The 228,226-nt window shown below is 67.1% G+C and carries 205 protein-coding genes; 91 read left to right on the plus strand and 114 right to left on the minus strand.

Going from position 1 to position 228,226, the window contains the following annotated elements:
• Positions 1–111: 111 nt before the first annotated feature.
• Positions 112–1,596, plus strand: a complete 1,485-nt coding sequence (gene rng, locus RKE25_RS07050) for a ribonuclease G (RefSeq protein ID WP_311841526.1) — start codon at positions 112–114, stop codon at positions 1,594–1,596.
• Positions 1,597–1,616: 20 nt separating this feature from the next.
• The gene (locus tag RKE25_RS07055) at positions 1,617–5,537 is read left to right on the plus strand and encodes a YhdP family protein (protein WP_311841527.1); all 3,921 of its coding nucleotides are present in this window, start codon (positions 1,617–1,619) and stop codon (positions 5,535–5,537) included.
• A gap of 3 nt (positions 5,538–5,540) precedes the next feature.
• On the opposite strand, the gene RKE25_RS07060 is transcribed toward RKE25_RS07055, so the two are convergent.
• Positions 5,541–6,752, minus strand: a complete 1,212-nt coding sequence (locus RKE25_RS07060; protein WP_311841528.1) for a sterol desaturase family protein — start codon at positions 6,750–6,752, stop codon at positions 5,541–5,543.
• 154 nt (positions 6,753–6,906) lie between these two features.
• Here RKE25_RS07060 and tldD point away from each other — a divergent pair, with 154 nt between their 5' ends.
• Both tldD and RKE25_RS07070 read left to right on the plus strand, forming a co-directional pair.
• Complete coding sequence (tldD, locus tag RKE25_RS07065; RefSeq protein ID WP_311841529.1) at positions 6,907–8,346, plus strand: metalloprotease TldD; 1,440 nt, start codon at positions 6,907–6,909, stop codon at positions 8,344–8,346.
• A 278-nt stretch (positions 8,347–8,624) separates the two neighbouring features.
• Positions 8,625–10,235 carry a S53 family peptidase gene (locus RKE25_RS07070; RefSeq protein WP_311841530.1) on the plus strand — a complete coding sequence of 537 codons (1,611 nt, stop codon included), beginning with the start codon at positions 8,625–8,627 and terminating at the stop codon, positions 10,233–10,235.
• Between the two features lie 65 nt (positions 10,236–10,300).
• Here the strand turns inward: RKE25_RS07070 and yjgA are convergent, their stop codons facing one another.
• Both yjgA and RKE25_RS07080 read right to left on the minus strand, forming a co-directional pair.
• Complete coding sequence (gene yjgA / locus RKE25_RS07075) at positions 10,301–10,861, minus strand: ribosome biogenesis factor YjgA (protein WP_311841531.1); 561 nt, start codon at positions 10,859–10,861, stop codon at positions 10,301–10,303.
• A 20-nt stretch (positions 10,862–10,881) separates the two neighbouring features.
• Complete coding sequence (locus RKE25_RS07080) at positions 10,882–11,136, minus strand: DUF1653 domain-containing protein (RefSeq protein WP_311841532.1); 255 nt, start codon at positions 11,134–11,136, stop codon at positions 10,882–10,884.
• 109 nt (positions 11,137–11,245) lie between these two features.
• Between RKE25_RS07080 and pmbA the strand changes: the two genes are divergently transcribed.
• Both pmbA and RKE25_RS07090 read left to right on the plus strand, forming a co-directional pair.
• Positions 11,246–12,613 (plus strand): metalloprotease PmbA, encoded by a 1,368-nt coding sequence (gene pmbA, locus RKE25_RS07085; protein ID WP_311841533.1) that lies wholly within the window; start codon positions 11,246–11,248, stop codon positions 12,611–12,613.
• Between the two features lie 151 nt (positions 12,614–12,764).
• Complete coding sequence (locus tag RKE25_RS07090; RefSeq protein WP_311841534.1) at positions 12,765–13,202, plus strand: DUF4870 domain-containing protein; 438 nt, start codon at positions 12,765–12,767, stop codon at positions 13,200–13,202.
• A 65-nt stretch (positions 13,203–13,267) separates the two neighbouring features.
• Here RKE25_RS07090 and RKE25_RS07095 read toward each other — a convergent pair whose 3' ends face one another.
• The 7 genes from RKE25_RS07095 to dnaE all read right to left on the minus strand — a co-directional run bounded on the left by RKE25_RS07095 (position 13,268) and on the right by dnaE (position 21,906).
• Positions 13,268–14,158: a farnesyl diphosphate synthase gene (locus tag RKE25_RS07095; protein ID WP_311841535.1), complete on the minus strand. Its 891-nt coding sequence runs from the start codon at positions 14,156–14,158 to the stop codon at positions 13,268–13,270.
• Positions 14,142–14,399, minus strand: a complete 258-nt coding sequence (locus tag RKE25_RS07100; RefSeq protein WP_311841536.1) for an exodeoxyribonuclease VII small subunit — start codon at positions 14,397–14,399, stop codon at positions 14,142–14,144. The genes RKE25_RS07095 and RKE25_RS07100 overlap by 17 nt, the downstream gene beginning before the upstream one ends.
• An 83-nt stretch (positions 14,400–14,482) precedes the next feature.
• Positions 14,483–14,920 carry a hypothetical protein gene (locus RKE25_RS07105; RefSeq protein WP_311841537.1) on the minus strand — a complete coding sequence of 146 codons (438 nt, stop codon included), beginning with the start codon at positions 14,918–14,920 and terminating at the stop codon, positions 14,483–14,485.
• A gap of 82 nt (positions 14,921–15,002) precedes the next feature.
• Positions 15,003–16,307 carry a tRNA lysidine(34) synthetase TilS gene (tilS, locus tag RKE25_RS07110; protein WP_311841538.1) on the minus strand — a complete coding sequence of 435 codons (1,305 nt, stop codon included), beginning with the start codon at positions 16,305–16,307 and terminating at the stop codon, positions 15,003–15,005.
• Complete coding sequence (locus RKE25_RS07115; RefSeq protein WP_311841539.1) at positions 16,300–17,052, minus strand: NYN domain-containing protein; 753 nt, start codon at positions 17,050–17,052, stop codon at positions 16,300–16,302. Before RKE25_RS07115 ends, tilS begins: the two co-directional genes overlap by 8 nt.
• 223 nt (positions 17,053–17,275) lie before the next feature.
• Positions 17,276–18,232 carry an acetyl-CoA carboxylase carboxyltransferase subunit alpha gene (locus RKE25_RS07120; protein WP_311841540.1) on the minus strand — a complete coding sequence of 319 codons (957 nt, stop codon included), beginning with the start codon at positions 18,230–18,232 and terminating at the stop codon, positions 17,276–17,278.
• Positions 18,233–18,333: 101 nt separating this feature from the next.
• Entirely contained in the window at positions 18,334–21,906 is a 3,573-nt protein-coding gene (gene dnaE / locus RKE25_RS07125; RefSeq protein ID WP_311841541.1) for a DNA polymerase III subunit alpha, read from the minus strand.
• A gap of 758 nt (positions 21,907–22,664) precedes the next feature.
• On the opposite strand from dnaE, the gene RKE25_RS07130 reads away from it, so the two are divergent.
• On the plus strand, positions 22,665–24,104 hold the full coding sequence (locus tag RKE25_RS07130) for an amino acid permease (protein WP_311841542.1): 1,440 nt from the start codon (positions 22,665–22,667) through the stop codon (positions 24,102–24,104).
• Between the two features lie 38 nt (positions 24,105–24,142).
• On the opposite strand, the gene RKE25_RS07135 is transcribed toward RKE25_RS07130, so the two are convergent.
• The 15 genes from RKE25_RS07135 to rpsB all read right to left on the minus strand — a co-directional run bounded on the left by RKE25_RS07135 (position 24,143) and on the right by rpsB (position 39,588).
• Positions 24,143–24,358: a hypothetical protein gene (locus tag RKE25_RS07135; protein ID WP_311841543.1), complete on the minus strand. Its 216-nt coding sequence runs from the start codon at positions 24,356–24,358 to the stop codon at positions 24,143–24,145.
• A gap of 410 nt (positions 24,359–24,768) precedes the next feature.
• Positions 24,769–25,362, minus strand: coding sequence for a ribonuclease HII (gene rnhB, locus RKE25_RS07140; protein WP_311841544.1), 594 nt, complete (start codon positions 25,360–25,362; stop codon positions 24,769–24,771).
• A complete protein-coding gene (gene lpxB, locus RKE25_RS07145; protein ID WP_311841545.1) occupies positions 25,359–26,633 on the minus strand; it encodes a lipid-A-disaccharide synthase in 1,275 nt (424 codons plus the stop codon). Before lpxB ends, rnhB begins: the two co-directional genes overlap by 4 nt.
• Positions 26,634–26,661: 28 nt before the next feature.
• The gene (lpxA, locus tag RKE25_RS07150; RefSeq protein ID WP_311841546.1) at positions 26,662–27,435 is read right to left on the minus strand and encodes an acyl-ACP--UDP-N-acetylglucosamine O-acyltransferase; all 774 of its coding nucleotides are present in this window, start codon (positions 27,433–27,435) and stop codon (positions 26,662–26,664) included.
• Entirely contained in the window at positions 27,432–27,905 is a 474-nt protein-coding gene (gene fabZ / locus RKE25_RS07155; RefSeq protein ID WP_311841547.1) for a 3-hydroxyacyl-ACP dehydratase FabZ, read from the minus strand. The genes lpxA and fabZ overlap by 4 nt, the downstream gene beginning before the upstream one ends.
• Positions 27,898–28,941 carry a UDP-3-O-(3-hydroxymyristoyl)glucosamine N-acyltransferase gene (lpxD, locus tag RKE25_RS07160; protein WP_311841548.1) on the minus strand — a complete coding sequence of 348 codons (1,044 nt, stop codon included), beginning with the start codon at positions 28,939–28,941 and terminating at the stop codon, positions 27,898–27,900. The genes fabZ and lpxD overlap by 8 nt, the downstream gene beginning before the upstream one ends.
• Before the next feature lie 118 nt (positions 28,942–29,059).
• Positions 29,060–31,498, minus strand: coding sequence for an outer membrane protein assembly factor BamA (bamA, locus tag RKE25_RS07165; RefSeq protein WP_311841549.1), 2,439 nt, complete (start codon positions 31,496–31,498; stop codon positions 29,060–29,062).
• A gap of 215 nt (positions 31,499–31,713) precedes the next feature.
• Positions 31,714–33,060, minus strand: a complete 1,347-nt coding sequence (gene rseP / locus RKE25_RS07170) for an RIP metalloprotease RseP (RefSeq protein WP_311841550.1) — start codon at positions 33,058–33,060, stop codon at positions 31,714–31,716.
• A 13-nt stretch (positions 33,061–33,073) separates the two neighbouring features.
• On the minus strand, positions 33,074–34,258 hold the full coding sequence (locus tag RKE25_RS07175) for a 1-deoxy-D-xylulose-5-phosphate reductoisomerase (protein ID WP_311841551.1): 1,185 nt from the start codon (positions 34,256–34,258) through the stop codon (positions 33,074–33,076).
• Positions 34,255–35,073 (minus strand): phosphatidate cytidylyltransferase, encoded by an 819-nt coding sequence (locus RKE25_RS07180; RefSeq protein WP_311841552.1) that lies wholly within the window; start codon positions 35,071–35,073, stop codon positions 34,255–34,257. Before RKE25_RS07180 ends, RKE25_RS07175 begins: the two co-directional genes overlap by 4 nt.
• A gap of 274 nt (positions 35,074–35,347) precedes the next feature.
• Positions 35,348–36,091: a polyprenyl diphosphate synthase gene (gene uppS, locus RKE25_RS07185; RefSeq protein ID WP_311841553.1), complete on the minus strand. Its 744-nt coding sequence runs from the start codon at positions 36,089–36,091 to the stop codon at positions 35,348–35,350.
• Between the two features lie 20 nt (positions 36,092–36,111).
• On the minus strand, positions 36,112–36,669 hold the full coding sequence (gene frr, locus RKE25_RS07190; RefSeq protein WP_311841554.1) for a ribosome recycling factor: 558 nt from the start codon (positions 36,667–36,669) through the stop codon (positions 36,112–36,114).
• A gap of 119 nt (positions 36,670–36,788) precedes the next feature.
• Positions 36,789–37,511, minus strand: a complete 723-nt coding sequence (gene pyrH, locus RKE25_RS07195; protein ID WP_311841555.1) for a UMP kinase — start codon at positions 37,509–37,511, stop codon at positions 36,789–36,791.
• Positions 37,512–37,773: 262 nt separating this feature from the next.
• Complete coding sequence (gene tsf / locus RKE25_RS07200) at positions 37,774–38,652, minus strand: translation elongation factor Ts (RefSeq protein ID WP_311841556.1); 879 nt, start codon at positions 38,650–38,652, stop codon at positions 37,774–37,776.
• Positions 38,653–38,709: 57 nt separating this feature from the next.
• Positions 38,710–39,588, minus strand: coding sequence for a 30S ribosomal protein S2 (gene rpsB, locus RKE25_RS07205; RefSeq protein WP_311841557.1), 879 nt, complete (start codon positions 39,586–39,588; stop codon positions 38,710–38,712).
• Positions 39,589–39,971: 383 nt separating this feature from the next.
• Between rpsB and map the strand changes: the two genes are divergently transcribed.
• The 8 genes from map to RKE25_RS07245 all read left to right on the plus strand — a co-directional run bounded on the left by map (position 39,972) and on the right by RKE25_RS07245 (position 49,669).
• A complete protein-coding gene (gene map, locus RKE25_RS07210; protein WP_311841558.1) occupies positions 39,972–40,736 on the plus strand; it encodes a type I methionyl aminopeptidase in 765 nt (254 codons plus the stop codon).
• 136 nt (positions 40,737–40,872) lie between these two features.
• Positions 40,873–43,515 (plus strand): [protein-PII] uridylyltransferase, encoded by a 2,643-nt coding sequence (glnD, locus tag RKE25_RS07215; protein WP_311841559.1) that lies wholly within the window; start codon positions 40,873–40,875, stop codon positions 43,513–43,515.
• A gap of 109 nt (positions 43,516–43,624) precedes the next feature.
• Positions 43,625–44,452: a 2,3,4,5-tetrahydropyridine-2,6-dicarboxylate N-succinyltransferase gene (gene dapD / locus RKE25_RS07220; protein WP_311841560.1), complete on the plus strand. Its 828-nt coding sequence runs from the start codon at positions 43,625–43,627 to the stop codon at positions 44,450–44,452.
• Complete coding sequence (locus RKE25_RS07225) at positions 44,449–44,805, plus strand: Spx/MgsR family RNA polymerase-binding regulatory protein (RefSeq protein WP_311841561.1); 357 nt, start codon at positions 44,449–44,451, stop codon at positions 44,803–44,805. The genes dapD and RKE25_RS07225 overlap by 4 nt, the downstream gene beginning before the upstream one ends.
• A 2-nt stretch (positions 44,806–44,807) precedes the next feature.
• Positions 44,808–45,302, plus strand: a complete 495-nt coding sequence (locus RKE25_RS07230; RefSeq protein WP_311841562.1) for a DUF2165 domain-containing protein — start codon at positions 44,808–44,810, stop codon at positions 45,300–45,302.
• Positions 45,299–46,378, plus strand: a complete 1,080-nt coding sequence (locus tag RKE25_RS07235; protein WP_311841563.1) for a VIT1/CCC1 transporter family protein — start codon at positions 45,299–45,301, stop codon at positions 46,376–46,378. The genes RKE25_RS07230 and RKE25_RS07235 overlap by 4 nt, the downstream gene beginning before the upstream one ends.
• Positions 46,379–46,410: 32 nt before the next feature.
• The gene (dapE, locus tag RKE25_RS07240; protein WP_311841564.1) at positions 46,411–47,544 is read left to right on the plus strand and encodes a succinyl-diaminopimelate desuccinylase; all 1,134 of its coding nucleotides are present in this window, start codon (positions 46,411–46,413) and stop codon (positions 47,542–47,544) included.
• A gap of 91 nt (positions 47,545–47,635) precedes the next feature.
• The gene (locus RKE25_RS07245; RefSeq protein ID WP_311841565.1) at positions 47,636–49,669 is read left to right on the plus strand and encodes a S9 family peptidase; all 2,034 of its coding nucleotides are present in this window, start codon (positions 47,636–47,638) and stop codon (positions 49,667–49,669) included.
• A 73-nt stretch (positions 49,670–49,742) separates the two neighbouring features.
• On the opposite strand, the gene RKE25_RS07250 is transcribed toward RKE25_RS07245, so the two are convergent.
• The 3 genes from RKE25_RS07250 to RKE25_RS07260 all read right to left on the minus strand — a co-directional run bounded on the left by RKE25_RS07250 (position 49,743) and on the right by RKE25_RS07260 (position 53,733).
• Positions 49,743–50,243, minus strand: coding sequence for a DUF4019 domain-containing protein (locus tag RKE25_RS07250; protein WP_311841566.1), 501 nt, complete (start codon positions 50,241–50,243; stop codon positions 49,743–49,745).
• Positions 50,244–50,430: 187 nt separating this feature from the next.
• Positions 50,431–52,851, minus strand: coding sequence for a penicillin acylase family protein (locus RKE25_RS07255; RefSeq protein WP_311841567.1), 2,421 nt, complete (start codon positions 52,849–52,851; stop codon positions 50,431–50,433).
• A gap of 63 nt (positions 52,852–52,914) precedes the next feature.
• Entirely contained in the window at positions 52,915–53,733 is an 819-nt protein-coding gene (locus RKE25_RS07260; RefSeq protein ID WP_311841568.1) for a phosphodiester glycosidase family protein, read from the minus strand.
• Positions 53,734–54,493: 760 nt separating this feature from the next.
• Between RKE25_RS07260 and RKE25_RS07265 the strand changes: the two genes are divergently transcribed.
• Positions 54,494–54,982: an 8-oxo-dGTP diphosphatase gene (locus RKE25_RS07265; RefSeq protein WP_311841569.1), complete on the plus strand. Its 489-nt coding sequence runs from the start codon at positions 54,494–54,496 to the stop codon at positions 54,980–54,982.
• Positions 54,983–54,987: 5 nt separating this feature from the next.
• Complete coding sequence (locus RKE25_RS07270; protein ID WP_311841570.1) at positions 54,988–55,383, plus strand: NUDIX domain-containing protein; 396 nt, start codon at positions 54,988–54,990, stop codon at positions 55,381–55,383.
• Between the two features lie 50 nt (positions 55,384–55,433).
• Here the strand turns inward: RKE25_RS07270 and RKE25_RS07275 are convergent, their stop codons facing one another.
• From RKE25_RS07275 to RKE25_RS07285, 3 genes are all read right to left on the minus strand, one after another.
• The gene (locus tag RKE25_RS07275) at positions 55,434–55,715 is read right to left on the minus strand and encodes a hypothetical protein (protein WP_311841571.1); all 282 of its coding nucleotides are present in this window, start codon (positions 55,713–55,715) and stop codon (positions 55,434–55,436) included.
• Positions 55,716–55,867: 152 nt separating this feature from the next.
• A complete protein-coding gene (locus tag RKE25_RS07280; protein WP_311841572.1) occupies positions 55,868–57,085 on the minus strand; it encodes a beta-ketoacyl-[acyl-carrier-protein] synthase family protein in 1,218 nt (405 codons plus the stop codon).
• A gap of 20 nt (positions 57,086–57,105) precedes the next feature.
• Positions 57,106–57,354, minus strand: coding sequence for a phosphopantetheine-binding protein (locus RKE25_RS07285; RefSeq protein ID WP_311841573.1), 249 nt, complete (start codon positions 57,352–57,354; stop codon positions 57,106–57,108).
• A gap of 269 nt (positions 57,355–57,623) precedes the next feature.
• Here RKE25_RS07285 and RKE25_RS07290 point away from each other — a divergent pair, with 269 nt between their 5' ends.
• Both RKE25_RS07290 and RKE25_RS07295 read left to right on the plus strand, forming a co-directional pair.
• Positions 57,624–58,694 (plus strand): GNAT family N-acetyltransferase, encoded by a 1,071-nt coding sequence (locus RKE25_RS07290; RefSeq protein WP_311841574.1) that lies wholly within the window; start codon positions 57,624–57,626, stop codon positions 58,692–58,694.
• A gap of 2 nt (positions 58,695–58,696) precedes the next feature.
• Complete coding sequence (locus RKE25_RS07295; protein WP_311841575.1) at positions 58,697–59,572, plus strand: arginase family protein; 876 nt, start codon at positions 58,697–58,699, stop codon at positions 59,570–59,572.
• A gap of 108 nt (positions 59,573–59,680) precedes the next feature.
• Here RKE25_RS07295 and RKE25_RS07300 read toward each other — a convergent pair whose 3' ends face one another.
• Genes RKE25_RS07300 through RKE25_RS07325 form a run of 6 tightly spaced genes read right to left on the minus strand, consistent with a single transcriptional unit; the run spans position 59,681 to position 66,007 of the window.
• Positions 59,681–62,860: a PilC/PilY family type IV pilus protein gene (locus RKE25_RS07300; RefSeq protein WP_311841576.1), complete on the minus strand. Its 3,180-nt coding sequence runs from the start codon at positions 62,858–62,860 to the stop codon at positions 59,681–59,683.
• Positions 62,861–62,892: 32 nt separating this feature from the next.
• Positions 62,893–63,432 carry a PilX N-terminal domain-containing pilus assembly protein gene (locus RKE25_RS07305; RefSeq protein ID WP_311841577.1) on the minus strand — a complete coding sequence of 180 codons (540 nt, stop codon included), beginning with the start codon at positions 63,430–63,432 and terminating at the stop codon, positions 62,893–62,895.
• Between the two features lies 1 nt (position 63,433).
• Positions 63,434–64,480, minus strand: a complete 1,047-nt coding sequence (locus RKE25_RS07310; protein WP_311841578.1) for a PilW family protein — start codon at positions 64,478–64,480, stop codon at positions 63,434–63,436.
• A gap of 8 nt (positions 64,481–64,488) precedes the next feature.
• On the minus strand, positions 64,489–65,055 hold the full coding sequence (gene pilV, locus RKE25_RS07315) for a type IV pilus modification protein PilV (RefSeq protein WP_311841579.1): 567 nt from the start codon (positions 65,053–65,055) through the stop codon (positions 64,489–64,491).
• Complete coding sequence (locus tag RKE25_RS07320; protein WP_311841580.1) at positions 65,052–65,531, minus strand: GspH/FimT family pseudopilin; 480 nt, start codon at positions 65,529–65,531, stop codon at positions 65,052–65,054. The genes pilV and RKE25_RS07320 overlap by 4 nt, the downstream gene beginning before the upstream one ends.
• Before the next feature lie 2 nt (positions 65,532–65,533).
• A complete protein-coding gene (locus tag RKE25_RS07325; RefSeq protein ID WP_311841581.1) occupies positions 65,534–66,007 on the minus strand; it encodes a type IV pilin protein in 474 nt (157 codons plus the stop codon).
• 180 nt (positions 66,008–66,187) lie between these two features.
• Between RKE25_RS07325 and RKE25_RS07330 the strand changes: the two genes are divergently transcribed.
• The 4 genes from RKE25_RS07330 (at position 66,188) to RKE25_RS07345 (ending at position 70,091) form a co-directional block, all read left to right on the plus strand.
• Positions 66,188–66,352, plus strand: a complete 165-nt coding sequence (locus tag RKE25_RS07330) for a hypothetical protein (RefSeq protein WP_311841582.1) — start codon at positions 66,188–66,190, stop codon at positions 66,350–66,352.
• A gap of 165 nt (positions 66,353–66,517) precedes the next feature.
• Positions 66,518–67,255, plus strand: a complete 738-nt coding sequence (locus tag RKE25_RS07335) for a hypothetical protein (RefSeq protein ID WP_311841583.1) — start codon at positions 66,518–66,520, stop codon at positions 67,253–67,255.
• An 81-nt stretch (positions 67,256–67,336) separates the two neighbouring features.
• Positions 67,337–68,179 (plus strand): transporter, encoded by an 843-nt coding sequence (locus tag RKE25_RS07340; protein WP_311841584.1) that lies wholly within the window; start codon positions 67,337–67,339, stop codon positions 68,177–68,179.
• Between the two features lie 316 nt (positions 68,180–68,495).
• Positions 68,496–70,091 (plus strand): hypothetical protein, encoded by a 1,596-nt coding sequence (locus RKE25_RS07345; protein WP_311841585.1) that lies wholly within the window; start codon positions 68,496–68,498, stop codon positions 70,089–70,091.
• 60 nt (positions 70,092–70,151) lie between these two features.
• On the opposite strand, the gene RKE25_RS07350 is transcribed toward RKE25_RS07345, so the two are convergent.
• The 13 genes from RKE25_RS07350 to crcB all read right to left on the minus strand — a co-directional run bounded on the left by RKE25_RS07350 (position 70,152) and on the right by crcB (position 81,988).
• The gene (locus tag RKE25_RS07350) at positions 70,152–71,354 is read right to left on the minus strand and encodes a DegT/DnrJ/EryC1/StrS family aminotransferase (protein ID WP_311841586.1); all 1,203 of its coding nucleotides are present in this window, start codon (positions 71,352–71,354) and stop codon (positions 70,152–70,154) included.
• Positions 71,355–71,358: 4 nt separating this feature from the next.
• The gene (locus tag RKE25_RS07355; protein WP_311841587.1) at positions 71,359–71,805 is read right to left on the minus strand and encodes an EamA family transporter; all 447 of its coding nucleotides are present in this window, start codon (positions 71,803–71,805) and stop codon (positions 71,359–71,361) included.
• Positions 71,806–71,809: 4 nt separating this feature from the next.
• Positions 71,810–72,175, minus strand: a complete 366-nt coding sequence (locus tag RKE25_RS07360; protein WP_311841588.1) for an EamA family transporter — start codon at positions 72,173–72,175, stop codon at positions 71,810–71,812.
• Between the two features lie 121 nt (positions 72,176–72,296).
• Positions 72,297–73,136, minus strand: coding sequence for an alpha/beta fold hydrolase (locus RKE25_RS07365; RefSeq protein WP_311841589.1), 840 nt, complete (start codon positions 73,134–73,136; stop codon positions 72,297–72,299).
• A gap of 131 nt (positions 73,137–73,267) precedes the next feature.
• Positions 73,268–73,762 (minus strand): hypothetical protein, encoded by a 495-nt coding sequence (locus RKE25_RS07370; protein WP_311841590.1) that lies wholly within the window; start codon positions 73,760–73,762, stop codon positions 73,268–73,270.
• Positions 73,763–74,054: 292 nt separating this feature from the next.
• Positions 74,055–74,831, minus strand: coding sequence for a biotin/lipoate A/B protein ligase family protein (locus tag RKE25_RS07375; protein WP_311841591.1), 777 nt, complete (start codon positions 74,829–74,831; stop codon positions 74,055–74,057).
• Positions 74,828–75,118 (minus strand): biotin--protein ligase, encoded by a 291-nt coding sequence (locus RKE25_RS07380; protein WP_311841592.1) that lies wholly within the window; start codon positions 75,116–75,118, stop codon positions 74,828–74,830. Before RKE25_RS07380 ends, RKE25_RS07375 begins: the two co-directional genes overlap by 4 nt.
• 53 nt (positions 75,119–75,171) lie before the next feature.
• Positions 75,172–77,412, minus strand: a complete 2,241-nt coding sequence (gene parC / locus RKE25_RS07385; protein ID WP_311841593.1) for a DNA topoisomerase IV subunit A — start codon at positions 77,410–77,412, stop codon at positions 75,172–75,174.
• Between the two features lie 608 nt (positions 77,413–78,020).
• The gene (locus RKE25_RS07390; RefSeq protein WP_311841594.1) at positions 78,021–78,890 is read right to left on the minus strand and encodes a TraB/GumN family protein; all 870 of its coding nucleotides are present in this window, start codon (positions 78,888–78,890) and stop codon (positions 78,021–78,023) included.
• 58 nt (positions 78,891–78,948) lie between these two features.
• Positions 78,949–79,992, minus strand: coding sequence for a proline iminopeptidase-family hydrolase (locus tag RKE25_RS07395; protein ID WP_311841595.1), 1,044 nt, complete (start codon positions 79,990–79,992; stop codon positions 78,949–78,951).
• A gap of 93 nt (positions 79,993–80,085) precedes the next feature.
• The gene (gene cfa, locus RKE25_RS07400; RefSeq protein ID WP_311841596.1) at positions 80,086–81,204 is read right to left on the minus strand and encodes a cyclopropane fatty acyl phospholipid synthase; all 1,119 of its coding nucleotides are present in this window, start codon (positions 81,202–81,204) and stop codon (positions 80,086–80,088) included.
• A gap of 48 nt (positions 81,205–81,252) precedes the next feature.
• The gene (locus tag RKE25_RS07405; protein WP_311841597.1) at positions 81,253–81,591 is read right to left on the minus strand and encodes a DUF190 domain-containing protein; all 339 of its coding nucleotides are present in this window, start codon (positions 81,589–81,591) and stop codon (positions 81,253–81,255) included.
• Positions 81,592–81,601: 10 nt separating this feature from the next.
• Positions 81,602–81,988, minus strand: coding sequence for a fluoride efflux transporter CrcB (gene crcB / locus RKE25_RS07410; RefSeq protein ID WP_311841598.1), 387 nt, complete (start codon positions 81,986–81,988; stop codon positions 81,602–81,604).
• Between the two features lie 272 nt (positions 81,989–82,260).
• On the opposite strand from crcB, the gene RKE25_RS07415 reads away from it, so the two are divergent.
• Positions 82,261–83,493 carry a multidrug effflux MFS transporter gene (locus RKE25_RS07415; protein ID WP_311841599.1) on the plus strand — a complete coding sequence of 411 codons (1,233 nt, stop codon included), beginning with the start codon at positions 82,261–82,263 and terminating at the stop codon, positions 83,491–83,493.
• Between the two features lie 33 nt (positions 83,494–83,526).
• Here the strand turns inward: RKE25_RS07415 and RKE25_RS07420 are convergent, their stop codons facing one another.
• The 5 genes from RKE25_RS07420 to RKE25_RS07440 all read right to left on the minus strand — a co-directional run bounded on the left by RKE25_RS07420 (position 83,527) and on the right by RKE25_RS07440 (position 86,717).
• On the minus strand, positions 83,527–84,039 hold the full coding sequence (locus RKE25_RS07420; RefSeq protein WP_311841600.1) for a hypothetical protein: 513 nt from the start codon (positions 84,037–84,039) through the stop codon (positions 83,527–83,529).
• 89 nt (positions 84,040–84,128) lie between these two features.
• Positions 84,129–84,413 carry a cell division topological specificity factor MinE gene (gene minE / locus RKE25_RS07425; RefSeq protein WP_311841601.1) on the minus strand — a complete coding sequence of 95 codons (285 nt, stop codon included), beginning with the start codon at positions 84,411–84,413 and terminating at the stop codon, positions 84,129–84,131.
• A gap of 5 nt (positions 84,414–84,418) precedes the next feature.
• Positions 84,419–85,234 (minus strand): septum site-determining protein MinD, encoded by an 816-nt coding sequence (gene minD / locus RKE25_RS07430; RefSeq protein ID WP_311841602.1) that lies wholly within the window; start codon positions 85,232–85,234, stop codon positions 84,419–84,421.
• 86 nt (positions 85,235–85,320) lie between these two features.
• Entirely contained in the window at positions 85,321–86,103 is a 783-nt protein-coding gene (gene minC, locus RKE25_RS07435) for a septum site-determining protein MinC (protein WP_311841603.1), read from the minus strand.
• On the minus strand, positions 86,100–86,717 hold the full coding sequence (locus RKE25_RS07440; RefSeq protein ID WP_311841604.1) for a GNAT family N-acetyltransferase: 618 nt from the start codon (positions 86,715–86,717) through the stop codon (positions 86,100–86,102). Before RKE25_RS07440 ends, minC begins: the two co-directional genes overlap by 4 nt.
• Positions 86,718–86,933: 216 nt before the next feature.
• Between RKE25_RS07440 and RKE25_RS07445 the strand changes: the two genes are divergently transcribed.
• From RKE25_RS07445 to RKE25_RS07475, 7 genes are all read left to right on the plus strand, one after another.
• Positions 86,934–88,163 (plus strand): sensor histidine kinase, encoded by a 1,230-nt coding sequence (locus tag RKE25_RS07445; protein ID WP_311841605.1) that lies wholly within the window; start codon positions 86,934–86,936, stop codon positions 88,161–88,163.
• A gap of 133 nt (positions 88,164–88,296) precedes the next feature.
• Positions 88,297–88,938, plus strand: coding sequence for a response regulator transcription factor (locus RKE25_RS07450; RefSeq protein WP_019464490.1), 642 nt, complete (start codon positions 88,297–88,299; stop codon positions 88,936–88,938).
• A 225-nt stretch (positions 88,939–89,163) separates the two neighbouring features.
• Positions 89,164–90,510: a polyketide cyclase gene (locus RKE25_RS07455; protein WP_311841606.1), complete on the plus strand. Its 1,347-nt coding sequence runs from the start codon at positions 89,164–89,166 to the stop codon at positions 90,508–90,510.
• Positions 90,511–90,679: 169 nt separating this feature from the next.
• Complete coding sequence (locus RKE25_RS07460) at positions 90,680–91,627, plus strand: ABC transporter ATP-binding protein (RefSeq protein WP_311841607.1); 948 nt, start codon at positions 90,680–90,682, stop codon at positions 91,625–91,627.
• On the plus strand, positions 91,624–92,358 hold the full coding sequence (locus tag RKE25_RS07465; protein WP_311841608.1) for an ABC transporter permease subunit: 735 nt from the start codon (positions 91,624–91,626) through the stop codon (positions 92,356–92,358). The genes RKE25_RS07460 and RKE25_RS07465 overlap by 4 nt, the downstream gene beginning before the upstream one ends.
• Before the next feature lie 15 nt (positions 92,359–92,373).
• Positions 92,374–94,257, plus strand: a complete 1,884-nt coding sequence (locus tag RKE25_RS07470; RefSeq protein ID WP_311841609.1) for a Gldg family protein — start codon at positions 92,374–92,376, stop codon at positions 94,255–94,257.
• Between the two features lie 76 nt (positions 94,258–94,333).
• Positions 94,334–95,191, plus strand: coding sequence for a cytochrome c oxidase assembly protein (locus tag RKE25_RS07475; RefSeq protein WP_311841610.1), 858 nt, complete (start codon positions 94,334–94,336; stop codon positions 95,189–95,191).
• 69 nt (positions 95,192–95,260) lie between these two features.
• Here RKE25_RS07475 and RKE25_RS07480 read toward each other — a convergent pair whose 3' ends face one another.
• Both RKE25_RS07480 and RKE25_RS07485 read right to left on the minus strand, forming a co-directional pair.
• On the minus strand, positions 95,261–95,734 hold the full coding sequence (locus RKE25_RS07480; RefSeq protein WP_311841611.1) for a copper chaperone PCu(A)C: 474 nt from the start codon (positions 95,732–95,734) through the stop codon (positions 95,261–95,263).
• A complete protein-coding gene (locus RKE25_RS07485) occupies positions 95,731–96,348 on the minus strand; it encodes an SCO family protein (RefSeq protein ID WP_311841612.1) in 618 nt (205 codons plus the stop codon). The genes RKE25_RS07480 and RKE25_RS07485 overlap by 4 nt, the downstream gene beginning before the upstream one ends.
• Before the next feature lie 72 nt (positions 96,349–96,420).
• Between RKE25_RS07485 and RKE25_RS07490 the strand changes: the two genes are divergently transcribed.
• Entirely contained in the window at positions 96,421–96,798 is a 378-nt protein-coding gene (locus tag RKE25_RS07490; protein ID WP_311841613.1) for a DUF423 domain-containing protein, read from the plus strand.
• A gap of 61 nt (positions 96,799–96,859) precedes the next feature.
• Here RKE25_RS07490 and RKE25_RS07495 read toward each other — a convergent pair whose 3' ends face one another.
• Genes RKE25_RS07495 through RKE25_RS07515 form a run of 5 tightly spaced genes read right to left on the minus strand, consistent with a single transcriptional unit; the run spans position 96,860 to position 100,765 of the window.
• Positions 96,860–97,636, minus strand: coding sequence for a CPBP family intramembrane glutamic endopeptidase (locus tag RKE25_RS07495; protein ID WP_311841614.1), 777 nt, complete (start codon positions 97,634–97,636; stop codon positions 96,860–96,862).
• 16 nt (positions 97,637–97,652) lie between these two features.
• Complete coding sequence (locus RKE25_RS07500; RefSeq protein WP_311841615.1) at positions 97,653–98,033, minus strand: DUF3887 domain-containing protein; 381 nt, start codon at positions 98,031–98,033, stop codon at positions 97,653–97,655.
• Positions 98,034–98,093: 60 nt separating this feature from the next.
• A complete protein-coding gene (locus RKE25_RS07505; RefSeq protein WP_311841616.1) occupies positions 98,094–98,291 on the minus strand; it encodes an Arc family DNA binding domain-containing protein in 198 nt (65 codons plus the stop codon).
• Between the two features lie 11 nt (positions 98,292–98,302).
• Positions 98,303–99,175 (minus strand): SPFH domain-containing protein, encoded by an 873-nt coding sequence (locus RKE25_RS07510; RefSeq protein WP_311841617.1) that lies wholly within the window; start codon positions 99,173–99,175, stop codon positions 98,303–98,305.
• Between the two features lie 60 nt (positions 99,176–99,235).
• Positions 99,236–100,765 carry a transglutaminase-like domain-containing protein gene (locus tag RKE25_RS07515; RefSeq protein WP_311841618.1) on the minus strand — a complete coding sequence of 510 codons (1,530 nt, stop codon included), beginning with the start codon at positions 100,763–100,765 and terminating at the stop codon, positions 99,236–99,238.
• A gap of 152 nt (positions 100,766–100,917) precedes the next feature.
• Between RKE25_RS07515 and purT the strand changes: the two genes are divergently transcribed.
• Both purT and RKE25_RS07525 read left to right on the plus strand, forming a co-directional pair.
• A complete protein-coding gene (gene purT, locus RKE25_RS07520) occupies positions 100,918–102,099 on the plus strand; it encodes a formate-dependent phosphoribosylglycinamide formyltransferase (protein WP_311841619.1) in 1,182 nt (393 codons plus the stop codon).
• 178 nt (positions 102,100–102,277) lie between these two features.
• Positions 102,278–103,792: an FMN-binding glutamate synthase family protein gene (locus RKE25_RS07525; RefSeq protein WP_311841620.1), complete on the plus strand. Its 1,515-nt coding sequence runs from the start codon at positions 102,278–102,280 to the stop codon at positions 103,790–103,792.
• Between the two features lie 77 nt (positions 103,793–103,869).
• Here RKE25_RS07525 and RKE25_RS07530 read toward each other — a convergent pair whose 3' ends face one another.
• The 4 genes from RKE25_RS07530 to RKE25_RS07545 all read right to left on the minus strand — a co-directional run bounded on the left by RKE25_RS07530 (position 103,870) and on the right by RKE25_RS07545 (position 106,629).
• The gene (locus RKE25_RS07530) at positions 103,870–104,577 is read right to left on the minus strand and encodes an arginyltransferase (RefSeq protein ID WP_311841621.1); all 708 of its coding nucleotides are present in this window, start codon (positions 104,575–104,577) and stop codon (positions 103,870–103,872) included.
• Positions 104,578–104,690: 113 nt separating this feature from the next.
• Complete coding sequence (locus RKE25_RS07535) at positions 104,691–105,083, minus strand: hypothetical protein (RefSeq protein ID WP_311841622.1); 393 nt, start codon at positions 105,081–105,083, stop codon at positions 104,691–104,693.
• Positions 105,084–105,122: 39 nt separating this feature from the next.
• Positions 105,123–105,986: an acyl-CoA thioesterase II gene (gene tesB, locus RKE25_RS07540; protein WP_311841623.1), complete on the minus strand. Its 864-nt coding sequence runs from the start codon at positions 105,984–105,986 to the stop codon at positions 105,123–105,125.
• 67 nt (positions 105,987–106,053) lie between these two features.
• Positions 106,054–106,629, minus strand: a complete 576-nt coding sequence (locus RKE25_RS07545) for an N-acetylmuramoyl-L-alanine amidase (protein WP_311841624.1) — start codon at positions 106,627–106,629, stop codon at positions 106,054–106,056.
• 67 nt (positions 106,630–106,696) lie between these two features.
• Here RKE25_RS07545 and RKE25_RS07550 point away from each other — a divergent pair, with 67 nt between their 5' ends.
• From RKE25_RS07550 to RKE25_RS07560, 3 genes are all read left to right on the plus strand, one after another.
• Positions 106,697–107,239 carry an alpha/beta hydrolase gene (locus RKE25_RS07550; protein WP_311841625.1) on the plus strand — a complete coding sequence of 181 codons (543 nt, stop codon included), beginning with the start codon at positions 106,697–106,699 and terminating at the stop codon, positions 107,237–107,239.
• On the plus strand, positions 107,236–109,431 hold the full coding sequence (gene rlmKL / locus RKE25_RS07555; RefSeq protein ID WP_311841626.1) for a bifunctional 23S rRNA (guanine(2069)-N(7))-methyltransferase RlmK/23S rRNA (guanine(2445)-N(2))-methyltransferase RlmL: 2,196 nt from the start codon (positions 107,236–107,238) through the stop codon (positions 109,429–109,431). Before RKE25_RS07550 ends, rlmKL begins: the two co-directional genes overlap by 4 nt.
• Positions 109,432–109,574: 143 nt before the next feature.
• The gene (locus tag RKE25_RS07560; protein WP_311841627.1) at positions 109,575–109,931 is read left to right on the plus strand and encodes a hypothetical protein; all 357 of its coding nucleotides are present in this window, start codon (positions 109,575–109,577) and stop codon (positions 109,929–109,931) included.
• Between the two features lie 78 nt (positions 109,932–110,009).
• Here RKE25_RS07560 and RKE25_RS07565 read toward each other — a convergent pair whose 3' ends face one another.
• Positions 110,010–110,456: a DUF6491 family protein gene (locus tag RKE25_RS07565; RefSeq protein ID WP_311841628.1), complete on the minus strand. Its 447-nt coding sequence runs from the start codon at positions 110,454–110,456 to the stop codon at positions 110,010–110,012.
• A 251-nt stretch (positions 110,457–110,707) separates the two neighbouring features.
• On the opposite strand from RKE25_RS07565, the gene egtB reads away from it, so the two are divergent.
• Together egtB and egtD are read left to right on the plus strand one after the other, a co-directional pair.
• Complete coding sequence (gene egtB, locus RKE25_RS07570; RefSeq protein ID WP_311842353.1) at positions 110,708–111,949, plus strand: ergothioneine biosynthesis protein EgtB; 1,242 nt, start codon at positions 110,708–110,710, stop codon at positions 111,947–111,949.
• 18 nt (positions 111,950–111,967) lie between these two features.
• Positions 111,968–112,945, plus strand: coding sequence for an L-histidine N(alpha)-methyltransferase (egtD, locus tag RKE25_RS07575; RefSeq protein WP_311841629.1), 978 nt, complete (start codon positions 111,968–111,970; stop codon positions 112,943–112,945).
• A gap of 565 nt (positions 112,946–113,510) precedes the next feature.
• Here egtD and mfd read toward each other — a convergent pair.
• Entirely contained in the window at positions 113,511–116,987 is a 3,477-nt protein-coding gene (mfd, locus tag RKE25_RS07580) for a transcription-repair coupling factor (RefSeq protein ID WP_311842354.1), read from the minus strand.
• Positions 116,988–117,130: 143 nt separating this feature from the next.
• Positions 117,131–117,748: a GNAT family N-acetyltransferase gene (locus RKE25_RS07585; protein ID WP_311841630.1), complete on the minus strand. Its 618-nt coding sequence runs from the start codon at positions 117,746–117,748 to the stop codon at positions 117,131–117,133.
• A 184-nt stretch (positions 117,749–117,932) separates the two neighbouring features.
• Here RKE25_RS07585 and RKE25_RS07590 point away from each other — a divergent pair, with 184 nt between their 5' ends.
• On the plus strand, positions 117,933–118,319 hold the full coding sequence (locus tag RKE25_RS07590; RefSeq protein WP_311841631.1) for an MmcQ/YjbR family DNA-binding protein: 387 nt from the start codon (positions 117,933–117,935) through the stop codon (positions 118,317–118,319).
• Positions 118,320–118,337: 18 nt separating this feature from the next.
• A complete protein-coding gene (locus tag RKE25_RS07595; RefSeq protein WP_311841632.1) occupies positions 118,338–118,727 on the plus strand; it encodes a VOC family protein in 390 nt (129 codons plus the stop codon).
• 9 nt (positions 118,728–118,736) lie between these two features.
• Here the strand turns inward: RKE25_RS07595 and RKE25_RS07600 are convergent, their stop codons facing one another.
• The 3 genes from RKE25_RS07600 to rlmJ form a co-directional block, all read right to left on the minus strand.
• Positions 118,737–119,645 carry a cation diffusion facilitator family transporter gene (locus RKE25_RS07600; protein ID WP_311841633.1) on the minus strand — a complete coding sequence of 303 codons (909 nt, stop codon included), beginning with the start codon at positions 119,643–119,645 and terminating at the stop codon, positions 118,737–118,739.
• A gap of 68 nt (positions 119,646–119,713) precedes the next feature.
• Positions 119,714–120,223: a Slp family lipoprotein gene (locus RKE25_RS07605; RefSeq protein WP_311841634.1), complete on the minus strand. Its 510-nt coding sequence runs from the start codon at positions 120,221–120,223 to the stop codon at positions 119,714–119,716.
• Between the two features lie 79 nt (positions 120,224–120,302).
• Positions 120,303–121,181 (minus strand): 23S rRNA (adenine(2030)-N(6))-methyltransferase RlmJ, encoded by an 879-nt coding sequence (rlmJ, locus tag RKE25_RS07610; protein WP_311841635.1) that lies wholly within the window; start codon positions 121,179–121,181, stop codon positions 120,303–120,305.
• Between the two features lie 69 nt (positions 121,182–121,250).
• Between rlmJ and RKE25_RS07615 the strand changes: the two genes are divergently transcribed.
• From RKE25_RS07615 to RKE25_RS07630, 4 genes are all read left to right on the plus strand, one after another.
• On the plus strand, positions 121,251–121,679 hold the full coding sequence (locus RKE25_RS07615) for a hypothetical protein (RefSeq protein WP_311841636.1): 429 nt from the start codon (positions 121,251–121,253) through the stop codon (positions 121,677–121,679).
• 79 nt (positions 121,680–121,758) lie between these two features.
• Positions 121,759–123,507, plus strand: coding sequence for a copper resistance system multicopper oxidase (locus tag RKE25_RS07620; protein WP_311841637.1), 1,749 nt, complete (start codon positions 121,759–121,761; stop codon positions 123,505–123,507).
• Positions 123,504–124,499 carry a copper resistance protein B gene (locus RKE25_RS07625; RefSeq protein WP_311841638.1) on the plus strand — a complete coding sequence of 332 codons (996 nt, stop codon included), beginning with the start codon at positions 123,504–123,506 and terminating at the stop codon, positions 124,497–124,499. Before RKE25_RS07620 ends, RKE25_RS07625 begins: the two co-directional genes overlap by 4 nt.
• 14 nt (positions 124,500–124,513) lie before the next feature.
• Positions 124,514–125,158 carry a cytochrome c gene (locus RKE25_RS07630; RefSeq protein ID WP_311841639.1) on the plus strand — a complete coding sequence of 215 codons (645 nt, stop codon included), beginning with the start codon at positions 124,514–124,516 and terminating at the stop codon, positions 125,156–125,158.
• An 84-nt stretch (positions 125,159–125,242) separates the two neighbouring features.
• Here RKE25_RS07630 and RKE25_RS07635 read toward each other — a convergent pair whose 3' ends face one another.
• Positions 125,243–125,884, minus strand: coding sequence for an NAD(P)-dependent oxidoreductase (locus RKE25_RS07635; protein ID WP_311841640.1), 642 nt, complete (start codon positions 125,882–125,884; stop codon positions 125,243–125,245).
• 141 nt (positions 125,885–126,025) lie between these two features.
• Between RKE25_RS07635 and RKE25_RS07640 the strand changes: the two genes are divergently transcribed.
• The gene (locus RKE25_RS07640; protein WP_311841641.1) at positions 126,026–126,916 is read left to right on the plus strand and encodes a LysR family transcriptional regulator; all 891 of its coding nucleotides are present in this window, start codon (positions 126,026–126,028) and stop codon (positions 126,914–126,916) included.
• Between the two features lie 3 nt (positions 126,917–126,919).
• On the opposite strand, the gene RKE25_RS07645 is transcribed toward RKE25_RS07640, so the two are convergent.
• From RKE25_RS07645 to RKE25_RS07665, 5 genes are all read right to left on the minus strand, one after another.
• Positions 126,920–127,843, minus strand: a complete 924-nt coding sequence (locus RKE25_RS07645) for a DMT family transporter (RefSeq protein ID WP_311841642.1) — start codon at positions 127,841–127,843, stop codon at positions 126,920–126,922.
• Positions 127,844–128,312: 469 nt separating this feature from the next.
• Positions 128,313–129,104: a siderophore-interacting protein gene (locus tag RKE25_RS07650; protein ID WP_311841643.1), complete on the minus strand. Its 792-nt coding sequence runs from the start codon at positions 129,102–129,104 to the stop codon at positions 128,313–128,315.
• Positions 129,105–129,210: 106 nt separating this feature from the next.
• Positions 129,211–129,573, minus strand: a complete 363-nt coding sequence (locus RKE25_RS07655) for a transcriptional repressor (protein WP_311841644.1) — start codon at positions 129,571–129,573, stop codon at positions 129,211–129,213.
• Positions 129,566–130,273, minus strand: coding sequence for a PadR family transcriptional regulator (locus tag RKE25_RS07660; RefSeq protein ID WP_311841645.1), 708 nt, complete (start codon positions 130,271–130,273; stop codon positions 129,566–129,568). The genes RKE25_RS07655 and RKE25_RS07660 overlap by 8 nt, the downstream gene beginning before the upstream one ends.
• 113 nt (positions 130,274–130,386) lie before the next feature.
• Entirely contained in the window at positions 130,387–132,519 is a 2,133-nt protein-coding gene (locus tag RKE25_RS07665) for an AsmA family protein (protein ID WP_311841646.1), read from the minus strand.
• Between the two features lie 193 nt (positions 132,520–132,712).
• On the opposite strand from RKE25_RS07665, the gene RKE25_RS07670 reads away from it, so the two are divergent.
• On the plus strand, positions 132,713–133,162 hold the full coding sequence (locus RKE25_RS07670; RefSeq protein ID WP_311841647.1) for a globin: 450 nt from the start codon (positions 132,713–132,715) through the stop codon (positions 133,160–133,162).
• 92 nt (positions 133,163–133,254) lie between these two features.
• Here the strand turns inward: RKE25_RS07670 and RKE25_RS07675 are convergent, their stop codons facing one another.
• The gene (locus tag RKE25_RS07675; protein WP_311841648.1) at positions 133,255–134,190 is read right to left on the minus strand and encodes a peptidylprolyl isomerase; all 936 of its coding nucleotides are present in this window, start codon (positions 134,188–134,190) and stop codon (positions 133,255–133,257) included.
• Between the two features lie 91 nt (positions 134,191–134,281).
• Positions 134,282–135,373, minus strand: a complete 1,092-nt coding sequence (locus tag RKE25_RS07680; protein ID WP_311841649.1) for an alginate lyase family protein — start codon at positions 135,371–135,373, stop codon at positions 134,282–134,284.
• Positions 135,374–135,570: 197 nt separating this feature from the next.
• Here RKE25_RS07680 and RKE25_RS07685 point away from each other — a divergent pair, with 197 nt between their 5' ends.
• The 5 genes from RKE25_RS07685 (at position 135,571) to RKE25_RS07705 (ending at position 139,312) form a co-directional block, all read left to right on the plus strand.
• Positions 135,571–136,494 carry a hypothetical protein gene (locus RKE25_RS07685; RefSeq protein WP_311841650.1) on the plus strand — a complete coding sequence of 308 codons (924 nt, stop codon included), beginning with the start codon at positions 135,571–135,573 and terminating at the stop codon, positions 136,492–136,494.
• Positions 136,495–136,676: 182 nt separating this feature from the next.
• Positions 136,677–137,135, plus strand: a complete 459-nt coding sequence (locus RKE25_RS07690; protein ID WP_311841651.1) for a hypothetical protein — start codon at positions 136,677–136,679, stop codon at positions 137,133–137,135.
• Positions 137,136–137,232: 97 nt separating this feature from the next.
• Entirely contained in the window at positions 137,233–138,204 is a 972-nt protein-coding gene (locus tag RKE25_RS07695; RefSeq protein ID WP_311841652.1) for a LysR family transcriptional regulator, read from the plus strand.
• 103 nt (positions 138,205–138,307) lie between these two features.
• Positions 138,308–139,018 (plus strand): SDR family NAD(P)-dependent oxidoreductase, encoded by a 711-nt coding sequence (locus RKE25_RS07700; RefSeq protein WP_311841653.1) that lies wholly within the window; start codon positions 138,308–138,310, stop codon positions 139,016–139,018.
• A 57-nt stretch (positions 139,019–139,075) separates the two neighbouring features.
• Positions 139,076–139,312, plus strand: coding sequence for a 4-oxalocrotonate tautomerase family protein (locus tag RKE25_RS07705; RefSeq protein WP_311841654.1), 237 nt, complete (start codon positions 139,076–139,078; stop codon positions 139,310–139,312).
• Positions 139,313–139,396: 84 nt separating this feature from the next.
• Here the strand turns inward: RKE25_RS07705 and RKE25_RS07710 are convergent, their stop codons facing one another.
• The 7 genes from RKE25_RS07710 to RKE25_RS07740 all read right to left on the minus strand — a co-directional run bounded on the left by RKE25_RS07710 (position 139,397) and on the right by RKE25_RS07740 (position 143,570).
• A complete protein-coding gene (locus RKE25_RS07710; RefSeq protein WP_311841655.1) occupies positions 139,397–140,146 on the minus strand; it encodes a DNA-binding domain-containing protein in 750 nt (249 codons plus the stop codon).
• Positions 140,146–140,988 (minus strand): DUF692 domain-containing protein, encoded by an 843-nt coding sequence (locus tag RKE25_RS07715; RefSeq protein ID WP_311841656.1) that lies wholly within the window; start codon positions 140,986–140,988, stop codon positions 140,146–140,148. Before RKE25_RS07715 ends, RKE25_RS07710 begins: the two co-directional genes overlap by 1 nt.
• A 255-nt stretch (positions 140,989–141,243) precedes the next feature.
• Positions 141,244–141,531, minus strand: coding sequence for a hypothetical protein (locus RKE25_RS07720; RefSeq protein ID WP_311841657.1), 288 nt, complete (start codon positions 141,529–141,531; stop codon positions 141,244–141,246).
• A 52-nt stretch (positions 141,532–141,583) separates the two neighbouring features.
• Entirely contained in the window at positions 141,584–142,345 is a 762-nt protein-coding gene (locus tag RKE25_RS07725) for an alpha/beta hydrolase (RefSeq protein WP_311841658.1), read from the minus strand.
• A 51-nt stretch (positions 142,346–142,396) separates the two neighbouring features.
• Positions 142,397–142,825 carry a DoxX family protein gene (locus RKE25_RS07730; RefSeq protein ID WP_311841659.1) on the minus strand — a complete coding sequence of 143 codons (429 nt, stop codon included), beginning with the start codon at positions 142,823–142,825 and terminating at the stop codon, positions 142,397–142,399.
• Positions 142,822–143,097 carry a DUF2282 domain-containing protein gene (locus RKE25_RS07735; RefSeq protein WP_311841660.1) on the minus strand — a complete coding sequence of 92 codons (276 nt, stop codon included), beginning with the start codon at positions 143,095–143,097 and terminating at the stop codon, positions 142,822–142,824. Before RKE25_RS07735 ends, RKE25_RS07730 begins: the two co-directional genes overlap by 4 nt.
• Positions 143,098–143,156: 59 nt before the next feature.
• Positions 143,157–143,570 carry an organic hydroperoxide resistance protein gene (locus RKE25_RS07740; protein ID WP_311841661.1) on the minus strand — a complete coding sequence of 138 codons (414 nt, stop codon included), beginning with the start codon at positions 143,568–143,570 and terminating at the stop codon, positions 143,157–143,159.
• A 308-nt stretch (positions 143,571–143,878) separates the two neighbouring features.
• Here RKE25_RS07740 and RKE25_RS07745 point away from each other — a divergent pair, with 308 nt between their 5' ends.
• The 4 genes from RKE25_RS07745 (at position 143,879) to RKE25_RS07760 (ending at position 147,443) form a co-directional block, all read left to right on the plus strand.
• A complete protein-coding gene (locus RKE25_RS07745) occupies positions 143,879–144,418 on the plus strand; it encodes a redoxin domain-containing protein (RefSeq protein ID WP_311841662.1) in 540 nt (179 codons plus the stop codon).
• A 19-nt stretch (positions 144,419–144,437) separates the two neighbouring features.
• On the plus strand, positions 144,438–145,178 hold the full coding sequence (locus tag RKE25_RS07750; RefSeq protein WP_311841663.1) for a response regulator transcription factor: 741 nt from the start codon (positions 144,438–144,440) through the stop codon (positions 145,176–145,178).
• Entirely contained in the window at positions 145,175–146,491 is a 1,317-nt protein-coding gene (locus RKE25_RS07755; RefSeq protein WP_311841664.1) for a HAMP domain-containing sensor histidine kinase, read from the plus strand. The genes RKE25_RS07750 and RKE25_RS07755 overlap by 4 nt, the downstream gene beginning before the upstream one ends.
• Positions 146,492–146,642: 151 nt before the next feature.
• Positions 146,643–147,443: an SDR family oxidoreductase gene (locus tag RKE25_RS07760; protein WP_311841665.1), complete on the plus strand. Its 801-nt coding sequence runs from the start codon at positions 146,643–146,645 to the stop codon at positions 147,441–147,443.
• Positions 147,444–147,554: 111 nt separating this feature from the next.
• Here RKE25_RS07760 and RKE25_RS07765 read toward each other — a convergent pair whose 3' ends face one another.
• Positions 147,555–148,133, minus strand: coding sequence for a hypothetical protein (locus RKE25_RS07765; protein WP_311841666.1), 579 nt, complete (start codon positions 148,131–148,133; stop codon positions 147,555–147,557).
• Between the two features lie 349 nt (positions 148,134–148,482).
• Between RKE25_RS07765 and RKE25_RS07770 the strand changes: the two genes are divergently transcribed.
• Entirely contained in the window at positions 148,483–148,932 is a 450-nt protein-coding gene (locus RKE25_RS07770; protein ID WP_311841667.1) for a lysozyme inhibitor LprI family protein, read from the plus strand.
• A 45-nt stretch (positions 148,933–148,977) separates the two neighbouring features.
• Positions 148,978–150,522, plus strand: coding sequence for a peptidoglycan-binding domain-containing protein (locus RKE25_RS07775; RefSeq protein ID WP_311841668.1), 1,545 nt, complete (start codon positions 148,978–148,980; stop codon positions 150,520–150,522).
• Positions 150,523–150,832: 310 nt separating this feature from the next.
• Here the strand turns inward: RKE25_RS07775 and RKE25_RS07780 are convergent, their stop codons facing one another.
• The 4 genes from RKE25_RS07780 to RKE25_RS07795 all read right to left on the minus strand — a co-directional run bounded on the left by RKE25_RS07780 (position 150,833) and on the right by RKE25_RS07795 (position 154,426).
• The gene (locus RKE25_RS07780) at positions 150,833–152,089 is read right to left on the minus strand and encodes a DUF4785 domain-containing protein (protein WP_311841669.1); all 1,257 of its coding nucleotides are present in this window, start codon (positions 152,087–152,089) and stop codon (positions 150,833–150,835) included.
• Between the two features lie 6 nt (positions 152,090–152,095).
• Complete coding sequence (locus RKE25_RS07785; protein ID WP_311842355.1) at positions 152,096–152,941, minus strand: hypothetical protein; 846 nt, start codon at positions 152,939–152,941, stop codon at positions 152,096–152,098.
• 338 nt (positions 152,942–153,279) lie between these two features.
• Positions 153,280–153,933 carry a DNA-3-methyladenine glycosylase gene (locus RKE25_RS07790; protein WP_311841670.1) on the minus strand — a complete coding sequence of 218 codons (654 nt, stop codon included), beginning with the start codon at positions 153,931–153,933 and terminating at the stop codon, positions 153,280–153,282.
• On the minus strand, positions 153,923–154,426 hold the full coding sequence (locus RKE25_RS07795) for a hypothetical protein (protein ID WP_311841671.1): 504 nt from the start codon (positions 154,424–154,426) through the stop codon (positions 153,923–153,925). The genes RKE25_RS07790 and RKE25_RS07795 overlap by 11 nt, the downstream gene beginning before the upstream one ends.
• Positions 154,427–154,569: 143 nt before the next feature.
• On the opposite strand from RKE25_RS07795, the gene RKE25_RS07800 reads away from it, so the two are divergent.
• The 4 genes from RKE25_RS07800 to RKE25_RS07815 all read left to right on the plus strand — a co-directional run bounded on the left by RKE25_RS07800 (position 154,570) and on the right by RKE25_RS07815 (position 158,072).
• Positions 154,570–155,310 (plus strand): AraC family transcriptional regulator, encoded by a 741-nt coding sequence (locus RKE25_RS07800; protein WP_311841672.1) that lies wholly within the window; start codon positions 154,570–154,572, stop codon positions 155,308–155,310.
• Entirely contained in the window at positions 155,307–156,008 is a 702-nt protein-coding gene (locus RKE25_RS07805; protein ID WP_311841673.1) for a DUF4440 domain-containing protein, read from the plus strand. The genes RKE25_RS07800 and RKE25_RS07805 overlap by 4 nt, the downstream gene beginning before the upstream one ends.
• Positions 156,009–156,156: 148 nt before the next feature.
• Positions 156,157–156,528 (plus strand): YciI family protein, encoded by a 372-nt coding sequence (locus RKE25_RS07810; protein WP_311841674.1) that lies wholly within the window; start codon positions 156,157–156,159, stop codon positions 156,526–156,528.
• Between the two features lie 398 nt (positions 156,529–156,926).
• Positions 156,927–158,072 (plus strand): autotransporter domain-containing protein, encoded by a 1,146-nt coding sequence (locus RKE25_RS07815; protein WP_311841675.1) that lies wholly within the window; start codon positions 156,927–156,929, stop codon positions 158,070–158,072.
• A gap of 83 nt (positions 158,073–158,155) precedes the next feature.
• Here the strand turns inward: RKE25_RS07815 and RKE25_RS07820 are convergent, their stop codons facing one another.
• Both RKE25_RS07820 and RKE25_RS07825 read right to left on the minus strand, forming a co-directional pair.
• Entirely contained in the window at positions 158,156–159,157 is a 1,002-nt protein-coding gene (locus RKE25_RS07820) for a VOC family protein (protein ID WP_311841676.1), read from the minus strand.
• A 177-nt stretch (positions 159,158–159,334) separates the two neighbouring features.
• On the minus strand, positions 159,335–160,270 hold the full coding sequence (locus RKE25_RS07825) for a GlxA family transcriptional regulator (RefSeq protein ID WP_311841677.1): 936 nt from the start codon (positions 160,268–160,270) through the stop codon (positions 159,335–159,337).
• A gap of 734 nt (positions 160,271–161,004) precedes the next feature.
• On the opposite strand from RKE25_RS07825, the gene RKE25_RS07830 reads away from it, so the two are divergent.
• Positions 161,005–164,187, plus strand: a complete 3,183-nt coding sequence (locus RKE25_RS07830; RefSeq protein WP_311841678.1) for a TonB-dependent receptor — start codon at positions 161,005–161,007, stop codon at positions 164,185–164,187.
• Positions 164,188–164,248: 61 nt separating this feature from the next.
• Entirely contained in the window at positions 164,249–166,615 is a 2,367-nt protein-coding gene (locus RKE25_RS07835) for a GH92 family glycosyl hydrolase (RefSeq protein ID WP_311841679.1), read from the plus strand.
• 715 nt (positions 166,616–167,330) lie between these two features.
• Here the strand turns inward: RKE25_RS07835 and RKE25_RS07840 are convergent.
• The 5 genes from RKE25_RS07840 to RKE25_RS07860 form a co-directional block, all read right to left on the minus strand.
• Positions 167,331–170,465, minus strand: coding sequence for a CusA/CzcA family heavy metal efflux RND transporter (locus tag RKE25_RS07840; RefSeq protein WP_311841680.1), 3,135 nt, complete (start codon positions 170,463–170,465; stop codon positions 167,331–167,333).
• Complete coding sequence (locus RKE25_RS07845) at positions 170,462–171,736, minus strand: efflux RND transporter periplasmic adaptor subunit (protein WP_311841681.1); 1,275 nt, start codon at positions 171,734–171,736, stop codon at positions 170,462–170,464. Before RKE25_RS07845 ends, RKE25_RS07840 begins: the two co-directional genes overlap by 4 nt.
• Complete coding sequence (locus RKE25_RS07850; protein WP_311841682.1) at positions 171,733–173,019, minus strand: TolC family protein; 1,287 nt, start codon at positions 173,017–173,019, stop codon at positions 171,733–171,735. Before RKE25_RS07850 ends, RKE25_RS07845 begins: the two co-directional genes overlap by 4 nt.
• 70 nt (positions 173,020–173,089) lie before the next feature.
• On the minus strand, positions 173,090–173,503 hold the full coding sequence (locus tag RKE25_RS07855) for a hypothetical protein (protein ID WP_311841683.1): 414 nt from the start codon (positions 173,501–173,503) through the stop codon (positions 173,090–173,092).
• Between the two features lie 100 nt (positions 173,504–173,603).
• Complete coding sequence (locus tag RKE25_RS07860) at positions 173,604–174,620, minus strand: hypothetical protein (RefSeq protein WP_311841684.1); 1,017 nt, start codon at positions 174,618–174,620, stop codon at positions 173,604–173,606.
• A gap of 242 nt (positions 174,621–174,862) precedes the next feature.
• On the opposite strand from RKE25_RS07860, the gene RKE25_RS07865 reads away from it, so the two are divergent.
• The 4 genes from RKE25_RS07865 to RKE25_RS07880 all read left to right on the plus strand — a co-directional run bounded on the left by RKE25_RS07865 (position 174,863) and on the right by RKE25_RS07880 (position 179,621).
• Positions 174,863–176,356, plus strand: a complete 1,494-nt coding sequence (locus tag RKE25_RS07865) for an ATPase domain-containing protein (protein WP_311841685.1) — start codon at positions 174,863–174,865, stop codon at positions 176,354–176,356.
• Positions 176,349–178,403, plus strand: coding sequence for a PAS domain-containing protein (locus tag RKE25_RS07870; protein WP_311841686.1), 2,055 nt, complete (start codon positions 176,349–176,351; stop codon positions 178,401–178,403). The genes RKE25_RS07865 and RKE25_RS07870 overlap by 8 nt, the downstream gene beginning before the upstream one ends.
• Before the next feature lie 175 nt (positions 178,404–178,578).
• A complete protein-coding gene (locus tag RKE25_RS07875; protein ID WP_311841687.1) occupies positions 178,579–178,764 on the plus strand; it encodes a hypothetical protein in 186 nt (61 codons plus the stop codon).
• A gap of 347 nt (positions 178,765–179,111) precedes the next feature.
• Positions 179,112–179,621 (plus strand): YdeI/OmpD-associated family protein, encoded by a 510-nt coding sequence (locus RKE25_RS07880; protein ID WP_311841688.1) that lies wholly within the window; start codon positions 179,112–179,114, stop codon positions 179,619–179,621.
• On the opposite strand, the gene RKE25_RS07885 is transcribed toward RKE25_RS07880, so the two are convergent.
• Complete coding sequence (locus tag RKE25_RS07885; RefSeq protein ID WP_311841689.1) at positions 179,618–181,027, minus strand: PLP-dependent aminotransferase family protein; 1,410 nt, start codon at positions 181,025–181,027, stop codon at positions 179,618–179,620. The two genes, RKE25_RS07880 and RKE25_RS07885, sit on opposite strands and share 4 nt — an antisense overlap.
• Before the next feature lie 91 nt (positions 181,028–181,118).
• On the opposite strand from RKE25_RS07885, the gene RKE25_RS07890 reads away from it, so the two are divergent.
• From RKE25_RS07890 to RKE25_RS07900, 3 genes are read left to right on the plus strand one after another with little or no spacing between them, the layout of a single operon-like run.
• Entirely contained in the window at positions 181,119–181,535 is a 417-nt protein-coding gene (locus RKE25_RS07890; RefSeq protein ID WP_311841690.1) for a cupin domain-containing protein, read from the plus strand.
• 8 nt (positions 181,536–181,543) lie between these two features.
• Positions 181,544–182,005 carry a carboxymuconolactone decarboxylase family protein gene (locus tag RKE25_RS07895; protein ID WP_311841691.1) on the plus strand — a complete coding sequence of 154 codons (462 nt, stop codon included), beginning with the start codon at positions 181,544–181,546 and terminating at the stop codon, positions 182,003–182,005.
• Positions 182,006–182,045: 40 nt separating this feature from the next.
• Positions 182,046–182,669: an HD domain-containing protein gene (locus RKE25_RS07900; RefSeq protein ID WP_311841692.1), complete on the plus strand. Its 624-nt coding sequence runs from the start codon at positions 182,046–182,048 to the stop codon at positions 182,667–182,669.
• A gap of 224 nt (positions 182,670–182,893) precedes the next feature.
• Here RKE25_RS07900 and RKE25_RS07905 read toward each other — a convergent pair whose 3' ends face one another.
• Positions 182,894–184,153 (minus strand): hypothetical protein, encoded by a 1,260-nt coding sequence (locus RKE25_RS07905; RefSeq protein WP_311841693.1) that lies wholly within the window; start codon positions 184,151–184,153, stop codon positions 182,894–182,896.
• A 1,806-nt stretch (positions 184,154–185,959) separates the two neighbouring features.
• The gene (locus tag RKE25_RS07910) at positions 185,960–186,955 is read right to left on the minus strand and encodes an oxidoreductase (protein ID WP_311841694.1); all 996 of its coding nucleotides are present in this window, start codon (positions 186,953–186,955) and stop codon (positions 185,960–185,962) included.
• A gap of 75 nt (positions 186,956–187,030) precedes the next feature.
• Between RKE25_RS07910 and RKE25_RS07915 the strand changes: the two genes are divergently transcribed.
• A complete protein-coding gene (locus RKE25_RS07915; protein ID WP_311841695.1) occupies positions 187,031–188,011 on the plus strand; it encodes an AraC family transcriptional regulator in 981 nt (326 codons plus the stop codon).
• 83 nt (positions 188,012–188,094) lie between these two features.
• Entirely contained in the window at positions 188,095–188,388 is a 294-nt protein-coding gene (locus RKE25_RS07920; RefSeq protein ID WP_311841696.1) for a DUF3144 domain-containing protein, read from the plus strand.
• 83 nt (positions 188,389–188,471) lie between these two features.
• Here RKE25_RS07920 and RKE25_RS07925 read toward each other — a convergent pair whose 3' ends face one another.
• Complete coding sequence (locus tag RKE25_RS07925) at positions 188,472–189,368, minus strand: SDR family oxidoreductase (RefSeq protein ID WP_311841697.1); 897 nt, start codon at positions 189,366–189,368, stop codon at positions 188,472–188,474.
• Positions 189,369–189,466: 98 nt separating this feature from the next.
• On the opposite strand from RKE25_RS07925, the gene RKE25_RS07930 reads away from it, so the two are divergent.
• On the plus strand, positions 189,467–190,303 hold the full coding sequence (locus RKE25_RS07930) for a helix-turn-helix transcriptional regulator (RefSeq protein ID WP_311841698.1): 837 nt from the start codon (positions 189,467–189,469) through the stop codon (positions 190,301–190,303).
• Positions 190,304–190,572: 269 nt separating this feature from the next.
• Here the strand turns inward: RKE25_RS07930 and RKE25_RS07935 are convergent, their stop codons facing one another.
• A complete protein-coding gene (locus tag RKE25_RS07935) occupies positions 190,573–190,926 on the minus strand; it encodes a hypothetical protein (RefSeq protein WP_311841699.1) in 354 nt (117 codons plus the stop codon).
• 1,741 nt (positions 190,927–192,667) lie between these two features.
• On the opposite strand from RKE25_RS07935, the gene RKE25_RS07940 reads away from it, so the two are divergent.
• Positions 192,668–193,627 (plus strand): hypothetical protein, encoded by a 960-nt coding sequence (locus RKE25_RS07940; protein ID WP_311841700.1) that lies wholly within the window; start codon positions 192,668–192,670, stop codon positions 193,625–193,627.
• 242 nt (positions 193,628–193,869) lie between these two features.
• On the opposite strand, the gene RKE25_RS07945 is transcribed toward RKE25_RS07940, so the two are convergent.
• Complete coding sequence (locus RKE25_RS07945; RefSeq protein WP_311841701.1) at positions 193,870–195,486, minus strand: AAA family ATPase; 1,617 nt, start codon at positions 195,484–195,486, stop codon at positions 193,870–193,872.
• Between the two features lie 800 nt (positions 195,487–196,286).
• On the opposite strand from RKE25_RS07945, the gene RKE25_RS07950 reads away from it, so the two are divergent.
• From RKE25_RS07950 to RKE25_RS07975, 6 genes are all read left to right on the plus strand, one after another.
• Positions 196,287–197,054, plus strand: a complete 768-nt coding sequence (locus tag RKE25_RS07950; protein WP_311841702.1) for a hypothetical protein — start codon at positions 196,287–196,289, stop codon at positions 197,052–197,054.
• A 126-nt stretch (positions 197,055–197,180) separates the two neighbouring features.
• The gene (locus RKE25_RS07955) at positions 197,181–197,387 is read left to right on the plus strand and encodes a hypothetical protein (RefSeq protein WP_311841703.1); all 207 of its coding nucleotides are present in this window, start codon (positions 197,181–197,183) and stop codon (positions 197,385–197,387) included.
• Between the two features lie 182 nt (positions 197,388–197,569).
• Positions 197,570–197,935 (plus strand): PadR family transcriptional regulator, encoded by a 366-nt coding sequence (locus tag RKE25_RS07960; RefSeq protein ID WP_311842356.1) that lies wholly within the window; start codon positions 197,570–197,572, stop codon positions 197,933–197,935.
• A complete protein-coding gene (locus RKE25_RS07965) occupies positions 197,932–198,834 on the plus strand; it encodes a sensor domain-containing protein (RefSeq protein ID WP_311841704.1) in 903 nt (300 codons plus the stop codon). The genes RKE25_RS07960 and RKE25_RS07965 overlap by 4 nt, the downstream gene beginning before the upstream one ends.
• 28 nt (positions 198,835–198,862) lie before the next feature.
• A complete protein-coding gene (locus RKE25_RS07970) occupies positions 198,863–200,200 on the plus strand; it encodes a hypothetical protein (protein WP_311841705.1) in 1,338 nt (445 codons plus the stop codon).
• Positions 200,201–200,224: 24 nt separating this feature from the next.
• Positions 200,225–200,665 (plus strand): DUF1579 family protein, encoded by a 441-nt coding sequence (locus tag RKE25_RS07975; protein ID WP_311841706.1) that lies wholly within the window; start codon positions 200,225–200,227, stop codon positions 200,663–200,665.
• 115 nt (positions 200,666–200,780) lie between these two features.
• Here RKE25_RS07975 and RKE25_RS07980 read toward each other — a convergent pair whose 3' ends face one another.
• The 3 genes from RKE25_RS07980 to RKE25_RS07990 form a co-directional block, all read right to left on the minus strand.
• Entirely contained in the window at positions 200,781–201,980 is a 1,200-nt protein-coding gene (locus RKE25_RS07980; RefSeq protein WP_311841707.1) for a DUF1501 domain-containing protein, read from the minus strand.
• Positions 201,981–201,990: 10 nt separating this feature from the next.
• Positions 201,991–203,550: a DUF1800 domain-containing protein gene (locus tag RKE25_RS07985; protein WP_311841708.1), complete on the minus strand. Its 1,560-nt coding sequence runs from the start codon at positions 203,548–203,550 to the stop codon at positions 201,991–201,993.
• A gap of 157 nt (positions 203,551–203,707) precedes the next feature.
• Complete coding sequence (locus tag RKE25_RS07990; protein ID WP_311841709.1) at positions 203,708–203,995, minus strand: hypothetical protein; 288 nt, start codon at positions 203,993–203,995, stop codon at positions 203,708–203,710.
• Between the two features lie 199 nt (positions 203,996–204,194).
• Between RKE25_RS07990 and RKE25_RS07995 the strand changes: the two genes are divergently transcribed.
• Together RKE25_RS07995 and RKE25_RS08000 are read left to right on the plus strand one after the other, a co-directional pair.
• On the plus strand, positions 204,195–204,800 hold the full coding sequence (locus tag RKE25_RS07995; protein ID WP_311841710.1) for a class I SAM-dependent methyltransferase: 606 nt from the start codon (positions 204,195–204,197) through the stop codon (positions 204,798–204,800).
• 111 nt (positions 204,801–204,911) lie between these two features.
• Complete coding sequence (locus tag RKE25_RS08000) at positions 204,912–205,709, plus strand: hypothetical protein (RefSeq protein WP_311841711.1); 798 nt, start codon at positions 204,912–204,914, stop codon at positions 205,707–205,709.
• A 533-nt stretch (positions 205,710–206,242) separates the two neighbouring features.
• Here the strand turns inward: RKE25_RS08000 and RKE25_RS08005 are convergent.
• The 5 genes from RKE25_RS08005 to RKE25_RS08025 form a co-directional block, all read right to left on the minus strand.
• A complete protein-coding gene (locus RKE25_RS08005) occupies positions 206,243–207,535 on the minus strand; it encodes a DUF5077 domain-containing protein (protein ID WP_311841712.1) in 1,293 nt (430 codons plus the stop codon).
• A 76-nt stretch (positions 207,536–207,611) separates the two neighbouring features.
• Positions 207,612–208,868, minus strand: coding sequence for a DUF5077 domain-containing protein (locus tag RKE25_RS08010; protein ID WP_311841713.1), 1,257 nt, complete (start codon positions 208,866–208,868; stop codon positions 207,612–207,614).
• Between the two features lie 983 nt (positions 208,869–209,851).
• Positions 209,852–210,658, minus strand: coding sequence for a transcriptional repressor AgaR (gene agaR / locus RKE25_RS08015; RefSeq protein ID WP_311841714.1), 807 nt, complete (start codon positions 210,656–210,658; stop codon positions 209,852–209,854).
• Positions 210,655–211,857 carry an amidohydrolase family protein gene (locus RKE25_RS08020; protein WP_311841715.1) on the minus strand — a complete coding sequence of 401 codons (1,203 nt, stop codon included), beginning with the start codon at positions 211,855–211,857 and terminating at the stop codon, positions 210,655–210,657. The genes agaR and RKE25_RS08020 overlap by 4 nt, the downstream gene beginning before the upstream one ends.
• Positions 211,858–212,087: 230 nt before the next feature.
• Complete coding sequence (locus RKE25_RS08025; protein ID WP_311841716.1) at positions 212,088–213,005, minus strand: fructose-bisphosphate aldolase; 918 nt, start codon at positions 213,003–213,005, stop codon at positions 212,088–212,090.
• A gap of 105 nt (positions 213,006–213,110) precedes the next feature.
• On the opposite strand from RKE25_RS08025, the gene RKE25_RS08030 reads away from it, so the two are divergent.
• The 8 genes from RKE25_RS08030 to RKE25_RS08065 all read left to right on the plus strand — a co-directional run bounded on the left by RKE25_RS08030 (position 213,111) and on the right by RKE25_RS08065 (position 226,458).
• Positions 213,111–214,265 carry an SIS domain-containing protein gene (locus RKE25_RS08030; RefSeq protein WP_311841717.1) on the plus strand — a complete coding sequence of 385 codons (1,155 nt, stop codon included), beginning with the start codon at positions 213,111–213,113 and terminating at the stop codon, positions 214,263–214,265.
• Complete coding sequence (locus RKE25_RS08035; RefSeq protein WP_311841718.1) at positions 214,262–215,200, plus strand: carbohydrate kinase family protein; 939 nt, start codon at positions 214,262–214,264, stop codon at positions 215,198–215,200. Before RKE25_RS08030 ends, RKE25_RS08035 begins: the two co-directional genes overlap by 4 nt.
• Entirely contained in the window at positions 215,197–216,129 is a 933-nt protein-coding gene (locus RKE25_RS08040; RefSeq protein WP_311841719.1) for a 1-phosphofructokinase family hexose kinase, read from the plus strand. The genes RKE25_RS08035 and RKE25_RS08040 overlap by 4 nt, the downstream gene beginning before the upstream one ends.
• 109 nt (positions 216,130–216,238) lie before the next feature.
• Positions 216,239–218,251: an enterotoxin gene (locus RKE25_RS08045; RefSeq protein ID WP_311841720.1), complete on the plus strand. Its 2,013-nt coding sequence runs from the start codon at positions 216,239–216,241 to the stop codon at positions 218,249–218,251.
• Between the two features lie 60 nt (positions 218,252–218,311).
• Positions 218,312–219,790: a glycosyl hydrolase family 79 C-terminal domain-containing protein gene (locus RKE25_RS08050; protein WP_311841721.1), complete on the plus strand. Its 1,479-nt coding sequence runs from the start codon at positions 218,312–218,314 to the stop codon at positions 219,788–219,790.
• A gap of 98 nt (positions 219,791–219,888) precedes the next feature.
• Entirely contained in the window at positions 219,889–222,894 is a 3,006-nt protein-coding gene (locus RKE25_RS08055; protein ID WP_311841722.1) for a TonB-dependent receptor, read from the plus strand.
• Positions 222,895–222,948: 54 nt separating this feature from the next.
• Positions 222,949–224,154 carry a metallophosphoesterase family protein gene (locus RKE25_RS08060; RefSeq protein WP_311841723.1) on the plus strand — a complete coding sequence of 402 codons (1,206 nt, stop codon included), beginning with the start codon at positions 222,949–222,951 and terminating at the stop codon, positions 224,152–224,154.
• Between the two features lie 33 nt (positions 224,155–224,187).
• Positions 224,188–226,458 carry an alpha-N-acetylglucosaminidase TIM-barrel domain-containing protein gene (locus RKE25_RS08065; RefSeq protein WP_311841724.1) on the plus strand — a complete coding sequence of 757 codons (2,271 nt, stop codon included), beginning with the start codon at positions 224,188–224,190 and terminating at the stop codon, positions 226,456–226,458.
• Here RKE25_RS08065 and RKE25_RS08070 read toward each other — a convergent pair.
• Complete coding sequence (locus tag RKE25_RS08070) at positions 226,427–227,509, minus strand: hypothetical protein (protein WP_311841725.1); 1,083 nt, start codon at positions 227,507–227,509, stop codon at positions 226,427–226,429. The genes RKE25_RS08065 and RKE25_RS08070 overlap by 32 nt on opposite strands.
• Positions 227,510–228,226: the final 717 nt, after the last annotated feature.

Below are 228,226 nucleotides of genomic sequence, written 5' to 3' on the forward strand. Positions count from 1 at the left end.
CGGGCCGCCGGCGCTCTAAGAACGGGGCCGGCCGCGTGTCCGGGGTGCGCACTGGCGCATCGACGCCCGTCCGCCCAGCCGCTATAAAGGCCCTCCGAGAGGGAGTGTTCGGTGAGTGAAGAAATACTGATCAACGTGACGCCGCGCGAAACCCGCGTCGGCGTGGTGGAAAACGGCATGCTGCAGGAAGTGCATGTCGAGCGAGCCTCCCGCCGCGGCTATGTGGGCAACGTCTACAAGGGACGCGTGCAGCGGGTGATGCCCGGCATGCAGGCGGTATTCGTGGACATCGGCCTGGAGCGCGCCGCGTTCCTGCACGCGTCGGACATCGTGCGCCCACCGCTGCCGGCGGCCGAGGGTGCCGATGCGATGCCGGTCGCGAACGGCCATACGCCGTCGATCACCGAGCTGGTCCATGAAGGCCAGGAGATCGTGGTGCAGGTGGTCAAGGACCCGATCGGCACCAAGGGCGCCCGGCTTTCCACCCATCTTTCGATTCCCTCGCGCTACCTCGTGCTGCTACCCCATGCGCGCACGCTGGGCATCTCCGCGCGCATCGAAGACGAGGCCGAGCGCCAGCGCCTGAAGGAAGTGATGACCTCGCTGATCGGCGAGAACCCCCTCGGCTACATCGTGCGCACCAACGCCGAGGAACAGACCGCCGAATCGCTGGCCTTCGACGTCACCTACCTGGGCAAGGTGTGGCGCGTAGTGCAGGAAAACATCGCCAAGTCCAAGGTCGGCGAACGCGTGTACGAGGAGCTGTCGCTGCCGTTGCGCAGCCTGCGCGACATGCTCAACGACGACATCGAGAAAGTGCGCGTCGATTCGCGCGAGACCTACGAGAAGGTCGTTAAGTTCGTGCACAAGTTCATGCCAAGCCTGGACGACCGCATCGAGCACTATTCCGGCGAACGGCCGATCTTCGACCTCTATGGCGTCGAGGACGAAATCCAGCGCGCGCTGCGCAAGGAAGTGCCGCTGAAGTCCGGCGGCTACCTCATCGTCGACCAGACCGAGGCGATGACCACCATCGACGTCAACACCGGCGGCTATCTCGGCACGCGCAACCTGGAAGAAACCGTCTACCGCACCAACCTCGAGGCCGCGCAGGCGGCCGCGCGGCAGCTGCGGCTGCGCAATCTCGGCGGCATCATCATCATCGATTTCATCGACATGACCGACGAGGAGCACAAGCGCCAGGTGCTGCGCATGCTGGAGAAAGGCCTGCAGCGCGACCACGCCAAGACCACCGTCTACCCGATGTCCGCACTGGGCCTGGTGGAGATGACGCGCAAGCGCACCACCGAGAGCCTGGAGCGCCAGCTGTGCGAACCGTGCCCGGCCTGCGGCGGGCGCGGCACGGTAAAGACTGCCGAGACGGTCACCTACGAAATCTTCCGCGAGATCACTCGCGCGGTGCGTCAGTTCAATGCCGAGAAGCTGCTGGTGATGGCCAGTCCCAAGGTGGTCGGGCGCATCCTCGAAGAGGAATCCGCCGCCGTGGCGGAATTGGAAGAGTTCATCTCCAAGAGCATACGCTTCCAGGCCGAGGAGCATTACTCGCAGGAACAGTTCGATGTCGTTCTTCTTTGATTCGCTGGCGTGAGTAGCCAGTGAACGTTGTCTGGCGCCAGCGCACGCAACGCATCGCCCGCGCCCTGGCGTGGGTCGTCGGCGTGTCCGTTATCGGCCTCGCCGTGCTGGCCGGGTTGATCCAGGTGGTGCTGCCCTCGCTGGCCAGCCATCCGCAGTGGGTCGCGGCGCAGCTCAGCCGGCAGCTGCAGCGGCCGGTCACGTTCGCGTCGCTGGAAGGCCGCTGGGAGCCGTCGGGCCCGCTGTTCGTCATGCGCGACGTGGTGGTGGGGCCGGGCGAGGGCGGCAGTCCGCTGCGCATCCCGGAGACCGAACTCAAGCTCGATCTGGGCGGCTGGCTGATGCCGTCGCGGCACCTGCTCAATCTGCGCGCGCGCGGGCTGCAGCTGGATCTCTCGCACGGCAAGGACGGCGGCTGGCACATCAACGGTATTGGCGTCGCCGGCGGCGGCGAACGGCAGAACGCTTCGTTCGGACGGCTCTCGGTAGAACTCTGGCTGCGCGACCTGCGGCTGGACATCGCGGACGAAAACACCGGCAAGCACTACGCACTCGTGGCCCAGCAGCTGCGGGTGAGCCGCCAGGGCACGCGCGTGCGCGTCGGCGCGGTGCTGCGGCGCGAAGGCGCCGCCGGCGAGCTGCGCGGCGCCGGCAATTTCCGCGACGACGGCGCCGACGGACGCCTGTGGATAGCCGGCAGCAAGGCCGACCTGCGCGCGCTGGCCGCCGGCGTGGACCTCGGCGGCTACAGCGTGAACGGCGGCACGGGCACGTTTGCCAGCTGGCTGGATTGGCGCGACGCGAAAGTAGTGCGCAATCTCACGCGGTTCGACCTCGACGGGCTGGCGTTCACCGCGCCGGACGGCAACCAGGCACGGGTGGCGTCGCTGCACGCGCTGGCCGACATGAACAAGACAGCCGAGGGCTACCGCGTGCGCTGGGCGGCCGACGACGGCGGCGCCCTGGCTCTGGATGTGCGCCGCCAGGACGACGATCACCTCGAGGCCTGGATCACCGCCCGCGATCTGCAACTCGGCCCGCTGGTGCCCTGGCTGGCCCTGAAGCCGAACCTGTCGGCAGGGCTGGGGCAGTGGGTGGGCGCCGGCAAGCCGCGCGGCAAGCTGAGCCACGCCGCCTTGCACTGGACCCGTGCGGAAGGCGTGGTCAGCGCGGACGTCGCGTTCGCCGGCGTCGGCATCGACCCGGTGGGCAAGCTGCCCGGCATCGACCGGCTCGACGGTCGCCTGCGCGGCGACCAGGGCGCGCTGTCGCTCGAGCTGCCCGCGCAGGCCACCGTGCTCCGCTTCCCGCACACGTTCCGCAAGCCGTTCGAGCTGTCGCGCCTGGCCGGCACGTTCTCGGCATGGCATGAGGACGACGACTGGCACCTCGGCATCGAGCCCATGGCGTTCGAAGGCGCCGGATTCGGCGGGCAGGCCCGCGGCGAGATCCGCTTCCACGATGCGGGCGGCCGACCGTTCCTCGACCTGTATGCATCGCTCGACCACGCGGACATGGACGCGGCAAAGCTGTTCTGGCCGATCGATTCCATGCCGCCCTCGGCGGTCGAATGGCTGGATCGCGCGCTGGTCGCGGGCAAGGTCGACCGGGGCGACGTGCTGGTACGCGGCGACCTGAAGGATTGGCCGTTCCGGGCCAACGAAGGCCGCTTCGAGGCCCGCGCCGAACTCAGCGGCCTCGCGCTGGACTACGGCAAGGACTGGCCGCGCGCCGAAGGCATCACGGCGATCGCCAACTTCGTCAACAACGGCATGCTGGTGGAAGCCAGCGGCGGCGAATCGCTCGGCGTAAAGGCCGAGCGGGCCGTGGCGCTGATTCCGGATTTCGCCAATACCGTGCTGGACCTGAATGTGCACGGGTCCGGCAGCGGCGCCAGCCTGCTCGACTTCGTGCGGCGCAGCCCGATCGGCAACCGGCAGGCCGATGCCTTGGGCAAGCTCAACCTCGGCGGCGCCGGCACGTTCGATTTCCACCTGTCCCTGCCGATGAAGGACGCCAAGGACTTCTTCCTGGCCGGCAACGCCGCCCTCAAGGATGTCGATCTCGACGCGCCCGACTGGAAGCTGCGGCTCGACAAGATTTCCGGCCAGGCCAGCTTCGACGCGCACGGCTTCCACGCCGGCCCGCTCGATGCCATCTTCCGCGGCCAGCCTTCCAAGCTCGACATCGCCATTGCCGCCGCCACCGGGCGCCCGGACACCGAGTTCTCTGCGCGCCTCACCGGCCGCTACGGCATGGCGGAACTGACTCAGGGGCTGGACTCGCTGACCTGGCTCAACGACGTCGCCAGCGGACGCAGCGAAGTCACCATCGGTTTCGACATCGTGCGGCCGGACTCGGTGGCCAATGCGGCGCAGCTGCTGACCCTGGATACCAACCTGGCCGGCATGGCGCTGGACATGCCGACGCCGATCAAGAAACCGGCCGAAACCAGCCTGCCGCTGCATCTTTCGCTGGCGCTGCCGGTGCAGGGCGGCGACCTGCAGATCGCGGTGGGGCAAGTGGTGCGCCAACGCTTCCGCCTGCCCGACGACAAGCGCCCGCTGGGCGCCACCTTCATGTTCGGCACGCGCATGCCCGACACGGTGCCCGACAAGGGCATCCGCGTGCGTGGCCGCGCGGCGCGGCTGGACGTCACCGGCTGGGTGCAGCGCGCCGTCGCGGGCAGCAGCGGCGATGGCCCGGGCCTGGAAAGCATCGACGTCACCGCCGACCAGGCCGAAGTCTTCGGCCACGCTTTCCCGTCCATGCGCATCCAGGCCATGCCGCAGCCGGGCCAGCTGAATGTGGACGTGGACAGTGCCGACATCGCCGGCCGCTTCACCATCCCTTCGGAAGGTATCGATAGCCGCGGCGTCACCGCGCGGCTGCAGCGCCTCTACTGGCCCAAGACCAGCGGCACGGATACGAAGCCGGCGAACGCCGGTTCGGCCGAGGCGCCCAAGCCCGATCCGGCCAACACGGGCATCACGCCGTCGGCGCTGCCGCCGTTCCACCTGTGGGTGGGCGACCTGCGCTTCGGCGAGTCCAGACTCGGCGAGGCGCGCCTGGAGACCTGGCCCACCGATCGCGGCATGCACATCGACCAGTTGCGTGCCTTGTCGCGCGGCGTGCAGATCAATGCGAGCGGCGACTGGGAAGGCACCGCCACCAACAGTCACAGCCACCTGCGCATCGACTTCTCGGCGGAAAACCTCGGCGACATGCTCGGCGCCTTCGGCTTCGCCGGCCTGTTCAACGGCGGCAAGACGCGCGCGCACCTCGATGCGACCTGGCCGGGGGCGCCGTCGGCAATGGAACTGGCCAACATGGACGGCAAGCTGAGCGTGCAGGTCACCGACGGCAGCATTCCCGAGGTGGCGCCGGGCGTGGGCCGCCTGTTCGGTCTGGTCTCGCTGGTAGAACTGCCGCGCCGCCTGACGCTCGATTTCGGCGACGTCTTCGGCAAGGGATTGGCGTTCGATTCCATCACCGGCGACTTCACGCTGGCCGACGGCAACGCGACCACCGGCAATCTGTCCATGCGCGGGCCGGCGGCCGAGATCACCATCAAGGGACGTACCGGCCTGCGCGCGAAGGATTACGACCAGCAGGCCCTGGTGGTGCCGCACATCGGCAATAGCCTGCCGATCGTCGGCGCGGTGGTGGCCGGCCCGCTCGGCGCGGCCGCCGGTTTCGTGGCGCAGGGATTGCTGGGGCGCGGCATCAATCGCGTGGCCAGCGCGCGCTATCACATCGGTGGAAGCTGGGACAAACCCGACATTTCGCTGGTGGAGAAGAAGAGCCTGCCGGCCTCGGCGCCGGCCGCCGCCGAAGCGGCGGCACCGGCGCCCATAACACCGGCACCTGCCACGTCAGTGCCCATCACATCGGCGCCCACGACGCCGGCACCTGCACCGGCCGCCAGCGCGGGCCGCTGAAACTCAGGATTCCGTGGCGGATTCCGCCGGCTTGGTACTGCCGCGGAACGGGAACATCTGCTGGCGCACAAAGCCGTCAGGCATGTAGTCGCCGACCACGCCGTACTTCTCGGGGAATTTCTTCTTCGACTTCACCGCGGTACCGAACAGGTAATCGAGGAAGGCGTAATGCGCCGCATAGTTCTTGTCGATCGCCTCGTCGTCGGAAGCGTGATGCCAGTGGTGGAAGTCCGGCGTGACCACGACGTACTTCAGCGGCCCCCACGGCAGGTGCACGTTGGCGTGATTGAACACCGCCTGGAAGCCGACCACGATGATGTAGGCATTCATCACTCCCTCGCTGAAACCGAGGATGTACAGCGGCGCCAGCACGCACACGCGCGTGAAGATCAGTTCCAGCATGTGCTGGCGCGAGCCGGCGAGCCAGTCCATGGTCTTCACGCTGTGGTGCACGGCGTGGAATTTCCACAGGAATGGCACCTCGTGATACGCGCGGTGCGTCCAGTACTGCGCCAGGTCGGCTACCAGGATGCACAGCAGCAGCTGGGGCACGAAGGGGAGGTCCCGCACGGCCTGCTGGAAGCCGCTGCTGACCAGCCAGCCGAACAGGTGGTGCAGCAGGAAGTTCACCACCAGCAATGCCAGGCCGACGATGAAATGGTTGACCGCGAAATGCTTCAGGTCCGTCTGCCATTCCTTGCGGAACAGCATCTGGCCCTTGTACAGCGGGAACAGTTTCTCGATCACCACGAAGATCAGCGTGGAGCCGAGCAGGTCGAGGATGAACCAGTCCAGGCCGATGTAAGGCGTGTGGTCCGGGAAATTGCCCACCGGCACGCGCGAGCCACCCAGCGCGGTCGCGGCGATCACCAAGGCGAAGGCGACGATGTTGATGTTGCGCTGGCGGCCCAGGATCACATTGCCCAGCGAGATGCCGCCCGCGATCAACAACGCCGCCAGCAACAGCTGGCGCAGCACGTCCACGGAGTAACGGTGCCGCAGGTCGGGCGTGGTCAGGTATTGCGGAAAATGGAAGGCCAATACGCCGAGCAGGCTGAGGATGCCCAGGGAAAGGGCGATCACGGTGGTGATCTTGCCCAGCCCAGGCTTGAGCTCGCCGTCGCGGTGCAGCAATTCGCGGGTGTCGTCGAGCGGCGCCTTGAGGGTGCGGTCGATGACCTTATGGGCCAGTTCGCGTTTCGAAAAATCGTTCATGGTGGTCCTTCACGTGGGCGCCATCCGCTCCCGGCTGGCTGGGGCATGGTAGCGGTCCGGGGACCGGCGGCTCCACTGCCGCCAGCGCTTTAAATGCATGGGCGGGGGCCCCACTTGCTACAGTCTCCGTCCCGTTCGCCAGAGCAACGACCCTATGGATTCACTGATCGCCCAGGCTGAGCGCCGTCTTCTGGCGCCGGGTGGCCTGGCCGCCACCGACCTCGACCGCGTGTTCTCCCAGCTGATGGGGCCTTCCATCGATGCGGCAGACCTGTACTTCCAGCACTCCCGCAGCGAGTCGTGGTTGCTGGAGGAGGGCATCGTCAAGGACGGCAGCCATTCGATCGAGCAGGGCGTCGGCGTGCGCGCCATCGCGGGCGAAAAGACCGGTTTTGCCTACTCCGACGAGATCGTGCTGCCGCAGCTGCTGGAGGCGTCGCGGGCGGCCCGGGCGATCGCCCAGGGCGGCAACGGGAACGGCCAGCCGCTGGCGCTGCACGGCGCCCGTCAGCTCTATCCGGCCATCGACCCGGTCGAGAGCCTGCCTAATGCCGACAAGATCGCGGTCATGCGCGAAGTGGATGCCTATGCGCGCTCGCGCGACCCGCGTGTCAAGCAGGTGATCGTGAGCATGGCCGCCACGATGGACACCGTGCTGGTCGCCTCGTCGGACGGCACGCTCGCTGCCGACGTGCGTCCGCTAGTGCGCCTGAACGTGCACGTGATCGTCGAGCACAACGGCCGGCGCGAGCAGGCCCACGTGGGCGGCGGCGGCCGCTACGGTTATCGCGAGCTGCTGGAGAACGGCCGCGCGCTGGCCTTCGCCGACGAAGCGGTGCGCCAGGCGCTGGTCAACCTGGAGGCGGTCGACGCGCCCGCCGGCATGATGACGGTGGTGCTCGGTCCTGGCTGGCCCGGCGTGCTGCTGCATGAAGCCATCGGCCATGGCCTGGAAGGCGATTTTAATCGCAAGGGCAGCTCTGCCTTCGCCGGCCGCATCGGCCAGCGCGTGGCTGCGCCTGGCGTCACCGTGGTGGACGACGGCACGCTGCCCGGCCGCCGCGGTTCGCTGAGCATCGATGACGAGGGCACGCCGACCGAATGCACCACGCTGATCGAGGACGGCATCCTCAAGGGCTACATGCAGGACAAGCTCAATGCGCGCCTGATGGGCATGAAGCCCACCGGCAACGGCCGCCGCGAGTCGTTCGCGCAACTGCCGATGCCGCGCATGACCAACACCTACATGCTCGCCGGCCAGCACGATCCGCAGGAGATCATCCGTTCGGTCAAGCGCGGCATCTACGCGGTGAACTTCGGCGGCGGCCAGGTCGACATCACCAACGGCAAGTTCGTGTTCTCCGCCAGCGAGGCCTACCTGATCGAAGATGGCAAGGTCACCGCGCCGGTGAAGGGCGCCACCCTGGTCGGCTCGGGTCCCGAGGTACTCACGCGTGTCTCGATGATCGGCAACGACCTGGCGCTGGACGAAGGCGTCGGCGTGTGCGGCAAGGACGGGCAGAGCGTGCCCGTGGGCGTGGGACAGCCGACCTTGCGCGTGGACGGCATGACGGTGGGCGGCACCGCGTCCTGACGTTCTGGCGCGAGCCATGCGTGCTCGCGCTTTCGCGCCGCGAAAACTTTCGCGGCGATTCGCAAGGACTTTTTCCATTTCAACAGCTGCATGAAAGATTCCTCCCGTGTGCTAGCCGCACGCGGGGAGGAGCGATGCTTTGCCGGGGAGCGGGAGGTTCACAGGGGGCAAAACCAGACAGGGAACGGCGAGGTATCCAGGTTGCCTGCGTCCGGCGGCGTGCCGCCGGTACTCACGCCCGTCGAGGGCATCGAAGACAACCATTGGGAGACGTTTTCATGCAGATGAACAAGACCTCGTTGTGCCTGGCGCTTGCCGCGATCGTGGGGACGATCGCTTCCGCGCCCGCCATGGCCGCGGGACCGAACACCGCGTGGGCAAGCACTGCTACGCGTGCGCATGAACTGGCCGCGACGGCGACCACCGCAGACTTGGCCGAAGCCAGCCTGCCGGTGCACGTCGAAGTGGTGCTGAAGCTGCAGAACCGTTCGGCGCTCGACGATTTCATCAAGGCCTCGCAGGATCCGGCCAGCTCGGCGTTCCACACCAAGCTCAGCGCGGCCGATGCGCAGGCGATGTTCTCGCCGAGCCAGGCGCAGGTGCAGGCGGTGGTCGATCACCTGCGTGCGAGCGGCTTCACGAATATCCAGGTATCTCCCAATCGCCTGATCATCTCCGCCGACGGCGATGCGGGCACGGCGCAGAACGCGTTCGCCACGCGCCTCGTCAAGACGCATGACGCGGAAGGCCGCGCCGCCTACGCCAACATCGACGACGCGAAGGTACCGGCGGCCCTGGGACAGTCCGTGCTGGCCGTGGTCGGCCTGCAGACCGTGGCCCATGCGCATACGATGCTGAAGCCGGCCGCGCGCGTCGGCACCAATGCCACTACCGGCATCGTGGGCCACAACCCGACTGCGTTCCCGACCATCTACAACGCCGGCAGCACGCCGACCGCTTCCACCATCACCGTGGGCATCATCAGCGACGGCGACATGACGCAGCCGCTGAAGGATCTGACCACCTTCACCAGCAACAACGGCCTGCCGGCGGTGAACACGCAGGTGGTGACGGTCGGCACGCCCGGCACCGACACCAGCGGCACGCCCGAATGGGACCTGGACAGCCAGGACATCGTGGCGATGTCCGGCGGCGTCGGGAAGCTGATCTTCTACGCGGCCAACTCGCTCTCCAACAGCGCGCTTACCCAGGCCTTCAACCAGGCGGTGACCGACAACCAGGCGCAGGTGATCAACGTGTCGCTCGGCGAGTGCGAGACGTCCGCCTACAACGACGGCTCCATGGCCGCCGACGACCAGATCTTCGCGCTGGGCGTGGCGCAGGGGCAGACGTTCTCCATTTCCACCGGCGACTCCGGCTCCAACGAGTGCAGCAAGGCCCCGCGCGGTACTACGCCGAGCTATCCGGCCAGCTCGCCCTACGTGGTGGCGGTGAGCGGCACCACGCTCACCACCGGCACCAACAACAGCTGGGCCGGCGAGACGCTGTGGTCGAAGGCTGGCGGTAGCCCGAGCACGGTGGAGCCCAAGCCGAGCTGGCAGACCCAGGGCGGCGGCACCACGCGCGACGTGGCCGACGTGGCGCTGGACGCGGATCCCAACTCCGGCGCGATCATCATCGTCAACGGCAGCAATGCGCAGTACGGCGGCACCAGCCTGGCCGCGCCGCTGTTCGCAGCGACCTGGGCCCGCCTGCTGGCGGCGCATTCCACGCTGGGCTTCGCCGGTCCGCATCTCTACCAGGTGCCGACCACGAGCTACCACGACATCACCTCCGGCAGTAACGGTGGCGAGACGGCGACGGTGGGCTGGGATTACGCCAGCGGCTTCGGCAGCACCATTGTGACCAATCTCAACAGCAGCCTCTGACGGGGCGATTGCCGTAACGCAAAGGGGCGCCTGCAAAGGCGCCCCTTTCTCATGCCGTGTTCCGATCAGGCTTCGGCGTCGCCGGCATCTTCGCCTCCGGCTTCGTCGGTTTCGGACAGCGACTTGAGCACCTGGAATATCTCGCGATAGGCGCGCGGTGGCTTGTTCTTCTCGCGCTCCAGGCGCGCCTGGCGCAGCAGCGAGCGCAGGTGCTGGCGATCGAGCTGCGGATACGCGGCGATCAGTTCGGGCAACGCGTTCTCCTCGTCGGCGAGCAGACGCTCGCGCGTCGCTTCCAGGCGATGCATCGCCGCGGTTTCCTGGCGCTGACGCTCGCGGTTTTCACCCAGCGCGGCACGCACGCTGTCGAACGCTTCGTTGTCGTGCCGGCGCATCACCTTGGCGAGAAAGCCGAGCTGGCGCTTGCGCGCGATGTGCGAAGTGATCTTCCGCGTGTTCTCGATCTCGCGCACGACGTCCTCCGGCAGATCGAGCTTGGCCAGGCGGCTGGGCGGCAATTCGACCAGCTGCCCGGCGAGCTCGAGCACGGCGAGCGCATCGCGGCGCTGCTGCGAGCGCGTGGGACCGTAGTCGTGATCGGGGTCGTCGGTATAGGTGCGGTTCACGGGTTCTGTCTCTTGATACGTCACGGCGCCGCGGCGGCATCCGGACCGGTGGCGATGCCAGGCTCGGCACGTTCGAGCGCGAAGCGCGGCACCGTCTCGCCATTCACCTGCACGTTCTCGCAGAACATCGAAGCGGGGCGGACCCACAATCCGTATTCGCCGTACAAGGCCTGATAGACCACCAGCGGTTCCATCGTTTCGCTATGGCGGGCCGTACCGAGCACACGATAAGGCTGCCCTTTGTAGTGACGGTAAAGGCCGGTCTCCGGCACCATGGCGCAGTTCTCCGCGGCGAAAGGCTTTGCATCGGCCGCGGCGCCCCCATCTCGGGAGGCTGCGCGGTTCGGGCCGCGTATTCTACCCGCCAGCCTTCAGGAAACCCATGTGAGCGCGATTCCCGTTACTTCCGACCGCAGCCAGCAGGATCTCGACCGCCTCGCCGACCTGGCCCAGGACGTGATCCGGCGAGCCCGCGCCGCGGGCGCCAGCCAGGCCGAAGTGGCCGCGAGCATCGATACGGGGCTCAGCGTGAACGTGCGCCTGGGCGAAGTCGAGACGGTGGAGCACACCCGCGACCGCGGCTTCGGGCTGACGGTGTATTTCGGCCAGCGCAAGGGTTCGGCCAGTACGGGCGACCTGAATCCGGATTCCATCCAGGCCACGCTGGACCAGGCCTGCGCCATTGCCCGCTATACCGAGGAAGACCCGGCCGCCGGCCTTGCCGACGCTTCGCTGATGGCGACCTCGTTCCCCGATCTGGACGTGTGGCACCCGTGGGACATCGATACTCATGGTGCGATCCGGCTCGGCCAACGCATCGAGGAAGCAGGGCGTGCGCACGCCGGCATCACCAATTCCGACGGCGCCGGCGTCCAGATGGGCGAGAGCCTCGCGGTCTACGCCAACTCGCATGGCTTCATCGGGCGCGAGCGGGGCACGCGCCACTCGCTCTCGCTCTCGCTGATCGCCGGCGACGAGGAGGGCATGCAGCGCGATTACTGGTACGACAGCGTGCGCGCCGCGACCGACTTCATGAGCCCGGAAGCGCTCGGCGACCGCGCCGCGCAGCGCACCCTGGCGCGCCTGGGCGCGCGTCGATTGTCGACGCGGCAGAGCCCGGTGCTGTTCGCGCCGGAAATCGCCCGCGGCCTGATCGGCCACCTGGTGAGCGCGGTAAGCGGTGGGGCGCTGTACCGGCGGGCCAGCTTCCTGCTCGACCATGCCGGGCAGCGCGTGATGCCGTCCTGGATGCACATCGTCGAGCGCCCGCTGCTGAGGCGCGGCCAGGGCTCGGGCGCCTTCGACGCCGAGGGCGTGGCCACCCGCGACAGCGCGCTGATCGAAGAAGGCGTGCTGGCGCGCTACGTGTTGGGCAGCTATTCGGCCCGCAAGCTCGGCCTGCAGTCGACCGGCAACGCCGGCGGCATCCACAACCTGATCGTCGAGGCCGGTGCCGCCGACCAGGGGCGCGACGATTTCGAAGGCATGCTGCGGCGGCTCGGCACCGGCCTGCTGGTGACCGAAGTGATGGGGCAGGGCGTCAATACCATCACCGGCGACTATTCGCGCGGCGCGGCGGGCTTCTGGGTCGAGAACGGGCAGATCGCCTACCCGGTGGAAGAGATCACCATTGCCGCCAACCTGCGCGACATGTACGCCGGCATCCAGGCGGTCGGGGCGGACGTGGACCCCCGGTCGCACCTGCTCACCGGCTCGATTCTGGTCGACCGGATGACGATCGCCGGTGAGTGAGCCGCCGGGCGGCTGTCCCGAGCCCCGCTGAGAGGCTTTGTGCAGTCGCCCCGGCATAGGCCGCCGGTTGGCTCGGCAAACGGCCCCGGCCCTTGCTAGCATCGCGCCACCGGCGCCCGAGCGGGCGTCCGCACGACCAGGAGAGACACGCATGAGCGTTCCACCCGAGTCTGTCGAGCCTTCGCCCAGCGAACCCACGCCGCCGCCCTCGGACATGCCCAGCCCCGAGGAACGCCAATGGGCCATGCTCGCGCACCTGTCCGCCTTGCTGGGTACCTTGCTCACCGGCCACTGGTTCGGCATCGGCTGCTTCGTCGGGCCGCTGATCATCTGGCTGGTGAAGCGCGAGACCATGCCCTTTGTCGACGACCAGGCCAAGGAAGCGCTGAACTTCAACATCACGATGGCCATCATCGCCGTGGTGCTGCTGCTGATCACCGTGCTCACGCTTGGCATCGGCATCATTCTGGCCCTGCCGGCCGGCGTCGTGATCGGCATCGCCTGGCTGGTCCTGGTGATCATGGCGACCATCAAGGCGAACGAAGGCGAGCGCTATCGCTATCCGTTCTGCCTGCGCCTGATCAAATAGCCATCGCCGGAAGTGCAACGAAAGAGGCAGCCCCAGGGCTGCCTCTTTTTTGCTTCGCCGAAACTTCAGTGATGACGCCTGGCCGCGTACAGCGCAAGGCGTTCCAGCAAGGCGCCGCGTGCGCCCAGCGGCGCGATCGCTTCCAGCGCGCCGGCGGTGAGTTCCTCCAGGCGCGCGCGTGAGGCATCCGCGCCGATGATGGAAGGGAAGGTCGGCTTGTCGGCGGCCGCGTCCTTGCCGGCGGTCTTGCCGATCACGGCGGACTCGCCCTCCACATCGAGAATGTCGTCGCGCACCTGGAAGGCCAGGCCCACCGCGTGGGCGTAGCGGTCCAGCGCATTAAGCATTTCGTCGTCGGCGTCCGCTGCGAGCGCGCCCAGGCGCACGGAAGCGCGGATCAGCGCGCCGGTCTTGCAGGCGTGCATGTGCTCCAGTTCCGCGAGGCTGAGCTTGTGGCCGACCGCGGCCAGATCGAGCGCCTGGCCACCGGCCATGCCCTCGGCCCCGCAGGCGCGGCCCAGCGTGCGCAGCATGTCCAGCCCGCGGCCGGCCACATGCCGGTCGTGGGCGAGCAGTTCGAAGGCCAGCGCCTGCAGCGCGTCGCCGGCGAGGATCGCCATCGCTTCGCCGAACACGATGTGGCAGGTCGGCCGGCCGCGGCGCATGTCGTCGTCGTCCATGGCCGGCAGGTCGTCGTGCACCAGCGAATAAGCGTGGATGAGTTCCACCGCGCAGGCCGGCGCGTCCAGGCCGGGGCCGTCTTCGCCCAGCGCGTGGCCGGCCGCGTAGACCAGCAGCGGACGCAGGCGCTTGCCGCCGCCCAGGACGGCATAGCGCATGGCGCGATGCAGTTCGGTGGGAGAGCGGTCTTCGGCGGGGAGGGTCCGCGACAGGGCGTGGTCGGCGCGCGCGATCAGCGCTTGGAGGTCGGGGCCGAGATCAAAGTTCGGGTTCAAACGGTTCTGCGCTGTCGGGGGCTTCGGGGTCGAGCAACAGCCTCACGCGCAATTCGGCCTGTTCCAGCGCCTGCTGGCAGTGGCGATACAGGCCGATGCCGCGTTCGAACGATGCCAGGGAATCGTCGAGGCTCAGGTCGCCGCCCTCCATGCGCGCTACCAGCTGCTCGAGTTCGTCCAGCGAATGTTCGAAATCGGCGGGGGAAGCAGGTTCTGCGGGAGCGGGAGCGGGCTTGGCCATGGCCGGGAAAACTAACTCAGCCCCTGCGCGGAATCAATCCGCGCAGGGGCTGGGAACGCTTGCAGGACGCGCGTTGGCGCGGGTCAGTCCTTGTCGCGGCCATGGCCCCGGCCTTTGCCCGGAGGCGGTCCGCCGCGGTCCGGCGGACCGCCGGGGCCATCGTGATCCTCATCGCGGCGCATCCCGCGCGGTGGGCGACCGCCGTAGTGTTCGACCACGTAATCGTGCCGTGCATAGGGGCGATCGGCGTCCAGCTCGATGCTGATGCCGCCGGTACGCACGTAGCCCTGGAAATCGATCGGCAGGCTGACGCCGCTGCGCCAGGTGCCTCCGTCCAGCCAGAACCAGACGCGGGACTCGGGTGCGTAGTAGACCTCGCCCTCCGGGTAGTACGTGTAGTGGTGCTTGGCGCGCCAGCCGTGCGCCGGCGCCCAGGGCGGCGGTCCGCCCGCCCAGGCGGGAAAGGCGCAAGCGGCAGCGAGCGCCAGCAGGGCGGTACTGAGCAAGGTCTTGCGGGACATGGCGGCTACTCCGCGTGATGACGGAGAAAAGCTAGGCCGATGGGTAGAAATTCTTGCTGAATATCACTCGTTCTTGCGCGGCTCAGTCAGCCGGCCGCCAGCAGGGTTGCCCGCCGGCCAGTCGGAAACGGCTCTCCCCCTGTTCACTGCGCCACAGGTCGGCGACGGCAATCAGCTCCTCGCCCGCGTAAATCAGGGGACATGCTGCTCTGCGCCATGGCGGCATGGACGACTGCTGGAACAGGTCGCGCAGCTCACGTGTGTGGCGATGTCCCAGCGGCCTGAGCTTTTCTCCTCCTTGGCGAAAGCGCACCGTGAAGGTTTCGGCCGGAGGTGCGCCCAGCCATTCCAGCCGACCGCCGCCGGGCAGCGTGAGCGGCTGGCCCTGCCACTCCGCCTGCCATGCCGATGGCAGCGGGACGGCGGACGCGACGGCCCATAGCCGGCCCTTCCAGATGTGCAGGTCGGTGCCCGGCCAGTGGATGCAGGGCACGCGGCCTTCGCGCAGGCCGCGCAGTTGGCGTTCGATCTGGGCGCGCTGCGCGAGGGTGGGGATGCGCAGGTGGCGGCCGCGCAGCCAGTGGTCCAGCAGTGGATCGCGCAGCGCCGGCGGCAGCTGCAGCCAAGCCGCCGCGTCCAGGCTGCCGGTAGTCCGGTCGTGCACGCGTTCGAACTCTGCGAGCCAGCGTTCGCGCAGCACGTCCGCCGCCGCGCGGTGGTGCGTGGCGCTGTGGAGGATCGAATCGACCGCGTGAGGCCAATGCTCGACGAGTCGCGGCAGGATGTTCGCGCGCAGATAGTTGCGCGAGAGACGCGTGTCGGCGTTCGACGGATCGTCGATCACGGGAAGGCGATGCCGCTCCGTGTAGTCGCGCAGTACGAGGCGTGGCGTGTCGAGCAACGGACGCCAGAGCATGCCCGCGCCGAGCGGACGCATCGCGCGCATGCCGCCCATGCCTTCCGGCCCGGCGCCGCGCAGCAGTTTGAGCAGCACGGTTTCCGCCTGGTCGTCCCGGTGATGGCCTAGCAGCAGCCATTCGCCTTCGCGCAAGGCGTTCGCCAGCGCCGTATAGCGCGCATGCCGTGCCGCGGCTTCCAGGCCTTCGCCGCTCGCGCGCATCACATCGACGCGGGCCACGACGCATTCGATCTCCAGCACCGAACAGAACTGCAGCGCACGCTCGGCCCAGTCGCCGCTGTGCGCATGCAGGCCGTGGTCGACGTGGATCGCGCGCAGGCCGCGCTCCCGCGCTTCGCGCAAACCGGCTAGTGCATGCAGAAGGGCAGTGGAATCGGGGCCGCCGCTGAAGGCGACGCACAGAGCCCCTGTTGGATGCGCGCGCAAGGCGTCCCGCAGGATGCCGGCGAGCGGTTCCGCACTATTCACGAGTGACCGGCTTCTTCGATTTGTTGCGTACGTAGATCGCCTTCGGGCGGCCCTCGCCGGGGCTGCGGCGGTCGATTTCGAACAGCGTGGTCGCGGCGATCAATTCGCTGAGCTTGTTGTAGCCGTAGCTGCGCGCATCGAAGTTCGGACGTTGCTTGGTGATGATCGAACCTACGCCGCCGAGCCCTGCCCAGCCATCGTCGTCGGAGGCCGCCTCGACCGCATTGCGCAGCAGGTTGACCAGGCCGCTGTCCTGTTTCAGCTGCGCGGCGGTGCGCGGCTTGAGCGGCGCCTCCTCGTCCGGTTTGCTGACGAGGATATCGGTGTAGATGAACTTGTCGCACGCCGCGACGAAGGGGTCTGGCGTCTTGCGCTCGCCGAAGCCGTACACGATCAGGCCGGATTCGCGGATGCGCGCGGCCAGCCGGGTGAAGTCGCTGTCGCTGGAGACGATGCAGAAGCCGTCGAAGCGGCCGGAATACAGCAGGTCCATCGCATCGATGATCATCGCCGAGTCAGTGGCGTTCTTGCCGCTGGTATAGCCGAACTGCTGGATCGGCTGGATGGACTGCGTGAGCAGCTGCTCCTTCCAGGTCTTCAGGTGATGGCTGGTCCAGTCGCCGTAGGCGCGCTTGACGTGTGCGGTGCCGTACTTGGCGACCTCGGCCAGCAGGGCTTCGGCCAGGTTCGGCTGCGCATTGTCGGCATCGATCAGGACGGCGAGCTTGGTGCTGTCGCTGGCCATGGCGGCCTCCGGCGTGATGGGCCGGGGGATGATAGCGCGCCTTGCTCCCTCTCCCCGTCGGGAGAAGGGGGAGTGTGGAGCGGGCGAGCTTAGAAGCAGGAGCGGAAAGCGAGCGGCGCGCTCTCGATCTGCGTTTGCGGGCCCGGCCCCTGATCTGTTGTGACCGAAGGGAATCCCCGGGACCGGCCCCTTGTCCCCAGAGGGGAGAAGAGTTCCCCGCGTGTTACTCGGTGTAGGCGCCGTACCCGCGCAGCCGGTGGTAGCGCTGTTCCAGCAGCTGGTCGATGGGCAGCGCCTCCAGCTCGTCCAGCTGGTTGAGCAGCACGGCCTTCAGGCGGACGGCCATGGAATGCGGGTTGCGGTGCGCGCCGCCCAGCGGCTCGCGCACCACCTTGTCGATCAGGCCCAGCTCCAGCAGGCGCGGCGCGGTCAGGCCCAGGGCCTCGGCGGCGTCCTTGGCCTTGTCGGCGCTCTTCCACAGGATCGAGGCGCAGCCCTCGGGCGAGATCACCGAGTACGTGGAGTACTGCAGCATGATGGTGCGGTCGCCCACGCCGATGGCCAGCGCGCCGCCGGAGCCGCCCTCGCCGATCACCGTGCAGACGATCGGCACGCGCAGGTCGGCCATTTCCAGCAGGTTGCGGGCGATGGCCTCGCTCTGGCCGCGCTCTTCGGCGCCGACGCCGGGATAGGCGCCGGGCGTGTCGATCAGGGTGAGCAGGGGCAGCTTGAAGCGCTCGGCGAGCTTCATCAGGCGCAGCGCCTTGCGGTAGCCCTCCGGGCGCGGCATGCCGAAATTGCGGCGCACCTTGCCCTTGGTGTCGCGCGCCTTCTGGTGGCCGATGATCACCACCGAGCGGCCGTTGATACGGCCGATGCCGCCCACGATGGCCGCGTCATCGGCATACGCGCGGTCGCCGGCCAGTTCGTGGAACTCATCGCACATCACGCCGATGTAGTCGAGGGTGTACGGACGCGCGGGATGGCGCGACAGCTGGGTGACCTGCCACGAGCTGAGGTTGCGGAAGATTTCCGCCGTCTTGATCTTCAGCTTTTCCCGGAGGCGGGCGACTTCATCATCGATGTTGAACGCCTGGCCATGGCTGGCATGGCGAAGCTCTTCGATCTTCGCGTCCAGCTCGGCAATCGGTTGTTCGAAATCGAGGAAGTTCGGGTTCATTCGGTGCTATTCGGGACACGGAAGCGGGGCAGTATACCGGGCCGGCGGAAAAGGCGAGAACGGGGCCGTATGGGCTGCAGGGCGCCCGGACGAGGCACGGGCTAGTCCCCGCGGCCGCCGCCGGTCTGCTCGCGCACGATCCGTAGTTTCGCTGCCTGCACGCCGGGCACGGCGCGCACCGCGCGCAGCAGCTCAGGGATGGCCTCGACGCGCCAGGCCTCGCCGAGCTCCAGGTCGGCCTGGGCGGTCTTGTTGTGGTAGCCGTGCAGGACTACGGAAGTGCGGCCGTTGCGGTAACCGGCCAGGGTGTGGCGCAGCTGGTCGACGAAGCCGGGCCCCACGCCGTTCAATTTCACGTGCAGCACACGCGCGAAGCGGCGACAGGCATCGCCCAGCGTGAGCGCGCTGCGGGCGCGCACGGCAAAGCCGCCACCGGAGAAATCGTCGATGCGCAGCCCGCCTTCCACCACCAGGATCTCGTCGCGGGTGAGCAGTGGGGCGACCTGCTGGTACAGCTCGCCGAAGAAGCTCACCTCGATGACGCCGGTGCCGTCTTCCAGGCGGACGAAGGCGTCGCTCTCGCCGCGCTTGCGGATGGCGGTGATCATGCCGGCCACGGTCCACGGCGTGTCGGGCCCGCGGCGGAAGCGGTTGTCGTCGCCATCGTTCTTGCGCGGGCGCGGCGGCTGGTAACGTTCGGCGATCTCGCCGAGCGGGCAGGTGGACAGCTGCAGCAGTTCCTCACGCCACGGGTCGGTGGGATGGCCGGAGAGGTAATGGCCTAGGGTGTCGCGCTCGCCCTGCAGCTTCTGCTCCAGCGGCCATTCGGGCGCGGTGGGCAGGTCGATCTGCACCACGGGAGCAACGCCGCCCCCGCTCTTGTCAGACATGGCGGCGCCGAACATGTCGTTCTGGCCCGACTGCTTGTCGCGCAGGTGCTGTTCCGCCGCCTTGATGGCGTCAGGCAGCTGCAGCATCAGGCTGGCGCGGGTCGGCGCCAGCGCGTCCAGCGCGCCGGAAAGAATGAGCGCTTCCAGCACGCGCCGATTGAGCTTGGTGGGATCGACACGACGGCAGAAATCGGCGAGGTCCTTGTACGAACCTCCACGCCGGCGTTCGTCGGCGATCGCCTCGCAGGCACCCTGGCCGACGCCTTTGATCGCACCCAGGCCGTAGCGGATGACCTTGGGTTCCACCGCGACGAACATGAACTCCGACGCATTGACGTCCGGCGGCAGCACCGTCAGGCCGATCGCCTTGGACTCGTCGATGAAGGTTACCGCCTTGTCGGTGTTGTCCATGTCCGACGAGATCGTCGCGGCCATGAACTCGGCGGGGTAGTGCGCCTTCAGCCATGCGGTCTGGTACGAGACCAGCGCGTAGGCGGCCGCGTGCGATTTGTTGAAGCCGTAGCCGGCGAACTTCTCCATCAGGTCGAAGATTTCGTCGGCCTTCTCGCCGCTGAGCCCGTCCTTGGCCGCGCCTTCGCGGAACTTGGCGCGCTCCTTCGCCATCTCCTCGACTTTCTTCTTGCCCATCGCGCGGCGCAGCAGGTCGGCGCCGCCGAGCGAGTAGCCGCCCACGATCTGCGCCATCTGCATCACCTGCTCCTGATAGACCATGATGCCGTAGGTCTCTTTCAGGATCGGCTCGACGCGCGGATCGGGGTACTGCACTTCCTCGCGGCCGTGCTTGCGCGCGACGAAGCTGGGAATCAGGTCCATCGGGCCGGGGCGGTACAGCGCCACCAGCGCCACGATGTCCTCGAAGCGGTCGGCGCGCGCGTCCTTGAGCATGCGCTGCATGCCCGAGGATTCGAGCTGGAACACGGCCACCGTCTTGGCCTGCTGCAGCAGCTTGTAGGTGTCAGGGTCGTCCAGCGGCAGCGCGGCGATGTCCAGCGCTTCCTGGCCTTCCTTCGCGCGGCGCGCGTTGATGGCCTTAACCGCCCAGTCGATGATGGTGAGCGTGCGCAGGCCGAGGAAGTCGAACTTCACCAGGCCGACCGCTTCGACGTCGTCCTTGTCGTACTGCGTCACCACGCCGCCACCGCCCGGTTCGCAGTAAAGCGGGGCGAATTCGGTCAGCGGCTTCGGGCCGATCACCACGCCGCCGGCGTGCTTGCCGGCGTTGCGGGTGAGGTTTTCCAGCTTGAGTGCCAGGTCGATCAGCGTGCGCGCTTCCTCGTCCTGCTCGTACAGATCGCAGAATTCCCTGACGATGCGATCGGGGTCTTTCTTGGCCTTCTCCGAACGGCCCAGCGCACAGGACAGCGTGAGGTCGAGCGGGCGCGGCGGGATCAGCTTGGCGATCTTGTCGACCGCGTTGTAGCCCATGCCCAGCACGCGACCGGAGTCGCGCAGCACCGCCTTCGCGGCCATCGAGCCGTAGGTGATGATCTGGCTGACGTGGTCGCGGCCGTACTTGCGCGCGACGTAGTCGATCACCTCGTCGCGGCGGTCCATGCAGAAGTCGATGTCGAAGTCCGGCATCGACACGCGTTCCGGATTGAGGAAGCGCTCGAACAGCAGGTTGAACGGCAGCGGGTCCAGGTCGGTGATCTTCAGCACCCACGCCACCAGCGAGCCGGCACCCGAGCCGCGGCCCGGACCCACCGGGATGCCGTTCTGCTTACCCCAGTTGATGAAGTCCGCCACGATCAGGAAGTAGCCGGGGAAGCCCATCTTGATGATGACGTCCAGCTCGCGGTCGAGGCGGGCGACGTAGTCATCGAGCGTGTAGCCGGGCGCCAGCGGGTTGGTGGCGAGGCGCTCCTTCAGGCCCTGGTGCGCGAGCTCGCGGATGTAGCTGGCCAGGTCGTGGCCTTCCGGCACGGGGAAGTTGGGCAGGTAGTACGTACCGAAGCTCAGCTCCAGCGTGCAGCGCTTGGCCAGCTCGACGGTGTTTTCCAGCGCCTCGGGGATGTCCGCGAACAGCTCGGCCATCTGCTGGGGCGTCTTGAGGTACTGCTGGTCGCTGTAGTCGCGCGGGCGCTTGGGATCGGCCAGCACGCGTCCCTGGTTGATGCAAACGCGGGCCTCGTGCGCCTCGAAGTCGTCCTGGCGCAGGAAGCGCACGTCGTTGCTGGCGACGACGGGCAAGTCCAGTTCGGTGGCGAGAGCCAGCGCGGCGGCGTTCCAGGTTTCCTCGCCCTCGCGGCCGCAGCGGGTGAGTTCCAGATACAGACGGTCCTTGAACTGGCGGGCGAACGGTCGCAGGCGTGCCGCCGCTACCGCGACACCCTGGTTCACCGCCAGGCGCGCCACTTCGTTCTCGCGGCCGACCAGCGCGATCAGGCCCTCGGTGGCTTCCGGCGTGAGCCAGGCGGCCTCCGCCAGCGGACGCCCCGTACCCTGGCCCTCGCGCCACACGCGCGAGACCAGGCGCGACAGATTCAGATAGCCGTCGCGGTTCTGGCAGATCAGCGTGACGCGCGAAGGGCGCGGATCGTCCGGCAGGCTGATCCACAGGTCGCAGCCGCCGATCGGCTTGATGCCGGCTGCGCTGCAGGCCTTGTAGAACTTCACCAGCGCGAACATGTTCGTCTCGTCGGTCAGCGCGACGGCGGGGATGCCTTCGCGCACGCAGGCTTCGACCAGCGCCTTGATGCGGATGGTCGAATCGACCAGCGAGTATTCGCTGTGCAGGTGGAGGTGGGCGAAGCGGACGGTCATGCGGACTCACGCGGTGAGTGGTGGGAGGCTAGCGGGGGCTGCGGTGGTGGGCAAGATTGACTTCCGCGGGGAATGGGCGGTTGGCGCCGCGGGGCGCTTTGGTTGCGCGTGTCATGCCGGCTGCGCTTTGTTCCGCCACACTGGTGCACTAGGTCGCGCCGCCCCTATCTACTGCCGTCATTCTGGCGTTGGGGCGGGCGCGGCGAGTCATCCAGCGGGGTCATGGCTCGGTTCTCGGGACGTGTCGCCAGCCGTGTCTCGCCCCTCGCGGGGCGAGGGTTTCGCTCTCCTGCCGGAGAGCGAGTTACTTCTTCTTGCTTGCCCATCCCCTCAAGGGGGACCACGAGAAGAAGTAACCAAGAAGAAGGGCCCCCTGCGCGGCGCCCTCCGCAGCCTTCGCTGCTGCGGGTGCGTTGAGGGCTGGCCGGGCTTTTCGACAGGGCATCCTGCCCTGATCGAAAAGGCGGGGACATCCCTGTCCCCGCCCCGCTTCGCGGGCCTGATCGTCCAGCCCTCACCGCCGCGAAGGGAACCCGGAAGATCAAGAGCCACACGGAGCGTCGCTTCGCTCGCTCTTGTTCTTGCTTTTGCTTGCCGCGGTACTGCACTTCTCCTTCTCCCCTCCGGGGAGAAGGCGGGATGAGGGGTGGGTGCTTGCCATACTCTTCCTAATTTTCCCAACCACTCAGCCTCACAGTTGCCATGCCCGCCCCCGGCTGGCATGGTTCCGGGCTTTCCGCCGCGCCCCGGAGCGCCCGATGTCGTTGATTCGCTCTCTGTTCGCCGTGAAGCCTGTTGAGGCCTCGCTCACCGCCGATGATTCGCTGAGGCGGACGCTGGGTCTGAAGGAACTGATCGTGCTGGGCGTGGGGGCGGTGATCGGTGCGGGTATTTTCGTGATCACGGGGCAGGCGGCGGCGGAGCATGCGGGGCCGGCGCTGACGCTCTCCTTCGTGCTGGCGGGGTTGGCGGCGGCGCTGGCGGCGCTGAGCTATGCGGAGTTCGCGGCGATGCTGCCGGTGTCCGGCAGCGCCTATGTGTACGCCTATGCCACCTTCGGGGAGCTGCTGGCGTGGTTCATCGGGTGGAACGTGGTGGCGGAATACCTGCTGGCGGTGTCGTCCGTGGCAGTGGGCTGGTCCGGCTATGGTGTGGGGCTGCTCAACAGCATCGGCATTCGCGTGCCGGCGGCGCTCGCCAACGCACCGCTCAGCTTCAAGGACGGGCATCTGCAGGCGACGGGGGCCTTGCTGAACCTGCCGGCGCTGCTGGTCGTGGCGGCGCTGACCGCGCTGCTGTACCGCGGCACGCAGCAATCCACCTTTTTCGCCAGCGTGGTGGTGGCGCTCAAGGTGATCGTGGTGGTGCTGTTCGTGGTCTGCGGCCTGCAGTACGTGGACCCCGCGCTATGGCATCCCTTCGTACCGGAAAACCAGGGCGGCGACCATTACGGCTGGTCGGGCGTGTTCCGCGCCGCGACCAGTGTCTTCTACGCCTACATCGGCTTCGACGCGGTGGCCACGGCCGCACAGGAAACCCGCAACCCGCAGCGCAACGTGCCGGCCGGCATTCTCATCTCGCTGGCAGTCTGCACGGTGCTCTACATCATCGTGGCCGCGGTCCTGACCGGCCTGGTGCCGTATCCGCAGCTGGGCACGGCCGAGCCGGTGGCGACCGCGCTGGCAGCCCATCCGTCGCTGGCCTGGCTGAAGATCCTTACCCAGGTGGGCGCCGTCGCTGGCCTGACCTCGGTGATCCTGGTGATGCACCTGGGGTTGTCGCGCATCCTCTACAGCATGGCGGGCGACGGCCTGCTGCCGACGTTCTTCGGGGCCGTGCACGAACGCCACCGTACGCCGCACCGGACCACGCTGCTGGTGGGTACGGTCGGCGGCATCCTCGCCGCGGTGTTCCCGCTCAGCCTGCTGGGCGACCTGCTTTCGATGGGCACCTTGCTGGCGTTCGCCACGGTCTGCATCGGCGTGCTGGTGCTCCGCCGCACGCATCCCAACATCCCGCGCGGCTTCCGCGTGCCGGCGGCGCCGTTCGTCTGCAGCCTGGGTGTGCTGGTGTGCGCCTTCCTGCTCGCCCAGATGAACCTGGGGAACTGGATGCTGCTCGCCGCGTGGACCACGATCGGCCTGCTCATCTACGCCGGCTACGGCTATCGCCACAGCCGCCTGCGCGGGCGCGGCTGAGCAAGCGGCGGCCGATCCGGTCCGTACGGGTCCATCCTTCAGGAAATGCGAAAGCGCACTTCCCAGGCCGGCTGTTCGATGTAGTGATCCAGGCCGGCGACCTTCAGCGGGTGCAGGTTGTAGTCAACGTGGCCGACGTCGGGCAGCGGTAATGACGGTGTGCCGTTTGCGGCCACGGCGGATACCGTGCCGTGTTCTTCAGGCATGTACAGGCTACCGGGGCTGACGGGGTGGATGGTTTCCTGACGTTTCATGGCTGGACTCCTGCGGCGTCTCGCATGCGCCGCTGGCGTTCCCGCAAGGCATTGGGCCGGTGCCCGCGGAGGGTTGCACCATGCGTCCCTGCCTGAAGTTGCGACCGCGCCGTGGGATCGGTGTCCGGCGGTCGACGATGCAGTCAGCCTACTTCGTCCTGCTTCATCCGTTCGATGCGTCGCGCCGCACAAAGGTTGCTGCCGTGGGCGCCCCGGCGAAAGACGGAGCCCGATCGGACGGATGGCTCTCCTTGCAGACGCGGCGGACCACGCGCGGCGTCTTCCGATCGTGGACGTAGTCTAGTCCTTTCCCCGGGACGATGGCCCATGTCGAAGGACATGCGCGGAAAGGGCGTCTGCCCGCGGATTTTGGCCTCTTTGATGCTTCGCCGCGTGCAGCGGCGGCGGACTCAGAACAGCGTGCCCTGGTCCAGCATCAGCTTCACCGGCGCGAAGCTGCGGCGGTGTTCGATGCACGGCCCGAGACGCTGCAGCGCCTCGACGTGTGCGGGCGTCGCATAACCCTTGTGCGAAGCGAAGCCATAGCCCGGATGCGTCGATTCCATCGCCACCATGATGCGGTCGCGCGTGACCTTGGCGAGGATCGAGGCCGCGCTGATCGCCGGCTCCAACGCGTCGCCGCCGACGATGGCGCGGCCGGGGCAGGGCAGGTTCTTCGGCAGTGCGTTGCCGTCGATCCAGGCTTCGTGCGCGCCGGGCTGCAGCCCGGCGACGGCGCGGCTCATGCCGGCCATGGTGGCCTGGAAAATATTGAGCTGGTCGATCTCCGTCACGCTCATCGCCACCACGCAGTGCGCGATCGCGTGGGTGACGATCAGTTCGTAGAGGGCTTCGCGCTTGGCTTCGCTGAGTTTCTTGGAATCGTCGAGCCCGTCGATGGGGCGCGCCGGATTTAGGATCACCGCAGCCACCACCACTGGCCCGGCGAGCGGTCCGCGGCCGGCTTCGTCGACACCCGCGATGTGGCGCATGCGCTTGCTCATCGCGGGCGCTCGATCAGATCGGCGATGGCCGCGGCAGCGTGATCGCCGGCCTCGCCCTCCAATTCGCCGCGCAGGATGCGATGCAGTTGCTCGAACGCGGCGACGATCTCGCCGCGCCGGCGGCTGTCGCGAAAGAGTTCCAGGGTGGCAAGGGCGAGCTTGTCCGGCGTGCAATCGTCCTGCATCAGTTCCGGCGCGAGGATGGCCTGGTCGCCGAGGCCGCAGGCGCGCGCGAGGATGTTGGGCAGTGCGTAGACGTCCGTCTTGAGCATGTTCATCGCGCGGGCGATGCGGTAACTCAGCGGCGAGACGCGATAACCGACCACCATCGGCCGCTTGGCCAGCATGGCCTCCAGCGTGGCCGTGCCGGAGGCGAGCATCACCACGTCGGCGGCGAGCATGGCCTCGTGCGCATGGCCATCGAGCAGCATGGGCTTGTCGTCGCTCGCCGAGCCGTCGCCGAGCATGGATTTCAGCGTGGCATGCACGCGTGCGTTGGCGGCAGGAACGACGATGCGCAGGCCGGGCACCTCGGCCGCGACCTTGCGCGAAGCGTCCAGGAAAATGCGGCCGAGGCGGGCGACTTCGGAGGCGCGGCTGCCGGGCAGCAGTGCGAGCACCGGCACGTTCTGCGGCAATTGCAGGAAATCCCGTGCGCCGATGCGATCGGAGACCAGCGCGAAGCGGTCCGCCAGCGGGTGGCCTACGAAGCGCGCATCGACGCCGTGGCGCGCGTAGATCGCCGGTTCCATCGGAAACAGGCAAAGCACGCGATCCGCGCTGCGGCCGATCTTGGCCGCGCGGTTCTCGCGCCAGGCCCATACCGAGGGGCTGACGTAGTGAACGGTGCGCAGGCCGGCCTCGCGCAGGCGGCGCTCCACGCCGAGGTTGAAGTCCGGCGCGTCGATGCCCACCACGACCGCCGGCTTCGCGGCAAGCAGCCGCGCGACCAAAGCCTTGCGCAGGCTAAGCAGGCGCGGCAGGTGGCTGACGACTTCGGCCAGGCCGAACAGCGAGAGCTCGCGGATGTCGTACCAGGAATCGAAGCCCTGCGCCTGCATGCGCGCGCCGCCGATGCCGACAAAGCGCGCGTCCGGATAGCGCTTGCGCAGTGCGGCGATCAGGTCGGCGCCAAGCTGGTCGCCGGAATCCTCGCCGGCGATCAGGGCGATCGTGGGGTTGCGTGCGGCGAGGGGCGGGCCGGCCGCAGGAACGACTGCGTCCGATGGCGTGGTGTTGTCGACCGGCTTGTCCGATTCGCCAGAAGCCATGCCTGATGCTCTCGCCCGACTCTCTCGTTCAGCGCGCCAGGGCGCGCTCGCTGCGATCGAGGAATTCCAGCATGGCACGCACGTCGTCGCTCTCCTGCGCTTGCGCGACGAGCTGTTCACGCGCATCGGACAGCGTGAGGCCGGCCATGTACAGCGTTCGGTAGGCGCGCTTGATCGCGGAGATCCGCGACGCGTCGAAGCCGCGGCGCTTGAGGCCTTCGCTGTTGATGCCGCGCGGACGGCCGCGCTGCTCGTTGGCCATCATCACGAAGGGAGGCACGTCGGAACCGACCAGGCAACCCATGCCGATGAAGGCGTGCGCGCCGACCTTGCAGAACTGATGCACGCCGGAGAAACCGGACATGATCACGAAATCGCCGATCTCCACGTGCCCGGCCAGTGCCGAATAGTTGGAAAACACCGTGTTGTTGCCGATCTGGCAATCGTGCGCTACGTGGACGTAAGCGAGCAGCCAGTTGTCGTTGCCCACGCGGGTGATGCCGCCGCCATCGCCCGTGCCGCGGTTGATGGTGGTGAATTCGCGGATGAGGTTGCGGTCGCCGATCACCAGCTCGGTGCGCTCGCCCTGGAACTTCTTGTCCTGCGGTGCGCCGCCGAGCGAGGCGAACTGGCTGATGCGGTTGTCGCGGCCGATGCGGGTAGGCCCTTCGATGACCACGTGCGGGCCGACCACCGTGCCTTCGCCGATCTCGACGTCAGCACCGATCACGCTGTAGGCGCCGACGGTGACGTTGGCACCAAGCCTGGCAGAGGGATCGATCTGTGCGGTGGGATGGATCATTTGTCCGACCTCGCGGCGCACATCAGCTCACAGGAGGCCACTTCCTTGCCATCCACCAGCGCACGCGCCTCGAACAGCCCCATGCTGCGCAGCAGGCGCTTGAGGGAGACCTCCATCCGCAGCTGGTCGCCAGGCGAGACGATGGCGCTGAAGCGGGCGTTGTCCACCTTCGCCAGGTAGAACAGCGGGCTGCCGGTGTCGCCCTTCAGGCGGCTGCTGATCTGCGTGAGCAGGCCGGCGGTCTGCGCCATCGCCTCCACGATCAGCACGCCGGGCATCACCGGGTGGCCGGGGAAGTGCCCCTGGAAGAACGGCTCGTTGATCGTCACGTTCTTCAGCGCGACCACGCTCTTGTCGGGTACCAGCTCGATCACCCGGTCCACCAGCAGGAACGGATAGCGATGCGGGAGCAGGTTCTGGATCTGCTCCACGTTCACCGGCAGGTGGAAGGGCACGGTCTTGTCACTCATTGTTACTGTCCTTCTCCAGCGCCGAGACGCGGCGCGCGAACTCATCCAGGTGCTTGAAACGGGCCGCATTGCGCCGCCATTGGCGGTTCTCCTGCAAGGGCACACCCGAGGAATACTCGCCGGGCTCGCGGATCGAGTGCGTCACCAGGCTCTTGGCGGTAATGGTAACCCGGTCGGCCAGCTCCAGATGGCCCAGCACGCCGGCGTTGCCGCCGATCATGCAGTAGCGGCCGATCCTGGCGCTGCCGGCGACCGCCGCGCAGCCGGCCATGGCGGTGTGCGCGCCGACGTAGACGTTGTGGGCGATCTGGATCTGGTTGTCCAGGCGCACGTCTTCTTCCAGCACGGTGTCCTCGAGGGCGCCACGGTCGATAGTGGTATTGGCGCCGATCTCGCAGTCGTCGCCGATGCGGACGCCGCCGAGCTGGGGCAGCTTGATCCAGCCGCCGTGGTCGGAAGCGCCGCGGTCGAAGGCCAGACCGAAACCATCGGAGCCGATGACGGCGCCCGGGTGGACCAGCACGCGCTTGCCCAGCGTCACGCGCGTGACCAGGGTGACCCGCGCGACCAGCCGCGACTGCGGGCCCACCACGCAGCCGGCGCCCACGATGCAGTGCGGGCCGAGCACAGCGCCTTCCTCGATCACCGCATCGTCCTCGACCACGCAGCAGGGGCCGATGCTGGCCGTCGGCGCGACCCGTGCGCTGGGCGATACCACCGCGCTCACGTGGATGCCTGCGGGCGAGGCCGGCAGGCGTTCGAACAGGGCGGCGATCTTCGCGTAGGCGACGTACGGGTCCTTGGCGACGAGCGCAGCGGTGGGGCAGTCGCCGAGGTTTTCCTCGCGCAGCACGACCACGCCCGCCCGCGTGCCGGCCAGCTGGGCGCCGTATTTGCTGTTGGAGAGAAAACTCAGCTGGCTCGGGCCGGCGCCGGCGAGGGTGCCGACGCCGTCGATGATGCGCTGGGCGTCGCCCTGGAAGGCGAGGCCGAATCGTTCGGCCAGCTCGGCCACGGTGTACTGGAAGGTGCTCATGCGGGCTCCCTGGCGGTGCGGGGCATTGTAGGGCGTAGGCCCCGCGGCGTCTTTCCGCACGGGAAAAAAGAAAGCGCGGCAGGGCCGCGCTTTCCGGAGACGCCGCCTCGGCGCGAAATCAGAACTGGCTGCCGAAGGTGAACTGGATGCGCTCTTCGTAGTGGCGGTCTTCCTTCTTGGAGCGGATCGGCACGGCGAAGTTGATGATCAGCGGGCCGATCGGCGCCTGCCACTGCAGCGAGAGACCGGTAGACGCGCGCAGTTCGGAGGCGCTGAAGCTGCTGTAGTCCTTGTAGACATTGCCCACGTCCACGAACCAGGACACACGCGCCGTGTTCACGTCCTTGAGGAACGGCAGCGGCAGGAACACCTGCGCGGTGCCCAGCACCTTGAACGCGCCGCCGACCGGCTGGGCGTAGGTGTAGTAGCCGCCACTGCAGCGGCCATTCGCGTCGGGCTTGATCACCGAGCCGTCGGTGTTGGTGCCGACGCAGAGCTTCGGACCCAGGGTGTTGTCCTGGAAGCCGCGCACGTCGCGCACACCGCCGGAGTAGTAGTTCTCCCAGAACGGGAAGTCGATCTTCTGGCCCTTGGTGTATTCGCCGAAGGAGTTGTCGTACTCCTGGCCATACGTCTTGCCGTAGCCGACCTGGCCGTCCAGATACAGCACGAAGCCGCCGCCGATGGGCCAGTAATGATTGGCCTCGCCGAAGATCTTGTAGTACTGCACGGTGGAGCCGGGCAGGGCGATGTCCGTGGACAGCGACATCAGGCCGCCGCGGGTCGGCGCCCAATAGCCATTGCGGGTGTCGTGCGTCCAGCCCAGCTGGCCCGTCCAGGAATGGATGGTCTTGTGGCCGATCGCGTTCTGGTAGTCGATCAGCTGCTGCGGCGACAGGCTCTGCGAGACCAGCTGGCCGTTGTAGTAGTACTGATAGTCCAGGTTGATCTTGTTGCTGCTCAGGCCCAGGCCCGCGCGCACGCTGTCGAAGTCGGTGATCGGGAAGTTCAGGAACGCCGAGAACGACTTCTGGCTGCTGGTGAAGTTGACGAAGTCGCTGTTCGCATCGCCGTAGTCGCTCTTGCTGTAACCCAGGTTGTAGCCGATGCCCACGCCGTTGTCGGTGAGGTACGGATTGAAGTACGTGGCGGTGACGCTGGTGACGTAGTCACTGCGCTGCGCGGCTACCGAGAAGCTGTCGCCCGTGCCGAGGAAGTTGTTCTGCGACACCGAGGCCGAAAGGATGATGCCCGAGTACTGCGAATAACCCACGCCGAACATCAGGCTGCCGGCGGACTGTTCCTCCACCTTCACCGTCAGGTCGACTTGGTCTTCGGTGCCCGGCACCAGCTTCTTGTCGATGTCCACCTTCTTGAAGTAGCCCAGGTGCTGCAGGCGGATCTTCGAGCGATCGATCGCCGGCTGCGAGTACCAGCTGCCCTCGAGCTGGCGCATTTCGCGGCGCATCACGTCGTCTTCGGTGCGGGTGTTGCCCTGGAAGACCACGCGGCGCACGTACACGCGCTTGCCCGGCTCGATGTAGAAGGTGAGGTCGACGGTGCGTTTGTCCTTGTCGAGCTTCGGCACCGGCGTGACCTTGGCGAAGGCGTAGCCGATGCTGGCCAGGATGCTCTTGATGGCGTCCGAGCTGGCTTCGATGGCCTTGCGGTTGAAGGTCTGGTCCTTCTTCTGGAAGACGAGCTGGCGCAACGTGTCTTCCGGCAGCACCAAGTCGCCCAGCAGATGGATGTCGGAGACGGTGTAGATCTCGCCTTCCTTCACGCTGGCGGCGATGTACATCTCGCGCTTGTCGGGGGCGATCGTCACCTGGGTGGAATCGACGCCGAAATCAGCGTAGCCACGATCCATGTAGTACGACTGCAGCTTCTCCAGGTCGCCGGAGAGCTTCTCGCGCGAATACTGGTCGTCCTTCGAGTACCACGACATCCAGTTGGTGGTGTCGGACTCGAAGTCCTTGCGGATTTCCTTGTCGGTGAACGCCTTGTTGCCGACGATGTTGAGCTCTTTGATCTTGGCGACCTTGCCCTCGCGGATCTCAATGTCCACCGCCACGCGGTTGCGATCGAGATTGGTGACGTGCGGATCGACCGACACATTGTACTTGCCGCGGTTGTAGTACTGGCGGATCAGCTCCTGCTGGACGCGGTCGAGCGACAGGCGGTCGAAGGTCTCGCCCTCGGACAGGCCGATCTCCTTGAGGCCCTTGCGCAGGTCATCTTCCTTGATGTCCTTGTTGCCGCGGAGCGTGAGCTTGGCGATGGACGGACGCTCGACGACCTTGATCACCAGGATGTCGCCTTCGCGGTCCAGCTCCACCTCGCTGAAGAACTTGGTCTGGTACAGCGCGCGGATCGCGCGCTGCGCCGCGTCCGTGGTGACGCGGTCCCCCTTGTTGACCGGCAGGTAGTTGAGCACCGTGCCGGCGGAGATACGGCTCAGGCCATCGATACGGATGTCGGAGACGACGAAGGGCTCGAACGCGAGCGCCTTGGCAGAGAGTGAGGCAAGCAGGATCAGGGCGGCGATACGCTTCATCGTCGATTCCGTTGTTTATTCCGACGAGGCAGCCGCCATGGCCACCCCGAGCAAAGTTGGAAGCGGGAGGGTTCCCGGCCTCAAAAAAAAGCGCGCGCCGATCAGGGGCGCGGCGGAGGATATCTCAACGCATGGCGCCGCGGCCTGGGCGACACCACGGGTCGCCTTGCCACGGCAGGCCAATCGTCCCCCGACGCTGGCGTTGGGCGCACGCGTCACAAGGGCAAGCTGCGATGGATGTCGTTGTAGAACGCCAGACCCATCAGCGTGAACAGCAGCGCGAGGCCGATGTACTGGCCGGCCATCATCGCACGCTCACTCAACGGGCTGCCCTTGACCAATTCGATAAGGTAATACAGCAGGTGACCCCCGTCCAAGACGGGAATCGGCAGCAGGTTCAATACCGCGAGGCTGAGCGACACCAGCGCCAGGAAGCGCAGGAACCAGGCCGGGCCCATGTTGGCCGAGGCGTTGGCCACCTGCGCGATGCCGATCACGCCCGACAGGTTCTTGGTCGAGGCCTGGCCGGTGAGCATCTTGCCGATCATGTTGAACAGCGACTGGGTGTTGTCCCAGGTGGCGGACAGCGATGCCGGCAGCGCCGCCAGCAGGCCGTAGCGCCGTACCACCCGTTCGGTCTGCGGGGGCTGTACGCCGACCAGCCAACGCGCGGGCTGGCCCTCCATCGAGGCCATGCGCGCCGTCACCTTGAAGGACAGCGGCTTGCCCTGGCGCTCGACGGCGATGTTCAGTGCCGGAGACTTGGCCGCTTCGGCCGCCACCACGTTCGAGAACGCCTCGAAGTCCGCCACGGCCTGCCCGTTGATGCTGACAATGCGGTCGCCGCCCTGCAGGCCTGCCTCGGCGGCAGGAAAGCCCGGCGTCACCACGGCGGCTATGGCCGGCGCGGGAGCGGGTTTCAGACCGAGCTTGTCCGCGTACTGGCCGATATCCTGCCCGGCAGGCAGCTTGTTGAGCGGCAGGACGACCGTGCGTTCCGTGCCGTCCGTTCCGCGCACGCGGAGAGGAAGCGGTTCCCGCCCCAGCAGTCCGTTGGCGATGGCGTCGTAAGCGCCGCTCCAGGTGTCCACCGCCTTGCCATCGACCGCCAGCATGCGGTCGCCCGGTCGAATGCCGGCGTCGGCTGCCATGCTGTGGGGCGCGGCGGTAAAGGTCGGGGCATAGTCCGGCATGCCGACCACGAACATGGCCCAGAACGCCACTACGGTGAAGATGAGATTGAACAGGGGACCCGCAGCGACGATGGCAATGCGCTGCCACACCGGCTTGCCGGTGAACTCGCGGCCGCGGTCGGCGGGGTCCACCTCGCCCTCGCGGGCGTCCAGCATTTTGACGTAGCCGCCCAGCGGAATCGCGGCGACCTGGTACTCGGTGCCGTCCTTGCCGATGCGCTTCCACACGGCCTTCCCGAAACCCACGGAGAAGCGCAGCACCTTGACGCCGCAGCGGCGGGCGACCCAGTAGTGGCCGAATTCGTGAAAGGTCACCAGCACGCCCAGCGTGACCAGCAACCAAAACACCGAGCCGAAGAAGGAATTCATCTGCAGGAGCTTATCAGCATGCGTTGCGGAGAATGCGGCGGGCGGCCTCGCGGGCCGTCCTGTCGCGTTCAGTCAGAGACTGGACATCGACCACGGGTTGCGGCGGCAGTTCCATGAGCACGCTTTCGACCACGTCGGCGATCGACAGGAAAGGCAGGGCTCCTGCCAGGAATGCCTCCACCGCGATTTCGTTGGCGGCATTGAGGATCGCCGTGGCGTCCCCGCCGGCACGCAGCGCCTGGAACGCCAGGGCCAGGCAGCGGAACGTGCCCAGGTCCGGCTGCTCGAAATGCAGTGCGGCGTGAGCGGCCAGGTCGAGCGGCGGCACGCCCGAGTCGACCCGGTCCGGCCAGGCCAGCGCGTGGGCGATCGCGGTCCGCATGTCCGGATTGCCCAGTTGGGCCAGCACCGATCCGTCGACGTATTCCACCAGCGAATGGACCAGGCTCTGGGGATGCACCAGCACCTCGATCGCATCGGGCGAGGCCTGGAACAGGTGAAGGGCCTCGATGACCTCGAGCCCCTTGTTCATCAGGGTCGCCGAGTCCACCGAGATCTTGCGGCCCATCGACCAGTTGGGATGGCGGCAGGCCTGCTCGGGGGTGATCCCGGCCAGTTCGGCCCGGCTGCGGCCGCGGAAGGGGCCGCCCGAGGCGGTGAGGATGAGCCGGCGGACGCCGCTGTGGCCCAGATCGGGTCGGCCGCCCGGCAGGCATTGGAAGATCGCGTTGTGTTCCGAATCGATCGGAATGAGCTCGCCCCCGCCTTGGCGCAGCGCGGCCAGCAGCAGAGGGCCGGCCATCACGATCGATTCCTTGTTGGCCAGCAGGAGGCGCTTGCCGGCGCGGGCGGCTGCGAGCGTGGAATCCAGGCCGGCGGCCCCCACGATCGCGGCGACGACGGTATCGCAAAGGCTACCGGAGGCTGCCTCGCTGATGGCCTCCGGGCCGGCCGCGACGGCGCAATCCACCCCTGCGGCCGAGAGTCGGCGGGCCAGCTCGCCTTCCAGTGCCGGGTCGCCGATGACGGCCAGCGCCGGACGATGCCGGACGCACAGCTCCGCCAGTGCTTCCACCTGCCGGTGCGCCGCCAGTACGCTGGCGCGAAAACGCTCGGGGTGGCGCGCGATGACGTCGAGCGTGCTGCTGCCGATGGAGCCGGTGGCGCCAAGCACGGCGATCTGGCGTGGCGAACTCATAGGCCGAGCAGCAACTTGCCGGCGGCAAAGACGGGCAGGGCGGCGAAGACGCTGTCGAGGCGGTCCAGCAACCCGCCGTGGCCCGGAAAGAGATTGCCCGAGTCTTTCACCGCGGCGTGTCGCTTCATCAGGCTTTCCAGCAGGTCGCCGACGATCGAGGCAACCACGGTGACGACGGACAAGCCGACCAGCCCGGCGAGATTTCCGCCGCGCACCTCCAGCAGCCAGCCGCCCACGCCCGCGACCAGGGCGCCGGCGACGAAGGCGCCGTACACGCCGGCCCAGGTCTTGCCGGGGCTGATGGTCGGGGCCAGCTTGCGCTTGCCGAAGGTGCGGCCGCTGAAATAGGCGCCGATGTCGGCCGCCCAGACGATGGCCAGGGCGAGGAAGGTCCACCAGTGTCCGTGGGGCTGCCCGCGGTGGATGCTCAGCGCGGCGACCCAGGCCGGGATGATCACCAGCGCGCCGGCGCCAAGCTTGATCAGCCGGTTCTCGCGCGTTGGCGCGGCGCCGAAGGCGAAGTGATTGAGCCAGACGCAGACCAGGGCCCACCACAGTACGCCGATGCCGATCAGCACCGGCCAGGCGGCCGAATCCCGCGCCCACCAAAGCCAGGCGAACAAGACGGCCGCGGCGGCCAGCAGGCCGCCGCGCAGGGCATAGTTCTTCAGGCCCGAAAGGCGCGTCCATTCCCACAGGGCGGCGAGAAAGGCAGCCGCCACGATGGGCGCGAACACGGTCGTCGGCGGCCACAGGATCAGGAGGATCGCAAGCGGCGCGAGCAGCAGTGCGGTGAGGGTGCGCTGAAGCAGCATGCGGTTCCTTAGGGCCTGTTCGTGGCCTCCCCATGGCCCGCGCCGGGAATCGGCCGCACGCAGGACAAGGAGGAGCGAAGGAGTGTACGTCCGCGCAAGGCGGAGCGAGGCCGCGAACCCATCGCCAGGCGGGCGCGGTCTTCCGGGCGGCTCTTGCGGTGCCGGCAGGCGGGGGCACGCGATTTGCCATGGCGGCCAGCCGGGCCGGTGCGGCGCACCGCCTCGGGGTCATTCACGCGCACGGCGGGCCACGGAGCGGTCATGAGGCGCCGGCCTAAGCCTTCACCGCAGCGACCTGCTCGCCGGTGCGCCCGAAACGGCGCTCGCGGCGTGCATATTCGTCGATGGCCTGCTGCAGGCAGGCCTGGTCGAAGTCGGGCCAAAGCGTGTCGGTGAAATACAGCTCGGCGTAGGCCACCTGCCACAGCAGGAAATTGCTGATGCGCAACTCGCCGCCCGTCCGGATGAACAGGTCCAGCGGCGGCAAATCGGACAGGCTCATCCAGTGGCCGAGCACTTTCTCGTCGATCTCGTCGGCGCGGAATTCACCGCGAGCGACCGATTCGGCCGCCTTGCGCGCTGCCTGTGCCACGTCCCAGCGACCGCCGTAGTTCACCGCCACGCTGAGGTGAAGCTTGTCGTTGCCGGCGGTAAGTGCCATGGCCTGGTTCATGCGCTGGCGCAGCGAACCATCGAAAGCGGCCAGGTCGCCGATGAAACGCATGCGCACGCCATGGCCGTGCAGCTCGTCCACTTCCTTGTCGAGCGCGCGCAGGAACAGTTCCATCAGCGCGCCCACTTCGTCCTGTGGACGTTGCCAGTTTTCGCTGGAGAAGGCGAAGACGGTGAGCGCTTCCACCCCTTGGCGGAGACAGCCCTCGACCACCTCGCGCAGCGCCTTGCGGCCGGCGTTGTGGCCGAAGCTGCGGGGACGGTGGCGCGCCTTGGCCCAGCGGCCGTTACCGTCCATCACGATGGCGATGTGGCGCGGGACCCGCGCTGCGTCGGCAGCGGTCATGCGAGGGAAGTCGATGGCGCTCAGAGCGCCATCAGCTCCTCTTCCTTGGCCTTGACGACGCTGTCCACGTCCTTGACGAAGCGATCGGTAAGCTTCTGGATCTCGTCTTCGGTACGGCGCTCGTCGTCTTCGGAGATCTGCTTTTCCTTGAGCAGATCCTTGACCTTCTGCATGGCATCGCGGCGCACGTTGCGGATGGCGATCTTCGCGTCCTCGCCTTCATGCGACACGTGCTTGGCCAGTTCGCGGCGGCGCTCCTCGGTGAGGGGCGGCATGTTCAGGCGGATCACGGTGCCGGCGGTGGTCGGCGTGATGCCGACATCCGAGGACAACAGGGCCTTTTCGATGGGGCCGACATGGCTCTTGTCGAACGGCGTGATGATGATCGAGCGGGCATCGCCCAGCGAGATCGTCGCCACCTGGTTCAGCGGCATCTCGGAACCGTAGGCGGGCACCTTGATGTGCTCCACCAGCGCGGTGCTGGCGCGGCCGGTGCGCAGGCGGGTGAGGTTGTGCTTGAGCGCATCGATGCTCTTTCCCATGCGGGTCTGGGCATCGGTCTTGATGTCGTTGAGCATGGGCGTACCCCTTGAACGTGCAAGCCTGGAAGTATAACAGGGGGTGATAGGCGGAAAGGGGCAGGGCCCTTCCGCCAGTCAATGCGGGTGCCGGAGTGCCGGCGCCCCGCTGCCGCCGGTCAGCGGTCGTAGACGAGGGTGCCGATGGGCTCGCCGCGCATGATCCGCATCAGATTGCCCGCCACCGTCATGTCATAGATGCGCAGGGGCATGCCGTGGTCGCGGCACAAGGCGATGGCGGCCGTATCCATCACCGCCAGCTTGCGCTCGATCACCTGGTCGTAGGTGAGCTGGTCATAGCGGGTCGCGTCGCTGTGGCGGGCCGGGTCGGCGGTATAGACGCCATCCACCTTGGTGGCCTTGAGCAGCAGGTCCGCGCCGATCTCCACGGCGCGCAGCGCCGCGGCGGAATCGGTGGTGAAGAAGGGGTTGCCGGTTCCCGCGGCGAACAGCGCGATGCGGCCTTTTTCGATGTGGCGGATGGCGCGCCGGCGGATGAAATCCTCGGCCACGTCGTGGATCTGGATGGCGCTCATGACGCGTGCGAAGCCGCCGCGGCGCTCGATGGCATCCTGCATGGCCAGCGCATTCATCACGGTGGCGAGCATGCCCATGTGGTCGCCGGTGACGCGGTCCATCCCTGCGGCGGCGAGGCCGGCGCCGCGAAAGATGTTGCCGCCGCCGATGACGACGCCGATCTGCACGCCGGCTTTCTGGATCTCGATGATTTCGTCGGCCAGGCGGCCGATCACTTTCGGGTCGATGCCGTAGTCCGCATCGCCCATCAGGGCTTCACCGGAGAGTTTGAGCAGGATGCGGCGATATTTAAGCGTGTCGCTCATGGGGGCTCCGGTTTGTGTGTGGCAAAACGCGCGTATTGTAGCCGCTGCGGCATAGTCGCGTAAGCGCGCACTCAGTCGCAGCGGAGCCAGGCGCGTGGTTCGTTCATGCGCGCGCGTCTACGTGAGCTGTCCGCACGGACGTCCGGCCGTCCGTGGCGCGGTGCGCGAGGACGATTGCTGGCGCCCGCGTTTTGCCTGCGCATGATGGGCGCAAACAAAAAAGCCGCGGTTTCCCGCGGCTTTTTTTGGCGCTGAGGTCGGATCAGACCTGCATGGCCTTCTGCACTTCGGCCAGGTAATCCTCCTGGACCTTCTCGATGCCTTCGCCCACGACCAGGCGCACCACCTTCACCACGTCCGCGCCTTCCTTCTTCAGCGCGTCGCCGACGGTGACGTTGGTGTCCAGCACGTACGGCTGGCCGACCAGGGTCACTTCCGAGACGATCTTGTTGATCTTGCCGGAGATGATCTTGTCGAGGATATCGGCAGGCTTGTTCTTTTCCTTGTCCGACATGGCGGCGAGGGCGATGTCCTTCTCACGCGCGACGAAGTCGGCGGGGACGTCCTCGGCCTTCACGTACGGCGGGTTCATGGCGGCCACGTGCATGGCGATGCCCTTGGCCAGCTCTTCCGAGCCGCCCTTGAGCGCCACGATCACGCCGATCTTGCCGCCGTGCGAGTAGACGCCCAGCGGGCCGTCGTTCTCCACGCGGGCGGCGCGGCGCACGTCGATCTTCTCGCCGATGGTCGCGGTCTTGGCCTTGGCGGCCTCTTCGATGTTGCTGTGGCCCGGGATGGCGGCGGCCTTCACGGCCTCGATCTCGGTCACGCCTGCCGCCAGCACGGCCTGCGCCACGGCATTGGTGAACTCGATGAACTCGGCGTTCTTGGCGGCGAAGTCGGTTTCGCTGTTCACCTCGACGAGCACGGCCTTGCCGTTCTCGCTGGCGGTGGCGACGCGGCCTTCGGCGGCCACGCGGTCAGCCTTCTTGTCGGCCTTGGCCAGGCCGGTCTTGCGCAGGTGCTCGATGGCGGCTTCGATGTCGCCGTTGGTCTCGGTGAGCGCCTTCTTGCAGTCCATCATGCCGGCGCCCGAGCGCTCGCGCAGTTCGCCGACCAGTTTTGCGGTAATGGCAGTCATCTGGGTTCCTCGAAATCTTTGAAGCACCCCGGCCGCGAGGGCCGGGGCGTGGATGGCTTACTCGCCGTCCGCGTCGTCGTTCTGGCGGCCACGGCCACCGCGGCCACCGTCACGGCGCGGGGCGCCGGCGCCCTTCTTGGCCGGACCGCGGTTGTCGCGGCGCGGGGCGGCCTTGCGCTCTTCCTTGGCGACCGGGTTGCCTTCCTCGTCGAGTTCGACGAAGTCGTTGGCGTCGCCCTGGGCGGCGGCCGGGGCGGCAGCCCTGCCCTCGAGGATCGAGTCGGCGGCGGCGCGGGCGTACAGCTGGATCGCGCGGATCGCGTCGTCGTTGCCCGGGATGGCGTAGTCCACCAGCTCCGGGTTGTAGTTGGTGTCAACGACCGCGACCACCGGGATGCCGAGCTTCTTGGCTTCCTGAACGGCGATGTCTTCATGGCCGATGTCGACCACGAACAGCGCGTCCGGCAGGCGGTTCATGTCCTTGATGCCGCCCAGCGAGTTTTCCAGCTTCTCGCGCTCGCGACGGCGGGCCAGCACTTCGTGCTTGACCAGGCGGTCGAAGCTGCCGTCGGTCTCGGCCGCTTCCAGTTCCTTCAGGCGGGCCACCGACTGCTTCACGGTGCGGAAGTTGGTCAGCATGCCGCCCAGCCAGCGGGCGGTCACGAACGGCATGCCGGCACGGGCGGCTTCCTCGGCCAGGGATTCGCGGGCCGAGCGCTTGGTGCCGACGAACAGCACGGTGCCGCGCTTCTGTGCCACGCCCGACAGGAAGTTCATCGCGTCGGTGAACAGCGGGAGGGTCTTTTCCAGATTGATGATGTGAATCTTGCCGCGGGCACCGAAGATGTACGGAGCCATCTTCGGGTTCCAGTAGCGGGTCTGGTGACCGAAATGCACACCAGCCTCGAGCATCTGGCGCATGGTGACTTGAGCCATGGAATTACTCCTTCATTGGGCCTTTTTCGTGTGGCCCGGGGGTTGGGACCTCCACGCATCCCCGGCTTCGACCGCGGCCCGCCTGCTTCCCGAAGGGGGGAGGAAAGGGCCGCGGCACCCCGAAGGCGGTGCCGATGCGTGTGTGGCGTTGATTTGTCCAATCAAGGACTTAAGTGATCATGCCGCAGCGCGGTTACAATCGCTTTTCGCTTTGCGACCGACAGAACGGAGCCTCCTGAAAGGCTTGTTCGTGGCAGCAAAACTCCCAAATTATAGCCGGCGCGCCGGCACAGCGGCAAGCCGCCGGCAGGTTTGGCCGAACGGGTCCATGCATGGGCCCGTCCGTTGAACCCTGGGGTTTGCGGCGCCATGTGAGTGGAACTATGGCCGTTACCCTGAAATCCCCCACCGACATCCAAGCCATGCGCGAGGCCGGCAAGCTGGCCGCCGAAGTGCTGGCCATGCTCAAGGAGCATGTCAAGCCCGGCGTCACCACCGAGGACCTCGACCGGCTGGCCTACGAGCACATCGTGAACGTGCAGAAGGCGATCCCGGCCAACGTGGGCTACAACGGGTTCCCGAAGACCCTGTGCACCTCGGTCAACCACGTGATCTGCCACGGCATCCCGAGCCCGGCCAAGGTGCTGAAGGACGGCGACATCATCAATCTCGACGTCACCGTCATCAAGGACGGCTGGCACGGCGACACCAGCCGCATGTATTTCGTCGGCACGCCGTCGGTGCTGGCCAGGCGCCTGGTGGAAACCACGCACGAGGCGATGATGCTCGGCATTCAGGCCGTCCGTCCGGGCGCCACGCTCGGCGATGTGGGCCACGCCATCCAGAAGCATGCCGAGGCGGCCGGTTTCTCGGTGGTGCGCGAGTACTGCGGCCACGGCATCGGCAAGGTGTACCACGACGAGCCGCAGGTGCTGCACTACGGCAAGCCCAGCAGCGGGCTGGAACTCAGGAAGGGCATGACCTTCACCGTCGAGCCGATGGTCAATGCCGGCAAGCCGCAGACGCGCCAGCTGCCGGACGGCTGGACGGTGGTCACCAAGGACCACTCCCTGTCCGCGCAGTGGGAGCACACCATCGCCGTGACGGACGACGGGTTCGAGATCCTCACGCCCTGGCCGGACGCCTGAGCGGCGGGACGTCCAGGAGCAACCCGGGGAAGGCGGCCAATGGCCGCCTTTCTGCATGTAGGGCGGCCGGTTTCCGTTCCGGCGTGGCAGACTGCACGCATTCCCGCCGTCCCGTTTCCGGTCCTTCGTCCAGCTCATGACCGTCGTCCTGCCGCCTTTGCCACGCCTGCCCGCCGCGGTGCCCCGTTCGGGCGTTTCCACGGAGGCGCGCCGGGCGCTCCGGCAATTGTTGGGCGACGTGGACCGCGCCATCGCCACCGCCTTCCGCGACGGTGCCGACGCCAGCGCGCTGGCCCGGCGGCGGGGCGATTCGGTTTCGCGCATCGTCGCCCACGTGTGGACCGCCTGCCTCGGCGAAGTCACCGGCGCCGCGCTGTTCGCGGTCGGCGGCTTCGGCCGGGGGCTGCTGTTCCCGCATTCGGACGTCGACCTCCTGGTGCTGGTGGAGCAGGCCGACCCGGCGCGGTTGCGCGCCCTGGAGCAATGTTTCGCCACTTTGTGGGACATCGGCCTGAAGGTCGGCCATGCCGTGCGCGATCCCGCCCAGTGCCGCATGCTGGCCCAGCAGGACGCGAGCGTGTTCACCAGCCTGCTCGATGCGCGCCGCCTGATCGGCGATCCCGCGCTGGAAGACCGCCTGCGCGAGATCGTCGACGACCCTGCGCTGTGGCCGCCGGCCGCTTATCTCGCCGTGCGCCTTTCCGAACGCGACGCCCGACACGCGCGCTACAACGACACCGCCTACAACCTCGAGCCCAACATCAAGGACGGCCCCGGCGGACTGCGCACGCTTGACGCACTGCGCTGGCTGGGTCGCCGCCTGGCGCACGCGGACGACTTCGACGACATGGTCGAGGAAGGGTTGCTCGACCCGGCCGAGCGCTCGACGCTGGAGGAAGCGGAGGCCACGCTCCGCCGCTACCGTTTCGCTTTGCACCTGGAGGCCGGGCGGGCCGAGGAGCGGCTGCTGTTCGATTACCAGCGCGCGCTCGCCGCGCGGCTCGGTTTTCAGGACGAGCACGAGAAGAACCTCGGCGTCGAACAGTTCATGCAGGGCTACTACCGCGCCGCCAGCCAGGTCGAGCGGCTTGGCGTACAGATCGCGGAACGTTTCGAGGAGATGCTCGAGCCGCCGGCGGAACCGCAGCCGGTCGGCGAGGATTTCCTGCGCTTCGGCTCGCGCATCGCGGTCCGCGATCCGGACCTGTTCGTGCGCCGGCCCGCCGCGCTGGTGGAGATCTTCATCCTGCGGCTGGGCGAGCCGGGCATCGTCGGATTCACCGCGGACACCATGCGCCGCATCCACCAGGCCACGGCCTTCTTCGGTACCGCGCTGGCGGACGAGCCGCAGGTGCTGAGCGCCTTCCTTCGCCTGCTGCGCCTGGGCGCCCCGGCGGTGGAGGCGCTGTGGCGCATGAACCGCCATGGCCTGCTGGCCTCGGTGCTGCCGGCGTTCGGCAAAGTGTTCGGGCGCATGCAGTACGACCTGTTCCATGTCTACACGGTGGACGAGCACACGCTGCGCGTCCTGCGCAATGTCGCGCGCTTCGCCGATCCGGCTGCGCGCACGGAATTCCCCATCGCCTGCGGCATCTGGCCGACGCTGGAGAAGCCCGAACTGATGCTGCTCGCCGCGCTGTTCCACGACATCGCCAAGGGGCGTGGCGGCGATCATTCCGTGCTGGGCGAGGAGGACGCGCGTGCCTTCTGCGCACGCCTCGGCCTGCCCGCGGAGGACACCGAACTCGTCGCCTGGCTGGTGCGCTGGCATCTGCTGATGAGCGTCACGGCGCAGCGGCAGGACATTACCGATCCGGACGTCGTGCAGCGTTTCGCCGAAGCGGTGGGCGAGCGCGAACGCCTGGACCTGCTGTATCTGCTCACCATCGCCGACATCATCGGCACCAGCCCGCGGCTCTGGAATGCGTGGAAGGATCGCCTGCTGGCCGATCTCTACACCGCCACCCGCTATGCGCTCGCCAGCGAGGACGAACTGCCGCGCGACGCCGCCGCGCGCGTGCGCGAGTGCCGCGACGCCGCGCTGGCGCTGCTGCTGGCCGAAGGCTTCGACGCGGCCTCGTGCGAGCGCGTCTGGCGCGATTTCCCGGAACAGAGCTTCCTGCGCCACCGCGCCGAGCAGATCGCCTGGCAGACCGCGGCCATCCTGCGTTCCGGCGGCGCCACGCCGCTGGTGGAAGTGCACCCGCTCTCGGTGCGCGGCACCACCGAATTGTTCGTCTATACGCCGGACCGCGACGGCTTGTTCGCCTCGGTCACCGCCATGCTGGACCGTCTGCATTTCTCCGTGATGGAAGCGCGCATCCTCAACAGCCACAACGGCATGGCGCTGGATACCTTCCTGCTGCTCGAAACCGACAGCCAGCAACCCGCCAGCGCCGACCGCGCCGAAGAGCTCAAGCAGCGCCTGCATCGCGCGCTGGCGCAACCGGCCCACATGCACCAGCCTTCGCGCCGGAACATGTCGCGCCACCTCAAGCATTTCCAGGCAGCGCCCAAGATCGCCTTCAGCGCCGCCGGCGACCGTACGCGCCTCTCGCTGGTATGCAGCGACCGGCCGGGTCTGCTGGCGGCGGTATCGCAGGCCATGGTCGATGCCGACGTGCGCGTGCACGACGCGCGCATCGCCACCTTCGGCGAGCGCGTGGAGGACTTCTTCCTGATCACTGACCGGCGCAATGCGCCGCTGGGCGTCCTCCAGCAGGACCGCCTGCTGCATACGCTGCTCGATCGCCTGGGCGCGGCCAAGCGGGCCGGTTAGCGGCACGCGGAACGATAGACGGCCAAAGCGCGCTGCGCGCGGTCCGCTCGCCCGCCGGGGCCAATCCCGCTAGCATGGCCGGGTTCTCCCCCTGCCTGTGTCGCAAGCCATGCAAAGCATCGAATCCCTGATCAACGACGCCTTCGAGCGCCGCAACGACCTCACCGAATCCGAAATCGACACGCATCTGCGTCCCGCTGTGGACCAGGTCATCGGCCTGCTCGAAGCCGGCGAGCGACGCGTCGCCGAGCCCGACGGCAACGGCGGCTGGACGGTCAATCAGTGGATCAAGAAAGCCGTGCTGCTGTATTTCCGCCTCAACGGCAACCGCGTGGTGGACGGCGGCCCCGCGCTCGCCTTCGACAAGGTGCCGCTGCGCTTCGCTCATGGCAACGACACCGAACTGCAAGGGCTGGGCGCGCGCGTGGTGCCCGGCGCGCTGGTCCGCCGCGGCGCGCACGTCGCGAAGGACGCGGTGCTGATGCCGAGCTACGTCAACATCGGCGCCTACGTCGGTCCCGGCACCATGGTCGACACCTGGGCCACGGTCGGTTCCTGCGCGCAGATCGGCGCCAACGTGCACCTGTCCGGCGGCGTCGGCATCGGCGGCGTGCTGGAACCGCTGCAGGCCAATCCCACCATCATCGAGGACAACTGCTTCATCGGCGCCCGCTCTGAAGTGGTCGAGGGCGTCGTGGTGGAGAAGGGCAGCGTCATCGGCATGGGCGTGTTCCTCGGCCAGTCCACCCGCATCTACAACCGCGCCACCGGCGAGGTCAGCTACGGCCGCGTGCCGGCCGGCAGCGTGGTGGTGGCCGGCAGCCTTCCCGCGAAGGACGGCTCGCACAGCCTCTATGCCGCGATCATCGTCAAGCAGGTGGACGAGAAGACGCGCAGCAAGACCGGCATCAACGAGCTGCTGCGGAGCGCCGAATGAGCGCCGCGCTCTACGGCCTGCCCAACTGCGACACCTGCAAGAAGGCGCGTAACTGGCTCAACCGTTTCGACGTGGCGCACACCTTCACGGACTACCGCGCCAACCCCGTTGCCGCGGATACGCTGAAGGACTGGGCGCGCCAGCTCGGCGGATGGGACAAGCTGGTCAACAAGTCCGGCACTACCTGGCGCAACCTGCTGCCGCAGCGCAAGAACCCGGGCAGCGATCCGGAGTGGACGCTGCTGTTGAAGGAATATCCCGCGCTCATCCGTCGCCCGGTGGTGGTGCAGCCGGACGGTTCGGTAAGCGTCGGCTTCTCCGACAACGGCTTCAAAAAACTCTTCGGCCGCTGAGCATGCCCCTACGCCTGTCCAAGGTCCTGCTGGTCGCCGGGCTCGCTCTGCTGGTGACGCTGGTGGCGTTTGGCAACATTACCGACTACGGCACCAACTTCGCTTTCGTACGCCATGTGCTGGCCATGGACACGATCTTCCCGGACGCGCGCATCCGCTACCGCGCCATCACGTCGGTGCCGCTGCAGCACGCGGCCTACGTGCTGATCATTGCCATGCAGGTCGCGACCGCCGCGCTCGCATGGGCGGGCGCCTGGCGCATGTGGCTGCGCCGGCGCGCGCCGGCCGCGCTGTTCCAGCGCGCGAAGGGGCTGGCCGTGGCCGCGTTGAGCCTGGGCGTCCTGCTCTGGCTGGTGGGCTTCATGGCGATCGGCGGCGAGTGGTTCGGCATGTGGATGTCCGCGCAGTGGAACGGTATCGAGACCTCGTTCCGGCTGGTGGCGATCCTGCTCGGCGCGCTGGTGTACCTGGGGCAGCGCGAGGCCGATCCGGAATGAACGTCTCCGCGGGCGATCCGGGCAAGGCGCGCCGATTTCTCGCCAACCTGCGCATCGAGCAGGACAACGCAGCGCTCTACGAACGCCTGGCCGACCTCGCGCCGGACGAGCGCAAGCGGCGCGCCTACCGCCGCATCGCGCTGGCCGAGCAGGCCAACGCGGCATTCTGGGAAGCGCACCTGCATGCGATGCGTGTCGAGGTGCCGCCCCACGTCGTCGGCCTGCGTGTCCGCGTGCTCACCTGGTTCGCGCGCCGCTTCGGCACCGAGTTCGTCATGCCTACCGTGGTGCGCCTGGAACATGCCGACCACGTGGAGCCTTCGGTCGACCGCAAGGAGCTGCGCAACCACTTCGGCGGCCCCGAGCCCGTCAAGGGCGCGGAACGCCGCTCGCGCGCGCAGAGCGGCAACACCTTGCGCGCCGCCGTGCTCGGCGCGAACGACGGCCTGGTGTCCAACGTCAGCCTGGTCATGGGCATGGCCGGTGCGTCGAACAACGACCACGCCGTACTCATGGCGGGCATCGCCGGCCTGGTTGCCGGCGCATGTTCGATGGCGCTGGGCGAATGGCTCTCGGTGAACAGCTCGCGGGAGTTCTACCAGGCACAGATCGCCGTGCGGGCGGAGCGCCTCGCCGTCGCGCCGGAAGACGGCGCACGCAGCATCGCCAGCATCTATCGCGACAAGGGTCTGGAGCCGCAAGTCGCCGAGACGGTGGCCGGCCAGCTGACCGAAACCCCGCGTGCCGCGCTGGATACGCTCGTGCGCGAAGACCTGGGCATCGATCCGGAAGACCTCGGCGGATCCGCCTACAGCGCCGCCATCTCTTCCTTCTGCATGTTCGCGCTCGGCGCCGCCTTTCCGGTCGCGCCGTACCTGTTCCTGGAAGGCCGTGCCGCGATGCTCGGCAGCGCCGCCGCCACCATCGCCGGGCTGACCCTGATCGGCATCGGCACCTCCCTGTTCACCGGCCGCACCCTGGCGTTCTCGATCGTGCGGCAGCTGGCCATCACTGCCGCGGCGGCGGCGATCACCTATGCCGTCGGTCACGCGCTGGGCGCGGCGCTGAGCGGTTAGCCTAGGCGCCTGCGCAGCTCTCGGAATTCCGCATGTCCGCCGTCTTCGATCTCACCCTGGACCTCATCCGCCGCCGCTCGGTCACCCCGGACGACGCCGGGTGCCAGGCCCTGCTGGCCGAGCGCTTGGCGCGGGTGGGGTTCGAGGTTGCGCATCTGCGCTACGGCGAGGTCGACAACCTTTGGGCGACGCACGGCCGGGGCGGGCCGCTGCTGGTGTTTCTCGGCCATACCGACGTCGTGCCGCCTGGGCCGGTGGAGAGCTGGCGCAGCGACCCCTTCGAGCCGGTCGTGCGCGACGGTTATCTCTTCGGGCGCGGCGCGGCCGACATGAAGGGTTCGGTGGCGGCGATGGCGGTGGCGCTGGAGGCGTTCGTCGCGACGCACCCGGACCATCCCGGCCGGGTCGGCTTTTTGATGACCAGCGACGAAGAAGGGCCGACCAACCTCGATGGCGTACGCAAGGTGGCCGAGCATTTCCGGGCCAGCGGCGAGCGCATCGACTGGTGCGTGGTGGGCGAGCCATCCTCTAAGGAACGCCTGGGCGATCTGCTCCGGGTCGGCCGCCGCGGCTCGCTGTCGGCGACGCTGACCGTGCATGGCGTGCAGGGGCACGTGGCGTATCCGGAGAAGGCGAAGAACCCGATTCATGCATTCGCACCGGCGCTGGCCGAGCTTGCCGCCGAACGCTGGGACGAAGGCAATGCGGACTTCCCGCCGACCTCGTTCCAGGTCTCCAATCTCAACGCAGGCACCGGTGCCACCAACGTGATCCCCGGCGCGCTGACCGCGCTGATCAATTTCCGCTACAGCACGGCGAGCCGCGCCGACGATCTGCGCGCGCGCGTCGAAGCGATCCTGGACCGTCATGGCGTGGAGTACGCCATCGACTGGAATCTTTCTGGCGAACCCTTCCTGAGCCCCGCGGGAGGGCGCCTGCGCGAGACGGCTGTCGCGGTATGTCGCGAGCTGTGCGGCGTGGAGCCTGAGCAGAGCACCGGCGGCGGCACGTCCGACGGACGCTTCATCGCGCCGCTGGGGGCCGAAGTGATTGAACTGGGTCCGGTCAACGCCACCATTCACAAGGTGGACGAGTGCGTAGCCATCGCCGATCTGGAGCAGCTGCCTTCGCTTTACCAGGCCATCTGCGCACGTTTGTTGACCTGAGCGGTTCCGCCGCGCGGTCCTGCAAGTTGCCGTTGTCGAGCCATACGCAGTAACGAAGTGCCGTTCGTCCCTACGCACCAAGGAGGAAGGTATGCGCAAGCTGTTGCTCGTCGCGGCCATTGCGGCCGCCGGTCTGCCCACCATGTCGTGGGCGGAAAATGCCTCCACGCCGCAGGCTCCCCTGATCGAGCGCGCCGCGCTGTTCGGGAACCCCAGCCGGGTGGCCGGCAAGCTCAGTCCGGATGGCAAGTGGCTGGCCTGGGTCGCGCCGCGCGACGGCGTGCTCAATGTCTGGGTCGCGCCGGCCGGGGCGCCGGACAAGGCGAAGCCGCTCACCGCGGAAAAGCAGCGGCCGATCCGCCAGTACTTCTGGGCGCCGGATTCGTCGTCGGTGCTGTACATCAACGACCACGGCGGCGACGAAAACTTCCTGCTCTACAAAGCGAGCATGCAGGGCGGCGAGCCGCAGGCGCTGACGCCCTTCCAGAAGACGCGCGTGCAGATTCTCGGCGTGAGCACGCACGTGAAGGACCGCATCCTGGTCGGCGTGAACAACCGTGATGCGCGTTGGCACGACGTCTACAGCCTCGATCTCAAGAGCGGCAAGCTGACGGAAGTGTTGGAGAACAAGGGCGAGTACGCCGGTTTCGTCGCCGACGAAAACCTGACCCTGCGCATGGCGACGAAGTCGCGCTCGGACGGCGGCACGGACTATTACCGCATCGAGCAGGACAAGGTCGACGCCAAGCCGTTCGCCAGCGTCGGGCTGGACGATTCGCTCACCACCGAGCCGGTCGGTTTCACCGTCGACGGCAAGACGCTGTACTGGCTCGACTCGCGCGGCCGCGACACGGCAGCCCTGGTCGCGCAGGACGTCGCCAGCGGCAAGACCACCGTGCTGGCGCAGAATGCCAAGGCCGACATCGATGGTGCGCTCACCGACCCGGCGACTGGCAAGGTGCAGGCGTATTCGGTGCAATACCTCCAGCCGGAATGGGTGGCGCTGGATCCGGCGGTGAAGGGCGACCTGGCCTTCCTGCGCCAGGAGCTCAAGGGCAATATCGGCGTGAGTTCCCGCACCGACGCCGACGACTTCTGGACAGTGACTGTCGATCCGGTCGTGAAGCCGAGCGCTACCTATCTGTACGACCGCAAGGCGAAGAAGCTCAGCCAGCTCTTCGTCAGCCGGCCCGAGCTGGAAAAGGCCACGCTGTCGCCGATGTATCCGGAGGAGATCCGCACGCGCGACGGGTTGACCGAAGTGTCGTATCTCACCTTGCCCGCCGGCAGCGACACGGCGCATCCCGGGCGCCCCGACAAGCCGCTGCCGATGGTGCTGTTCGTGCACGGCGGGCCGTGGGGCCGCGACGTCTATGGTTACAGCAGCTACCACCAATGGCTGGCCAACCGCGGCTACGCCGTGCTGTCGGTGAATTACCGCGGCTCGACCGGCTTCGGCAAGAAGTACATCTCCGCAGGCGACCTGGAATGGGGCCGCAAGATGCACGACGACCTGATCGACGCCGTGCAGTGGGCGGTCAAGAACCGCGTCACCGAGGCCGACAAGGTCGCGATCATGGGCGGTTCCTACGGCGGCTACGCCACGCTGGCGGGACTCACCTTCACGCCCGACGCGTTCGCCTGCGGCGTCGACATCGTAGGGCCATCCAACCTCGCCACGCTGCTGAAGACCATCCCGCCGTACTGGGAAGCGGCGAAGATCCAGTTCTACAAGCGCATGGGCGACCCGACCACTGAAGCCGGCCGGCAGTTGCTGCATGAGCGCTCGCCATTGTTCAAGGCCGACGCGATCAAGCGGCCGCTGCTGATCGGGCAGGGCGCCAATGACCCGCGCGTCAACCAGGCCGAATCCGATCAGATCGTGAAGGCGATGCAGGCCAAGAACATACCGGTCACTTATGTGCTGTTTCCCGACGAAGGCCATGGCTTCGCGCGGCCGGAGAACAGCATCGCGTTCAACGCGGTGGCCGAGCAGTTCCTGGGCAAGTGCCTGAGCGGGCGCGTCGAACCGATCGGCGGTGCGCTCAAGGCTTCGACCGCCAAGGTGCCGCACGGCAAGGAGTTCGTCCCAGGCCTGTCGCAGGCGATCGGCGCGGGCGATTGAGCATCGCCTTCGGTGCATGCAAAGAGCCGCCCGTGGGGGCGGCTCTTTTTTGGAGCGATGAGAACGTGCGGCCTTACTTGCCGGTCTTCGCCGGCGCTGCCGCAGGCGCTGCAGGCGCGGGCGCGGCGGGTTGCTGCTGCTGAGCCGGGCGCACCACGAAGCCCACCGGCACCCAGCTATTGCCCGACTGCGCGAGCGAGACCGTCTCGAGGGCCGGCGAATTGGCATGGCGCGCGACGAACACCACGTTGACGTAGTTGCCCGCGGGCAGCCCCTGCGGATTCTCCACCCGGCCGAGCTGCACCCAGTCGCGGCTCTGGGTCGTGCCGAGCTGCTTCTTCACGCCATCGAGATACTTGCCCCAGTCGGCCTTGCTCACGCTCTTCTGCATGATCGGGCTGCTGGCCTGCCACATGGCATCCGCCTGGTTGGCGTCGGCCTGGCCCGCCCAGCGGGTGGCCACGGCCACGGCGCTGTCCAGCGAGGGAAGCTGCTGCGCGTGGACCATGCCGGCGGCGAACAGCGCAGACACGGCGGTGGACAGCGCGAACAAACGGTGAGTACGGATAGCCATGGAGATCTCCTTTGCGGTTTCAGAATGGTGCCGTCGGCCGGCGTGCATGTATGTGCCCCGCATCCCATCATCGATTGGCATCGCTGCCTATCCCTGAGCGGGGCACGCGCCTGTTTCCCGCGCAAAATCCGGCGAATCCAAAAAGAACTGTCCGATCAGAGACGAGCTGCGGTTCACCCTGGCGCGCTCACATGTTCCGCGCGGGTTTGAGGGTGAGCACGTGCTGATCCGGGCCGGGCAACAGGGGTGTCGGCCGTCCATTGACCCAGTCCTCGTGTCCGGCACCGAAATACGGCGACAGCGGGTTGTCGCTCTGTCCGCCCGGCAGCTCCAGGATGCCGTCCGCCTCGTGTCCCGGCATCACGTCCAGCCGTTCGGAGGCACCAAAGCCCGTGCGTGCCACGCGTGGCATGTTGTCGTCGCCGGGCAGCGGTTCGTCGGGCATGTCCAGCCAGCGCCCCGCGAACGCCGGAAGCGCACGCGACAGCGGATGGCGGACACCGGTGCGGTTGACCTCGCCCCAGCTGCGCGCGGCCAGTCCGCCGGGCTGCTTGCCGAGCTCGTCCGCTACCTGACGTGCGGCATCGAGCAGCAGGGCATTCCAGTCCGCATAGCGCGGATCGAGCAGGTGCGCCGGCCGGTCGCGCAGCAAAGCCCATACGGCGGCCTCCGTGTGGCTGGGGCGGGGCCAGGCGAAATCCTGGAAGCGCCCGGAGACTTCCGCCGCGAACGGCGCCAGCACGGCGGCATGGACTTTTTCGCGAAACGCCCGCACGAGGCGGTAATCGACGCTGTCGGCCGCCGCGCGCCCGCGCCAAGTGGCGGTGAGCTGGCGAAGTTGCGCAAGCGCTGGTTCGTTCGCGCCGGCGAGCGTGTCCTGCAGCAGACGTTGCCAGCGCAACAGCAGCAGCGCGCGATGGTCGAGCTGGATATCCAGCAGGTTGCCCGGCGCGAAGCTGCTGCGTGCACGCAGGCCGTCGCGGATCTGTTGCGCGCGCGCGCCGAGGTCGTGGCCGCCCTCGCCGAGCAGGGCCAGGGCCGGGCCGTCCACCGTGCGGTTGTTGGCGGTCCACAGACGGCCGTCGCCGGGATTCTCGATGCGCGGGTATTGCGCCGGCGCGGCCCAGCCCAGCCACCCGGAGCCGGGCGCGGACCAGTCCGCCGGCAGCAACGGGTCGAAACCCGCGCGCAGCGGGATGCTGTTGCCGGTAACGGTCCAACCGATGTTGCCGGCACTGTCCGCAGCCAGCAGGTTCTGTGGCGGCATCCCCATGGACGGCGCCAGGTCGAGCGCGGCATTCACGCCCGTGGCATGTTCCAGCGCCATCACGCCGAGGTTGTAGCCGCGCGGCATGCCGCCGATCCAGGCCAGCGCGAGCGGCGTACCGTCCACGTCCTGCGCCAGGATCGGTCCCCAGCGTGTGTCCTCCACCTTGAGCGTGCGCGGCGGCGCGCCTTTGACGCGCACCACTTCGTCGTGCGTTTCGATTGCCGCCCAACCCTCGGGCACCTTGTAGCGCGAGGCATCGTGCGGATCGCGCTGCACGCGCACCCAGTCGAGCCAGTCGCCATAACTGTTGGTGAAGCCCCAGGCGACCTGGCCGTTGGAGCCGGCGACCAACGCCGGCGTGCCCGGCAGGCTGACGCCGCTGGCGTCGCGGCGGCCGTTCGGGGCGCTGGGGTCCGCGTAACGCAGCCGCGTGCGGAACCAGATGTCCGGCACGCGCAGGCCAAGGTGCATGTCGTTGGCGAGAATGGCGGCGCCGGATTCGGTCAGATGACCCGACACCGCGAAGCTGTTGCTCCCGGGGCGCGCCTCGTCGAGCGCCGGCTTCAGCGCGGCGAGCGCGCTCGCATCGGCGCTCGATGCGGTGGGGCGTCCGCGCAGGTCGAACACGTCGGGGCCAGGGATGACCGGCGGGCGCGAGAGATCGCCGGTGAGCGGCGCCTCCCAGTCCGGATCCGGCGCGAGCAGGAAATCCACCAGCGGCGACGGCAGCGCCGAGCGCATCTGCGCGAAACGCAGCTCGCGCTCGTTGCGGCCGTCGCTGTTGAGGTCCAGGTACATCGCCGCGATCACGAGGAACGTATCCTCCGGCCGCCAGGACTGCGGCTGCGTGCCGAGCAGGAAGTATTCCCAGGGTTTCACCCGCAGATCGGCCAGGCCGCGATTCACGCCCGCGGCATACAGCTCGAGCGTGTGCCTGTCTTGCGGGGACAGCTGCGCCAGTGCGGCTTGCGCCACCGCGCGCAGGCGATGGGGCCGGTGCGCGAGATCGGTATCCACGGCTGCGGCGCCGACCAGTTCGGCCAGCTCGCCGGCGGCCATGCGGCGCATCAGGTCCATCGGAAAGAAGCGTTCCTGCGCATGGACGTAGCCCAGCGCGTACGTCACGTCGTCGCGGTTCTTGCCGTCGATGGTCGCGGTGCCCAGCGCGTCGCGGGCGATGGTCACCGTATCGCTCGGGCCCGCCACGGTGACGTCGCCATCCAGCCTCGCGCGGCCGCCGGCGAGCAGGAACCACCCCGTGGCCAGCACGCCCAGGATGAGAAAGAGCAACGAGAGGACGAGGGCGCGCAGCCAGCGGAAGCGTCGGACTCGGGGCATCGGGCGGCAATCCTGGAGGGGCGATGGGTCGAGTGTAGACCCGCGCACCGCCCGCGCGGCGGATCAGGGCTTGGCCGTGGTGAAGACCGCGAAGATGCCTGCGTAGGGCTTGACCATGAACGTCGGTGCGCCCGCGTAGCCTTCGCCGTCCACATAGAACTGCGAGATGGTGCCGTCCAGGTACAGCGCGTCGCGGCAGCCCAGTTCATCGCGGAAGAGGCGCGCGAAGGTATGGAAATTCACGGGCGATTCGCTGACCGCGAACATCACCTTGTGCGGCGTCTTCGCGCAGACGCCGCTGCGCCATTTCAGGCTGGACGAGTCATCCACGAAGCGATCGTTGACCTGTCCGTCGACCAGCAACATCGGACCCGACTGCGTCGCCCACCGCGCCGGCTTGCCGTCGGCCTTGAAGTCGGTGCTGGTGCGCACGGCAGCATGGCCATCGGGATAGATGGCGAATACGCCATTCGGCTGGATGGAAAAATTGCCCGCCGCGGGATTGCCGCGGAAGAGATTCAGCGGCACGACGGTGCGGCCGTCTTCGACGTAGAGGCCCAGCGGCGCGAACTGGCGATCGTAGATACCGGCATTGGCGGCGAACAACAGCCGGGTGTCGTGCGCCATGCCCCACTGGCGCAGTGCTTCGATGGTGCCGAAGGGTTGCCCGTTCTCCGGATCCTTCCAGTGCAGAGAAAGGGATTCGCGCTGGAGGTCGACGCTGACCACGCGGAAGGTCTGGCTCTCGAACGTCACCTCGTCGCTGTCCACCGCCTGCGCCTGCCGCGAGCAGCCGGAGGCGCAGGCGAGCAGGGTGAGCGTCGCCAGTATGCAGAGGGGGCGGTGGCGTGAGGTGGAGTGGGGGAGGGCGGTCGCCTTCATGCGAGGGATGTTGGCTGGGGTGGTGGGGTGGGTGCAAGCCGGAGGGTTGGTGTCGGCTTGCTGGGTGTTGGGGTTGGGGCGTTTCTGATGGGCGCTTGGCCTTGTCATTCCGGGGGGGGCGGAGGGAGCGCGCAGCGCGGAGTCGCGTAGGCTGGGGTGAGCCCGCGAACGCCAACGGGCGCTAAGGGTCGCCTCGCACCCCCATTCTCGTCATTCCGGCGTAGGCCGGAGACCAGTGACGACATCGCTCGGTTGCCGCCTTATCGCCAGTCGTGTCTCGCCCGAAGGGCGAGGGTTTCGCTCTCCTGCCGGAGAGCGAGTTACTTCTTCTTTGCTTGCCCAAAAGAAGAAGTAACCAAGAAGAAAGGGCCCCCTGCGCGGCGCCCTCCGCAGCCTACGCTGCTGCGGGTGCGTTGAGGGCTGGCCGGGCTTTTCGACAGGGCATCCTGCCCTGATCGAAAAGGCGGGGGCGTCCTGCCCCCGCCCCGCTTCGCGGGCCTGATCGTCCAGCCCTCACCGCCGCGAAGGGAACCCGGGAGATCAAGAGCGTTACGGAGCGTCGCTTCGCTCGCTCTTGTTTTTGTTTTTGCTTGCCGCGGTACGCACTTCTCCTTCTCCCCTCCGGGGAGAAGGCGGGATGAGGGGCGGGGCTTGCGAAAACGCGCAGGCAGCGACCGTTCGGCGGCACATATCACGCCGCGGAGCCGGTCTTCCACGCCCCGCCGTTATAAACTGCCGCTTTTCCGCCGCGCGCCGTCCCATGCCTTACACGCCTATCGTCGCCACGCTCGGTTACGTGCTTTCCCCGGACCGCCGCCGGGTGCTGATGATTCACCGCAATGCGCGGCAGGACGATTTGCACCTGGGGAAATACAATGGGCTGGGCGGGAAGATGGAGCCGGGCGAGGACATCGCTGCGTGCATGCAGCGCGAGATCCATGAAGAGGCCGGTATCGAGTGCGAGTCGATGCAGCTGCGCGGCACGCTCAATTGGCCGGGTTTCGGCAAGCATGGCGAAGACTGGCTGGGTTTCATCTTCGTGATCGACCGTTTCCGCGGCACGCCGCTGGACGCCAACCACGAGGGCACGCTGGAGTGGGTGGAGCTCGAGCGGTTGATGGAGTTGCCGATGTGGGAGGGTGACCGGCATTTCCTGCCGCTGGTGTTCGACGGCGATCCGCGGCCTTTCCATGGCGTGATGCCTTACAAGGACGGCCGCATGCAGTCCTGGGCGTTTTCGCGTCTGTGAACCCTGTGGCGCGCCGCATCGAGATCGTGGCGGCGATGATCCGGGATCCGGGCGGACGCGTACTGCTGGTGCGCAAGCGTGGTTCGGAAATCTTCCAGCAGCCCGGCGGCAAGCGCGACCCGGACGATCTCGACGATCTGCACACCTTGGCGCGCGAACTGGAAGAGGAACTCGGCTGTGCCATGCGGCGCGAAGGTGCGAGGCTGCTCGGGCGTTTCAGCGCGCCTGCGGCGAACGAGCCGGGCTGCGTGGTGGAGGCAGTGGTCTACGAAGTGATGGTCGATGGACCCTGCGAAGCGCGGGCCGAAATCGAAACCCTGTGCTGGGTCGACCCGGCGGATCCCGGCGATCTGCCCATTGCACGCCTGAGCCGGGAACAACTGCTGCCGCTGCTGGCCTGACCGGGGCGGAAAGGGCCATCCCTGGCCCGAATGGATCCGGCCTCAGTCGCTCAATGGCCGTGGGTCTTGCCGTGGCCCTTGGCCTCGTGCTTGCCCTTGTTCTTGTCGCTGGCGACGTCGCTCACCGCGGTGCCCACCTTGGTGTCGTCGGCGCGCGCATCGGCGGCGGCCTGAGACACGGCGTCACCATGTGCATCGTTATTGGTGTGCGTCGTCGGCGTCGAGTGCGCGGAACCGCCGCCATGGCCACCGGCGTGCTGTGCGAACGCATACGAGACCGGCAGCGCGAACACGCCGAGTACCAGCGCGGCAGAAAGAAGCTTCTTCGACATGGTCAATGTCCTCAGGTGAAGCCGTGCCCGTTGCACGGTGGCTACACCCTACGCGGCGAGGCTTGCGCGAGCGTGAACGCAGGCCCGCGCAGGAATTTGCGTACAGCCGCCGTACCGCTCCGGCCGATGCCGCCCATCGCGAGACGGCGCGGTTACGGGTCGATGCGCCGCAGCGCCACGACCGCGTTGAGGCCGCCGAAGGCGAACGAGTTGCTGATCGCCGCGTGCACCGGCATGCGGCGCACTTCATTGGGTACGTAGTCCAGATCGCAGACCGGGTCGCGTTCAAGATAGCCCAGCGTCGGCGGCACGATGCCGTCGCGCAGCGCACCGATCACCGCCACCAGCTCAAGCGCACCGGAGGCACCCAGGGCATGGCCGTGCATCGGCTTGGTGGAGGAGATCGCCAGCGCACGTGCGTGTTCGCCGAACACACGGTGCAGCGCGGCGGTCTCCGTGGCGTCGTTGGCCAGGGTGCCGGTGCCGTGCGCACTGACGTAGTCGATCTCGGACGGCGACAGCTGTCCGTCGCGCAACGCGGCGGCCATGGCGGCGGCTGCACCGATCTCGGACGGCGCGGCGATGTCGCCCGCATCGGAGCTCATGCCGGCGCCGGCCAGTTCGGCCAGGATGGTGGCGCCGCGCGCCTGCGCTTGTTCGAGCGTTTCGATCACGAACATGCCGGCGCCTTCGCCCAGCACGATGCCGCGGCGGCCCGCGCTGAACGGGCGGCAGGTGTCGGGGGCCAGCACGCGCATCGCTTCCCACGCGCGCAACGTGCCCAGGGTGAGGCAGCCCTCGGTACCGCCGACCACGGCGGCGTCCACCAGGCCCGAGCGGATCATCATCGCCGCCTGCGCGAACGCGTGATTCGACGACGCGCAGGCGCTGGCCACGACGAACGAGGGGCCGGTGATGCCGTGCGCCATGCTGATCTGGCTGGCGGGCGCGTTCATCATCATGCGGATGATGCCCAGCGGATGCAGGCGCGAGGCGTTCTCCGCGTACAGCTTGTGATACTGCACATCGCGGGTGGACTCGCCGGCCACGCCGCTGCCGACCACCACCGCGGTCCGCATGGCTCGCTCGCCTTCGAAGACTAGCCCCGACTGGCGCACCGCTTCGCCCGCAGCCACCAGCGCATACTGGGTCGCCAGGTCGAGCTGGCTGAGCTTGGCTTCGTCGAAGTAGGCCGCGGAGTCGAAGTCCTTTACCTCGGCCACGACACCGCCGGCGCGCATCAACTCCGGCGCCACGCGCGTGATGGGGGCGATGCCGGTGCGGCCTTCGGTCATGGCCTTCCAGACGGAAGGCGCATCGTTGCCGAGCGCGCAGATCGCGCCCATGCCGGTGATGACGAGACGTTGCATGAAGTCTGGGCTGGCTGAGGTTACTTGGCGGCGAGCTGGCGTTCGATGGCTTGCACCAGCTGACCCACGGTGCCGTTGTCGAAATCCGCGTCCTCGTTGGGCAGCTGGATGTTGAAATGCTCTTCCAGGTCGAAGATCACTTCGATGGCGTCGAGCGAAGCGACGCCCAGCTCCTTGAGCGTGGACTCGGGCTTGATGGTGTCGATCTCGATCTTCGCCTGCTTGGCGATGATCTCGAAGGTTTCGCGCTGTACGTTCTGCTCGCTCATGATCGATGTCCTGGGTCCGTGGCGTTCGCCGAGGCCGCGCCTGGCGGCCGACCCGGCAAGCCTGACCAACCGCGGGGAGCTTGTCCAGAAGCGCGGTCCTGCTTCGTCATGATTGTGGGCGCGACGCCTTTCGCCAATCTTTGGCATCCTCCGCGGCGCCCGGGTAAGGGGCCTGAAAGCCGCTCCGGCCATGCTTCCGGCGCTGGGCCTGGGGCATCATCGTCCCGCCGTGCCACGGGGCGGCGGCCCTTCACTTGCGGAATCCTTGCGTGCGTTATCTCAACCAGCTCGAACCGGACGGTCTCGTCGATTCGTTCGCGGTGCATCCGCCGATCGGCTTCCAGGTAGTCGACGCCGTCGGCACGCCGGCGTTTGTGGCGCCGTTCGACCTGCTGACCACCGCGGACGATGCCTTGCGCCGGCGCATCGTCCACGCGCCCGGCTACCGCTGGTGGGGGCGCCTGTTGCGCTGGCGCACCGCCTTCGTCGGCACCACGGTGTCCGAGTACGCGCTGTTTCCGCGCCAGGCCGACCCGGCGGCGCTGGCGGGTGACTTGCGTGCGCGCCTGGGCGACGGGCAGCGCCTGCTGATCGTCAAGGACATCCCGCTGGATTCGCCGCTATGCGACGCCGCCGGGCGCGAGTGGTGCGCGCGTTTCGCCGACGCCTGCCGCACGGAAGGTTTCCTTCTGCTGGAAGGCCAGGCGCTGGCCTACGTGCCGATCGACTTTGCGGACGAAGACGAATACCTCGGCCGCCTGTCCGCGTCGCGGCGGAAGGACATCCGCCGCAAATTGCGCAAGCGCGATGGCGTGCACGTGGAAACGGTCGCTTGCGGCGACGCGCGCTTTGCCGACGAGGCGACGGTCGACGCGTTCTACGCCTTGTACGAGAACGTCTACGCGCAAAGCGAAGTGCATTTCGACAAGCTCAGCCGCGACTTCTTCGCCGCCGTGCTGCGGGATGCCGGCAATGGCGGCTTCGCCTTCGTCTACCACTACGAGGGCGCGATGATCGGGTGGAATCTCTGCTTCGTGGCAGACGGCAAATTGATCGACAAGTACGTCGGCTTCGCCTATCCGCAGGCGCGCGAGCAGAATCTGTACTTCACCAGCTGGTTCCACAACCTGGCCTGGGCGCGGGAGCGCGGACTGACGCATTACGTCGCGGGCTGGACCGACCCCCAGGTCAAATCCTATCTTGGCGCCAGGTTCACCCTGACCCGCCATGCCGTGTGGCTGCGCAACCCGCTGTTGCGGGCCATCGCCCGGCGCCTGGGGCACCTGTTCGAAAGCGACAGCCAATGGGCGGCGCAGCATGGCGACGCGAACGAGCACTGACGATGCGCAAGCGTGATCCCCTGATCCTGGATTTCGACGGTTCCGTCGGTGAGATCGCCGGCGCCACCACCGTTCCGCTCGGCGACTGGCAGGAGGCGATCCGCTTCGGCTGCACGCTGCGCACGTTCGCGCGCCTGCGACGCCATCTGGACGCGGTGGCTCCGCCCGGGCACGGCACGGTGCTGATGGGCTCCGGCGATTATCACCATCTCACCTGGCCGCTGGTCGAGCGCCAGCGCGCGCGCGGGCCGTTCCAGCTGGTGGTGTTCGACAACCATCCGGACAACATGCGCTTCCCGTGGGGCATCCATTGCGGCTCGTGGGTGCGCAAGGTCGCCATGCTGCCGTACGTGAACCACGTGCACGTCGTCGGCATCACGTCCTCCGACATCGGTGCCGGCCATGCCTGGGAGAACTACCTGCAGCCCTTGCGCGCGGGCAAGCTCACCTACTGGTGCATGGACGTGGACGTGGGCTGGTCCGCGAAGCTGGGCCTGCAGGATGCGTTTCGCCGTTTCGACGACCCGGATGCGCTGACCGCTGCCTTCGTGGCGCAACTGCGTCAGGCGCCGCAGCCGACCTATCTCTCGATCGACAAGGACGCTTTCAGCGTCGCTACCGCGCGTACCAACTGGGACCAGGGCCGGCTGGAAGAGCATCACGCGATGGCCATCATCGAGTCGCTGCGCGGGCGCATCGTCGCCAGCGACATCAATGGCGAAGTCTCGGCGTATCGCTACCGCACCTGGTGGAAGCGCCTGCTCAGCGGCATGGATGGTCAGGAACCGGTGCCGCAACACGAGCTGGACGCCTGGCAGGCGCAGCAACGCGAACTCAATACGCGGCTGCTCGCCGCCATCGGCGAAAGCAGCATCTGACCGGGTGCCCGCCGCCTGCACGGCGGTGGAGCCGTTCTACGCCAGCCCAAAAGAAAAGCCGCCCCCGGTTGCCCGGGCGGCGGCTTCGATGGCATGCGCGCGCGGCGCTTACTTCACGCCGTCGATGTACCAGTACGTGCGCTTGCGCTTGCCCGTACCCGGCGGCGTGACCTTCTGCGAACCCAGGGAGGACGTGTTGTTGCCGCCCACCTGGCCCAGCTGGTTGCCGCCGCCGATGAGTACCGGCGTGAGCAACGTGCCGCCGCCGGCCGTGGGCAGCTGCACCAGGCCGAAGATCGGCGACGGGGGCATGCCGCCGCCGTCGAACTTCACGAAGCGGTTCGGGTTCATGCCGCTGCCGTCGAGGAAGTTGATGGCATAGCCGCGCGCGATACCCAGGTTGGGGTAGCACATGTTCGGGTTGTTCGTCGGATTGGCCGGCTGGTTGGTGCCGAAATAGGTGTAGCCGGCCACCGTCAGCGGTGCGTTGACCGCCTTCTCGCCCGCATTCGCTAGCGTGATGTAGAAGCCGCTGCCGCTGCCCGTGTACAGCGTGTTGGTGGCATCGGAAAGGCTGGATTCGGTGATGGTCGTCCAGCTGGCCGCCACCGAACTGCCGGTATTGGTGTCGCGCAGGCTGTAGAAGCGGTTGATGACATTGGAGGCGGCGTTCGACGCCAGCGGATGTTCGCGGTCGCCGGTGGCGCCCACGACGGCGTCGTAGCTCGAGGTCGGCACGACGTCCGGCGGATAGAAGAACTTGCGCGCATTGGTGCCGGTGCCGCCCAGGCTGGCGATCTGGGACACGGTCCAGTTGGACGGCGAGGTCAGCGCGTTGGGCTCCAGGTCGGCGCGCCAGATGTTGCCGCCGAGGTCGCCCACGTACAGGCGCTCGATATAACCGTCGCCGTCGCGATCCAGCATGGTGATGTCCGACGGTATCGCGAAGGTCATCCCCGGCACGCTCAGGCAGGGCGAGGGCTCGCCGGTGCAGTTCGGCGCAGCGACCCATACCGGGGCGCCGCTAACGGCATCCAGCACGACGATGGCCCGGCCCATGGTGTCGGCGCTCTGCACCGGGTCGGCGTCCTCGGCCGTGTCGTAGCCGCCGCCCATGATCAGCACCGGATTGGTGTTGCCCTTGACGCGCGCGACCTTGGGCTGCGACCAGGTCTGGCCCAGCTCGGGAATGTCCGTATTGGACTTCTTCCACAGGAAGCGCGGCGCCGTCGGATCGGTCACGTCGAAGGCGTAGACGAAGCGGCCGCCGCGGCGCGCGGTGAGGTAGATATAGGTCTTCGCGGGCGAGACGCGCTGGTCCTGGTACACGGTGGTCGTGCCGTCGAAGAAGTAGTCCTTCGGCTTGGCCGTCGCATCGGTGATGCCGGGCAGTTTGATCACCGGGCTGTTGTCGCGCAGGCGCTTGAGCTTGCCGAAGAACTCCGGCGCGACGAACGACCACAGCTCGCCGCCGGGCCGCACGTTGCCGATGCCGGCGGTCTGGTTGCCGTTGACCGCGCGGAAGAAGCCATCGTTCGAGCCGTAGAACACCACCACGCCGGTGCTGCCGCCATAGTTGACGATGGCCGGGCGCGAGTGCAGCACGTCGCCATGGATCGACGGGCGGATCGTCACCACACCGCCGGGACCGGGCTCGGCTTCGTTGTTCGGGCTGGTGTTGTCGGCGCCGCGCACCCAGTTGATCAGATTGGACAGGTCCGCGCTGGTCGTGCCGAGCGCGGTGGTGGTAAGGGAGCTGTTGCTGGTGTTGAAGCTAGGCATAGCGACGGTGGTGGGGCAGCCGCCCACGCTGTTGCACGTGTAGACCGTGCGCCCCGTCTGCGAAGTCAGGTAATCGGCGCGCAGCATTTCGCCCACACCGCCTTTCTCCACCACTTCGCCGTCCACGGCGTCGTAAGCCTGCGACACGCCGGAAGGCTTGTTGATCCAGAAGCCCGTCGTGGGCCAGTTGGCCACCACGCTGGTACCGCCGGGGAAGGTCAGCGGGCCGTTGCGCGGCGTGCCGGTCTGCTGATCGGAGGTCCAGTAGCTCAGCGCGTTCGGCGAGATGAAGCCCGAGCCGTTATTGCTGATCGCTGAGTTGCCCAGCGAGTCCTCGGTGACCACGTTGCCGTTGCTGTCCAGGCCCAGCTGATACTGCTTGAGGTTGCCCACCCAGCGTGGCAGGGCGGTCGGGTCGGGGCGGAACATGCCCACGTACACCTGGTTCAACGACACGCCCTGGCTGTTCACGCTGATCGGCAAGCTGACCGAGGCGAACACGCTGTTGATCGACTGCACTTCGTTGAAGATCTGCATCAGATCCGAGATCAGCGCATCGAGCGCGTTCGGATCGTTGATGTTCACCACGAAGGCCTTGCCGCCGCCGTGGCTGGCCATGCTCTGCAGGAACTGCACGTAGTCGGGGTTGGTGCCGTCGGTGACGGCGATCGTGTACGTGATGATGTTCTGCGGATTGGTCGACGTACCCCCGGAGAGGTCCGTGTTGTACATGTACTGCGCCCACTCGTCGCCCCAGTTGGACTGGTACTTGTTGTAGGGCGGCGGAATGGTGATCTGGGTAGGCGCCTGGCCCAGCGCCTGCGTCAGCGACGACAGTGCACTCGGGCTGTTCGAGGGATCCTGGGGCTTGCCGTTGTTCATCGCGTTGGCGATGTAGATCACGAAACTCTTCTGGCAAGGGCCGGACAACGGCGATTTGTACTTCACGCCGCTGAGGCCGGTGCCGCCGGCGAAGTAGGCCCACATCTCCTCCATGCCGCCGCCGACCTGCGAATTGTTGGAGGTGTCGTTGGCGCGGTCGATGGTCTTGATCGCCGTCTGGAAGGACGCGATGCCGGTGCTGTCCATGAGGGGCAGCGGACCGGGGTCGGCACGGCCGACGTTGGGGAACCTGAAGATGCCGCCGTTGGTGGGGTTCTTCGCAGAGTCGAAGAGCATCAGCCCCATGTTGATCTTGCCGAGCAGCTGGGCGTTCGAGCCGATCGTGGTGACGGCTTGATAAAGCGCGCATTGCTCGAAACCTACGTCCTTGCCGTTGTTGTTGCTGCCAACGTAGCTCGTGGTGGGGCAGGTGAAGTTCGCGCTGCCGTTCCACGCCGCGGCGTTGTCGAGCAGGATCATCAGATTCGGCGAGCCACCGTTCACCGGCGCGCCGGTGTACAGGTCGATGTCCTCGGCGAGGGCCAGGCCCGGCAGCGCCAGGAGGGCAGCGGCGAACGCCAGCTTGCGCAGGCGGCGGCTCAAGGATGGGCGCGTGTGGGACATGGCGGCGTCTCCGCGAAGGCGGGCAATAGGGTTCATGGACAGGCGGTTCCCACGGGGACGCGGACCGATGCACCCTGGTGCACGGTGACCGAAGTCGCGGTGTTGTTCGGATCGGTGACGGTCGACTGGATTTCCCACTTCGTGTCGGAGCACAGCGACAGGACGGCCGTGGCGCCGCCGGAACCGATCACCAGGTCGCCGCTGCTGCTGGTGGGCGTGCGGCACACGTCGCCCATCGGCAGGTCTTTGTTGAGGACCGGCTTGCTATCGAGGCAGAACGGCGCCGCCACCTGGGCGGTGAAATCGTTATTGCCGTCGCCGTTGACGTCCACCGGAACCGACGAAGCGGGAATCGGGTTGAGCGTGAAGGACTGGTTCATCACCGACTCCACGCCCTGCTGGGCGACGCTCTTGGCTTCCACGCGGTACTGCTGGTTGGACGCCACCTTGGTGTTGACCATGCTGGAACTGGCCATGGAGATGGCGAACAGCAGGAAGATCACCAGGAAGATCAGCGTCATCATCAGCGTGAAGCCGCGCTGGCGCCGGGAAGGGAAGGGCGCATGCCTCATGTCAGTTCTCCCGTACGCCGCCGACATTCCACACGCGCGCGACCGCGCTGTAGACGTGGCGCTTGTAAGCGTCGTTGTAGGGGCCGTCCGGCGTCGCGCGGCCCAGGTCGTAGGTACGCGTGTCCGTCCATCCCACCGTCGGATCGAGGTTGCGCGCCAGCACGGTCACGCGTACCGCGGTCACGTTGGCCCAGTTGGTGGTCGCGTTGATCCAGCTGTAGCCGCCGCTGCCGGTGCAGGTGGCCGAGTTGTCGATGGCCGGGTTGTCGACGTAGCAATCCGGCGAGCCGTTGTTGTCGGTGTCGACGCCGTAGGCCAGATGCACGTCCTGGATGCCCGCCACCAGCGACGAGACCTGGATCGAGCCGTTGATGAACTCCGCGACCTTGAGGGTCGGCATGCTGTCGCCGCCCGTGCCGCAGTTGTCGCAACCGGCCAGGTAATAGGAACGGACCACGTACTTGCGTAGTTCCGCGGGCTGGGCGCCGCTGCAGGTCTTGCCCAGCAGCGTGAAGCTCGCGGACTTGTTGTCGTAGACGAGCTGTTTCGTGTCAGTGGTGCAACTGGACTGCTGCAGGTAGTACTCGGTACCCGAAGCGGCCGGCGTGACATTGCCCGAGGCATAGCGGACGGTGATCGCTTCGCTTCCCGTCGCCATGTTGGTCAGGCAGGTCGGCACCGCGCCACCGGCGGCCACGCCGGACACGGCGACCGGCACGGTGAGCGGCGAGGTGGTGGTATCGAAGCCCATCGAAGCCTGGGCGGTCGTGCAGGGGCCGGGCAGGCTGTACTGCAGCGACACCGGCAGGCCGGGGCGCCCGAAGAAGCCGGCCATCTCGATGTCGCGCGCCATCGACTCCAGCGCATAGCGGCCGTTTTCCACCTGTTCGCCGGTCTTGTTGAATTCGGCGCGGGCCTTGGAGGTGGCGACGTAGAGCGAGCCGAGCGCGGCCAACAGCGCCAGCCCGATCGTGACGCCGATCATCAGCTCGACCAGCGACAAGCCGCGCTGGCGATGGGGATGCAGAGTTGGGCGGTGAGGGCGCATCGTGCTCGTCAGGTGAGATTGGCGATCCGGACCTGCACGCTGACCGCGCGGCGCAGTTTGTCGTCAGGGCCGAACTGGTTCTGACCGCAGGTCAGGCTGGGCGCGGCGGTCGGCATCAACCCTTGCCAGACCACCGTGACGCGATAGATGTTGTTCGTGGCATCGATCTGTTCGACGCAGCCGATCGCGCCGATCATCGCGCCGACCTTGTTGCCGCCCGAGACCTCGCCCGCGCCGAGCAGCGCATTGCGCCATGCCGCCAGGTCGGCGTTGGCGGTGGCGGCCTGCAGCGCGGTCGGGGTCGGCGTGCCGGTGGCGCAGGTGGGCGGCGCGGCCGAGCCGGTGCCGGTGGTCAGGCCCGTGGCGCCATTGGAATAGCAGGCGGCCACCTGCCGGTTGGCATTGATGCGGGACACCATGTCCTGCACCAGGGTGAGGGCCTGCACGCGCTGGTAGGACTCCATCTCGTTGCGCGTCGAGCGCGCCATGAGCGTCACCGTGCCCAATAGCGCCACGGAGGCGATGAGCATCGAGACCAGCACTTCGATCAGCAGAATGCCGCGCTCGTGTTTCATGAGCAGGCTCCCTTGGTGGTCTGCACGCGACCGGTGGCGCCCACCGCGACGCACAGCGGCTGCTGGCCCCGCGACGTGACCGTGGGCTGCACGGAGAACGACAGGCCCGTACCCGACATGCGGCCGTCGCCGCCGAAATTGAACGAGGTGTTGCCGCCGGTCTCGCTGATGCTGAGCCCATCCAGCGCACTCTGCGCGCGGATGGTGCTGGCGGTCGATACGGTCGCGGCGCTGCTCACGGTCCACCCCTTGCTCCAGTCCGAGCCATTGGCGACCACGTAGACCGGGCCGTTGCGCTTGATCGCCTCGCTGCGCGCGAGCACGACGCTGGAGGCCAGGTCCATGGTGGCGTTCTTCAGCCGTTGGCGTTGCAAGAAGGGGGCCATCTGGGGCACGGCCAGCACGGCGAGCACCAGCAGTACCGAGATCGTGACCATCAGCTCCACCAAGGTGAATCCGTTCGATTCGTGGCGCATGGCTACTTCTTCCAGCATGTCGTGGAAGAGCCGCTGGCGGTCTTGTTGCCGCTGCTATCCAGCTTGAGCGTGCCGCAGTCCGTGTCGCGGCTCTGCAAACTGCCGGATTTGGGCGCCGCGGTGATGGTGTATCCCGGGGGAGGGCCGGCCACCAGGGCGATCGTGAAGGTGTAGTTGGACGAGACCGAATCGGGCAGCGTCCCGTAACCCAATTGAGACGGGTCAGTCGTGTACACCCGGCTGTCGATCATGTAGCGCTCCTGGGCGCTGGCCATGTCGAGCATCACGTCCTCGGCCGCGGCGCGGTTGGCGCGCAGCATGTAGCGGTAGTAGTTGGGAATGGCGACGGCGGCGAGGATGGCGATGACCGCCACCACGATCATCAGTTCGACCAGCGTGAAGCCGCGCGCGCGCGCCCGGCCCGCTCGCGCATGGGCGTCCGGCGCTGTGCTGAATGGCAAAGCAGGCGTGACCATGTGAATGGTCCCCTCCCCCTGGGGTGTCCATATGTGGTGTAGCGGGAAATAAACGTCGCTAAGTATTTCCTAAGTAATAGCGACTGTTCCAATTCTGATGCGTTCAAAGCGTAGGTCTGGCTATTCGGACTGTCAATTTGCTGAACGGCCGTAAATCGAATGGCGGTGGGGGTTTTCCGCATGAAGCTGAACGATTTTGGCTTTTTTTCTTGCGGACTCGACCGGAACAGCAAGTTTGCCGAAAGAGAATCGAAAGTTTGCTGTCCTGGTTTTGTTGACCGGCGCACACGCGCGACCGATTACTTAGAAATCGCTTTGCGCGAAAGCAGAAAATCGCCTGAATAAGCCTGCGCGTTACCTCTTTTCGTTTTTGTGATTGTCGGCAAGCATTCGCGCCGGGGCCATGGCCGGGAAATGCGGCGATGGCGGATGCGGAGTTCATCTGACGGCCTTTCTGGGGACGGTGCCTCGATGCGAACGAACTCCAACCATGTGTTTCAAGGGCGAACCATGAAAAGACATTTGCTTGCGTTTTCCGTGCTGAGCGCCGCCGTCGGCCTGGGTCTGACCGGCCAGGCGGCCGCGCAGACAAGCACCACGACGACCACGACGACGACCACCACCACGACGGTGGAAAGCACGCGCCTGACCACGTCGTATACGACGCTGGCGGGTTCGACCGACAACGCACAGGCGCTGGTCACCGGTCTGCGCGGCGGTACGTCGGTCGTGCTGGTCACCCCGGCGACGGCGACCGCGCCAGCGGTGCAGACCACTTTCACGCCCGCCACCGGCCCGATGGGCTGGGGCAACGTCAACATCGCGCTGTCGCTGGCGCAGGCGGAGCTGACCAAGGCCGGCATCACCAATCCGACCGCGGCGGATCTGCAGACGGCGCTCAACGGCGGCACCATCACCACCTCCACGGGCACGGTGCAGCTGTCCGGCGTGCTCGCGCTACGCGCGTCCGGCGAAGGCTGGGGCCAGATCGCCAAGTCGCTCGGCTTCAAGCTCGGCGAAGTGATGGGGCAGGCCAAGGCCCATGGTCCGCTGCCTTCGAGCGAGGACATCGCGCACGGCGAGAAGGGCAAGGCGGAGAAGGCCGAGAAGACCGCGAAGGCCGACAAGGTCGATAAAGCGGACAAGGCGGAAAAAGCGAACCGCCCGGACAAGCCGGAGCGTCCCGAGAAGGCCGATCGCCCCGACAAGCCCGAGCGCCCGGACAAGCCGGAACACGGCGGCCGCTAAGCCGCAGGAACAACTCCAACGAAAGACCCGGGAGGCCCGCGCAGGGCCTCCCTTTGCTGCTGCTCCCAAGGACAAGACGCTATGAAGCTGAAGAACGCAAGCACGCTCGCCGCCCTCGGCGTGCTGGGCCTGATGGCCCAGGCGGCGCACGCCGACGACTCCACCGTGAAGGTGGGTGCCGGCGTGGATTACACCTCCGGCAAGTACGGCACGTCGGAGACCACCGACATCACCCAGGTGCCGGTCTCCCTCGGTTACGACACCGGCGACTGGTCGCTGAAGCTGGTGGTGCCGTACATCCGCGTGTCCGGTCCCGCGGACGTCATTCCCGGCGTGGGTCCGGTGAACAACGGCAACCCGAACGGCCGCGGCAAGGGCCACGGCAAGGGCCAGGGTTCGGCCGGTTCCACCAGCACCACGGCGGACACCACGACGGGCTCGGCTTCCGGTCTCGGTGATGTCATCGCTTCGGCGACGTACTCGGCATACCACAACGATGCGAACAACTTCGGCATCGATCTCACCGGCAAGGTGAAGTTCGGCACCGCCGACGAAGACAAAGGCCTGGGCACCGGCAAGAACGACTACACGTTCGCGGTGGACATGTACAAGGGCTTCGGCCAGTGGACGCTGTTCGGCGGCGTCAGCTACACCTCGCTGGGCAGCTCGCAGTACATCAAGCTCGACGACGTGTTCGGCGCGAACGTCGGCGCGAGCTACAAGCTCGACAGCCAGAGCACCATCGGCGCGTACTACGACTATCGCGAAAAGGCGTCCAGCACGAGCTTCTCGCGCAGCGAGCTGACGGGCTACTACTCGTACAAGTTTGCGAGCCAGTGGAAGGCCCAGGTGTATGCCACCAAGGGCTTCACCGACGGCAGCCCGGATTGGGGTGTCGGCGCTTCGGTGGTCTATTCGTTCTAAGCGAAGGCTAAGCTCGTTTTCTAAGTACGCGCTAAGAAAGGCGGGAAGAAGACGGCCGTTTGGCCGTCTTCTTTTTTTGTGCGCGAAAAATGCGACGCGGTATACGCGTTCGCAAATCATTGCGCTGCGTTTGAAAGATGGCGGTAAGGAAACGGGCGCAGCGTGCGGGCATCTCGTTCGCGTTGGGGCGCCGCGTTGCGGTCGTGAGCGAGATACGCAGCTGGTGGCGCCTTTGCGTCGCGGCATCATCGCGGGACGGGCGCGAACCGGCCTTGAGAGAGAACGATCGTTCGTCAACTCTTCATGGAGGCCCATCATGTTTCTGATACGAACCGGTGTCGCGGGCACCGCGTTGTGCGTCGCCGTCGGCCTGGCCATGGCGGGCGGTGCGCGCGCCGAGAGCCAGAGCGGCGCGGAAGTGACACCTGCCGTGCAGCACGACACGCTGCATTCCTTGCGCGGTGTGATGCCGCGCCCCGACGATTTCTCGAAGAGTCCACGCAACCACCCGGCGCGACCGGTGCCCATGCTGGACGGGCCGGGCACGCAAACCGACGGTGCCGTGCAAACCAGCTACACGGGCGTGGCCGCACCCACCGCCGGTAGCGGCGTCGATGGCGTGGGCCAGGGCTTCAGCGGCCCGCAGGGCACCTTCTCCGTGAACAGCGCGCCACCGGACACCAATGGCGCGGTGGGCGCCACGCAATACGTGCAGCTCGTCAACACCGGCTTCGCCGTGTTCGACAAGGCGACCAAGAACGTCGTGTACGGACCCGTGCAGACCAATACGCTGTGGTCCGGCTTCGGCGGACCGTGCGAGAGCGACAACGATGGCGACGCGGTGGTGGTGTACGACAAGGCTGCCAACCGCTGGATCATCTCGCAGTTCGCGGTCACGGCGGCGCCGTATTACCAGTGCGTGGCCGTGTCGGCGACGAGCGACGCCACGGGTGCGTATTACCGTTACGCGTTCAACTACGGCTCCGTGTTCCCCGACTATCCGAAGCTGGGCGTGTGGCCCGACGGGTACTACATCACCTTCAACATGTTCACCAATACGTTCGCCGGCGCGAAGGTCTGCGCCTACGACCGCAATGCCATGTTGAACGGGCAGGCGGCGACGCAGCAGTGCTTCCAGCTTTCCACCAGCTACGGCAGCCTGCTGCCGGCCGACCTCGACGGCAGCACTGCGCCGCCCGCAGGCTCGCCCAACTACATGATGAATTTCAGCTCGAACCAGCTCAATTTGTGGAAGTTCCACGTCGACTGGAGCAACAGTGCCAACACCACGCTGACCGGCCCGGTCGCCATCCAGGTGGCTTCGTTCTCCGCCGCGTGCAGTGGCGGCACCTGCGTTCCCCAGACGGGCACCAAGCAGAAGCTCGATTCGCTGGCGGATCGCCTGATGTTCCGCCTGGCCTATCGCAACTTCGGCGACCACGAGTCGCTAGTGGTCAGCCATGCGGTGCGCGTAGGCACCACGCAGCGCAATCCCTACAGCGGCGTGCGCTGGTACGAGATCCGCAGCCCGGGTACCGCGCCGGTGGTGTACCAGCAATCCACGTACTCGCCTGACACGACCTACCGCTGGATGAGTTCGCTGGCGATGGACAAGCAGGGCAACATGGCACTGGGCTATAGCGCGTCGAGCAGCGCGATCCATCCGGCGATCCGCTATACGGGCCGTCTGGCGACCGATGCGCTCAACACCATGCAGGCCGAGGCGAGCATGATCGAGGGCACCGGCTCGCAGAGCGGCAACAACCTGGCGCGCTGGGGCGACTACAGTGCGATGACCGTCGACCCGGTCGACGACTGCACGTTCTGGTACACCAACGAGTACCTGAAGACCACGGGCTCGTTCAACTGGAGCACGCGGCTGGCGTCGTTCAAGTTCGGCACCTGCCAATAAGCGCCATCACGCGGTGAAACCCGGAACCCCGCTCGCAAGGGCGGGGTTCTGTTTCTGGGCTCAGCCGGGCAAGACAGCGCGCAGGCATTCGACGATGCGCATGAATTCGTCGTCGCGCAGCCAGGGGCTGTTGGTGATGGTCAACGATCGCGCGGCGAAGTCGCGCGCGTGCGGCAGATCGGCGCCGGGCACGATGTCGCGCAGATAGCCGTAGTCCGGCAGCGCATGAATGAACAGGCGGCTCACGCCGAGCCCGGCCGTCCAAAGTTTCGCCAGCGCCGCATCGCGCGAGGCAGCATCCGGCATCGTCAGCAGCAGGAACGGCCAGGTGCCTTGCGTTCCAGGTGCGTCGTCGAAAACGGTCACGCCAGGAAGCGCGCGCAGCGCATCGAGGCGCCGCAGCGCCTGCGCGCGCGTGGTTTCCAGAAAGCCGGGCAGCCGCCGCAATGCGTGCGAACCCACTGCCTGGCGCCAGTGCCCGAGCGGATGCAAGGGAATGTCGGTGTCGAAGTCGTCGCCCACCGCCGCGACCGGATCGTTCTCCGCCAGCGCGCGGCGCAGCGGCTTGCCGTAGGCGAGGTAGAGCAGGGAGGGGCGATAGGCGATGGCATAACCCATCAGCTCGACCGCGCGCTGCATGCTCCAACGCAGGCTCGGGCGGATCACCTCGCGATGGCTGTCGGCGAAGGCGCGACGCAGGCCGGGGTCGCGTGACATCAATACGCCGCCTTCGTACAACGTCAGTCCTTTGCCGACCGCGAGACTGAAGAAGCCGGCATCGCCCATCAGCCCGACCGTGCGTCCGTCCTGCCGCGCGCCCAGCGCCTGGGCGGCATCTTCGAGGACGTAGGCGCCGCAGGCCCGCGCGGCGGCGAGGGCCTGCCGCACGTCCGCCACGCGGCCGGCGAGGTGCGTGGGTACGACCGCGAGCGTGCGTTCGCCGCACGATGCGGCGAGTGCCGATGGGTCCAGGTCGAAGTGATCCGGCGCGAGGTCGCAGAGGCGCGGCTTCAGGCCCACGCGATGAATGGCGAGCGCGACGAGCGGACAGGTCCAGGCGGGGACGACCACTTCGTCGCGCCCGGGACGCAGGCGATGCATCGCATGCAAGGCCACCACCATGGCGGCGGTGCCGGAGCATTCCAGCTGGACCTCGTCGATGCCGAGCCAGCCGGCGAGCGCCGCGCCGAAGTCGGCGCGGCGCGGCAGCAGGTCCGAAAGATGCAGCGGCAGGCCGGCGGTGGGCGGCAGCTCGCGGCGCATGGGCTCAGTCCCCGGCGGAAGCGCCGAGCGCGCCCTTGGCTTCGGTCGGCGCGTCGCCTTCGGGATGCGCGCCGCTCTCGGCGAAGGCGAGGCAGACGATGCCCGCCACGATCGCCAGTGCGCCCAGAACGCGCGCCCAGGTCAGCGGCTCGTTGAACAGCCAGACCGAAAACAGCATCACGCTGACCACTTCCAGGTGCGTCACCGCGAAGGCCGGGCCGATCGGCGCATGCTTGAGCAGGGTCATCCAGGTGAAGAAATTGCCGATGTAGCCGACCACCGCCAGGTAGATCCACGGATGGCCGAACACGCGCACGATCCAGGCCCAGTTGGCCTCCGGCGGAAACGCGTGGTTGCCGGCGTACTTGAAGCTCAGCTGCACCACGGTGTCGAAGGCCACCAGGATCAGGAAGCCGAAGAAATAGAAGCGCCCAAGGCGCGCGGGTTGCATGCGCTCAGCCTCCACCGGCGACTCCCACGATGGCGACGCCGGCGGTGACCAGCAGGATGCCGGTGACGCGCAGCGGGGTGAGCTTTTCGCGGAACAGGATGCGGCCCGCGATCATGATCACCACGATGTTGATGGAACCGAGCAGCACGCCTTCGGAGAGATCGACCAGCGACAGGAAGGCGATCCACACCAGGAACTCGGCGACGTAGGACAGGATGCCGACCCAGATCCAGGGGCGCGCGGCCATGTAGCGCCAGCGCGCCATGCCGTCGCCCGCGGCCGGGTCGCCGGCGGCCGCCTTGAACGCGAGCTGGCCCACCGTGTCGAGGGTGACGTTGAGCAGCCACAGCGTGATGGCGAGCGGGCTCATGCGCGCGTTTCGAGCGGCAGGCCGCGAGGGCGAAGAGGTTTCTCGCGAACGGACATCCGGATCTCCACTGTGGTCCTTGTCACCCGTCGTTACCCGGGCGGCCTGTCAGCCGTGGCGGCGGTCAGGCCGCGGCGCGTGCGCCGTCGGCGGTGGTGTTGGCGATCCGGCCGAAGAAATCGGCGGAGCGGTCGATCAGCAGGCGGCGTTCGCGGTCGATGGTGATCATGTGGTAGCTGTCTTCCAGCAGCAGCATTTCCACGGGACCGGATACGGAACGCTCGACCAAGTGCGCGTTGCCGACGCTGGCGATGTCATCTTCGGTGGCATGGGCGATCAGGCAGGGCGCGGTGACCTTGGGCAGGTCCCGCTTGACCACCGCGGCCATCTTGTACATCTCGGCCAGCGACGGCCATGGATTGCCCGGCAGGCCGGCCGCGGCGCTGTCGCCGCCGAGCATCAGCGAACTGATCTGCGCGCGGATGCGCTCGTCGCGCAGGCCGTAGGGCTCGTTCTCGTACACCATGCGCTTGCGGCCGATGCCGAGCCGGTCGATCAGCGGGAGCAGGAACGAGAGCTTGCCGTACCAAGGCGTGGCCCAGCCGTCGTAGCGGAACGTGGCGCCGTAGACGCCCACCCCCTTGACCAGGTCGGGACGGTCGGCGGCCAGCTTCAGCGCGAGCACGGCGCCCATCGACAGGCCGGCGACGAACAGGTGATCCAGGCCGGCGGCGTAGCGTTCGGCGGCAGCCTTCACGCTGTCGTACCAGTCCGTCCAGCCGGTGGCGAGCAGGTCCTCGGCATCGCCGCAATGGCCGGCCAGCTGCATGCCATAGACATCGAAGCCGGCGCGGTTGAGGCCCTTGCCGACCAGGCGCATCTCCGCCGGTGTGCCCGTCAGGCCATGGATGAGCAGCACGCCGGCGCGGCCGCCTTCAAAGCGGAACTCGACGTTCTGGATCACGACGGGCGGCCCCCACGGGAAAGGAGGCAAGACAGTACAGCAGAGCGCATGGATTGACGGCTGGTAAGGCGGATGAGGGGAGTCTGGCCGGGGGCTCTTTCTAAAAACTTTCGATGCCCGCCGGCCCCGGCTCAGCGCCCGTTGAAGCGGCTGACCCCGATAGACAGGCCGATGCTCCCCGTGGGATGCGAGCAGTCGCCCAGGTTCTGCGAGAGATTCACCGCGCCGCTGTTGTAGGTGCCCGAACCCCAGTGGTTGCCGGTCACCACGCCCATGCCCACGCTGCCGTGGACCTGGGGCTGGTTGTAGGTGGCGTCGTCGCAGTGCGGGCGGGCGGCTTCCGCCTCGGCCTCGTCCTGGGCGGCGGTGCGGCCGCTGGTGTCGCCGTAGTAGACGCCCGGGGCGGGGCGGCCGGCGGTGGCGGCGCCGGTCGGACGGGCGTTGACCGCATCCATGGCGGGCGGGGCGTCGCGCGGCGTCGCCGGGGCCGGTGCCGTACTGGCGCTGGCCGGGACGCTGCCGGGCGGGAGCTTGAGGTTGAGGCCGCTTGCTGTCTGCGCCTGGGCGGCAGCGGCAGGCAGGGCGAGGGCGAAGGCGAGCGCGGCGGGGATGAGCTTGGTGTTCATGGGGAGACTCCGGGGGCGCTGCCGATAACGGTTGGGGCAGGGAGAGCGTGCACAACGTGGTTTTGATGATTTGCCGTGCGGAGAGTTCCAGTGCGGAACGCTTGTTCCCTTCGCGGAGGAGACGCCGGTCCTGCAGGGACTCCCTTGGTCGCGGCAGATGGGGCGGGGGCTCGATAAAGTGTTCTACGAAGCGAGGCTGTTTTACGGGTTCCCGCTTCTACGCTTCGTAGGTTCCCCTCACCCCGGCCCTCTCCCCGGGGGGAGGGAGTGGGGAGTGGAGGCGGCGCTTGGGTTAGGGCACTTCGGCCGTCCACTCGTGCTTGTGGAATTTGTTCGTGGCCAGCTCGCGCGCCCGGGCCAGCTCCTCCGGACGCAGCGCGTCGTCGCGCAGGCCGTGCAGGCGGCGGAAGGTGTCGATCATGCGCTGGATGACCGCTTCGCGCGGCAGGCCGGTCTGGCTGCGCAGCGGATCGACGCGCTTGGCGGCGCTGGCGGTGCCTTTGTCGGAGAGTTTCTCCCGGCCGATACGCAGCACCTGCAGCATCTTGGCCGCGTCGATGTCGTAGGCCATGGTCACGTGGTGCAGCACGGCGCTGCCGTGGCGCGCCTGCGCCGCGCCGCCGATCTTGCCGGCGGCGGAAGCGATGTCGTTGAGCGGCTGGTACCAGGCCTCGATGCCCAGTTCGCCGAGCGCATCGATCACCCAGGCGTCCATCAGCGCATACGATTCCTGGAAGGAAAGGCCTTCCACCAGGCTGAGCGGCGCATAGAGGGAATAGGTGATGGTATTGCCCGGCTCGATGAACATCGCGCCACCGCCGCTGATCCGCCGCACCACCTCGATGCCGTGGCGATGCGCGGCATCGCGGTCCACTTCGTTGCGAAGCGATTGGAAGCGGCCGATCACCACCGCGGGCGAGGCCCATTCCCAGATGCGCAGCGTGGGCTTGCGGCGGCCGGAGGACACTTCTTCGGTAAGGACTTCATCCAACGCCATGTGCAGCGCAGGGGGCTGCGGCGCCTCGTGGACCAGCTGCCAGTCGTGCTCGGGCCAGGCGCTGCGGGTCATGCGCCGGCCCCTTGGTGCAGGGCGCGGCGCACGGCCACCGCGATCGCCTCGGGCGAGATGCCGTACATCAGCACGTCGGCCGACAGCGCGTCCTGCACGGCATTGGCCAGCTCGGCCTCACCGGCGAAGGCGCTGAGTCCTTCCAGCGCGGCGTTGATCCGGCGCAACGCTTCGGCCGGCTCCAGGAAGAAGTCGCCGCTCACCTGCACCTGCCGCAACTGGCCGGCGTGGACGTCCAGATCCACCACGACCAGCTTGCCGCCGGGCATTTTGTACTCGCCGTGCATGCGTACGCCTCCGGCATGAAAAACGCCGCCCGGCGGACCGGGCGGCGCATGGATCAACCCGTGGTTTCGATCCTTTCCACGCGGCGCAGGCCGCGCGGCAGCACGCCGCCTCGGGTGGCGCGATTGCCGCCGAACTCCACCAGGTCCGACCAGCGCAGGGTGAGCTTGCGCTGCCCCGCGTACAGCGTGACCTCGCCCTTGCCTTCGCTCACCACGGCGACGCCCGCGACGCGCTCGTCGCCCGAGGCGAGCTTGGCCTTCGGAATCTCGATCAGCTTGTTGCCCTTGCCCTTGTCCAGTTCCGGCAGCTCGGCTACCGAGAACATCAGCAGATGGCCTTCGGTGGTGACCACGACGATGCGGTCGCGCGATGGGTCGGCGCTGATCTGCGGCGGCAGCACGCGCGCGCCATCGCCCAGCGTGAGCACTTGCTTGCCGGCCTTGTTGCGGCCGGTGAGCGCCTCGAAGCGGGTGACGAAGCCGTAGCCGAAGTCGGTGGCCAGGATCAGCCGCGTGTCGTTGTCGCCCGCGCACAGCGCGTCGAAGCTGGCGCCGGCCGGCGGGCTGAAGCGGCCGGTGAGCGGCTCGCCGTTGCCGCGCGCCGAGGGCAGCGTGTGCGCTGGCGTGGAGTAGGTGCGGCCGGTGGAGTCGATCACCACCACTTGCTGCGTCGTGCGCGCCTTCGCTGCCGCGAGCAGGCTGTCGCCCTCGCGGTAGGAGAGGCCTTCGGCATCGATGTCGTGGCCCTTGGCCGCGCGGATCCAGCCCTTCTGGCTGAGCACCACCGTGACCGGCTCGCTGGCGACCAGCGCGCTCTCGTCCAGCGCCTGCGCGGCCTCGCGCTGCACCAGCGGCGAGCGGCGGTCGTCGCCGTACTTGGCCGCGTCGGTGCGCAGTTCTTCCTTGATCAGGCCCTTGAGCTTGGCCGGCGACTTCAGCAGGACGTTGATGCGCGCGCGCTCTTCTTCCAGCTGGTCGCGCTCGGCATTGATCTTCATCTCCTCGAGGCGGGCCAGCTGGCGCAGCCTGGTCTCGAGAATGTAGTCGGTCTGCTCTTCGCTGAGCTTGAAGCGCGCCATCAGCACCGGCTTGGGCTCGTCCTCGGTGCGGACGATGCGGATCACTTCGTCCAGGTTGAGGTAGGCGATGCGCAGGCCTTCCAACAGGTGCAGGCGGCGCTCGACCTTGGCCAGGCGATGCTCCAGCCGGCGCGTCACCGTGGTGGTGCGGAAGCTCAGCCACTCCGTGAGGATGCGCTTGAGGTCCTTCACCTGCGGGCGGCCGTCCAGGCCGATCATGTTGAGATTGACGCGGTAGCTCTTTTCCAGGTCCGTGGTGGCGAACAGGTGCTGCATCACCTCGTCCGGATCGATGCGGTTGGAGCGCGGCACGACCACCAGGCGGATCGGGTTCTCGTGGTCGGACTCGTCGCGCAGGTCCTCGATCATCGGCAGCTTCTTCGCGCGCATCTGCGCGGCGATCTGCTCGAGCACCTTGGACGGGCTGACCTGGTGCGGCAGCGCCGTGATCACGATGTTGCCGTCTTCGCGCTGGAACACCGCGCGCGCGCGCAGCGAGCCGGTGCCGTTCTGGTAGATCGCCAGCAGCTCGTTGCGCGGCGTGATGATTTCCGCCTCGGTCGGATAGTCCGGACCCAGGATGTGCTCGCACAGATCGGCCACGGTCGCGTCCGGATCGTCGAGCAGGCGGATGCAGGCACTGACCACTTCGCGCAGGTTGTGCGGCGGAATGTCGGTGGCCATGCCCACCGCGATGCCCATCGAGCCGTTGAGCAGCACGTGCGGTACGCGCGCGGGCAGCCAGCTGGGCTCTTCCAGCGTGCCGTCGAAATTCGGCACCCAGTCCACCGTGCCCTGGCCCAGCTCACCCAGCAGCGCCTCGGCGATGGGGCTGAGCTTGGACTCGGTGTAGCGCATCGCCGCGAAGCTCTTCGGGTCGTCCGGCGAGCCGAAGTTGCCCTGGCCGTCCACCAGCGGATAGCGGTAGGAGAACGGCTGCGCCATCAGCACCATCGCCTCGTAGCACGAGGTGTCGCCATGCGGATGGAATTTGCCGATGACGTCGCCGATGGTGCGCGCGGACTTCTTGGGCTTGGCGGTGGCGGCGAGCCCCAGCTCGCTCATCGCGTAGATGATGCGGCGCTGCACGGGCTTGAGGCCGTCGCCCACGAAGGGGAGCGCGCGGTCGAGCACCACGTACATGGAGTAATCGAGGTAGGCGCGCTCGGCGTATTCCTTGAGCGGGATCTGTTCGAAATTAGCTTGCAGATTCATGCCGTTGCGTTGGGTGGGTGGCGCGCGGGGCGCGTGGGGCAGGCGGGGGATGGTGCCAGATTGGCGGGGATGGGGACAGCGTGGGGCGGCTTGGGCGCCCTGTGGCGCCTCGCTCCCGCCTGCAGCCGTCATTCCGGCGCACCCCGAAGAGGGGGCAAGGACCGGGACCCAGTGGCGTCACGGCTCGGTTGTCGCGTGATCGCCTGGTTGTCTCGCCCTCTGGGCGAGGGTTTCGCTCTCCTGCCGGAGAGCGAGTTACTTCTTCTTGCTTGCCCAAGAAGAAGTAACCAAGAAGAAGGGCCCCCTGCGCGGCGCCCTCCGCAGCCTGCGCTGCTCCGGGTGCGTTGAGGGCTGGCCGGGCTTTTCGACAGGGCATCCATGCCCGAATCGAAAAGGCGGGGACGTCCTGTCCCCGCCCGCCTGCGGCGGCCTGATCGTCCAGCCCTCACCGCCGCGAAGGGAACCCGGGAGATCAAGAGCGACACGGAGCATCGGGCTGCGCCCTCGCTCTCGTTATGTTTTGGCTGCTTGCCGCGGTACCGCACTTCTCCTTCTCCCCTCCGGGGAGAAGGCGGGATGAGGGGACCTACGGCGCGCAGCCTTCAACCTCACTCACGCTTCACCTCAACCCCCAGCTTCTCCAACTGCTTCTGCAAACTATCCGGCCCGGCGAGATGTCCGGCGCCGACGGCGACGAAGGTGGTGCCTGGCTGGTGCATGCGTTCGGCGATGGCCTTGGCCCAGGCCTGGTTGCGCTGGACGAGCATGCGGTCGTAGAGCTCGGGGGTGTCTTTGCGGAGGTCTTCGTCTTCGATGCGGGCGATGGTGTCGGTGTCGCCGCGGCGCCAGGCGTCGATCAGTTCGCGCAGGCGGGCAGGGCCTTCGGCGACTTCGTCCAGGCTCTGGCGGAGGAAGGACAGCTGCATGGATTCGGGCATGTCGGCGAGCATGCGCAGTTGCTGCTCGGCGGTTTCCAGGCCCTGGACGGCCTTGCCGGCTTTCTCCATGCGGGCGCGCAAGGTTCGGTCCACGCCTTGTGCAGGGTCCATGCCGGCACGGACCAGCGGGGTCATCGCCAGGGTGACCGCGGCGAGCCAGGGGCGCATTGGCTGGAGCGTCGCGGCGCCGCCGGGGAGTTCGGCCTCGTTCGCGGCGCGTTCGAGCCGGTTGCGGTCGCGCGGCGACAGCTTGGCGGAAAGCGGATGCGCCGGATCGAGGCCGTACTTGAGCACCAGCGCCTGCATGTTGGCGGGGTTGTCGTCCACCAGCTCGATCAGCAGCGTGCCGCTGGCCTCGAGCGCGCGGTCCAGCGCCTGCGAGGACCAGTTGGTGTCCGACGGCAGCAGGTGGACGGTGCCGAACAGGTAGACCGTGGCCTGGTCTTTCCGCGCGACCCAGAGCGCGGGTGTCGCGAAGGCGGGGGCGGCGAGCAGCAGGCTCAGGACGAGCAGCGCGCAGATACGGCGGAACGGCTTCAACGCGGAGACTCCGGGAGGTGGCTGGCCACGGGCCGGGGAAAGCCCGTGGCGGAAGCGATCAGTGGGCGGTGCGCCCGGCTTCGACGTTGTGCAGGAAGCGGATCAGTCCGTCGAAGTAGGTGCGCTGGTCATCGTACATCGCCAGGTGGCTGCCTTTGGGGCAGAGCAGGAAGCGACCCTGCGGCAGTTTCTTCGCCATGGCCGCCATGTAGGCCGGGTCCATGGTGTCGTACTGCGCGCCGATCACCAGGGTGGGCACCTTGATCGCGTGCAGGTCGGCGCTGCGGTCCCAGTGCTCCAGCCTGCCGCTGGCGCCCAGCTCGCTGGGGCCCTGCATCAGCGTGTAGATGTGTTCGTTCTCGTGTGCGAAGGCGCGCAGCACCGGGTCCGGCCATTGCGCCTGCGGCATGCGCAGTACGTGCTGTTCGTAGTGCATCGGCGTGAGGATCTGCATGTAGCGCGGATCGGCCGTGCGGCCGCTGGCTTCGAGCTGCTTGGCCTCGGCCAGCAGCTTCGGATCCATCGCGGGCTCCAGCACCTTCTTCGCGTAGGCGTTGTAGGCGGGGATCGAGTCCATCATGTTGGAGATCACCAGGCACTTGAGGTGCTGCTGGTACTTGAGCGCGTACTCCATCGCGAGGATGCCGCCCCAGGAATGGCCGAGCAGGCAGAAGTTGTCCTTGTCCAGGTGCAGGGCCTGGCGCACCTGTTCCACTTCCTCCACGAAGCGTTCGGTGGTCCACAGCGCATCGTCCTTGGGCTGGTCGCTGTAGGCCGACCCGAGCTGGTCGTAGTAGTAGTACTCGACGCCCGCGGCGGGCAGGAAACTGTCGAAGGCCTCGAAATACTCGTGCGTCACGCCCGGGCCGCCGTGCAGGAGTAGCAGTTTCAGCTTCGGATTGTTGCCCACGCGCTTGGTCCACACGCGGAACTTGCCCTTGGGCGTGTCGATCTCGATGGTCTTCACGCCGCCGCTCAGCACGTCGTCGCGGCCGCTGTTGTCGAAGTAGGAGGTCGGCCGCGAGGGTGCGTCGGCGGCGCTGGCGAAACCGGCGGCGCAGAGCGCCAGCAGGCTGAGCAGGATGGCCAGTGTGCGCTTCATGGCGTCTCCCCGCGCCGGATGGTGCGCGCACTATCCCGCGCCGGCCGCGTAGCGGCAAGCACGACGGTAAGGCGGCACTTGGCCCATGTTGCCTCAGCGAGGCACGCGGTAGCCGCCCGGCACGCCCTCAGGGCTGAGCGTCAGCTGCCAGAGCTGGTCGCGGCGGCTGCGGAACACGGCGGCCGATACCGACAGGTAGAAATGCCACATGCGGCGGAAGCGATCGTCGTAGCGCTCGGACAGCCGCGGCCAGGCCGCGTCGAAATTCGCGCGCCAGGCCATCAGCGTGCGGTCGTAGTCGGTGCCGAAGTTGTGCCAGTCCTCCACCACGAACTGATCCTGCAACGCCTCGGCCACCTGCTGCGCCGAAGGGATCATCGAATTGGGGAAGATGTATTTCTCGATCCACGGATCCGGGCGGGACGGGGCACCGTTGCTGCCGATCGAATGCAGCAGGAACAGGCCGTCCGGCCCCAGGCAGCGACGGGCCACCTGGAAATAGGTGCGGTAGTTGAGCGCGCCGACGTGCTCGAACATGCCGATCGAAAAGACCGCGTCGAAGCGTTCGTCGAGTTCGCGGTAGTCCTGCAGGCGGATCTCCACCGGGAGGCCCGCGCACAGTTCGCGCGCGAACTCGGCCTGCTCCTGCGAGACCGTGATTCCTACGCCTTGCACGCCGTAGCGTTCGGCCGCGAACTTGAGCGCTTCGCCCCAGCCGCAGCCGATGTCCAGCACGCGTTGCCCCGGCTGCAGGCGCAGCTTGCGGCAGACCAGGTCGAGCTTGGCCTCCTGCGCGTCGTCGAGGTTGTCCGCCTGCGCCCAGTAGCCGCAGGAATAGACCAGCCGCTTGCCGAGCATGGCCTCGAACAGGTCGTTGCCGAGGTCGTAGTGCGCGCGGCCGATCTCGTAGGCGTGCTCGCCGCGCTGGAGATTGATGAAGCGCGCCTTCAGGTGCGCGAGCAGCGTGTCCAGTGTCTTCAGTTCCTGGTCCACGTGCGAACGCAGCAGGAGGGTGAACATGCCGGGCAGGTCGTCCGCATCCCACCAGCCGTCCATGTAGGCCTCGCCCAGGCCGAGCGAGCCGTGGGCGAACACGCGGGCGTAGAGGTTGTCGTCGTGTACGCGCAGATCGGTGGGCGCATCGCCGTCGAGGTGGATGCCGGCGTGTTCCAGCAGGGTGGTGGCGCGTTGCTTCAGCGAATCCCGACTCATGCGTGCCCCTAGATGCCGTTGAAAAGCCTGCGTTGGAATAGCTGTGCCTCAGCGTCGGCCGAGGACCTCGAAGCCTGCCGGCACGAATGCATAGACCACGTCGACGCCCGCCGCGCGCACCGCGGCCAGGAGCATGTCGGCCTGCGCATCGTCCAGCAGGAATTCGACTTTGACCGGCAGATCGTCGGCCAGCTCGAAGAATTGTTCCTCGTGCAGTACGCCGTGGCGTCCATAGCCGGCGATCGCGCGGAAGGCGGAGCCGCCGCCGATGCCCTGGCCTTTGGCCAGTTCCAGCAGCCACTCGTAGACCAGTTCGCCGTCGTGGCGCGCGCACTGGTGGCAGTAGAAGGCGAGCAGGCGTCCCGGGCGAACGGTGTTCTGGCTCATGGCGTCTTCCTCAGCCGCGCAGCAGGAGCCGGGCCATGGCGATGCCGGCGATGGTCATCGTGATGGAGCCGGCCAGGTGGACCACGACGTGCCCGGCGAACCACAGGTACTGCTGGCGCAGCAGCAAGGTCGTCGCCTCGGCCGAAAACGTGGAGAACGTGGTCAGTCCGCCCAGGAAGCCGGTGGCCACGAACAGGCGCAGTTCCGGGGGCAAGGTCTGGTAGTGGTCGAACACGCCCAGCACGATGCCCATGAGGAACCCGCCGAGCAGGTTGGCCGCGAGCGTGCCGAGGGGCAGGGTGGGGAACAGGGGGTTGAGCAGCACGCCAAGCATCCAGCGCAGCCAGCAGCCGAGCGCGCCGCCGATGCCGATGACCAGGAATCCGGTATAGCCCACGATGCAATGTCTCCTAAGGGCTGGCCCCCGGAACAGGCACGAGCCTGCACTCCGGACGGGCCGGTGAGCAGGCATCATCGGCGCCGGGCCCGGCGGGCCCCGGCGCGGTTCGCCCGCGCGAGCGCGGGACGGGAGGCATGCCATCTCCCTGTGCGGCGACATGCTAGCGAAGCCGGTCCGCCCGCGCCAACCGGCACGTGACGTCAAGGCCATGCCGGGTCCGCGCGGCCCCCCGTATACTCGCTGGCCACGCGCAGCCCCCGACTTCCGCCATGAACGCCACCCCACGTTCCGTGCAGCGCAGCCTGCCGGTGCTGCTCGCCGGCCTGTCGATGATCGGTCCGTTCTCCATCGATGCGGTGTTCCCAGCGTTCCCATTGATCGGCGCGCAATTCGGCGTGGAGAGCGCGCAACTGCAGCAGATGATCAGCGTGTACCTGCTGACCTATGCGGCGATGAGCCTGTTCCACGGCGCGATCTCGGACGCGGTGGGGCGCAAGCCTGTGCTGGTGACCGGTATCGCGGTCTATGCCCTGGCCTCGGCGGGGGCCGCGTTGGCGACGTCCTATCCGATGCTGCTGGCCTGCCGCGCGCTGCAGGGCATGTGCGCGGGCGCGGGGCTGGTGGTGGGGCGCGCGATCGTGCGCGACTGCTACGAAGGCGCCGCCGCGCAGCAGTTGATGTCGCGGGTGATGATGATCTTCAGCGTCGCGCCGGTGATTGCGCCCATGGTGGGTGCGCAGATGCTGTTCCTCGGCGGCTGGCACGGCATTTTCTGGGTGCTGATGGGGTTCACCGCGGTGCTGGCCACGGCGCTGGTGCTGCTGCTGCGCGAAAGCCATCCGCCGGAAGCGCGCACGCGCTTCGCGCCGCGCGAGTTGCTGGCCGGGTATGCCGGCTTCGGGCGCGACCGCCCGTTCCGGCCGCTGCTGGTGTCCTGCTCGGTGAACTTCGCGGGGCTGTTCCTGTACATCGCCTCGGCGCCGCACATTGTCCGCGACCTGCTGCATCTGTCCGCGCAGGGGTTTCCCTGGCTGTTCCTGCCGGTGGTGGCCGGACTGATGGGCGGCGCGTGGCTTTCCGGGCGGCTCGCCGTGCGGCGCAGCCAGGCCTATACGGTCAACCTGGGCTACATGGCGATGCTCGCGGCCTGCACGCTGCACCTGGTGGTGGCGCTCGTATTGCCGCGGCCCATGCTGCCATGGTCGATGCTGCCGCTGATCGTGCACGGCATCGGCGTGCAGCTGGCGTTTCCCACGCTGACGTTGCTGCTGCTGGACCGGTTTCCGCATCACCGCGGCGGAGCGTCCTCCGTGCAGGCGTTCTCCAGCCTCCTGCTGTGCAGCGTGGTGGCCGGCGTGCTCTCGCCGCTGCTGGCAGACCGGATGCTCTATCTGGCCTTGGGGGCTTCCGCGCTGACCGTGGTGGGCTGGGTCTCGTGGCGGTGGTATCGCCGCATCGTCGAGCGGCCGGTCATTCCGGCCGCGACCGGGCAGGCGGCCTAGCCTTCCGTTCCGCGGCGATGTCGCGGCGCGGCGTCAGGACGGAAACACCGGGCGGCCCTGCTCGTCGAGCAGGCGGTGCTCGATGAGCCATTGCCGCGCGTTTTCCGCATCCGCCGCGAACCACGCTGCCGTCGAGCCGAGCCGGAAGCTGTAGCCCCAGGCGTCCATGTCGGCCATCAGACGGGCACGGCCCACGCCCGGCAGCTCGTCGGCGAGGACGATCTGCAAGTAGCAGGTGGCGTCTTCCTCTTCGATGGAATCGGTGGCGTCCGTATGCACCTGGGCACGGCGTTCCGCCGGCAGCACGATCAGATGCCCGGCCTCGTGCAGCAGCGAATGCACTGGCGTATCGCCGCGCGCATGGACGATGGCGCCGATGATGCCGGCTTCGTCGTCGCCCCAGAAGCTGCCGGGAATGGGCTGTCCGTCGGGCACCCGCTCCAGCGCCAGGCCATAGCGGGCGAGCAGCGCGCGCGCGGCGTCCTCCGCGATGTCGGCCAGACGCAGCACGGAGCCGGAGGGGAGGGACGCAGGAGATGCTTGCATGAGAGGCGGCGCTTCGGACGACTTGCCCGCGCGCGTCGGCCAGGACGCGGCGGAAGAAGAAAGATGGCGGGCCCGGGGCCCGCCACCGCTCAGCCGGCGACCGGTGCGGTCGATCCGGGTTTGTCGTTTTCCGGCAGGGCCACGGAGAGTTCCAGCACCTCGTGGCCGCTGTCGCGTTCAAGGTTGATGCTGATCGCGTCGACGTCCACGTGGACGTATTTCTTGATCACTTCGAGCAGCTCGTTGCGCAGCAGCGGCAGGTAGTCGGGCGCTCCGCGGGTGGAACGCTCCTGCGCCACGATGATGCGCAGGCGCTCCTTGGCCACGACCGCGGTCGGCTCCGGCCTGCGCTTCAGGAAATCAAGAATACCCATCGCGTTCAGCCTCCGAATACGCGCTGGAAGAAGCCCTTCTTCTGCACTTCGAGGAAGCGCAGCGGGCGCTCTTCGCCAAGGAGGCGGGCCACGGTGTCGCTGTACGCCTGGCCCGCGTGCGAGTTCTCGTCGAGGATCACCGGCACGCCCGAGTTGGAGGCGGCCAGCACGTTTTCCGATTCCGGGATGACGCCGACCACCGAGATGCCGAGGATTTCCTCCACGTCCTTCACGCTGAGCATTTCGCCCACCGCGACGCGTGCCGGGTTGTAGCGGGTCAGCAGCAGATGCTGCTTGATCGCGCCGTCGCCCTTTTCGGCGCGCCGGGTCTTGCTGGAAAGCAGGCCCAGGATGCGGTCGGAGTCGCGCACCGACGACACCTCCGGGTTGACCACCACGACGGCGTGGTCGGCGAAGTACATGGCCAGGTGCGCGCCCTTCTCGATGCCGGCGGGCGAATCGCAGACGACGTAGTCGAAGCCTTCCTCGGACAGGCCCTGGAGCACCTTTTCCACGCCCTCCTGGGTCAGCGCGTCCTTGTCGCGCGTCTGGCTGGCGGCCAGCACGTAGAGGTTCTCGTAGCGCTTGTCCTTGATCAGGGCCTGCTTCAGCGTGGCTTCGCCGTGCACGACGTTGACGAAGTCGTACACCACGCGGCGCTCGCAGCCCATGATCAGGTCGAGGTTGCGCAGGCCGACGTCGAAGTCGATCACGGCGACCTTCTTGCCCTGGATGGCCAGGCCGGTGGCGAGCGAGGCGCTGGTCGTGGTCTTGCCCACGCCACCTTTGCCCGAGGTGACAACGATGATCTCAGCAGTCAAGGGCTCATCTCCCAGAATATGTTCTTGTAATGGTGTTGCGATTAGTGGTGTAGCGACAGCGATCGTTGCAGCTGGACGAATCCGCGTCAAAGTTTCGCGATCAGCAATTTTTCCCCGTCGAGCCAGCATTGCACAGCCTGGCCCTCGAGGTCCTTCGGCAACTGTTCAAACACGCGGTAGTGACCGGCGATGGCCACCAGCTCCGCGCGGAAGTCGGAGACGTAGATGCGCGCCTTGGTGTCGCCCTGCGCACCCGCCATCGCGCGGCCGCGCAGGCCGCCGTAGATGTGGATGCTGCCGTCGGCGATCACCTCCGCGCCGTTGGCGACGCCGCCGGTGACGATCAGGTCGCGGTCGCGCGCATAGATCTGCTGGCCCGAACGTACCGTGCCGTCATGGTACTGGCCGCCCATCGGCGCAGCCTCGGCCGCGGCGGCCGGTTCGCGCGGGGCAGGCGCCGGTGCCGGGGCGGGTGCGGGCGCAGGAGCCGGCGCGGCGGCGGGCGGTGCGACGCTCCCGCCGTCGGCGGGTTCGTAGGCGGCCCGGAACTTGGCGATCAGCGGCAGGCCCATGCGGCGCGACAGCGCTTCGGTCTCGCTGGTGCCGTAGGCGAAACCCACCGGAAGCATGCCGGCGCTGCGCACGGCCTCCAGCAGGGCGTCGACCGTGCCGTCGTCGGGCAGGTCGAGCAGGTGGCTCAGGTCCAGGATCACCGCGGCCCGGGAAAACAGCTGCGGAGCGGTGCGCACGCGGCGCTCGAGCTCGTCGTAGAGGGCGGCGGCGTCGGCACGGCGCACACGCACGCTGGCGATACCGACCTGGCCGAAGCGCAGGTCGCAGACATCAGTGGTATCCATTCGGGCATTCATGGGCGCCGCTCTCCGGCGAGGCGACGCTTGTCGTTGTTATGGGAGGGCCGGGGGCGCTCGGCCAGCCACGGCACGTCGGGCAGGCCGCCGCGCTCCAGGTAGGTCTCGAGCACGTACGGGTAGCTGGGCAGTTCCTTGGCCAGCAGGCTGACCTGCGGACCGGATTCGCCCATGCGTTGCTGGCCGACTTCCTGGAAGCCGTAGGTGCCGTGGAACAGCAGCACCTTGTCGTCCCGCGGCTCCAGGAACACTTCGCAGGTCAGCAGCGGGGCGCGCACCTCGGCGTAGCTGGTGACGTCGCAATAGAAGATGCGACCCAGGCCATGGCGGCGGTAGGTGTTGGCGATGACGATGCGGTCGATATAGACGAACTGCGCGTAGCGCTCGCCGAACCATTGGTAATTAGGGCTGGCGTAATCGCCGCGTTCGCGCAGCGCGATGAGGAAACCGGCGATGTGGCCGTCGATCTCGGCGACGCGGAAATAGTCGGCGTGCTCGTAGAAGTAGCGCAGTTGCCCGGCGTCCAGGGCGAGGATGATGCGCCCGGCGGCGTTGTTGAGCGCCAGTACGGCATCCAGGTCGTGCTCGCGCACGTCGCGGATGGCAAGGGCCATTCGTTGCTCCGCAGTGATGTTTCGAGAATCTGGCAGACCGGCTGACGGCGGCCCCGCGTGACGGGGCGCATTATGGCATGCGGGCAGGGGTCGGACATATCACGGCGCACCATGTAAAACCTTTGTAAAGCGCCCGGCGGCATGGCTTTCGGCAGGGGGTGCTCAATGACTTCTCGCGCATTGCACCACGGTGCCCTCGGGCCGATGATGGCGCACATGGCATGGTCCAACATCAACCACATCCGGCTGCTGCGCTACGCCGGCCTGACCACGTACCTGTGCGTCGCGCTGCCCCTGCTGCCCGGCAGCTGGAGCCTGGCGCGCGTCAGTTCCTGGTGGAGCAACCCGAACATATCCGGCTGGATCTTCTCCTACCTCACCTTCGGGGTGACCTACGTCCTGCTGACCCGCCGTTCGACCCTGAACCGGCAGGACGGGCTGCCCACCGTCAGCCGGCTGATCGGGCTGACGGTCCTGACCTGCTCGGCGATCGCCATGGGCTGGTTCAGCCAGAGCGGCCTGTCGGCCATGCTGATGCTGGTGATCGCGGTGGTGCTGCCGTGGCAGCTGCCGGCAGGGATGGGGCTGGTGTGGATGCTGTTCCAGAACCTGATGCTGATCCCCATCATCGCCAACTACCGGGAGTGGACGCTGATCCAGGCAGTGCTACAGGTCTGCATGTACCTGGCCATTTCCGCGCTGGTGTACTTCACCTCGATGATCGCCAACCTGCAGGCTGAGGAGCGCGAGGTGCAGCGCCGGCTCAACTCCGAGCTGCGCGCGACCCGCGCCCTGCTGGCCGAGTCCACCCGCATCGCCGAGCGCATGCGCATCGCGCGCGACCTGCACGACCTGGTGGGCCATCACCTCACCGCGCTCACGCTGAACCTCGAGGTGGCCAGCCATCTGAGCAACCCGGCCGCGGCCGAGCACGTGCTCAAGGCGCAAGCCACCGCGAAGCACCTGCTGCGCGACGTGCGCGAAGTAGTCAGCGAGCTGCGCCAGGACGACGCCATCGACCTGACCCAGGCCTTGCGCAGCCTGGTCGAGGGCGTGCCGGGGCTGAAGGTGCATGTGGAAACGCCGCCGCGCTTCAGCGTGGAGGATCCACGGCGGGCCCAGGTGCTGCTGCGCTGCGCTCAGGAAATCATCACGAACACGGCGCGGCATGCCGGCGCGCGCAACCTGTGGCTCACCTTCGCCTACGACGAGGCCGGCCTGCTGGAGTTGCACGCGCGCGACGACGGCCGTGGCGCCGACCAGTTCCGCCCCGGCAATGGCCTCTCGGGCATGCGCGAGCGCCTGGCGGAATTCGGCGGCACGGTGAACGTGGATACCGCCGCGGGCCAGGGCTTTGCCCTCAACGTGAGCCTGCCGCTGGGCGAAGCGTCGGCCTTGGCGCACGCGCCCACCCGCTTCGAGCCGCCCGCGCTGAGCGTGTCGTGAGTCCGCTCCGCCGCCCCGCGCCCGTGCCAGAATGGGCGGCCGGCCCGGATGGCCGTGCAGCCGCTCTATCAAGAACGTCTACCGTCGTTCCCGGCGATGGCGCCGGGGGACGCAATCGCTCCGAGGAACCGCGATGATTTCCGTGTGTCTTGTCGACGACCAGAACCTGGTGCGCCAGGGCGTCCGCTCGCTGCTGGATCTGGCTGAGGACATCCGCGTAGTGGCCGAATGCGCCGACGGCGCACAGGCCGTGCAGGACATTCCCCGCGTCAAGCCCGACGTGGTGCTGCTGGACCTGCGCATGCCCAACATGAGCGGGCTGGAAGTGCTGCAGGCCCTGTCGGCGCGCAACGAGTTGCCGCCCACCATCATCCTGACCACGTTCGACGACGACCAGCTGGTGCTCCAGGGCCTGAAGGCCGGCGCCCGCGGCTATCTGCTCAAGGACGTCTCCCTGGAACAGCTGGTCGAGGCCGTGCGCACCGTCGCCGCCGGCGGCTCGCTGGTGGCGCCGATGGTGACCCAGCGCCTGCTCGCCGGGGTCGGCCGGATGCAGAACCAGTTCACCAGCCTCGAGCAGCCCGATCCGCTGACCGAGCGCGAGACCGAAATCCTGCGACTGCTGTCGGGCGGCTACAGCAACAAGGAAATCGCCAACTCGTTGAAGGTGGCGGAGGGCACCGTGAAGAACCACGTGTCCAACATCCTCTCCAAGCTCGGCGTGCGCGACCGCACCCGTGCCGTGCTCAAGGCCCTCGAGCTGGGCATTGTCTAAGGCCTTTCCTTCGCGCCGGAAGCCCCGGTCCGGGGCCTTCCGGGGCGCCTTTCGGGGCGGATAGCGTTCCAGGCCGTGAACCGGTACCATCGGTGGCTTCGGCGCTGGCCGACCCCTGTCACGATGCGATTCCTTCGGCCTTCTTAAAGGGAGCGCATCCCCGTGGCGGACCGGTCTCCGGCGACGCACTCGTGCCGCCAAGAGAGATGTTCGGAGAGCCCTGGAATGATGCGTGTTCTTGAATTCATTGTTGCCTTGATCATCGTCGCCGTCGTCGGCGTGGTCGTGGGCGTGATCATGCCTGGCAGTGGCCATGTGGAGAGGTCGCTGGTGGTCGGCAAGGACATGCGTCAGGTGTACGACGTGCTCGCCAATTTCCGCCGCTTCCCCGATTACACGGTGCAGCGCAAGTACGACCGCAATACCCAGTTCACGCAGTCCGGCAAGGCCTATGGCCCGGGTGCCGAGATCAGCTGGAACAGCAACGACGACAAGGTGGGCAAGGGCAAGCTGACCGTTGCCACCGCCGAGCCGACCTTCGACAAGGTCGACTCCACCGCGAAGCAGGCCAAGATCGTCTGGAACGTGGACAACGACTGGCGCGGCCAGGACAAGCACTTCACGCTCGATCTCGAGCGCCAGGGCAGCCGCGGCCAGCTGACCAAGATCACCTGGTCGTATGACGTGGCCTACGGCTTCAACCTGATCGACCGCTACTCCAACCTGTACATCCACGGCGATCCGGATGCGTTCATCCAGTTCAGCCTGACGGATCTGCAGAACGTGCTGGCCTCGGTGCAGAACATCGACTACAGCAAGCTCATCCCGTACATCGAGCAGACCCAGCCGACGCCGGTGCTGCTGGTGTCCAGCTCGATCGAGCGCAAGGGCGGCCTCGAGGCGCTGAACGAAGCGACCGACAAGGCCGAGGCCCAGATCCAGGCCGCCGCCAAGAAGCTGGGCGTGACCGTGACCGGTCCGCGCATCATCTACACCACCAACTTCGGCGATCAGACGTACAGCTTCGACGTCGCCCTGCCGATCAGCTCGACCAGCCTGACGGTCAACGGCCAGAGCCATGAGCTGGCCGCCGCCAAGGCCCCCGACCTGACCACCGCTCCGGCCAGCAGCAGCACGGCCCAGGCCCCGGCGCAGGACAACACCCCCGGCAGCACCGACCGCTTCGGTCGCCTGATCATCGACAACGACGTGCGCGGCATGCTCGCGTTCGGCGGCCCGGCGCTGAAGGGTATCTGGAACGGCACCGCCGCCGGCGTCCCGCAGACCCGCGACATGCTGAAGGCCTACTCGCAGACGCACGGCTACAAGTTCGACGAAGTGGTGAGCCGCCCGTACGACATCCTCGTGAAGCCGGAAGTGAAGGAAGGCGACGAGGTCAAGAGCTATGCCCAGTTCGCCGTGTACCTGCCGCTGAGCGATGCGCCGGAGAAGACGCCGGAACAGGAAGCCGGCCTGCAGCCGCCGTCGCTGGACGAAGGCACCGAGCAGCAGGCGCCGGCCTCGTCCGGTACCGCCGCCGCGCCGGCCTCCGCCGCCAGTGCCGCGCAGTAAGCGATAGCAACGCCGTACCGAAAAGGCCCTTCCTCGCGAAGGGCCTTTTTCTTTGTGCAGCTCGGCATGCCGCAGCGGCGGGCCGAACTTTTCGAGTCCGATGGGGTACATTCCTTGGGATCGAGCCGCTCGCACCCGACCGCTCTGCTGCTTTCCTTTCGCCCCGGACATGATCGAAACCGAACAGCTCACCCGGCGTTACGGCCCGCTCACCGCGGTCGACGCGCTCAGCTTCCGCGCCGAGCCGGGCCAGGTGCTCGGATTGTTGGGGCCCAACGGTGCGGGCAAGTCCACCGTGATGCGCATGATCGCCGGCTTCCTGCGTCCGACCGCGGGCACGGCGCGGGTGTGCGGCCATGACGTGCAGAAGTCATCGCTGAAGGCGAAGCGCGCGCTCGGCTATCTGCCCGAAGGCGCGCCGAGCTACGGCGAGTTGACGGTGCGCGAATTCCTCACCTTCATCGTGCGCTCGCGCGGGTTGCCGGCCGACCAGGGTTATCGGCGCTTCGAGGACGTGGTCGGCCATCTGCAATTGGAAGAAGTGCTCGACACCTGTATCGAGACCTTGTCCAAGGGCCTGCGCCGCCGCGTGGGCCTGGCACAGGCCATCGTGCACAACCCGCCAGTACTGATGCTGGACGAGCCGACCGACGGCCTCGACCCCAACCAGAAGCACGCCGTGCGGCAGCTGATCGACGCGATGGCGCGCGAGCGCACCATCCTGATCTCCACGCATCTGCTGGAAGAAGTCCACGCGCTGTGCAACCGCGTGGTGATCATCGCCAACGGCCGCCTGCTCGCCGACGCCACGCCGGCCGAGCTGGAAGCGCGCTCGCGCTACCACGGCGCAGTGTCCTTCAGCGCGCCCGGAAGCGGCGTATCGCAGGAGATGCTCGGCCGGCTCCCGCAGGTCGCGTCGATCGAGGTGGATCCGCTGGACGGTCGCATCACGGTCTTCCCGCGGCCGGGCGAGCGCATTCTCGAACCGGTCGAGTCGTTACTGCGCCAGCAAGGCCTGGAGGTCTCGGAAATCCAGCTCGAACGCGGGCGCCTGGACGAAGTGTTCCGCCAGATCACCACCGGGCAAGCACACGCGGCGCCGGAGGGCAGGGCATGAGTCCGGTGATGGCAGTGGCGCGCCGCGAGCTGCGCAGCTACTTCGTGACGCCCGTGGCTTACGTGTTCCTGGTGATCTTCCTGGTGCTGGCCGGCATCCTCACGTTCTATGCGGGCGATTTCTACGACCGGGGGCAGGCCGACCTGCAGCCGTTCTTCGTCATGCATCCCTGGTTGTACCTGCTGCTGGCCCCGGCGGTTTCCATGCGCATGTGGGCGGAAGAGGCCAAGGGCGGCACGCTGGAACTGCTGCTGAGCCTGCCGATGACCATCGCGCAGGCCATGCTCGGCAAGTTTCTCGCCGCATGGCTGTTCATGGGCATCGGCCTGCTGCTCACCCTTCCGGTCTGGATCACCGTCAACTACCTGGGCTCGCCGGACAACGGCGTGATCCTGGCCAGCTATGTCGGCAGCTGGCTGATGGCCGGCGCCTTCCTCGCCATCGGAGCCTGTCTCTCGGCGGTCACGCAGAGCCAGGTCGTGGCCTTCATCCTTACCATGGTGGTGTGCTTTCTCCTGCTGCTGGCGGGGCAGCCGCAGGTGATGGATTTCCTGCAGGGCTCGATGCCGCGCAAGTTACTCAATGGCGTCGCGCACCTGAGCCTGCTGCGCCACTTCGAGGCGATCGCGCGTGGCGTGCTCGATCTGCGCGACCTGCTCTATTTCCTGCTCTGCATCGCCTCCTGGCTGACGGCCGGCGTGCTGGTGCTGGACCTGAAGCGGACGCCCTGAACGATGGCGCGCCTTATGTTCTCCCGCCGCACCCGCCTGATCGGCGCGCTGTTCCTGCTGGTGGTCGCCTCGGTGGCGCTCACGCTGGGCAGCAGCCGCTGGATGCGCGCCACCCGCATCGACCTCACCTCCGACCGGCTCTACACGCTGACCCCCGGCACTGTGCGCATCGTGGAAAAACTGCGCGCTCCGCTGAAGCTCACGCTCTATTTCTCCGAGCACTCCACCCGCGATCTGCCGCAGCTGCGCAGCTACGAGCAGCGCGTGCGGGAGCTGCTGCAGGAAATGGTCGCGCGTTCGCACGGCCGCCTGCGCCTGCAGGTGGTGGACCCGGTGCCGTACTCGGACGACGAGGCTTCCGCCGAAGGCAACGGCCTCAGTCCGATCAGTGGCGGCACCAACGGCGAGCGGGTGTTCTTCGGCCTGGTGGGAACCACGCTGCCGGGCCTGCAGGACGGCGAGTCCGACGGCGAGCCGCACCCCGGCGCCAAGACGCTGGCGATCCCGCTGTTCGATCCGGGCCGCGAGACCTTCCTCGAGTACGACATCGCCAAGCTGCTGTACGAACTCAATGAGCCCGCCAAGCCGCACATCGGCGTGATCAGCAGCCTGCCCGTGCAGGGCAACCCCGTGCTCGGCGAGGAGCCGTGGACGGTGATCCGCCAGCTGGGCCAGCTGTTCGAGGTGAAGACGCTGGACCCGAACAAGCTCGATCGCATCGGGGACGATATCCAGGTCCTGCTGGTGATCCATCCCAAGCATCTCTCCGACGCGGCGCAGTACGCCATCGACCAGTACGTGCTGCGCGGCGGCCACCTGGTGGCATTCGTCGATCCCTATTCGGAACTGGACACCACGCCGTTCGTGGATAGCAACGGTGTGATCGACGACCACAACTCGGACCTGCCGCGCCTGTTCACGGCGTGGGGCGTGCAGTTCGATCCGCAGAAGGTGGTGCTCGACCGGTCGCGCGCGCTGCGCATCGAGCTGGCCGACAACAGCGCGGCCAATCACCCGGCGATGCTCGGGCTCACCGGCCAGGAACTCAATCACGGCGACGTCACCACGGCGAGCCTGCAGCGCATCAACCTTTCCAGCGTGGGCTACCTGGACCTGGCGCCCAAGGCGACCTCGCGCCTCATCCCGCTGATGCAGACCACCTCGGATGCGGAGGTAGTGCCGTCGCAGCGCGTGCGCGAGTCCACCACCGACCCCAACGCACTGCTGGACGGCTACAAGGCGGACAACAACCGCTACGTGGTCGCGGCGCGCGTGCGCGGCACGTTTCCGTCGGCCTTTCCGGAGTTCGCCAAGCGGCCCGGCCACATCGCGCAGGCGAACGGCAACGCGGAAGTGATCCTGGTGGCGGATACCGATCTGCTCACCGATCGCCTGTGGGTGTCCTACTCGCAGAGCCTGCTCGGTCCGCTGCAGCTCAGCGCGCTGGCGAACAACGGCGACTTCATCACCAATCTCGCGGACAACCTCAGCGGTTCGTCCGAGTTGCTGTCCATCCATGGCCGCACCAGCTCGCAGCGTCCCTTCACCCGCGTGCTCGCTTTGCAGGCGGCGGCCGACCAGAAGTTCCTGGCCAAGAAGCAGGAGCTGCAGCGCGAGCTTGCCGTCACGCGCAGCCGGCTGTCCGAGCTGCAGCCGGCGAAGGCGGCCCGGGGCGACAGCGCCGGTGCGGAGCAGAAGGCGGAGATCGAGCAGTTCCTGCAGCGGCAGCTGGCGATCAACAAGGAGCTGCGCGACGTACAGCACCAGCTCAACGCGGAGATCGACGCGCTGGGCATGCGCCTGAAGTTCATCAATATCGTGCTCGTGCCGTCGCTGGTGACGCTGTTCGGTTTGGCCTACGGCTGGCGTCGCTCGCGCCGCAACCGGCGACGGGCATGAAGGCGGCGATCGGTCGCGGCCAGCGCGCGGCCGCGCGCACTATGCTTGCTTGCTGGCGTGAGGCCGGATCCGAACGATGATGTCGAGCCTGCTCAAATGGATCGTGCCCTGGGAGTTCTCCTGGGTCTTCCTGCTCAGTTTCGTGGCGATATGCCTGCTGTACGTGCGCGGCACCCGGCGCGCGCGCGTGAGCGGCGGCAGGCGCCTGGCCTTCTGGACCGGCATCGCAATCGTCTACGTGTCGCTGCATACGTACTTCGATTACTACGCCGAGCACGAGTTCTTCATGCACCGCATCCAGCAGGTGCTGCTGCATCACCTGGCGCCGCTGTTGATCATGGCGTCGTATCCGGGAGCGGCGTTGCGCGCGGGGTTGCCGCTGGCCTGGCGTGTGCGCCTCCTGCGTCCGTTCCTGCGCTCCTGGCCCTGGCGCGCGGCGAGCGGCGTGCTGCTGAATCCGGCGGTCGCCACGGTGCTGTTCGTCGGGTTCATCCTGATCTGGCTGATTCCGGCGATGCAGACGCTGGCGATGCTGGACTGGCGCATCTACCGCTTCATGAACTGGACGATGATGCTGAGCGGCCTGTCGTATTGGTGGCTGGTGCTCGACCATCGTCCGCGGCCGCCAGGCCGGATGACGCCGGGCCTGCGGGTACTTTCGCCAGGCATCACCATGAGCCCGCAGATTCTGGCCGGCGCCATCGTCACCTTCTCCAAGACCGACCTCTATCCGATCTTCGAGATCTGCGGCCGCGCCTTCACCTTCAACGTGCTGACCGGCCAGCTGGTCGGCGGCGTGATCATGTGGGTGCCGGCGGCGCTGATCGAATCGATCGGCGGGCTGCTGGCCTTGCGGCAGTGGATCCGCCTGTCGCGCAGCGGGCGCATCAAATCCAAGCGGCAGGTGCAGCTGGCGGCCGCGCGCCGTTCGTGATGGGCAGCCGGTCCGGCCGGCGCCGGGCAGGTCGCCGCGGTGATGCGCCGATCATCACTCCCGCTTGCGTCAGTGATGGTGTTCCATGCCCGGCATGTCGCCGCCATCCACGGTATTCGCCGGCTTCGCTTCGAAGTCCGCGGCCAGCGTGCTGCCGTCGCTGAAGCGCAGGTCGACGCGCACCTTGTCGCCGACTTTCACGACGCTGGCGGCCTTCATCAGCATGAGGTGATAGCCGCCGGGGGACAGGGCCGCCTTGCCATGCGCGGGAATGGACAGCGTGTCCACCGATTCCATGCGCCCCATGCCGGTCTCGGTGCTGCTCTTGTGCAGCATGACGTCGGCATAGGCCGGGCTGCTCGCCGAACGCAGCGCCACCGCGCGGTCGCCATGGTTCTCCAGCACCACGTAGCCGCCGGAGGGCAGGGCGCCGGGCATCAGGCGGATCCAGCCGTGGCTGGCCGTTACCTGGTCGGCCTCGCCGGCGGCGGCCGCGTCGGCGAACAGCAGGCTTGCCAGCAGGAGGGCGGTGCGAGGGTTCATGGCTGGGCTCCGGTATCGAGCAGCAGGTGCAGGTCGTGGACGAGGTTGTCCTGGGAGTCCGCCGCGGTGGACAGCAGGCGTGCCTTGCCTTGGCGGTCGAATACATAGATCGCCGAGCTGTGGCTGACCTCGTACTGCCCGTCGCCTTTGTCCGGCTCGCGCGTGTAGGCGGAGCGGTAGCGCTTGCTCAGCGCCTCCAGTGCGCGGGGTTCGCCGGACAGGCCGACCGCGCGCGGATCGAACGCGTTGACGTACGCGTGCATCACCTCCGGCGTATCCCGCGCGGGATCGACGCTGACGAACAGGATGCGCACGTCGTCCGCGAGCGGCCCGAGGCGCTGCATCACCACGTGCAGTTGCGCCAGGGTCAGCGGGCAGACGTCGGGGCAGTGCGTGTAGCCGAAGTACATCAGCACCACCTTGCCGCGGTAGTCGGCGCCGGTCACCGCCTTGCCGTGATCGTCGACCAGCTTGAAGTCCAGGTCCGGCATGTGGCCCGTGACGTTGGTGAGTTTCCATGGCAGGTCGTCGCCGCGCTGGCAGGCGGCGAGCAGGAGCGCGCCGAGCAGTACGGAAAGCAGGAGCAGGGCGCGGACGAGGCGTCGGGGCTTCATGCGAGAATCCTGGATCGACATCGCGCCAGCATACGACACCGGCGCCGCCGCCAGCCCGAGGACTTCCTTCCGATGCGACAACCTGTCCGTCCCATCGCCGGCCTGCTGGCCGGTGCGGCCGGTGCCAGCGCGGTGGCGCTGGGTGCGTTCGGCGCGCACGCCTTGCGCGGCGTACTGGATGACCGTGGCGTCGAGCTGTGGCACACCGCCGTGAATTACCACTTCTGGCATGCGCTGGCGTTGTGCCTGGCGGTGTTCTTCCTGCACGCGCCGCATCGTCGCCGCGCAACCGTCGCGTTCGGTGTGGGCATCGTGCTGTTCAGCGGCAGCCTGTATGCCCTCGCGCTGGGCGCGCCGCGGTGGCTCGGTGCGGTCACGCCCCTGGGCGGCGTGGCCTTCATCGTCGGTTGGTTGTTGCTGGGCCTCGGTGCCGCGAGGCGCGGCGCCTGATGTCCCCCGCGCACGGTACGTGGGTCACCGCGCTTTCCCCGTACGAACACCAGGGGCGGAGTCAGGCGAGTGCTGCGGCCACCAGCGGCGCTCCGACATGTAGCACCAGATCCGCGCTGAAATGCGCCAGCATCGCGTGCTCCAGCCCGTACTTCCAGAACAGCCAGCCCAAGGGAAGGCCGACCAGGGCATTCAACAGCACGATGCGGGTGACGGTCAGCGGGCCATGCAGCATGCCGGCGTTGAAGGCCGCGGAAAGGTGGCCCGCGCCGAAGATCAGGGCGGCCAGTACGATCGCGACGACAAATATCCACGGCCTCGGTCCACCGCCGAGCCGCGCCAGCAGCCACACCAGCAGGCTGACCAGGAACAGGCGGCACAGCACTTCCTCGACGATGCCGCCGTACAGCGATGCCAATGCGCCGCGCCAGGCCAGATCGAGCAGGCGTGACGCGGTGGGATGCCCGGCGCCCTGGTGCTGCGCATTGAGGGCGAGTACGAGCAATGCCGAGACGACGCCGAGCAAGATCGCCCATCGCCACCGATGCGGTGCCTGCGGCCGCGGTTGGCGATAGACCCATGCGCGCAACCAGGGCGCGCCCAGGCCGTAGCGCTCGCCGAGCCACAGGCCGAGCCAGCCGAGCAGGCCGGTGAGCACACCTGCCTGCAACGCCTGCGCTATCGCCAGTATGGTCGGAGATACCGGCGCCATGGCCAGGCGCAGCGGCATCACCGCCATGAGATAGGGAAACAAGGCCAGCACGGCGACGACCGTGGCGAGGCCCAGCATCGCGGCCAGTTTCAGCCGCGGTACGCGTGTGGCGGACAGGGCGGTCATGGCGACGTCTTCCTTCTCAGTGATGCCGCTGGATGTAGAACCCCGCGACCTTGCCTTGCGCGTCGCAGGTGACTTTCGAATCGATCGTGCTCTGGCCGTAATGCAGGGGCGTCAGCACGACGACGTGATCGCCGACCGTGACTGTGGTCGCCGCGTCGCGCGCCCCGCGCTCGCCGAACTGCTGTGCCACCGCCGGCCAGATCTGCCCGAGCTTTTCCGGTGCGAGCTTCGCTTTCATGGTGTCGTCGAAATCGCTGGTGGCGCCGGCGTAATCGCCCTTGTCCAGGGCGTCGAGCAGATGGGTGGAGGCCGTTTCGCAGGCCGATTCGGCGCGCGCGGCGCCCGCGGCGATGAGGCAGACCGCCAGGCAGGCGATGACTGCCAGGTGCTTCTTCATGTCGTTGTTCCCCCGTTGCTTGGCTATTTGGGTTGGCCAGCTGGTTGTCTGACTGGCCGGCTAGGTCTTGTCGTCTTCGTCGTCCATGACCGGCTTGGCCTGGCCGGCTTTCATGCGCCCGCTTTTGCGCAGCGCCTCGCGCAGCACGTACTCGATCTGCGCATTCACGCTGCGCAACTCGTCGTCGGCCCAGCGCTGCATCGCCTCCAGCACGGCGGGGCTGATGCGCAGCGGATAGGCTTTCTTCTCGGCCGGCACGTTCGCCCCGCTCAGCCGCTGTAGAGCGTGCCGGCGTTGACCACAGGCTGGGTGGCGCGGTCGCCGCACAGCACCACCAGCAGGTTGCTGACCATGGCGGCCTTGCGTTCCTCGTCCAGCTCGACCACGCCTTGTTCGCGCAGGCGGTCCAGCGCCATGGCGACCATGCCGACGGCACCTTCGACGATGCGTTCGCGCGCGGCCACGATCGCGCTGGCCTGCTGGCGCTGCAGCATGGCCTGGGCAATTTCCTGGGCGTAGGCGAGATGACTGATGCGCGCCTCGATGACGCTCACGCCGGCCTTGTCCAGACGCGCCTGGATCTCGTCGCGCAGGTGGTTGTTGATCACCTCGCCATGGCTGCGCAGCGAGGGCTTGCCGTCGTCGTGCGCGTCGTACGGGTAGTTCTGCGCCATCTGGCGCAGCGCCGACTCGCTCTGGATATGCACGAAGTTTTCGTAGTCGTCGACCTGGAATACCGCTTCGGCCGTATCGACGACCTGCCAGACGACCACGGCGGCGATCTCGATCGGGTTGCCGTCGCTGTCGTTGACCTTGAGCTTGCTGCTCTCGAAGTTACGCACGCGCAGCGACACGCGGCGCTTGGTGTAGAACGGGTTGGTCCAGCGCAGCCCCTCCTCGCGCACCGTGCCAGCGTACTTGCCGAACAGCTGTACAACCTGGCCTTCGTTTGGCGCGACCTGGAAGAAGCCCTTCAGCAGGAAGGCCGTGAACACCATCAGCGCCACGCCGCCGAAGAAGCGCGGCAGCGGCGGCTGCTGGCCGGCCGAGCTGAGGATCAGCCAGACCGCGATGGCCCCGAGCAGCAGGCAGAAGCCGACGAACGGGATGCCGGCGACCGAAAACCCTTGACGTTCATTCATGGCGATACCTCCCTTGGATGGGAGATATCTGATATCAAAATGATGTCACCCTGCAAGTGCCTACTGGCCGCCGCCGCCCGCATTGCCCCCGACCGGCCCGGAAGGGGCTACCGGCGGCGGGCCCGGACTGAGGAACTCCCAGGAGGGCATGACCTCCTCGATCTGCATCCCGCTGAACATGTGGGTGGCGGCGAAGAAGTGCCAGGGATCGCCGTCGCCGGTGTCCAGGGCGATGTGCGTGCTGTCAAAGTGGCGCAGCGCCGCGTCGTAGCTCTGCCAGTGGTCGCCGACCCAGGCTTGCACCCAGGCATGCGGCACGAAGACCCGCGAGGTGTTCGCATAGCGGTCGGCGTAGACCATGCCGGTCACCACGCGCGCGGGAATGCCCTCGGCGCGCGCCATCGCGGCCAGCAGCACGGCGTATTCCGTGCAGTCGCCCTGGCGGTTGTTGACCACTTCCAGCGCGGAGGCGTAGCCCACGTCCAGGCCGTGCTGGGTGATGTAGTGGCTGACGAAGCTGCGCAGCCGGCGCATCTTCCGTCGGTTGTCGGCGGCGTTGCCCACCGCCTGCGCGGCCAGGGCGCGGATGGCCGGCGCATCCGCCTGCAGCCACGAGTTCGCGCGCAGGTCGTCCGGCTGGGGCGGCGCCTGACCGCCCGCATACGGGCTGCCGATGTCGACCTGCCAGTCGTTGCCGCCCAGATGCGTCACACGCTGCTCGTCGGTATTGATGATCGGCAGGCTGCCGTTGCCTTTGATGCCGACGCGGTAGCGCAGGAAGGACTCCCGCAGGTTAGGCGTGAGCGGGCGCGGCGAATCGACCATGGCCGCGCGGAACATGTCCACGTCCTGCTCCGGCGCCAGCGCGCAGGCCTCGTCGCAGGCGATCATCTCCAACTGGCGGCCGAGCATCGAGATGATGCCCTTGCGCGCGCGGCCCCGGCCGTCGAGCCACAGGTCCAGGATCTGGTCGCCTCGTTCCTGCTGCAGGCGCTGGCGCTGGTGGCTGAGCGTTTCGGCGCCACCCGGTAGGTCTACCGATTCGTTGCCCAGCACCTCGACCGCCACGTCCATCACCTGCTGGCTGGCCGGATCGAACATCTGCATGCGGTAGTGCCGGCCCGGGTTCTTACTGGCTTCGAGCATGGCCTTGCGCTGGGCATCGTTGAGCATCGCGTTGCCGGGCCAGCCGATGTAGCTGTAGCGGGTGGCACCGCCGACGGTGATGGTGACCTTGAATGAGCCGTCCGCCTGGCGCTCGCCATTCACAGTGCTGTCCATGGAAGACATCGAGGTGCGCGAGGCGAAGCCCAGGGGTTCGCCCTCAAGGCTTTCCACGCTGCGGATCATGTTGCTGAGGGGGATGCTCTTGCCGCTGCGGTTGAGCAGGATCGAAAGCGTCTGGGTGGTGGTCACCGAGTCCTGGGCGGTTTCGCGGTCGATCCGCAGGTGGCCGATCTTGCGGCCGCCGAGCAGGACGCTCATCCAGGTGGTGTCGGTGGAGGCGGCTGGCGCATTCTGGACGGCCGCAGCCCCGGCCGCGGGGCACAGCAACAGCACCAGCAGTAGCGTGGCGGTCTTCAGTCGCATGTGCATTTTTACCCGTGGGGACGGTTTGGAAGACAGTGAATGCCGACTTAAGGCCGCCGTCAATCCGCAGTGCAGCGTGGCGGAAGGCTGGCGTAAGGGAAGCCGGAAGGGCCCGCTTACAATGCCCGCTTTCCCAGCCCCGGAGCCCCCAGATGAAGCCGTTCGGCACCCCTCATACCGACCATGCACTGCGTGTGCTCCTGCTGGGTTCCGGCGAGCTGGGCAAGGAGGTGGCGATCGAGCTGCAGCGCTACGCGGTGGAGGTGGTGGCGGTCGACCGCTATGCCCACGCCCCGGCCATGCAGGTGGCGCATCGCAGCCACGTGATCGACATGCTGGACGGCGCCGCGCTGCGGGCGGTGATCGAGGCGGAGCGGCCGGACCTGGTCGTGCCCGAAATCGAGGCCATCCACACGCCGACCCTGGTCGAACTGGAGAAGGCGGGCCTCAGGGTCATCCCGACGGCGCGAGCGGCCTGGCTGACGATGGACCGCGAAGGCATTCGCCGGCTGGCCGCCGAGGAACTGGGCCTGCCCACCTCGCGCTACCGCTTCTGCGACGACGAGGCCCAGTACCGCGAAGCCGTGCGCGCCATCGGCCTGCCGTTCGTGATCAAGCCGGTGATGAGTTCGTCCGGCAAGGGCCAGAGCCTGGTGCGCCGCGAAGATGAGCTGCAGGAAGCCTGGGACTACGCCCAGTCGGGCGGCCGTGCCGGCAAGGGCCGGGTGATCGTGGAGGGCTTCGTCGACTTCGACTACGAGATCACCCTGCTGACGGTCCGCCACAAGGACGGCACCAGCTTCTGCGCGCCGATCGGCCACCGCCAGGAAGACGGCGACTACCGCGAGTCCTGGCAGCCGCAGCCGATGAGCGACAAGGCGCTGGCCGAGGCGCGGCGCCAGGCCGAGGCGATCACCGGCGCGCTGGGCGGCTGGGGCGTGTTCGGCGTGGAGTTCTTCGTGAAGGGCGACGCGGTGATTTTTTCGGAGGTCAGCCCGCGGCCGCACGACACCGGCCTGGTCACGCTGATCTCGCAAGACCTGTCGGAGTTCGCGCTGCATGCGCGCGCCATCCTCGGCCTGCCCATCCCGGCCATCCGCCAGCTCGGCCCGGCAGCGTCGTGCGCGGTGCTGGTGGAGGGCGAGGGCGAAGCGCCGCGCTATCACGGCGTCGCCGAGGCCCTCGCCGAGCCGGACACTCAACTGCGCCTGTTCGGCAAGCCCACGGTCAAGGGACGCCGCCGCATGGCGGTGACGCTGGCGCGCGACGAGAGCATCGAGGCGGCCAAGGAAAAGGCGATCCGGTCGGCCCGCACGCTGCGGATCGAACTCTGACGGTGCGGCGCGACGCGGCCGACTCGTACCGCGTCGCGCCACCGCGGCTTCGATCCGTAGACGTCGCAGTGCAGGGGCCTGCGCCACTTCCCCCACGGCCGCGCAGCTGTGCGAGCATCCGCAGCGGACTCGACCGAGCCGGAACCCATCCGGATACATTCAATCCAGGGAGCTAGGCATGCAGACTTCCGCATTCGCGCAGTGGCTGGTGGTGCTGGTGGAGACGCTGGCGGCGCTGTTCATGCTGCTGCTGGCCGTCGGTGTGATGGTGCTGCTGGTGGTATGGCTGGTGGACCGCAACCAGACGGCGAATTCGGTGCTGCGCAATTTTCCGGTGATCGGGCATTTCCGGTACTGGTTCCTGCACCTCGGCGAATTCTTCCGCCAGTACCTGTATTCCAGCGACCGCGAGGAAATGCCGTTCAACCGCGCGCAGCGCACTTGGGTGTACCGCGCGGCCAAGAACTCGGAGAACACCAATGCATTCGGTTCCACGCGCGACCTGCGCGCGGAAGGCGTGCCGTTCTTCGTCAATGCGCCGTTTCCGTCGCTGGGCCAGCATCACGTGGTGCCCAGGCCGGTGACGCTCGGCCCGTATGCGCGCGAGCCGTACAGCCATTCGGCGTTCTTCAACATTTCCGCGATGAGCTTCGGCGCACTGTCGGCGCCGGCGGTGCGCGCGCTGTCCATCGGCGCGGCGAAGGCCGGCATCTGGATGGATACGGGCGAAGGGGGCCTGGCGCCTTATCACCTGGAGGGCGGCTGCGACATCGTCTTCGAGATCGGCACCGCCAAGTACGGCGTACGCACGCCTGAGGGCAAGCTGGACGACCAGAAGCTCCTGGAGATCTGCCGGCATCCGCGGGTGAAGATGGTCAGCATCAAGCTCGGCCAGGGCGCCAAGCCCGGCCTGGGTGGATTGTTGCCCGGCGCGAAGGTGACGCCGGAGATCGCCGCGATCCGCGGCATTCCGGTCGGCGAGGACTCGCAGAGCCCCAACCGTCATCTCGACATCGGCAGCGTGCGCGAGCTGATGGATGCCACCGTGCACATCCGCGAACTCACCGGCAAGCCGACCGGCTTCAAGGCGGTGTTCGGCGGCATGGAATGGATCGACGAGCTGTGCGAGGAAGTGCATCGGCGCGGCATCGAAAGCGCGCCGGACTTCATCATCGTCGACGGTTCCGAAGGCGGCACTGGCGCGGCGCCGCAGACGCTGATGGAAGGCGTGGGCCTGCCGTTGCGCGAGGCGTTGCCGGCCCTGGTGAACACGCTCATCCGCCATGGGTTGCGCGAGCGCATCAAGGTGATTTGTTCCGGCAAGTGCATTACCGCGTACGACGTGGCGTGGGCGCTGTCGATGGGCGCGGACTTCGTCAACTCGGCGCGCGGCTTCATGCTGGCGCTGGGCTGCATCCAGTCGCTGCAGTGCAACCGCAATACCTGCCCCACCGGCATCACCACGCAGAACCCGAAGTTGCAGCGCGGCCTGGTAGTCACCGACAAGAGCGAACGCGTATACCACTACGCCAAGAACGTGATGCAAGAAGTGGGCATCATCGCCCACAGCTGCGGCGTGGAAGAGCCGCGCCAGCTCGACCGCACGCATTGCCGCGTGATGGGCGACGACGGCATCTCGGTGCCGCTGGTGAAGCTGTTTCCCTATCCGGAAGGGTACGTGCGGGGCGCCTGAGCGGAGGTTCTGCCTGGGGCGGGTGAGTGCTCGGCAAGACGACTGGAGGGCGCCGGGTATTCGCCCGCGCGCCGAGGTCAGTCTTCCAGGTCGACCCAGCCGTCGCTGGTGCGTATCTGCAGCGGCTGGAAGCGGCGCTTGTAGTCCATCTTCGGGTGGCCTTCGATCCAGAAGCCCAGATAGATCCACGGAATGCCGCGGCGGCGGGCCAGCTCCACCTGCTGGAGGATGGCGAAGGTGCCGAGGCCGCGCTCGGTCTCGTCCGGATCGAAAAAGGTGTAGACCGCCGAGAGGCCGTGCAGGGAGATGTCCGTCACCGCCACGCCGAGCAGGCGCGGCCCCTTCCTCAGCTCGAGGAACAGCGTGGGACTCCACGGGGCCGTGAGGAAGCGGCGGAAGTCGCTGGCGTCGGCTTCGTCCATGCCGCCGCCGGGGTGGCGCAGGCGCAGGTAGCGCTCGTACAGGGCATGGCGCTCGCTGTTGTAGCCGGCCAGGGACTCGACCACCTGCAGGTCGGCGTTGCGCTTCAGGCACCGCCGTTGGGAGCGGCTGGGGCGGAAGCGCTCCACGTCGATGCGGCAGGGCGTGCAGGCACGGCAGCTGCTGCAGTACGGGAAATAGAGGTGTCCGCCGGCCCGGCGGAAGCCGCGCTCCAGTGCCGGCCCGTACAGCTGGTCCAGGTGCGGGGCCGCCGGATCGATGACCAGGTTCTGCGCCGTGCGGTCGGGAAAATACCCGCAGGCGTGAGGCAGGGTCTGGAAGAGGCGGACGCGATCGGAGCGCATGGCAGATTCTATGTCCGGCGCGGGCTGCCGTGACAAGGGTCTCAAATCCGCTGACGCCGGGCTTGCCATTCGGCCTAGGCCGGGGCGGTCCCCCGGAACCCGTGCGGCGGGGGTCAGATGACCCCCATGTACCTCAGCATCACGATCACGAAGGCGCCGGCCACGGCCACCATCACGATCCGGCGCACGCGGTTGGCCACGCTCCGGCGCTGCATCTCGGGAGAGGGGTTGCGGGCCAGGGCCAGTTCCTCGCCGTGGCGGATCACCGGCTCGATGCCCAGCTCGCGCAGCAGGGCGCGGGCGCGGGTGTAGTCGTCGGCCTTGCTGATCCAGACCTGCTCCCAGCGGTCGCGGTTTTCCTTGCGCTGGGAATAGCTGAAGCGCTCATAGCTGCGCTTGTTCCAGTTGGAGCGGTTCTCGATCGAGCAGGCGATGCCGTGCTCGGTGAGCAGGGCGGCGACGCGGTCGATGTTTTCCGGGCGGGGCGAGGTATAGATCTGGCGCATGCGCGCAGTTTACCTCCGCGCCCGGCCCGGGCGGCGTCCTCAGCCGCGCAGGCGGAGCAGCCCTTCCTGCGCCGTGGAGGCGACCAGGCGCCCGTCGCGGCTGAAGATCTGGCCGCGGGCCAGGCCGCGGGCACCCTGTGCGGTGGGGCTGTCGAACGAATAGAGCAGCCATTCGTCCACGCGGAACGGGCGGTGGAACCACAGCGCATGGTCCAGGCTCGCCATCTGCACGTTGTGCGTGTAATACGAGATGCCGTGCGGCAGGGTGGCCGTGCCGATCAGGTTGAAATCGGAGGCATACGCCAGCAGGGCGCGGTGCAGCACGGGCGAGTCCTCGACCGGCGCGGCCACGCGGAACCAGATGTGCTGGTAGGGCGGGCGCTTGCTCGGGTGCAGCTTGTCCTGCGGCCACACGTGGCGGAACTCGATCGGTGCGTCCACGCCCAGCCAGCGCTGCAGCTTCTCCGGCAGCTTGGCGAGCTTTTCCGGGGGCAGCGGCTGCATTGGCTCGACGTCTTCCGGGGCCGGCACGTCGGGCATGGCGGTCTGGTGCTCGAAGCCCGCTTCCTCCACCTGGAAGGAAATGGAGCCGTTGAGAATCGGTTGCCCGTGCTGGATGGCCACCACCCGGCGCGAGGAGAACGTGCCGCCGTCGCGGGTGCGCTCCACGCTGTAGACGATCGGCGCGTCGATGTCGCCCGCGCGCAGGAAATACGCGTGCAGCGAGTGCGCGGCGCGCGATGGATCCACCGTCTGCTGCGCGGCCGACAATGCCTGTCCCAGCACCTGCCCGCCGAACACGAAGCGCGTGCCGATGTCGCGGCTCTGGCCGCGGAACAGATTGTCTTCCAGGTGTTCGAGCTGCAGCAGGTCGACCAGCTCGCGGACGTGGTTTTCCGTCATGGCTATGGGAATCCGGGAGAAAGAGAGCGGCGAACCGCGGCGCGCAGTATAGCTGCGGCCGTCGAGCTCACTCTCGCGCCGGGCGCGGCGGCAGGCGGTTCAGCCCGCTGCCCTGGAGTACGGCGGCCCAGGGAAACAAAGGGCCTGGGTCGAGCTTGCGCGGCACCTCGCGGGTAGGGTCGTCGCTGGCCGGCAGGCGGGCCAGGTCCAGGTCTTCATGGCCGGCGATGTCCCTGAGCATAGGGAACTCTTCGCGCAACCGGGCGAGCAAGGCGCGCAACGCGTCGATCTGGGCAGGTGGGTAGGGCTCGGTCATCGTCTGGCGGGCCGAATGCCACCATTCCGGATAGCGCCCCAGGTTCACCAGCTCAATGCCGATCGAATGCGGGTTGTAGCCTCGCACGTGGTGCGCCACGCGTGTGCCAGGCACGTAGCGGTAGGTCGAACCGTCGCGGTCGATGTAGTAGTGCCCGCTGTTGCCGGTGCCGCTCTCGTGCACGATGCGCTCGCCGTACTCCCGTGCGGTGGCCAGGTCGGGCAGCTCGGTGCAATGGATCACCACCAGCTCCACCGCGGCGGCGGGGCGTTCGGGCAGGCGCTCGACGTAGGGAAGGAACTGGTCTTGGATGGTCGGGGCAGGCATGCGGGCGAGTCTCGCACGCGGCCCGGTATCATGGGCAACCTTGCAGACGACGCTTTTGGAGACCGCGATGCGCGGCCAGATCATTCTTTCCCACGGTTCGGATTCCGGCCCGGACGCCGCCAAGGTCAGCGCGCTGGCCGCCATCGCCGAATCGCTGGGCTGGTCCACGCAGCGTCCCGATTACCGTGAGGACGACCTCAAGGGCTACGCCGGCTCGGTGGCGCCGCGCGTGGCGCGCCTGCGCGACGCGATCGACGCGCTGGACGCGCCGCCGGTGCTGGTCGGTTCCAGCATGGGGGCCTTCGCCGCGGGCCTGGCCTCGCTGGAGCGGCCGGTGGCCGGCCTGTTCCTGCTGGCCACACCTGCCGCCATTCCCGGCTACGACGCCGCCTTCGACCTGCGCCAGGACGTGCCGACCCTGCTGATCCATGGCTGGCACGATGAGCTTTGCCCGCTGGACGACGTCTATGCGTTCGCCGGCCGCCGCGGCCTGCCGCTGCTCGTGCTGGACGACGACCACCGGTTGGGCGCGAGCCTCGACGCGATCGGCGCGCAGTTCCGCCTGTTCCTCGACCGCCTGCTCGTCGGCGCATCGGCGGCCGGCCAGTGAGCGCCTATTTCGCCACCTGCCCGAAGGGCCTGGAATACCTGCTGCGCGACGAACTGGCCGCGCTGGGCGCGGAAGAGGCGCGTGAGGCGCTGGCCGGCGTGCATTTCTCCGGCCCGCTGGAGATCGCCTACCGCGCCTGCCTGTGGTCGCGCCTGGCCAGCCGCGTGCTGCTGCCGATCGCCGAGTTCGACGCGCCGGATGACGACGCGCTGTACGCGGGCGTCCAGGCGATCGACTGGTCGCGTCATCTCGCCTCGCACGGCACCTTGGCCGTGGAAGCGGTCACCGCGCAGAGCAAGCTGACCCACAGCCAGTTCATCGCCCAGCGTGTGAAGGACGCAGTGGTCGATCAGTTCCGCCAGCGCGACGGTTCCCGTCCCGACGTGGATACCGACGAGCCGGACGTGCGCATCCACCTGCGCCTGCGCCGCGACCGCGCCACGCTGTCCATCGACCTCGCGGGCGCGCCGCTGCATCGCCGCGGCTGGCGCGAGCTGCAGGGCGACGCGCCGCTGAAGGAGAACCTCGCCGCCGCCATGCTGCTGCGCGCCGGCTGGCCGGCCATGTACGCGCAGGGCGGCGCGCTGCTCGACCCGATGTGCGGCTCCGGCACGCTGCTGATCGAAGGTGCGCTGATGGTGGCCGACGTGGCCCCGGGCCTGCGCCGGGAATACTTCGGCTTCCTCGGTTGGCATGAGCACGACATCGCGCTGTGGCGCCGCCTGCTGGACGAAGCGCGCGAGCGCGCCGAGGCCGGCCTGCGCGCGTTGCGCCCGTGCTTCTTCGGCAGCGATGCCGATCCGCGCATGGTGCAGACCGCCAAGCGCAACGCCCAGGAAGCCGGCGTTGCCGGCTTCCTCACCCTGGACCGGCACGACGCGCTGCACGTGACGCCGCCGCCCGGCTTCGAGCGTGGACTGGTCATCACCAATCCGCCGTACGGCGAACGCCTGGGCGAGCGCGAGGCGATGCCGAAGCTGTACCGCGCGCTCGGCGAGACGCTGAAGCAGCACTTCGCCGGCTGGCACGCCGCCGTGCTGGCGGGCGATGCCGAGCTGGGTCATGCGATTCCGCTGCGCGCGAGCAAGAAGTACGCGCTGTACAACGGCGCGCTCGAAACCGTGCTGCTGCTGTTCGAACTGCGCGCGCCGGACACCGCGCCGCGCGAAGTGAAGCCGCTGTCGGCCGGCGCGCAGATGCTGAAGAATCGCCTGGAGAAGAACGTCCGGCATCTGCGCAAGCGCCTGGAGCGGGAGGGCATCCACTGCTGGCGCGCCTACGACCAGGACCTGCCCGAGTACGCCGCGGCCATCGACGTCTACGGTGATGCGCGCGGCGCACAGTGGCTGCACGTGCAGGAATATCGCGCGCCGGCGGACGTTCCCGCCGAGACCGCGCGGCAACGCCTGCGCGAGATCGTGCGCGTGGCCGGCGAGGTGTTCGGCGTGCCGCGCGAGCGCATCGCGCTGAAGACGCGTGAGCGCGGCAAGGGCGGTTCCAAGTACGGACAGTTCGACCAGCGCGGCGAGTTCGTCGAAGTGGAGGAGGGCGGCCTGCGTTTCCTGGTCAATCTCACCGACTATCTGGACACCGGCCTCTTCCTGGATCACCGTCTGGTGCGCGCACGGCTGCGCGAGCTGGCCGAGGGACGGCGCTTCCTCAACCTGTTCGCCTACACGGCCACCGCCAGCGTCTACGCCGCCGCGGGCGGCGCGCGGGATACCACCAGCGTGGACCTGTCCGGCACGTATCTGGACTGGGCTTCGCGCAATCTCGCGCTGAACGGTTTCACCGGGACGAAACATCGGCTGATGCAGGCCGACGCCATGGAGTTCCTGAAGCAGGACCGCGAACGTTACGGCCTGATCTACGTGGACCCGCCGACATTCTCCAACTCCAAGCGCGCCGAGGACTTCGACGTGCAGCGCGACCACGCGCGCCTGCTGCTGGCCTGCGCGGACCGGCTGGCGGGCGACGGGGTGGTCGTGTTCTCCAACAACTTCCGGCGCTTTGCCCTGGACCGGGCGGCGCTCGAAGAGCGCTTCCAGATTGAGGACTGGAGCGCCGCGAGCATCCCCTTCGACTTCGCCCGCCGGGCCGACATCCACGGTTGCTGGCTGCTCCGCCCGCACCCGCAGGCGTCGCCCTGGGAGGAGAGCGCGAAACACATCCGGCAGCGAGTTAAACGGTAGAAAACCTGCCTAGGAATGCTCAGTGCGGATTCAGCCCTGGAGCCCGAGCATGGGTCCCGGCAGACAGCGCCGGAACGGTCCTCCGTTCACCCCTTTCAGGACCGACCGAACCGCCGTCGCCGCTCTCTCGGAGACTTAAAGCCATGAACAAGTCGAAGCGTTCCAGCCTCAAGCGCGTGGTCCTGGCCGCCGCCGTGCTGCTGGGTTGCGCGGCCGCCGCCCCGTCGTTCGCCCGCAGCCACGTGAGCGTGGGCATCGGCATCAACGTCCCCGGCGTGAGCATCGGCTACAGCGACGGCTATTACCGTCCGCACTACCGCCCGTATTACGGGCCGGCCTACTACTCCGGTCCGGTGTACTACCGCCCGGCGCCGCGCGTCGTGTACTACGACGAGCCGGTGGTGGTGGAGCGCCCGGTCTACGTACGCCGCGTGTACGAAGATCGCGGCTACTACAGCGACGGCTACCGCTCGCGCCGTTACTACGACGACGGCGATTGATCGCTCATCGCGACGCAACAAGCAAAGAGCCCGGCCTAGGCCGGGCTCTTTCGTTCGTGGAGCGCGAGCCTTGCAGCCTTACGGCTTGGTCGGCGGCGTGCCGCCGTTGCTCATGAAGCCGTGCTGGCTGGCGTGCTTTTCCATCTTCTCGAACTGCGCCTTGTCGATCTTGCTCACCGACTCGATCGCGCACGGCGGCTGGTCGCGGGAGACCACGGTCTCGCCTACCTCGCCGCAGATCGCGCCCAGCCCGGCAGCCCGGTTGGAGTCGTTGGCGCGGAACAGCAGTTGCTGGCCAATGCCCAGCCGCGGGCAATCGGCAGTAAGCTTGACGAGATAGCGGTCCGGTCCGGTGCGCGCAATCACGGTGCGTTTGTCTACGACATACCATTCGTTGATGCGGTCCGGGCGCAGGCACTCGCTGACGGGGCGCATCGGGTGCCGTTCTCCCGCCGGGCCATCGGCGTGCGCCAGTCCGCTGGCGGCTGCCATCGCGAACACCAGCATGGCGGTGACGGTTTTCATGGGTATATACCTCTTCGGTTGGTTGGAACGTCCTGAGCCCGTTGCCGGGTCCCCTGGTAGCCGGACCGTCGAAGTCGCGCGGCCGCATTTGAGCGCCGCCACCCCTTCGCCTGTCAAGCCTTTGCCATGCCCGGATCACGGAATGTGAACGGGCGCTGCGGCAAGGTAGCCGGCATGCGGGTCCTCGAGTCGCCAGGCCGTCCCTATAACGTTCGAAGGGGCATTTCGTTGCAACGGAGGCGTCCGTGAGCCTGCCCGACCTTGCCCTCCAGGCGGAATCCCTTCTGCAGCGTTTCCGACGGGTGCGCGCCCGCACGCTGCAGTTGTGCGCCGGCCTCAGCGCCGAAGACATGATGGTGCAGTCCATGCCCGACGCCAGTCCGGCGAAGTGGCATCTGGCCCATACCACCTGGTTCTTCGAGCAGTTCCTGCTGGGCCGCGATGCCGCGTGGCGGCCGCGCCACCCCGAGTGGCATTACCTGTTCAATTCCTACTACCAGACGGTGGGGCCCATGCATGCCCGCCCGCGGCGCGGCCTGCTGTCGCGTCCGTCGCTGGACGAGGTCATCGAATACCGTCGTTACGTCGAAGCCGCGGTTGAGACACGCATCGAGACTGGTCTGGGCGCTGCGGAAGCCATCGTCGAACTCGGCCTGCAGCACGAACAGCAGCATCAGGAGCTGCTGGTCACCGATATCCAGCATGCGCTCTGGTGCAATCCGCTGCGTCCGGCCTATGACCCGACCCTGGCGCCTCCCTCGGCGTCGCGCGTCGAGCCGCTGGCATACGTGGATGGCCAGGAGGGCGTGATCGAGATCGGCCATGCGGGCGACGGCTTCGCCTTCGACAACGAAGGTCCCCGGCATCGTGCGTATCTGCAAGCGCACGCGCTCGCCAATCGGCTGGTGACGAACGGCGAATATCGCCTGTTCGTGCAGGACGGCGGCTATCGCGAGCCGACGCTGTGGCTCTCCGACGGCTGGGCCACCGTCCAGGCGGAGGGCTGGGAGCGGCCGCTTTACTGGCAGGCGGATCTCGACAGTGCGTACGGCCTCGCCGGCGTGCACGAACTGGACCCCGCCGCGCCGGTCGTGCACCTGAGCTATTTCGAAGCCGATGCCTTCGCGCGCTGGGCCGGCGCGCGCCTGCCTACCGAAGCCGAATGGGAAAGCGCCGCGGCGGCGCAACCCGTTCGCGGCAATCTGCTCGACGGTCGTCCGCAACCGCCGCGCGCAGCGGTGGGCGAAGGCCTGCTGCAGATGTATGGCGATGCGTGGGAATGGACCGCTTCGCCGTATGTGAGCTATCCCGGCTTCCAACCGTTGCCCGGCGCGCTGGGCGAATACAACGGCAAGTTCATGAACGCGCAATGGGTGTTGCGGGGCGGTTCCTGCGCCACGCCACGCGATCACATCCGCGCCACCTACCGCAACTTTTTTCCCGCGCAGGCCCGCTGGCAGTTCGCCGGCCTGCGCCTCGCCCGCGACCGGTAAGCAAGAGAGCCCTGCACGATGAGTCTGCAAGCCCTGGAACCCCGCGACGACGATCGCCGCCCACCTGCCAGCGAACTGCTCGAGATTGTCCAGCGCGGATTGCGCGCGACGCCGAAACGCCTGCCGTCCTGGCTGTTCTACGACGAGCGCGGCAGCGAACTGTTCGAGCAGATCTGCGAACAGCCGGAGTATTACCTCACGCGCGCGGAGATCGCCTTGCTCGATGCGCATGCAGGCGATATCGCCGACGTACTGGGGCCGGATGTCCGTTTGGTCGAATACGGCAGCGGCAACGCAGTAAAGACGCGCCAGCTGCTCGGCCATCTGGCTTCCCCGGTGTGCTACGTGCCGGTAGAGATCGCGTCCGAAGCGCTCACTGCCAGCGTGCAGCGCCTGGCCGAACGCTTTCCCTCGCTGCCGATGCAGCCGTTGCATGCGGATTTCACCCGCCCGCTGCGCCTGCCGATTCCGCCACGCGCGCCGCGGCGTACGGTGATCTATTTCCCCGGCTCGACCATCGGCAATTTCGAGCAGCGCGAGGCAATCCAGCTGCTGCGGACGATGCGCGACGAGATGGGCGAAGCCGGCGGCGTGCTGATCGGCGTGGACCTGAAGAAAGACGCGGCGCGCATCGAAGCGGCCTATAACGATCGCGCAGGCGTCACCGCCGAGTTCACGCTCAACATGCTCGCTCGCCTCAACCGCGAGCTGGGCTGCGATTTCCAGCTCGGCGCCTTCCGCCACCGCGCACACTACAACCCGCTCGCCGGACGCATCGAGACGCACATCATCAGCCTTCGAGAGCAGAAGGTGAGGGTGGGGCGCATGCTGGCGTCGTTCGCGGAAGAGGAGGCGATGCTGGTGGAGTACAGCTGCAAGTATTCGCCGGAGGATTTCGCGGCGATGGCGGGGAAGGCGGGGTTGGAGGTGGCGAGGGTTTGGTTGGATCCGGAGGGGTTGTTTTCTTTGCAGTATTTGGTGCGTCGCGCGGGTTGATTTTGCGATGGGTGGGGGAGCGCTCGCGGACGCTAAGGGTGGCCTCGCGCTCACTGCTCGTCATTCCGGCGCGGGTCGGAATCTAGTGGCGACACGGTTCGGTTGTCTTGGCGTGGTCGCCAGTCTGGTCTCGCCCCTCGCGGGGCGAGGGTTTCGCTCTCCTGCCGGAGAGCGAGTTACTTCTTCTTTGCTTGCCCAAAGAAGAAGTAACCAAGAAGAAAGGGCCCCCTGCGCGGCGCCCTCCGCAGCCTACGCTGCTCCGGGTGCGTTGAGGGCTGGCCGGGCTTTTCGATCGGGCATCCTTGCCCGAATCGAAAAGGCGGGGACGTCCTGTCCCCGCCCGCCTGCGGCGGCCTGATCGTCCAGCCCTCACCGCCGCGAAGGGAACCCGGGAGATCAAGAGCGCTACGGAGCGTCGCTTCGCTCGCTCTTGTTTGGATTGTTCTCGCCGCGGTACCGCACTTCTCCTTCTCCCCTCCGGGGAGAAGGCTGGGATGAGGGGCGGGTGCTCGCCAAAACGTTGCTAAGAGCAAAACCCGCAGCACTGATGAGTGACGACGCCCACTCAAGCCGCCGGCCGTCGCGCCCCCAATTGCACGAGAATCTCCTGCGCACTCCGGATCCGCTCCGCCGCACCCGGCAGTTCCAGGATCACCTTCAGCTTGTCCTGACCGTCCAGCTTGTAGACGCGCGGCTGGCTCTGGATCAGGCGGATGATGGCCATCGGGTCGACGTCGGGTTTTTCGCGGAAAGTGATGCGTCCGCCGTTCGGGCCGAAGTCCACCTTGCGGATGCCCAGCGGCGTGGCCATCAGTTTCAGGCCCGCGATGGCGAACAGGTTCTTGGTGGCGTCCGGCAGCAGGCCGAAGCGGTCGATCATTTCCACTTGCAGGTCGCGCAGTGCTTCGTCATTGCGCGCGCTGGCGATGCGCTTGTACAGGGTCAGGCGCGTGTGGACGTCCGGCAGGTAGTCGTCGGGAATCAGGGCGGGGAGGTGCAGTTCCACCTCAGTCTCGTGTTCGGAGCTGAGGTCGAAGTCCGGCACCTTGCCCGACTTCAGCGCACGCACCGCGCGTTCCAGTAGCTCGGTATAGAGGCCGAAGCCGATCTCCTGGATCTGCCCCGACTGCTCATCACCGAGCAGCTCGCCGGCACCGCGGATCTCCAGGTCGTGCGTGGCGAGCGTAAAGCCCGCGCCCAGTTCCTCCAGCGATGCCAGCGCTTCCAGGCGCTTCTCCGCATCGGCAGTCATCGCCTTGCGGTCCGGCACGACCAGGTAGGCATAGGCGCGATGGTGCGAGCGGCCCACGCGGCCGCGCAGCTGGTGCAGCTGCGCCAGGCCGAAGCGGTCGGCACGGTCGATGATGATCGTGTTGGCGGTCGGGATGTCGATGCCCGTCTCGATGATGGTGGTGCACACCAGCACGTTGAAGCGCTGGCGGTGGAAATCCGCCATCACCTGCTCCAGCTCGCGCTCGGCCATCTGGCCATGGGCGATGCCGATGCGCGCTTCGGGAATCAGCTCTTGCAGCTCGCGCGCGGTGCGCTCGATGCTGTCCACCTCGTTGTGCAGGAAGTACACCTGGCCGCCGCGCGCCAGCTCGCGCTGGAACGCTTCGCGGATCGTCGCCGGGTCCCAGGCGTTGACGAAGGTACGCACGGCCATGCGGTGCGCCGGCGGCGTGGCGATCAGCGAGAGATCGCGCAGTCCGCTCATTGCCATGTTCAGCGTGCGCGGGATCGGCGTGGCAGTCATGGTCAGCAGGTCGACTTCGGCGCGCAGCTTCTTCAGCTGCTCCTTCTGGCGCACGCCGAAGCGCTGCTCCTCGTCCACGATCACCAGGCCGAGGTTCTTGAACTTGATGTCCGGCTGCAGCAGCTTGTGCGTGCCGACGATCACATCGATCTGGCCATCGGCCAGGCGCTTGAGCGCCTCGTTCACTTCCTTGGTGGACTTAAAGCGCGACAGCACGTCCACCCGCACCGGCCAGTCGGCGAAACGATCGGCGAAGTTGCGGTAGTGCTGCTGCGCGAGCAGGGTGGTCGGCACCAGCACCGCCACCTGCTTGCCCGCCGTGGCGGCGGCGAAGGCGGCGCGCAGCGCGACTTCCGTCTTGCCGAAGCCCACGTCGCCGCAGATCACGCGATCCATCGCGCGCGGCGCGGCCAGGTCGCCGAGCACCGCATCGATCGCCTGCTGCTGGTCCGGAGTCTCCTCGAATGGGAAGCTGCCGCCGAATTCCTCCACCAGTTGGCGGTCGATCGGAAGCGATTCGCCGCCGCGCGCTTCGCGCTGCGCATAGATGGCCAGCAGCTCCGCGGCGACGTCGCGCACTTTCTCCGCAGCCTTGCGGCGCGCGCGTTCCCAGGCATCGCCGCCCAGCGAATGCAGCGGCGCCAGTTCCGGCGCGGTGCCGGTGTAGCGGCTGACCAGGCCCAGCTGCGCCACCGGCACGTAGAGCTTGTCGCCCTTGGCGTATTCGATGGTGAGGAACTCGCCTTCGGTGCCGCCCAGCTCCATCGACACCAGGCCCTGGTAGCGGCCCACGCCGTGATCGACGTGCACGATAGGTGCACCGATGGTCAGTTCGGTGAGGTCGCGGATGATGGCGTCGGGATCGCGCGCGGCCCCACGGCGGCGTTTGCGCTCGGTACGCACGCGTTCGCCGTACAACTCGCGCTCGGTGAGCACGGTGATGGCCGGCTGCTTCAGCGCGAAACCCTGTTCCAGGCCCGCGATGGCGATGGCGAACTTCGGTCCGCTGCCGTCGGCACCCATGAAGCGCGGCCAGCCGTCGATGCTTTCCGGCTTGAGTCCCGCGGCCGCCAACGTCTCGATCAAGGCCTCGCGGCGGCCCGCCGAATCCGCGGCGATCAGCACGCGGCCGGGGTAGCTGGCCATGAAGTGCCGCAACGAGGTGCCCGGTTCCTCGCCCTTGCGATTGAGCGGCAGCTCCGGCGCCGGTTGCGTGCCGACGTCCACGGCGTGTTCGTGGCCGCTTTCCACCACTTCCACGCGCAACCGCCGGTTGAGCTGTTCGCGCAACTGTTCCGGGGGCAGGTACAGCTCGGCCGGGGGCAGCACGGGGCGCTCGATATCGTGCGCGCGCTGGTCGTAGCGTTCGCCAGTCTGCTGCCAGAACTGCTCGGCCGACTCCAGGGTGCCTTCGCCGAGTACGAAGACCGCGCCCTCCGCCAGGTAATCGAACAGCGTCGCCGTCTGCTCGAAGAACAGCGGCAGGTAATACTCGATGCCGCCCGGCGTCACGCCTTCCTTCATGTCCTGATAGAGCGGGCAGCGGCGGACGTCGATGGGAAAGCGTTCGCGCAGCTTGCCGCGGAAGTCCTTGGCGGCCTGTTCGGTCAGCGGGAATTCGCGCGCGGGAAGCAGTTCGACTTTTTCCACCGGCTGCTGCGAGCGCTGCGTTTCCGGGTCGAAACTGCGGATCGATTCGACTTCGTCGTCGAACAGCTCCACCCGGTACGGCTCGCCCGCGCCCATCGGGAAGATGTCGATCAGCGCGCCGCGCACGGCGAAGTCGCCCGGCTCAGCCACCTGCGGCACGTTCCGGTAGCCGGCGGCTTCCAGGCGGCGCTGTTCGGCGGAGAGGTCCAGCTTCTGGCCTTTCTTCAGCACCAGGCCTGATCCGGTGACGTGGCTGTGCGGCGCGATGCGCTGCATCAGGGTCGCCACCGGCACCACCAGCACGCCGCGCCGCGTCGCCGGCAGGCTGTACAGCGTGGCGATGCGCTGGGAGACGATTTCCGGATGCGGGCTGAAAATGTCGTAAGGCAGGGTTTCCCAGTCCGGGAAATGCAGCACCGGCAGATCGCCGGCGAACAGTTTCAGTTCCTCCTCCAGCGCATGCGCGCGCTGCGTGTCGCGCGTCACCGCGACGAGCAGGCCCTCATGCGCGCGCGCGGCCTCGGCCACCACCAGGGCGCGGGCCGAGCCGTGCGGCGGCGTCCAATAGCGGCGGTGCTTGGGCGTGGAGGGAAACGGCGGAAGGGGAACCGTGCGGGATGGCATGGGACTGGGCATGTGGCGCTGGCGTTCCATGGCGCCGGCCAGGAGGGCCGCGCCGGTAAAGCGGGCAAGTGTAACGCGACCGCCCCGGCGGGCCGGGGCGGTCGAAAGTCACGAGTCTCGGATCAGGCGCGCATGCGGCGCGCGAATGGGGGCGGTCAGAGGCGCAGCGCGATCTGCGTGGTGCCCGGTTCTTCCGGGGTCAGGCGGCGGGTGAAGCCCAGCTCCTTGCACAGTTGCAGCATCGGGCGGTTCTCCAGCAGCACATAGCCCCAGACCTCCGACAGCCCGCGCTGGCGGCAGTCGTCCACCAGCCGTTGCATCAGCAGGGCACCCAGGCCCAGGCGGCTCCAGTCGTGCTCGACCAGTACGGAGAACTCGGCGCTGTTGGCCGCCTCGTCCACGTAGATGCGGCCCACGCCCCGCATTTCCGCCGGCTGCACGGTGTCGTCCATCAGCACGAAGGCGGTTTCGAAGCGGGGATCGATGCGGCACAGGCGCTGCGCCATCGGCGCCGGCAGCTCGGACATGGCATGCAGGAAACGGCGGCGGATGTCCTCCGGCGACAGCCGGCTGAAGCAGCGCTGCAGCGCGGCCACGTCGCCGGGCTCGATCGCGCGCAAATGGAGCTCGCGGCCGTCGCGGGTCGTCACCAGCTCGCCCTTGGCGGGCGTGGTCGCCTCGGCCAACCGGGGGCGGGCGAAGCGTTCGCTGCTGGGTGGGGGGAGGGGGCGCCGGGTGGCGGGAGACATATCGGAAAGAAGGTTCGCAGCCATGTCCGTACTTTACCGTATTGTGTGCGTCGCAACATGAACGAAAACGGCGCAACCATGCGGCTTCGCGTCGCGCACGGCTCAGTCCATGCTGCGACTCTGCATGATCCAGGGAGAGACAGTGTCCCCGTCAGGCCATCACAATGCGCGCGATAGCGGCCACGGAATGTGGGCGCGGAGTGAAAGCATGAGCAAGGCCGGCAAAGGCATGACCCCCGTTCAGCTGGAGGCCCTGTGCGGGGCGTGGCCGGGGGTCACCCGCGACATCAAGTGGGGCGCCGACCTGGTTTTCAGCGTAGGCGGCAAGATGTTCGCGGTGATGCCGGCGGATCCGGTCGCCTACGGCCATCGGCTGGGCATCAAGGTGGCCGACGAGCGCTTCCTGGAGTTGACCGACCAGCCGGGCATCGTGCCGTCTCCCTATCTGGCTCGTGCCCACTGGGTTTCCGTGGTCGAGCCGCAGCGCTTCGCCACCGCCGAGCTGGCGGCCCTGGTGCGAGATTCGTACGTCCTGGTGCGTGCCAAGCTCACCAAGAAACTGCAAAAAGAGCTGGGGCCGTTGCCCCCGGCCTGAAAACCCTTCGGAGAAACGATGAAACAGCACCTCGGCGCCCTCGCGCTGCTCGTGGCCGACTATGACCAGGCTATCGCCTGGTACACGCGCGTCCTCAACTTCGAACTGGTCGAAGACACCCGCCTGGACGAAGAAAAGCGCTGGGTGATCCTGGCCCCGCGCGGTTCCGCCGAGACCCGCCTGCTGCTGGCGCGCGCCGCGAACGAGGAACAGCGTGCCTCGATCGGCCACCAGGCTGGCGGACGCGTGTTCCTGCTGCTTCATACCGACGATTTCTGGCGCGACTACGAACGCATGAAAGCCGCGGGCTGCACATTCTGCGAAGAGCCGCGCGAAGAGGCCTACGGCACCGTGGTGGTGTTCCAGGACCTCTACGGCAACAAGTGGGACCTGTTGCAACGCAAGTGAGCGATCCGCTCAGTCGGCGATATCGGGCTCGAAGAAGCTCCACGCCACGTCGGGGAACTGCGCTTTCATGGCGCGTTCCACCGCGTTGATGTTCTGCACCAGCGCGAGGTTGTCCGCCGCGGGCGCCATGCGCGCCTTCACCGAGACCATCACTTCCGGCCCGAGCTGCAGGGTGATCAGGTTCAGCACCACGTCCACTTCCGGGCGCGCATTGAGGAATGACAGCAGCTCTTCGCGCCGGCGCGGCTCCACACCCTGGCCGATCAGCAGCGCCTTTACTTCCACCGCCACCGCCACGGCCACCACGATCAGCAGCACGCCGATGGCGATGGTGCCCAGTGCGTCGAACATCAGGTTGCCGGTGAGCATGGTCGCCACGATCGCCAGCAGCGCGAGCACCAGGCCGAGCAGGGCGGCGAGGTCCTCGCCGAAGATCACCAGCAGCTCGCTGGAACGCGTGTGGCGGAACCATTGCCACAGCCCCATGCCGTCGCGCGCCTTGTTCACTTCCTGCATGCAGCCGCGCATCGAGATGCCTTCCATCACGATGCCGAACACCAGCACGCCCACCGCCAGCCACGGACGCTGCAGCGGTTCCGGCGCACTCAGTTTGTGCACGCCTTCGTAGACCGAAAACATGCCGCCCACGCTGAACAGCAGGATCGCCACCAGGAGCGACCAGAAGTACAACGCACGGCCCCAGCCCAGCGGATATTCCTCGCTCGGCGCGCGCCGAGCCTGGCGCATGCCGAGCAGCAGCAGGCCCTGGTTGCCGCAATCGGCCAGCGAATGGATCGCCTCCGCCAGCATCGCGCCCGAGCCGGTGAAGATCGCCGCGGCGAGCTTGCTGACAAAGATGGCGAAGTTGGCGCCCAGCGCCAGAAAGATCGCCTTCGCCGAATTCGCGTGACCGGACATCGGTTCTTCCCTGGAGAGTTCTGTGGTGGATGGAGCGACAGGATGAAGGAGCGGCCGCGAAGCGCGCGTCAGCGGATGCCGACGCCCACGCCTACGCCGAAGTGCACGTTGTTCTTGCCGCTGCTCAGTTCGCTGGCCGTCCAGACGTGCGATTGGTTCACCTTCACCAGCGGGAACACGTACGGCGCTTCGCCGACCTTGCCGGCGCGGCTGCCGGCGATCTGGCCGTCGAGGGTCATCAAGGCGCCGGGCGGATAATCCATCGGCTCCACATAGCCGGGCATGGTGGCGATGAAGCGGCCCAGGCCGCTGTCGTTCGCCTTCGGCCGCTGCGAGCCGTCCAGCGGGTAGGCCAGCACTTCGATCTCGCTGTGATCGGCCAGGTTGTGCACGGCGACGACGCGGCCGCCCCAGACGACCGGTGCATTGGCATAACGCTCAGGCGCCTCGGCCACATTGAACGGCGCTGCGGCGATGGTGCCGGTCGCCTTGTAGATCGGCGCCGGCGCGCAGGCGGCCAGGGCGAGCAGCGACGCAGCGGCCGCCAGGCGGAGCAGCGGGGAAGCGATGGTGCGCATGGACGGTCTCCTGTTCGCGTTCGGCGGCGCCAAGCTTAGCCGCCGGCAAGTTCCTGCGATAGCGCCGCCCGCCCCCGTTTCAGCCGGCGGTTTCGGCGATCAGCCAGTCGAGGTGCCAAGTGGCCGGGCGTTCCTGCGACAGCAGGCGGCCCAGTGCGCGCAGCGGCTCGCGCAAGGCCTCGTCCAGCTTCCACGGCGCGTTGAGCACGACCATGCCCGAGCCGTTGAGGCGTAGCGGCGAATCGTCCGGACGCACCAGCAGTTCCGCGCGCAACGCGCGCTTGACGCCGCTGTGCTGCACCCAGCGCAGGAACGGCTGCACCTGGCTGCGCAGCTTGATCGGATACCACACCGCATAGACGCCGGTCGGCCAGCGCAGCAATGCAGCCTTCAGCGCCCGCTCGATCACCCGGTATTCCGCTTCCTGCGCTTCGTACGGCGGATCGATCAGCACCAGGCCGCGCTTTTCCTTCGGCGGCAGCAGCGCCTTCAGCGCTTCGTAGCCGTTGCGTTCGTGCACGTGCACGCGATGATCGCGGTGAAACAGTTCGCGCAAGCGAGCGGCTTCTTCCGGATGCAGTTCGCACAGCTGCGCACTGTCCTCCGCGCGCATCGCGCCGGCGGCCTGCAACGGCGAGCCGGGGTACAGGCGCAGGCCGTTCTCGTTGCCGGGCAGGGCAAGCACGCTGTCCAGCCAGTGCCGCAGCAACGGCGGCAGCGGGCCGACGTGCGCGCCCTGGTGCAGATCGGGGAACAGCAGGCGCGCGATGCCGTCCTTGTACTCGCCGGTCTTGCCGGCCTCGGCACCGTCGAGCGCGTAGCAGCCGCTGCCGGCGTGCGTGTCGATCACGCAGAAGGGCGTCGGCTTGGCCTTGAGCGCCTCGATCAGCGCGAACAGCACGGCGTGCTTGAGAACGTCGGCGAAATTGCCGGCGTGGTAGGCGTGGCGGTAATTCATCGGGGCGATTGTAGTGGGGATGGCCGAGGCGAAGTGGCCCCTCGGCGAAATTCCGTCCTGCGAGGGCGCATGAACCCTTCTCCAGAGTTGTCCCCCCGATGGCCCGCTGGCATCCTGCCGCCCATGCTGCGCCATCTTCTCCCATCGCTCCGCCGATCGCGTGCGCTGTTCGCGCTGGCGCTGTGCGCGTGGCTGCTGATGGCAAGCATGGCCTGGGCCTCCGGCGGCTGCTGCGAGGCCATGCAGGGCGGGGCGGCCAAGGCCATGGCGATGGACGGCCATGCGGGCATGGACGACATGCCGCAGCACGCGTCCCACGACCATGGCGCCGGTCATTGGGCCTCCGACTGCACCTGCGCTCACATTCCCGCCAACCTGCCCGGCGTATCCCTGGTGACCGCCGGCCATCCCGCGCCATCGCGCTTGGGTATGCCTAGGGGCGACGAGGAAGCGCCGCAACCGCCGTCCAAGCCTCCCTTGAGGCCACCCTCGGCCTGACTCCGTGCATGGCGCGGCTGCCAGGCGGCCGTCCTTTTCCATGCCTGCACGGCAGGCACGAGCATGACGGAGTCATTCGATGAACAAGCAAGACCCACGCGGCATCCATCTGCCGCGCCGGCGCTTCGTGCAGGGGCTGGCCCTGGGCGGCGTGGCCGCCGGCCTCGGCCTGTGGCGCGGCGATGCGTTGGCGCAAATGCCGGCTGCCGTCGCGCCGCGCGTCGAACTGAGCGGCACCCATTTCGAGCTGGAGATCGGCGAGCTGCCGGTCGACTTCACGGGCCGCCGGCGCATGGCGACCGTGGTCAACGGGCAGCTCCCCGCGCCGCTGCTGCGCTGGCGCCAGGGCGACACCATCACCCTGCGCGTGCGCAACCGCCTGCCGGTGACCAGTTCCATCCACTGGCACGGCATCATCCTGCCGGCGGACATGGACGGCGTGCCCGGCATCAGCTTCGACGGCATCCCGCCGGGCGGCGAGTATCTCTATCGCTTCACCGTGAGCCAGGCCGGCACCTACTGGTACCACAGCCATTCGCGCTTCCAGGAGCAGACCGGGCTGTACGGTCCGATCGTGATCGAACCGCGCGCGGGCGAACTGTATCCGGCGCAGCGCGAGCACGTCATTTTGCTCAGCGAATGGACCGACACCGACCCCGAGCGGATCTACGCCAACCTCAAGAAGCAGAGCGACTACTACAACATCGGCAAGCGCACCGCCGGCGATTTCCTGCGCGATGCCAGCCGCCAGGGCCTCTCGCAGGCCTTGGCCGAGCGGCGCATGTGGCAGCAGATGCGCATGGACCCCACGGACCTCGCGGACGTCTCCGCCATGGCCTACACCTACCTCGCCAACGGCCGCACGCCGGCCGGCAACTGGACCGCCCTGTTCGACGCGGGCGAGAAGCTGCGCCTGCGCTTCATCAACGGCTCGTCGATGACCTTCTTCGACGTGCGCATTCCCGGCCTGAAGATGACCGTGGTGGCCGCCGACGGCCAGCCGGTGGAACCGGTCACCGTGGACGAGATCCGCATCGGCACGGCCGAGACCTACGACGTGATCGTGGAACCGTCCGCCGACCGCGCCTGGACCATCTTCGCGCAGAGCATGGACCGCACCGGCTACGCCCGCGCCACGCTGGCGCCGCGCGCCGGCATGACGGCGGACGTGCCGCCGCTCGACCCGCGGCCCCTGTTGAGCATGGGCGACATGATGGGGTCGATGGATCACGGCGCACATGGCGGCGCCACGCACGACATGGCGGGCATGAACGTGTCGGGCATGAATATGTCGGGGATGGGCATGGGCATGAGCCACGCCATGCCGGCGCTCAAGACTGGCGTGGAAGTGGACATGCGCGTGCCGCAGCCGCGCCGCAATCTCGACGATCCTGGCGTGGGCCTGCGCGACACCGGCCGGCGCGCGCTCAGCTACGCCGATCTGCACGCCGTCAACGCGCCAATCTCGGCGGACGTGGATCGCGAATTGACCCTGCGCCTCACCGGCAACATGGAGCGCTACCTGTGGTCGTTCGACGGCACGCGCTTTTCCAATGCCGAGCCGCTGCGCCTGAAGCACGGCGAGCGCGTGCGCGTCACCCTGGTCAACGACACCATGATGACCCACCCCATCCACCTGCATGGCATGTGGAGCGAGCTGGAGAACGAGCACGGCCAGTTCCAGGTGCGCAAGCACACCGTGGTGGTGCAGCCGGCGCAGCAGCTCAGCTACCGCGTCAATGCGGACGCGCTGGGCCGCTGGGCTTACCACTGCCATCTGCTCTACCACATGGAGGCGGGCATGTTCCGCGAGGTGGTGGTGGCATGAAGACCGCACGCAACGCTTTCGCCGTCCTGCTGCTGGCCATGCCCTGGCTCGCGTGCGCGCAGGACGGCATGAGCATGTCCGGCCACGAACATCACCGCCCGTCGACGCCGGCCAAGCCCGCCAAGAAGCCCGCGGGTAATGCGAAGGACGCGCACGGTGCGCATGACATGCACGACATGCCGGGCATGCAGCCGGCCGATGCGCACACGGACCACGCGCAAGCGCAGGACCATGCCGGCCACGACATGCCCATGGACATGAGCATGCCCGCCCAGCCGCCACTGCCGCCGAACGACCACGTCCCGCCTCCGCCTCCGCAGCACCAGCCCGCGCCCATGGCGCCGGAACACATGGTGGAGATGATGCAGATGGACGACCTGGCCAAGCGCGGTATGTGGCTGTTCGACCGGCTCGAACGCACGCGCGGCGTCGGCGGCGACTACGCCACCGCGTGGGAAGCCGAAGGCTGGTGGGGCAGCGACACCAACCGCGTGTGGCTGCGCACCGAAGGGGAGCGCGGCGCGGAAGGCACGGAGGATGCGCGCGCCGAGGTCCTGTGGGGCCATGCCTTCAGCACCTTCTGGGACTGGCAGCTCGGCGTCCGCCACGACTTCGGGCACGGTCCGGACCGCCAATGGCTGGCCTTCGGCGTGCAGGGCCTGGCGCCGTACTGGTTCGAAACGCAGGCGACGTTCTACGCCGGTCCGCAGGGCCGCACGGCGCTGCGCCTGGAAACCAGCTACGACCTGCGCTTCACTCAGCGGCTGATACTCCAGCCGAAGCTGGAACTCAATGTTTATGGCAAGGACGATCCACGCCGCGGCATCCGCTCCGGCTTGTCCAACGCGGAGGCGGGGCTCCGCCTGCGCTACGAATTCAGCCGCCGCTTCGCGCCCTACGTCGGCGTGGACCACACGCGCCGCTTCGGCGAGTCCACCAGCTTCCCGCGTAGGGAAACGGCGTGGGTGGCCGGCATACGACTCTGGTTCTGAGGGAGGGATACGCGATGAGAGCTGTACTGTTGTTCTTGCTGCTGGCAGTCATCGCTGCTGCGGCCTTTGTTTATTCGGGTGTCTATCCGATCGGCGCGGACCAGCCGCACTGGTCGCTGACCGAACGCGCCGTGGGCGTGCTGCGCGACCGTTCCGTGGCGAAGCAGGCGGCGGGCATCGCCGTGCCGGCGCTCGATGACCCCGCGCGCATCCGCCGCGGCGCGGAGCATTACGCCGAGATGTGCACCGCCTGCCATCTCACGCCGGGCATGCGCGACACGGAGCTGCGCAAGGGCCTGTATCCGCAGCCGCCGGACTTGGCGCGCGGCGGCATCGGCGATCCCGCGCAGGCATTCTGGGCCATCAAGCACGGCATCAAGATGAGCGGCATGCCGGCCTGGGGGCGCAGCCACGACGATTCCGCCATCTGGGACATGGTGGCGTTCCTGCAAGTACTGCCGAAGCAGGATGAAGCGGCATTCGAAGCCATGGCGGGATCGGCCGGCGACAACGGTCACGGCGGTGGGCATCATCACGGCCACGGCGAGCATGATGGGCCTGCCGACGACGCGCATGACCACGATGCGCACGACCACGACGGTCACCACGACGACGAATCGGCGCCGGCCGCGCCGTCGAGTGCTGGTCACCAGCACTGAAGCGTCGGGCCGGAAAGCGAACGGCACCGGTGCTTCCGCCGGTGCCGTTCGTCGCAGAAGCTGACGCTTGGAAGAGCGCGCGGATCAGTACGCGACGGTGATGCGCTGGTTCGCCGCATCCTGCTTTTCGACGCGATCCAGCAAGGCCACGGCATAGTCCGCGATCGAGATGCGGCTATTGCCCTCGCCATCCACCAGCAGCTGCTCGCCGCCCACGCGGTACTTGCCGGTGCGCTCGCCCGGCTCGATCAGCGCGGCGGGGCTGATGTAGGTCCATACCGGTTGGCCCGCGCTGGCGCGGAACACGTCCAGCGCCTTGCCCTGTGCCTCGGCCTCCGGCTTCCACATGGCGGGGAAGTGCGGGTCGTCGATGACGCGCTTGCCCGGCGCCACTTCCAGCGTACCCGCGCCGCCCACCCAGAACAGCCGCGGCACGCCGGCCTTGGGCAGGTTGTCCAGCAGGATGCGGGCGTTGCCGGGCACCGTGGCGAAGTCCTGGTCGCGGCGCGCGGAGAGGCTGGCTACGGCCGCATCGGCGCCGTGCATGGCATCGAGCCAGGTATCGGGCTTGGCCACGTCGCCGGTGACGACGGTGAGCCTGGCGTTCTTCTGCGGCAGGCGCGCCGGATCGCGCACCACCGCGACCACGTCGTAGCCGCGCGACAGCGCTTCATCGAGGATGCCCTGGCCGATATGACCGGTGGCGCCGAACAGTGCGATCTTCATTGAGCCATCTCCTGTGGGAATGTCGAAAGCGAGGCCGCATGCCTCGCGACCGACATAGGATGCGCCAAGCATTGATATCGATATACGTATCAACCTAGAAATCACTGTAAAGTTTGAGTTGACAATAGCTGGGAATCTGCCATGGCGAACGACGTCAATCTCAACCGGCTGGCCGTCTTCGCGGCGCTGGTGCGCGCCGGTTCCTTTACGCATGCGGCGGAAGAGCTGGGCATGACCAAGGCGATGGTCAGCCAGCACCTCGCGCGGCTGGAGCAGGAACTGGGCGTGACCCTGCTCCTGCGCAGCACGCGGCGCATGGCGCTCACCGAGGCCGGCGCCACCTTCCATGCCGATTGCGTGCGCATCCTGGCCGAGGCGGATGCCGCCATCGAGCGCGTCGGCGAAAGTCGCGACACGCCGCGCGGCACGTTGCGCCTTACCGCTTCGCTCGATTACGGCACCGCCGTGCTGGTGCCCAAGCTCACACGTTTCATGCAGCAGTATCCGGCGGTGCAGGTGGACCTGGTGCTCAGCGACCACATCATCGATGTGATCGCCGAGCGTTTCGACCTGGCCATTCGCGGCGGATGGCTGCGCGATTCCAGCTTGCGCTCGACCCGCATCGGCGACTTCCGCCAACTGCTGGTAGCCGCGCCGGCCTATCTCGCCGAACGCGGTACGCCGCGCCGGCCGGAGGACGTGGCCGCGCATCCCGCCATCGCCATGTCCGCGCTGCCAGCGCCCTTGCGCTGGACCTTCACCGCGCGCGACGGCGCGCGCCGCACGGTCCGCCCGCGCGCGCATGCGCAGGCCAATACGGCGTCGGCCGTGCGCAGCCTGGTACTGGCCGGCGCCGGGCTCGCGGTGTTGCCGGACTACCTGGTGGAGGGAGACATCCGCGCCGGCAGCCTCGTCGCGCTGCTGGCGCAGTACCGCTTGCCGGAGGGCGGCGTGCACGCGGTGTATCCGGGCCGCAAGGCGCCGGCCAAGGTGCGCGCCTTCATCGACCTGCTGCAGGCCGACGCGAGCTGAGCGTCAATCGACGACGTTGTGGCTCTCGGCGGTGCCGAGCAGTTCCGGCTGCGCCGTTCCCTCGCGCCGGCGATGGAGCAGGGGATGCGCGAACACGGCGGCGAGGATGATCGCCACGCCGAGATAGAACTTGCCGTCCAGCTCGCGCTGCTCGCCCAGCATCAGCATCGCCAGCACGATCGCGTAGATCGGCTCCAGGTTGGTCACCATCTGCGTGCCGAACGCGCTCATGTGGCGCAGCGCCACCAGCGCCAGCGCGAACGGCAGCAGCGTGCAGCCGAAGGCAAGCACTACCAGGAGAGCCGCATCGTGCGCGCCGGGCAGGGCGAACGCGACACCGGGAAGCACTGGAGCGAGCAGGGTGAGGAAAAGCGTGCCGGTGCCCAGTTCGATGCAGGTGACCGTGAGCGGATCGGCATGATGCACAAAGCGCTTGTTGAGTGCGCCGAACAGCGCCACCAGCAACGCCGACAGCGTGCCCACCGCGATGCCGATCCGCATGTCGGCCGGCACACCGCCCGCCACCAGAGCCACGCCCGGCACCACCGCCACACCGATGAGCAGCTCGCGCGGATCGAACTTGCGTCCGGCGATCCACGGTTCGACAAGGGCGAGGAATACCGGCCCCAGCGCAATGCAGGTGGCGGCCACCGAGGCGTTCGCCAGTTTGATCGCCGCGTAGAACGTCAGCCAGTGCAGGGCCACCAGCGCACCGATGCCCGCATATGCCCAGCGCAACCGCGCCGGCATCGCCTTCCATCCGCGCCGCACCTTGGCGATCAGCAGTAGCGAACCCGACACCATCAGCATGCGCCACCACACCAGCGGCAGCGCGGGCAGGGTGATCAACTTGCCCAGGATGGCGGTAAAGCCCCAGAGCAGGACGCAGAAATGGATCTGCAGGCGGGCGCGCGTGACGGCTTGCATGGAGGGACGGCCGGAGAGGAACGGGCATTCTAGCCGCGAACAACACTTATCCCTCGCCCTGGCGGGGAGAGGGGCTGATGAGGCGACTTGTTCTTCCTCGTCACTTCACTTCTCCCTCTCCCTTCGGGGAGAGGGCGGGGTGAGGGGACGGGGCTTGCCCAAAGGTTCGTGCCTGCGAGCTGTTCGTCAACAGGTTTGGGCGAGCCTTCAACCTCGCGCTCCGCCCGGCCCCTCACCCCAACCCTCTCCCCGGCGGGGGAGAGGGAGCTGATGAGGTAACTTGTTCGTCCGCGTCACTTCACTTCTCCCTCTCCCCTCCGGGGAGAGGGCGGGGTGAGGGGACAGGGCTTGCCCAAAGGTTCGTGCCTGCGAGCTGTTCGTCAACAGGTTCGGGCGAGCCTTCAACCTTGCGCTCCGCCCGGCCCCTCACCCCAACCCTCTCCCCGGCGGGGGAGAGGGAGCCGGGCGGTTACTCGTCCTCGTCGTCCGTCCCGTCGGCCTTCCAATAGCCGGTCGCCCGCACCCATTCTTTCGGCACGCCGCGTTCGGCGAGGGACAGCCGCATGGTGCGTGCGCGCCGCGATTCGGCGGCGATCCAGTAGAACGTGTCGCCCTCGATCGAAAGACCGCGCAATGCATCTTCCAGCAAGGTGCTGGTGGCGCCGTCCACGCCATCGCGCTCCAGCCATCGCACGTCGCACGCCGCTTCGGTGAAAAGCAACTGGCGATCCGACGCGTCGGGCACTTCCACCAGCACGGTGGCGCGAGCGGCGGCGGGCATTTCCTCCAGCCATCGTCCGATGGCCGGCAGGCCGGTTTCGTCGGCGACCAGCACGTAATGGTCGAAGTCGTTCGCCACGACGAAGGAGCCACGCGGGCCGCCGACGCCGAGCATGTCGCCCGCTTTCGCTGAGGCCGCCCAGGTGGATGCGGGGCCATCACCATGCAGCACGAAGTCCACCGTCAGTTCGCCGCGCGCGGCATCATGGTGGCGCGGCGTATAGTCGCGTATTGGCGAGGGTTCGACGCCCGGCGGAAACTCCAGCCCCTGCGGGCCGCGCTTGGGAAAAACCAGTTCGCCGGCGTCGTTGGGGAAAAACAGCTTCACATGGTCGTCCGGCGCGCCGCTATGAAAATCTTCCAGCTGCGGCCCACCGAGAACGACGCGCTGCATGTGCGGGGTGAGCCGTTCGGTGTGCAGCACCTGCAACTGCCGGAAGCGGACTTCGTGCTGCACCCTGCGGGATTCGTGAAGAGACATGGGTACCTCGGATACGGAGAGAGACGGCCTGCCGCGAGGCAGGGCGGGAACCGGGTGGCTAGCCGAGGGCGTGGCGCCGGGGGAATGCATTCGCGCGTAGCGCGGATCAGACGGAGCCGGTATGGCTTGCCGCGATGAGCGTTTCCAGCCGGGCGACGAACTCGCGCAACTGCGCCAGCAGCGGGCGCAGCTCGTCCGGCGGCGCATGCGCGTGCCAGCGCAACCGCCCATGCGGCTGCGCTTCGGCGCGTACGAGCCCCAACCGTTCGAGCTCGCGCATGAAGCGGTACACCGTGCCGACGCTCGTGCCCGCGTGGTGGGCTCGGGCGTGCTGCAACAGCTCGACGGCATCGACGCCGTCCCGTTCCAGCAAGGCGCGCAGCACCGCGCGACGTGGCGCGGTCACCGCCAGCCCCGACGCTTTGCAGCGCGCCTCCCAGGCTTCCATGCCGGCGGGCGCTTCATTCACGGCGCGACCCTGCAGCGATGTCGGCGGCGGCCTTCTCGAGGATCGAGGCCACGCGCTGCGTTTCGGCCTTGGTCCATTCCGTGCCGCGCATCAGCAGGGCGTGCTTGAGCGCGTGCATCGCGTGGCGCACGGCCATGGGCATCGACATCTTCGCGGCCATGCGCGCACTGGCCTCGGTGCGGCTCATCACCGCGTCCACGGCGGTGCGGTTTTCTTCCAGGAAGGCGCGGCCCGCGTCGGTGATCGCATAGAGCTTGCGCCCGCCCTGTTCGTTCTCCACCTGGGCATGGCCGAGTTCCTCGAGCATGGTCAGCGTGGGGTAGATCGCGCCCGGGCTCGGCGTGTAGTGGCCGTGGAACATTTCCTCGATGATGCGGATCAGTTCGTAGCCGTGGCGCGGCTGCTGTTCGATCAGCGCCAGCAGCAGCAGCTTGAGATCGCCATGGCCGAACATGCGTCCGCCACCGCCGCGCCGTCCGCCGCCGCGCAGGCCCGCCCATTCGGCGAAGAAGTCGCCGCCCGAGCGATCGAAGGGATGGCCGCGTCCGGCGTGGCGATGGTGGTGGTCGCCGTCCGTCCAGGACATCTCCGGCTCCTCGAAGCCGAACGGACGGAAGCCGTGCCGGCCGCGCTCATGCAGGTGGTGATGCATGTGGTGGTAGGCGCGGAGGGCATGAAAGAACTCGCGTGGGCTGCGCATGGCTGTATTCCGATATATCGTAAGTTGGCGCTCACGATATATCGTAAGAATATCGAATGCAAGTACCCGCGCTCCGTCCCCGAAGACCAGGTGACATTCCTAAGTCATTGAATTCATGTCTTTCCAGCCGGCAGCTTACCGCTGCGCAACTGCTGCAGCACCTGTTGGCAGGTGTTCGGCTTGTCGCCCTGGCTGGCCACGACCAGCGGTACCAGGGCGGCCGCCGGCGCGGCGAACACGCCCAGCGCGACAGCACCGCCGCCGCGCAGCAGTAGCGGGCCGGTCTGCACGCCGACGTCGGGGTTCTTCAGCGTGCCGCGCACGTACAGCGGCGAGCGCAGGGTGAACACGCGCAGGCCCTTGCTGTGCGGGCGCACGATCAGGTCCAGCTTCTCGGTGCCGAAGTTCACCTTCCCCTCGACGTTGATCAGCGCATCCTCCGTGTCGAACACGAACAGCCGCGAATCAAATACGCCGTCGGTGGCGGCGAGGTCGGTGGCGGCGCAGTTGATCTTCACCACTTTGTCGCCGAACAGCTTGCCGATGACGATGTTGCCCACGTTGAGGCCGGCGGTCTCCAACAGGTTCTTGCTGATGGCGCCATCGTTCATCAGCAGCTTGAGTTCGCCGTTGGCGCTGCCGAGCAACGCCGCGACGGAGTTGCCGCGCGCGTTGAGGTCGGCATTGCCGTTGATCTCGCCGAAGCTGGCGTTCATCGCCTGCACGGTGGGCAGCAGCTGCTTGAGCTTCAGTCCGCGTGCGCGGATGTTCATCGCGCCACGCAATGGCGCCTGGCTGCCATCCAGCCGGATGGTGCTGCCGATGCGTCCGCCGGCCACGCCAAAGTCCAGCGGATCGAGCAGCAGCACGCCGTTGTCCAGCGTCACGTGCGTATCGAGCGAGTCGATCGGCAGCGCTTCGCCGCGCACGATGCGCGCGCCGGTGAAGCGCACGTCGGCATCCATCGCCTTCCAGCGATCGGTGCGGAACGGTTCCACCGGCAGCGCCTTGTCCGCCGGCTGCGGCGTGGCGTCGCCGCGGCGCTGTTTCTCCGCGTTGGAATCCGCGCCGATCAGCGGCGCCAGGTCGGCGAACTGCAGCAGCTGCGAACGCAGCGTGCCGCTGAGTTTGGGCCGCGCGCCTCCGGTGACGAAATCCAGGTTGCCGGCCAAGTCGCTGCCGCCCACGCGGCCGCGGAAATTGCGATAGGTATAGTGGCTGCCGGCGCGTCCCAGCTGCGCGGTGAGGTGGCCTTCGGTCGCGTAAGGCGGGGTGTCCGGCAGGGTCAGTCCAGTGATGGGATACAGCTTGGCCATGCTGGTGCCGGAGAACCACAGTTTCACGTCCAGCGCACCCAGGTGCAGCGGGTCGGTCAGCGTGCCGACCAGGGCGATGTGGCTGTCGCCGATGTGCACGTCGGCCTGCACGGGGAAGGGACGGTCCGTGTCCTGCAGCGCGATCACGCCGCCGGTCTTGCCGTTGCCCTGGAGCGGCGCTCCCTGATAGCTGCCCGTGGCCTGCCACGCGAACAGGTAGGCCGTGCGAGACGCCTTCGCATCGACCTTGTCCTCGTCCTTGTCTTTCGCCGCCGCCAGCGCCTTGCGCGCGGCGCCGCCGGCGGTGCGTGCGGCCTGGTCGCGCGCATCGTCCGATTGCTGCTTGAGGATTTCGTCGAACGGGATGGCCTTTTGCAAAGGTTCGACGGCGACCTGCAGCTTCACCTTGCTCACTGCGTCGTCGTAGCCGATCAGCCCGCGATCGAAGCCGATCGCTCGCAGGTCCATCTTCCAGGACGAAGGCTGGTCGCTCTGGCCGAACGCGAACGTCCAGTTGGCCTTGTCCGCGGCTTGGCGTTCCAGGTCCACTACCGGATGTTCCAGCTGCACGCTGGGAATCACGATACGGTGCGCCAGCAGCGGCAGCGGCGACACGCGCACGCGCACCGCGTCCAGCTGGGCGAACTGCGGTTGCTTTGCCCACTCGGGGTTGGCGATGCGGATGTCGCGTGCGATCAGCTCCGGCCACGGCAGCAGGCCGCCCAGCCCGCTCTCGCCGGGTTCTCGCCGCCAGACCATGCTGAGGTCGCCCTGGATCGCGAACGGCCGGCCGATCGCCTGGCTCACTTTTTCGTTGACGGTCGGCTTCACGCGGTTCCAGTCGAACGTGGCGATCACCACGACCGCGATGGCCAGCAAGGCCACCAGTACGCCGACGATCCACAGCAGCACCTTGCGGCTCCGCTTCATGCCTTTCTCCCGCGCGCCGGACGGAGCGCGCTCCTTCCGTCCGCGACAGATAACCGCAGGCGCGAAAAAATTGTGTATGCGCGGCGGCTCGCGCTCAGGACCGATTCACGCTGTCGCGCCGGGCTGATCCAGATCAAATCGCCTCGCGTGGGGCCGCAGCACACTGCGCCGTCCCCGCACGGAAGGCTTCCCCATGTTCAAGTCCGCTTCCAGGGCCCAGGCGCTCAAGCCGCCGAGCCCGGCCCCGAACTACGACGACCTGCAGGTCAGCTTCGGCCGCTGCCTGCGCCGCCATGGCTTCATCGAGCGCTTCTACGAAATCCTGCTCGCCAGCCACCCGGCGATTCCCCCGATGTTCGAGCGCACGGATTTCCGCGGCCAGCGCCTCGCGCTGCGCCGTGGCATCAGCATGGCGATCTCCTGGGCCTCCGGCAGCTCCATGGTGGAGCGCCCGATGAAGCACATGATCGACGTGCACTCGCGCGCCGGCCGCGCCCCAGTCGAACCGGCGCTCTACCGCTGCTGGGTGGAAAGCCTGCTGGCCACCATCGACGAGTACGAAATCGAGCTGACGCCGGAATTGCGCGCGCGCTGGCGCGAGGCGATGACGAAAGTGGTGGAGGCGTTCGCGCGGCATTACTGAGGCGGTGGAGCGCGTGTCGCGACGGTGCATCGAGCACGGATGGCGCCGGAGGCTTGGATGCCATCCGGCCCATGCCGTGCCTGCGTCATCCGTTATGGCTTCGCTTCACGCACCGGGATATTGATGCTGCACAAATCGATCTTCCCCGCCGGCACCCGATAGAAATCATCCCGCCGGTTGCGCTTGGCCTCGATCAGCGCCGCGAACGTCGCGCTGTCTGTCTTCAACACTTCGATCTTCGGGCGCTCGCTCGCCGGCATGTCCGAAGCGAGCTGTATCGACTGGATGACGGTGCGCTGTTCGGGCTTTTCATAGAAACCCAGCGGCCCGGTCCCGCGCGGGAAGGCGGACAGGAACTCCATGCCGCGCAATACGCGTCCGGCCACCGCCAGGTTGCGATCCAGGCCGCGCGGCGCCTGGCCGATGATCGCGTAGAGCGAGCTGCCGCTGCCGGTTTCCGGCCCGACGTCGCGCGCCACGCCGACGGCGCCGTAGCAATGCGTCAGCCATTCCTGGCCGCTGCGCTTGTCGCGCGCGGCGGGAAAGCCGTTGACGAAGCCGACTTCCGGCGCGTAGACGTCGCCGTCCGGCAGCGCGGTCCACGGCAGCTTCGCGTCGATCGGGCGGGTGTACTCCGAGGGTACGGTCTTCTTCGCCTTGCCGAGCGAGCGCAGCTTGCTCTTGTCGCCCTTGTCGTCGTCTTCCGGATCGCCCCACTGCGTGACGAAGTTGTCCTGCACGCGAATGATCGCCAGGCCGTCGAAGTAATGCTCGTGCACCAGGGTGCGGATGTTGTCCGCATGCAGCGGGGTGAAGTCCGGCGCCAGCTCGATCAGCACCTTGCCCTGGGGCAGGCGCATCTCCAGCAGGTTGTTCGGGTCCGGCTTGCGCCATTCGTCGGGCTTGGATTTCTCCAGCAGTTCCTTGGGCGTGGCCGACTTGGTGGCCGGCGGCGTGTCGGCCAGGGCGGGCAGGGCGAGGAGGCAGAGCAGGGAGAGGCCGAGCAGGCGCGGGGCGAGGCGGGACATGGCGGACCTTGGCGTGGTGGTGACCGCCGGAAGGTAGCAGAGCGCGCGCCCGCCGACGCGCCCCGCCGGTCATGCTCTGCGGGCCTGGGCCTTACTGGCCGTACGAGCAGGCGCCGATCCAGTCGGGCGGCGCGGGCGACAAGCGCTGCGCGACGGCGCGATAGTCCGGATCTAGCGCGGCGGCCAGCCAGTAAAGCGCCGTCGCGCTCTTGGGATCCCATGGCCCGCCATAGCCTTTTTCGCCGGCCTGAGCCCGGTCGCGGTCGAACTTGACGTGGGTATGCACGAACTCCTCGTGCGTCTTGCTGCCTTCCGCATAGGGGCGCAGCCAGTCCAGCGCCTCGGCCAGCGACGCGCCCCTTGGCGAGGCATAGCGCAGCCAGTCATCGCCAAAGGGCCTGGCCGCGAGCGCGGCGGTCACCAGCGGCTGCAGGTCGTACACCACGTAATGCAGCGCGTCGCGCTCGGTGAAGTCGATCACTTCGCCATCGGGCCTGATGTTGTCGCCGACCTGGCGTTCGAACAGTTCGCGCGCGGTCTTGAGCATGGCCGGGTCGCCCAACGCCGCGGCGGCCAGGGTCACTAGTTTCACGCGGTGGCTTTGCCAATTGTTGGTGGCGGTGCCGGGCTTGGGATCATGGAAGGCCTGGATACGCTGTATGTATCCCTCGCCCAGCCGGCGCAGCCAGGCGCGGGTGGCCTCGCGCGTCGCCGCCGGCAGCCCGGCCGAAGTAAGCACGTAGGCGTCGATCAAACCGTCGAGGTTGGTTTCGTCGATCGGATTGAAGTCGGGCTGATACGTGCCGGTCCATGCCTTCAGGTAGTCATCCACCTGCTGCAGGTAGCGCGCGTCCGCGCTCAGCCGCCAGGCCAGCGCGGCCTGGCGCATCAGCGGCCAGTCGCGCTCCGCGGCGATGCTTTCGTCGCGGATGCCCTGGTGCGGCAGCGTGCCTTCGGTGTGGACGTGGGCAAGCGGGTGCGGGCGGTCGTCGAGGTGCCGTGCGGCCGCGGCAAGGATGTGTTGCGCGGAGCCGTCCGGCTCTCCCGTGCCCGGCGCGTGGGGCTGGCAGAGCGTGATGGCGCGCGGCGGCGTCATGGTCCGGTGCGATGGCGCGTCGGCGCGCGCGGCGAAACTGCCTGCGATGGCGAGCGACAGCACGAGGATGGCTTGGGCACGCGACACGTCCGGCTCCTTACTTCTGCAGTGCGGCCAGTGTGCCGTGCGCGGGCGGCGATGGCTGCCGTGCAAGTTCCTCCGGTCAGGCGGGAGACAGTGCGCGGGCTGCCTCCGCGGGCTCGGCCGGCAGCGCGCGGCGCCTGGGCCGGGTCCCGGCGTTCCGGTAGTCTCGCCCGGTCGCCATGCATAGGTGAGGGACGACCATGTTTCGCGCCACCCATATTCACACCGGCCTGGACGTCGACGCCGAGGACCTGTGGTCGATGGAACCCATCGACCCCGACGGCTTCGTCTGTCCCGATTGCGGATCGAAGGTGTATCCCACCTCGTACCGGCCGGAGAACCTGCGCCGCGCGCACTTCGCCGCCAAGCCGAAATGCCCGCCCTGGTGCCCGAGCAACGGCGAGACGGACCTGCTCAAGCAGGCGCGCACGCATTCGCTGACGGCGGAGGACGGCAGTTTTCCCGGCTACATGCCTTCGGGCTTTCGGCTGCCGGCCGATCCCGCCGATGCGCCGGCTTCCGCAGGCGCGGGAACGGCGGCGGAGGGCGGACCGGGACGGCGTGCGCCGGCCGCGGCGCCGGAGCCGGGCGCCCGTCAGCGCCCGCGCATCACCACCAGCTTTCGCGACATCTGCCGCGCCTATCTCAACTTTCCCAACGACCGGCATCGCGCACTGCAGTTTCTCGACCTCTACGGCAGCACCTACGACGAGGTCGTCTGGCGTCTGCGTGCCAGGCAGGACCGCCTCATCCGCTATCCGATCCCGCACCTGTTCTACGGTCCGATCGGCTGGCGCGCACCGGAAGAGACGGACGAGTACGCGCTGATCGAGACCGACGTGAAGGTCTGGCAGGACGGCAAGCCCGGCCAGGCCTACCGCGTGAAAGTGCGCTGGGGTGACTGGACGCCGCGCCAGCGCAATGCGCTGCTGAAGGAAGTGCGGACCGCCAGCGAAGAAGCGAAGGAACTGAAGAAGTCCGGCAGCAAGGACCGCAGCCTGCTGTTCTTCGTGGGCGAGCAGGAGAAGGGCGACGACGCCACGTTCGTGGTGAGGGAGCGCAAGCTGATCTGCTGCCTGACCGGGCCCGACGTGCGGCCCACCGCGCCCGCGAAGCGAGGTTGAGCGCGCATCCGCCTTCGCGGTAAGGCCTCGCTCCGACTCATGCATGACTGACCGTGCCGGCCGTCGGTGAGCGTATTGCCCCGTGTGTGGCCATGAAGCGGGGGCGTGAACGTTTTCTTTGCGACGCAGCCCGTCATCGCATGCATCATGCGCACATCGCGGAAAGCGCCAGGAAGGGAAGCATGAGCCAGGAACATCGTGAAGGCGGCAAGGTCGATTGGCAGGACCTGTCCATCGATGGACGTCCCGTCGCGCAGCGTCCGCCGGAGCTTCGGGCGATGACGCTCGACGAAGCGGATTCGGGTCTTTACCGCCGCGAGATATCCACGCCGCGTTCCACCTACGATCCCTTCATGGCGCACTTCGGCGAGGTCTCGCTGGCCGAGGGCCTGCGCACGAAGCATGCGGGCCGTCGCCAGCGCGTGTGGGCCTGGGTGATGCTGGTGATTCCTTCGGCGTTCCTGGGGTGTCTGGGTACGCTGCAGGCATGGGACGACGTGGCTGACGGACAGGGCGGCGCGCTGAAAGCCGCCTTGCGCGCGCTGGTGTGGTGGTTGCCGACGGCGTTCTGGCTGTACGTGATCTACCGTCGTCCGGCCACGAATGGCGAGGCGAAGGCAACGCCGCCACCGAAGCGGTAGCGCCTCGCGACGGCGGCGTGGTGCTCTATCCGCGCGTTCTGCGGATGTAGGACACTCAGCCCGCCATTCTCCATCGCCCTTTCGCGAGGCTGCTCCTATGGATCGCATCGACGCCATGAAGGTCTTCGTCGCCGCGCTGGACGAAGGCAGCCTCGCCGGCGCCAGCCGCAAGACGGGCCGTTCCGCGGCGGCGGTGAGCCGTGCCATCGCCTTCCTGGAAGCGCATGTCGGCGTGCCGCTGCTCCATCGCACCACGCGGTCGCTCAAGCTCAGCGAAGCGGGGGAGCGTTACGCGATCGCGTGCCGCAAGGTGCTCATGGACCTGGAGGAGGCGGACCGCAACGCCGCCGGCGAGCGCTCGGTCCCGCGCGGCACGCTGACCATCTCGGCCACCGTGTTCTCCGGCGTGGAAATCCTGCGTCCTATCGTGGACGCCTACATGGATGAGTTCCCCACAGTCAGCGTGCGGCTGCATCTGCTGGAACGGCCGGTCAACCTGGTCGACGAAGGCATGGACCTGGCGCTGCGCATCACGCACCTGCCGGACTCCACGCTGGTGGCGCAGCGCATCGGCGAGGTACGGCGCGTGGTGGTGGCGTCGCCGCGCTACCTGGCGACGCATCCGCGCATCGCCGAGCCGGCCGACCTGGCCAAGCACCAGATCATCGCCATGACCCACATGGGGCCGGAGTCGTGGAGCTTTCCGCCACAGGAGGGCTCTTCGGTGCCGCGCGCCGTGCCATTCGCGCCGCGGCTGGTGGTCAACAACGTGCGTGCGGCGATCGCCTCGGTGGCCGACGGACACGGCGTGACACGCCTGCTCTCGTATCACGTGGCGCCCGAGATCAGGCAGGGCATGTTGCAGATCGTGCTGGCGGACGCAGAGCCGGCGCCGATCCCGGTGCATCTCGTCTCGCCCTATGGACGGCTGTCCGTGCCGAAGGTGCGCGCGTTCGTGGACTTCGCCATGCCGCGCCTGCGCGCGCGCTTCGCCAGTTTCGCCAAGGAAGTGGAGATGGCGCCGGCCAAGCCGATTCCACCGCGGCGCGGAAGAATGTCTGCCGGTTGACGGGGATTCGCTAATCCCCGGTGCGCGCCTAGATTGCAAGGCGTCGGGCGGTTGCCACTTTCGGCACTCCGCCGGCCTTCCTTCTTGCATAGAGACGCACACCATGAACAGCCAACAGAAAGTCGCCATCGTCACCGGTGCCTCGCAGGGCATCGGCGCCAGCCTGGTCAAAGCCTTCCGCGATCGCAATTACCGCGTGATCGCCAACTCCCGTTCCATCCAGCCGTCGAGCGATCCGGACGTGATCGCCGTGCCCGGCGACATCGCCGACCGCGCGGTAGCCGAGCGCATCGTGGCAGAAGCGCTGGCGCGCTTCGGCCGTGTCGACACTCTGGTCAACAACGCGGGCATCTTCACCGCCAAGCCGTTCACCGCGTTCACGGCGGAGGACTACGCCGGCAACATCGCAGTGAACCTCACCGGTTTCTTCCACATCACGCAGCTGGCCATCGCCGAGATGGAGAAGCAGGGCAGCGGCCACGTGGTGAGCATCACCACCAGCCTGGTCGACCACGCGGTGGACGGCGTGCCGTCGGTGCTGGCGTCGCTGACCAAGGGCGGGCTGAATGCGGCGACGAAGTCGCTCGCCATCGAATATGCCAAGCGCGGCGTGCGGGTGAATGCCGTGGCGCCGGGCGTGATCAAGACGCCGATGCACGCGCCGGAAACCCACGGCTTCCTCTCCGCGCTGCATCCGGTCGGCCGCATGGGCGAGATCGCCGACGTCGTCGACGCCGTGCTGTACCTCGATGGGGCAGGCTTCGTCACCGGCGAGATCCTGCACGTCGACGGCGGCCAGAGCGCCGGCCACTGACCTGCGGCGAAGCGGGCCGGAAGGCCCGCTTTCCCCACACCTGAGAGGAGATGCGTCATGCCGTACGTCAACATTCAGATCACCCGCGAAGGCACGGCCCCCGGCCGTAACGCGGCCACCGCGGAAGAAAAGGCAGCCCTGATCCAGGGCGTCAGCCAACTCTTGCTGGACGTGCTGGGCAAGCCGCTCGAATCGACCTTCGTCGTGATCGACGAGGTGGAGACCGAGAACTGGGGCTGGGGCGGCCTGCCGGCGCTGGAATACCGCAAGCAGCGGGAAGCGGCGAAGAAGTGAACGTCCCCGCGCCGTGCGGCGGATGCCGTGCGGCGCGGGCGGTACTGGAAACCGCCTGTCCGCGCGCTCGCGCGTAGCTGTTCTTCAATCTCCCGCTTCGACGGCGACGACGATGCCCGACGCGATCCACTCCGCGAGCAGGTGTCCCGCGCGGGCGATGCCTTGGTCTTCGCCCAAGTGTTCGACCAGTGCATCGCACAGCGCGCTGAAGCGCGCGTCGTCGCGCAAGGAGAGCAAGGCCACGTGTTCCGTGGCGTCGGCGGCGCGCAGGCGCGAAGCGAATCCCCGGCGCCAGATCACGGCATGAGCCGGCGTGCGGAGCATCTGCGCTTCGGGCACTGTGGCGCCGTCCTGCAAGGCCGACCACAGGTCGATCGCATTCGTGGCGAACGCATGCAGATGCAGGCTCGGACTCAGGCGCAGGCAGGCGCGGTCCCAATCGATGCCGTCGAGCCGGCCCGGGTCCAGCACCGGTGCGTCGGCGGCGACGAAGACGTCCGCCAGCGTCCACTCGATCCAGGCCAGCTCGCGCAAGTCCGGATGCCGCGGATACATCGCCTGCAGCGTGCCGGCCAGATCGGCGCCGTAGGCATCCAGGGTCCAGGAGGAGGGCGGGTGGCGTTCCACATGGTGGATGGCGACTTCCCGGAACGCATCTTCGCCGAGCCGCGCCAGGAGCTGCGGATAACTCGCTTGCAACACGCGCACGAGCTGCGAGCGGTAGTTGTTCTGGTAGGCGGCCAGCCCGCGCGGCGAATCGATCGCCGCCGCCAGCGCGGCGTTTTCGGCGCGCAGCAGCCAGTGGCGGAAGTCCTTCTGCATCTGCGCGAGCATCAGGCGGCCTCCCGTTCCGCACGGCGTTCGCGCAGGGCACGTGCGAGGCCGAGTTCGGCGAGGAGATCGGGCAACGGCGGAATGGCATCATCGCGCTCGATCATGGTGGCGACCGGGCCCAGCATCGCGACGGCTTTGGCAAAGAGAGCCCAGACGTCGCCGTTGACGGGCTGGTCGTGCGTGTCGATCAGCAGTTCATCGCCCTGCGTATGTCCGGCAAGGTGGATCTGGCGCACGTGCCCGGCGGGGATCCCCCGCAGATAGGCGTCCATGTCCCAGCCATGGTTGCGCGCGCTGACGTAGATGTTGTTCACGTCCAGCAGCAGCCCGCAGCCGGTGCGGCGGCACATCGCGTCGAGGAATGCCCATTCGCTCATCGTGGATGCCGCGAAGCTGATATAGCTGGACGGGTTCTCGAACAGCATCGGCCGGCCGAGGGCGTCCTGCGCCATGGCGATGTTGCGGCAGACCACGTCCAGGGTTTCCCCGGTGTAGGGCAGGGGCAACAGGTCGTGCGAGTTGAACTGCTCGAAGCGCGACCAGCTCAGATGATCGGAGACGAACAGCGGGTCGACCGCATCCACCAGTTTGCGTAGGCGGTGCAGGTACTCGGGGTTCAGGCCATCGGCCGAACCGATCGACATCGACACGCCGTGCAGCGCGATGGGATGGCGCTCACGCACGCGCCGCAAGATGTCCAGCGGCTGGCCGCCATCGACCATGAAGTTCTCCGAGATCACTTCGACGAAATCGACCGGCACGTCGCTGTCGAGGAAATCCCGGTAGTGCTCACGGCGCAGGCCGAGGCCGTAGCCGTCGAAGGTGGGAATGGCGGTGTGCATGGCGATGGTCCTGAACTGATGGATGGGCTTGCGCTCGGTTTTTGAACGGGCGCCCGTAATGGCAGTGCCCTGCTCCCTCTCCCCTCCGGGGAGAGGGCTGGGGTGAGGGGCCGCCCGGAGCGAGGCATCGAAGCTCGCGACAACCGGCAGAGCTTCTCGCTTCGCTCCGCCGAAAACCTCCCGCGAGCACCCGCCCCTTATCCCTACGGCACCTTCTCCCTGAGGGGAGAAGGATTCGCTCACCGAAGGCCGCGCTTATTTCGGCTCCGTCAACGTCCCGCCGGCCGAAAGGCATTCGCTCTTGGTCTTCACCACGACGCCCTGGCCCTTGCAGTCGTTCAGGCCCTTGCAGTCGTGCTTGGCGGTCGCGCACAGGCTTTCGCCCTTGCAACTGTTGACGCCGTAGCAGCGCACGGGCTCCTGCTTCGGTGCGTTCTGGTCGGCGGCCTTCACCGGCGAGACGAGCGACGCGGCGGCGAGGGCGACGAGGGCCGCGGCGGCGGCGAAGCCGGTGCGGGACTTGGTGGCGATGGTGCTGTTCATTGGAGGTACTCCTGGTGGGGCGTCCGTTCGGACGTGGATAGGGAAAAGCGATTCAGCGCACGCCGTTGGCGGCGTCTTCGATGACTTTCGCGACGGCTTCGGGCTGCGAGATGTAGACGGCATGGCTGGCCTTGACCTCGGTGACCTTCGAGCCCGCGCGCTGGTACATCCAGCGCTGCAGATCGGGGCTCAGCGCGCGGTCTTCGGTGGTGAGCACGGCCCAGCTCGGCTTGGTGTGCCAGGCCGCGACGGGCAGGGTGGCGCCGAAGGCGCCGACGCTGGCGGGCACCTGCGAGACAGCCATGAAGTCGGTGCGGTTCTTGCTCAGGTCGCCGGCGAAATCCTCGCCGAATTTCTTCGGATCGAAATACAGGTGCCCGTCGCGCGTCGGCACGATGTCGTTGCTGGGCGAAGGCATCGAGCCGACCACCTGCGACAGGTTCTCGCCCACGTCCGGCTGCACGCCGGCGACATAGACCAGCGCCTTGACCTTGTCGCGGTTGCCGGCTTGCGTGATCACCACGCCGCCGTAGCTGTGGCCGACCAGCACGACCGGCCCGTCCTGGCGGCGGATCAGGTCGGCGACTTCGTCGACGTCGTTGGCCAGCGTGTCGATGCGCGGCTGCGCGACGGTCACGCTGTAGCCCTTGTGGATGAGGATGTCGTGGACGACGCGCCAGCCGGAGCCGTCGACGAACGCGCCGGGCACGATCACGACATTCTTGATCGCCGGGGCAGAGGTCGTGGCGCCGGCCGCGGTGGCGGTACCGGTGGCGATGGCCAAGGCGATGGCGAGGCCGGACAAAGTGCGCATGGTGATATTCCTGGAAGTGGATGGAGGAAGAGGTCGCTGCGCGCCGTCGGCTCAGCGCCGGCGTTGCAGCAAGTCGTCGAGCGACCAGCGGCCGCCGCCGCGTGCGATCAGCGGCAGCAGCAGGCCGGCCCAGGTCAGGTGCGTAGGCCAGGCCAGCGGGTACACGAAGATCTCGATCACCGCGGTCATCGCCAGCAGTGCCAGCGCCGACGCGCGGGTGAACAGGCCGAGCACCAGCAGCGCGGGGAACAGATGCTCCGCGCCGGTGGCGAGCCGCGCAGCCCAGTCCGGCGGGATCAGCGGCAGGGCATACTCGGCGACGAACAGGTCGTAGGTGGACGGCTTGATCGTCATGAAGCCTTCGACCTTGGTGCGGCCGGACTGGAAGAACACCGCGGCGATGCCCAGCCGCGCCACCAGCAGCAGCGCGGCGTCGGGAACGATCCGGACACCGCGCGGCGCGGCCGACGCCGCAGTCACGGCTTCGCCTCCAGCGAGCCGTAGCCCTTGGGCGTCTTGATCGTGGTGCAGGTGCCTTTCTCGACCAGTACCCAGGCATTGCCCTGGTAGTCGGTCTTCGAGGTGCCGGCGCAGGTCGTGCCCGGGCCGGCGGCGCAGTCGTTCTTGCCGGCGAGGGCGACGCCGTAGCATTTCTCCATCGGCTTCTTTGCATCCTCGGCATGAGCCGAGGCGGCGAGGGTGGCGAGGCCGAAAGCGAACATGGCGGCGAGCGAAGCGTGCGTGCGTTGCATGGAAAGGTTTCCCGATGGGTTGGAGGAATGCCTGGAGGAGGGGGGGCCGGACGCGGACGTCAGAGCACGTTGAGCACGACGTCGATGTTTCCGCGCGTCGCCTTGGAATACGGGCAGGTCTGGTGGGCGCCTTCGACGATCTTCCGCGCGAGGTCGGGTTCGATGCCCGGCAGGCTCACGTTGAGGCGCGCCTGCAGGAAGTAGCCGCGCTCGGTGCTGTTGCCCAGGTCGACTTCCGCGTTCACCGCGGTGTCGGCGGGCAGACGCACGCCCAGGCCCTGCGCGGCGAATCCCATCGCGCCGATGAAGCAGGCGGACCAGCCCGCGGCAAACAGCTGCTCGGGATTGGTACCCGTGCCCGAGGTGCCCGGAGGTGACAGCTTGATGTCCAGGCGACCGTCGTCGCTGAGCGATTGGCCGTTGCGGCCGCCGGTGGTGCGGGTCTTGCCGGTATAGAGGACGTTGGTGCTCATGGATGCGTTCCTTAGTGGGCCGTGCCGTCGACGCGACGGGGTTCGTGGCCGGTGGACCAAGGAAACCGCGGCGGCGTATCCCGGCTGTGTCGCCGGGGCGGCCGAAAAGCAACGCAATGTGTAGCCCGGCGCGACCGATACGTTCGGATACAAACGCCCTGGCGCCAGCCGACCGGGCGGCGCCGGCGGTCCGTACATTCGGATACAAAAAGCCCGCGCGCCGGACACGCGCGGGACAAGGCGGGGCGTTCCAATAGGCCTCATGGCGGCGCGGGCGCGCCGCCGCGTTCATCCCGAAGGATTACCCCATGTCGTTGCTTCGCACCGCCGTCGTCCTTGCCGCCCTGGCCGCCGCCAGCGTCGCCGCCTGGCCCGAAGCCTGGCCTTCCGCCACCGCGCAGGAGCGCGTGTCCGGCCCCGCCCCGGAGTTCGCCGGTGCCGGGCGCTGGTTCAATTCGCCGCCGCTGACCCTGGCCGGCCTGCGCGGCAAGGTGGTACTGGTGGAGTTCTGGGCGCGCGAGTGCATCAACTGCATCCATGTGCTGCCCCACACGCGCGAGCTGCACGAGCGCTACGCCGGCGACGGCCTGGTGGTGATCGGCGTACACACGCCCGAGTACGACGAAGAACGCGACCCCGCCGCGCTGCAGGCCGCGATGCGGCAGTACAGGATCGACTGGCCGGTGCTGGCCGACAACGACTACCGGGTGTGGAACGCCTACGGCAACCGCTACTGGCCGGCGCTGTACCTGATCGACCGCGACGGGCGGCTGGTGTACAGCCACTTCGGCGAGGGAAACTACGACGAGACCGAGCGCCGCGTGCGCGCGCTGCTCGGCAAGACCTGATCGCGATCCCGGGGACGGCATGGACCACATCGACAACATCCTGGTCGTCGACGACGACCGCGACATCCGCACGGGCGTGGTGGATTACCTGCGCAAGAACGGCCTGCGCGCGAGCGCAGCGGTGGACGGACGCGACATGTTCGCCCAGCTGGACAGCTCGGCCTTCGACCTGGTGGTGCTGGACATCATGATGCCGGGCGACGACGGCCTAACCCTGTGCCGCACGCTGCGGGCGGGCAAGCACCGCGCGGTGCCGGTCGTGCTGCTCACCGCGCGCGACGACGAGACCGACCGCATCATCGGCCTGGAGATGGGCGCGGACGACTACGTGACGAAGCCGTTCTCGCCGCGCGAGCTGCTGGCGCGCATCAAGAGCGTGATCCGCCGCACCCGCATGCTGCCGCCGAACCTGCGCGTCACCGAGGCGGCCAACCTGCTCGCGTTCGGGCGCTGGCGCCTGGACACTACCGCGCGCCACCTGCTCGACGAGCACGACACCATCGTGCCGCTGAGCGGCGCGGAGTTCCGGCTGCTGCGCGTGTTCCTCGACCATCCGCAGCGCGTGCTGACGCGCGACCAGTTGCTCAACCTCACCCAGGGCCGCGACGCGGAGCTGTTCGACCGCTCGATCGACCTGCTGGTGAGCCGCCTGCGCAACCGCCTCTCCGACAACGCCAAGGACCAGGCCTACATCAAGACCGTGCGCAGCGAAGGCTATGTCTTCTCCATGGCGGTCACCGTGCCCGGGGACGCCGCGTGAACGCGTCCGCCACGTGGACGTCGCGCTGGCTGCCGCGCAGCATGGCGTCGCGCCTGTATCTGATCATCCTCGCCGGGCTGATGCTGGCGCAGGGCCTGTCCCTGGCGCTGACGCTGTACGAGCGCTACGAAAGCACCACCGCGGCGATGCTCAACACAGTGGAGCACGACGTGGCGACTTCGGTGGCGGTGCTGAACCGCCTGCCTGCGGCGGAACGCCCCGCATGGCTCGGCCGCCTGCGGCGCGACAACTACCAGTACCTGCTGGGCGCGGGTGAGGCGGGTTTTCCGTTGTTCTCCGCACGCTCGCACGAAGTCGTGCGGCGTATCGCGAACGAAGTGGGCCCTGCCTTTCGTGTCACCGCCCAGGCGGTATCGCGCGAACCGGAGCGCTACCAGGTGCATTTCACGCTGAGCGATGGCTCCGCGCTCACGCTCGAAGTGACGCCGCGGTTGATGCCGGTCGCCACGTGGCTGCCGCTGGTGCTGGTGCTGCAGGTGCTGACGCTGCTGGTGTGCGCCTGGCTGGCCGTGCGGCTGGCCACGCGCCCGCTCACGCGGCTGGCGCAGGCGGCCGAGGCGATGACCCCGACCGCGGATGGCCCACGATTGGCGGAAGACGGCCCGACCGAAGTGGCGCATGCCGCGGCCGCGTTCAACACCATGCAGGAACGCATCGCGAAGCATCTGAAGGAACGCCTGCACATCCTCGCCTCGATTTCGCACGACCTGCAGACGCCGATCACCCGCATGCGTCTGCGCGTGGAAGCGCTGGACGACGGCGAGGAACGCGAGAAGCTGCTGGGCGACTTGAAAGCCATGGAGCACCTCGTGCGCGAAGGCGTGGCCTACGCGCGCAGCGCGCACGGCGGCGCCGAGACGCCGGTGCGTATCGATGTAGACGCATTCCTGGAAAGCCTGGTCTTCGACTACCAGGACATGGGCCGCCCGGTGACGCTGGCCGCGTCCTCCGGCGGCACGGCGCTGCTGCGCCGGCAGGCCCTGCAGCGCGTGCTGACCAACCTGGTCGACAACGCCATCAAGTACGGCGGCGCGGCCGAAGTCGCCGCGCGGCGCGACGAGCGCGGCGCGCTGTGCATCGCGGTGTCCGACTGCGGGCCGGGTATTCCGGAAGCGGAGCTGGAACAGGTGCTGCAGCCGTTCTATCGCCTGGAAGCCTCGCGCAACCGCGACACCGGCGGCGCCGGCCTGGGGCTGGCCATCGCGGCGCAACTGACGCGTGCCATCGGCGGCACGCTGGTACTCGCCAACCGCGACGGCGGTGGGCTCGTCGCGACCATCACGCTGGCCTGAGCGGTTCGCCGGCCGCTTGCCCATGCCGGGTAGTGGCGGGGCGGTTGCGGGCTCATGGCGTAAAAAGTGGCATCTATGACATTTCGGTCCGCAGTGCCGAGGCCTAAAACGTCGTCATGACGCCGGCATGCCGCTGGCGCGGAGAACCGACATGACGAATCTCGAGCCGGGCACCGCCCTCATTACCGGCGCTTCCTCCGGCATCGGCGCGATCTACGCCGACCGCCTCGCCCGCCGCGGCTACGACCTCATCCTGGTGGCGCGCAACCGCCAGCGCCTGGATGCGCTGGCCCGCCGCCTCACCGACGAGACCGGGCGTTCCATCCAGGTGTTTCCCGCCGATCTGGCGGACCCGGCGGGACAGGCCAGCGTGGAAGCCTTGCTGCGCGGCGACCAGAGCGTATCGATGCTGGTGAACAACGCCGGCTTCGGCGCGGCGTCGCCGTTGCTGCAATCCGATCCCGCGCGGATGGCACAGCTCATCGCGCTCAACATCGGCGCGCTGACCGGCCTGACCTATGCGGCGGTGCCCGGCTTCGTCGAACGCGGCGGCGGCACGGTCATCAATATCGCTTCCATCGTCGCGATCGCGCCGGAACTGCTCAATGGCGTGTACGGCGCCAGCAAGGCGTATGTGCTGGCGCTCAGCCGTTCGCTCCACCACGAGCTGTCGGCCCGCGGCCTGCGCGTGCAGGCCGTGCTGCCGGGCGTCACGGCCACCGAATTCTGGGAGGTCTCCGGCGCGCGGCTCAGCGACCTGCCGCCCGCCATGGTGATGACGGCCGAAGCGATGGTGGACGCGGCGCTGGCCGGCCTGGACCAGGGCGAACTCGTCACTATCCCCTCCTTGCCGGATATCGGCGATTGGGAGGCCTTCGAGGCCGCGCGGCAGAAGTTGCTGCCGAACCTGTCGCGTTCGGAGCCGGCGGCGCGTTACCTCGAGACGGCCTGAGCGCCAAAGCTCGATCGCGTCGCGCGCGCGATGCATCGACCCTTTCGATGCGATCGACGCGATGCGCTCTACGACCGCGCGAGCCGGCGTCGCATGGCGCCGGCTCGTGCCTCAGGCCAGCGCGATGGCCGAGCCCGAAAACGCCACCACCATCTCGTAGCCGCTGGGCGTCGGCGTGATCGGTGCGCCTTCCGCCGTGCCGAACTGGGTAACGCCGACCGGCAGGATGTGCGCCAGGTCGTAATGCCTGCCGCCGAGCTCGAACGGCGCGCTCTCCACCAGCCGCGCGGAAAAGACGTTGGACGCCACCAACGCATGCCCGGCCGCATTGGCGACGGTGGTACCCACCACCACCGAGGTACGGCGGAACGTGGCGATGCGCTCGCCCTGGGCGAAGGAGAACGGGTCGTCGAAGGTGCTGGCCGGCGTGCGCTGCAGGTACAGCGAGAATTCGCCCACCGGGTCGAGCGACATCTTCAGGCCGCCGTTGGACACGCCGCGGGCGGAGAAGGGCGTGGCTGCGAAGGTGAAGCGAGCATTACCTTCGCCCGGCTTCCCGGTGAATAGTTCTTCGTGGTCGATGCCGGCCAGGTGCAGGAAATAGCCGTAGTCGGCGAGGTTGCCGGTTTTCTTATGGTCCAGATAGAAGCGGCCGGTGACGTACCAGGCCAGTTCGGCGGGCAGCAGCATGGGGGTTCCCCTGGGCTTGGATGGATGGGCGGCAGCTCGCCGCCCGCATCAGGCCGGCCGATCATGGTCCGGGCGGGTTCACCCAGCAATAGCCATGCGGCTGCGCTGGCCGTGTTCTCTTTCCGTTACTGCGTTGGCCGCATGCGACCAAAGTGTGGACCGGTTGGGAAACCGGAAATCGCAGGCAGTTGAGCCACTTGAGCGACGAGGAACGATCCCCTATGGTGGGCCGCCGCCGGACATGCGCCGGCGGGGAAGGATCTTCACACCGCTCCCGGTGTGGGCGCGCCGGACCCGCAAGCCGGACGACGTGCGCCATGGCAAGGAACGTATGTCAGGAGTTGCATTCATGAAGATGTTCAGGACGATCGCCCTCCCCCTCACTCTCGCGCTGCTCGCCAACGGCACCGTGGCACTGGCGGCGGACAGCACCAGCCAGGTCATCAAGCGCGACGCGCCCAAGGGCATCTCTGCCGCGTTCTACGCGTGCATCGACAAGGCCGGCTCGGACACCACCGCCAGCGCGGCCTGCCTGATGGACGAGAAGCAGAAGCAGGACGCCCGCCTCAACGCCGCCTACAAGAAGCTGCTCGCCAAGCTCGACAGCAAGGCGAAGGACCAGCTGGTCGCGGCTGAGAGAGCGTGGCTCGATCTGCAGGGCAAGACGGGCCGGCTCGAGACTTCGCTCTACGGCGACGAAACCATTTCCAATCTCCAGCTCACGCAGAACGAGATCTTCCGCCTCTGCGAGCGCGCCAACGAACTGGAAAAGTACCTGTCCCTCGCGGACGACCAATAAACCCACACTTAAACCCGCCCACTCGTTTCTTCACGGAGGAAGACCATGTCAGGACCCAATACGCACGACGCCGACGCGCTTTCCGGCGCCATCTATTTCGCCGTCGGACGCGGCACCGAGGGCGGCCCGTCCTCGTACCACCTCTCCATCGCCGGCGTCACGTCCGGCACGTCCGACCCGAACTGGGGCAAGGCGGACAAGATCGTCGCCGACAGCGGCTACTCGCTCGGCACCATCCAGGTGGACCTCGGCAAGCGCGGCACCTGGGCGCTGGGCTCGATCGACGGTTCCGCGCCGAAGGCCGGCGAAACCACGTATGTGGACGGCATCATCGACCAGTCCGAGAAGTACGCGAAGGACCACGGCCTGAAGTTCACCCAGGACAAGGCGCAGCTGCGCGCGGACCTGCTCACCCACGGCAACGGCGAGAACGGCCGCACCACGCTGTCCTTCATCAACAAGGACACGCGCGACAGCATCAATGCCTGGGCGTCCTCGGAAGACGGCCAGAAGTGGATCCACAAGAACGTCGACTATCCGCAGATCAAGAACGCGACGCAGTCGGCGATGGACATGCTCGACAAGTACGGGAAGAACATCCCCGAAGACCATCGTCTGGAAACCATCGCCATCCTGGCGAAGACGGAAAACCAGATGCCGTCGCAGATGAAGAAGTTCGAGAAGGTCCTGAAGGACGGCGGCGATTACGACGACGTCCTGGCCAAGGCGAACGAGATCAAGGGCAAGTACGCCTACTACGACGGCCCGAAGGCCGCCGCGATGGCCGCGGAATACAAGCAGGCCTTCGACGATCCCCAGAAGGCCGCCGCACTCGAGCGCGCCCAGACCAAGGTGAGCGATGCCAACTTCAACCCGGCCAAGGCCGGCGACGACGCGGACGTCAAGGAAGCCCTGAAGGCCATCGGCCAGGGCGGCCGCGCGCACGGCGGGCACGGTGCGCTGAAGCAGGGCGCGCACGGCGACGAGGTCACCAAGCTGCAGACGGACCTGGCCAAGCTCGGCTACACCGATGCCCACGGCCGCCCGCTTAAGCCGGACGGCGACTTCGGCCCGGGTACCAAGGCGGCGGTCGAGAAGTTCCAGCACGACCATCACATGAAGGAAGACGGCGTTGCCGGTCCGAAGACGCTGGAAGCGCTGAAGAAGGCCGCGCATCCGCAGGTGAGCCTGGCCGATCCCCACAACCCCGGCCATGCGATGTACGACCAGGCGCTGCAGAACGTCCGCGCCATCGATGCCGCGCGCGGCCGTGCCTCGGACAAGATGACCGAGAACTTCGCCGGCTCGCTGGCGGCGTCCGCCCGCACGCACGGCCTGGACCGCATCGACCACGTCGTGCTGAGCGACGACGGCCGCCGCGCCTACGCCGTGCAGGGCGAGCTGAACTCGCCGTTCAAGCGGATCGCCGAAGTGGACGTAGCGCAGTCGGTGGCCAAGCCGCTGGAGCAGAGCAGCACCGAATTCCAGCGCGCCGCACAGCAACCGCAGCAACCCGGCCAGGCTCCGCCGCAGCAGCACCAGCAACCGCCGCAGACGCCGCAGCACGAGCCGCAGAGCATGCATCGATAACGATGGCCGGAGGCACCTACTCCGGTCGTTGCTGCAAGGAATTAGAGAGGCAGTCACCGAGGCGCCGCGAACCGGCGCCTCTTTTTTGCCCTAGGCCGGCGTGCGCAACATCGCGTGCAATGGGGGGAAGGATGCGCGACGTCGCCGCCGCGAAAATCGCGGGCGTGCCGCGCGGCCGCCGCCGAGAACGCGGGCTGCATGCGGCGGCAGATAGCCTGGGCGGATGTCTTCCGCCGAGACATGGCGCGGTTGGCAGCCGTCCTGCGCAACCGGGAATGGGCACGCCCATTCCCGGTCTTCGCTTGCGGGGCTAGAGCGAGAATCGCAACGCCGTGGCGCGCCGTTCGACCAGGCCCATGGCGGGCTGGTCCTGCAGGCGCAGGTCGTGCAGCTCGTACGGCGGAGCCAGGCCGCGCAGGCTGGCGGGATCGAAGCGCAGATGCAGTTCGCCGTTGCCTGCTTCCAGCCATGCCGCCGACTGCGCGTATGCGGCGGGCAGAACCGCGCCTTCGGCGTTGCGGCCGTACAGCACGCCGGACACCGCATAGCGGCTGCCGCTCTGCACGTCGACGCTGAACGCGATATCGATACCGCCGTCCGTCGCGCGCCGCGGCTCGGCGGTACCGACGAAGCGTGCATCCGGCACCGCGACCGCGAAGGTGGTGGTGACGTTGCGCCGCACTTCGCGTCCGCTGGCATCGGTGCCGGTGACGATGCTCTGCGCTTCCCACAGGCCGGGAACGGCCGCCTGCTTCGCCGGGCTGGCGATCGCGACGAAACCGCCGCCGGCCTGCCGGCGATAGCGCAGCGGCGTGGTCTCGCCGTCGGGCGAACGCAGCACGCCGGTGGCTTCGCCCAGCGCGCGCGGCTGCGCGCCATCGCGCAGGTTCACGGACACCTGGAGACTGCCGCCAAGCAGCAGCTCAGGCCGGTCGGCCTGCGCTTCCACCACCAGCGGGCTCTGCGGCTCGTACACGTATACGACGTAGCGTCCACGCGCCGTGGCGGCCTGCAGTGTGGTACGGCCGGCGCCCAGGTCCGGACGCAGCTGGAGCGCAAGCGAGGCGTCCGTGGCGTCCATGCCGGCGGCCTGCAGTTGCGCCGCATCGGCGACGTGGCGCGTGGCCGTGCGCCCGTCGAACTGCTTGCCGCCGATCTGCAGGCGCATGTCCGCCGCCTGTATCCGCGCGCTGCCCTGGCCGGGACTGAGGCGGATGATCGCGCCGGGTGCGGTGGTCGAAAGCTCCACGCCGCGCTGCAGTTCGGTGTCGCTCACTTCGCGCCAGTATTCGCGGCTTTCGCGGCGCACCGGTTGCGGCGCGGCGTCGAGCGGGTCGGCGGGGTTGAGGGCCCAGCTCACCTGGATCGGCTGCCGTTCTTCATGCACCTGGGGCGCGGCCGGCGAGAGGCGACTGGACACCGTCGCGGCGGGGCTGGCGATGCGGGCGTGGACCAGGGTGGGAACGAGATCGCCGGCCTGCGGCGGCAGCAGGCTCTGCGAAGCGGCGAAGGCGGTCAGCGGAAGGGCGCCGGCGAAGAGCGCCAGCGTCAAGAGTCGAATGCGCATGGCGGCTTATCCCTTGAGGTCGTTGGCGAGGATGGTCTGCAGCCCGAAGCAGGCGCGGCGGCTCTGGTTGTGGTTGAGCACGGCGCCGCCGCTGGTGCGCTGCGTATCGCGGAACCACACGGAACCCGCGGCCGAGGCGCTGCTGCACTCGATGAAGCCGTCGGAGCAGCTGTCCAGCCAATTCTGCGTGATCTCCAGGCCCACGCTCTGCGCATAACCGCCGCAGTAGCTGTCGCCGTCCCAGACGGCCGAGGTGACGTCGGTGCCCACCACGCTGCGGAAAGTGACCGGAAGCGCGGGGCGGCCGGCGGTGCCCAGCAGGTTCTGCTGGTTGTAGGTGGCCATCCAGCCGACCTGCTGCATGCGCACCGCGTCGTTCTGGTAGCCGAGCAGCCAGCCCAGCGACGACTCGAACACGTTGCCGTTGATCACCGCGTCGGCCAGCGGCGTGCCGGCGCTGGATGGCGCGATGGCGTTCACCCGCACGATGCGGCGGATGATGTTCGGATAGCGCGCGTCGTAGGTCGGGTTGGAGAGAATCCAGCGCATCACGTTGCCGCCGTTGGAATGCGTGATGACGATGAGGCGGTCGATATTGCGCGCGTTAATGAAATCGGTGAGCTGCTGCGCCAGGCAGCCGGCTGCGCGGTTGTCCCACATGTACTGGGTGAAGTCGCAATTGACCACCAGCAGGTTCTGGCTGTCGGTCAGGCCGGCGCGCACGCCGTCGACCATCGCCGATTGCCAGTAATCGTTGGCCGCATCGGTCTGCTGGCCGGTGCCGTGCACCAGGGCGACACCGGTGGCTGCGTGGGCCGTGGCGCAGGCCAGGCCCAGGATCAGGCTTCCCATGATTGAACGTCGCACGTGCTCTTCCCTCCATAGTGAGCGCACGGCGGACGCCATGCGCGGATGAGGCGCGCGTGCGGGACGAGTCGGCTCGTCGGGAACGGCGCGCCGCGACCGGGCGTGCATGGAGGGAGACGCCCAGCGATGCCCGGCATCGGCATCCATGCGGCCGAAGGCTTAGCCGGTCGAAATCTAGTGGCCGAATGCGCTTCGTTTCTGTGAAGCGGCGCGGCTATCTCGGTTGCAGACAGGTTTCACCCGCGCGGCTGCGCGGCGCGGCGTGATGAAGTCGTGAGCGTGCGGGCGATGGCGTTTCGAACGTTTCGAACGACAGCCGCGCTTCACCCGCGCCTTTCGCGAAGCGGCGGCGATCGTGGCGCCGCCGGCCCGGAGACGTAGCGATTGCCGGGCACACTCCAGCGCCACGGCAAATCCTTCGCGACGCTGATACCGATACGCGGACTGCCCACGAGGCCTTCGGGCGGCGCCACGCCGTCGTCGAGGACGGTGAATCCCTCGGCGGCGGCGACCAGATCGATGCCGTCCTGCGCGCCGTCGATCCCCATGGCCTGGGTCAATCGCGCCGGGCCGCGGCACAGATCGCGATCGATCGCCGTGCGCGGACGTGCCGCGCGCATCAGCGCCAGTCCATGCACCGGCTCCAGCGCGCGGATGAGTACGGCGACGCCGGTGCCCTCGGGGCCGCACACGCAGTTGCAGCACCAGTGCATGCCATAGGTGAAATAGACATACAGATGGCCGGGTGGACCGAACATGGTCGCGTTGCGCGCGGTCTTGCCGCGGTAGGTGTGCGCCGCGGGATCGATGGCACCCGCATAGGCTTCCACTTCCACGATGCGTCCGGCGCGGCCGTCTGCCGCCGCGAGCACCTTGTTGAGCAGCAGCGGCGCCACCGTGATGGAGGGCCGGTCGAAGAAGACGCGCGGCAGCGGCGTGCCGGGCCAGGCGATGGCCGGTGTCTTCTTACGCGCCATGCCGGAACGCCTGCATGCCCGCTGCGTATCGGGCGGCGAGAGCGGCGCCGGAGTACGCCTCCTGGCCGGTGATTTCCTCGCCCACGAACTCCGGCGGCGCATAGTCCGCCGCCTCCTGTTCGGAGGCGAACTCGATCTCGAACACGGCAAGAGACAGCGGCGAGGGATAGAGATCGATGGCGCCGCGTTCCACGGCGTAACGCTGTTTCACCACCCGCGCGCCGGGCAGCGCGCAGAACACCTGATATTCCTCCGGCGAAAGATAGATGTTCGTGATCGGCTGCGACGATGCGCCGGCGCGGCCGTACTTCTTGCCAAGCTTGTGGATCACCGTGCCGTCGGGTGCGCGGATGCTGCGCAGGCGCAGCCGCGTGCCGTCGAGGTAGGTGTCTTCGATGACGCGACAGGGCAGGGTGGCCAGCTCGGCCGGAGACGGAGCGGGAACGAGCCAACGCCGCTCGATTTCCATCAGGGAGTATCTGGGCGGTTGCATGTCGGCCATGCCGGATCATGGGAGGAGGGGCAGACTATAGTGCCTGCCTCGCACCGGGCATGTCTTCGGCGCATCCGCCGGCCGTCACTTCCGCACGCTGGGCTTCGCTGCTATAGAGCGGCGGAATGCGCGAGGTTCACGGCATGCAGAACCCACATGGTTTCCGCTCGGCACGCACGGGGATCGAACGCCTGCCGCCGGGCTATGCGCTGCCCAGGCACCAGCATGCCGAGGCCTATGCCACCGTGTTGTTGCGCGGTGCCTTCGAACAGTGCAGCTACGCCGGACGCATGCGCATCCGGACGGGCGACGTGCTGGTGCAGCCGACGCTGGACTGTCATGCGGACCGCATGCTCAGTGCCGGACTGACCGTGCTGCGCCTGCCCTGGCCACGCGAGGAAGGATGCGGCGGTGTGTATGCCGGCTGCGACGTGGACCTGATCGCCAGGCTGGCGGAGCGGGACGTGGCCGAGGCGTCGGTGGCGTTGCGCGAACATCTTGCAGGCAGGCCGTGGTCGCCCGCGCTGTCCGAAGACCCGGCCGACGCGCTCGCCGCGGCGCTGATGGCGCCCGAGGTGGTCGCCATCGGCGACTGGGCCGAGGAGGCGGGCTTTGCCCGCGAAACGATGTCGCGCGGCTTCGGCCGCCTGTTCGGCGTGCCGCCGAGCCGCTTTCGCGCGGACTGGCGTGCGCGCGCCGCATGGCTGCGCATCACCGGCGGCAGCGAACCGCTGGCCTCGATCGCGGACCTCTGTGGTTTCGCCGACCAGGCGCACATGACGCGTGCCGTGCGCCGGTTGACCGGTGCGCCACCGGCGGCCTGGCGACGAGAGTCACATTCGTTCAAGACCGGCAGCGGAAACGACGGCAGGCTGGCGGAATGATCACGCTACTGCTGACCCTCGCCATGGCCGGTCCCGCCGCGGACTCCCTCGAAACCACGCTGCGCGCCAAGGACCAGGCCCTGCTCGACGCCATCGCGCCCGGCGATCGCGCCTTGTGGGAGCGCACCCTGACCAAGGACGCCGTCTACGTCGACGAGAACGGGACGATCATGGATCGCCAGGCCTTTCTCGCGTCGCTGGTGCCGCTGCCGCACGGCGTCACCGGTTCCATCGCGATCACCGACTATCGTGTGCAAGCCCACGGCGACAGCGCCTTCGTCATTCACCGTGACGAGGAGCGCGAGTCCTTCCACGGACAGGCGCTGCTGGCGCATTACCTGATGACCGAGAGCTGGCGTCGCGAAGCGGGCGAATGGAAGCTGGCCTCGGCGCACGTCTACGTGGTCAACGACGATCCGCCGGCGGTGGCATTGCCAGCCGCCAGGCTCGCGGAGTACGCGGGCCGCTACGAGGCCGCGCCGGACCTGCACTACGTCGTGCGCGTCGGCGATGGCCGTCTGATGGGCGGGACCGAAGGGGGCACCATGCAGCCGTTGCTGGCGGAAACCGCCGACGTGCTTTTCCTCAAGGGGCAGCCGCGCAAGCGGTTCGTCTTCCAGCGGGACGGGCAGGGCAGGATCGTGGCCTTCGCCATGCGGCGCGAAGGCCACGACGTGCGCTGGATGAAGTTGCCCTAGCGGTGCCCTGGCCGCGTCCGGCCTCGCTTCCGCGCTGCCGGCGTGGGTGGCGTTCGGGAGTTTTTTTCGCGAGCGTGTCGATTTCCGGCCGTTCCATTCGTCGTCTTATGGCAAACCGGCGAAGCCGGCCCGGACGAGGAGACGGACGATGCGTGTGATGGTGTTGGTGAAAGCCACTGAGTACAGCGAAAAGAACCCCTTCGCCCCCACTCCCGAAAATCTCGCGATGCTCGAGGCGATGGGCAAGTTCAACGAGGAACTGATCAAGGCCGGCGTCATGCGCGGGGGCGATGGCCTGCGGCCCTCCTCGGAGGGCAAGCGCGTGGCCTTCGATGGCCCCGGGCGCGTGGTGATCGACGGGCCCTTCGCGGAAACCAAGGAGCTGGTCGCCGGCTTCTGGCTGTGGGAAGTGAAGGACATGGACGAGGCGGTCGCGTGGGTCAAGCGCTGCCCCAACCCCATGCCGGGGCCGAGCGAGATCGAGATCCGGCCGCTGTACGAGATGGCCGATTTCCAATGAGCGCACCATGAGGCGCGGCGCCGCGTGACGTCGCGCGGCGCCGTTGCCGCGAGGCGTATGCAGCGGCACCGTGGGGTCTTTCACGAACTCACTGCGCGCGGCGGCGAGCGAGCAGTGGCGACGTTCGCGTCGTCCGCGCAAGCGTGCACGATTCGCAGGTCTTCACGGCAGCCCGCTGCAAGTTCGCGCAGGCTTCGTTATGTGAACGGTCGCCGCACGTGCGCGGGATCGACGATCGCGGACACATAAATTTGTTGTTCGTTGGGGATACTTGGCGACTGCCACGCCCGGTGGCGGTCATTCGAGAGCCGCGTATGCCTATCCGCAACCTCCGTATCGGCGCAACGCGAACTGGCGCCCCGCACGATCTGCCGCCCACACGCGCCGCCGGATTCCGCTTGGGCATCGGTGCCCTCCTGGCGGTTGCGCCTTGCGCGGCCGCGCTCGCGCAAAGCCAGCCCTTCACGGCCTCCGGCTCGGCCAATCAGGTGGCGGTCGCCCGCGCCTTGCAGTCCTTGCCCACGCGCAGCGCGCTGCGGACGTCCCTGCAGAGCCAATGGCCGGCCGATCCGTCCAGCGCGGGCGCCGGCTATGACCGCCTATCCGGTGAAATCCATGCCGCGGTCGGCACGCAGATGATCCAGGACAGCCATTTCGCGCGCGACGCGGCGTTCGCCAGGCTTTCCTGCGCGGCCGGCTGCGCCGACGGCAGCCACCTGTGGGCGCAGGCGGATGGCGGCTGGAGCCACCAGGGCAGCGACGGCAATGCCGGCGCGGTCACGCGCGACGTGGGCGGCGTGATGGGTGGCGTCGATACGTTGGTCTTCGCCGACCGCTGGCGCGTGGGCCTGCTGTTCGGCTACGACCATGCGTCGCTCGATGCCGACAGCCGCTACTCCACCGCCAGCGTGCACAACACCACGTACGGCGCCTATGCGGGCACGCAGTGGGATGCCTTCACGCTGAAGTTCGGCGCGGCGTACATGCGCCATCACATCGTCACGGACCGCTCCGTGCAGGTGCCCGGACTGGCGGCTTCCAGTCTCGGCACCGACTATTACGGGCACACCGCCCAGGCCTTCGCGGAGCTGGGCTACGGCATGCACTGGGGCCGCATCCAGTGGCAGCCCTATCTGCAACTGGCCGGCCTGCGGCAGAACATCGAGGCGTTCCGCGAAGCCGGCGGGCCGGCCGCGCTGGCGGGCAGCAGTCACAAAGCCGACGTGACCTATTCGACCCTGGGCGTGCACATCGTGGCCGACAGCTTCCAGCTGGGCACGGTGGCGGTGAATGCGCGGGCCGGTCTCGGCTGGCGACACGCCACGGGCGATGTCGATGTCGGCCATACCCTCGCCTTCCGCGCGGGCGGCACGGCATACGACCTGCATGGGCTGGTCGTGAGCCGCAACGTCGGCGTGCTCGACGCCGGCCTGGATTTCACCCTGGCGCCCAATGCCGTGTTCTCGCTGAGCTACAACGGCCAGGCCGGCAGCCAGCGTTTCGTGGATCAGGATCTGACGGCAGCGATGTCCGTGCGCTTCTGACGCGGCCCCAGAGAAAGCCCCGCGCTGGATGCGCGGGGCGAAGACGAAGCCGCTGTCCGGTTCGAATCGATCGTGCGTGTCGGTCAGCCACCCTGCGACGTTGCGCCTGCGCAGGGTGCGCTGCCGTTGCGCATCGCATGGAATTCGATGGACAGGCCCAGGTCGTCCTGCGTGGGCGCGAGGACGGATTCGCCGGACAAGCCGCGATACGTGGCCAGTTTGCGCTCATAGCCGCGCTCGGCCCAGCGCTGCGCGCGCCCCAGGTCGGCCACCGCGAAACTCACGCCGAGAATGCGCGGGCCGCCGTTCGCCATGGTCTGCGCGGCCAGGCCCGCGCCGTCGGGCTGCAGCGCGAGCAGCGCGGTTGGCCCGACCGGCACGCAGAATCCTTTCGCGCCGACCTCGGGCAGCTTCACCGGCACCGCGTGGCCGAAGCCCATCTTCTCCAGCTGCAGGCGATCGGCGTCGGCATCGGCCGAGACCAGCCAGATCGACGAAAGCGCACGCGCGCCGTTGGGATGTTCGCGCGTCGCGCGATAGTCGCCGGCGTTGGACGGATCGAATTGGTCGGGCGCGTAATCGTTCGCGTAATCGATGAAGAAGGTGTTGCTCGACAACGGCGCGCGATCGAACGCGAACAGGCGCCAGCCCGGCTTGGCGCTGTCGGGGCCGGCGAAGAACGGCGTGACGGCGTAGTGCTGCGCTTGCAGCGCGCCGCGAATGGCGTCGAGCGACGAAGAACGGAAGCCGAAGGTGCGCGAGCCCGGTCCGCCTTTCAGCGCCTGCTGGTCTTCCTTCGTGCCGGGGTCGAAGGCAGGGTCGGGCTTGGTGATGCCGAGCAGCTCGATGAAGCTGGTATCGGCGAACCGGATGTAGCGATTCGCCACGCCGCCGGGATCGCGCCCGGGCCGGACCTGGAAGCCCAGCTTCACCGCCATGACGGAGGTGACCTGATCGATGCCGCGTCCCCACAGCAGGACGTGGTCGAGGCGGGTGGTCGCGGCTTGCGCCGCCGGTGCCGGAGCGGCGGCCTGCGCGGCTCCCAGGCCGAGCAGCCATGCCGTCATGAACAGGATGGAGCGCATGTGGATCCTTGCGTGAAAGAGGGGCAGGGGAGTTCGCATCGGCGCGTGCCTGCGCGGTCATCGCCGAAGCGTTTTTTAGGGGCGGTCGCAGGCCGCCCGCAAGGACAATTTCCGGACAAAAAAAGCCAAGTGCCGCAGCCGTCGTGCAGCGATGCCGCGCATATCCGCTACTCGCGATCAGGCGCCGGCGCTGCGGCGCAACGACTGCGGCGAGGTGCCGAAGGCGCGCACGAAGGCGCGGCGCATGCGGCTGGAATCGCCGAAGCCGGTCGAGGCGGCGATGTGATCCAGGTGCAGATGGCTGGTTTCGACGGCCACGCGCGCTGCTTCCAGCCGCAAGCCTTCGACGACTTTCGCCGGCGTTGCGCCGATCTCCGCCGCGAAGGCGCGCGCGAAGTTGCGCGGGCTCATCGACGCGCGCTCGGCCAGCCGCTCGACCGTCATGGGTTCGGCGAGGCGTGCGCGCATCCAGCCGATCAATTCGCCGAAGCGTCCGGTCTTGCCGCCTTGTTCCACCAGCACGGAGTACTGCGATTGCCCGACGTGCCGACGCTGGTGCACGACCAGTTGCTGCGCAGCGCGCCGCGCGATGCCCGGGCCGAGATCGTCCTCGACCAGCGCCAGGGCCAGGTCGATGCCGGCGGAAATGCCGGCCGAGGTCCACAGGTCGCCGTCCCTGACGAACATGCGCTCGGCATCCAGCCGCACTTGCGGATAGAGCTGCCGGAAGCGTTCGGCTGCCGCCCAGTGCGTGGTGGCGCGCCGGCCGTCGAGCAGCCCGGCGTGCGCCAGGAAGAAGGCACCGGAACAGACCCCGGCTGCGCGCCGCCACGCCTCGCCGCGCAGCCAGGCCATGACGCGCTCCTGGTTCTGTTCCACTTGGCCGAGGTTGCCGCCCGCGACGATCACCGTATCGAAACGCCGCGCTTCCAGCGGTTCCGCCGCCAGGCACACGCCGGAGGAACTGCGCACGACGCCGCCTTCCGGCGCCAGCACGCTGATCGCGTAACTGTCCGGCCGGAACCGCTCCGCCATCTCGAACACGGCGACCGGACCGGCGGCGTCCAGCAACTGGAATCCCGGAAAAACAACGATGGCGATCTCGCGTCGCATGGTGGCCGCTGGTCGATGGGGTGGCGGGAAAACTGGCCTAGGAGCCGATGGGCGTCAAGGCCGTCGAGCACGGTCGAGTTCGCTGGCTGGCTGCACCGTGCGTGCATGAAAGAACCATCCGCGCAGCCTCGTTTCTGTCGCCCCGAAAGCCGGCTTGTTATCGAAGCATTTTGCGTCGCAGCGTGACAGCTCGCCTGTTCGGGGTCTTAATTTCGCGCCAGGGGATTTGGATCGATCCAAGTCTTGGATGCGTTTTCTGGCCGATTGGCGGCGTGGAACCCATCGAGACCGGGACGACCGGGGAGGGAGCGTCGGTCGCGCCATCGGGCGCGCCTGGATGCTGCTGCTTCCCGCCAGACAGGTGGAGGGAGTGGGAAGCCGCCGTATGAAAGCAGAATCCGCCCGCGTTTCCGTTCCGGCAGGCCCGCGTGTCCGCGCGTCCGGCCTCGTTCTTTGGCCCTGCTCCGGCGATGCCATCGCTCACCGCAGGCCGCACCACCCGACCCAGGTTCCAGCGACCGCCTGCAGGCGCCTTTGAGGCGGCGACGCCGATAAGCCGAGGCCGGTTGGCCACCCAGTGTTTGGATCGATCCAGTGTCCGAGTCGATCCGGTGTTCGATCCAGTTTTGAGGGAGGACGTCCGCAGTCATAGCTCGCCCATCTGCAGCACGTGAACGAACGGGGATCACCGCGCCGGTGCAAGCGGCGCACATCACGTAGGGGAATCAACCGAAATGACTTACCTGCCACACATGTTGACGCGCAAGCCGCTGTGCGCCGCGCTCGCCCTGGCCACCTTGTCGCTGGGCGGCAGCCTGATCGTGCCCGCGCCCGCTTTCGCACAGACCGCCGCAGCCGCGGCCACCCCGGCGTCGTCGCCGGCACAAACCTCCGATGCCCAGAACGCCACCGGCGAGGAAGCACAGAAGAAGGGGAAGCCCGGCGACAAGAACCCCACGACCTTGCAGACGGTCGTGGTCACCAGCTACCGGCAGTCGATCGACCAGAACGTCCAGGACAAGCGCGACTCCAATTCGATCGTCGAAGTGATCAACGCGCAGAACATCGCGCAGTTCCCCGCCAAGAACATCGCGGACGCGCTGGCGCACGTGCCGGGCGTGGTCATCAGCCGCGAGTCGGGCGAAGGCAAGACGGTGAGCATCCGCGGCCTCGCCCCCGAGCTGACGCTGACCCAGTTGAACGGCAACTACGTGGCGTCTGCCGATACGTCGGCGGGTCTCTCGCGTTCGTTCAACTACACGCTGTTCCCGGCCAACATGTTCTCGGACATCAAGCTCTACAAGAGCCTCGAGGCGCGCCTGGACGAAGGCGGCATCGGCGGCAACGTCGATCTGCGCACGCGCCGTCCGCTGGAGATGGACGCGAACGAAGGTTTCGTCTCCGGTACCGCCGCGAGTTCCGATACCAGCTCGAAGACGGAGCCGCAGGGTTCCGCGCTGTGGTCGTGGAAGAACAAGGATGAAACCTTCGGCATCCTTCTCGCCGGCGCCTACCAGAAGCGTCAGGCCACCACGTACGAAGCCGATGCGACGAGCTGGCACTGGTGGTCGGACAACTGTACGGACCACGTGACCTGCACCCAGCCGCCGGTGGACGTCAACGGCAGGCCGTATCCCTCGGCGGTCAACAACAATATCGACCTGTGGGGCAACGGCGTGGTCGACCAGTCCGGCAGGGTCTACAACGGCTACTGGATGCCGCAGCAGTTCGCCACCAGCCGCAACGACCTGACCCTGAAGACCAAGGGCGCCCAGGCCACGATGCAGTTCAAGGCGAGCGACCACTTCCTGTTGACCGGTAATTACTTCCGCTTCCAGCGCGAGCAGAACCAGATCACCAACACGCTGGAAATCCCCGAGTGGGGCCTGCCGAACAACAGCAACTACGCCGACCAGAACGGCCGCCTGCTCGCGCCCAACGGCCTGACCTTCGACAAGTCCGGCACCGTCGTCACCGGTGCCAACTACGTGCTGCCGCCCAAGGGCGTCGGCTGCAACTCGGCGGTGAACCCGGTCACTGGCGCGCCGCGCCAGGCGGTGGACGTGTGCTCGACGGAAATCCCGTGGCTCAACGGCAACTACTCCGTGGAGAAGGCCACCTCGCAGACCCTCAACCTGGAAGGCGAGTGGGATAACGGCGGCAGCCTGAGCGGTTCGTTCAACGTCGGCCGCACCTGGGCCAAGGGCGGCCCCTCGATCGAACTCGGCATGGCGGCCAAGCCGCGCAACTTCGTCAATGGCCAGTGGGTGGATGGCAGCACCGGTGCGGCGTGGAACTTCAACGGCAAGCCGGGCATCGTCGCCGATCAGTCCGTGCTGCAGAACATGCTCGCCGGCGCCGGTCAGGTCGACCTCGGTTCGACCGGTTCCAACATGGTGAACACCCGCACCTCGCAGAACTTCGCGCAGGCGGACTTCACCTGGGCGTTCGATTCCTCGTGGATGCAGTCGCTGCAGTTCGGCGCCAAGTACAGCGACGCCAATGCCGAGCAGCAGAGCAACGAAGTGCGCTGGTACTGCAAGGGCACCACCTCGCAGTTCCAGACCTGCGATCCGAACGCGGGCCAGCTGCCGGCCAGCTTCCTGTTGCCGACCTACCTCAATGGCGCGAACCACGCCTACGAGGACAGCATCTTCCCTGCGATCAACTTCCCGGCGTACTACAACCACCTCAACTCCACCTACGACCGGGTGCTCTACAACAAGCCGCAGAACAAATCGTCGATCGGCGAGAAGATCGCGGCGGCCTACGTGCAGGCGAACTTCGACACCGGCACCCTGCGCGGCAACGTCGGCGTGCGCTTCGTCACCACGAAGCAGGAGCTCACCGTCGCCAACCAGGTCACCACCAACAACGCGGTGTACTACCACGACCCGGCGGGCAACATCCTCATCTGCCCGGCCTCGGGCGTGAACGCGGGCGGCGGTGCGTGCGCTCCGGGTGACTTCCAGTACCTTCCGCGCGAAGTGTCGGTGATCGAGAACTTCAACAACTCGACCACCAACAAGCGCTACAACAAGTTCCTGCCGAGCTTCAACATCGCGTGGACGATCGCGGAAGACTTCGTCCTGCGCGCCGCCGGCTCGCAGGCGCTGGCCCGCGCCAATTACACCGACCTGGCCCAGCTCGGCCAGCTGACCAACAACACCCAGGAGTACTACAACGACCGCAAGCAGTTCGGCGCGCCGCTGCCGGGTTGGTACGGTTCCGGTGCCAATGCCGAGCTGAAGCCGTTCACGGCTACGCAGTTCGACCTCGCCGGCGAGTGGTACTACGCGCCTCACGGCGTGGTCGGCATCGACCTGTTCCAGAAGAAAGTGAAGAACTTCGTCGTCCCGGTCACCGTCAACAACATCGACGTGAACGTGGGCGGTACCCAGACGAACTTCCGCCAGTACAGCACCAATGCCAACGGCCGCTCTGGCACGTCGAAGGGCATCGAGCTCTACGCGCAGCACACCTGGGACTCGGGCTTCGGTTACATCGTCAACTACACGCTCAACAAGACCAACGAAACCGCGGTGTCGCTGGGCGATACGCAGGTGGGCAAGGCCGAGCTGATCGGCAGCGCGAAGTACGCGGCGAACGTCTCGCTGTTCTACGAAAAGAACGGCCTGCTGCTGCGTGCCAGCGAGAACTGGACGGGCCGCACCATGGAGGGCTTGACCGCGGGCTTGCCGATCTACGCACAGCCGTACCACCAGATCGATCTGAACGGCGACTACGAGATCAACAAGCACTTCATGATCACGGCGTCGATCATCAACTTCAACAAGGCGACGCCGCACACCTACCTGGGTGGCGACACGCGCGCGCGCCTGGTCCAGTTGATGTATCCGGGCCGGCAGTACTACCTGGGCGTGACCTACAAGTTCGGTGGTGCCAGCAACAGGTAAGCCAACGACGGGGCCGGGTAGATCACCGGCCCCGTCTTCTTTTCAGGCGAAGGAAAATCACATGAAGACACTCATGGCACGCCTTCCCCATCGTGCCCTCGCCGTCGCGTTGTCGATGCTCATCGTGACTTCCGCGACAGCCTTGCCGGGCAAGGACAGCAAGCCGGCGAACGCTGCCGCGGCGGCGGTGGATCTGGCCAACCCGCTGGTGGGAACGGCACCGCTCGACGACCAGACCCTGCTCGGCAACGCGCCGCCACCTGGCGAACCCACCTACACCGGCATGACCACGCCGGGTGCCAGCCTGCCGCAGAGCGCCACCGAAGCCGCGCCGGTCAACATCAATGCCGACCTGAGCTTCGCCACCGGCGTGCCCGTGGCCTACGACTACCGGCGTCCTACCATGTTCGGCTTCAGCGGCGGCGGCTCGACCTATGGCGCTCGCGGCGCACCCATCGTCATGCCCGTGGTGGGCGACTGGACGGTGCCGCCGGACTACGCGGCGTCGTACTACGACAAGGCCACCGAAAAAGCCTCGCCCGGCTACTACGCCGTGGACCTGGCCACGTTCCACACGAAAGCCGAGCTGACGGCTACGCAGTGGACCAGCCTGATGCGCTTCACCTTCCCGGCAAGCCACCGGTCGAACGTGGTACTGAATCTGCGCCGCGCCGGCGGCGATGTGGAGGTGGTGGACGACCACACGATCCGTGGCGTCGCCACGGCCGGCCGCCGCGACCGGGATGCCGATGGTCCTTTCTTCATCGCCGAGTTCTCGCGGCCGTTCACCACCTTCGGCACGTTTCGTTCCGAGGTTACCGCCAAGGGCGAGGGCCTGGGCCGCGAAGACGTGAAGGCGGGCCGCCGGCAGGTCTCCGGCGATTACGCCGGCGCCTACGTCACCTACGACACGAAGGCCGGCGACCAGATAGTGGTGCGGATCGCCCACGGCCACAGCGCCGCGGAAGCCGAGCAGAGGCTGCGCGCGCAGGACAGCGACACCGACTTCGACCGCGTGCATGCGAAGGCGCGTGCGCGCTGGGCGGAACTCTTCGAGCGCGTGGAAGTGACCGGCGGCACGCCGAAGCAGCGCATGCTGTTCTATTCGACGTTGTACCACTCCTTCGCCAGCCCGCGCATGATCGCACGCAAGGGCGAGCATTACACCGACGCCAACGGGCGCGACCAGGTGGCGGACTACGACCATTACGGACCGGTGCCGTTCTGGGACACGGGCCGCAACCAGATCGCCCTGCTGATGCTGCTGCAACCGAACGTGGTGCAGGACATCATGCGTTCCGAGCTGGACCGCGCCCGTGAGCGCGGCTACATGAACACCTCGTTCCACGGCGACCATGCCGTGCTGCTCTATGACGGCGCCTGGCGGCGCGGCATCGATTTCGATTACGCCGCGGCCTACGAGTACCTGCGCAAGAACGCCACCGATCCCAACGGCCCTCGCGGCGCCCTCGCCGAATACATGAAGCAGGGCTGGATCTCTGACGTTCCCGACGACAACCCCAGCCCGCCGCATGCCGACGGCAAGGCCGGCGTCGCCAAGACGCTGGAATACGCCTGGGACGACCATGCACTGGCCGACGTCGCGCGCCGGCTCGGCAAGACGGACGACGCCGACATGTTCACGCGCCGCGCCGCGAACTATCGCCACCTCTTCGACCCCTCGGTCGGCTTCTTCCGCGGCAAGACAGACGACGGCAAGTGGATCTCGCCATTCGACCCCGGCGAGCCTTACTACAACTTCATGATGAAGGAAGCCTCCGGCTGGTCCACGCTATGGCTGGTGCCGCACGACGTGCAGGGCCTGATCGATCTGCTCGGCGGTCGCGACGCCTTTAACGCGAAGCTCGACGCCTTCTTCTCCACGCCCTATACAGCCAAGGGCATCTGCCGCGACTGCACGGGCCTGATCGGCCAGTACGTGCAAGGCAACCAGCCGGACCAGCAGGCCGCCTATCTCTACGCATGGAGCGGCCAGCCGTGGAAGACGCAGGCGCTGGTGCGCCGCATCCTCGCCGAGCTGTACGGCAGCGACGCTACGGGCTACGGCTTCCCCGGCATGGACGACCAGGGCTCCACCGCGTCGTGGTACGTACTCAGCGCGATGGGTTTCTATCCGGTCGATCCATCGACGCCCGATTACATCCTGGGCAGCCCGATCTTCGACCGCGTGCGCTTGCGTCTGGGTAATGGCAAGGTGTTCGAGATCGTTGCGCGCGACAACTCGGCGAAGAACCAGTACATCCAGTCCGCCACGCTCAACGGCAAGCCGTGGAACAAACCGTGGTTCAGCCATGCGGACATTGCGCAGGGCGGTACCTTGGAGTTGACGATGGGGCCGGAGCCGAACAAGGGATGGGGCGCGGATGCGGGCGCGGCGCCGGCTTCGATGTCGGCACTGCGGCGGTGATGCTGGGGCGTGTGCGGGTGCCGTTTTGGGCAGCGTGCGCGGTGTTTTCGGATGGTTGGTTTGGGGCTGGTCGTTGGTCCTGCGTACGTTGATGCTTCGGGTGCTGGTTCGCGTTGCGGAGTGGGTTTTGCTCTCCTGCGGGAGAGCGATTGCGTAGGTTGGGGTGAGCTTGCGAACCCCAACGTCGGGCGCTGACGATCGCATCGCCTCTACTTACTCGTCATTCCGGCGCAGGCCGGAATCCATTGGCGTCAGCGCTCGGTTGTCGCCTTATCGCAAGCCTTGCCTCGCCCCTCGCGGGGCGAGGGTTTCGCTCTCCTGCCGGAGAGCGAGTTACTTCTTCTTGCTTGCCCATCCCCTCAAGGGGGACCACGAGAAGAAGTAACCAAGAAGAAGGGCCCCCTGCGCGGCGCCCTCCGCAGCCTACGCTGCTGCGGGTGCGTTGAGGGCTGGCCGGGCTTTTCGACAGGGCATCCATGCCCTGATCGAAAAGGCGGGGGCGTCCTGCCCCCGCCCGCCTGCGGCGGCCTGATCGTCCAGCCCTCACCGCCGCGAAGGGAACCCGGGAGATCAAGAGCGTGACGGAGCATCGCTTCGCTCGCTCTTGTTTGGTTTTCGCCTCGGTCCATCACTTCTCCTTCTCCCCGCCGGGGAGAAGGCGGGATGAGGGGCGGGGGCTCGCGAAAACGCAGCTAGCGCGAGCTCTTCAAATGCATCACGTAGATCGACGCAGCTGGTGCCTCGCCATCAACAAGAAGGCTGCGGGAATCACCAGCATCGACAGCAAGGGTGCGGTGAGCATGCCGCCCACCATCGGGGCGGCGATGCGCTGCATCACTTCCGAGCCGGCGCCATGGCCCAGCAGGATCGGCAGCAAGCCGGCGAGGATGACCGCGACCGTCATCGCTTTCGGCCGTACGCGCTGCACGGCACCCTCGCGGATGGCGTCATGGAGCGCCGCTACATCCATGGCGCCTTCCATGCGCCGCCGGTCCCAGGCGTGGCGCAGATAGAGCAGCATCACTACCCCGAACTCCGCTGCGACGCCGCCCAGCGCGATGAAACCGATCACCGTGGCGACCGATACCGCGTGTCCCATCGCCAGGATCAGCCACAGGCCGCCCACCAGGGCGAGCGGGACGCTCAGCATGATCAGCGCCGCTTCGTCGGCGCGGCGGAACACGGCGTAGATCAGCCCGAAGATGATCGCCAGCGCGGCCGGCACGACATACGCCAGCCGGTCCATCGCCCGCGCCAGGTATTCGAACTGGCCCGACCATGCCAGGGTGACGCCGGGTGGCAATGGCACCTCGCGCGCCACGGCCGCCTGCAGGCCGCGCACCACCGCGCCGAGGTCACGCCCCGCGGTATCGACGTAGACATAGGTGGCCAGCTGGCCGTCCTCGCTCTTGAGCATCGGCGGCCCCTCGCTCACTGCGACCTCGGCGATCTGGCCGAGCGTGAGTTGCGCCCCGCCGGGCGCCACGATCGGCAAGGCAACCAGCGCGGCGACCGAGTCGCGCATTTCGCGCGGATAGCGCACGACAATCGGATAGCGCTCGCGGCCTTCCACCGACTGCCCGATCGCATCGCCACCCACGGCGGCCGCGATCAGCGACTGCACGGCCTCCTGCGTCAGGCCATAACGCGCGGCCGCGTCGCGCCGTATGCGCACGTCCACGTAACGCCCGCCGGCACTGCGCTCGGCGATGGCCGAACCGACGCCGGGTACACGGCGCGCCACCGCTTCGATCTGGCTGGCCACGCGCTGCAAGGTCGCCACATCCGGCCCGAGCACCTTGATGCCGACCGGACTCTTGATACCGGTGGCGAGCATGTCGATGCGATTGCGGATCGGCGGCACGAACAGATTGGTCAGACCCGGCACCCTCACCGCGCGGTCGAGCTCGGCCTTGAGCTTGTCCATCGTCATGCCGGGACGCCACTGCGCCTTCGGCTTGAAGGTGATGGTGGTTTCGAACATCTCCAGCGGCGCCGGATCGGTAGCGGTCTCCGCGCGCCCGGCCTTGCCGAAGACGTGATCGACCTCCGGCACGGTCTTGATCATGCGATCGGTGAGCTGCAGCAGTTGCGCCGCCTTGCCTGTGGAGAGGCCCGGCAAGGCGGTGGGCATGTACAGCAGCGTGCCTTCGTCCATCGCCGGCATGAACTCGCTGCCCAGGCGGGCGAGCGGCCATAGCGCGCTCAGGAGCAGCACGCCTGCCAACACCAGCGTGCTTTTCGGATAGCGCAGCACGCGGTCCAGCACGGGCCGATACAGCGCGATCAGGCCGCGGTTGAGCGGATTGTCGCGTTCGGCACGAATGCGGCCGCGCACCAGATAACCCATCAGCACCGGCACCAGGGTCACGGCCAGCCCGGCGGCGGCCGCCATGGCATAGGTCTTGGTGAAGGCGAGCGGCTTGAACAGCCGTCCTTCCTGCGCTTCCAGCGCGAACACCGGCACGAAGGACAGCGCGATGATCAGCAGGCTGACGAACAGGGCCGGGCCCACCTCGGCGGCGGCTTCTGCCATCAGCGCCCAGCGTTCCGCGCCATGCGGGTCCGCGCCCGCATGCGCGTCGCGCCAGTGCTCCAGATGCTTGTGCGCGTTCTCGATCATCACCACCGTCGCATCGACCATCGCGCCAATGGCGATCGCGATGCCGCCCAGCGACATCAGGTTCGCCGACACGCCCTGCAGATGCATCACGCCGAACGCCGCGAGCACACCGAGCGGCAGGCTGATCACCGCGACCAGCGCCGAACGCAGGTGACCGAGGAACAAGGCGCACACCAGGGCGACGACGAGGAACTCCTCCGCCAGCTTGCCCCACAGGTTGTCGACCGCCGCGTCGATCAGCTGGGCGCGATCGTAGGTGGGCACGATCGTCACGCCGGCCGGAAGACTGCGTTGCAGTTCGGCGAGCCGGCTTTTCACCGCGGCGATCGCGGCCTTGGCGTTCTTGCCGGAGCGCAGCACGATCACGCCGCCGGCGACTTCGCCCTGGCCGTCCAGCTCCGCGACGCCGCGGCGGAAGGCTGGGCCGCGGCGCACGCTCGCGACATCGCGCAGCAGGATGGGCACGCCGTCCTTGCCGGTGCCCAGTGGTACCTGTTCGAAGTCCTGCTGGCGGCGCAGGTAACCCTCGCTGCGCACCATCAGCTCGGCTTCGCCCTGTTCGATCACCGAGCCGCCGCTGGCGCCGTTGGCTGCGCGCACGGCGTCCACCAGTTGCGCGACGGTGAGTTGCCGCGCGGCAAGCGCCTGCGGGTCGGGCACGATCTGCCAGGCGCGCTCCATGCCGCCCAGGCTGGCGACTTCCGCCACGTCCTGCACGGTCTTCAGCTGATAGCGCAGGAACCAGTCCTGCAACGCGCGCAACTGACCGAGGTCGTGCCGTCCGGTGCGATCCACCAGCGCGTACTCGTAGATCCAGCCCAGGCCGGTGGCGTCGGGTCCCAGCGACGGGCTGACGCCGGCAGGCAGCCGGTCGCGCACCTGGCTCAGGTATTCCAGGACGCGCGAGCGCGCCCAGTACAGGTCGGTGTGTTCGTCGAACAGCACGTAGATGTAGGAGTCGCCGAAGAACGAGTATCCGCGCACCGCCGTCGCGCCCGGCACCGACAGCATGGTGGTGGCGAGCGGATAGGTGACCTGATCCTCCACCACCTGCGGCGATTGTCCGGGCCAGTTGGTGCGCAGGATCACCTGCGTGTCGGAGAGATCGGGCAGGGCGTCGATCGGCGTGCGCCACGCGGCGTACGCGCCGGCCAGGGCCAGCACCAGCGCGGCGAGCAGCACCAGGCCGCGATGGGCGATCGCCAGACGGATCAGGCGGGCGATCATCGGGCGTTCTCCATCGGCGCCATCGCCGGCACGCTGGCCGCGGCGGCGGGTGCGGATTCCAGGCGCTGCAGCGCGCCGGAAAGACTGGCTTCCGAATCGAGCAGGAACTGGCCGGAGACCACGATCTGTTCGTCGCCGCGCAGACCGGCGACGACTTCGGTGTAGCCATCGGCGGCACGCCCTGTGCGCACTCCCACCGGCCGGAAGCGGCCTTCTCCGGTGGCGACGATCACGCGTGGGCGATCGCCACCGACGATCAGCGCTTCGGTGGGAATGGCCAGCACGGGCGCTTCCGCACCGGGTGAGAAAGCCACGCGCACGAACTGGCCGGGGCTGAGCCTTCCCCCGGCATTGGCCAGCACGATGCGCGCGCGCTGCGTGCGCGTGGCCGGATCGATGTCCGGCAGCAGGCTTTCGACCGTGCCTGCGATCGCTTCGCCGGCGAGCGCGTCGCCGCGCACGGTCACCGGCGTGCCGGCCCGGATGCGGCCGGCGAGCGCCTGCGGCACCGCCGCCTCGACCCAGATGCTGCCCAGGCCGTTCAATGTCATCAGTGTCTGGCCCGCGGTCACGCGCTGGCCTTCGCGGACGTCCAGCGTGATCACCATGCCCGCCTGCGGCGCATGCAAGGTCACGCCGCCATCGGCGGCGCGCGACGCCTTGAGGTCCATCGCCGTCAGACCCAGCACGCGCAAGCGCTGTTGCGCCGCCGCGCGCAATGCCTTCGCTTCGGGCGACTGCACCTGGCGCAAGGCGTCGGCTTCGGCAAGGGCGCTGCTCCAGGCCGGCGCCAACAGGTCCGCCAGGGGCGCGCCGGCGGCAACGGCGGTGTAGGGCGCCCGTACGCGCAGATGCGTTACCACGCCATCCACCTGCGCACTGACGACGGTGGCCTGGCGCGGGTCCCAGGTGACCGTGGCCGGCGCATCCAGCTCGCCGGTGAGGACGCGCCGCTGCACGGGCGCAAGGCGCACGCCGAGGTTCTGCGTGGTGGCGGCGTCGATGCGCATGCTGCCCGCGTCGTCCTCCTGCTGCGCGTACTTGGGCACCATCTCCATGCCCATCGGCGACAGGCCGGGTTTGTCGAAATGCTGCGCGGGCACCATCGGGTCGTACCAATACAGCACGCGCTGCGAAGCCGCGGCGGCAGGCGCGGTGCTGCTTGCCGCAGAGTTCGGCGAGGCGGCGGGGCGCCGGCCCAGCCCATAGCCGGCCAGGCCGGCGAGGCTCAGTGCAGCTGCGATGGAGAGCACGATCGTCAAACGCTTCATGGGGTGTCTCCTTCGGGCAGCAGATAGGCGAGCGCGGCCCAGGCGCGACCGTAGTCGGCCTGCATGCGTGCGTAGTCGGCGTGGTGGGACAGCTCGTCGCGCCGCGCCTGCAGCAGCGGCTGGATGTCGCCGCCGCCGCGATAGGCGGCAAGCGCGAGCGCGGAACGATCGCTCGCCAAGGGCAGCAGCACGTCGCGATGCCGTCGTACCTTCCGCCCCAGTGCCTGCCATTGCGCCCAGGCCGCTTGCACCGCTTCGGCCTGCTGCCGCCGCGCGTCCTCGTGCTCGGCCTGCACCGCGTCCAGTTCGGCGGCGCGCGCGGAGATGCCGCGGTCCTGCCGGTTGCGCGTAAACAGCGGGAGACTGACTCCGACCTGCAGCGACACCATGTCCGACAGGCCACGCACGCGCGAGCCATAGCTGGCGCCTAGCGACCATTGCGGATGCTTGTCGGCACGCGCTTCGGCCAACGCCGCTTCAGCAGCGCGTTCGCGCGCCGCCCAGCCGAGCAGCGGTGCCTGCTGATCGAGCCGCGCCAGCAGCGCGGTTTCGTCGCTGGGCATGGCCGCGAAGTCCGGGGCGTCGCTCAGCGGCTGGTCGGCGGCATCGCCCAGCCAGCGCCGCAGTTGCGCGCGTGCCTGCGCTTCCTGTGCCGTCACCGTGTCGATCCGGTTGGCGAGATCCAAGGCTTCCATGCGCGCGGCCAGCACATCGGCTGCGCTGCCGCTACCGCCGCGCAGCCGTGCGTTCGCGGCGGCTTCGTCCTGTGCCCACACCGATTGCAGCGCCACCAGCATGGCTCGCTCATGCTCGGCGCCCCAGGCGCCGATCCAGGCCCCGGCCACCTGCTGGCGGATACCCAGGGCAGTACCGGTTTCCTGCGCGGCGGCCAGTTCGACGTTCGCCGCGCCCATGGCGCGTTCCGCCTGGCGTTTGCTCGCCGAGGGCAGCGCCTGGGTCAAACCCACGGTGCGCATGGTCATGCTGTCGCCGCCGGCGGTGAACGCGCCGGGGCCCTGAATGGCCAGGTTGTCGATGCCCACCGTGAGTTGCGGATCCGGCAAGGCGCCCGCGCGCGCGGATTCCTGCTGGGCCGCGCTGGTCTGCGCGCGCCGTGCCGCGAGCATCGGCGCGTGCGCCACGGCTTGCCGCAACGCCTCGTCGAGGGTCAATACCGGGGAGGCCGCCCACGCGGGCGACACGATGAAGATGACGGCCACCCACGGCAGCCGACGCAGGCGTCGCGCGCGTGCCGCGCCGACGCCGAACCAGGAAGACAACATGATGAACTCCCATCACACAGGCACACGGCCGCGCAGGCGCGCGGCCACCGTCAGCGAGTGCGAGGGAGGGCTAGATCAGGAGGGAGCAGAACCGCAGCGAAGGCGGGGGATCCGGTGGGTACAGCTCCGGATTGGGCAGCGGCGCGCGCGGGGATGCATGCGAGACCGCCTTGGCGACATCCGCGAAGTCCGCCGGCAGCAGCAGCGGCGGAACCACGGGTGTCTTTGCGTCCGGTGTGGCGGGCACGTGGCTCGCGCAGTGTTCGGTGCAGCGCGGATCCACTGGATGGCCATCCGAGGGGCCGGGCGATCCCATGCCCATGGCCGCGCAGTCGTCCATCATGGCAACGGTCGGTGCCGGCGCGGCCGGCAGCGTGCAGACGTACGCGGCCATCGCCAGCTGCTGAAACAGCAGGCAGAACAGCACGACGCCAGCCCAAAGGAGGCGACGGCGGCGGCTGAGGCGTGGAAGGCGCGGGCGCATGGCGACTCGCATCATACCCGGGCTGGACCCGGGTCCGGTCAAGTGCCGCGCGCGCGGACGCCCGAGGCCTGGCGCCGCTGGTTGCGATCCGGCAGGAAGCTCATTCGACCGGCGCGGGAGCGCAGCCCTTCACGCAACGGAAATAAGCCATCTCCCTGGGGTAATCGATCGTCACCGCGAAATGCTGGAAGACGTTGCCGCCCACGGCGCCTTCGGTGGGCTTGTCCATCATCTGCGCCATGTACTCGTGGAACGCCTTGTCCGGCCGCTCGGTGAACCAGACCGGTCCGATCGACCAGCCCGCGATCTGTACCTTGGGCACCTCGATGATGCGCTGGACCGACGGATGGGGGACCAGCGTGTCGGCCTGCTCCAGCACTCGCCAGTCGGGGTGTTTCTTGTGCCACTGGTCCAGCTTTCCGGTCGTGATGTAGCTGGTCACGCCTTGTCCCTGCACCGTCGGCGTGCCGCTGATCTTGGCCGCCGATGGCGTCGGTGCAGCGGTGGCGCCGGTATCCAGCAGCATGTCCAGCGTTTCGCCGTCGACGACGATGGGAAGGCGCGCGAAGCCCGTCGTCTGTTTGCCTGCGTCGTTGTATTGGAAGCCCAGCTTGGTCCCGTGCGCGGCGGAGGCAGGGCGCCACGACGGACTCTCCAGCGTCATGCGCCGCGCCGGATAGTCGAAGGTCCAGATGCGGCCCGACAGGTAGGCACCGCCGAGTTGGCCTTCCAGGTGCTGGTTGGCGGGCAGGGAGACGACGAGCAGCGCCGCACCGCACGGGCCATCGATCGGCGGCGGAAGCGCGCGCCGCGGCTGGTAGTCGGGCAGGCGCGCGACCTGCACGTGGGTATCGCCCAGCGCGCAGTCGTTCGTCGGCAAGTGCAATCGCTCCGCGGTCGCCTTGGCAAACCAGTACATGCCCGAACTACCGCCGCCGCCGGTGTCGACCAGCAGTTTCAATCGTTGCCCGTCGCGGGTCTCCGGTACGGCGAAGAAATGGCCCGCCTCGTACACGGTGGGTATGACCTGCGCCGTATCGGCCGGTGCTTCGCCGGCGTGTACCTGCAGCGCGCCAAGCGCCGCGAAGGAGAAAGCGACCACGGCCGAACGCCTCATATCCCTGTCCCTGCGTTGAAGTGACTGCAGAGATTCGGGCCGGCTCGAGGGCGGTGCCAGTATCGAAGGTCACATGGCGGAAGGACATGCGAAAGCATCGCAGACATTCGCCGCCGCGCCCGGCTCAAGCCGCGCCGCCAGGCCGCCAGCGCCATATGTGCAGAGCAGGTTCACGCCATATCGACGCAGTGCTTAGCCCGTTTCCCAAAAATACAAAGCTTTCCTGCCGAACAGGCCTTCCTATGACGCCATCCCCTCTCTGCAGTTTTGGCGTTCCCGGCCTGGACGCCGTATTGCAAGGCGGGCTTCCTTCCGGCCATCTTTACCTGCTCGAAGGCCAGCCAGGCTCCGGAAAAACCACACTTTCGCTGCAGTTTCTGCAGGAAGGCGTCAAGGCTGGCGATCGCTGCCTCTACGTCACGCTGTCGGAGACCTCGGAGGAGCTGAGGGAGGTCGCCGCTTCCCACGGATGGGATCTGGGCGGCATCGACCTCATCGAGCTTTCGTCGGTCGAGGAGGTGCTGGGCGAAGAACGCAACCAGTCCGTGTTTCATTCATGGGAAGTCGAACTCGGGGAAACCATCGGGCTGATCAAGCAGGAAGTGCAGCGGCTCGAGCCCAGGCGCGTCGTGTTCGACAGCTTGTCGGAACTTCGGCTGCTCGCCCAGGATCCCCTGCGCTACCGCCGCCAGGTTCTTGCGCTCAAGCAATTCTTCTCGCCGCGTAATACGACGGTGCTGTTCATCGACGATCTGACCAGCGAGGGGAGAGATCGCGACACGCACCTGCACAGCATCAGCCATGGCGTCATTTCGCTCGAACGCTTCGCGCTGGAATTCGGTGCGGCCCGGCGCCGCCTGCAAGTGCAGAAAATGCGCGGCCATGCCTTCATGGCCGGCTATCACGATCTGAGCATCCGCACCGGAGGCGTGGAGGTGTATCCCCGGCTCATCGCCGCCGATCATCATGTCGATTTCAGCCTGGGCCCGGTCCTCAGCGGTGTCGCGCATCTGGATGAACTCAGCGGCGGCGGTTTCCTGCGCGGCACCAGTACCTTGCTCACCGGGCCTGCCGGCACGGGGAAAACCACCCTCGCCATGCAGTACGTCGGCGCGGCTTGTGCCCGCGGCGAGTGTTGCCAGGTATACGAGTTCGACGAGCGCATCGGCACGCTGCTCAATCGGACCGAGGCGATGGGCATCCCGTTGTCACGCTACATCGAGGAAGGCCTGCTCGAGATCACGCAGGTCGACCCGGCGGAAATGCCGCCAGGCGAGTTCGCGTGGCGGGTTTTTCGTGCGGTCCAGGAACGGCGATGCTCCATGGTGGTGATCGATAGCTTGAACGGTTACCTCTCCGCCATGCCGCAGGAGAAGCATCTCCTGCTGCAGATGCATGAGCTGCTCGCGTTTCTCAATCAATCCGGGGTGACGACGTTCCTGATCAATCCACTCTTCGGCCTGGTCGGTTCGCTGGATACCGGCCAGCTCAATGTGTCCTATATCGCCGACACGGTGGTCCTGCTCCGGTTCTTCGAGGCGGAGGGCCGCATTCGCAAAGCCATTTCCGTCATCAAGAACCGCGCCGGAAAGCACGAGGACACCATCCGCGAGCTGCATATCGACGGCCGCGGCCTGCGCGTAGGCGAGCCGCTAGCGGATTTCCGCGGAGTACTCACGGGCACGCCTGAATTCATCGGAGCAGCCAAACCGCTGCTGGAAGCCCGGGATGCTTAGCGAAACCGCGCGCGGCCGGCGGGTGGAAGTCGTGGCGCCCTGGCAGCACGACGGCAAAAGCCTGGTCGAGGTGTTGACGAAGAACGGCTACCGTGCCGCGCTTTATCCGGACCAGGTGACTTTGGCCACGCATCTCGATCAGCAGACCGGCATCGTCATCCTGACCCAGGAAGCGTTGCAGAGCGGCACGGACGCCGTGCAGCGATCGCTCGCCGCCCAGCCGGCGTGGTCGGACATTCCGTTCGTGGTCCTGCAATCGGCCCGGTCCGGGCAGGAAATCCACGTCTCGCCGCTGCCGCGCACCATCCTCAATGTCATCGAACTCGAGCGCCCCCTCGGCTCGGCTTCGCTGCTGAGCGCTGTCGAGATCGCCATGCGCTCCCGGCAGAAACAGTTCGAGATCAGGGACCGCATGGAAGAACTCGCCGCCAGCCGCAAGGCGCTGGCCGAGAGCGAAGCGGAGCTGCGGCGCATCACCGATGCCTTGCCCGTGCTGATCGCCTTGCTCGATACCACCTGCCGCTATCGTTTCGCCAATCAGGCATACCGGGAATGGTTCGGCATCGATCCGGCGGACATGCTGGGCCGGACGGTCGAGCAGGTGTTCGGCGAGGCCGCGTGGCGCGCGCAGGAAGACGCCATGCGCCGTGCGCTGGCCGGGGAGGCCGTGCGGATCGAGCTGAGCCTGCCGCTTCCCGATGGCCGGCGGCGCGAAACCGAGCTTCGCTATCTGCCGCGGACCGTCGGTGGCGGCCGCATCGACGGCGTGCATCTGTTCGCGGCGGATATCACCGAACGCAAGCATGCGCTGGAAGCCATCAGCCAGGCGGCCGCACGCCTGGAAAAACGCGTTGAAGAACGCACCGCGGCGCTGCGGATGGAAATGCAGGCGCGCTCGGAAAGCGAGGCGGCGCTCCGGCAGGCGCAGAAGATGGAAGCGGTCGGGCAACTGACCGGCGGCATCGCGCACGACTTCAACAATATGCTCACCAGCATCATCGGCGCACTGGACATCGTCGCCATCCGGATGAACGACGAGCGGACCGCCAAAGTCGTCCATGCCGCGATGGAATCCGCGCGCCGGGCCGCGGCGCTGACGCAGCGCCTGCTAGCGTTCTCGCGGCGGCAATCGCTGGATCCCAGCCCGGTCGACGTGAATGCGCTGGTGCAATCGATGCACATGCTGCTGGCGCAGACGCTGGGCGAGCGCGTACGGATGGAAGTCGACCTGGCGCCGCGCCTGGAGCGGGCGCTGGTCGACGCCAACCAGCTGGAGAGCGCGCTGCTGAATCTGTGCCTCAACGCCCGGGATGCGATGCCTGACGGCGGGCGGCTCAGGATCGCCACCCGGTTCTCGGCGTCCATGCCGTTGCTCCGCCCAGATCATGAGGCGAACGCTGGCGGATACGTGGTGCTCGACGTGGCGGACACCGGCGTCGGCATGGAACCGGCCGTCAAGGAGCGCGTCTTCGAACCCTTCTTCACGACCAAGCCCATCGGGCAGGGCACGGGCCTGGGGCTTTCGATGATCTACGGCTTCGTGCAGCAATCGAAGGGTTGCATCGACCTGCAATCCTCGCCCGGCGAAGGGACCACGCTATCGCTCTATCTTCCGGTCGCGCCCGCCGCCGCAGCCGCCGCCCCGTCGCGCGAGACGGCGGGGACCACGCCTGGCGACGGCCAGTTGGTGCTGTTGGTCGAGGACGATGGCCAGGTGCGATTGCTGGTCAACCTCCTGTTGGAGGAACTCGGCTACGTGGTCGTGGCCGCGCGCGATGCGACCGAAGCGACGTCCCACATCGCATCGCTGAGCCATATCGATCTGCTGGTGACCGATGTCGGTCTGCCGGGCATGAACGGGCGGCAGCTTGCCGAGCTGTTCCGCGAGAAGCATCCGTCTGTCCCTGTGCTTTTCATGACCGGCTATGCCGAAAACGCGGCCGTGCGATCGGAGTTCCTGGGGCCGAACATGACCATGATCGCCAAGCCCTTCGCGCTGGACGTATTCAGCCAGGCCGTCACCAACGCACTGGCCGGCGTGAAGTGAGTTGCCGCGCGGCATGCCGCGCGATGAGTCCGCCAGCGGAACGGCAGAGGCGTGAAAGAGGTCTTGAGGCGAATCCCACGCGGTCTAGAAGGACGACACCCTAAGGTCGTGCCCAGGCGCTGAGCGCACAGGCGCCTAAACCCTTATCCGGTGCGCGACCATAGAGGAATCTTTCATGCCTGAGTCCAACAAAAACCGCGGTGGTGGCGATCACGCCACGCACGAGCAGCACGTCAAGGCCGGCGAGCAGAGCCACAAGAACCAACAAGCCGACACCAAGCAAGCCGGTTCCAGCGGCCAGCGTGGCGGCAGCCACGAGCAGCACGTCAAAGCGGGCGAGCAGAGCCACAAGAACCGTTGATCTCCCGGGCGGCGCCACGGAGCCGCCTCTCTCTTTTTTTGGGTGCGAGCGTCATCGATATGGATCAGGGCGTGCCTCCGACAAAAGCTCGAATGCCCGTAGCACGGATCATGCGAAACGCTTCGGGCCCACGTAGGCGTCGTCAGTCTCCGAGGCATGGCCGAACGCGGGCGCGGCCGGCATCCAGCGTGGACTGAGTGCCGGCCATGCGATTCGGCCATGGCACGTTTTGCGTGACGTGCGCCGGCACCGAATCTATCCTTCGGCAATCAGCGCGTGAGCGGGAAAGCCATTCCACGCATGGCAGCGCCGTGGCAGCGCGGTATCCGGGGAGTGACCGTGTGAGCATGCTGCGTTTTCGCGCCACTATCGAACTCAACAACATCAACCCTTACGTGCGCGTCAGTGCCGAGGACGCGCAGCGGTTGAAGCCGGATTGGCGCAAGCCGATGCCGGTGCGTGGCCGCGTGAACGGCAAGCCGGAAGCGTGGTGGCGCATCAACATGATGCCGATCGGCGACGGCTCGTTCTATCTGTACCTGCATGCGGAGGTCCGCAACGCGGCGGATTGCAAAGTGGGCGATACCGTCGAGGTGGAATTGGCGTTCGACGAGGACTATCGAAGCGGCCCCGTTCATCCCATGCCGCCGGCTTTCCGCGCCGCGCTTGAACAGAATCCCGTCGCGCTTCAGGCCTGGGAGGCCCTGATACCCAGCCTGAAGAAGGAAATCCTGCGCTACTTCGAGCAAGTGAAATCCGCCGACGCCAAGGCCCGCCATCTCGAACGCGCGATGTACGTGCTGTCGGGCGGCAAAGGACGGTTCATGGCGCGCTCGTGGAACGGCGACGGCGACTAGTCGCGCTGCGCGTCGATCAGCTGGTGAAGCTGCGTGCACGCCGCGGCAACCTGCGTCTCGTTGACGGTGGCGATCCCCAGCAGCAAGCCCGGCCGGGCGGCCGTGCCTCGTGCATACCACGGCGAGAGTGGCGTAGGGGTCAGCCCTCGCTCGATAGCTTTCTGGACGATCGCCACATCCGATAGTCCCTCCGGCAACTCCACGATGGCCGCCAGGCCACCGAGGCGGACGCGATAGCCTTTGCGTTCCAGCACGGCCTGCACCGCCTGGCCGCGCGCGGCATAGAGCCGCTTCGAACGGCGCAGGTGCTTCATGTAATGGCCTTCGTGCATGAACTGCGCAATGGCGTTCTGCACGGCCGGGCCGGGGGCGGAGCCGAAGCACAGCGTCGCTTCGGCAAACCGGTTCACCAGGGGCGTGGGCGCGACGATGAAGCCGAGCCGGAGCGCCGGGCTGATGGTCTTGCTGAAAGAGCCGATATGGATGACGCGGCCCGCGCGATCGAGCGATGCCAACGCCGGCGCGGCGCGACGATGGAGTTGCAGCTCCCCCAGATAATCGTCCTCCAGGATCCATGCCCCCGCGCGTTCGGCCCACGCGAGCAGAGCGAGCCTCCGTTCGAGCGACAGCGTCGCGCCCATGGGCGCCTGCTGGCCCGGCGTTACCAGAGCGAGCGCCGCATCCGGCGCCTTGTCCACGCCATAGGCGACGTCGATGCCGTCCTCGTCCACTGGAATCGGAGCGGGGAGGAGCCGTGCGAATTCCAGCGCGGCCCGGCTCTGGAAAAAGCCGGGGTTCTCTATCCAAACCCGGCGGCCTTCCAGGCCCAGCACCTGCAAGGCCAGTCCGAGCGCGCCGGCGAAGCCCGCGGTGATGAAGATCTGCGACGTACGGCATTCGAGCCCGCGCGCCAGCGCAAGATGCGCGGCGATCTCGCGCCGCAGCCCGATCTCGCCGCGCGGGTCGGGATAAGCGACCGGCGCGGCGACTTCGGCACGCGCCGCCTGCGAGCGCAGGCGGGCAAGCAGGCTGCGGGGAAATCCGTCCGTGGCCGGCACGCCCATCTGGAAGATGGCCGGACGGACGAGCAGGTGGTCGTACAGCGCAGGCGGTGCATCCGCCTCGGCCGGAAGCATCGCGCGCCCGGCGCCGGCCGGTTGGTGCGCCACGCGGGTTCCGCCGGGGCGCGAGGAGACGATCACCTGTTCGTCGATCAAGCGCTCGTAGGCGGATTTCACCGTTCCGCGCGCCACGCCAAGTTGCGCTGCCAGAGCCAGCCACGAGGGCAGCTTCGCCCCGGGTTGCAGCACGCCGCTGGCGATCGCCGCGATGACGCCCTGGCGGATCTGCTCGGCCAGCGTGGCCTTGGCGGACCGGTCGACCTCGATGTGCAGGGGATGGGTCATGCGCCATGGTACATCCATAAAACCCAGTTTTGGTTCTTTTGAATGGCCTTTGGCGAGCGCACGATGGCGCCGTCATTGAAGGAGTCCCCCCATGAAGCCAACGACGCTTTTCTCCGTCCTGCTGACCGCTGCCGCGCTGCTGACAGCCACCGCGGCGGGCGCCCGGGCGCCGGCCGAGTCGGTGAGCCCCAACTTCTCGCACGCCATCACCAACGTTCCCGGCAAATCGCTCGTCGCGGTGGAGGTGAACTATCCGCCGGGTGCCGCTTCGGCGCCGCACAGCCATGCCAAGTCGGCCTTCATCTACGCCTACGTCGTGTCGGGCGCGATCGAGAGCCAGGTGGACGACGGCCCCGCGCGCGTCTACACGGCCGGCCAGGCCTTCTACGAAGAACCCGGCGCTCACCACCGCATCAGCCGCAATGCGAGTAAGACCGCACCGGCCAAGCTGCTTGCCGTGTTCGTCGTCGACACCGGCGACACGCCCCTGACCACTCCCCACGAATAGGTTGTCTCATGTCACTGCGCATCGATTACACCAACGCGTCACCGGCCGGCATCAAGGCGCTCGGCCAGGTCTATGGCTACGTCGCCCAGTCGGGTCTCGATACTCGCCTGATCGATCTGGTCTACCTGCGCATCAGCCAGATCAACGGCTGCGCCTACTGCCTGGACATGCACACCCGCGCCCTGGTCAAGGAAGGCGTCGCCGTGGAAAAGCTCGCCTTGCTGCAGGCATGGCGCGAAGCCGGCAAGGTGTTCGACGAACGAGAGAAGGCCGCGCTCGCCTGGGCCGAATCGGTCACTCAGGTCGCGCGGACCGGCGTACCGGACCACGACTTCGACGCGGCGCACGAAGTGTTCAGCGAGAAGGAGCTGGTCGACCTGACCATCGCCATTGGCTTGATGAACGCCTACAACCGGCTCGCGATCAGCTTTCGCAATCCGCCCGAAGCGGCCCGCGCGGCCGAGCACTGATCGGGGGAAGGTCGTGTCACTGGGCAATTCAAAGCTCCGCATGCCCGACAGCGCGCTCGCTCGCGAAGCAACACAACTGCTTCGCGACGCGGCGAGCGACCTGCTGTTCCGCCACTCGCTGCGCGTGTATGCCTGGGGCGCTCTTGCGGCAAGCCGCAAGGGCCTCGCGTTCGATCCGGAGCTGCTCTACGTCGGCGCGATGTTCCACGACTTCGGGCTTACCGAAGGCTTCCATCGAAGCCCGCTGCGCTTCGAAGTGGACGGAGCGAACGCCGCGCGCGACTTCCTGCGCAGCCATGGCATCGCCGAGAGCGACGTTGGCAAAGTGTGGACGGCCATCGCCCTGCACACGACGCCGGGCATTCCCGAATTCCTGCATCCGGAAGCCGCCTTGCTCCACCTGGCTGCGGGCATGGACGTCGCGGGCGGCTCGTTCGAGCAGTTCACGGACGAAGAGCGGGAGAGCGTACTGGCTACGTATCCGCGCGACGAGCGTTTCGAAGAGCGCATCATCGACGCCTTCCACGAGGGGCTGAAGGAGCGCCCCATGACCACCTTCGGCAGCTTCAACGACGACTTCATCGCATTCAAGGACCCGGCGTTCCGGCGCGTGGACATCTGTAGCGTGATCCTGCAGTCGCCGTGGACGCATGGCGGAAGGTGAGAGCGGTGCCGTTCGTCCCGCGTGTGCTTTGCCTTGCAAAGCGGTGGAACCGCTGGCGGTTGAATCGGGTCGCCATGGGCGAGGGACGAAATCGCTTCACGGACTTGGCTTTCGGGCGGTCTGGCTGATCAAAGCTGGCGAGGACGCCTGCCCAAACCCCTCCCGCGGTCAGCGGGAGGGGTTTTTCCTGATGCCACCTGTGAAACGGGGATTCTCGGCGCGGCTTACTGGTAGCGTGCCACCACAAAGGCCGTCGGCGAGTTGCCATAGCCCGCAGCGACGATCTTGCCGTCACTCTGTAGAGCGATCCCCAGAATGGCGGCATTCGCACTACCGACCGTGGTGGTGACAGGGCCGAAGCTGTAGTCCTGGTTGCCGGACGCGTCGTAGCGGTTCAAGGTCAACTGGCGGTAGCTGCCCGTCGTGGAGTAGCCGCCGATGATGATGCCTCCATTGGCGTCGATGGCCACGTCGTTGCCGATCGCGTCGCTGCTGCCGACGGCGGTGAGGACGCTGCCCGTGCCTGCCCCAAAGGTGCTGTCCAACACGCCGGCGCTCGTGTAGCGAGCGACCGCAAGCTGGTAGTAGCCACTGGCCGTGCTCTTCGCATAGCCGCCGGCGACGATCTTGCCATCGCTTTGAATGGCCACCGACATGGCGAGGGCGCCGTTGCCGGAGAGAGTGCCAGCCACATGGGTCAGCACCTTGCCGCCGGACCCGAACGTGGTGTCCAGCGCGCCACTGGTGGAGTAGCGCGTCAACGCGAAGACGGTGCCATCGCTGGATGCGTAGCCGGCGAGCACAGGCTTGCCATCCGCCTGGATGGCCAGACTGTTGGCGAACGCGGTGTTGGTGCCCACCGGGGTGGTCACCATGCCGGTACCACTGCCGAAGCTGTAATCCAGCGCTCCACTGCTGGTAAGGCGCGCCAGCGCAAAGCCGGAACCGGCGTAACCCGCCACCCAGATGGAACTGCCCTGTACGGCAACGGCATAGGCTTCCGATGCACCCGCGTAGAAGTTGATGGTCACCTTGCCCGAGCTGCCAAAGGTGGTATCCAGCGAGCCGTCCGTGTTGTAGCGATAAACGGTGAAGTTGCGGATGGAGTTGAAGTTCGGGCACGAGGTACCCGCCGCGACGATCTTGCCGTCCGATTGCAGGGCGAGTGCGCGCGCCTGCCCCGAGCAGCTGCCGGATGGCGCGGTGGTGACCTTGCCGGTGCCGTTGAAGCTCGTGTCCAACGCGCCGTTCGTCGTATAGCGCGTCAGCGCGAAGTCGCCGTAGGCATCCTGGCCGGCAGCGACGATCCGTCCGTCAGGTTGAATGACCACCCTGGCGGCGGAACCGTAGTAAGGGAATGGGGTAGACGTGATGCCCGCCGTACCGAACATGGGGTCCAGCGATGCGGCCCATGCGGGCGATGCAAGTGCGCAGATCGCACTGATGGCCATGCCAAACGAAATCTTCATCCTGTTGCTGAACATGCTTCCTTCTCCCTGTCGAATGTGGCCGAACCTATAGCTTTCCGTTCAATTCACTGCCGTTTGCCGCGCAGCCCCCTGCTGACGCCACCTCCTCTTGGAGTTGAACCCGGTCTTGATAGCCATCCCTGGTCGATCCGATGTCGGCGAGCCCGATGCGGCGGAACCCACTGCCGAAGGGTGTCCGTAAGCTTCCTTGCCAACCCGATCATTATCCGGCTTGCCTGTCTCACGGATTGCGCCGGATGGCGCTGTGGTTTGTACAAGCGGTACATCCATGGGCTTGCCTCGAAGCGGGCATGTCACACGCACTCCGGCGAGCGTTGAACGCCTCGCTGGTGCGGGCCATGGGGCTTATCGATATAGTCCGGTGAGGTCCGCTTTTGACCCGAAGCAGCCTTAGAGAAATGAACCTATGAGGTGCGTATGGCCGGACCCGTCTATCTAGTTGCTCATGCTTGCTTCCGATGCCGCAAGAGCTTCAAGACCCGCCCAAGAAGGGACGGAAGCGCTACATGCCCTCAATGTGGAGGACCGCTTCACCTCATGGGGCGCTCTTTTCACGCGCCAAAGCTTAGCGACAAGGAGCAATGGGAAAAGGTACGGCGCCTTCATCAAGCGGGCTTCCGATTCTTCAGTTACCGCAGCATGTCCGGTCCCGCATTGCCGACCAGGCTCGCAGACGTGGATGCGTTCATCACTGACAATCCGTCGCACCCGCTGCGTATAGCAGCAGACCCGTGAATCGGTAAGGTCGGCTGTCGACCCAACGCGGACCTTTCACGCGCATCACTTCTTTTGTCGGAGACTCCCGGCGTGAACCTAGCAGAGCCCGGAAACGACTTCTTTCCCGAAGCCTTCCTAACACCGAGCAAAAGAGGCTGGGCGACCAATGAGCTGGCCTCGTATGGGGAGAGGGCGGTACCCCTTCTTCGGGCAATTCTCGACGGGTCAGCGGTCAACCGATACGGAGTGCCGTATCGGCGCTTGGGTATGCCGGTCGACTGTGCCCTCGTCACTGTCAAGATGCTTGGTCCAACTGCTAACTCACTGCGGGAACTGGTTCAAGCAGAGGTAGGTGCAGGCCATCCATACGCCGATGCGACACTTAGGGCGTTAGGCTAATCAAATTGTCTGCTTCCGACTCATAGCAGCCGCCATACGGCAAGAGTTAGGCACGGTGAGGAATCAGTTCATGGGAAGAACTTGCGAATCATCGATGCATCGCAAGCAGCTCCTCGCTAGCGAAGTGGCGGTTTGCTACTACTGCTTTGCCGAGTTTGCGCCTGATGCCATTAGCGAGTGGTGCGACGGCGACGATCAGGGCCAGACAGCGATCTGTCCGTATTGCGGTGTGGATGCAGTCGTCGGTTTCAATGGCCCCGTGGATGCAGCGTGGGTAAAGGCAGCCCATCAGCGGGGCTTTGGATAGATCGAGCATTGCGACGTCCCGATAGCGGACATTGACAGCGGAGCGGTGCAGTTCATGGTGCCCACGTCCGCTTTCGACCCAAAGCGAACCTAATAGTCCGAGCAATGGAGAGGGACTTGTAATGATGGCCGAACGACTTGCAGAGGCTGGATACAAGCTTGCAATGGAGGTACGGGAAGGGCGCTGGGATCACGTCTCTGACTCGAACGAGAAGCCTTCAAAGGCTTACGTGCCATTGATTGACGAGTTGAGGCGGTGCCCTGGCTACCGCGACGACGACTACAGCCGTGCCTTAGCGGATGGCCTGTTCAATAGCAGATAGCGTCCGCTTTCGACCCAACGCGGACCTTCGACGAAATCAAGCCCGGCCCACTCCCTCAGGCATCACCCAACGAAACCCCCGTCAACACTTCACTCAACGCCCAGAGCCTACGCGCCGCAACGGGATCGGTAGCCCAGCGGCGGACGCCAGAGGAGAGTGAGCTCGAACGGGTGGCGGTGACCTCGTCGTCGGGCATCAGGGTGGCGATGTCGCAGTCTTCGCAGTAAACGCCGCCGATGTCGTTCAGCAGGGGACTCGTCGCTGCCCAGATCGAGGTGGCGGCGCCTTGCTCGGTGTTCTTCATGCCGCGGCTGAGGTCGGCGATAGGGCGGCCCTGGTCATCCAAGCCGCCCACACGCTGTAGTTCCTCGCGACTCATGTATCGCGCCAGGTCGGTGATGATGCGGCCCGGGTGCACGGAATACGCGTGTACGCCATGCGGCGCGCCCCGTTCGTCCAGCGCTAGCGCGAAGAGCGCATTGGCCGTCTTGGACTGGCCGTAGGCCACCCAGCGGTCGTATTCGCGGCGCTCGAAGTTCCAATCATCGAAGTCGACTTGCGCATAACGGTGGCCCAGCGAGGACAGCGAGACGACGCGAGCGCCCTGGGCGCGCCGGAGTGCCGGCCAGAGGCGGGCGGTAAGCTGAAAATGCCCCAGATGATTGGTCGCAAATTGCATCTCATAGCCACGGGCATCGCGCGTGAGCGGGCAGGCCATGATGCCGGCGCTGTTGATCAATAGATGGAGCGGTTCGCCCTTGGCAAGGAAGGCGGATGCAAACCCGTCGATGGAGGCCGGGTCGGCGAGATCCATGGCGACGAGTTCGGCGTTCATGCCGGCAAGGTTGGCCTTGGCTTTCGTCATGTCGCGGGCGGGAACGATGACTCGCGCTCCGGCATCGAGCAGCGCGCGGGTGGTTTCCACGCCGATGCCGGAATAGCCGCCCGTCACGATGGCGTTCTTGCCGGATAAATCGATGCCGGCGATGACGTCACGGGCGGTCGAGGCCGCGCCGAAGCCGGAGTGGAGCGGAGATTGAGCATGGGGCATGGAGGCATTCCTGGGTGGGTCCGGCGATCTTAGGCAGTCAGACCTGGACGATGAATGCTTGAAAGTGCGCATGGCATGCGCAATCGTTCAAACATGATCGATGACCCGCTTTCCGACGTGCTGCGACTGGCCGAAGTGCATTCGGTCGTCGCTGGCGGCTTCTACGCCTCCGGCGCGTGGAGCATCCATTTTCCTCCGCCCGACAAGGTCAAATTCTTCGGCGTGGTGCGAGGGCAGGGATGGATACGCTTCGACGGCGATGCCATGCCGATGCGCTTTGGCACGGGCGACGTCATTCTCTTGGCTGCGCCGCGCGGATTCACCTTGGCCAGCGAGCCCGACATGCCGGGGATCGAAGCGCGCACGATCTTCGCTGGCCGCACGGAGGCGTTCGTTGCCGTGGGTTCCGCATCCAGCACGGATCACGAAGTGATGCAGGTGGGCGGCCATTTCAGTCCGTCCACGGCGTATAGCTCGTTGCTGTTGGATGTGCTGCCGCCTTTCATCCACGTGCCGGGGGCGTTGCCCGAAGCGCGCGCCCTGCAGTGGATCCTGCAGCATCTCGTGCAGGAGCGCGAAGGCTTGCCTGGGGCTGCGCTGGCTACGTCGCAATTGGCGCTGTTGCTGTTCGTGCAGGTGTTGCGCGCGCATCTGGCCAGTGGTGCAACGCTGAAGGCCAACTGGTTGCGGGCCGCCACCGATGCCCGCGTAGCACCGGTACTTCGCCTGATGCACAGCGACCCGGCACGGGATTGGCGACTCGATGAGCTAGCCCGGGCCGCCGCCATGTCGCGCACGGGATTCGCCGCCCACTTCAAGGCGATGGCCGGCGCGTCGCCACTGGCGTACCTGGCACGATGGCGCATGCACCTTGCAGAGCGTGCCTTGCGCCGTGGCGAAGCCACGGTGGGCGACCTCGCCCGCACGCTGGGGTACGCCTCCGAGAGCGCTTTCAGTCATGCGTTCAAACGCATCGTCGGACAATCGCCGAAGCACTACGAAGCGAGTCACCGGAAAGCAGCGCCATCGGGAGATGGGCTTTTGCCTGCGGAATGAATGCCCAAAACGGGGTCAGGTTTGCTTTTGGTTCCTCTGGAAGTAAACCTGACCCCATTGCGTGATCCACCAAGGAGAATCGTTTGGCTACAGATACCGATAATGACTTTTACGATCGCGCGGATGCTGTAATTCGCTTGGCGAATGATCAGCTCGCGGAGGTTTCGCGCGGAAAAGTCAGTGCCTCGTGCATGTATGCATCGTCCCGCTTCAGTGCTTGGGTGAGCGCTTGCGGTTTCGAGTCGGGCGAGGACATGGCGGCCGCGAAGCAGGAAACGATGGAGTACTTCGTTAAACAATTCCGATCCATGTTGGAAGAGAACCTAAATGACTACATCGATAACTTTAAAACCTACATGAGCCGTAAGGATGGCTGACATTTGCTTGATTTCGTAGTGCCCGCTTTCGACCCAAAGCGGACATCGCAATCGATGCCTCGACGTTGGAGGCGGACGCTAATTCAGTGGTTGCCGGAATAATCCATCCGCCTGAGATCGTCCAGCAAGCCTGGGCCGCTCGGATGCCAATCCAGAGCCTTGCGTGTCCACGCGCTCGACGCCAACAGGTCCATGCCGACGAACCCGGCCATCCATCCAAAATGATCTCCCGCATCACTCGGCGGGATGGACGTGACGGGCACACCCAAGCCCGCACCGATCACTTCGGCGATATCGCGAACACGAATGCCCTCTTCGGCAACGGCGTGATAGCGGGTTCCCGGTTTGCATTTCTCGATCGCAAGCCGATAGAGCTGCGCCACGTCGAGCACGTGCGCAGCTGGCCATCGGTTGAGCCCTTCGCCGACATAGGCCGATACGCCCTTTGCGCGAGCCACGGTGATCAAAGGAGTGATAAGGCCTTGCTTCACCGTGTCATGCACTTGCGGAAGCCGCACGACCGACACGGCGACACCGGCCGCGAGCATCTCCGCCCCTGCGATCTCCGATGCCGACCGCGGGTTGGGATGTTCGGTATTGAAGACATCCTCGGTCGCAGGCTTGCCTGGTAGGGCGCTCCCCATGCCCGTTCCCGACGTGATCAGCAGCGGACGGTCGGAACCCACCAGCGCTGAACCCATGGCCTTAATGGCCTGCCGATCCTTTTCGCAGTTGGCGGCAAAGTTGGAAAAGTCGTGATCGAACGCGGTGTGGATCACGGCGTCCGCTTTGGCCGCGCCGCTGCGCAGACTATCCAGATCCTCCAGCTGGCCGCGATGCACCTCGGCGCCGGCGGCGGCGAGCGCACGCGCACCCTCATCCGATCGCGTCATGCCAAGAACGCTATGCCCGGCGGCGAGCAGCTCCGGCACGATCCGGGAGCCGATAAAGCCGGTCGCGCCGGTCAGGAATATGCGCATGGGGAGTCTCCAACGATGGGTGTTGGATATAACTTATCCCGGCGCGCATACCGGTAAAGCAGTGACATTATCAGGGTATAAAAACCAACAGGATCGCCATGTCCACGCCTAACAGCAATCCACTCGGCATCTACCTGAAAGATAGGCGCAGCCGGCTCGACCCGGCGGCCTTTGGCTTCACTGGCGGGCGCAGGCGCACGCCGGGCCTGCGCAGGGAGGAGGTCGCCCAGCGCGCCAACATCAGCCCCACTTGGTACACCTGGCTGGAACAGGGGCGAGGAGGCGCGCCCTCGGCGGATGTGCTCAACCGTATCGCCGACGGGCTGATGCTGACCGAGCCGGAGCGCGAACACCTCTTCATACTCGGCCTTGGTCACCCACCCGAAGTCCGCTACAAAGCCATCGAAGGTGTCACGCCCAGGTTGCAGCGTGTACTCGAAGCGATGGAAGTCAGCCCTGCCATCGTCAAGACCGCCCTGTGGGATGTCGTGGCCTGGAATCGCGCGGCGGCTGTTGTGCTCACAGACTACGGTGCGCTCCCGCCCGCAGAGCGGAATATTCTGCGGCTGATCTTTTCCAATTCACGGGTGCGCGCCGCTCAGGAAGACTGGCAAAGCGTGGCGCGATTCGTCGTCGGCGCGTTTCGTGCAGACGCTGCGCGTGCAGGTGCGGTTGCGGAGATCGGCCAGTTCGTTGAAGAGCTGTCCCGGCAGAGCCCCGAGTTTGAAGCGTTATGGCTGGCCAACGACGTCAGCGCTTACGGAGAGGGCGTAAAACGCCTGCACCATGCCGAACTGGGTCTCCTGGAGCTTGAGTTTTCCACCTTCGCGGTTGATGGACGACCGGATCTGGGCATGATCGTGTACAACCCGGCGACTAGCGCAGATAAGGATCGGATTCGTGCGTATATCAAGTCACGGGTAGCGGTGGGTTAAAGGTCGGCTTGCGGCTACGGATTAAGGGGGGGCGACGCCCTTGCTGCTTGCGCAGTCTTTGAATTCAAAACGGCGAAAACGGGCCGGGTTTGCTTTTGGTTCCTCTGGAAGTAAACCTGACCGCGGTTGGTGGGTTGGTCAGCGGCGGTTGACTGCGCATCCGGCGCTTCTTGCGAGCGCCGGGGCTGCGGATCATTGGCCGATTCGGTTTCCCGGGTGCGAGCACACAGGCTCTGATGCTGGCGGCCTCGCAGGAGAGGCGATTCAGCTCAAGCCTGATCGGATGCCGCGCTTCCTCCGCTCGGTGGTGTCTCGGGCGGATGCGCCTCGCCGGGCTGGGAGGTCATGGTCTTTTCTAGTTCCATCCACTGCAGCCGACCCTGCGCAAGCGCTGCGCAGCGGATACCCATGGCGGTCATCGCGGCGATGCCTTCCAAGGAGATGGACAGGTGGCGATGATCCAAGGGTTCTTCTTCGTTGATCAGGTCGGCGAGCAATCGCGTGGTGTGCCGTGCGTACTGCAACCACTCGGTGGCATCGCTCAGCAAGTCGTGCGGCGAGGCATTCGGGTCGGCGTAATAGTCGGCGTTGCGTGATAACCAGCGTTCTCCAAACAGGTTCATGTCCTTAAGCTCCTGAAGTGATGCCGCGGCTTGGTCCAGGTGCGGCACGCCGAAACAGCCGGGCGTGCCGCGATCACACGGACTCGAAGGCTCACCGACGGCCCATGACTGGGCGCCGGGCGGCTTGATTGAGAAGTGGATGGGCGTCCGTAAGTTCCGCCGCCGCGCAAGGCGACGCGCCGAGTTTCACGGCTAGGGAACAATCCCTGCGAAAAACACTTAGGCGCGGTTCTTCAACCGTGTTCGCGAAAGGTGCGAACGGCCCGGATGGGGGGTGAGGATGTCGCCGAGGGGATCGGCGGGCGTGCGGGTGCCGTATGATCTGGGTCAGCCATGATCAACTCCAACTAGTTGGTGATGGTTAGCGGGTCGTAGGAGCGCCAACTCCTGCGGCCCGCGCTTCTCGCGGCATCATCGTTGCCGTGGTTGCCCGAGACACGTCTGGAACCGCTACGCGGGCAACGGCTATGAAGCTAGCAAAAAGGGGTTGGGGTTGTCTGTAGGGCAGTGACTGCGGGATATGTCGGAGCGATGTCATTTGGTGATTAGCGTGCATGCTGCGCGGGATGCATCACAGTTACTTTTTCGCTCGAGTTGCATTCGGTGAAACAGGTCGATTCGAAGATCAGTTTGGCAGTGCAGTTGGTCGATGTGACGATCGGTGTAGCCATTGGGCGGCGAGCTTGCTCATGAGACGGCGAGCAGCCTACTTGATGCCGAGAGATGCGAGTCTGCACCCGTATCGCAGCTGATCCATTTGCTTCCCGTGATCGAAGCCGAGGAGCAGAATCGCGTCCGCCCGGGGAGCGGCTGATCAATTATTTTGCTGCGGTATTCCACAAGCGATAACAGCCAAGGCTTTCGAGATACCGTAGAAATTTTCTGCTCTTCTAACCGACAACAATAGGGGAATACTATGCGGTGGCTAAGGCTTGGCAGGGGAATAACTCGGTTCGCTGCTCTTCTTTTGTTTCTTATGGCAGGACGAGTTTTTGCAGATACCGCTTGGGACTTCGGCGGCATGTATGGTTACTACAATGGTGGTTCTTATAACAATCCCGCGACGAATTCGACCTCGTGCCCCAGCGGTTACACCTCCTACCTGGTGTATGGAACTCCCAGTGTCGACTGGTCGATGTACTTCTGTGGGCGCCCACATATTTCCGGGCAGGACTCTCTGTACGACTTTGGCGGTATGGTTGGGCTGGCGGGAAGCACTGCGTACTATGCGGTCCCGTGGCGCGGGTATTTTTATTACGTTAATCCATTCACTCACACGGACGCTTGTCCTCCGGGGTATACGAGGACTCAGGTGCTGGGCACTCCCTCCGTAGATAACGTGCTCTTCTTCTGCTGGCGAATTCATTCTTCCGATACCTCGACTGCCAGCATGTACTTTGGTGGGATGACTGGCGATGGAGGCACGCCTTACGCAAACCCAGCCACGGGATCAGCCTACACGTGCCCTACGGGATACGTAGCCTATTCAGCCTTAGGCACGCCATCCGTTGACTATCGGTTCTTCTATTGCGGCATCCCGCAAAACGCGTCGACAGTGCTTGCCGGTGCCGGCAGCCTTGGTGTGGGGGAAACTTTGATAGGAAACGTAGATACCCACGGATGGACTATCGATCAGCAGGTGAATGCTCTAAATAGCAATGGAATTAACGCAAGAGTTGTTCGGCTCTGGACTCTCGCAACGGACCTTCTATCAAGCCCTACGACGGTAGACGACGCAAAGATGTCTGTCGCACAAAGTGCAGTGGCAAGCTTGGAGAGGTCGGGTGTCACCGTGCTTGGGATGGATGGGACGTATCCGCACTGGATGACAGGTGGCACGCATTGGGGGCTTATACCTTGCCGAGATCTCACGCCGGGAAGTCACTATCAAGTGTTCTTGGATAATTTCGAACAATCGTGGGTTACGCTGGCACATGCGCTCCCGAACGTTTTCTTGTGGGAGCCCGCAAACGAAACAAATGGGATGCTGCGCCCAGATACTGACCAGCAAAATGACCCGTTGTTTTGCCCTGTTGATCACGGCCCTGAATTCACTTGGGAAGAGGCGGCCGATATCACCACGGACCTCATGTTCCGAGCGCATAGGGCAATACATAGCGAAATACCCAGTGCAACGGTATTTATTCCGCCACCGAGTCCTTACCCGCACGGCGATTTCGATCCATCATTCTCGAACATGGCGACGTTCATCTCGCGCATCTACCGCAACATCAAGGGCGGTACGTGGCCGAGCACCAACACAAGGGACTATTTCGATGGCGGAAGCTGGCATCCCTACATTGCTGGTGATGCAACTGTGTCCAGTTGGGTTCAGCCGAATATGACTATGTACAACGTCTTCGCAAACAACGGTGACGGTACATTGCCCATGATATTTTCTGAGACCGGCTACTCTGTATGTGCGACAGGGTGTGCAACCAACTCGCAATCCGTCGCGGCGGCTTGGATGGCTGATGCCATCAGTCTGAGCCAAGCCAACTTTCCTTGGCTCACTTATTTCATCTACTTCCGGGCGTTCCAAGACCCCACGGATCCGACGAGCTCGGGTTTCGGAATGATGTCTTCACCTTCTCAATACCCGGGAAGCAGTTGGTTTCCCACGGCAACGTCGAATCAAACCATGCCGCCGTCCGGGTTCTGCTATTTCACCGGATGCAGCTATCCGGTACCGAAGCCGTGATTCCGTCATGGCCCGATCCTTTGCTAAGAAGGTAACTCTCACTTTCTCCTTGGCAGCGATTTCCGTTTTGTTGATCCATGCCAGCTCACCGATCGGTAATGTCTTCCTTCACCAAAGGTAAAAACCGATAACGGGCCGGAGGTAGTTAAGCGTGTTGATCCAGTGCATAGCACCGCTACCTTAACTGCCCCCGGCCCCTTTTGGGGTCTGCAGCGGGCTCGTCGGTAAGGTCCTGGCATACGCTAGTCATTAGGCACTTGAGGAAGTGCGCGGCGCAATGCTGCGATAAGCCCTGGGGCTCGATCATTGAGCAATATCCGGCTAAGCCACGTTTCGAACGGCCCTCTTTTTGTGTTCCTGAGATGGCTTGCCGCAACGGCCAGCATCCCCTTGTTGTCGAAGATTGACAGAAGCGTCAACAGATCCTTTTCAGCGATGGCCGCGTGGATCTTCTCCCGCCGCCTCGCGGCAATGGCCTGAATGTTGAGGCCACTTGTTTGCGCAGCATAGGCGGCTTCCATTTCGTTAATCGTAGTTTTGCCGCTCAGGTCGGTTTTCTTTAGTGCGTGGTCAATCCGGCGCAGCGAGTGCCGGATCACCGCAGACTCCACGGCCCCATCCTGCGAGGCAAAATCGAGCAACTTGCTCTTTAACCCGTCGATATGCTCTTGAATGTGATCGGTGGCCACGTGTTCGGCGATTGCAATCTCGCGGCTGACCTCGGGAAGTAGCAATAGATTCTCTGCTTCGGAGACCGGCAAAACCGCTATCCCGAGCCCCCGGAGGTATGCGGCATCGTCCGTATCATAGTCGTCAGCGTCGATGACTCCCGCGCAATGAATACGCGTAAACGCAGCATTGGCACGCATCGTCACGACTGAATGGATAACATCCTTGCATGAGCCTCGAGGGACGACTGTCCATTCAGGGTATGCGCTTCTGTAGATTGCCTTATCTAGGCTGTTCAGATCGCCTTCGACGAAAAGGATTGGGCGACGACTCCCCAGAAGGAGAACGGAGAGCTCTTCAGAAAAGCCGGTGCCATCTGGGACTGCTTCAATGATCCATTTCGGTCCTGCCTGGGAATAGTCGCGAATTACAAATTTTTGGCCGACGCGCGACGCTGCGAATTCGAGATCATGTGTGATGAATGCCAACGCGCAATCGGGTCGTGCATTCTCAAGCTCGTCCCAAAGCCTGTTCATGATTGACCGGTGAATATGGAGTTCGGGTTCGTCGATTACGAGGAGCGAATTGTCGGCCGCCACCAGTACCTGGCCAATCAGATAGAAGATTGCCCGCTCACCATCGCTCATTTCAGAGGCGCTATAGAGCTCTCCACTTCCAGGTACTCGAACCTCAATATTGTCGTCGCTGATCACAAGCTCGCGATGCGGCAACAAGTGCTCCCATATGTTCTTGAGTCGCTCGAACTTCGTAGCTTGGGCTGCGTGCTCGGCTCCCGAGCGGGCTTTAGTATGAGTAACGAGCGCCGTTTTTGACTGCTCGGCGAAGAGTGCCTGAACGAGGAAATCAAAATCGTTCAAGAGCGCGACGGCAGCTTTTCCATTCGCCCAGCGATGATTGTGGCGATATTCGATATTGGCACGTTCATCTGCATAGCCATAGCGAAGGCCTCTCAGGGCATTGCCTTCGTTGATCTTTGGGACGGCGGGGTCTAGTCCTAATGCTCGATGTGCCGAAATTCGATGAACTTGTTCTCTGGCTGCATTTTCAATGAATAGAGCGAGTCGAGTCTTTCCACTCCCATTGGCGCCGACGAACGTAGCCGATGTTCCCGGGTCAATGATGATCTCGGACGGGGCATCGTTGGTCGGGATGGAAAAGCGAAAGGTCATGTAGTCAAGTCCGTATGGGCCAATTGGCTCACAATGATGACTCATTGGCGGCTAGAACTGGTCTTGGCCGCTAGGTGAGTAGTATGTCGATAACGGGCCGGAGGTGGTTAAGCGTGTTGGTCCAATACGTGTGCCTTAACTGCCTCCGGCCCTTTTTCCCACGGCGTCAGCGCCAATGCCAGCGATACGGAGCCGTCGAAGCTGCTGGCGGTGTTTGTCGTCAATACCGATGAGAAGGTGCTGACGATTCGGGGCCCGAAGTAACGCGCAACCGGCGTGCTTGCTTAGGGCGAGCGATCAGGGGTTGTCAGTTGGTGCTCGTAAGCGTGTTGGTCCAATGCATAGCACCGCTGCCTTAACTGCCTCCGGCTCCGTTTTCCAGGCCATTGCAGGACCAGCGCGTTAACTGTGAGCTATCTCTCAAATTTGCGTAGTCCAAAGACTACAGGCAGGAAATTGCGCCACAACGGACGCTTAGTGGCGCCTTTGTTTTCACAATCCGTGCACGGAATATCTCGCTGATTTTGCAAGATATTTCGAGCGGCGGCCGATTGACCGTCACCGGTTCCATCTCCAAGTATCCAGCGCCGAAAGGGGGCATCACGAAAGGATCTTTTTGCATGGAAATCGGGGTTCGCTCGGCGCTCTTAGCACTTACGTTGCTCGCTTCCTCGCTGGTCTCAGCACACGCTCATGCAGGTGTCACCACCAGCCTTCCTCATCCCAACCTATTGCCTTCGTGTGGAGAGGGAGGGGACCCGTCACCGCCGATCAACGAGGTAGTACGGATGCGACCAGCGATGACGTTGGGTAGAACGCCAAGCGAGATCGACGGAAATTTCGCAGGGGTCATTGAAAACAATTTCACCCACGGCTCTGCATCGCTCGTTCTCTCGCGGCTGACCGACAAGGAACTGGCGGGGATTGCGCGCTTGTACAGGCAGACCAACGCTGGGCGGCCGCCGAAGCTGCTGGATGTCTTGGCTTCGCGGCTCACGGCGAAAGAGCTTGTTCGCGTCGCGGGTGTATTCGGGGTCAACGACGTCAATGCCGCCGTTCAACGCTCGGCGTCACATTCGGTCGCGTCGATGTACGCCGCCCGGGTAGCCACAGGAGAAGTCACGATTCCGACAACGATCATGCCCATGTCTGGTCCGGCACCGACCCGGTACATGACTCTCGAGGAGATCTATCTGGAATTCCGAACCGCGCCGGTCGGAAGCTTGGGACCGGCTGCCGCGTTCTCAGAGACCGTCATTTATGCCGGTGGCCAAGTCGCCGCGGCCGGAGCCGTAGGCTGGAAAATCGGCTCTGAGGTGGGCGACCTCATTCAGGAATACGATCCCTCGCTATGGGATGCCATCGGCGGGACGGTCGCTGGTGTGGCCGACCGTATTCAGAGCGCAGCAGATGCCGTGACCAACAGCTCTGGTGTTCAGCGGGGTATCCAGGAGCACAATGCTGACGGCATGTTTCAGTACCCCGTATCGTCAAGTAGCGACCCCTACGGTGACTGGGATGCGACATGGGACTTGGGCAACGATATAGGCGATGGCTGCTTTGACTGAGGTGTGGCAATGATTGCTCGGTGGCTTGGGTTACCAGATAGGCGAGGCGCGTGGATCTTCGCACTATCGGCACTTGTTACGCTGGCCTTGCTGCTTCTGGCTATGCATGGATCAAAGGAGCATCGGGTGAATCTTCTTTTCGATGCTGGCCTCGCATGTTTTGTTGGGTCAGCGCTCCTGGGTCGGGCATGGCGCGGCCTAGCCAAGACGCTGCCGGAAATCTACAACGAGAAGCTCAAGAGCGGCCGGCGCATGTCCGCGGCGGAAAAACTGCTAGGCGTCCTTTGTATTGGACTCATTAGCCTGGCGTTCTACGTCCAGTTCGCCACTTGATGCAATGCTCAATGGAAGTGAAGAAGGCGGCCTTGGTGCCGCCTTTTTTTTGAGGACAGGGCCGTTCGACACCAATATTGGTACACAGCCCCTGGCGCCACCCCATGACTTCCAGCGCATGGACTATCCATAACTCCACACTATCCTTCACTCACGGCTAAGTAGCCCAAAGGGTGAGCCAGGTGGAAGACGTTGCCGGCCTGTTGAAGAAATTCCAGAAGGAGCTGTCAGCGGGCACCGTGTCCCTGGTGCTGCTGGCGGTGTTGGGCCAGTCGAAGCAGCCGATGTACGGCTATCAGATCGCCAAGCGGCTGGAAGAGGTGGGGGAGGGGGTGCTCGCGGGGAAGCAGAGCGCGCTGTATCCGGTGCTGCGCAACCTCGAGGCCTACGGTCTGCTGGAGAGTGAAGTCGAGCCCTCGGTGAGTGGCCCGCCGCGCCGCTATTACCGCATCACGAAGCTGGGGCGCGAGGTGCTGCGCCAGTGGGTGGCTGCGTGGAACGCCACGCGCGATTCCGTCGATACCGTTTTGCAAGGAGGGGTGACATGAACACGCCGCGCACTATCGCGGAATACCTGGAACAGCTGCGTGCCGCGCTTCGCGGCGCCGATCCCGCGCTGATCCAGGACGCGCTTTACGACGCCGAGGAACACCTGCGCGCCGAGTTGCAGGAACATCCGGGCATGTCGCAGGAAGAGATGCTCGCGAAGGTCGTGGGCAGCTATGGCTCGCCGGAGGAAGTGGCGGAGATCTACCGCGACCAGGAGATCAAGATCCAGCGCGCGCTGCGCCCGCCGCCGCCGCCGAAGCGGCATTCGCTGGCCGGGCGCTTCTTCGGCGTGGCGGCCGACTCGCGCACCTGGGGCGCGCTGTTCTACATGCTGCTGTCGCTCGCCACGGGCATCTTCTATTTCACCTGGACGGTGACGGGCGTGTCGCTGTCGGCGGGGTTGTCGGTGTTGATCGTGGGCATTCCCTTCATCGTGCTGTTCTTCGGCACGGTGCGCGCGCTGTCGCTGGTGGAAGGGCGTGTAGTGGAGACCATGCTGGGCGTGCGCATGCCGCGCCGGCCGCCGTATCCGGTGGCGGGGCGCACGTTGATGAGCCGCATCGGCGCGATGTTCACCGATGCGCGCACCTGGACGACCATGTTTTACATGCTGCTGATGCTGCCGCTGGGCATCGTGTACTTCACCATCTCCGTCACGCTCCTGGCGGTGTCGGTGGGCTTCATCGGCGCGCCGCTGGCGTGGACCTTCGGCCATGTCGACCACGACATCACCATCAACTGGGGTTATGGCTCGCACACGCCGACATTGGGCGATGCACTGGTGCTGTTCGTGGCCGGCGTGTTGCTATTGTTCGCGACGTTGCACCTGGTGCGGGCGCTGGGCCGTATGCATGGCGTGATCGCCAAGCACCTGCTGGTGTCGCGCGACATCTCTTGAGTTGAGTCCACGTCCTGCCGGAGGCCCCATGCGTTACCCGCGTCCGTGTTCCGTGTTGGTGCTGTGCCTGTCGTTCGCCGCCGCCTCGCACGCCGCCGAGCCGGTGCCCTTCGAATCCGCGCGGGCCAAGGCCTGGTTCGACGAGGCGCATCGCCAGTGCGCTGCCGACGGCGGCAAGCTATGGGGCAAGAGCTTGTGCGGGCCGGCGATGTTCGTCGACCCGGCCACTCGCCGGGTGATCGCCAATCAGGCGGATGCGCAAGGTTTGCTCAAGGCCGAGCAGGGTGTGTTCGTCGGGCGCCTGCCGGACAACGTTTCTTTCGCCAATACCGCCCTGGATTGGGCCGGCGTGCGCTGGTCCCAGCTGGTCTGGCCGATGCCGGAGGATGCCGGCCAACGCCGCGTGGTGATGGCGCACGAAGCGTTCCACCGCATCCAGGCCGAGGTGGGGCTGGCGCCGGCGCCCGACGCGCCGGTCGACGCGCTCGACACCTTGCGGGGGCGTTATCTCGTGCAGCTGGAATGGCGCGCGCTCGCCAAGGCCGTGGCGGCCGCTGACGACCGGGAGCGCCGTCGCCGCGTCGACGACGCGCTGCTGTTCCGTGCCGCGCGCTATCGCGAGTTTCCCGAGGCCGCCGCCGCCGAACGCGCGCTGGAGCGCAACGAAGGCGTGGCCGAATACACCGGTATCGCCGTTGGCGCGGTGTCGCCCGAGGAACGCAAGGCCCTGACCGAAGCGGATCTCACCTCGCATGTATCCGCGCCGAGCTACATCCGCTCCTTCGAGTACGCGACCGGCCCGGCATATGGCTGGCTGCTCGACCGCTATGCGCCGTCGTGGCGGCAGCGGATACGGGAACAGCCCGACGCCACGCTGTCCGATCTGCTGGCCGCCGCGTTGCGTGCCAAGCCCGGCGACGCCATGGAGGCCGGGGTCGAACGCCGTGCCGCCGACTACGACGGCGCGACGCTGCTCGCCGCGGAGAAGGCGCGCGAACAGCGGCGCCAGCAGGAGATCGCGCACTACCGCGCGCAGCTGGTGGATGGGGCGCGTCTCGTGTTGCCGCTGCGCAAGCCGCAGATCATGTTCAATCCCAGCACGCTGGTATCGCTGGGTGACGTCGGCACGGTCTATCCGACCATGAAGGTCATCGCGGAGTGGGGTTCGATCGAGGTGACCGAAGGCGCCTTGCTCGCGCCGGATTGGAAGAACCTGTACGTCGCCGTTCCGGGCAAGGATGCGGCCCGGACGGGGACGGTCGCCGGCCCTGGCTGGACGCTCAAGCTCGCCGACGGCTGGCGCTTGAAGGAAGGCGAGCGGCAGGGCGACCTGAGCTTGAGCCACGAGAACCCGGGCGCACCCTGACGCCCGACACGCGAGGTGTTTTCGATGCGGGAGACGCTGGAGTTTCTGATCGGCCGCTGGACGGGCGAGGAGCAGATCGCCACCACGCGCTGGGGGCAGGGCGGGCCGGCCACGGCGGAGGTGGAAGCACGCCTCGATGTGGGCGGCAAAGCCGTGGTGATCGACTATCGCGAACAGCGCGACGGCCAGCCGGCGCTGCTGGCGCATGCGGTGATCGCGCCTGGGCCGGAGCACGACCAGTTCCAACTGTTCTGGTTCGACAGCTACGGCTTCGTACCCTCCGCGCCGGCACCGGGGCATTGGGACGGGCAGCGGCTGACCTTCCTGCGCAGTTCGCCACGCGGACAGACGCGGCACGTCTACACGCCGCAAGCCGACGGGAGCTACACGCTTGCGTTGGAAAGCTCGTTCGACGGCGGTGTGCAGTGGGAGCCCGTTATGAGCGGGCATTACCGGCGGGCGTAGATGTAGGTTGGGGTGAGCGGAACGCGAACCCCAACGGACGCAGGTGCGTGTGCCGACCCATGCGCCGCGCGGTGTTGGGGTTCGCCGTTGGCTCACCCCAACCTACGGTGGTGGGTTACACCAGCTGCAGATCCCGCGGCTTCGCGCCGGGAAACACGGACTGCAGCTGGCTCGGTGAGAGCCCCCACGTCCGCGCGAACAACCCGCCCAGCATGTCGCGGTAATTGTTGAGCACGGGGTAATCCCGGTTCTGCAAAAGATTCTGCGCGTTCACCGCCACCTGCTCGCCGGCGATGCGGCCGCCGCGCACGCGGCCGCCCAGCACCCAGTACACCGTGCCGTGGCCGTGGTCGGTGCCTTTGTTGCCGTTCTCGCGGAAGGTGCGGCCGAATTCGGAGACGACCACCACCACGGTGTTGTTCCATTCGTCGCCCAGTGCGTCGGCATAGGCCGCGAGGCCCTGGCCGAGATTGGTGAGATTGTTGGCGAGCGCGCCGGAGGCGCCGCCCTGGTTGACGTGGGTGTCCCAGCCGCCGACGTCGACGAAGCCCACGCGGTACTGGTCGCGCATCATGGTGGCGATGCGCTGCGTCTCGGCGGCGAAGTTCTTCGCGGTGGTGGCGCCGCGGTTGGCCTTCATCATTTCGTCCTGCAGGTCCTTGGAGACCTTCTGGCGCAGTTCCAGGCCATCGGCCGCGGCGGCGGCGAGCGAGGTGCCCTTGTACATCTCCGCCAGGATGCCGGACTGCCTTTCGTCGAAGGCCGGCTTGGCCACGCCGCGCAGCGAGATGTTGGGGATGTCCTTGCCGCCGCCCTGAAAGCTCAGTGGCAGCGCGTCGGTGAAGGCGATGGAAGGCACGTTGGCGAGCGAGCCGGAAAGGCGCGCGAGGAAGCCGGAGCGATAGTCCGTGCGCTGGCCGGTGGGTTCGCCGGACTCGATATTGTCCTGCGTCTCGAAGTGGCTGCGCGACATGTCGTCGGTACCGGCGAACGGCACGAAGGCCAGTTGCTTGCGCTGCCACAGCGGATAGAGCGAATCGCGCAGCACGGGGTTGAGGCCCCACTGGCTGTCGAGTGCGATGGCGCTGTTGGGGTTGGCCGCATCGGGACGCGCGATGGCGATGGTCGGTCGCGATTCGTAATAGAAGTCGCTGCCGCAGGGCACCAGCAGGTTGTTGCAGTCGTAGCCGCCGCGCAGGAACACCAGCAGGAAGCGCGGCGTGCTGGCCGGCGCGGCGAACAGGCGGCCGGAGTAGGAGAACAGCGGCGCCGTGGCGGCGGCCGCGGCGGCGAAGAGGAATTCACGGCGATTCATGCGTGCCACCTCAGCGGTAATTGAAGTCGGGCGAAGACAGCAGGAAGGTGTTCCACTCCTGCTGCGAGGCGGCCTTGGCGAGCGCGTCGCGCGTGGCTGCCGACAGATGGGGATCGATCGCGTCGTAGTACAAGCGCGTGGTCAGCATCGGGAAACCAGGCGCCACGCCATTGCTGCCTTCGGGCACGAACAGGCGGTTGTTGCCGGTGCCGATGGCGCGTGCGATCTCGAAGCGCTTGGCCATCTGTCCCGAACTGGCCCAGCCGGAGGCGTCCAGTGGCCAGCCGTCCGGCGTGAGCCGGCCGTAGATCGGTTCGCCCAGCTGGTTGAGCCAGTTCAGCAGCGGCCGCGCGTTCACCACGGGGCGGCCGTCGTAGGCCAGGCGTACCGAGGACACGACGAACTGCATCGGGTCCTTGAACTTCTTGCCCGTGTTCGCGGTGAGTTCCTTGGACTCCAGCATGGTGCGCAGCACCTTGGCGATGTCGCCGTCGGTGCGCTGGAAGGTGCGGGCCATCTTGTCCACCAGCGCCGGCGAAGGCTCGTCGGCGACGAAATAGCGCGCGAGCTTGGTCGCGACGAACTTCGCACAGGCCGGCTGGCGGGTGATCAGGTCCACCGCCTGTTCCACCTCGTCGAAGCCGCTGCCCTTGATGGGCTGGCCGAGCAGCACCTTGTCGCCGAAGTCGTGGCGCATCGGGTTGAACTCGAACAGGCCGTCGCGCACGTAAAGCGAGGCCATCTTCGGGTTGACGCGCTGCTTGTCGGCGGGCGGGGCGATGCCCACGCCGGTGAGGATCAGCGCGAGCTGCTGTACGTCCTGCTGGGTATAGCCGGAACCCACGCCGAGCGTGTGCAGTTCCATCAGCTCGCGCGCGTAGTTCTCGTTGACGTGGCCCTTGGCGTTCTGCGCGTTGTCCAGGTACTCCAGCATGGCCGGGCTGCGCAGCGTGGCCATCACCAAGTCCTTGAACTTGCCCAGCGCGTGCGGGCGGATGCTCTCGTCGGCATAGCGCGCAGCAACCCAGCGCACACGGCCCTTGGCGCCATAGATGCTGAAGTGGTTCAACCAGAACCACACCATCTGTTCCTTGAGCTGGTTGGAGCCGTACACGGCCCGCAGTAGCGCGGCTTGCTGGGCTTCCTGCAACAGGTCGTTGCCGTGCTGCTGCAGCGCCTTGCGCGCCTCGACTTTGGCATCGCCGTCGGGCATGTCCTTGATGCGTTCCTGCTCGGCCTGGTAGGACGCGATCAGCTGGTCGGGTGGCGTGCTGACGACTTCGTAACCGTGGATAAGCTGGGCGATGTCTGGCGGTAGCCCGTCACCGCTACGGTCGTCGAGCTGTTCGTCGAGGTAACGGTCCCGCCCCAGCTCGCGGTAACGCGCCACGCTGGCGCTGTCCAGGCCGAAGCCGTCGCGGCGCAGCCAGGCGACGTCGTCGGCGCTGAGGGCATCGCGCCCGCGCGCCATGGCGGGTGGCGCGCCGATGGCGCAGACGGTGGCGGCGAGCAGGAGGGTGGCGAGGATCCGGGGCGGAGCCGGGCGTCGGGTCGGTGTCGTGCGGCGCATGCGTCTTGGCTTCCTGGCGGTTGACGGCGACGGAGGTTGCGTGGACTGACAACGCGGCACCTTGCCATGCGCCGACACGCCGCGTCCGTGGAGCGAGCCGCATTCGGTCGAGATTCATGCGGGAAGCCGCCGCATGAAATTGCGGTGGAGACGCTGTTCAGAACTCGTCGACGAATTCCACCATGAGGGCCAGCTCGCGCGCGCCCAGTTCGGCCACATTGCGCACGGTCTCCACCTTGTTGCCGGGCGCCTCGATCTCGACGCGGACGATGCTGCCCGGGTTGTCGTCGACCAGTTCGCTGGAGCTGGAGTCGTCGCGCATCTCGTCCATCGATTCCTCGTCGACGTCTTCGACGTGCTCGATGCCTTCGATGCCGCGCAGCGTGTTGATCAGGGTATCGGCGCTGTCATGGTTGCCGAAGATGCGCATACGAATCATGGGCATGGCCGGGACTCCGGAACGTTACGGACTGGACAGCATGCTGGCGCGGCCGGCGTATGCGGCGGGTGATGTGGAGGGAAAGAGCAGGCGAAAAGCGGTCGCGGTAGCGGTAGGAGGGCTTCCTGCGGCGATAATCCCTGCTTGGCCGCGGAGCGCCTCTCCGTTCGACCCGCGCCTTTCCCGAACCGGATTGCGAACCGCCATGCCCAAGACTTACGACCGCGCCTATTTCGACAAGTGGTACCGCCACCCGCGCCATTCCGTGGCTTCGCCCGCCGAATTGCGGCGCAAGGTGGCGATGGTGGTGGCTGTGGCCGAGTACTACCTGGGGCGCCCCCTCCGCAACGTGCTGGACGTGGGCTGCGGCGAGGCGCCGTGGCGCGCGCACCTGCGTGCGCTGCGGCCCGGCGTGGCCTATCGCGGACTGGATGCCAGCGAATACGTGGTCGCGCGCTACGGGCGCAGCCGCAACATCGGCTGGGCCCGCTTCGGCCAGCTCGCGGAGCTGCGCTTCGACGAGCGCTTCGACCTGATCGTGTGCACGGACGTGCTGCATTACCTCAAGCCGGCGGAGATCCGCGCCGGCCTGACCGGCATCGTGGATATGCTGGAAGGCGTGGCCTTCCTCGAGGCCTATACCAGCAAGGACGACGTCGCCGGCGACCACGACGGGTTCGTGGCCCGCGCGCCCTCGTGGTACCTGCATGCCTTCCGCGAGGCCGGCCTGCTGCCGTGCGGTTCGCATTGCTATCTGGGCCCCCGCCTGGAACGGCGGATCGCCGCCCTGGAGCGGGCCCAGCTGGCCTGAGCCGGGACGGGGCGGGCTGTGCGGCGGTTGGCTAAAAACTAGCCACCGTTGCCGCTATGATCGACCGGCGCCCAGCGAAGGGCGCCTCAGTTCAACGACCTAGGGATAGCCATGTCGGACATCGGACGCGTCATCAGCCGCCATCGCAACAATGCGGCGCTTTCCATCGTCATCCTCGTTTTCGCAGCCCTGCTGCTGGCCTGCGCCGCCTTGCTGCTGACCGTCCGCGGCCACGCCCGGCCCGACGGCGCGGCCATGATGAACGGCAGCATGATCGGCTGCGCGGTGATCGGCCTGGCGCTGGTCGGCGGCGCCCTGCTCATGCGCCGCACCTACTGGGTATTGGGCGAAGAAGGCGTGGCGCGACACGGCGGCCGCGGCACGGAGTCGTGGCGCTTCGACCGCATCGCCGAGACCTGCCAGTTCTATCGCGCCGGCCTGCCGGTCGGGTTGGCCTGGCGCGGCGAGGGCGACCAGGCCTGGGGCGCGGTGAATGCTCACCTGAGCGGCTACCGCAAGTTCCATGACGCGCTGGAGCGCGCCTATCTCAACGCCCGCCTGCCGCGGCTGATCGCGGAGCTGGAGCGCGGCCACACGCTGGAGTTCAAGGTGCTCACGCAGCTGGGGCAGGCGCAGCGCGACATGGCTACCGGCATTCGCGCGTATCTGCGCGCATCGACCGCGAAGGCGGTACGCATCAGCTTGACGGCGGTGACGCTGCAGGGGCGCGAGGTGCCGTTTGCGGATGTGGTGGAGATGGACTTGACGCAGTGGACGTCGCGGTTGCGCTTGCATTTGCGTGATGGCACGCGGGTGGAGCTGGATTATCAGGTGTTGTTCGATGCGACGTTGGTGATGGCGTTGATTGGGGCGTTGATTCCGGTTCGGGGGGTTAGGGAGGCGGCTTAGTTTTTTTGCGCAGGGCTTGGCGGTTTGGCTCGCTTGTCGCGTTATTGCCAGTCTTGTCTCGCCCCGTTGGGGCGAGGGTTTCGCTCTCCTGCCGGAGAGCGAGTTACTTCTTCTTTGCTTGCCCAAAGAAGAAGTAACCAAGAAGAAAAGGCACCCTGCGCGGCGCCCTCCGCAGCCTTCGCTGCTGCGGGTGCGTTGAGGGCTGGCCGGGCTTTTCGACAGGGCATCCATGCCCTGATCGAAAAGGCGGGGGCGTCCTGCCCCCGCCCCGCTTCGCGGGCCTGATCGTCCAGCCCTCACCGCCGCGAAGGGAACCCGGCAGATCAAGAGCGGCACGGAGCGTCGCTTCGCTCGCTCTGGTTTGGTCATTAGGCTGCTTGCCGCGGTACCGCACTTCTCCTTCTCCCCTCCGGGGAGAAGGCGGGATGAGGGGCGGGTGCTTGCACAGTCGTTGCTACAGCGACATTACCCAAGCCGCCACGCAGCAACTTCCTCTCTACCGAAGAACAAGCCGCCACGCACCGCCCATCCCCTCAAGGCAACCGATCCAAATCCACCTCCGGCGGCACCCCCTTCGCCGTACGCACGAACGTCTGCCCGGACGTCACCGGCGGCGTAAAGAATCCATCGTTGCGCAGGTAGAACGCATCGCCACCGCTCACGCCACCGGCGAAGTCGAGGCGCTGTTTGTTGAGCCCGGTGGGGTCGACGTCGTAATACGCCGAGGTCAATTCAGCCCATGCTCCGCCGGCCGGCTTGGCCCATTCGTTACCGTAGACGGCGCGGCGTCCGACATAGCCATGGTCCGGATCGAAGGACTCCAGGAAGGAATACAGGCCGCGCAGATACGTGGCGACGCCGGGGTATTTCCAGGTGGCGATCAGGTGCCACTCGCAGTTGCCTTGCGCGGTCTGCGTCTCGCACTGGCCTCGCGCGGCGGCGTCGGCGAACCATGAGGTGAACAAGGTGTTGCCTTCACCGTCGAGCTGCGCGCGCGTGAGGAAGCGATACGTATGCCCGGCCACCCAGTCGTAGCGCAGGTGGCTCTGGCCGCCGGTGCCTTCGCCGCCGAAGCCGTTGGTGATCACGCCGGGGCCTTTGCGCACGAGGGTGGTGCTGCCGCCGCTCGGCGGGTCCCAGACGGAGAACAGTACGCGGCGTTCGGTGGGCGAGTTCACTTGGATGCCGAAATAGCCGACGTTGAAGCCGTTGGCCATGTAGTACGAGCCCACCGGGTCTTCGCCGACCGGCACGGTGATTTCGCTGTAGAAGTACTCGGTATTCGCCGGTGCCTTGAAGCCCAGATGCACGGACGGGCCGCGGCGGGACCAGTAGAAATTCGCCGGATCGTTGGCGAAGACCGTGCCGGCCGCGGTGGCGCTGCCGCTGGCTTGCAGGCCGGTGATGTCGCCGTAGTAGCCGCCATCGGTGGACACGCCTTGCAGGTCCACTTTCACGTAGCCGGGTTGCGCGATGGTGAAGCGGCCGGCCTCGAACGGTCCGGCCGCGGTGCTGCTGAGGTTGACCAGGTGCGACTCGCCGGCGACGGTGACTTTCACGGTGCTGTGGCTGGCCCCATTGAGCGCGCCGACTAGCGCGAGATCGAGCTCGCCTGCTTGCTGCACGTCGAAGTACACGCTGATCACTGCCTTGCCGGAATCCCAGTGGTGCAGGCCGTCGTCGGCGATGGTTTCGTTGGCCGTGGGCGAGTTTTGAGTGACATAGGCATTGCCGCCCAACGGCACGGTGACGGCCGCATCCTGCGCGGCGGCGGTGGCGGACAGGACGAACAGCAGGCCAAGGCTTCGGTACGCAATCGATCGCATGATTCCCTCCCGGGTGGATGGCATGGATGCATGGGAGAGGCCGCGCGGCCTCTCCGGCATACGGACAGGCGCGCCCTTACGGCAGCGCGTTGAGGTCGATGTTCGGCGGCGTGCCGTTGGCCGTGCGCACGAAGGTCTGGCCGGACGCGACGGATGGCGTGAAGAAGCCATCGTTGCGTAGGTAGAACGCGTTGCCGCCGCTCAGGCCGCCGGCGAAATCCAGGCGCTGCTGGTTCAGGCCGGTGGCGTCGACGTCGTAGTAAGCGGACGTCAGTTCCGTCCACGCGCCGCCCGCGGGTTTCGCCCACTCGTTGCCATAGGTGGCACGCCGGCCGATCCAGCCGCGTTCGGCGTCGAAGCATTCGAGGAACGAGTACAGGCCCGTGAGATACGCGCTGGTGCCTGGGTATTTCCAGGTGGCGATCAGGTTCCAGGTGGCCGGCGAGGCGGCATCGGAGAACCACGAGGTGTATAGCGTATTGCCGCCGCCGTCGGGCTGCGCGCGGGTGAGGAAACGATAGGTGTGGCCCGCCACCCACGGATACACCAGGTAGCTCTGCCCACCGGTGCCTTCGCCGCCGAAGCCGTTGGTGGTGACGTTGGTGCCCTTGCGCACGAGCGTGGTGCTACCGCCGCTGGGCGGATCCCACACGGAGAACAGCACGCGGCGTTCCGTGGCGGAGTTCACCTGGATGCCGAAATAGCCCACGTTGAAGCCGTTGGCCATGAAGTACGAGCCGATCGCGTCCTGCCCGGACGGCACGTTGATCTCGCTGTAGAAATACTCAGTGCTTGCCGGCGCCTGGAAGCCCAGGTGGACGGAAGGACCGCGGCGCGACCAGTAGTAGTTGGAGGCGTCATTGGCGAACACTGTGCCGGCCGCGGTGGCACTGCCGCCGATCTGCAGTCCGCTGATGTCGCCGTAGTAACCGCCATTGGTGGTCACGCCTTGCAGGTCCACCTTCACGTAGCCGGCCTGTGACACGGTGAATGTGCCGGCATCGAACGGTCCTGCCGAGGTGCTGCTGAGATTCACCAGATGCGACTGGCCCGCCACGGTAACTCTCACCGTGCTGCTGCTGGCGCCATTGAGCGAGCCCGCCAATGCCAGGGAAAGATTCCCGCCCTGTTTCACGTCGAAATACACGCTGATCACTGCCTGGCTGGAATTCCAGTTGTGCAGGCCGGTGTCGTTGATCAGCTCGTTCGCACTGGACGATGGCTGAGTGATGAAGGCATTGCCGCCCAGCGGCACGGTGGTGGCGGCCTTGGCGGCGACCGTGCCCGATAAAGCGAGCAACAGGCCGAGGCTCCGATACGCAATCGATCGCATGACTCCCTCCCAAATGAATGACGTTCGTTTCGTCGGGCGGGCCGCTCCCCCGAGCGGTCCGGAAAACGGGTCAGCAGGTGTGGCGGTTGTGGCGATGTCGTTCAGGTGCTTTCGTTTTCGTTTTTGGCGAAAACGAAAGTTATTGATTTGAAACAGAAGTTAATCGACAGAAATCGGAGAATAATGAAAGTTCGGTGCAATGCAAGTGCTTGGGCTGCTGTCAGGCAAAGAGGGGGAAAGGAGGAAGTGGTGCACTGAGGTGCGAAGCCATGCTCCCCAGCGCGCGAGCGCGCGAGCGCGCGGCGAACGCCGCGATGGTCGGCTTATGAGGGGTGGGACAAGGTTGGCGGCACACGCGCTACAACACGAGCCGTGTCGCGACTGGATGACTCGCTTCGCTCGCCCCTATGGGCGCTGTCCGCACTGCGCGCGCTCGTCCGGTCTGCGCCGGAATGATGAGGGTGAGAAAGCGAGGTGAACGTCAGCGCCTCGCGTTGGGGTTAGGGCTCACCTCGACCTACGACGCTTTCGTAGAAGCGTTCCCGCGAGCACCCGCCCCTCATCCCGCCTTCTCCCCGGAGGGGAGAAGGAGAAGTGCGGTACCGCTGCAAGCAGCCAACCAGAAAACGAGAGCGAGGCGAAGCCGATGCTCCGTGTGGCTCTTGATCTGCCGGGTTCCCTTCGCGGCGGTGAGGGCTGGACGATCAGGCCCGCGAAGCGGGGCGGGGACAGGGATGTCCCCGCCTTTTCGATCAGGGCAGGATGCCCTGTCGAAAAGCCCGGCCAGCCCTCAACGTACCCGGAGGTGGCGAAGGCCACCGGAGGGCGCCGCGCAGGGTGCCTTTCTTCTTGGTTACTTCTTCTTTGGCATCAAAGAAGAAGTAACTCGCTCTCCGGCAGGAGAGCGAAACCCTCGCCCCGCCAGGGGCGAGACAAGGCTGGCGACGCACCCGCGACAACCGACCCAAATACACCCACCAACCTCAAACCAACACCACATCCACCCCAGCCGCGCGCAGCGCCTCCACCACCTTCGCCTCCGCGCTGTTATCCGTAATCACCCGATGCAACTGCTGCACCGGCGTAATCACCGAAAGACTGCGCTGCCCCAGCTTGCTCGCATCGAACACCGCGATGGTCTCGCGCGAAACGCGGATCATCAGCGCATTGAGCGACGCCTCCAATGGATCGGGCGTGGTCACGCCCACCACCGGATCCAGTCCGTCCACGCCGAGGAACAGCTTGTCCGCGGAAAGCTTGGACAAGGCCTGCTCCGCGTCCGGGCCCACCAGCGAATACGAGGTCTCGCGCAGCAGGCCGCCGAGCATCATCACGCGGATGTGCGAAAGGCCCGAAAGCTCCAGCGCGATATTGAGCGCATTGGTGATCACGGTAAGCGACTCGAACTTCATCTGGCGGATCTGCCGCGCGATCTCCACCGTGGTGGAGCCGGAGTCGAGGATGATCGTCTCGCCGTTCTGGATCAGCCGCGCCGCGGCCTGGCCGATGCGCAGCTTCTGCGCATGGTGGCGCGTCTCCTTGATGTTCAGCGGCGTGTCGTGCGCGTTCGGCGCCGTGGCGGGCAGGGCACCGCCGTGGGAGCGGGCGATGGCCGAGCTGCGCGCCAGGGCTTCGAGGTCGTTGCGGATGGTGACGGCCGAGGTGTGGAAACGCTTGGCCAGTTCCTCCACCGTGGCCCGGCCCTGCTTGTCCACGTACTCGACGATCAGGCGGCGGCGCTCCTCCACCAGCAGGCGGCGAGTCGGGGCGGAGGCTCGGTCACGGGTCATGGAAGGCCTAGCAGTCGGGCGGCGTTGTCATGGTAAACCTTTCGCAGGATAGCGTCCGGCAGGTCCAGGCCATAGATGGACCAGCGTCCCTGCGGCGGGGTTTCCGCGGGAGCGTAGTCGAAATACTCGTCGTCGGTTTCCAGGAAGCGGTAATAGATCTCGTACAGCGCGTCGCCGAACAGCTGCTGCGGCACGTCGTCGCCGTAGGGGGAGGGCACCGCGTCGGTGCCGAACAGGATGCGGTCCTGGTAGCGCTCGAAGAAGCGCCGCGCGGTGCGCGGCTGGCGGCCCAGCTCGCCGATGCGCGCGCTGATGTCCACCACGGTGTTGGGAAAGCGGTCCAGGCAGGCGGACACCGCTTCGAGATTTTCCGCGCCATTGCCCACGTGCATGAGCGCGAAGGTCGTCTTCGGATGGCGCGCGATCAGCCGGTCGCGCGCGGCGAGCAGTTCCGCGTTGCTGGGGAATTCCGGTCCATAGAACGACCAGTCCGGATGGCGTGCCAACTCTTCGTAGCGCTCGTTGCCCGCGTCGGTGGGCAGGAAGAACGCCTCCGGGTCGGAGACGTGCATGAACACCGGCATGTTCAAGGCGGCGCAGGTCTCCCACATCGGATCGAAACGCCGGTCGTCCACGGCGACCAGCGGGCCGTCGTCGATGCGTTCGCGCAAATAGAGGCCCAGCGTCTTCAGTAGCTTCAGGCCGCGCGCCCCGATGCTGCGCGCGTGGGCGATGGCATCGGCCTGGCGGTTGGGGTAGTCCGGTTCGGCGAACAGGCCGAACGACGGCTCGGTGAGGGTGACGAAGCGCCCCGGCGCGGCGTGGTCGAAGCTGCGGATCGCCTGTTCCAGCCCCGCGCCGGTACCGCCGGTGAGGTTGACCAGCGTGCGGATGCCCTTGCGGTCCATCACCGGCAGCAGGTCCTGCGGCTGCGCGAACACCGTGATCTCCTCGCCCACCGACACGCCGTTGCGCACGTTGGCGGTCCAGGTGAGGTGGGTGTGCATGTCGATCACCGGGAAGCGCGGGCGCTCCACGCGGGTCTGCTTCACGTGCAGCATGCTGCGCGGCTTGAAGTCGAACAGGCGCAGGCCGCTCTTGCTCTCGTCCGGCGCGGTCGCGAGCTGGTTCTTGCCGCTGTCGATGCGGACGGTGCCGGCGCCGGTGGGCGGGGAGCAGCAGAGGCAGGGTTTGGGCATGGGCGTGCTGTATTTCTTCGTCGCGTACCGAGGCAGCGGGTTCGCCTCGACCTTCGATGTGGAAACCCTTCGCCCCTCCGGGGAGAAGGTGCCGGCAGGCGGATGAGGGGCGGGTGCTCGCGGGAATGGCTCTATGGAGCGAGGCCTGCTTTAGCGTTCCAGCTTCTGCGCTCCGTAGGTCCCCCTCACCCCAACCCTCTCCCCGGAGGGGAGAGGGAGCAGGTGTGCGCTTACCTCGGGTACTTCGCCATGATCTTGTGCACTTCGTTGACCAGCGCCACGGCCTGGTCCAGCGGGCGCAGCCACATGTTGCGGCCGAACATCACGCCCTGCGCGCCGGAGGCCATGTAGAACTCGACCTTGCGCAGCACCGCCGCGTCGTCGTCGTTCTTTTCGCCGCCGGAGAACAGCACCATGGTGCGGCCGGCCGAGCGCACCACGCGTTGCGAACGCGTGGCGGCGTCTTCCTGCAGCTGGTCGTACGGCGCCGGCGCGTTGGCGCGGCTGTCGTTGGGTTCGTGCAGCTTGACGATGTCGGCGCCCATCTCCAGCGCGACGCGCGCGGCATAGTCCTGCGCGAACAGGCTGTTCTTGCCACCCTTGGCTTCGATCGCCTCGCCGCGCGGGTAGGACCACATCACCAGCGGCATGCCGAAGCGCTCGCAGTCCTGGCGCACCTTCTCGAACTGGCGGATTTCTTCTGCCTGGCGCGGCGAACCGACATACATGGTGTAGCCCACCGCATCGGCACCCAGGCGCACGGCGTCTTCGACGGAAGCGAACAGCGGCGAAGTGGCTTCCGCGTCGCTGGGGATGTTGGTCTTGCCGTTGAGCTTGAGGATCAGCGGAATGCGCCCGCAGTACTCGCCCATGTACTTCTCGGCCAGGCCCACGCCGAGCGCGATGGCGGAGAAGTTGCCTTCCACGGCGAGGCGGAACTGGTAATCCGGATCGATCGCGGGCGGGTTGGGGAAGAAGTCGGTCGGGCCATGTTCCAGGCCCTGGTCCAGCGGCAGTACCAGCAGGCTGCCGTTACGCGGGCCGTGCCCGTACAGCAGGCGCCAGAGGCGGGTGCGCTTGCCGTGCGAAAGCGCCAGTTTCGAAAACCCTTCGGAAGTTTTCGAAAGGGCTTGTGTGCTCTGAATCATTTCGAATACCCTGCGTTTCGTGATCGAACGGTTTCACATTCGAGCGAAACGGCCGAAATGTCAATAGTTGATAAGAAAACGAAAGAAAGTGATCGACTCGCCGCCTTGCGCGCCGCGCCGGCGGCGGAGCAGCACGCGGCCGGTTACGCCGACACCCTCCGCGAAGTGCTGCAGCAGCCGGCCACCTGGCGCGGCACCGCGGCCTTGCTGCGCGAGCCTTCCGCGCGCGAACGGCTGGCGCGTGCGCTGTCGCCGCGGCCGGCGCATATCGTGCTGACCGGTTCGGGCAGCTCGATGTACATCGGCGAATGCCTTGCGCCCACGCTGCAGGAGGGCTTGGGCATTCCCGCGCAGGCGATCGCCGCCGGCACGCTGCTGACGCACTGGCGCGGCATGCTTCCGCCGGGCGAAGGCCTGCTGATTTCGCTGGCCCGCTCGGGCGACAGCCCAGAGAGCTGCGGCGTGGTGGATCGCGTGCTCGCCGATGCGCCGGCCTGGCGCCACCTGGTGATCACCTGCAACGCCAACGGCAAGCTCGCCACGCGCTACAACCACGACCCGCGCGTCACCGTGCTGGTGCTGGACGAACGCACCAACGACCGCAGCCTGGTGATGACCAGCAGCTTCACCAACCTGCTGCTCGCCGGCTCGGGCCTGCTGCTGGATACCGCGAGCGTGCTCACGGAGAACGCCATTGCCGCGCTCGCTGCGGTGGTCGACCACCTGTTCGACGCGCAGGCCGACGCGCTGGCCGAGCTGGCCTCGCGCCAGGTCGAGGCGGCGGTCTACCTCGGCAGCGGCGGCGGCATCGGCGCCGCGCACGAGGCCGCGCTGAAGATGGTCGAGATGACCGCCGGCAAGGTCGTCACTATGGCCGAGACTTTCCTCGGCCTGCGCCATGGACCGATGTCGAGCATCCGGCCCACGACCTTGATCGTCGGCCTGCTGTCCGCCGACCCGGCGGTGCGCGGCTACGAGCTGGACCTGCTGCGCGAGCTGGACCGCAAGCAGCTGGGTTTGGCCAAGCTGGTGGTGGGCGAGGGCATTCCCGCCGACGTGTTGCGCCCCGGCGACGTGGCGATCGAACTGGCGGGCCTGGGCCATCACGGCGAGCTGCCTTCATGGCTGGCCGGCGTCGTCGTGGGACAGCTGCTGGCGTTCTTCCGCTGCCTGCACCTGGGTGATCGGCCGGACGCGCCGTCGCAGGGCGTGCTCACCCGCGTGGTGCAGGCATTCACCCTGCATGGGGCCAACGCGTGACGACGCCCGCGGCCACGCGCGTGCTGGTGGTGGGCGAGATCAACGTCGATCTCGTGCTCAAGGGCCTGCACGCCGACCCCGCACCGGGCCACGAAGTGCTGGCCGACGATTTCCTGATGACGCCGGGCAGCTCCTCGATGATCTGCGCGATGGGCTTGGCGCGGCTGGGCAATGCGGTGGCTTTCCACGGCAAGCTCGGTGCGGATGCGTGGGGCGACTATTGCTTCGCCGCCCTGCGCGACGCGGGTATCGATGTCGCATCGCTCGGCGCCGATCCGGCGCTGCGCACGGGCGTCACCGTGTCGCTGTCCACGCCGCGCGACCGCGCACTGGTGACCTTTCCCGGCGCGATCGTGGCACTACGCGCGGATGAAGTGAGCGATGCGCTGCTCGCGAGCGTGGGGCATCTGCACGTTTCTTCGTTCTATCTGCAGAAGGCCTTGCGCCCCGGCTGCCGCGCTCTGTTCGCGCGCGCCCGCGCCGCGGGCCTCAGCACCTCGCTCGATCCGGGCTTCGACCCCGAGCAGCGTTGGGGCGAGGACCTGCGCGAAGTGCTGGCCGAGGTGGACCTGTTCTTGCCCAATCAGGAAGAACTGCGCGCCCTGGCCGGTACCGACGAGGTACGCGCCGGACTGGCCGCGCTGGACAACGGGCGTACGCGCATCGTGGTGAAGCGCGGCCGCCAAGGCTGCGCCAGCCTGCATGAAGGCGAGCTGCTGGAAGTACCGGCGTTCACGGTCGATGCGGTGGACAGCACAGGCGCGGGCGATTCCTTCGACGCCGGTTTCCTGCACGCCTGGCTGCGCAAGCTGCCGCTGCGCGAGTGCATGCGCTGGGGCAGTGCCTGCGGCAGCCTGTCGACGCGCGGCATCGGCGGCACCACGCGCCAGGCCACGGCGGACGAAGCCATGGCCCTGCTGGCGGGGGCGCCATGATCACGGTCGCCGGTTTCAATACCGCGATCGACCGGCTGTACACGCTGGACGCGCTGGAGCCCGGCGTCGTGCAGCGCGCGAGCGCCGTGCAGGCCTACCCCGGCGGCAAGGGCGTGCACGTGGCGCAGACCATTGCCGCGCTGGGCGAGCCGGTGCAGCTGGTCGGCCTGACCGACGCGTTCCACCGCAACCTGATCGCCCGCCGCATGAGCGAGCGCGGCGTGCTGTTCCATGGCGTGGAAATCGCCGAGGAACTGCGCCACTGCCTGGCGTTGCGCGAGCGCGGCGGGCGCATGACCGAGGTGCTCGATCCCGGTCCGCTGTTGCGGCCGCGTACTTGCGAGCGCCTGCTGGATACCTTGTGGCGCTGCGTCGAGGACACCGCAGCCATGGTGCTGTCCGGCAGCCTGCCGCGCGGTTTCGAGGCCGACACTTACGCCGCGCTGGGGCGCCAGGTCGCGCCGCGCGGTCTGCCATGCCTGGTGGATGCCAGCGGCGACGCGCTGCGGCTGGCCGCCGATGCCGGCGCCTTCCTGCTCAAGCCCAATCGCGACGAAGCCGGCCAGCTGGCCGGCCGGCCGGTCGACACGCTGGAGGACGCCGCCATCGTGGCGCGTGCGCTGCACGCGCGCGGCACGGCGTTCCCGGTCGTCACCCTCGGCACGCTGGGCGCGCTGGGTTTCGACGGCAGCGATTGCTGGCATGCCTCGCTGGCGATCGCGCACAGCGCGAACGCTGTGGGTTCGGGTGACTGCTTTCTGGCCGGCCTTGCGGTGGAACTGACGCGCAGCGGCGAGCTGGGCCGCGCGCTGCGGCTCGGCGTCGCCTGCGGCGCGGCCAATGCCTTGCACGAGGAGACCGGCTATGTGGAGCGCGCGCAGGTGGAAGCTTTGCTGCCGCAGGTGAAGCTGGTCCGCTTCGACCGTTGAAAAAAACGTCGGTGCGTCGTGGGAGCGGCGCGCCGGCGATGAAGTACTTCGAGGCCACGGGGAGGAACGCGTCCGTGGTGTTTTCAAGAGAACGGGAGAAAACCGCGGCATGTCACCGATTTCCGTATCCGATCTTCCCCGCGCGGTCCGGCGCCCCTCGCGCGGACTGCGCCGCCGGCTCGCCGCGGCGCTGATCGCTGTCCTCGGCGCCGGCTCGTCGCAGGCGGCCGACGACGCCTCGTTCGGCAACGGCGCCATCGCCGCCCGTTGGGCGTTCGCGGACGGCCGGCTGGACCATGTCGTGATCGACGACAAGATCAACCAGCGTCAGCTCGACGTCACTGCGCCCTTTGTGCTCACGCTCGCCGATGGCAGCAAACTGGCCACGTCCGACCTGCGCGCCACGGCGGCGCCCAAGACGCTGGCGCTGAAAGCCAACCCGAAGGCCTCGCGCTTTGCCGAGCGGCTGAAAGGGCAGGCGCTGCAGGCGAGCTTCACCGATGCCGGCGGCCGTTTCCGCGTCGACTGGCAGCTGGTGCAGCGCGAAGGTTCGGATTATCTGCGCGAGATCGTCACCGTCACCGCGCTCAAGCAGGACGAGGCGATCAAGCGCGTCGACCTGCTGCAGTCGAAAGTCGCCGATGCCGAGGTCGTGGGTACGGTCAGCGGGTCGCCGGTGGTGGCCGGACCCGACTACCTGGGCTTCGAGCATCCGCTTTCCAGCAGCCAGGTGCACGGTAGCAAGGTGAGCCTGTGGATCGATCGCGACCTCCCGTTGCGCAAGGGACAGTCGGTGACGTACTCGGCCGTCGCGGGCACCACGCATGGCGACCAGCTGCGCCGCGACTTCGCCAGCTACCTCGAACGCGAACGCGCACGACCTTACGCGCCGTTCCTGCATTACAACTCCTGGTACGACATCGGCTACTTCACGCCGTACACCGAGACGCAGGCGCTGGATCGCATCCATGCTTTCGGCGAAGCGCTGAGCGTGAAGCGCCACGTGAAGCTCGACTCGTTCCTGTTCGACGACGGCTGGGACGACCGCAGCGGCAGCTGGCATTTCAGCAAGGACTTCCCGCGCGGCTTCCAGCCGTTGCGCGACGCGGCAGCGAAGTACGGCGCCGCGCCCGGCATGTGGCTGTCGCCCTGGGGCGGCTACGGTCCGCCGAAGAAGGAACGCGCCGAGCGCGGTGCGCAGGCCGGCTACGAGATCATCGACGGCGGGCTGGCGCTCTCCGGACCGAAGTACTACCAGCGCTTCCATGACGCCGTGATGGAGCTGGTGACCAAGGACGGCGTCAACCAGTTCAAGTTCGACGGCACCGGCAATGCCGACAAGGTGTTCCCCGGCAGCGTGTTCGACAGCGATTTCGGCGCGGCGATCCAGCTGATCGAAGACATCCGCGCGGCCAAGCCCTCGACCTTCATCAACCTCACCACCGGCACTACGGCCTCGCCGTTCTGGCTGCGCTACGCCGACTCGATCTGGCGCGACGGCGAAGACGACGACCTCACCGGCGTGGGCAGCAAGCGCGAGCGCTGGATCACCTATCGCGACCGCGAGACCTACCGCAACATCGTGGTGAAGGGGCCGCTGTTCCCGCTCAACTCGCTGATGCTCCACGGCATCATCTACGCGAAGGAAAACCGCAACCTCAATGCCGATCCAGGCCACGACTTCGCCAACGAAGTGCGCTCGTACTTCGCCACCGGTACGCAGCTGCAGGAGCTGTACGTCACGCCGGCGCTGCTGACCGAGGCCGATTGGGATCTGCTCGCCGAGGCGGCGCGCTGGGCGCGCGACAACGCGGAGGTGCTGCGCGATTCGCATTGGGTTGGCGGCGATCCCGGGCGGCTGGACGTCTACGGCTGGGCGGCCTGGTCGCCGAAGAAATCCATCGTCACCCTGCGCAACCCCGACGCGAAACCGCAATCCGCGGTGCTCGATCTGGCCCGCCAGCTCGAACTGCCGGCCGATGCCGCGCGCCGCTTCCAGGTGCGCGACGTCTGGAAGACCGGCGGCGACAAGGTGCCAGCCTCGCTGGAGGCCGACCGCGCGACGACGGTGCAGCTCGCGCCCTTCGAGGTACTGACGCTGGAGCTCACGCCCACGCATTGAGCGATCCGCCGGCCGCCGCGGGAGGCGCGCGGCCGGCATGCCAATCCCGGGGAGGGAAGCATGACCACGTTCGAGCGCACGAGGCGCGGTCTGTTGAAAGCGGCGGCCCTGCTGCCGCTGGCCGGTTCGCTGGGCGGACTGGCGCGCGCGGCGGCGCAACCGTCGTCCAAGGCTGCGGCCGCGAGCTTCGCCATCAAGGCGGAGAGCGAAGGCCGGCTCGTCAGCGCATCGCTGGCGAGCCTCAGCTACGAGACCGGGCAGCTCGCCGATCCGGCGTTCTTCTCGGCCGGCAATCGTTCGCTGGTGGAGCTGTTGCGGCGGATGAACCCGCACGGCGTCCTTCGCATCGGCGGGAACACCAGCGACTTCACGGTGTGGAGCGAGTATCGCGGCGCGCTGCCCGAGCAGAAGCCGCGCAAGGGCGGGCCGCAGCAGCCGGTGGTGCTGCGACCGGAGGCTTTGCGCGAGCTGGCCGGATTCCTGCAAGCGACGGGTTGGCAACTGATCTTCGGGGTCAATCTGAAGATCGGTGTGCCGGCGATGGCGGTGGAACTCGCGAAGGCCGTGCGCGAAGCGGTCGGCGACGACTTGCTCGCGATCCAGATCGGCAACGAGGCGAACAACTACGCGAAGGACTACGTGGCCTTCGACGCCATGTGGACGCCCTATGCCGACGCGCTGCGCGCCGCGGGTTTGCCGATCGGCGGGCCGGATACCGGCGCCAACTCCGACTGGGTCGCGGAGTACGCACGCAGACACGGCGAGGACAGCGTCTTCCTCAGCCGGCATTACTACCGCGATGCCGCACCGCGCGGCTCGATCGGCGACCTGCTCGGCGGCGATCCGGGCTGCATCGAAGACACCGAACGACTGATGGGCGTGGCTGACGCGGCCCATCGGCCGTTGCGGCTGACGGAAGCGAACTCCTATTACTTCGGCGGCCGCGATGGCGTCAGCAACGTGTTCGCTGCGGCACTGTGGGGCGCGGATTTCATGCTGGCGCTCGCGCAGCTGGGCGTGGCCGGCATCCATTTCCATGGCGGCACGCTGGCGTCGGTCGAAGCGTCGCTGGGGCGCGAGGCCGCGGTGGCCGACAGCGCCACGGACATGGTCTCCCGCCGCGACGCCGTCAGCTCGCGCTACTCCGCCATCGCCGGCAACGTGGCGCTCGGTTTCCAGCCACGGCCGCTGTTCCACGGCATCGAACTGGCGCAGCGCTTCGCCGGCGCACGCATGCTGCCGGGCCGCCTCGATGGCGGCGGCGCCAACCTGGGCGCCTACGCCGCGCGCCACGGCGACACGGTGCAGTTGGCGCTGATCAACAAGGACATCTTGCGCGACGCGGAGGTCACCCTGCGCGGACTCGCCGGCCTGGGCAAGGCCAAGGTCATGCGATTGAGCGCGCCCGCGCTGGACAGCCGCACCGGCGTGCGCTTCGCCGAAGTCGCGGACAGCGTGCGCCCCGATGCCGCGGGCGAGGCACGCGTCGCCGTGCCGCGCGGTAGCGCCGCTTATCTGAGTTTCGACCGAGCAGTTTGAAAGGACGGCATGGACGCCGATGGCCACCGGCTGCGCGCCGGCGGCGGGGAAGGAGGGTGGTGAGTTTCATGGCCAAAACACGATTGGGGAGTGCCTAGATGAACAAGCATGAGTGGTTGCGCCGAAGCAGGTTGAGCCTGCTGATCGCGCTGGGATTGTCCGGAGGCGCCGCGTACGCGCAGTCGACCACCGGCAGCATCGTCGGCCAGGTGCCGGCGGGCATGGGCGACACGGTGACGGTGCAGAGCGCCAATGGGCTGCAGCGCGACGTGGCGGTGGACGAGCGCGGCCGCTATGCCGCGAACCAGCTGCCGCTGGGCAACTACACGGTGACGCTCAAGCGCGGAGGCCAGGCGGTGCAGACGCGCGACAACGTGGCATTGCGCGTGGGCGCGTCGACGGAGGTTTCGTTCGCCGACGCTTCGGCGAAGAACCTGGAAGGCATCAGCGTGTCGGCCAATGCGTTGCCGGCGATCGACGTCACCAGCGTCGACTCGCGCACGGTGATCACCTCCGAGCAGCTGGCCAAGCTGCCACTGGGCTATTCGGCCGAGGCGGTGGCGCGACTCGCCCCGGGCGCGGTGAACAACGGCGGCGGCTTCACCAGCGCCACCGGCGGTTCGCTGGTGAGCTTCGGCGGTTCCGGTGCCAACGAGAACGCGTACTACATCAACGGCTTCAATACGACCGATCCGTTGAAGTCGGAAGGCGGCCTGACGCTGCCCTATGGTTCGATCGACCAGGAAGAAGCCTTCACCGGCGGCTACAGCGCGCAGTACGGCCGTTCGGACGGCGGCGTGCTCAACATGGTCGGCAAGCGCGGCACCAACGAATGGCACTTCGGCGGGCGCGCGAGCTGGGAGCCGGCCTCGCTGCGTTCCTCGGCGAAGAACTTCTACTACGAGAACGGCCAACCCAATCCGCCGCTGCCGACCGGCACGCTGTATTCGCCGCGCGAGAAGAACGAATACTGGGTGACGACGTACGACGCCTATGTGGGCGGCCCGCTGATCAAGGACAAGCTGTTCGTGTTCGCCTCGGCGGAGATGTCCAAGCAGCAGGGCAGCTCGGTGGGCACGGTGACCAGCAGCTCGCCGTACCAGACCTACACGTACAAGATGCCCAAGTGGTACGCCAAGATCGATTGGAACATCAACGACAGCAATATCGTCGAGCTGACTGGCGCCTCCAATAAGCGCTCCTACCAGGGCGACCTGTATCGCTACGATTTCCAGCAGATGGTGCCGGGCCGCTTCGTCGGCCACGCCAACAGCACCAAGAGCGGCGGCGACCTGTGGACCGGCAAGTACACCGGCTACCTCACCGACAGCCTCACGCTGACCGCGCAGTACGGCAAGATGAAGACGCGGGCGTTCCAGCAGCCGGTGGGCTACGACCCGAATCTTACCTATGTGTCCGGCATCACTTCGCAGAATCCGGCCATCGTGGGCGGCCAGCCGCGCTTCAACAACCAGACGACTGTGTCGCTGTACGACCCCGACCGCGGCAATACGGTGACCAACCTGCGCCTGAGCCTGGAATACAAGCTGGGCGATCACACGCTGACCGCGGGCATCGACAACCTCACCGCCGAAGCGCTGAACCAGGGCAGGGTGACCTCCGGCCCCGGCTACAGCTGGACCTACGGGCATTCGGATCACCCGACCGCGCCGCTGGACCCGGGGCTGGGCGTGGGGCCGACCGCCGACTACGCCAACGGCGCCACCGGCTACTACGTGATGAAGAACGTCAACAGCCAGCTGGCGAACGTCAAGACCATCCAGCATGCGCAATACATCGAAGACAACTGGCAGTTCAACGATCGCCTGCTGCTGTCGCTGGGCATCCGCAACGATCAGTTCACCAACTACAACGCCGACGCGCAGCCGTACATCAAGCAGACCGCGCAGTGGGCGCCGCGCCTGGGCTTCGCCTGGGACGTCAATGGCGATGCCAGCTTCAAGGTGTTCGGCAACGTGGGCCGCTACTACCTGGCCTCGCCGCTGGAGCCGGCACTGAGCGCGGCGGGCGCGCAGACCAGCACGACGCAGTACTTCACCTATAGCGGCATCAATCCGGATGGCACGCCCACCGGGCTCACGCAGATGTCGCCGCCGGTCTCGGCCAACAACAACTTCGGCGTGCTGCCTGACCCGAAGACAGTGACAGCGAAGGACCTCAAGTCCATGTATCAGGACGAGTACATCCTGGGCTTCACCAAGACGCTGGGCCAGGACTGGGTCTATGGCGCCAAGGCCACGCGGCGCGTGCTGCGCAGCGCGATCGACGACTTCTGCGATGTCGACCTGATCACCGAGAAGGCGCAGGCGCTGGGCTACAACGTCAGCTCGCTCAACAGCTGCTATCTGATCAATGCGGGGCGCGCCAACACCTTCGTGGTGGTGGACGATGCGGGTCAGCATCATGACGTGAAGCTCAGCCGCGAGGAGCTCGGCTTCCCGCCGATGAAGCGCAAGTACTACGAGCTGGACCTGTTCCTGGAGCACCCGTTCGACGGCAAGTGGTACGGCAAGCTGGACTACGTGTTCTCGCGCAGCTACGGCAACACCGAAGGCTGGACGCAGACCAATGTGCAGTCCGACGGCCCGAGCGAATCGGCGGACTGGGACAACGCGCCGATCATGGTGTACAGCAACGGCGACCAGGGCAACGATCACCGCCATCAGCTGAAGCTGTGGGGCTATTACCAGATCACGCCGGAGTGGCTGGTGTCCGGCAACCTCTCGCTGATCTCGGGCGCGCCGAACGTGTGCCTGGGCCTGTTCCCCGGCGACAACCCGGATCCGTCCGGCTACGGCTCGTCCTACCACTTCTGCCGTGGGGTGCCGGTGACGCCGGGCAGCATCGGCCGGCTCCCGTGGCAGCGCCAGGTGGACCTGGGCGTGAAGTACACGCCGGACTTCGCCGCGCGCCGCCTGGGCCTGCACCTGGACGTGTTCAACGTGTTCAACAGCCAGCCGGTGGTGAACATCACGCCGAACCTGTATGCCAAATCGGACGGCACCTTGAACCCGCTCTACGGCACGCCCCGTGTGATGCAGGCGCCGCGGTACGTGCGTCTCTCGGTGACGTACGACTATTGATGGAGCGCCCGCCGCCGGCACGGTGCCGGCGGCGGGCATGCGGGGAGGGGACCGATGCATTACCGCAAGCTTTGCGCCGCGTTCGTGCGGAGCATGGTGCTGCTCGCCGCGGTTGCCGTCGCGGATGCGAAAAACGTTTCGCCGGCGGTGGATGACGACGGCGCCAATGCGCCGTACAAGGTTTACGACGCCATGCCCGCCATCACCATGGGGCCGCTGCTGCTGGACATGGCCGAAGACTCGGTGGCGATCGAATGGATGACCGACGCGCCGAGCGACGCGAAAGTCAGCTATGGCGAAGGGACGCTGGATCATGAAGCCGTGCCGCAGGTCGATGGCCTGCGGCCGGTGGGCACGATGCATCGGGTGGTGCTGCGCGGCCTGCAGCCGGGCCGCACCTATCAGTACCGCATCGCCTCGCGCCGGGTAGTGGCGCTGAAGCCCTACTGGCCGGACCGCGGCGGGACGGTCGTGAGCCCGACGTATGCCTTCACTACGTTCGATGCCGCGAAAAGCTCGGTGCGCTTCGCGACGATGACCGACACGCACGAGAACGTCGAACGCGTACGCGCCTTGACGGCGCTGGCGCTGCGTCGGCCGGTGGATTTCGTCGTACATACTGGCGACGCCGTGCACTACGCCACCGGCGAGGATCAGCTGAAGGACAAGTTTCTCGAACCCATCGCGACCGGTCTTCAGGGATGCACGCCGCTGCTTTATGCGCGTGGCAATCACGAATACCGCGGCGGGTTCGCCCGCTCGCTGGGCGGCTATCTGCACGCGCAGGAAGGCCGCTACTACTACACGCGCGACGCTGGCCCGGTGCACCTCGTGGTGGTCGATACGGGCGAGGACAAGCCCGATGCGACCAACGTCTACGCGGGCCTCAACGATCTGCGGTCTTACCGCGCCGAGGAATATGCGTGGCTCGCCCGGGTGCTTGCCGAGGAGTCCAGGACGCGTACCGCGCCGTTCACCGTGGTCCTCGGCCACGATCCGGGGTGGGGATGGCTCGATGGCGCCAACGGCGAGTGGACCCGGCGCGCGAACGAAGCGAAGGTGGACCTGTTCATCGCCGGCCATCTGCACCGGCTGGAACGGGTGAACCCGGGCGAGCGCGGTAACGACTTCACCATCCTGGCGCTGGGCCAGGACCAGATCGCGCGGGTGGAGGCGGACGAGCGGGAATTGAAAGTCACCGTACTGGATCGGGAAGGCCGCACGGTCGATGCTTTCGCCCTGAGGCGCAAGAACAAGTAGCCTCGCGGAGATCGCGACGGCGGAGGACAGACGATGCGTTTCCCCGGCATGAAGACCCACCCTCGTAGGCAACTGCGTCGATGGCTGCTCGGCGGTCTGCTGGCATGCGTTTCCTTCGGTGCCTTTGCCGCCGACGCCTTCGACGTCGCCCCCGCGCGCGCCGCCTTGCAGCGATGGCTGCCCAGGCATGAGCGCCAGATCGTGCTGGTGGCGCTGGATGCGAGGCAGGGAGATCGCTACGTCATCCGCGGCCAGGCCGGCCGCGTCGAAGTGGCGGGAACCACGCCCGCCGTGCTGCTGGCCGGCGTGGAGGCGTATCTCGAACAGGTACCGCAGGTCAGCATCGGCTGGCCGGGCGACAGCCTGGCTCGGCTGCCGGCTACGCTTCCCGCACCCGCGGCGCCGATCGGGAGCCGCGCGATCGTGCCGGACCGCTTCGCGCTGAACGATGTCGACGATGGCTACTCCGACGCCTATCTCGACTGGCCCGGCTGGCAGCGCAAGATCGATCTGCTGGCGCTGCGCGGCATCAACGAGGTGTTCGTGCCGGTGGGTGCCGAGGAGGTTTATCGGCGCACCTTCCGCGAGTTCGGCTATAGCGACGACGCCTTGCGCGCATGGATTCCCGCGCCCGCACACCAGCCATGGTGGCTGCTGCAGAACATGTCGGGGTTCGGCGGGCCGGTGTCCGCGCAGTTGTTCGATCAGCGCGCCGAGCTTGGCCGCCGCATCGCGGCGCGCCTGCGCGAGCTTGGCATGCAGCCGGTCTTTCCCGGCTACTTCGGCACGGTGCCGCCCGGTTTCGCCGCAAAGCAGCCGGGCGCCGCGTTGGTGCCGCAAGGCGAATGGGTGGGGTTCCAGCGGCCGGACTGGCTGGACCCGCGCGATCCCCATTTCGCCAGGGTCGCCGCGGCGTTCTATCGCCACCAGCGCGAGCTGTTCGGCGACGCCGCGCTCTACAAGATGGATCTGTTGCACGAAGGCGGCCGCGCGGGTGACGTGCCGGTGGGCGATGCCGCGAAGAGCGTCTTCGCGGCGCTGGACCGGGCCCATCCCAGTGCTCGCTGGGTGCTGCTCGGTTGGCAGCGCAACCCGTCGCATGCGGTCGTGGATGCGGTGCCGCACGAACGTTTGTTGATCGTCGACGGACTGTCCGATCGTTACGACGGCATGGACCGCGAGCGCGACTGGAGTGGCGCGCCGTACGCGTTCGGCACCATTCCCAACTTCGGTGGCCACACCACGCTCGGCGCGAATGCCGGCGTGTGGCTGGCGCGTTTCGCGCAGTGGCGCGGCAAGGATGGCAGCCGGCTGCGCGGCATCGCCTACATGCCGGAAGGCAGCGGCACGGATCCGGCGGCTTATGCGCTGTTCACGGCGCTGGCGTGGACGCCGGTGCCGACCGATGCGCCTGGCTGGTTCGCGCATTACGCCGACAGCCGCTACGGTGGCGTCGACGCGCATGCGCGCGCGGCATGGCGCATCCTCGCGGCGACCGCGTATGCAATGCCTTCGGGGGAGTGGTCGGAGCCGCAGGACAGTCTGTTCGGCGCGCGTCCCAGCCTCGATGTGCGCAGCGCCGCGACCTGGTCGCCGACGTCGGCACGCTACGACATGGCGCGCTTCGATGGCGCCGTGTGCGAGCTTTTGCAGGTCGCTCCCGCGCTGCGCGCGACCTCCGCCTATCGGCACGATCTGGTCGACGTGACGCGCCAGGCGATCAGCAACCGCGCGCGCCAGCTTCTGCCGCGCATCAAGGCTGCGTACGACGCGAAGGATGCGCAGGCGTTGCGTGCGTTGACCACCGAGTGGCTGGACGACATGGCCCAGCTCGACCGCCTGCTGGCAACCGATCCGGACTTCCTGCTCGGCCGCTGGCTGATGCGCGCCAAGGCCGCGGCGCGCGACGACGCGGAAGCGGCGCAGCTGGAATACGACCAGCGCTCGCTCCTGGCCAGCTGGGGCGATCGTTCCGGCGCGGATCGGGGCGGGCTGCACGACTATGCCAATCGTGAGTTGGCGGGGCTGGTCGGTGGCCTTTACGCCGAGCGTTGGCGGCGGTTCTTCGCAGCGCTGCAGGACGGCTTGGCCGGCAAGGCCATGCCGCCGATCGATTGGTTTGCGATCGAGCAGCAGTGGTCCCGCTCAAGGGATAGCTTCGCTACCGAGGCCGTCGGCGATACCTGGCAGATCGCCGGAGAGGTGGCGCGCCTTTCGCGTCTTTGTCCGGCGCGCGATCCGGATCGCCGGCAGGCCGACGTCGGTGGGCGCGTCACTGCCGCTTGGAACGGAAGTAGCTGGTGATATCCATGGCTACATCGCGTGGCGCCAGGTTGGATGGCTGGGGCGTGGTGGTGGTTGTCGTCGTGGACGGTACCGTCGGGTTCGATGGCGTGACCGGGACGATCGGCTGGAAAGCATGGGTCGGTACCTGCGGCGTGGGCACCGAAGACGAACTCAGCGGCGGTAGCGAGTGAAAGACAGGAAGCGGCTGCGTACCCGGCGAAGCGGTGGCGGGCAACGTCGGGAAGGCTAAAGAAGGCGTTGTGGGTACCGACACGGGCGGCAGATAGCCACCACCGCTGATCGACGCGCCAGGCGAGCTTTGTTCTTCCCGCAGTGGCGAGTGAGGGCGACCGGGTATGAGCTTGCGCTTCTTGTCTTTGAGGTCGCTCATGCCTTGCTGGGTGAGCTTCAATACGGTGGCCTGTTCGTTAGGCGATAGTGCGTCGAAGTACTCGTCGAGCTTGCGCTTGCCGTTGTTCCTCCGTTGCTCGTACTGCGTGCTGACGCCGGAGTCCTTGAGCTTGTCGGCGTTCTGCGCCGTGTTCGCGATCTGGCCGGGCGCGATGCTCATGAGGGTGATGCTGCCGGCGAGCACGCCCGCGACGCCCGGCGTCACGCCGGGTTCCTGCAGCGTGCGCACCACCTGGTGGCGCAGGAAGTCGTGCGCTTGCGCCTGTCCGGTGGTCTTCACGCCCGATCCGGTATGGCCGGCGCTCTTGCCGCCCGGCACGCTGAGGATGGTCTGCGCGGTATCCGTGCGTGCGCCGTCGCTGGCTTCCGCTACCGGCTTGACGTTCGTCTCCAGAATGCTGGCGCCGGAGTAGCCGGTCAGTGCGGTGTTGGTGTTCCAGGACGGCAGCTCCGCCTTGCCGCCTTTCTTGACCTTGCGCCGCGACAGCATCCGCATGGTGTCGGTCGTGCCGAACGATTCGTGGTAGCCGCTGCTATGCCCGGATTGGGTAGGGTTGGAGGGAAACCGGAATTCGCCCTCGTCGATCGGCTTGGCTTGCACCACCTTGTCCGTGCCCAGAGGCCGAAAGCCGCCCGAGCTGGACTGCGATGCGGTCAAGGTCTTGTCCGACGAGGCGCTGTATTTGGGCATCGGTGACAGTGTGGGCGGCGGGGGAGGCGACGAGAGCATGGGCGACAGCAGGCTCGGGGATGTCGTTGTGGTGGTCGTCGTCGTGTGGGTTCCGCCCGTTCCGCCGCCCTGAAGTGGCGGCATGGGCGAGAGCGGAGGCACCGTGGGCGAGTTGAGCGGCATCGGCGACAGCAGGGGCTGCGGGGGGACAAGGGTCGCAGGGGATACGCTGCTCGGCGGGAACGGGGTGTGCAACAGCGCAAGAGGGGGCAGCGCGAAGGATGTCGGCTGGGTCGTCGTGGACACGGGCGGCGTCAGCGTGGGCCGGGGCGGCGGGGTGACGCCAGGCGAGCCGCCGGTGTTGGACGCGGCGGATGCGCGCGACGACGAGCGCGTGACGCGCCGCGACGTTTGCTGCATCTGGGTCAGCTGTTTCGAGCTGCCCTTCTTCCGCCCTCCGCCTCCGGAGCCTCCCGGCTGGCCGGACGATCCGCCCCCCGTTCCGTTCATCGCCCTGACTCCCCGATCAAGGAGGTCGCAGGTTACCCGCGCCTACACTGGCTTGCGAGTGCCCGCCACGGTGGCAGCCGACTGCGATGGGCAGGTAGGGGCTAACATCGGCGATGGCCGGCCAGGGAGCGGCGCGCGCCGGTCAACCCGCGGTATTCGCCGGGCCCGGTCGCCAGGGAAAGCGCAGGCGACCTT

This window comes from Dyella sp. BiH032 (genome assembly GCF_031954525.1).
GTDB lineage: Bacteria > Pseudomonadota > Gammaproteobacteria > Xanthomonadales > Rhodanobacteraceae > Dyella_D.

Coding starts and splice junctions, on each gene's coding strand:
- RKE25_RS07060 (WP_311841528.1), bottom strand. CDS start 6,752: ATGAACGATTTTTCGAAACGCGAACTGGCCCATAAGGTCATCGACCGC.
- tldD (WP_311841529.1), top strand. CDS start 6,907: ATGGATTCACTGATCGCCCAGGCTGAGCGCCGTCTTCTGGCGCCGGGT.
- RKE25_RS07070 (WP_311841530.1), top strand. CDS start 8,625: ATGCAGATGAACAAGACCTCGTTGTGCCTGGCGCTTGCCGCGATCGTG.
- RKE25_RS07080 (WP_311841532.1), bottom strand. CDS start 11,136: ATGGTGCCGGAGACCGGCCTTTACCGTCACTACAAAGGGCAGCCTTAT.
- RKE25_RS07090 (WP_311841534.1), top strand. CDS start 12,765: ATGAGCGTTCCACCCGAGTCTGTCGAGCCTTCGCCCAGCGAACCCACG.
- RKE25_RS07100 (WP_311841536.1), bottom strand. CDS start 14,399: ATGGCCAAGCCCGCTCCCGCTCCCGCAGAACCTGCTTCCCCCGCCGAT.
- RKE25_RS07105 (WP_311841537.1), bottom strand. CDS start 14,920: ATGTCCCGCAAGACCTTGCTCAGTACCGCCCTGCTGGCGCTCGCTGCC.
- RKE25_RS07115 (WP_311841539.1), bottom strand. CDS start 17,052: ATGGCCAGCGACAGCACCAAGCTCGCCGTCCTGATCGATGCCGACAAT.
- RKE25_RS07120 (WP_311841540.1), bottom strand. CDS start 18,232: ATGAACCCGAACTTCCTCGATTTCGAACAACCGATTGCCGAGCTGGAC.
- dnaE (WP_311841541.1), bottom strand. CDS start 21,906: ATGACCGTCCGCTTCGCCCACCTCCACCTGCACAGCGAATACTCGCTG.
- RKE25_RS07130 (WP_311841542.1), top strand. CDS start 22,665: ATGTCGTTGATTCGCTCTCTGTTCGCCGTGAAGCCTGTTGAGGCCTCG.
- RKE25_RS07135 (WP_311841543.1), bottom strand. CDS start 24,358: ATGAAACGTCAGGAAACCATCCACCCCGTCAGCCCCGGTAGCCTGTAC.
- rnhB (WP_311841544.1), bottom strand. CDS start 25,362: ATGAGCAAGCGCATGCGCCACATCGCGGGTGTCGACGAAGCCGGCCGC.
- lpxB (WP_311841545.1), bottom strand. CDS start 26,633: ATGGCTTCTGGCGAATCGGACAAGCCGGTCGACAACACCACGCCATCG.
- lpxA (WP_311841546.1), bottom strand. CDS start 27,435: ATGATCCATCCCACCGCACAGATCGATCCCTCTGCCAGGCTTGGTGCC.
- fabZ (WP_311841547.1), bottom strand. CDS start 27,905: ATGAGTGACAAGACCGTGCCCTTCCACCTGCCGGTGAACGTGGAGCAG.
- lpxD (WP_311841548.1), bottom strand. CDS start 28,941: ATGAGCACCTTCCAGTACACCGTGGCCGAGCTGGCCGAACGATTCGGC.
- bamA (WP_311841549.1), bottom strand. CDS start 31,498: ATGAAGCGTATCGCCGCCCTGATCCTGCTTGCCTCACTCTCTGCCAAG.
- rseP (WP_311841550.1), bottom strand. CDS start 33,060: ATGAATTCCTTCTTCGGCTCGGTGTTTTGGTTGCTGGTCACGCTGGGC.
- RKE25_RS07175 (WP_311841551.1), bottom strand. CDS start 34,258: ATGAGTTCGCCACGCCAGATCGCCGTGCTTGGCGCCACCGGCTCCATC.
- RKE25_RS07180 (WP_311841552.1), bottom strand. CDS start 35,073: ATGCTGCTTCAGCGCACCCTCACCGCACTGCTGCTCGCGCCGCTTGCG.
- uppS (WP_311841553.1), bottom strand. CDS start 36,091: ATGACCGCTGCCGACGCAGCGCGGGTCCCGCGCCACATCGCCATCGTG.
- frr (WP_311841554.1), bottom strand. CDS start 36,669: ATGCTCAACGACATCAAGACCGATGCCCAGACCCGCATGGGAAAGAGC.
- pyrH (WP_311841555.1), bottom strand. CDS start 37,511: ATGAGCGACACGCTTAAATATCGCCGCATCCTGCTCAAACTCTCCGGT.
- tsf (WP_311841556.1), bottom strand. CDS start 38,652: ATGACTGCCATTACCGCAAAACTGGTCGGCGAACTGCGCGAGCGCTCG.
- rpsB (WP_311841557.1), bottom strand. CDS start 39,588: ATGGCTCAAGTCACCATGCGCCAGATGCTCGAGGCTGGTGTGCATTTC.
- map (WP_311841558.1), top strand. CDS start 39,972: ATGGCCGTTACCCTGAAATCCCCCACCGACATCCAAGCCATGCGCGAG.
- glnD (WP_311841559.1), top strand. CDS start 40,873: ATGACCGTCGTCCTGCCGCCTTTGCCACGCCTGCCCGCCGCGGTGCCC.
- dapD (WP_311841560.1), top strand. CDS start 43,625: ATGCAAAGCATCGAATCCCTGATCAACGACGCCTTCGAGCGCCGCAAC.
- RKE25_RS07225 (WP_311841561.1), top strand. CDS start 44,449: ATGAGCGCCGCGCTCTACGGCCTGCCCAACTGCGACACCTGCAAGAAG.
- RKE25_RS07230 (WP_311841562.1), top strand. CDS start 44,808: ATGCCCCTACGCCTGTCCAAGGTCCTGCTGGTCGCCGGGCTCGCTCTG.
- RKE25_RS07235 (WP_311841563.1), top strand. CDS start 45,299: ATGAACGTCTCCGCGGGCGATCCGGGCAAGGCGCGCCGATTTCTCGCC.
- dapE (WP_311841564.1), top strand. CDS start 46,411: ATGTCCGCCGTCTTCGATCTCACCCTGGACCTCATCCGCCGCCGCTCG.
- RKE25_RS07245 (WP_311841565.1), top strand. CDS start 47,636: ATGCGCAAGCTGTTGCTCGTCGCGGCCATTGCGGCCGCCGGTCTGCCC.
- RKE25_RS07250 (WP_311841566.1), bottom strand. CDS start 50,243: ATGGCTATCCGTACTCACCGTTTGTTCGCGCTGTCCACCGCCGTGTCT.
- RKE25_RS07255 (WP_311841567.1), bottom strand. CDS start 52,851: ATGCCCCGAGTCCGACGCTTCCGCTGGCTGCGCGCCCTCGTCCTCTCG.
- RKE25_RS07260 (WP_311841568.1), bottom strand. CDS start 53,733: ATGAAGGCGACCGCCCTCCCCCACTCCACCTCACGCCACCGCCCCCTC.
- RKE25_RS07265 (WP_311841569.1), top strand. CDS start 54,494: ATGCCTTACACGCCTATCGTCGCCACGCTCGGTTACGTGCTTTCCCCG.
- RKE25_RS07275 (WP_311841571.1), bottom strand. CDS start 55,715: ATGTCGAAGAAGCTTCTTTCTGCCGCGCTGGTACTCGGCGTGTTCGCG.
- RKE25_RS07280 (WP_311841572.1), bottom strand. CDS start 57,085: ATGCAACGTCTCGTCATCACCGGCATGGGCGCGATCTGCGCGCTCGGC.
- RKE25_RS07285 (WP_311841573.1), bottom strand. CDS start 57,354: ATGAGCGAGCAGAACGTACAGCGCGAAACCTTCGAGATCATCGCCAAG.
- RKE25_RS07295 (WP_311841575.1), top strand. CDS start 58,697: ATGCGCAAGCGTGATCCCCTGATCCTGGATTTCGACGGTTCCGTCGGT.
- RKE25_RS07300 (WP_311841576.1), bottom strand. CDS start 62,860: ATGTCCCACACGCGCCCATCCTTGAGCCGCCGCCTGCGCAAGCTGGCG.
- RKE25_RS07305 (WP_311841577.1), bottom strand. CDS start 63,432: ATGAGGCATGCGCCCTTCCCTTCCCGGCGCCAGCGCGGCTTCACGCTG.
- RKE25_RS07310 (WP_311841578.1), bottom strand. CDS start 64,480: ATGCGCCCTCACCGCCCAACTCTGCATCCCCATCGCCAGCGCGGCTTG.
- pilV (WP_311841579.1), bottom strand. CDS start 65,055: ATGAAACACGAGCGCGGCATTCTGCTGATCGAAGTGCTGGTCTCGATG.
- RKE25_RS07320 (WP_311841580.1), bottom strand. CDS start 65,531: ATGCGCCACGAATCGAACGGATTCACCTTGGTGGAGCTGATGGTCACG.
- RKE25_RS07325 (WP_311841581.1), bottom strand. CDS start 66,007: ATGGTCACGCCTGCTTTGCCATTCAGCACAGCGCCGGACGCCCATGCG.
- RKE25_RS07330 (WP_311841582.1), top strand. CDS start 66,188: ATGAAGCTGAACGATTTTGGCTTTTTTTCTTGCGGACTCGACCGGAAC.
- RKE25_RS07335 (WP_311841583.1), top strand. CDS start 66,518: ATGAAAAGACATTTGCTTGCGTTTTCCGTGCTGAGCGCCGCCGTCGGC.
- RKE25_RS07340 (WP_311841584.1), top strand. CDS start 67,337: ATGAAGCTGAAGAACGCAAGCACGCTCGCCGCCCTCGGCGTGCTGGGC.
- RKE25_RS07345 (WP_311841585.1), top strand. CDS start 68,496: ATGTTTCTGATACGAACCGGTGTCGCGGGCACCGCGTTGTGCGTCGCC.
- RKE25_RS07350 (WP_311841586.1), bottom strand. CDS start 71,354: ATGCGCCGCGAGCTGCCGCCCACCGCCGGCCTGCCGCTGCATCTTTCG.
- RKE25_RS07355 (WP_311841587.1), bottom strand. CDS start 71,805: ATGCAACCCGCGCGCCTTGGGCGCTTCTATTTCTTCGGCTTCCTGATC.
- RKE25_RS07360 (WP_311841588.1), bottom strand. CDS start 72,175: ATGAGCCCGCTCGCCATCACGCTGTGGCTGCTCAACGTCACCCTCGAC.
- RKE25_RS07370 (WP_311841590.1), bottom strand. CDS start 73,762: ATGAACACCAAGCTCATCCCCGCCGCGCTCGCCTTCGCCCTCGCCCTG.
- RKE25_RS07375 (WP_311841591.1), bottom strand. CDS start 74,831: ATGACCCGCAGCGCCTGGCCCGAGCACGACTGGCAGCTGGTCCACGAG.
- RKE25_RS07380 (WP_311841592.1), bottom strand. CDS start 75,118: ATGCACGGCGAGTACAAAATGCCCGGCGGCAAGCTGGTCGTGGTGGAT.
- parC (WP_311841593.1), bottom strand. CDS start 77,412: ATGAATCTGCAAGCTAATTTCGAACAGATCCCGCTCAAGGAATACGCC.
- RKE25_RS07395 (WP_311841595.1), bottom strand. CDS start 79,992: ATGAAGCGCACACTGGCCATCCTGCTCAGCCTGCTGGCGCTCTGCGCC.
- cfa (WP_311841596.1), bottom strand. CDS start 81,204: ATGAGTCGGGATTCGCTGAAGCAACGCGCCACCACCCTGCTGGAACAC.
- RKE25_RS07405 (WP_311841597.1), bottom strand. CDS start 81,591: ATGAGCCAGAACACCGTTCGCCCGGGACGCCTGCTCGCCTTCTACTGC.
- RKE25_RS07415 (WP_311841599.1), top strand. CDS start 82,261: ATGAACGCCACCCCACGTTCCGTGCAGCGCAGCCTGCCGGTGCTGCTC.
- RKE25_RS07420 (WP_311841600.1), bottom strand. CDS start 84,039: ATGCAAGCATCTCCTGCGTCCCTCCCCTCCGGCTCCGTGCTGCGTCTG.
- minE (WP_311841601.1), bottom strand. CDS start 84,413: ATGGGTATTCTTGATTTCCTGAAGCGCAGGCCGGAGCCGACCGCGGTC.
- minC (WP_311841603.1), bottom strand. CDS start 86,103: ATGAATGCCCGAATGGATACCACTGATGTCTGCGACCTGCGCTTCGGC.
- RKE25_RS07440 (WP_311841604.1), bottom strand. CDS start 86,717: ATGGCCCTTGCCATCCGCGACGTGCGCGAGCACGACCTGGATGCCGTA.
- RKE25_RS07445 (WP_311841605.1), top strand. CDS start 86,934: ATGGCATGGTCCAACATCAACCACATCCGGCTGCTGCGCTACGCCGGC.
- RKE25_RS07450 (WP_019464490.1), top strand. CDS start 88,297: ATGATTTCCGTGTGTCTTGTCGACGACCAGAACCTGGTGCGCCAGGGC.
- RKE25_RS07455 (WP_311841606.1), top strand. CDS start 89,164: ATGATGCGTGTTCTTGAATTCATTGTTGCCTTGATCATCGTCGCCGTC.
- RKE25_RS07460 (WP_311841607.1), top strand. CDS start 90,680: ATGATCGAAACCGAACAGCTCACCCGGCGTTACGGCCCGCTCACCGCG.
- RKE25_RS07465 (WP_311841608.1), top strand. CDS start 91,624: ATGAGTCCGGTGATGGCAGTGGCGCGCCGCGAGCTGCGCAGCTACTTC.
- RKE25_RS07470 (WP_311841609.1), top strand. CDS start 92,374: ATGTTCTCCCGCCGCACCCGCCTGATCGGCGCGCTGTTCCTGCTGGTG.
- RKE25_RS07475 (WP_311841610.1), top strand. CDS start 94,334: ATGATGTCGAGCCTGCTCAAATGGATCGTGCCCTGGGAGTTCTCCTGG.
- RKE25_RS07480 (WP_311841611.1), bottom strand. CDS start 95,734: ATGAACCCTCGCACCGCCCTCCTGCTGGCAAGCCTGCTGTTCGCCGAC.
- RKE25_RS07485 (WP_311841612.1), bottom strand. CDS start 96,348: ATGAAGCCCCGACGCCTCGTCCGCGCCCTGCTCCTGCTTTCCGTACTG.
- RKE25_RS07490 (WP_311841613.1), top strand. CDS start 96,421: ATGCGACAACCTGTCCGTCCCATCGCCGGCCTGCTGGCCGGTGCGGCC.
- RKE25_RS07495 (WP_311841614.1), bottom strand. CDS start 97,636: ATGACCGCCCTGTCCGCCACACGCGTACCGCGGCTGAAACTGGCCGCG.
- RKE25_RS07500 (WP_311841615.1), bottom strand. CDS start 98,033: ATGAAGAAGCACCTGGCAGTCATCGCCTGCCTGGCGGTCTGCCTCATC.
- RKE25_RS07510 (WP_311841617.1), bottom strand. CDS start 99,175: ATGAATGAACGTCAAGGGTTTTCGGTCGCCGGCATCCCGTTCGTCGGC.
- RKE25_RS07515 (WP_311841618.1), bottom strand. CDS start 100,765: ATGCGACTGAAGACCGCCACGCTACTGCTGGTGCTGTTGCTGTGCCCC.
- purT (WP_311841619.1), top strand. CDS start 100,918: ATGAAGCCGTTCGGCACCCCTCATACCGACCATGCACTGCGTGTGCTC.
- RKE25_RS07525 (WP_311841620.1), top strand. CDS start 102,278: ATGCAGACTTCCGCATTCGCGCAGTGGCTGGTGGTGCTGGTGGAGACG.
- RKE25_RS07530 (WP_311841621.1), bottom strand. CDS start 104,577: ATGCGCTCCGATCGCGTCCGCCTCTTCCAGACCCTGCCTCACGCCTGC.
- RKE25_RS07535 (WP_311841622.1), bottom strand. CDS start 105,083: ATGCGCCAGATCTATACCTCGCCCCGCCCGGAAAACATCGACCGCGTC.
- tesB (WP_311841623.1), bottom strand. CDS start 105,986: ATGACGGAAAACCACGTCCGCGAGCTGGTCGACCTGCTGCAGCTCGAA.
- RKE25_RS07545 (WP_311841624.1), bottom strand. CDS start 106,629: ATGCCTGCCCCGACCATCCAAGACCAGTTCCTTCCCTACGTCGAGCGC.
- RKE25_RS07550 (WP_311841625.1), top strand. CDS start 106,697: ATGCGCGGCCAGATCATTCTTTCCCACGGTTCGGATTCCGGCCCGGAC.
- RKE25_RS07560 (WP_311841627.1), top strand. CDS start 109,575: ATGAACAAGTCGAAGCGTTCCAGCCTCAAGCGCGTGGTCCTGGCCGCC.
- RKE25_RS07565 (WP_311841628.1), bottom strand. CDS start 110,456: ATGAAAACCGTCACCGCCATGCTGGTGTTCGCGATGGCAGCCGCCAGC.
- egtD (WP_311841629.1), top strand. CDS start 111,968: ATGAGTCTGCAAGCCCTGGAACCCCGCGACGACGATCGCCGCCCACCT.
- mfd (WP_311842354.1), bottom strand. CDS start 116,987: ATGCCCAGTCCCATGCCATCCCGCACGGTTCCCCTTCCGCCGTTTCCC.
- RKE25_RS07585 (WP_311841630.1), bottom strand. CDS start 117,748: ATGGCTGCGAACCTTCTTTCCGATATGTCTCCCGCCACCCGGCGCCCC.
- RKE25_RS07590 (WP_311841631.1), top strand. CDS start 117,933: ATGAGCAAGGCCGGCAAAGGCATGACCCCCGTTCAGCTGGAGGCCCTG.
- RKE25_RS07595 (WP_311841632.1), top strand. CDS start 118,338: ATGAAACAGCACCTCGGCGCCCTCGCGCTGCTCGTGGCCGACTATGAC.
- RKE25_RS07600 (WP_311841633.1), bottom strand. CDS start 119,645: ATGTCCGGTCACGCGAATTCGGCGAAGGCGATCTTTCTGGCGCTGGGC.
- RKE25_RS07605 (WP_311841634.1), bottom strand. CDS start 120,223: ATGCGCACCATCGCTTCCCCGCTGCTCCGCCTGGCGGCCGCTGCGTCG.
- rlmJ (WP_311841635.1), bottom strand. CDS start 121,181: ATGAATTACCGCCACGCCTACCACGCCGGCAATTTCGCCGACGTTCTC.
- RKE25_RS07615 (WP_311841636.1), top strand. CDS start 121,251: ATGAACCCTTCTCCAGAGTTGTCCCCCCGATGGCCCGCTGGCATCCTG.
- RKE25_RS07620 (WP_311841637.1), top strand. CDS start 121,759: ATGAACAAGCAAGACCCACGCGGCATCCATCTGCCGCGCCGGCGCTTC.
- RKE25_RS07625 (WP_311841638.1), top strand. CDS start 123,504: ATGAAGACCGCACGCAACGCTTTCGCCGTCCTGCTGCTGGCCATGCCC.
- RKE25_RS07630 (WP_311841639.1), top strand. CDS start 124,514: ATGAGAGCTGTACTGTTGTTCTTGCTGCTGGCAGTCATCGCTGCTGCG.
- RKE25_RS07635 (WP_311841640.1), bottom strand. CDS start 125,884: ATGAAGATCGCACTGTTCGGCGCCACCGGTCATATCGGCCAGGGCATC.
- RKE25_RS07640 (WP_311841641.1), top strand. CDS start 126,026: ATGGCGAACGACGTCAATCTCAACCGGCTGGCCGTCTTCGCGGCGCTG.
- RKE25_RS07645 (WP_311841642.1), bottom strand. CDS start 127,843: ATGCAAGCCGTCACGCGCGCCCGCCTGCAGATCCATTTCTGCGTCCTG.
- RKE25_RS07650 (WP_311841643.1), bottom strand. CDS start 129,104: ATGTCTCTTCACGAATCCCGCAGGGTGCAGCACGAAGTCCGCTTCCGG.
- RKE25_RS07660 (WP_311841645.1), bottom strand. CDS start 130,273: ATGCGCAGCCCACGCGAGTTCTTTCATGCCCTCCGCGCCTACCACCAC.
- RKE25_RS07665 (WP_311841646.1), bottom strand. CDS start 132,519: ATGAAGCGGAGCCGCAAGGTGCTGCTGTGGATCGTCGGCGTACTGGTG.
- RKE25_RS07670 (WP_311841647.1), top strand. CDS start 132,713: ATGTTCAAGTCCGCTTCCAGGGCCCAGGCGCTCAAGCCGCCGAGCCCG.
- RKE25_RS07675 (WP_311841648.1), bottom strand. CDS start 134,190: ATGTCCCGCCTCGCCCCGCGCCTGCTCGGCCTCTCCCTGCTCTGCCTC.
- RKE25_RS07685 (WP_311841650.1), top strand. CDS start 135,571: ATGTTTCGCGCCACCCATATTCACACCGGCCTGGACGTCGACGCCGAG.
- RKE25_RS07690 (WP_311841651.1), top strand. CDS start 136,677: ATGAGCCAGGAACATCGTGAAGGCGGCAAGGTCGATTGGCAGGACCTG.
- RKE25_RS07695 (WP_311841652.1), top strand. CDS start 137,233: ATGGATCGCATCGACGCCATGAAGGTCTTCGTCGCCGCGCTGGACGAA.
- RKE25_RS07700 (WP_311841653.1), top strand. CDS start 138,308: ATGAACAGCCAACAGAAAGTCGCCATCGTCACCGGTGCCTCGCAGGGC.
- RKE25_RS07705 (WP_311841654.1), top strand. CDS start 139,076: ATGCCGTACGTCAACATTCAGATCACCCGCGAAGGCACGGCCCCCGGC.
- RKE25_RS07710 (WP_311841655.1), bottom strand. CDS start 140,146: ATGCTCGCGCAGATGCAGAAGGACTTCCGCCACTGGCTGCTGCGCGCC.
- RKE25_RS07715 (WP_311841656.1), bottom strand. CDS start 140,988: ATGCACACCGCCATTCCCACCTTCGACGGCTACGGCCTCGGCCTGCGC.
- RKE25_RS07720 (WP_311841657.1), bottom strand. CDS start 141,531: ATGAACAGCACCATCGCCACCAAGTCCCGCACCGGCTTCGCCGCCGCC.
- RKE25_RS07725 (WP_311841658.1), bottom strand. CDS start 142,345: ATGCGCACTTTGTCCGGCCTCGCCATCGCCTTGGCCATCGCCACCGGT.
- RKE25_RS07735 (WP_311841660.1), bottom strand. CDS start 143,097: ATGCAACGCACGCACGCTTCGCTCGCCGCCATGTTCGCTTTCGGCCTC.
- RKE25_RS07740 (WP_311841661.1), bottom strand. CDS start 143,570: ATGAGCACCAACGTCCTCTATACCGGCAAGACCCGCACCACCGGCGGC.
- RKE25_RS07745 (WP_311841662.1), top strand. CDS start 143,879: ATGTCGTTGCTTCGCACCGCCGTCGTCCTTGCCGCCCTGGCCGCCGCC.
- RKE25_RS07750 (WP_311841663.1), top strand. CDS start 144,438: ATGGACCACATCGACAACATCCTGGTCGTCGACGACGACCGCGACATC.
- RKE25_RS07760 (WP_311841665.1), top strand. CDS start 146,643: ATGACGAATCTCGAGCCGGGCACCGCCCTCATTACCGGCGCTTCCTCC.
- RKE25_RS07765 (WP_311841666.1), bottom strand. CDS start 148,133: ATGCTGCTGCCCGCCGAACTGGCCTGGTACGTCACCGGCCGCTTCTAT.
- RKE25_RS07770 (WP_311841667.1), top strand. CDS start 148,483: ATGAAGATGTTCAGGACGATCGCCCTCCCCCTCACTCTCGCGCTGCTC.
- RKE25_RS07775 (WP_311841668.1), top strand. CDS start 148,978: ATGTCAGGACCCAATACGCACGACGCCGACGCGCTTTCCGGCGCCATC.
- RKE25_RS07780 (WP_311841669.1), bottom strand. CDS start 152,089: ATGCGCATTCGACTCTTGACGCTGGCGCTCTTCGCCGGCGCCCTTCCG.
- RKE25_RS07785 (WP_311842355.1), bottom strand. CDS start 152,941: ATGGGAAGCCTGATCCTGGGCCTGGCCTGCGCCACGGCCCACGCAGCC.
- RKE25_RS07790 (WP_311841670.1), bottom strand. CDS start 153,933: ATGGCGCGTAAGAAGACACCGGCCATCGCCTGGCCCGGCACGCCGCTG.
- RKE25_RS07795 (WP_311841671.1), bottom strand. CDS start 154,426: ATGCAACCGCCCAGATACTCCCTGATGGAAATCGAGCGGCGTTGGCTC.
- RKE25_RS07800 (WP_311841672.1), top strand. CDS start 154,570: ATGCAGAACCCACATGGTTTCCGCTCGGCACGCACGGGGATCGAACGC.
- RKE25_RS07805 (WP_311841673.1), top strand. CDS start 155,307: ATGATCACGCTACTGCTGACCCTCGCCATGGCCGGTCCCGCCGCGGAC.
- RKE25_RS07810 (WP_311841674.1), top strand. CDS start 156,157: ATGCGTGTGATGGTGTTGGTGAAAGCCACTGAGTACAGCGAAAAGAAC.
- RKE25_RS07820 (WP_311841676.1), bottom strand. CDS start 159,157: ATGCGCTCCATCCTGTTCATGACGGCATGGCTGCTCGGCCTGGGAGCC.
- RKE25_RS07825 (WP_311841677.1), bottom strand. CDS start 160,270: ATGCGACGCGAGATCGCCATCGTTGTTTTTCCGGGATTCCAGTTGCTG.
- RKE25_RS07830 (WP_311841678.1), top strand. CDS start 161,005: ATGACTTACCTGCCACACATGTTGACGCGCAAGCCGCTGTGCGCCGCG.
- RKE25_RS07835 (WP_311841679.1), top strand. CDS start 164,249: ATGAAGACACTCATGGCACGCCTTCCCCATCGTGCCCTCGCCGTCGCG.
- RKE25_RS07840 (WP_311841680.1), bottom strand. CDS start 170,465: ATGATCGCCCGCCTGATCCGTCTGGCGATCGCCCATCGCGGCCTGGTG.
- RKE25_RS07845 (WP_311841681.1), bottom strand. CDS start 171,736: ATGAAGCGTTTGACGATCGTGCTCTCCATCGCAGCTGCACTGAGCCTC.
- RKE25_RS07850 (WP_311841682.1), bottom strand. CDS start 173,019: ATGTTGTCTTCCTGGTTCGGCGTCGGCGCGGCACGCGCGCGACGCCTG.
- RKE25_RS07855 (WP_311841683.1), bottom strand. CDS start 173,503: ATGCGCCCGCGCCTTCCACGCCTCAGCCGCCGCCGTCGCCTCCTTTGG.
- RKE25_RS07860 (WP_311841684.1), bottom strand. CDS start 174,620: ATGAGGCGTTCGGCCGTGGTCGCTTTCTCCTTCGCGGCGCTTGGCGCG.
- RKE25_RS07865 (WP_311841685.1), top strand. CDS start 174,863: ATGACGCCATCCCCTCTCTGCAGTTTTGGCGTTCCCGGCCTGGACGCC.
- RKE25_RS07870 (WP_311841686.1), top strand. CDS start 176,349: ATGCTTAGCGAAACCGCGCGCGGCCGGCGGGTGGAAGTCGTGGCGCCC.
- RKE25_RS07875 (WP_311841687.1), top strand. CDS start 178,579: ATGCCTGAGTCCAACAAAAACCGCGGTGGTGGCGATCACGCCACGCAC.
- RKE25_RS07880 (WP_311841688.1), top strand. CDS start 179,112: ATGCTGCGTTTTCGCGCCACTATCGAACTCAACAACATCAACCCTTAC.
- RKE25_RS07885 (WP_311841689.1), bottom strand. CDS start 181,027: ATGACCCATCCCCTGCACATCGAGGTCGACCGGTCCGCCAAGGCCACG.
- RKE25_RS07890 (WP_311841690.1), top strand. CDS start 181,119: ATGAAGCCAACGACGCTTTTCTCCGTCCTGCTGACCGCTGCCGCGCTG.
- RKE25_RS07895 (WP_311841691.1), top strand. CDS start 181,544: ATGTCACTGCGCATCGATTACACCAACGCGTCACCGGCCGGCATCAAG.
- RKE25_RS07900 (WP_311841692.1), top strand. CDS start 182,046: ATGCCCGACAGCGCGCTCGCTCGCGAAGCAACACAACTGCTTCGCGAC.
- RKE25_RS07905 (WP_311841693.1), bottom strand. CDS start 184,153: ATGTTCAGCAACAGGATGAAGATTTCGTTTGGCATGGCCATCAGTGCG.
- RKE25_RS07910 (WP_311841694.1), bottom strand. CDS start 186,955: ATGCCCCATGCTCAATCTCCGCTCCACTCCGGCTTCGGCGCGGCCTCG.
- RKE25_RS07915 (WP_311841695.1), top strand. CDS start 187,031: ATGCGCAATCGTTCAAACATGATCGATGACCCGCTTTCCGACGTGCTG.
- RKE25_RS07925 (WP_311841697.1), bottom strand. CDS start 189,368: ATGCGCATATTCCTGACCGGCGCGACCGGCTTTATCGGCTCCCGGATC.
- RKE25_RS07930 (WP_311841698.1), top strand. CDS start 189,467: ATGTCCACGCCTAACAGCAATCCACTCGGCATCTACCTGAAAGATAGG.
- RKE25_RS07935 (WP_311841699.1), bottom strand. CDS start 190,926: ATGAACCTGTTTGGAGAACGCTGGTTATCACGCAACGCCGACTATTAC.
- RKE25_RS07940 (WP_311841700.1), top strand. CDS start 192,668: ATGTCTGTCGCACAAAGTGCAGTGGCAAGCTTGGAGAGGTCGGGTGTC.
- RKE25_RS07945 (WP_311841701.1), bottom strand. CDS start 195,486: ATGACCTTTCGCTTTTCCATCCCGACCAACGATGCCCCGTCCGAGATC.
- RKE25_RS07950 (WP_311841702.1), top strand. CDS start 196,287: ATGACGTTGGGTAGAACGCCAAGCGAGATCGACGGAAATTTCGCAGGG.
- RKE25_RS07965 (WP_311841704.1), top strand. CDS start 197,932: ATGAACACGCCGCGCACTATCGCGGAATACCTGGAACAGCTGCGTGCC.
- RKE25_RS07970 (WP_311841705.1), top strand. CDS start 198,863: ATGCGTTACCCGCGTCCGTGTTCCGTGTTGGTGCTGTGCCTGTCGTTC.
- RKE25_RS07975 (WP_311841706.1), top strand. CDS start 200,225: ATGCGGGAGACGCTGGAGTTTCTGATCGGCCGCTGGACGGGCGAGGAG.
- RKE25_RS07980 (WP_311841707.1), bottom strand. CDS start 201,980: ATGAATCGCCGTGAATTCCTCTTCGCCGCCGCGGCCGCCGCCACGGCG.
- RKE25_RS07985 (WP_311841708.1), bottom strand. CDS start 203,550: ATGCGCCGCACGACACCGACCCGACGCCCGGCTCCGCCCCGGATCCTC.
- RKE25_RS07990 (WP_311841709.1), bottom strand. CDS start 203,995: ATGCCCATGATTCGTATGCGCATCTTCGGCAACCATGACAGCGCCGAT.
- RKE25_RS07995 (WP_311841710.1), top strand. CDS start 204,195: ATGCCCAAGACTTACGACCGCGCCTATTTCGACAAGTGGTACCGCCAC.
- RKE25_RS08000 (WP_311841711.1), top strand. CDS start 204,912: ATGTCGGACATCGGACGCGTCATCAGCCGCCATCGCAACAATGCGGCG.
- RKE25_RS08005 (WP_311841712.1), bottom strand. CDS start 207,535: ATGCGATCGATTGCGTACCGAAGCCTTGGCCTGCTGTTCGTCCTGTCC.
- RKE25_RS08010 (WP_311841713.1), bottom strand. CDS start 208,868: ATGCGATCGATTGCGTATCGGAGCCTCGGCCTGTTGCTCGCTTTATCG.
- agaR (WP_311841714.1), bottom strand. CDS start 210,658: ATGACCCGTGACCGAGCCTCCGCCCCGACTCGCCGCCTGCTGGTGGAG.
- RKE25_RS08020 (WP_311841715.1), bottom strand. CDS start 211,857: ATGCCCAAACCCTGCCTCTGCTGCTCCCCGCCCACCGGCGCCGGCACC.
- RKE25_RS08025 (WP_311841716.1), bottom strand. CDS start 213,005: ATGATTCAGAGCACACAAGCCCTTTCGAAAACTTCCGAAGGGTTTTCG.
- RKE25_RS08040 (WP_311841719.1), top strand. CDS start 215,197: ATGATCACGGTCGCCGGTTTCAATACCGCGATCGACCGGCTGTACACG.
- RKE25_RS08045 (WP_311841720.1), top strand. CDS start 216,239: ATGTCACCGATTTCCGTATCCGATCTTCCCCGCGCGGTCCGGCGCCCC.
- RKE25_RS08050 (WP_311841721.1), top strand. CDS start 218,312: ATGACCACGTTCGAGCGCACGAGGCGCGGTCTGTTGAAAGCGGCGGCC.
- RKE25_RS08055 (WP_311841722.1), top strand. CDS start 219,889: ATGAACAAGCATGAGTGGTTGCGCCGAAGCAGGTTGAGCCTGCTGATC.
- RKE25_RS08060 (WP_311841723.1), top strand. CDS start 222,949: ATGCATTACCGCAAGCTTTGCGCCGCGTTCGTGCGGAGCATGGTGCTG.
- RKE25_RS08065 (WP_311841724.1), top strand. CDS start 224,188: ATGCGTTTCCCCGGCATGAAGACCCACCCTCGTAGGCAACTGCGTCGA.